Here is a 200,625-nt window from a genome sequence, read left to right on the forward strand (position 1 = left end):
GGTCAGCCGATGGTCGTCCATGATCAGGGCGCCGAGCCACTCCTCCCGCTCGAAGACCACACCGAGCATCGCGTCGGCGGATCGCTCCTCCGGAGCGTCCAGCGGCCAGGGCACGTCCAGCAGCACCAGCCCGGCGACCGGGGCCCCCTGACGCTCCAGCTCCGCCGCGACGGCGTGCGCGATCGCCCCGCCCGCCGAGTGACCGACCAGCACGGCGGGCCGGCCCCCCGCGGCACGCGGAACCGCCGCCGCCTGGAGCCGGACCAGCGTGTCCAGATCGGCAGGCATCAACTCGCCTGGCAGGAAACCGGGTTGGGGCAGCACCGTGACCTCCCGGCGTCCCCGGAACCCGTCGGCGAGCCTCGCGTACTGCTGCGGACCACCGGTGGCGACCACGGCGGGCAGACACAGCAGTACGGGCCCGTCATCGCCGGCCTGGCCGTCGTTGCCGTCGGCATCGTCGGCACCGCGGGCCAGCCGCACCGGGGCGGGCAGCACGGCGTCCACCTGGTCGGCGGTGAACACCCGGCGCACCTGGGAGGCTGCCATGATGATGTCGTTGCCCGCCAGATTCACCCCGGCGGCGAACGCCTGCCGGAACAGCGTCTCCACCGGACCCGCGACCCGCTCACCGTTCGCGGCGGCACCCGCGTCGCCGTCCCCGTACCCGTCCCCGGCTGAGACCAGCAGTGTGTGCAGCCGGTCGATCAGCGCATCGGGCTGCGGATGGTCCAGGACGAAGGCGGTCGGCAGCGCGAGCCCGGTCGCGGCGCTCAGCCGGTTGCGCAGGTCCATGGAGGTGACCGAGGTGATCCCCAGCTCGAAGAACCCACGGTCCAGGGCGAGTTCACCTTCACGGCCTTCACTGCCTTCACCGGCGGACTCGTATCCCAGCGCACGGGCGGTCTCGGCCCGCACCAGCTCGCGCACCGCTCCGAGCAACTCGGCCGGTGGCAGCCCCGAGAACCGTCGCCCGGGTCCGCCGTCGGACGCGTCCACCACGCCGTCCTGCACCGCGCCCGGCACCGGGCGCGTCGCCGCTACCGCCGCAGCGGCGTCGACCGGTACGTCGATCCAGTACGGCCGGCGCTGGAAGGCGTACGTGGGCAGCTCGACCCGCCCGGCGCCGGTCCCCTCGAAAGCCCGCGTCCAGTCGACCGGCATGCCCCGTACCCAGGCTTCGGCGAGTGAGGTCCAGAAGCGGGGGAGAGCGCCGTCGTCGCGGCGGAGCGTGCTCAGGGCGGCCGGTGTGCCGACGGTGTCCTCGATGCTCATGGCGAGCACGGGGTGGGGGCTGACCTCGACGAACGTGCCGTATCCGGCCTCGGCGAGCGCCTGCACCGCCTGGTGGAAGCCGACGGGCTGACGCAGATTGCGGTACCAGTACGCCGCGTCCGCCTCCGTGCCGTCCAGCCACTCGCCGTCCACCGTGGAGAACCACGGGATCTCGACCGGGTTGGACCAGACGTCGAGCAACTGGTCGGTGAGTTCGTGCTCGATCTCTTCGACGTGGGTGGTGTGGGAGGCGTAGTCGACGGGGATGCGGCGGGCGCGTACGCCGCTCTCCTCACATACCGTCAGGAGTTCGTCGAGGGCGGTGGGTTGGCCTGCGACGACGGTGCTGGTGGGGCTGTTGGTGGCGGCGATCTCGATGCGGCCGTCCCAGCGGGCGATCAAGGCTTCTGCTTCGGCTGCGGGTACGGCGAGGGATGTCATGCCGCCGTTGCCTGCGAGGTTGCGGGCGATGGTCTGGGAGCGCAGGGCGACGATGCGGGCGGCGTCGTGGAGGGTGAGGGCTCCTGCGACATGGGCGGCGGCGATTTCGCCTTGGGAGTGGCCGATGACGGCGTGGGGCTGGATGCCGTAGGAGCGCCAGAGTGCGGCGAGGGAGATCATGACGGCCCAGGTGGCGGGTTGTACGACGTCGACGCGTTGCAGTGCTTCGGGGTCGGCGAGGGCGTCGTGGAGGGACCAGTCGGTGAACTCGGCGAGGGCTTCGGCGCATTCGGTCATGGACTTCGCGAATACGGGTGTGCTGTCGATGAGTTCGAGGGCCATGCCCACCCATTGCGAGCCCTGGCCGGGGAAGACGAACACGGTTCGGCCGGTGTTCGTCGCCGTTCCCTGCACGGTGTTGGGCGTCGTCTCTCCGGTCGCGAACTCGCGTAGGGAGGTGAGGAGTTGTTGGCGGTTGCCGATGTGGGTGGTGCGGTGGGTGAAGGTGGAACGGCCGGTGGCGAGGGTCCAGGCCGTGTCGAGAGGGGAGAGCGCCGGGTCGGCTTCGAGGTGGGTGAGGAGTCGGGCTGCCTGGTCGCGCAGGGCGGGCTCTGTCCGGGCGGACAGCAGTACGGGAACGATGGTGTCCGGATGCGCTGGTTCGGCGGGGACGACCGCTGGGGTCTCCTCGGGCTGTTCGGGTTGTTCGAGGATGATGTGGGCGTTGGTGCCGCTGACGCCGAAGGCGGAGACAGCGGCCCGGCGCGGGCGCTCGGTGAGCGGCCAGGCATGTTCCTGGGTGAGGATCTCGACGGACCCGGCCGTCCAGTCGACCTTGGTGGAGGGTGTGTCGACGTGGAGGGTGCGCGGCAGGACGCCGTGACGCATCGCCTGGACCATCTTGATGACACCGGCGACGCCTGCCGCCGCTTGCGTGTGGCCGATGTTGGACTTCAACGAGCCGAGATACAGAGGCTGTTCGGCACCCCGGTCCTGACCGTAGGTCGCCAGGAGCGCCTGCGCCTCGATCGGGTCGCCGAGCTTGGTCGCCGTGCCGTGGGCCTCGACGGCGTCGACGTCCGTGGTCGAGAGCCCGGCACTCGCGAGGGCGGCGCGGATGACACGTTGCTGGGAGGGGCCGTTGGGGGCGGTGAGGCCGTTGGAGGCGCCGTCCTGGTTGACGGCTGAGCCACGGATGACGGCCAGGACGGGGTGGCCGTTGCGGCGGGCGTCCGACAGCCGTTCCAGGAGCAGCATCCCGGCGCCCTCGCCCCACCCCGTGCCGTCCGCCGTGTCCGCGAAGGCGCGGCAGCGGCCGTCCGGTGAGAGCGCGCCCTGCCGGGAGAACTCCACGAAGAGATCCGGGGTGGACATCACGGTGACCCCGCCGGCCAGCGCGAGGGTGCACTCGCCCGCCCGCAGCGCCTGGACGGCCAGATGCAGGGTGACCAGGGAAGAGGAGCAGGCGGTGTCGACGGTCATCGCCGGGCCCTCGAGGCCGAACGTGTACGACAGCCGCCCGGACACCACGCTCGCCGCGCTGCCGGTGGCGAGGAAGCCGTCGGCCTGCTCGGGAGCGCGCTGGAGCAGGGTGCCGTAGGGCTGGCCGTTGGTGCCCGCGAACACGCCGGTGAGGCTGCCGCGCAGGGTGTGCGGGTCGATGCCCGCCCGCTCGAACGCCTCCCAGGACGTCTCCAGCAGCAGCCGCTGCTGCGGATCGAGCGCGATGGCCTCGCGCGGCGAGATCCCGAAGAACGCCGGGTCGAACTCGGCCGCGTCGTACAGGAAAGCGCCCGAACTGACGTAGGTGCTGCCGAGCCGGTCGGGACCGGAGGCGCTCAGCGTCTCCAGGTCCCAGCCCCGGTTGTCGGGGAAACCGGAAACCGTGTCCGTCCCGGCGCGCAGCAGCTCCCACAGGGCGCCGGGCGAGTCGGCGCCACCCGGGAAACGGCAGCCCATGCCGATGATGACCACCGGGTCGTCGTCCTGTGCCCGGTCCCGGCCACCGCCCGACGAGGTAGACGAGGCGGTAGATGAGGTGGACGAGGCAGACGCGGCACCGGACTCGACCGTCTCACCCCCTGCTCGGCCGCCCGCCGTGACGGACGCGTCGAGCAGGGAGCCGATGCTGTCCCAGAGGTGGTCGGCGAGCGCGGTGGGGGTCGCGTAGTCGAAGATCAGGGTCGCGGGGAGGGGGCTGCCGGTGGCGGCGGTCAGCCGGTTGCGCAGTTCGACGGCGGTCAGTGAGTCGAACCCGGCGCTCTTGAACGGCTGATGCGGATCCACCGCCTCGGCCCCGGCGAAGCCGAGCACCGCACCCGCACTTCCGCAGACCAGGTCCAGCAACTGCTTGCGCCGATCGGCGGGGGAGAGCGCGGCGAGCCGGTGGGCGAACGTGTCGATGGTGTCGGCAGAGCTGGCGGTTTCGGTGGATTGCGGATCGGTGGGCCGCACGGTGCCGGGGCTCGCCGGAGCCGCCGTACGGACGAGTTCCCGCAACAGCGGCGGTACGACGCCGGCCGCCTCGCCGGTCGAAAACGCCGCCCGCAGGGCGGGCAGGTCGAGCCGGACCGGTACGACGACCGGGCGGCCGGCGGCGAGACCGGCGTCGAACAGGGCGAGCCCCCGCTCGGCGGTCAGCGGCAGCACATGGCCCCGGGCCATCCGGGCCAGATCGTTCGCGCCCAGCCGCCCGCCCATGCCCCGGGACTCCTCCCACAGCCCCCATGCCAGCGACACCGCGGGCAGCCCCAGCGCGTGCCGGTGCGCGGCGAGGGCGTCGAGGAACGCGTTGGCGGCGGCGTAGTTGCCCTGCCCCGCGCTGCCGAAGGTCGCGGCCGCCCCCGAGAACAGCACGAACGCGCGCAGGTCCAGATCCGCCGTCAGCTCGTGCAGATGCCAGGCCCCGTCCACCTTGGGACGCAGCACGGAATGCCAGCGCGGTCCGTCCAGCGCGGTGACCGTACCGTCGTCCACCACGCCCGCCACGTGCACCACGGCGGTCAGCCGATCGGCGACGGACGCGACGACCTCGGCCAGCGCCTCCCGGTCCGCCACATCGGCAGCGACCCTGCGCACCCGCACGGTCCCGTCGGCCGTCAGTCCCTCGACCCACTCCGGAACCGACTCCGCGCCGACCGGCACGGTACGGGAGAGCACCAACAACTCGGTCACCCCGTACGCGGCGACCAGGTGCCGGGCGACCAGCGGGCCGAGGCCACCGGTGGCACCGGTCAGCAGGACCACGCCACCATCCGGACCGGAGAGATCCGGGAGGACGGGAGCGCCGGCCGGCCTCGGCAGCTCCCACAGCCGGGGGACGACGACCTGGCCCGCACGGAGGGCGACCCGAGGCTCTCCGGAGGCCACGGCCCGGCGGAGAGCATCCGCGTCGAGCACGGTGTCGCTCTCCACCAGGACGAAGCGTCCCGGGTGCTCCGTCTGCGCCGAACGCACCAGTCCACTGATGCTCTGGGCCACCAGCTCGGCGTACGGGTCCTCCGCGACCAGGGCCACAGCCAGCAGCGACGCCTCGGCACGGGGGTCCGCCAGCCAGCCCTGGAGCAGAGCGAGGGCTCGTTCACCGGCCAGCCGTACGCGGTCGGGGAAGGGGAGTGCCCGCTCTTCTGCCCCTTCTGCCCCTACGGGCTCTTCGGCCTCGGCCTCTTCGGGACCTGGGTTCATCTCGAGCAGGACCAGGGGAGGGAGAGGCCCGTCGGTTGTCAGCTCCGCGTGGTACGCCCACTCCAGGTCCTCCGACGAGATTTCCGCCGACGGTGTCGGCGGCGCCAGCGGTACCCAGTCCACCGTGAACAGGGGTTCTGCGTCGGGGCGATCGGCGGACGGTACGTCTGCCGGGCGGAGCCAGTAACGGTGGCGCTGGAAGGGGTAGGTGGGGAGGTCTACGAGGGCGTGGTCGCTGTTGCCGTATGCGGCCGCCCAGTCGACTGACGTGCCGTGGGTCCAGGCGTGGGCGAGGGCGGTGTAGAGGGTGGTGTCTTCGGGGTGGCCGTGCTTGAGGAGGGAGGTGAAGAGGGCGTCGGGGGCGGTGGTGGCTCCCATGGTGCTGAGGACAGGGTCGGGGCCGGCTTCGAGGAAGACGGTGATGCCTTGGTCGTGGAGGGTGTGGATGCTGTCTGCGAAGCGGACGGTTTCGCGGATGTGGCGGGTCCAGTAGTGGGGGGAGGTGAGTTGGTCGTGGTCGGCGAGGGTGCCGGTGAGGTTGGAGACGACGGGGGTGCGGGGGGTGTTGTAGGTGATGCTCTCGGCGATGGTCAGGAAGTCGTCGAGGATGGGCTGCATGTGGGGTGAGTGGAAGGCGTGTGAGACGCGGAGGTGTTTGACGCGGCGCTTCTGGGTCTTGAAGTCCTTGGCGATGGCGGTGGTGTCGTGTTCGTCGCCGGAAATCACCACGGAGTGTGGCCCGTTGACGGCGGCGATGCTGACGTTGGGTGTGAGGTGGGGGGTGACCTCTTCCTCGGTGGCTTCGAGGGCGATCATCGCGCCGCGTGTGGGGAGGCTTTGCATGAGGCGGGCGCGTGCGGCGACGAGGCGTGCGGCGTCGGGGAGGGTCCAGATGCCGGCGATGTGTGCGGCGGTGAGTTCGCCGAGGGAGTGCCCGGCGAGGATGTCGGGGTGTATGCCCCAGGATTCGGTGAGGCGGTAGAGGGCGACTTCCACGGCGAACAGCGCGGTCTGGGTGAAGACCGTACGGTCGAGTACACCGTCGGAGACATCGGGCTGGTCTGTGAAGACGGCGTCGCGTACGGACCGGTCGACGTGTCCGGCCAGTTCGGCGTCCAGCGCGGCGCAGACCTCGTCGAAGGCAGCGGCGTAGACGGGGAAGCGGTCGTACAACTCCCGCCCCATACCGGCCCGTTGCGACCCCTGCCCCGAGAAGAGAACGGCCAGTCGGCTCTCGACGGCGCCGTTGCTCTGGAGCGTGCCGGTGATCAAGGAGGGCGCGGTCGTGCCCTGTGCGAGCGCCTCGAGGCCGTGGCGGAGCTGGCCGGGGTCCCCGATCGCCACCGCGCGGTGTTCGAAGGCGGCGCGTCCTGAGGCGAGTGACCAGCCGACGTCGGTGGGGGAGAGGGTGTCGACGCCGTGGGTGAGGAGTTGGGCGGCCTGGTCGCGTAGGGCGGTGGCGCTGCGGGCGGAGAGGATCCAGGGCAGTACGCCTTCGGGTGCGGGTGCGTCCGGGTTTTCGGAGGGTGCCGGGGATGTCGGAGGTGCTTCCTCCAGGATGACGTGGGCGTTGGTGCCGCTGACGCCGAACGATGAGACTCCCGCCCGGCGGGGCCGGTCGTCGGGGCGGGGCCATTCTCGTTGTTCGGTGAGGAGTTGCACGGTGCCGCTGGACCAGTTCACTTTTGAGGAGGGCTGGTCGATGTGGAGGGTGCGGGGGAGGAGGCCGTTGTGCATGGCCTGGATCATTTTGATGACGCCGGCGACGCCTGCGGCGGCTTGGGTGTGGCCGATGTTGGACTTCAACGAGCCGAGATACAGCGGCTGTTGGGCCGGACGGTCCTGACCGTAGGTGGCGAGCAGGGCCTGTGCCTCGATCGGGTCGCCGAGCGTCGTACCCGTGCCGTGTGCCTCGACCGCGTCGACGTCCGAGCCCACGAGGCGGGCGTTGGCGAGGGCGGCGCGGATGACGCGTTGTTGGGAGGGGCCGTTGGGGGCGGTGAGGCCGTTGGAGGCGCCGTCCTGGTTGACGGCGGAGCCGCGGAGTACGGCGAGGACGGGGTGGCCGTTGCGTTGGGCGTCGGACAGTCGCTCCAGCAGCAGCATGCCGGCACCCTCGGACCAGCCGGTGCCGTCCGCCGCCTCGGCGAACGCCTTGCACCGCCCGTCCGGGGAGAGCGCGCCCTGCCGGGAGAACTCCACGAACAGACCGGGGGCCGACATGACGGTCACGCCGCCGGCGAGTGCGAGGGAGCACTCGTCGGCGCGCAGGGCCTGGGCGGCGAGATGCAGGGTGACGAGGGAGGAGGAGCAGGCGGTGTCGACGGTGACCGCCGGGCCTTCGAGGCCGAAGGTGTACGACAGCCGACCCGACACCACACTCGCCGCGCTGCCGATCGCGAGGTAGCCCTCAACGCCCTCGGGGCTCTCGTCCACCAGCGAGATGTAGTCCTGGCCGTTGGTCCCGGCGAACACACCGGTGCGGCTGCCGCGCAACGAGTGCGGGTCGATCCCGGCCCGCTCGAGTGCCTCCCAGCCGGTCTCCAGCAGTAGCCGCTGCTGGGGGTCCATCGCGAGCGCCTCACGCGGGGAGATCCCGAAGAACGCGGCGTCGAAGTCCGGGGCGTCGTGCAGGAACCCGCCCTCGCGGACGTAGGTCTTGCCCTGGCTCGTCGGGTCCGGGTCGTACAGCGAAGCCAGATCCCAGCCCCGGTCGGTGGGGAAGCCGGACACCGCGTCCGTGCCGTCGGCGAGCAGCCGCCACAGGTCCTCGGGGGAGCGCACCCCGCCCGGGAAGCGGCAGCTCATCCCGATGATGGCGATCGGCTCTCGCGCTGCCGCCGCGAGCTGACGGTTCTCCCGGCGCAGCCGATCGGTCTCCTTGAGGGAGAGTCGCAGCGCTTCGATGTACTTGTCGGACGAGTCTTTCATGATGGGAAATCCGTTTCAGACGCGGATGCGACGGGACGCGGGGGACGCGGAGGGAGCCTGGGGGGCAGGTAGTTCACGGGGTGGGCGCGTGGGAGCGGCTGGGGGAGATCACAGATCGGGCAGATCGGAGTCGCCGAACGCCAGCCGGAGCAGATCCTCGCCGTCCATGGAGTCGATCGAGGCCTCCGGGCTCGTCCCTTCCGGGTCCTGCGCGCCTCCGGTCTCCTGCTGTGCGTCCGTTGCCGCAGCCTCGGCGCGGGCCTCTTCGTGTGAACCGGCGAGTTTGAGCAGCATCTCCAGCAGCCCGGCGTCCCGCAGCGTGGCCAGCGGGACGGTCGCCAGCGCCGCGCGGATCCGGGCCTCCCGGGAGCCGCCCGAGCCGCCCGAACTGTCGGAGACATCGTCTCCACCAGCGTCATCGGGGCACAGCTCGGTCCGGAGGAGCTCGGCGAGCGCGCCCGGCGTGGGGTGGTCGAAGACGAGGGTGGTGGGCAGCGTGAGCCCGGTCGCGATCTGCATACGGTTGCGGAGTTCGACGGCGGTGAGGGAGTCGAAGCCCAGCTCCCGGAAGGACCGGCCCACGGAGAGCGGCCCGGCGTTCTCGTGCCCCAGCACCAACGAGGCGTGCGTACCGACCAGTTCCCGCAGCGCCCGGTCCTGCTCGGTGGCGGAGAGCCCTGCCAGCCGGCTCCGCAGTTCGTCCGCAGCGTCCGCCTTCGCCCCGTCACCCGGGCTCACGACGGCGGCCTTGGCCAGCGCGCGCTGGGCCTCCGGTATCTCGGCGAGCAGGGGGGCGGGCCTGACCGAGGTGAAGGACGGCGTGAAACGCTCCCAGTCGATGTCCGCGATGGTGACACAGGGCTCGTCCCGGGCCAGTGCCTGTTCCAACGCGAGGAGCGCGCGCTCGGGATCCATGCCCCGCAGCCCACCGCGCTCCAGCCAACGGCTTCGCTTCTCTTCGTCGGCGAGTCCGTTTCCGGCCCAGCGTCCCCAGGCGATGGAGGTGGCGGGGAGTCCTTGGGTGTGGCGGTGGGTGGCGAGGGCGTCGAGGTGGGCGTTGGCGGCGGCGTAGTTGGCTTGGGCTGTGCTGCCGAGGGTGGCGGCTGCGCTGGAGAAGAGGATGAAGGCGTTGAGGTTGTGGTGTTGGGTGTGGTGGTGGAGGAGGGTGGCGGCGTGGGCTTTGGGGGCGTGGGTGGTGGTGAGGTGGGTGGGGGTTTGGTTGGTGAGGGTGGTGTCGTGGAGGGTGCCTGCGGTGTGGATGATGGCGGTGAGGGGGTGTTGGGGTGGGATGGAGTTGAGGAGTTGGGTGAGTTGTTGGGGGTTGGTGATGTCGCAGGCGGTGGTGGTGAGGTGGGTTCCTTGTTGGGCGAGTTGTTGGGTGAGTTGGGTGTTGCCGGGGGTGTTGGGTCCTTGTCGGCTGGCGAGGTGGATGTGGTGGATGCCGTGGTGGGTGAGCCAGTGGGTGAGGTGGGTGCCGAGGGCTCCGGTGCCGCCGGTGATGAGGACGGTGCCGTTGGGGTTCCAGTTGCGGAGTGCGGAGGAGGGGAGGGTGGTGGGGTGTGGGGTTGTGGTGGGTGTGTGGTGGTGGAGGCGGCGGGCGTAGGTGTGGGTGGTGCGGATGGCTGTCTGGTCTTCGTGGGTGGTGTTGGTGAGGAGTGTGGCGAGGGCTTGGGCGGTGGTGCTGGTGTGGGTGGTGGGGAGGTCGATGAGTGCGGCCCAGTGTTGGGGGTGTTCGAGGGCGGTGGTGCGGCCGAGTCCCCAGATTTGGGCGTGGTGGGGGTTGGGGTGTCCGTCGTTGTCGTGTCCGGTGGTGACGGCGTTTTGGGTGATGCACCACAGGGGTGTGGGGTTGTGGGTTTGGGTGTCGGTGAGGGTTTGGGTGAGGGTGAGGGTGGCGGTGAGTGCGGGTCCGGCCTCGGGGGTGGTGGTGTGGGGGTTTTGGGGTGTGAAGGCGAGGAGGGAGATGATGCCGGTGAGGTGGGTGGTGGTGTTGAGGGTGTGGGTGAGTTGCTCCGCCCACACAGCACGGTCGATCGTCTTCGGATCCACTTCCCATACGACCTTGTCGGCGCCCCCGACCTTGAGCGCGGCTTCGACCGTTGCCATCGCCTCGGCGTCAGCCGCTTCCCCTGCCCATCGAACGACCAGCCAAGTGCCGTCCAGTCGGCCCGGGTTGCTGACGTCCGCCATGCGCTGCCAGCCGACCCGGTACTGCCAGCTCGCTACCAGTGACTCTTCCCGCTGCTGCTGTCGCCAGGTGGACAGTGCGGGGAGGACGGTCCGGAAGGGCTGGTCTGCCGAAATGGCGAAGGCCTGCTCGATGGCGGTGAGGTCTTCGCCTTCGACGGTTTCCCAGAAGCGGGTGTCGACGTCGGTCGCGGGCTGCTCGGGTCGGGCGGGTGCAGTGGGGGCGTCGAGCCAGTAGCGGTGGTGTTGGAAGGGGTAGGTGGGGAGGTCGGTGCGGGTGGCTTTGGTGCCCTCGAAGGCGTGTGTCCAGTCGACGGGTGTGCCGTGTGTCCAGGCCTGGGCGAGGGAGGTCCAGAAGCGGGTGAGGGTGCCGTCGTTGCGCCGGAGTGTGCCGGTGGTGATGGTGTCGGTGGTGGTGTCTTCGATGCTGGGGGTGAGGACGGGGTGGGGGCTGGTCTCGATGAAGGTGCTGTAGCCCTGTTCGGCGAGGCCCGCTATGGCTTGGTGGAAGTGGACGGGTTGGCGGAGGTTGCGGTACCAGTAGGCGGCGTTGGCTTCGGGGCCGTTGAGCCAGTTGCCGTCGACGGTGGAGTACCACGGGATGTGGGTGTCGGTGGGGGTGACGCTGGCCAGTACCCGGGCGAGTTCGTGTTCGATCTGTTCGACGTGGGTGGTGTGGGAGGCGTAGTCGACGGGGATGCGGCGGGCGCGTACTCCGTCTGTCTCGCACATCGTGAGGAGTTCGTCGAGGGCGTTGGGTTGGCCTGCGACGACGGTGCTGGTGGGGCTGTTGGTGGCGGCGATCTCGATGCGTCCGTCCCAGCGGGCGATCAAGGCCCCTGCTTCGGCTGCGGATACGGCGAGGGATGTCATGCCGCCGTTGCCTGCGAGGTTGCGGGCGATGGCCTGGGAGCGCAGGGCGACGATGCGGGCCGCGTCCTGGAGGGTGAGGGCTCCTGCGACGCAGGCGGCGGCGATTTCGCCTTGGGAGTGGCCGATGACGGCGTGGGGGTGGATGCCGTAGGAGCGCCAGAGTGCGGCGAGGGAGATCATGACGGCCCAGGTGGCGGGTTGTACGACGTCGACGCGTTGCAGTGCTTCGGGGTCGGCGAGGGCGTTGTGGAGGGACCAGTCGGTGAACTCGGCCAGTGCCTGGGCGCATTTGTTCATGGACTCCGCGAACACGGGTGCACTGTCGATGAGTTCGAGGGCCATGCCCACCCATTGCGAGCCCTGGCCGGGGAAGACGAACACGGTCCGCCCGGGGCTGGCGGCCTGTCCTTCGACAGCGTGTGCCGTGGGCTGCCCTGCGGCCAAAGCCTGGAGCCCGTCGAGGAGTTGGCTGCGGTCACCGATGAGGACGGCGCGCTGTTCGAAGGGCGTACGGCCGGAAGCGAGCGACCAGCCGACGTCGCCGGTCGAGAGCTGAGGGGCCGCCGTGAGGCGGTGCAGCAGGGCGGCGGCGTGCGCGCGCAGGGCGGGAGCGTCCCGGGCCGAGACCGGCAAGGGGACCGGGGCGTTGTACGTTCCGGGCTGGAGTGGGGTCTGCTCGGCCTGTTCGAGGATGACGTGGGCGTTGGTGCCGCTGACGCCGAAGGCGGAGACGGCGGCCCGGCGCGGTCGGTCGGCGAGTGGCCAGGTGCGTTCCTCCGTCAGAAGTTCCACCGACCCGGCGGTCCAGTCGACCTTGGTGGACGGCGTGTCGACGTGGAGGGTGCGTGGCAGGACGCCGTGACGTATCGCCTGGACCATCTTGATGACGCCCGCGACGCCCGCAGCCGCCTGTGTGTGGCCGACGTTGGACTTCAACGAACCGAGGTAGACAGGCGGTTCGGCACCCCGGCCCTGCCCGTACGTGGCGAGGATCGCCTGTGCCTCGATGGGGTCGCCCAGGGGCGTTCCGGTGCCGTGGGCCTCGACGGCGTCCACGTCCGCCGCCGACAGTCCGGCATTGGCGAGGGCGGCGCGGATGACGCGCTGCTGCGAAGGGCCGTTCGGGGCGGTGAGCCCGCTGCTGGCGCCATCCTGGTTGAGGGCCGAGCCGCGGATGACGGCCAGGACGGGGTGGCCGTTGCGTTGGGCGTCGGACAGGCGCTCCAGGAGGAGCATGCCGACGCCTTCGGACCAGCCCGTCCCGTCGGCCGTTTCCGAGAACGCCTTGCAGCGGCCGTCCACCGCGAGGCCGCGCAGGCGGCTGAACTCGATGAAGATCGTGGGGGAGGACATGACGGTGACGCCGCCGGTGAGGGCGAGGGTGCATTCGCCGGTGCGGAGGGCTTGTACGGCGAGGTGGAGGGTGACGAGGGAGGATGAGCAGGCGGTGTCGACGGTGACGGCGGGGCCTTCGAGGCCGAGGGTGTAGGAGACGCGGCCGGAGGCGACGCTGCCTGCGCTGCCGTTGCCGATGTGTCCTTCGAAGCCGTCGGGTGCGGTGTGGAGGCGGGAGGCGTAGTCGTTGTACATGACGCCGGTGAAGACGCCGGTGCGGCTGCCTTTCAGCGAGTGCGGGTCGATGCCGGCCCGCTCGACGGCTTCCCAGGAGGTCTCCAGCAGGAGCCGTTGCTGTGGGTCGGTGGCGAGGGCTTCGCGTGGGGAGAGGTTGAAGAACGCGGGGTCGAAGTCGGCGGCGCCGTAGAGGAATCCGCCTTCGCGGACGTAGCTGTGGCCGGGGCGGTCGGGGTCGGGGTGGTAGAGGTGTTCGGTGTCCCAGCCTCGGTCGGTGGGGAACTCGGAGACCGCGTCGCGTCCTTCGGCGACCAGATCCCACAGGTCCTCCGGGGTGCGGACCCCGCCGGGGTAACGGCAGGCCATACCCACGATCGCGATGGGGTCGCGCTCCTTGGCCTCCAACTCCTCCAGTTGTCGGCGGGCCTGGCGCAGGTCCGTGGTCGCGAGCTTGAGGTAGGAGCGGAGCTTGTCCTCGTTGGTCATGGTCACGATTTCCTCAGCTCGTTTTCCAGGGCGCTGAACAGTTCGTCGTCCGATGCGGAGGCCAGGTCGTCGCTCTCCTCGCCGGTCCGGGCGTCGGCTCCGTCGCCGCCGGCCGTCGCGGAAGGGCCGGACAGGGCGGCCAGAATGGACTTCATCCGTACGAGGACGGTCATCCGGTCCAGGTCGTCGGCGGTCAGCTCCGCCAACTCCGCCACCGTCTGCTCCAGTTGGTCGAGCTGGACGGCGATCCTCGCCATCGGGTCGCTGTCCGTGTCTGTACTGAGCTGGGCGCGCAGGAAGCCGGCCAGTGCCGTGGGGGTGGGGTGGTCGAAGACCAGCGTGGTCGGCAGACGCAGTCCGGTCACGGCGGCCAGCCGGTTGCGGAACTCGACGGCGGTGAGCGAGTCGAAGCCGACCTCCAGGAAGCCCTGGCCGGGCTCGACCGCGCTGGGACCGGAGTGGCCGAGGACGGCGGCGGCGTGGGAGCGGACCAGATCCAGCAGCGCGCTGTCCCGGTCACCGGGGCGCATCCCGGCCAGCTTGGCCAACAGCGTCTCGGCGGTGCCGGGTTCGCCGACGGGCGCGCCGCCGGACGCCGCCACGGCGCGGCGGGCCGGCCCCCGTACCAGTCCTCGGAGCAGTGGGGGCACCGGAGCCTGAGCGTTCGCGGGGCGGAGCAGCGCGGAGTTGTCGAACTGGACCGGCAGCAGGACCGGACGGTCGCTGCGCAGACCTGCGTCGAACAGTGCGAGCGCCTTCGACGTCTCCAGCGGAGCCACGCCACCGCGCTTCATCCTGGCGAGGTCGGTTTCGCTCAACTGGCCTGTCATTCCGGTGTTTTGGGCCCAGAGTCCCCAGGCGAGTGCGAGTGCGGGGAGTCCTTGGTTGGTGCGGTGGGTGGCGAGGGCTTCGAGGAAGGTGTTGGCGGCGGCGTAGTTGGCTTGTCCGGGGCTGCCGAGGGTGGCGGCTGCTGAGGAGTAGAGGATGAAGGTGGTGAGGTTGTGGTGTTGGGTGAGGTGGTGGAGGTTCCAGGCGGCGTGGGTTTTGGGTTGTAGGACGGTGTCGAGTTGGTGGGGGGTGAGGGTGGTGGTGAGGTTGTCGTGGAGGGTGCCTGCGGTGTGGATGACGGCGGTGAGGGGGTGGTGGGGTGGGATGGTGTCGAGTGTGGCGGCGAGTGCGTTGTGGTCGGTTGCGTCGCAGGCGGTGATGGTGATGTGTGCGCCGAGTGCGGTGAGGTCTTGGGTGAGTTGTTGTGCGTTGGGGGCTTGGGGGCCTTGGCGGCTGATGAGGTGGAGGTGTTGGACGTGGTGGGTGGTGACGAGGTGGTGTGCGAGGAGTGAGCCGAGGGTGCCGGTGCCGCCGGTGATCAGCACGGTTCCCGCGCCGAAGGTGCCGAACACCGTGTCCTGCCCGGTTGCCTCTGCCTCTGCCTTTGGCTCTGTGGCGGCGGGCGCGAGCCGGGGTACGTGGATCCGGCCCGCCCGTAGGGCTGTCTGTGGTTCGTCCTGGGCCTGGGCCCACTGGAGGGCGGCGGCGAGGTGGTCCCGGGACTCCGAGCGATCGTCCTGATCGAGGAGAAGGAACCGGCCGGGGTTCTCGGACTGGGCCGACCGCACCAGGCCCCACACGGGAGCGACGACGGGGTCGGCCGTGTCCATGACCGCCCCCACGGTGACGATCGCCAGCCTCGATTCGGCGCAGCGCGCGTCGGCGAGCCAGGAACGGAGCAGATCCAGTACTCCGTGGAGTACGGCACCGGCGGCGGAAGGCACGTCGTCCTGAGCGTCGGCCGGTGCTCGGACGCTGACGGCGACAGTGGGCGGCACTACGGCATCACGAGCGAGGTCCGCGAGCCACTGCACGGGATCCTGCTCGACCAGCACCCAGTCCGCAGCGTCCGAAGCCGTGTCGGAAGCTGCGTCGGAGGCCGTGTCGGAAGAGGAGCCGGCCTCGAGGGTGTCGGCCTCGCTCCACTCGACGAAGAACAGGGAGTCGGTGGGCGTACCCGACAACTGCGCAAGGTCGACAGGTCGCATGACCAGCGCGTCCACGGTGGCCACGGGCCGCCCGTCGGCGTCGGCCAGCCGCACCGTCACCGCGTCCGTGCCGTCGGCCGCCGGTGTCAGGGCGACCCGCAGGGAAGCGGCGCCGCTCGCGTGGAGGGTCACCCCGCGCCAGGCGAACGGCAGCCGGGCCTGGCCAGTGCCGGACGCTCCGGAGATGGCTTCGAGCCCCAGAGCGTGCAGGGCGGCGTCCAGCAGCGCCGGGTGCAGGCCGAAACCGGCCGCGTCCGCCGTGTGCTCCTCGTCGAGGGCGACTTCGGCGAACACCTCGCCGTCCCCGCGCCGCCAGGCGGCCCGCAGCCCCTGGAACGCCGGGCCGTAGTCATAGCCGGCGTCGGTGAAGGTGTCGTAGAGCCCGGTGACGTCGACGGGTGCGGCGTCGGCCGGAGGCCATGCGGCCAGGTCCCAGTCCGGCGCGGCTGCCTGGACGGCGTCGGCAGTGGCCAGCACGCCCGTCGCGTGGCACAGCCACGGCGTACCGTCCCCCGCCTCTTCCGGCCGGGAGTGCACGGCGAGCGCACGGTGACCGGAGGCACCAGCCTTGCCGACCGTGAGCTGCACCTGTACTCCGACCCGCTCGGGCAGGAGCAGCGGGGCGTGGATGGTCAGCTCGTCCACCGTCGCGCAGCCGGCCTGGTCCCCGGCCCGCACCGCCAGTTCGACGAAGGCGGTGCCGGGCAGCAGTACGGCTGTACCGACGGCGTGGTCGGCGAGCCAGGGGTGCGTCCGGACCGACAGCCGTCCCGTGAGCAACAGCCCTTCCCCCTCAGCCAGTTCGACCGCCGCACCGAGCAAGGGGTGTTCGGCGGGGCCGAGACCGAGGCTGGTGGCGGCCGGGGTGCCGGTGGTGACCGCGTTCAGCCAGTAGCGCTGGTGCTGGAAGGGGTAGGTGGGGAGGTCGATGCGGGTGGGTTTGGTGCCGTTGTGGAGGCGGGTCCAGTCGAGGGGTGTGCCGTGGGTCCATGCCTGGGCGAGGCCGGTGAGGAGCGCTTGGGCTTCGGTGCGTCCGGAGCGCAGTAGGGGGGTGAAGGTGATGGGGGTGTTGTTGTCGGCTGCGAGGCTGCTGAGAACGGCGTCGGGGCCGAGTTCCAGGGCGACGGTGATGCCTTGGTCGTGGAGGGTGTGGATGCTGTCTGCGAAGCGGACGGTTTCGCGGATGTGGCGGGTCCAGTAGTGGGGGGAGGTGAGTTGGTCGTGGTCGGCGAGGGTGCCGGTGAGGTTGGAGACGACGGGGGTGCGGGGGGTGTTGTAGGTGATGCTCTCGGCGATGGTCAGGAAGTCGTCGAGGATGGGCTGCATGTGGGGTGAGTGGAAGGCGTGTGAGACGCGGAGGTGTTTGACGCGGCGCTTCTGGGTCTTGAAGGCGATGGCGATGGCGGTGGTGTCGTGTTCGTCGCCGGAAATCACCACGGAGTGTGGCCCGTTGACGGCGGCGATGCTGACGTTGGGTGTGAGGTGGGGGGTGACTTCCTCTTCGGTGGCTTCGAGGGCGATCATCGCGCCGCGTGTGGGGAGGCTTTGCATGAGGCGGGCGCGTGCGGCGACGAGGCGTGCGGCGTCGGGGAGGGTCCAGATGCCGGCGATGTGTGCGGCGGTGAGTTCGCCGAGGGAGTGCCCGGCGAGGATGTCGGGGTGTATGCCCCAGGATTCGGTGAGGCGGTAGAGGGCGACTTCCACGGCGAACAGCGCGGTCTGGGTGAAGACCGTACGGTCGAGTGCGCCGTCGGAGTCATCGGGGTCGTCTGTGAAGACGGCGTCCCGCACGGATCGGTCGACGTGTCCGGCCAGTTCGGCGTCCAGCGCAGCGCAGACTTCGTCGAAGGCGGTGGCGTAGACGGGGAAGCGGTCGTACAACTCCCGCCCCATACCGGCCCGTTGCGACCCCTGCCCCGAGAAGACAACCGCCAGCAGGCCTTCGGACGCCGTGCCGGTGACCAGAGTGGGAGCGGTATTCCCGAGGGCCAACGCGTGCAGTCCGTCGAGCAGTTCGCGTCCTTCGCCGATCACCGCCGCGCGGTGCGAGAAGGCGGTGCGTCCTGAGGCGAGTGACCAGCCGACGTCGGCGGGGGAGAGGGTGTCGACGCCGTGGGCCAGGAGTCGGGCCGCCTGTTCCCGCAGGGCGGTCGTGCTGCGGGCGGACAGGATCCAGGGCCGCACACCAGATGCCGGTGCTTCCGGCTCTTCCGCGGGAGACGTGGGCGCTTCCTCCAGGATCACATGGGCGTTCGTCCCGCTCACCCCGAAAGACGACACACCCGCCCGCCGCGGACGGCTCTCGACCACCGGCCACGCCTGGGCCGCGGTGAGGAGTTCCACCGCGCCGGAAGCCCAGTTCACCTGCCGGGTCGGCTCGTCCACGTGCAGGGTGCGCGGCAGTACCCCATTCCGCAGGGACAGTACGGTCTTGATGAGTCCGGCAGCGCCCGAGGCCGCTGCGGTGTGGCCGATGTTGGACTTCAACGAGCCGAGCCACAGGGGCTGTTCGGCCGGACGGCCCTGGCCGTAGGTGGCGAGGATGGCTTGGGCTTCGATGGGGTCGCCGAGGGTGGTGCCGGTGCCGTGTGCTTCGACGGCGTCGATGTCGGTGGTGGTGAGTCCGGCGTTGGCGAGGGCGGCGCGGATGACGCGTTGTTGGGAGGGGCCGTTGGGGGCGGTGAGGCCGTTGGAGGCGCCGTCCTGGTTGACGGCGGAGCCTCGTACGACTGCCAGGATGGGGTGGCCGTTGCGTTGGGCGTCGGAGAGGCGTTCCAGCAGGAGTACGCCGACTCCTTCGCCCCATCCGGTGCCGTCGGCCGCTTCTGCGAACGGCTTGCAGCGGCCGTCGGACGCCAGGCCGCGCTGGCGGCTGAACTCCACGAAAGCGACCGGGGTGGACATCACGGAGACCCCGCCGACGAGCGCGAGCGTGCACTCCTTGCGGCGCAGGGAGTGTGCCGCGAGGTGAAGGGCGACGAGGGAGGAGGAGCAGGCGGTGTCGATGGTGACCGCCGGGCCTTCGAGCCCGAGGACGTAGGAGAGGCGGCCGGACATGACGGCGCCTCCGCCGCCGGTGAGCAGATAGCCCTGTACGTCGTCGGGCACGTCCTCGGCGTGGCCCGCGTAGCCGGTGCCCGAACCGCCGATGAACACACCGGTAGGGCTGCCCTTCAGCGTCTGCGGATCGATCCCGGCCCGCTCCAGCGCCTCCCAGCCGGTCTCCAGCAGCAGCCGCTGCTGAGGGTCCATCGCGAGCGCCTCACGCGGGGAGATCCCGAAGAACCCGGCGTCGAAATCCCCGGCGTCGTAAAGGAATCCGCCTTCGCGGGCGTACGTCGTGCCGGGCCGAGCAGTGGCCCGGTCGGGGTCGTAGAGCGCCTCCAGGTCCCAGCCCCGGTCGGCGGGGAACTCGGCGACGGCGTCGGTCCCGTCGAGCAGGAGTCGCCAGAGGTCCTCGGGCGTGTGGACCCCTCCGGGGAAGCGGCAGCTCATGGAGACGATCGCGAGGGGCTCGCGCTCGGCGGCCTCCTGGTCGAGCAGGCGCTGCCGTGTCCGGTACAGATCGGCCGTCATCCGCTGGAGGTATTCCCGGAGCTTCTCTTCGTTCGCCATTTTCCTTGGACCTGCCTGCTTCGATGGGGTGCCGGACGCGGGTGGGACCGCCGCCGTCATGGGGTGCCCGGCTCGTCGGCGGAATCCGGGTTCGCGCCGAACTCCCGGTCGATGAAACCGAAGAGATCGTCATCGGTCGCCGCACCGAGCTGTTCGAGTTCCTCCTCGATGCCCGTGACGTCGCTGTGCGCGCCGGCCCCGGTGTCGCCGCCCGCCGCAGCGGCGCCAAATCCTTCGAGTTGGGCCAGCAGGCTCTGGAGCCGGGCGGTGACCTCGGCCCTCAGCCCCTCCTCCCCGGTGAGTCGGCTGACGGCGGCCGGCGCCAGCACCCGGGCCGCCAGCAGGTCCAACTCGCCCAGCATTTCCACGTCGGAGCCGGATTGGTCCGATGAGTCCGTGGCCAAGCCGCCCGCTGCGAACAGTTCACTGTGCAGATGTGCCGCGACCGCCGTGGGCGTCGGATGGTCGAAGACCAGCGAGGTGGGCAGGTCGAGACCGGTCGCCTTGCGCAGTCGGTTGCGGAACCCGACGGCCATCAGCGAGTCGAAGCCCAGCTCCCGGAACGCCTGGACCGCGCCGACCGAGTCCTGCCTGCTGTGCCCCAGCTCGGCGGCGGCCGTCTTGCGGACGAGTTCGAGCAGAGCGGCGTTCCGGCGGGTACCACTCAGCCCCACGAGCCGCTCGCGCAGCGACTCCGGGCCGGGGCCGGGGCCTTCCACGGCACCGCCCGCAGCGCGCTCAGTGTTCTCCGCGTCGCGGCCGCTCAACGCGGCCCGGGCGGCGGGTACTTCGGCCAGCAGCGGCCGAGCGCGGAGCGCGGCGAAGCCCGGGGCGAACCGCGCCCAGTCCACGTCGGCCACCACGGTGAGCAGCTCGTCGTGGTCCAGCACCTGCCCGAGTGCTTCGAGGGCGTACTCGGGGTCCATGGCGAGGACGCCCCGGCGGCGCAGATGCGCAGCCGCGGCCTCGTCGGCCAGCATGCCGTCACCGGCCCAGGCGCCCCACGCCACCGAAGTGGCGGTACGGCCTGCCGCCCGGCGCCGCTCGGCCAGGGCGTCGAGGTGGGCGTTGGCAGCGGCATAGGCGCCCTGCCCGCCGCCGCCCCACACCCCGGCGTTGGAGGAGAACAGCACGAAGGCGTCCAGTTCACGGTCCCCGAGCAACGCGTCGAGGTGGTCCGCGCCGGCGGCCTTGGCAGCGGTGTGCCGTGCCAGTGTGGCCAGGTCCGTGTCGGCGAGCGGCACGCTCTCGGCGACCCCGGCCGCGTGGAAGACCGCGCGCACGGGAGTGCCGTCGGCGTCCAGCTCTGCCAGCAGCGCCGCCACGGCGACCCGGTCGGCCACGTCGCACGCGGCGACCGTGACCCGTACCCCTGTGGCGGTCAGCTCGGCGGCCAGTTCCTCCGCGCCGGGAGCCGCGAGCCCACGCCTGCTGGTCAGCACCAGATGCCCGGCACCGCTCTGCGCAAGCCGCCGGGCGACCCGGCCGCCGATGCCCCCGGTGCCGCCGGTGATCAGCACTGTTCCCTGCGGCTTCCACTCCCGCACGGCCCGCTGCCCGCCCAGCGGCGCGGGCACCAGACGGCGCGCGAACAGCCCGGAGTCCCGCACCGCGACCTGATCCTCGGCCCCGAGCCCGGTCGGCGCACCGGACGTGTTTGGGACCGCTGCCGTGAGCACGGCCCGCAACCGGGCGGTCGTACGGGCGGCCGTACGCGCGTCGGTGACCGACGGCAGATCGATCAACCCGCCCCAACGGTCCGGGTGTTCCAGGCTCGCCACCCTGCCGAGCCCCCACACCTGAGCCTGCGCGGGACTGACCGCCACGGGCTCACCGCCGGTGGACACCGCGCCCCGGGTCGCCAGCCACAGCGGGGCGACCAGCCCGCTGTCACCGAGCGCCCGCACCAGGGCCAGGGTGCCGGCCACTCCCCGGGGGACTTCGGGATGGACCGGGTGCGGGGCTTCGTCGAGGGCCAGCAGGGAGAGCACGCCGGTGAGCGCGCCTTGTTCGGGGGTGCCTTGCGTGGACGCGTTCTGTGCGTTCTGTGCGTTCCGTGCGTTCTGAGGGTTCTGAGGGTTCTGTACGTCCGTGAGGCTTCGCGCCGCCTCGGCGGCATCGCGCAGTCGGCCGACGAACCCGGCCAAGTCCTCATCGGCGGCGTCCCACCGCACCACGGTCACCGCCTCGGCACCGCCCAGCGCGTCCGAGCAGACCTCGGCCCACTCGCGGGCCAGGTCCTCTGCCGGGCCTCCCGGCACCACGAGCACCCAGGCGCCAGCAGTGCCGGGGCGGACGACCGGAACGAGCGACTCGGCCATCGGCCGCCATACGACCCGATAACGCCAGCCGTCGAGCGTCGCGCGAGCGCGCTGCTGTCGCCGCCAGGAGGACAGCGCGGGCAACAGCGCCCCGAGCGACGACTCACCGTCGGTGTCCTCTACGTCCAGAGTCTCGGCCAGCGCCCCCACGTCTCCGCGCTCGACCGCTTCCCAGAAGGCGGCCTCCAACTCTCCGGTTCCGTTTACGGTTTGCTCGGTGCGGGGGTCGGGTGTGGTGGGGGTGTCGAGCCAGTAGCGGTGGTGCTGGAAGGGGTAGGTGGGGAGGTCGGTGCGGGTGGCGTTCTTGCCTTCGAAGGCGTGTGTCCAGTCGACGGGTGTGCCGTGTGTCCAGGCCTGGGCGAGGGAGGTCCAGAAGCGGGTGAGGGTGCCGTCGTTGCGCCGGAGTGTGCCGGTGGTGATGGTGTCGGTGGTGGTGTCTTCGATGCTGGGGGTGAGGACGGGGTGGGGGCTGACCTCGATGAAGGTGCCGTATCCGGCTTCGGTGAGTGCTTGGACGGCTTGGTGGAAGTGGACGGGTCGGCGGAGGTTGCGGTACCAGTAGGCGGCGTCGGCTTCGGGGCCGTTGAGCCAGTTGCCGTCGAGGGTGGAGTACCACGGGATGTGGCCGGTCACCGGTTGGATGCCGGTGAGGAGTTGGGCGAGTTCGTCTTGGATCTGTTCGACGTGGGTGGTGTGGGAGGCGTAGTCGACGGGGATGCGTCGGGCGCGTACGCCGTTCTCCTCACATACCGTCAGGAGTGCGTCGAGGGCGTTGGGTTGGCCTGCGACGACGGTGCTGGTGGGGCTGTTGGTGGCGGCGATCTCGATACGGCCGTCCCAGCGGGCGATCAAGGCCTCTGCTTCGGCTGCGGATACGGCGAGGGACGTCATGCCGCCGTTGCCTGCGAGGTTGCGGGCGATGGCCTGGGAGCGCAGGGCGACGATGCGGGCCGCGTCCTGGAGGGTGAGGGCTCCTGCGACGCAGGCGGCGGCGATTTCGCCTTGGGAGTGGCCGATGACGGCGTCGGGGTGGATGCCGTAGGAGCGCCAGAGTGCGGCGAGGGAGATCATGACGGCCCAGGTGGCGGGTTGTACGACGTCGACGCGTTGCAGTGCGGTGGGGTCGCCGAGGGCTTCGTGGAGGGACCAGTCGGTGAACTCGGCGAGGGCTTCGGCGCATTCGTTCATGGACTTCGCGAATACGGGTGTGCTGTCGATGAGTTCGAGGGCCATGCCCACCCACTGGGATCCCTGGCCGGGGAAGACGAACACGGTTCGGCCGGTGTTCGTCGCCGTTCCCTGCACGGTGTTGGGCGTCGTCTCTCCGGTCGCGAACTCGCGTAGGGAGGTGAGGAGTTGTTGGCGGTTGCCGATGTGGGTGGTGCGGTGGGTGAAGGTGGAACGGCCGGTGGCGAGGGTCCAGGCCGTGTCGAGAGGGGAGAGCGCCGGGTCGGCTTCGAGGTGGGTGAGGAGTCGGGCTGCCTGGTCGCGCAGGGCGGGCTCTGTCCGGGCGGACAGCAGTACGGGAACGATGGTGTCGGTCGGGGTGGTGTCGGCGGCGGGGGCGACCGCAGGGGTCTCCTCGGGTTGTTCGAGGATGATGTGGGCGTTGGTGCCGCTGACGCCGAAGGCGGAGACGGCGGCCCGGCGTGGCCGGTCGTTGTGCGGCCAGGTGCGTTCCTCCGTGAGGAGTTCCACGGATCCGGCGGTCCAGTCGACCTTGGTGGAGGGTGTGTCGACGTGGAGGGTGCGAGGCAGGACGCCATGACGCATCGCCTGGACCATCTTGATGACACCGGCGACACCCGCAGCCGCCTGCGTGTGGCCGATGTTGGACTTCAACGAGCCCAGATACAGAGGCTGTTCGGCACCCCGGTCCTGACCGTACGTGGCGAGGATCGCCTGTGCCTCGATGGGGTCGCCGAGGGGCGTTCCGGTGCCGTGCGCTTCGACGGCGTCGATGTCGGTGGTGGAGAGCCCGGCGTTGGCGAGGGCGGCGCGGATCACACGTTGCTGGGAGGGGCCGTTGGGGGCGGTGAGGCCGTTGGAGGCGCCGTCCTGGTTGACGGCTGAGCCACGGATGACGGCCAGGACGGGGTGGCCGTTGCGGCGGGCGTCCGACAGCCGTTCCAGCAGCAGCATGCCGGCGCCCTCGGACCAGCCTGTGCCGTCGGCGGTGTCGGAGAAGGCCTTGCAGCGGCCGTCGGAGGCCAGCGCCCGCTGACGGCTGTACTCGACGAAGGTGTTCGGGGTGGACATGACGGTGACGCCGCCGGTGAGGGCGAGGGTGCATTCGCCGGTGCGGAGGGCTTGTACGGCGAGGTGGAGGGTGACGAGGGAGGATGAGCAGGCGGTGTCGACGGTGACGGCGGGGCCTTCGAGGCCGAGGGTGTAGGAGACGCGGCCGGAGGCGACGCTGCCTGCGCTGCCGTTGCCGATGTGTCCTTCGAAGCCGTCGGGTGCGGTGTGGAGGCGGGAGGCGTAGTCGTTGTACATGACGCCGGTGAAGACGCCGGTGCGGCTGCCTTTGAGGGTGTGGGGGTCGATGCCGGCCCGCTCGACGGCTTCCCAGGAGGTCTCCAGCAGGAGCCGTTGCTGTGGGTCGGTGGCGAGGGCCTCGCGTGGGGACATGCCGAAGAACGCGGGGTCGAAGTCGGCGGCGCCGTACAGGAACCCGCCCTGTGTGCTGTAGCTCTTGCCGGGGCGATCGGGGTCCGGATCGTGGATGGCTTCGTCCCAGCCTCGGTCGGCGGGGAAGCCGGACACCGCGTCGCGCCCCTCGGCGACGAGGTCCCACAGGCCCTCTGGAGAGTCGACGCCCCCTGGGTAACGGCAGCTCATCGAGACGATGACGATCGGGTCCTCGGCGTCGGCGACGGACACCCCGCCTACCCCACTCACCCCGCTCGCGAACTCCTCTGTTTTTCCGAGGAGTTCGGAGAGCAGATGCCTGGCCAGCACGGCCGGGCTCGGGTGGTCGAAGATCAGGGTCGCGGTGAGGCGGAGCCCGGTCGCGGCCTGAAGCTGGTTGCGCAGCTCGACGGAGGTGAGTGAGTCGAAGCCGAGTTCGTTGAAGGTCCGCTCTGCTTCGACGGCGGCGGGCGACTCGTGGCCGAGTACGGCTGCCACCTGACCGCGCACCAGCTCGGTGAGTGACCGCACCTGCTCGTCCTCGCCCAACTCTGTCAGCCGGTCCGCGAGTTCACCCACCGTTGAGGCAGCCCCCGCGCGCTCGGCGACACGGGCCCTGCGGACCGGGTTCCTGACCAGCCCGCGCAGCAGCGGCGGCACCACACCGGCAGTGCGCATGGCCGCTGGGTTCAACCGGACGGGAAGCAGCATCGGTTCGCCCGCACCGGACGCGGCGAGCGCGGTGTCCAGCAGTGCCAGCCCCTCGGAGGCGGAGAGCGCGTGCATCCCGCCGCGTGCGATCCGCGCCAGTTCGGTTTCGCTCAACTGGCCTGTCATTCCGGTGTTTTGGGCCCAGAGTCCCCAGGCGAGTGCGAGTGCGGGGAGTCCTTGGTTGGTGCGGTGGGTGGCGAGGGCTTCGAGGAAGGTGTTGGCGGCGGCGTAGTTGGCTTGTCCGGGGCTGCCGAGGGTGGCGGCTGCTGAGGAGTAGAGGATGAAGGTGGTGAGGTTGTGGTGTTGGGTGAGGTGGTGGAGGTTCCAGGCGGCGTGGGTTTTGGGTTGTAGGACGGTGTCGAGTTGGTGGGGGGTGAGGGTGGTGGTGAGGTTGTCGTGGAGGGTGCCTGCGGTGTGGATGACGGCGGTGAGGGGGTGTTGGGGTGGGATGGTGTCGAGTGTGGCGGCGAGTGCGTTGTGGTCGGTTGCGTCGCAGGCGGTGATGGTGATGTGTGCGCCGAGTGCGGTGAGGTCTTGGGTGAGTTGTTGTGCGTTGGGGGCTTGGGGGCCTTGGCGGCTGATGAGGTGGAGGTGTTGGACGTGGTGGGTGGTGACGAGGTGGTGTGCGAGGAGTGAGCCGAGGGTGCCGGTGCCGCCGGTGATGAGGACGGTTCCTGTGCCGAAGGGGGGGAGGGTGGTGGGGGTGGGTTGGGTGTTGTGGTGGGTGAGGCGGGGGGTGTGGATGCCGTCGGGGCGTAGGGCGAGTTGGGGTTCGTCGTGGGTGTGGGCCCAGGCGAGGGCGGCGGGGACGGTGTTCCATGCGGTTGAGGTTGCGGTGTGGTCGGTCTGGTCGGTGGGGATGTCGAGGAGGAGGAATCGTCCGGGGTTTTCGGACTGGGCGGATCGTACGAGGCCCCATAGGGGGGCGGTTGTGAGGTCGGGGGCTGGTTGTCCGGGGCTGGTGGTGACGGCGTTGTGGGTGAGCAGTACGAGTCGGGAGTCGGTGAGGCGTTCGTCGGCGAGGAAGTGCTGGAGCAGTTGGAGGGCGTGGTGTGTGGTCTTGCGGGCCAGGGTGGGGATGTCGTCGGGGATGTCGTGCGTGACCTGGTGGGCGAGGGACACGATGATGGTCTGGGGTACTGGGCCGTGGTCGTCGAGTGGGAGGGAGGCGAGGCTGGTGTGGATGCCGTGGCCGGGGTTCCAGCCCGGCGCGAGGTGCCCGGGGTGGATGACGGCGAGAGCGGAGGTGTCGGCGGGGGTGAGGGCCGAGGTCGGAGCGGCGAGGTTCCATTCGACCCGGTACAGGGAGTCCTGGCGGCCGGGCAGGGTGGTGGTCTGGAGGGGCCGGGTGACGAGTGCGTCGACGGAGGCGACGGGCCGGCCGGCGGTGTCGGTGACGGTCACCGACACGGCGTCTCCGGAGGCCGGAGCGAGCCGTACCCTCAACTGTGACGCGCCGGCGGCCCACAGTGTGACGCCGCGCCAGGCGAAGGGCAGCCGGACCTGGCTGTCGGTGTTCTCGCCGAAGAAGTCGCCCAGACGCATTCCGTGCAGGGCGGCGTCCAGCAACGCGGGGTGCACGCCGTAGTCGGCGGCGTCGGCCGTGTATTCCTCACCGAGTGCAACCTCGGCGAACACCTCGTCCCCACGCCGCCAAACAGCCCGCACCCCCTGGAACGCCGGACCGTAGCCATAGCCGGCGTCGGCGAAGGTGTCGTAGAGCCCGGTGACGTCCACGGGCGTGGCACCAGGCGGAGGCCACGAGGCCAGGCCCCAGTGCGGCACGGAGGCCCGAGCGGCATCGGCGGCGCCGAGCACGCCCGTCGCATGGCGCACCCACGGCGTACCGTCCCCCGCCTCCTCAGACCGGGAGTGCACACTCAACGCACGCTGTCCGGTCTCGTCCGGCTCGTCCACGGTCAGCCGAAGCTGTACGCCATGTCCGTCGGGCAGCTCCAGCGGCGCCTGCAGTGTCAGCTCCTCCAGGGCGCCGCCGCCGGACTGGTCGGCGGCCTGGAGAGCCAGCTCGACGAAGGCGGTGCCGGGCAGCAGGACCCGACCGCCGACAGAGTGGTCGGCGAGCCAGGGCTGGGTGTGCGTCGACAGTCGGCCGGTAAGCAACAGCCCCTCGGTGGCCACTAGTTCGACCGCCGCCCCGAGCAACGGATGCCGCACTGCCCCGAGCCCCAGCCCCGCCACTGCCTCAGAACTGTCGCCCGACGCCACGTTGAGCCAGTAGCGGTGGCGTTGGAACGGATAGGTGGGGAGGCCGGCGCGAGCGGCGGAGTCGAAGGTGCCGGCCCAGTCGACTGACGTGCCGTGGGTCCAGGCGTGGGCGAGTGCGGTGTAGAGGGTGGTGTCTTCGGGGTGGCCGTGCTTGAGGAGGGAGGTGAAGAGGGCGTCGGGGGCGGTGGTGGCTCCCATGGCGCTGAGGACAGGGTCGGGGCCGGCTTCGAGGAAGACGGTGATGCCTTGGTCGTGGAGGGTGTGGATGCTGTCTGCGAAGCGGACGGTTTCGCGGATGTGGCGGGTCCAGTAGTGGGGGGAGGTGAGTTGGTCGTGGTCGGCGAGGGTGCCGGTGAGGTTGGAGACGACGGGGGTGCGGGGGGTGTTGTAGGTGATGCTCTCGGCGATGGTCAGGAAGTCGTCGAGGATGGGTTGCATGTGGGGTGAGTGGAAGGCGTGTGAGACGCGGAGGTGTTTGACGCGGCGCTTCTGGGTCTTGAAGGCCTTGGCGATGGCGGTGGTGTCGTGTTCGTCGCCGGAAATCACCACGGAGTGAGGTCCGTTGACGGCGGCGATGCTGACGTTGGGTGTGAGGTGGGGGGTGACCTCTTCCTCGGTGGCTTCGAGGGCGATCATCGCGCCGCCTGTGGGGAGGTTCTGCATGAGGCGGGCGCGTGCGGCGACGAGGCGTGCGGCGTCGGGGAGGGTCCAGATGCCGGCGATGTGTGCGGCGGTGAGTTCGCCGAGGGAGTGCCCGGCGAGGATGTCGGGGTGTATGCCCCAGGATTCGGTGAGGCGGTAGAGGGCGACTTCCACGGCGAACAGCGCGGTCTGGGTGAAGACCGTACGGTCGAGTACGCCGTCGGGGTCATCGGGCTGGTCTGTGAAGACGGCGTCGCGTACGGATCGGTCGACGTGTCCGGCCAGTTCGGCGTCCAGGGCGGCGCAGACCTCGTCGAAGGCGGTGGCGTAGACGGGGAAGCGGTCGTACAACTCCCGTCCCATACCGGCCCGTTGCGACCCCTGCCCTGAGAAGAGAACGGCCAGTCGACCGCTTCCCGCGCCCCGCGCGGGGCCCGTGACCAGAGCGGCCCCGGCTTCACCACGTGCCAACGCGCCGACCCCGTCGAGCAGTTCGCGTCCTTCGCCGAGTACCACTGCGCGGTGTTCGAAGACGGTGCGTCCTGAGGCGAGTGACCAGCCGACGTCGGCGGGGGAGAGAGTGTCGACGCCGTGGGTCAGCAGCCGGGCCGCCTGCTCCCGCAGTGCGGCCGTGTCCCGTGCGGACAGCACCCACGGCAAAACGCCCTGGGCACCCCGAACCGGTACTTCGGCGTGCTCCAGGCGCTCCACAACAACCGCAGGAGACGCAGGAGCCGCAGGTGCCACAGGGGTTGCAGGAGCCTCCTCCAGCACCACATGCGCGTTCGTCCCGCTCACGCCGAACGACGACACACCCGCCCGCCGCAGCCGCCCCTCGGCGACCGGCCACTTTCGGGCCTCGGCCAGCAGTTCCACCGAACCGGCCGTCCAGTCCACCTTGGCCGAGGGCTCGTCCACATGAAGGGTCTGAGGCAGCAACCCGTGTTGAATCGCCAGCACCATCTTCATCACGCCCGCCACACCGGCGGCGGTCTGGGTGTGGCCGATGTTGGACTTCAACGAGCCGAGCCACAGGGGCTGTTCGGCCGGACGGCCCTGGCCGTACGTGGCGAGGATGGCTTGGGCTTCGATGGGGTCGCCGAGGGTGGTGCCGGTGCCGTGTGCTTCGACGGCGTCGATGTCGGCGGTGGTGAGTCCGGCGTTGGCGAGGGCGGCGCGGATGACGCGTTGCTGGGAGGGGCCGTTGGGTGCGGTGAGGCCGTTGGAGGCGCCGTCCTGGTTGACGGCGGAGCCTCGTACGACTGCCAGGATGGGGTGGCCGTTGCGTTGGGCGTCGGAGAGGCGTTCCAGCAGGAGTACGCCGACTCCCTCGCCCCATCCCGTGCCGTCGGCCGCTTCCGCGAACGGCTTGCAGCGGCCGTCGGACGCCAGGCCGCGCTGGCGGCTGAACTCCACGAAAACCGTGGGCATGGCCATGACGGTGACCCCGCCGGCCAGGGCCATCGAGCACTCTCCGCCGCGTAGCGCCTGTACGGCGAGGTGAAGGGCGACGAGGGAGGAGGAGCAGGCGGTGTCGATCGTGACCGCCGGGCCTTCGAGGCCGAGGACGTAGGCGACCCGGCCGGAGATGGCGGCGGTGGTGCTGCCGGTGAGGTAATAGCCCTCGCCGCTGTCAGAGGTCTGCTTGGTGTTGAACGCGTACCCCTGTGCGGCGGCTCCGGCGAACACACCGGTACGGCTGCCGCGTACCGACTCGGGGTCGATGCCCGCGCGTTCGAACGTCTCCCAGGACGTTTCCAGCAGCAGCCGCTGCTGCGGGTCCATCGCGAGCGCCTCGCGCGGGGAGATCCCGAAGAACCCGGCGTCGAAGTCCCCGGCGCCGGAGAGGAAGCCGCCTTCTTTGGCGTACGTCGTGCCGGGGCGGCCCGCGGTCCGGTCGGGGTCGTAGAGGGTCTCCACGTCCCAGCCCCGGTCGGCGGGGAAGCCGGACACCGCGTCCGTGCCCGTGGCCAGCAGCTCCCACAGCTCCTCGGGGGTCGTGACGTCGCCCGGGAAGCGGCAGCTCATGGAGACGATCGCGATCGGCTCGTCGGTGGCGGCGTCGGCCCGGTCCTGCCGGCCGTCCGCCCCCGTTCTCGCGCCTGCGCCCGATTCCGGGGTGAGGCCGTCGTGCCCGGCGGTGAGTTCGTTGAGGAGGTGACGGACGAGGGCGCCGGGGGTCGGGTGGTCGAAGACCAGGGTGGCGGGCAGCCGTAGACCGGTGCCCGCGTCGAGCCGGTTGCGGAGTTCGACCGCCGTGAGCGAGTCGAAGCCGATGTCGTTGAACGCCTTGTTCTCGGCGATGGCGTCGGCGCTGCCATGGCCCAGCACCTGGGCGACATGGCCGCGCACGAACTCCGACAGGGTGCGCAGCCGGTCGCCCTCCGCGAGCCCGGCGAGCCGCCCGGCCAGACCACTGCCACCAGCCGGACGACTTCCACCGGCCGCGCCGCCGGCCTCGCCCGCACTCGCACCGTTGCCGGCGCTCACCGTCCCGGCCTGTCGCCGGGCGGGGGTGGTTGCGGTGGCGGCAGAGTGGAGCAAAGAGCGCAGCAGGGGCGGCGGAGTGGTGCCGACCGCTGCCGCGCGCAGCGCGGGGACGTCGAGGGCCATCGGCAGCAGCAGGGGATCGCCGTCCATGGCGAGCGCGGTGTCGAAGAGCGCGAGCGCCTCCTCGGCAGACAGCGCGACCACCCCGGAGCGTGCCAGCCGGGCCAGGTCCGCCTGCCCCAGTGTGTCGGTCATTCCGCTGCCGGGCGCCCACAGTCCCCAGGCCAGCGACAGGCCCGGCAGCCCCTGGGCCCGGCGTACGACGGCCAGCGCGTCGAGGAAGACGTTGCCCGCCGCGTAACCTGCCTGTCCCGCGTTGCCGAGGACGCCGGCACCGGAGGAGAACAGGACGAACGCGGCGAGGTCGAGGTCACGGGTCAGTTCGTGCAGGTGCCAGGCGGCGTCCACTTTCGGCCGCAGCACGTCGGTCACGCGGTCGTCGGACAGTCCGGCCACCAGCCCGTCGTCGATGACTCCCGCGGTGTGCACCACCGCCGTCAGCGGGTGCGCCGCCGGGATGCCGGCCAGCAGGGCGGACAGCGCCTCCCGGTCGGCGACGTCACACGCCACCACCTCGGCCGATGCCCCCGACTCGGCGAGTTCCGCGACGAGTTCGGTGGCCCCCGGGGCGGCCGGCCCGCTGCGGCTCACCAGCAGCAGTCGCCGCACCCCGTGCCCGACGGCCAGGTGCCGCGCCACCAGACCGCCCAGGGTGCCGGTGGCCCCGGTGACCAGCACCGTGCCCTCGCCGCCCGCACCCGCGAGGGGGACGGGCAGCGTCAGGACGACCTTGCCGACGTGCCGGGCCTGGCTGAGGAAGCGATACGCCTCCGGAGCGCGCCGGATGTCCCAGGACGCGACCGGCAACGGGGTGAGCACCCCCGCCTCGAACAGCGCCAGCAGGTGGGTCAGGATCTCCTGGGTGCGGTCGGGCCCGGCCTCGCCGAGATCGAACGCCTGGTAAGCGACCCCGGGGTGCGCCACGGCGACCTCGGCGGGGTCCCGCCGGTCGGTCTTGCCCATCTCCAGGAACCGTCCGCCGCGCGGCAGCAGCCGCAGTGAGGCGTCGACGAACTCGCCGGCCAGGGCGTCCAGCACCACATCCATGCCCGCGCCGTCGGTCGCCGCGAGGAACCGCTCCTCGAACTCCAGCGTCCGTGAGGAGCCGATGTGCGCGTCGTCGAGGCCCGACGCCCGCAGCGCGTCCCACTTCCCGGAGCTGGCCGTGCCGTACACCTCGGCACCCCAGTGCCTGGCCAGTTGCACCGCCGCCATGCCCACCCCACCGGCGGCGGAGTGCACCAGCAGCCGTTCCCCCGGCCGCAGTCCGGCCAGGTCGCGCAGCCCGTAGTAGGCGGTGAGGAACACCACCGGCACGGTCGCCGCCTGTACGAAGTCCCAGCCGTCCGGGATGCGCGCGACCAGTCGGCGGTCGGTGACACCGTAAGGACCGAAGGCACCGGAGAACAGGCCGAACACCCGGTCCCCGGGCGCCAGATCGGTCACCCCGGCCCCGACCTCGGTGACCACGCCGGCGGCCTCGTTGCCCATCGTGCCGCGCCCCGGCACCAGGCCGAGGGCCACCACGACGTCACGGAAGTTCATCCCGGCGGCGCGGATCCGCACCCGCACCTGTCCCGGACCGGGCGGCTCGGCCGCCTCCGGGCACGGCAGGAGCTCCAGATCAGACAGCGAACCCTGCCGCTGGATGTCCAGCCGCCAGTGGTCGCCGCCCGGCGGCACCAGCCCATGGTCACCCGGCTCGACCGGCCGCAGCCGGGGCACCCGTATCTCGTCGCCCCGCACCGCGAGCTGCGGCTCGTCCCGGTCCACCGCCCACGCGAGGGCGGCCGACAGATCCGTATGGCCGAAGCCCGCCTCGGAAGGATCCGCGTCGAGCAGCAGGAAGCGCCCCGGATTCTCGGTCTGCGCAGACCGCAGCAACCCCCACAGCGGCGCGGCCGACAGATCCACGGCCTCCTCGCCGACCGCACCCCGGGTCACGACAGCCAGCCGCGCCGCCCCGAACCGCTCCTCGGCCAGCCACTCCCGCACGACGCCGAGCGCCCACAGCGTCCGCCGCCGCACGGCATCGGGAACGTCACCCCCGGCCACCACCTCGGACGGACACGGCAGTACGACCACGGCAGGCACCGCAGCACCCGCGTCCAGGGCGACGACGAGCGAGGACAGATCCGGATGCACGACCCCGGCGAACCAATTGGACCCATCGAATTCATTGGCCCCGTCGGCCCCGTCGGCCCTGTCGAACCTGGGGAAACCGTCCCCGGTCCCGACCAGCGCCCACCCCGCCGAGTCCCGTGCACCGGGCAGCTCACCGGTCCGTACCGTCGCCGTCCAGTCGGCCCGGAACAGTGCCTCCCCCCGCCCACCACCATCGAGAGCCGCCCGCAGCTGAGCGGGGTCGGCCTGCCTCAGGATCAGCGCGTCGGCACCGGCCACCGGTGCTCCGGTGCCGTCGGCCACGGTCACCGAAAGCGTGTCCGCACCCGTCCTGGCCAGCCGCACCCGCAGCGCGGACGAACCCGACGCCCACAACGCCATCCCACGCCAGGCGAACGGCAGCCACACCCGCCCCTCGACCGACGGGAACAACTCACCCACCCGCAGCGCGTGCAGCGCCGAGTCGAGCAACGCCGGATGCAGCCCGAACCGCTCCGCGGCCTCTTCCTGTACGGCGTCCAGCGCCACCTCGGCGAACACCTCGTCGTCCCCGCGCCGCCAGGCGGCCCGCAGCCCCTGGAACGCCGGACCGTAGCCGTACCCCTCGGCGGCGAACGAGTCGTACACCCCGGTGACGTCCACGGCGGTCGCACCGGGCGGCGGCCACTGGATCAGATCGGCGAAGCCGTCCCGCGCCGGGGACCGGCCGCCCGGAGCCAGTACGCCGGTGGCGTGCTGCGTCCACGCGCCGTCACCTGACACGGTGGCAGCGTCGGCAGCGGAATCGGTAGCTGCATCGGGCTGGGGAGCGGCCCGGGAGTACACCGCGAACGTACGCCGCCCCGCGTTATCGGCCGCGCCGACCGTCAACTGCAGCCGGACGGAAGCCTGTTGGGGCAACCGCAGCGGCCCGAGCAACGTCAGATCCTCGACCACCCCACAGCCGACCTGGTCGCCGGCCCGGATCACCAGCTCCATGAACGCCGTGGCGGGGAAGAGCACCGTCCCGCCGATGCTGTGATCCGCAAGCCAGGGATGCGTGCGCAGCGACAACTGCCCGGTGAGCAACAGCCCGTCCCCACCGGCCAGTTCCACTGCGGCCCCGAGCAACGGATGATCCATGGGCCCCAGCCCGAGCCGTACGACGGCACCTGCCCCCGCTTCGTCGGCGGGGGTGTCGAGCCAGTAGCGCTGGTGCTGGAAGGGGTAGGTGGGGAGGTCGATGCGGGTGGGTTTGGTGCCGTTGTGGAGGCGGGTCCAGTCGAGGGGTGTGCCGTGGGTCCATGCCTGGGCGAGGCCGGTGAGGAGCGCTTGGGCTTCGGTGCGTCCGGAGCGCAGTAGGGGGGTGAAGGTGATGGGGGTGTTGTTGTCGGCTGCGAGGCTGCTGAGAACGGCGTCGGGGCCGAGTTCCAGGGCGACGGTGATGCCTTGGTCGTGGAGGGTGTGGATGCTGTCTGCGAAGCGGACGGTTTCGCGGATGTGGCGGGTCCAGTAGTGGGGGGAGGTGAGTTGGTCGTGGTCGGCGAGGGTGCCGGTGAGGTTGGAGACGACGGGGGTGCGGGGGGTGTTGTAGGTGATGCTCTCGGCGATGGTCAGGAAGTCGTCGAGGATGGGCTGCATGTGGGGTGAGTGGAAGGCGTGTGAGACGCGGAGGTGTTTGACGCGGCGCTTCTGGGTCTTGAAGGCGATGGCGATGGCGGTGGTGTCGTGTTCGTCGCCGGAAATCACCACGGAGTGTGGCCCGTTGACGGCGGCGATGCTGACGTTGGGTGTGAGGTGGGGGGTGACTTCCTCTTCGGTGGCTTCGAGGGCGATCATCGCGCCGCCTGTGGGGAGGTTCTGCATGAGGCGGGCGCGTGCGGCGACGAGGCGTGCGGCGTCGGGGAGGGTCCAGATGCCGGCGATGTGTGCGGCGGTGAGTTCGCCGAGGGAGTGCCCGGCGAGGATGTCGGGGTGTATGCCCCAGGATTCGGTGAGGCGGTAGAGGGCGACTTCCACGGCGAACAGCGCGGTCTGGGTGAAGACCGTACGGTCGAGTACGCCGTCGGAGTCATCGGGGTCGTCTGTGAAGACGGCGTCGCGCACGGATCGGTCGACGTGTCCGGCCAGTTCGGCGTCCAGCGCGGCGCAGACTTCGTCGAAGGCGGTGGCGTAGACGGGGAAGCGGTCGTACAACTCCCGTCCCATACCGGCCCGTTGCGACCCCTGCCCTGAGAAGAGAACGGCCAACCGGCCCTCAACGGCACCATTTTCGGGACCCGTGATCAACCCCGGCGCCTCCTCGCCCTGCGCCAGGATGCTGAGCCCGGCCAAGAGGTCGTCCCGCTCTCCGAGCAGCACCGCGCGGTGTTCGAAGGCGGCGCGTCCTGAGGCGAGTGACCAGCCGACGTCGGTGGGGGAGAGGGTGTCGACGCCGTGGGTGAGGAGTTGGGCGGCCTGGTCGCGTAGGGCGGTGGCGCTGCGGGCGGAGAGGATCCAGGGCAGTACGCCTTCGGGTGCGGGTGCGTCCGGGTTTTCGGAGGGTGCCGGGGATGTCGGAGGTGCTTCTTCCAGGATGACGTGGGCGTTGGTGCCGCTGACGCCGAACGATGAGACTCCTGCCCGGCGGGGCCGGTCGTCGGGGCGGGGCCATTCTCGTTGTTCGGTGAGGAGTTGCACGGTGCCGCTGGACCAGTTCACTTTTGAGGAGGGCTGGTCGATGTGGAGGGTGCGGGGGAGGAGGCCGTTGTGCATGGCCTGGATCATTTTGATGACGCCGGCGACGCCTGCGGCGGCCTGGGTGTGGCCGATGTTGGACTTCAACGAGCCGAGATACAGCGGCTGTTCGGCAGACCGCCCCCGGCCGTAGGTGGCCAGGAGCGCCTGAGCCTCGATCGGGTCGCCGAGCGTCGTACCGGTGCCGTGCGCCTCGACGGCGTCCACGTCTCCGGTCGAGAGCCCGGCGTTGTCCAGGGCGGCGCGGATGACGCGTTGTTGGGAGGGGCCGTTGGGGGCGGTGAGGCCGTTGGAGGCGCCGTCCTGGTTGACGGCGGAGCCGCGGAGTACGGCGAGGACGGGGTGGCCGTTGCGTTGGGCGTCGGACAGTCGCTCCAGAAGGAGCATGCCGACGCCCTCGCCCCAGCCGGTGCCGTCCGCCGCCTCGGCGAACGCCTTGCACCGCCCGTCCGGGGAGAGCGCTCCCTGCCGGGAGAACTCCACGAACGCCTCAGGGGTGGACATGACCGTGACACCGCCGGCGAGTGCGAGGGAGCACTCGTCGGCGCGCAGGGCCTGGGCCGCGAGATGCAGGGTGACGAGGGAGGAGGAGCAGGCGGTGTCGACGGTGACCGCCGGGCCTTCGAGGCCGAAGGTGTACGACAGCCGACCCGACACCACACTCGCCGCGACACCGGTCGCGAGATAGCCGTCCGCCTGCTTGGGCGAGCGGCGCAGCAGGGCCGCGTAGTCCTGGCCGTTGGTCCCGGCGAACACACCGGTACGGCTGCCGCGCAACGAGTGCGGGTCGATGCCCGCGCGTTCGAACGCCTCCCAGGACGTCTCCAGCAGCAGCCGCTGCTGCGGATCGAGCGCGGTCGCCTCGCGCGGGGAGATCCCGAAAAACGCCGCGTCGAACTCGGCGACCGTACTGAGGAAGGCCCCCTCGCGGACGTACGACGTGCCGGTCCGCCCGGTGGCCGGGTCGTACAGCCGCTCCATGTCCCAGCCCCGGTCGGCGGGAAACTCGGCCATGGCGTCCGTGCCGTCGAGCAGCAGTTCCCACAGGTCCTCGGGGGAGCGTACCCCGCCCGGGAAGCGGCAGCCCATGCCGATGACGGCGATGGGTTCCCGCTCTGCGGAGGTGACCTCGTCGAGGCGTCGCCGTGTCTCCTGGAGCTGGCCCGTGACCTGCTTCAGGAAGTAACGGAGCTTCTCCTCGTTGTCGTTCGTCACGCGGCGCTCTCCAAGTGGGTGGTGAAGACATTGCTGTGCGTACGGCGGCGGCTGACGCGGCGGCTCATGGCTACGAGATCCCGAACTCTTTGCTGAGGAAGTCGTACATCTCGTCGTCCGAGGCCGCCTCGATCCCGGCCTTGGCCTTTGTAGCCCCTGCCCCTGCCCCTGCCCCTGCCCCTGCCCCTGCCTCTGCCTCTGCCTCTGCCTCTGCCTCTGCCTCTGCCTCTGCCTCTGCCTCTGCCTCTGCCTCTGCCTCTGCGGAGACGGTGGCGGACGGCCGTCGTGGCTCCTCGCAGAGCCGGAGCAACTCCTTCAGCCGGGATACGACCTCACCGGGACCGGCGTCGGCGTCACCAGCGGCGCCGTCGACCGTGGCGAGGGCCGTGATCCGGCCCTTCAACCGGTCCAGCTCATTGAGCAGGTCCGCCATGCCCGGGGCGCCGTCGGAGACGTCGTACCCCTGGTACAACTCGGTCCGGAGGTGTTCGGCGAGGGCCTGCGGGGTGGGGTGGTCGAAGGCGAGCGACGCCGCGAGACTGAGGCCGGTGGCCGCGTTGAGGCGCTTGCGGAGTTCGACGGCGGTGAGGGAGTCGAAGCCCAGCTCCCGGAAGGACCGGCTCGCGGTGATGGTCTCCCGGACGGCGGTGCCGCTGTGCCCGAGCACGGCCGCGACCTCGCCGCGCACCAACTCCAGTAGCTGCCAGTGTTGTTCGGATCCACTCAGTCCGGTCAGCCGCGTACGCAGAGCGGAGCCCGGCTCGGTGCCGCCGACCGGAGCTGTGGGCTCGGCGGCCCGCTCCTTGGCGAGTGCGCGCTGCGCCTCGGGCAGCGCGGACAGCAGGGGGGAGGGCCGGCCGGCTGTCCAACGGGGCGCGAAGCGCTCCCAGTCCACGTCGATGACCGTGAGGCACGGCTCGTCCTGCTCAAGCACCTCTTCGAGCACCGCGAGCGCGTCCTCGGGCGCCATGGCGCCGATGCCGTCCCGCTCCAGCCGCTGCACCGCCGAGTCCTGCGCGGCGAGTCCGTTTCCGGCCCAGCGTCCCCAGGCGATGGAGGTGGCGGGGAGTCCTTGGGTGTGGCGGTGGGTGGCGAGGGCGTCGAGGTGGGCGTTGGCGGCGGCGTAGTTGGCTTGGGCTGTGCTGCCGAGGGTGGCGGCTGCGCTGGAGAAGAGGATGAAGGCGTTGAGGTTGTGGTGTTGGGTGTGGTGGTGGAGGAGGGTGGCGGCGTGGGCTTTGGGGGCGTGGGTGGTGGTGAGGTGGGTGGGGGTTTGGTTGGTGAGGGTGGTGTCGTGGAGGGTGCCTGCGGTGTGGATGATGGCGGTGAGGGGGTGTTGGGGTGGGATGGAGTTGAGGAGTTGGGTGAGTTGTCGGGGGTTGGTGATGTCGCAGGCGGTGGTGGTGAGGTGGGTTCCTTGTTGGGCGAGTTGTTGGGTGAGTTGGGTGTTGCCGGGGGTGTTGGGTCCTTGTCGGCTGGCGAGGTGGATGTGGTGGATGCCGTGGTGGGTGAGCCAGTGGGTGAGGTGGGTGCCGAGGGCTCCGGTGCCGCCGGTGATGAGGACGGTGCCGTTGGGGTTCCAGTTGCGGAGTGCGGAGGAGGGGAGGGTGGTGGGGTGTGGGGTTGTGGTGGGTGTGTGGTGGTGGAGGCGGCGGGCGTAGGTGTGGGTGGTGCGGATGGCTGTCTGGTCTTCGTGGGTGGTGTTGGTGAGGAGTGTGGCGAGGGCTTGGGCGGTGGTGCTGGTGTGGGTGGTGGGGAGGTCGATGAGTGCGGCCCAGTGTTGGGGGTGTTCGAGGGCGGTGGTGCGGCCGAGTCCCCAGATTTGGGCGTGGTGGGGGTTGGGGTGTCCGTCGTTGTCGTGTCCGGTGGTGACGGCGTTTTGGGTGATGCACCACAGGGGTGTGGGGTTGTGGGTTTGGGTGTCGGTGAGGGTTTGGGTGAGGGTGAGGGTGGCGGTGAGTGCGGGTCCGGCCTCGGGGGTGGTGGTGTGGGGGTTTTGGGGTGTGAAGGCGAGGAGGGAGATGATGCCGGTGAGGTGGGTGGTGGTGTTGAGGGTGTGGGTGAGTTGCTCCGCCCACACAGCACGGTCGATCGCGTTCACGTCCAGCTCCAGCACGACCGACTGCGCTCCGTGCTGTGCCAGGGCCTCGAGTACGGTCCTCGCCGCTTCCTCCTTTGACTCCTCCGAGCCGGCGGGTGCGACAACCAGCCAGGTGCCGGACAGACGAGGGGACGCGTCCATCGGGACGGGCACCCAGCCGACCTTGTAGACCCAGCTCTTCCTGCGACTCTGATCCCGCTGCTGCTGTCGCCAGGTGGACAGTGCGGGGAGGACGGTCCGGAAGGGCTGGTCTGCCGAGATGGCGAAGGCCTGCTCGATGGCTGTGAGGTCTTCGCCTTCGACGGTTTCCCAGAAGCGGGTGTCGACGTCGTTCCCGGAGGGAGTGGGCTTGGGCTCGGCCGATGCGTCCAGCCAGTACCGGTCGCGCTGGAAGGGATACGTCGGGAGGTCGGTACGGCTGGCGTGCTTGCCGGCGAAGGCGTGCGTCCAGTCGACGGACACGCCCTGCGACCAGGCTTCGGCCAGAGAGGTCCAGAACCGGCCGAGGCCGCCTTCGCCGCGTCGCAGAGTGCCCAGCGCGGCCGACGCGCCCACAGCGTCGTCGATGCTCATGGTGAGGACGGGGTGGGGGCTGGTCTCGATGAAGGTGCTGTAGCCCTGTTCGGCGAGGTCTGTTATCGCTTGGTGGAATCGGACGGGTTGGCGGAGGTTGCGGTACCAGTAGGCGGCGTCGGCTTCGGGGCCGTTGAGCCAGTTGCCGTCGAGGGTGGAGTACCACGGGATGTGGCCGGTCACCGGTTGGATGCCGGTGAGGAGTTGGGCGAGTTCGTCTTGGATCTGTTCGACGTGGGTGGTGTGGGAGGCGTAGTCGACGGCGATGCGTCGGGCACGCATGCCGTTCTCCTGACATACCGTCAGGAGTGCGTCGAGGGCGGTGGGTTGGCCTGCCACGACGGTGCTGGTGGGGCTGTTGGTGGCGGCGATCTCGATACGGCCGTCCCAGCGGGCGATCAAGGCTTCTGCTTCGGCTGCGGATACGGCGAGGGATGTCATGCCGCCGTTGCCTGCGAGGTTGCGGGCGATGGTCTGGGAGCGCAGGGCGATGACACGGGCGGCGTCCTGGAGGGTGAGGGCTCCCGCGACATGGGCGGCGGCGATTTCGCCCTGGGAGTGGCCGATGACGGCGTCGGGCTGGACACCGTAGGAGCGCCAGAGTGCGGCGAGGGAGATCATGACGGCCCAGGTCGCGGGCTGGACGACGTCGACGCGTTCCAGTGCGGCGGGGTCGCCGAGGGCTTCGTGGAGGGACCAGTCGGTGAACTCGGCCAGTGCCTGGGCGCATTCGGTCATGGACTTCGCGAACACGGGGGCGCTGTCGATGAGTTCGAGGGCCATGCCCACCCACTGGGATCCCTGGCCGGGGAAGACGAACACGGTTCGCCCGGCGTTCGTGGCCACGCCCTGCATCACGTTGGGAATGGGCTTCCCGGCCGAGAGATCGCGCAAGGCGGGCAGTAGCTGGTCGCGGTTGCCGATGAGGGCCGCGCGGTGTGTGAAGGTGGATCGGCCGGTGGCCAGGGTCCAGCCCACGTCGACGGGGGACAGCGCAGGATCGGTCTCGATCCGGGCCACGAGCCGAGCCGCCTGGTCGCGCAGCGCCGTGTCCGTCCGGGCGGACAGCAGCACGGGGACTGTGGCGCCTGGTGCCGGTGCTTCCGTGACGGGAGAGGGGGCGGGCCCCTGTTCGAGGATGACGTGGGCGTTGGTGCCGCTGACGCCGAACGCGGAGACGGCGGCCCGGCGGGGGCGGTCGGTGAGCGGCCAGGGGCGCTCGTCGCTGAGGATCTCGACGGAACCGGCGGTCCAGTCCACCTTGGTGGAGGGCGTGTCGACGTGCAGCGTGCGCGGCAGCACGCCATGACGTATCGCCTGGACCATCTTGATGACGCCCCCGACGCCTGCCGCCGCCTGCGTGTGGCCGATGTTGGATTTCAACGAGCCGAGATGGACCGGCCGTTCGGCGTCCCGGCCCTGCCCGTACGTGGCGAGAATGGCCTGAGCCTCGATCGGGTCACCCAACGTCGTGCCCGTACCGTGTGCCTCCACGACATCCACGTCCGCCGTTGACAGCCGGGCGTTGGCGAGGGCGGCGCGGATCACCCGCTGCTGGGAGGGGCCGTTGGGGGCGGTGAGGCCGTTGGAGGCGCCGTCCTGGTTGACGGCCGAGCCACGAAGCACGGCGAGTACCGGATGGCCGTTGCGGCGGGCGTCGGAGAGCCGTTCCAGCAGCAGTACGCCGACCCCCTCACCCCACCCCGTGCCGTCCGCCGCTTCCGCGAACGGCTTGCAGCGTCCGTCGGATGCCAGCGCGCGCTGACGGCTGTACGCGACGAAGGGCGACGGCGTCGACATGACGGTGACGCCACCCGCCAGGGCAAGGGTGCACTCGCCCGCGCGGAGCGACTGCGCCGCCAGATGCAAGCTGACCAGGGAAGAGGAGCAGGCGGTGTCGACGGTCACCGCCGGGCCCTCGAAGCCGAGGGTGTAGGAGACGCGGCCGGAGGCGACACTGCCCGCGCTGCCGCTGCCGAGGTATCCCTCAAGGCCGTCGGGTGCGGTGTGGAGGCGGGAGGCGTAGTCGTTGTACATGACGCCGGTGAAGACGCCGGTGCGGCTGCCTTTCAGCGAGTGCGGGTCGATGCCGGCCCGTTCCACCGCTTCCCAGGAGGTCTCCAGCAGGAGCCGCTGCTGCGGGTCGGTGGCGAGGGCCTCGCGTGGGGAGAGGTTGAAGAACGCGGGGTCGAAATCGGCGGCGCCGTAGAGGAATCCGCCTTCGCGGACGTAGCTGTGGCCGGGGCGGTCGGGGTCGGGGTGGTAGAGGTGTTCGGTGTCCCAGCCTCGGTCGGTGGGGAACTCGGAGACCGCGTCGCGTCCTTCGGCGACCAGGTCCCACAGGTCCTCCGGGGTGCGGACCCCGCCGGGGTAACGGCAGGCCATACCCACGATCACGATCGGGTCGGCGCCGCCCGGCGCCGGTGCCGCCATCGGGTGTGGCTCGGCGGGGACCGGTCGCCGCCCTGCGATCTCGTCCACGATGTGCCGTGCCAGCACAGCCGGGGTGGGGTGGTCGAAGACCAGGGTGGCGGGCAGCCGCAGCCCGGTCACGGCGTTGAGCCGGTTGCGGAGCTCGACCGCCGTGAGGGAGTCGAAGCCGAGATCCTTGAAGGGCAGACTCTCGTCCACGGCACCGCCGGGCGTATGCCCGAGAACGGTCGCCGCATGACCACGCACCAGCTCCAGCACCACACGGAGCCGTTCGTCGGCGGAGAGCGAGGCCAGCCGCTCGCCGAACGCCGAACCACTCGCCTCGCCGCCCATAGCGCCGTCGGCCCGCCGCAGGGAACGCACCGAGCCCCGCACCAGCCCACGGAACATCGGCTCGACCGCACCGGCCCGGGCCCGCAGGACGCCCAGGTCCAGCCGCACGGGTACGAGGAGGGATTCGCTGCCGTCGGCGAGCGCCCGGTCGAACAGGGCCAGCCCTTGCTCGGCGGTGAGCCCCAGCACACCCGAACGCGCCATACGCGCCCGGTCCGCGTGCCCCAGCCCGCCGGTCAGCCCACTGCTGGGCTCCCACAGCCCCCACGCCAACGAGACGGCGGGCAGCCCTTGCGCCCGACGCACGTCTGCCAGCGCGTCCAGGAACACATTGGCCGCCGAATACCCCGCCTGCCCGGCGCTCCCGAGCACCCCGGCACCGGAGGAGTAGAGGATGAAGGTGGTGAGGTTGTGGTGTTGGGTGAGGTGGTGGAGGTTCCAGGCGGCGTGGGTTTTGGGTTGTAGGACGGTGTCGAGTTGGTGGGGGGTGAGGGTGGTGGTGAGGTTGTCGTGGAGGGTGCCTGCGGTGTGGATGACGGCGGTGAGGGGGTGTTGGGGTGGGATGGTGTCGAGTGTGGCGGCGAGTGCGTTGTGGTCGGTTGCGTCGCAGGCGGTGATGGTGATGTGTGCGCCGAGTGCGGTGAGGTCTTGGGTGAGTTGTTGTGCGTTGGGGGCTTGGGGGCCTTGGCGGCTGATGAGGTGGAGGTGTTGGACGTGGTGGGTGGTGACGAGGTGGTGTGCGAGGAGTGAGCCGAGGGTGCCGGTGCCGCCGGTGATGAGGACGGTTCCTGTGCCGAAGGGGGGGAGGGTGGTGGGGGTGGGTTGGGTGTTGTGGTGGGTGAGGCGGGGGGTGTGGATGCCGTCGGGGCGTAGGGCGAGTTGGGGTTCGTCGTGGGTGTGGGCCCAGGCGAGGGCGGCGGGGACGGTGTTCCATGCGGTTGAGGTTGCGGTGTGGTCGGTCTGGTCGGTGGGGATGTCGAGGAGGAGGAATCGTCCGGGGTTTTCGGACTGGGCGGATCGTACGAGGCCCCATAGGGGGGCGGTTGTGAGGTCGGGGGCTGGTTGTCCGGGGCTGGTGGTGACGGCGTTGTGGGTGAGCAGTACGAGTCGGGAGTCGGTGAGGCGTTCGTCGGCGAGGAAGTGCTGGAGCAGTTGGAGGGCGTGGTGTGTGGTCTTGCGGGCCAGGGTGGGGATGTCGTCGGGGATGTCGTGCGTGACCTGGTGGGCGAGGGACACGATGATGGTCTGGGGTACTGGGCCGTGGTCGTCGAGTGGGAGGGAGGCGAGGCTGGTGTGGATGCCGTGGCCGGGGTTCCAGCCCGGCGCGAGGTGCCCGGGGTGGATGACGGCGAGAGCGGAGGTGTCGGCGGGGGTGAGGGCCGAGGTCGGAGCGGCGAGGTTCCATTCGACCCGGTACAGGGAGTCCTGGCGGCCGGGCAGGGTGGTGGTCTGGAGGGGCCGGGTGACGAGTGCGTCGACGGAGGCGACGGGCCGGCCGGCGGTGTCGGTGACGGTCACCGACACGGCGTCTCCGGAGGCCGGAGCGATCCGCACCCTCAACTGTGACGCGCCGGCGGCCCACAGTGTGACGCCGCGCCAGGCGAAGGGCAGCCGGACCTGGCTGTCGGTGTTCTCGCCGAAGAAGTCGCCCAGACGCATTCCGTGCAGGGCGGCGTCCAGCAACGCGGGGTGCACGCCGTAGTCGGCGGCGTCGGCCGTGTATTCCTCACCGAGTGCAACCTCGGCGAACACCTCGTCCCCACGCCGCCAAACAGCCCGCACCCCCTGGAACGCCGGACCATAACCGTGCCCGGACGCCGCCAGAACGTCATACAGGTCATCGGCTGCAACCGGTTCGGCCCCGTCCGGAGGCCAGGCCACCGCGGTCTCCCCGACGGGCTCGGGCGCGGCCACGGCCAGTACGCCCGCCGCGTGACGGCTCCACGCCTCGTCGTCCGGCGCCAGCTCGGGCCGCGAGAACAGAGTGAACGAACGGCGCCCGTCGTCGTCCGGCCCGGCTACGGTCAACCGCAGCTGAACACTGCCGCGTTCGGGGAGCACCAGCGGGAGTTCCAGCGTCAGATCCTCCAGCGACGCGCAGTCCAGCCGACGCCCGGCGTGCAACGCCAGCTCGACGAATCCCGTGCCGGGGAGCAGCACCGCCCCGTCGACCGAGTGATCCGCCAGCCAGGGAATGGTCTCCAGAGACAGCCGCCCGGTGAACAACACCTCGTCGGTGTCGGGCAGTTCCACCATCGCACCGAGCATCGGATGCTCCGCCGAGCCGATCCCCAGACTCGTGGCCGTCTTGCCGCCGAGCAGATCGTTGGGGGTGTCGAGCCAGTAGCGGTGGTGTTGGAAGGGGTAGGTGGGGAGGTCGGTGCGGGTGGCGTCGGTGCCCTCGAAGGCCTGTGTCCAGTCGACGGGCATGCCCTGCGTCCAGGCCTGGGCGAGGGAGGTCCAGAAGCGGTTGAGGGTGCCGTCGTCGCGGCGGAGCGTGCTCAGGGCGGTCGGGGTGTCGAGGGTGTCCTCGATGCTCATGGTGAGGACGGGGTGGGGGCTGACCTCGATGAAGGTGCTGTAGCCCTGTTCGGCGAGGCCCGCTATGGCTTGGTGGAAGTGGACGGGTTGGCGGAGGTTGCGGTACCAGTAGGCGGCGTTGGCTTCGGGGCCGTTGAGCCAGTTGCCGTCGAGGGTGGAGTACCACGGGATGTGGGTGTCGGTGGGGGTGACGCTGGCCAGTACCTGGGCGAGTTCGTGTTCGATCTGTTCGACGTGGGTGGTGTGGGAGGCGTAGTCGACGGGGATGCGGCGGGCGCGTACTCCGTCTGTCTCGCACATCGTGAGGAGTGCGTCGAGGGCGTTGGGTTGGCCTGCGACGACGGTGCTGGTGGGGCTGTTGGTGGCGGCGATCTCGATGCGTCCGTCCCAGCGGGCGATCAAGGCCTCTGCTTCGGCTGCGGGTACGGCGAGGGATGTCATGCCGCCGTTGCCTGCGAGGTTGCGGGCGATGGTCTGGGAGCGCAGGGCGACGATGCGGGCGGCGTCGTGGAGGGTGAGGGCTCCTGCGACGCAGGCGGCGGCGATTTCTCCTTGGGAGTGGCCGATGACGGCGTCGGGGTGGATGCCGTAGGAGCGCCAGAGTGCGGCGAGGGAGACCATGACGGCCCAGGTCGCGGGCTGGACGACGTCGACGCGTTCCAGTGCTTCGGGGTCGCCGAGGGCTTCGTGGAGGGACCAGTCGGTGAACTCGGCCAGTGCCTGGGCGCATTCGGTCATGGACTCCGCGAACACGGGGGCGCTGTCGATGAGTTCGAGGGCCATGCCCACCCACTGGGATCCCTGGCCGGGGAAGACGAACACGGTCCGGCCGGGGCTGGTGGCCACGCCCCGCACTGCGTTGCCCGATGACTGCCCGTCCGTGAACTCGAGCAAGGCGGAGAGCAGTTGCTCGCGGTTGCCGATGAGAGCGGCTCGGTGTGTGAAGGTGGATCGGCCGGTGGCCAGGGTCCAGCCCACGTCCATGGGGGACAGCGCAGGATCGGTCTCGATCCGGGCCAGGAGCCGAGCCGCCTGGTCGCGCAGCGCTGTGTCCGTCCGGGCGGACAGCAGCACGGGAACGATGGTGTCCGGATCCGCTGGTTCGGCGGGGGCGACCGCCGGAGTCTCCTCGGCCTGTTCGGGTTGTTCGGGTTGTTCGAGGATGACGTGGGCGTTGGTGCCGCTGACGCCGAAGGCGGAGACGGCGGCACGGCGCGGGCGGTCGTTTAGCGGCCAGGCGCGCTCCTCCGTCAGAAGTTCCACCGACCCGGCATCCCAGTCGACCTTGCTGGACGGCGTGTCGACGTGCAGCGTGCGGGGCAGCACGCCGTTGCGTATGGCCTGGACCATCTTGATGACGCCGGCGACACCCGCAGCCGCCTGTGTGTGCCCGATGTTGGACTTCAACGAGCCGAGATACAGCGGCTGTTCAGCGGGCCGGTGCTGCCCGTACGTGGCGAGGATCGCCTGTGCCTCGATGGGGTCGCCCAGGGGAGTTCCGGTGCCGTGGGCCTCGACGGCGTCCACGTCCGCCGTCGACAGTCCGGCACTGGCGAGGGCGGCCCGGATGACACGTTGCTGGGAGGGGCCGTTGGGGGCGGTGAGGCCGTTGGAGGCGCCGTCCTGGTTGACGGCTGAGCCACGGATGACGGCCAGGACGGGGTGGCCGTTGCGGCGGGCGTCGGAGAGCCGTTCCAGGAGCAGCATGCCGGCGCCCTCGGACCAGCCTGTGCCGTCGGCGGTGTCGGAGAAGGCCTTGCAGCGGCCGTCGGAGGCCAGCGCCCGCTGACGGCTGCCCTCCACGAAGGCGTTGGCGGAGGCCATCACGGTGACGCCGCCGGCCAGCGCGAGAGTGCACTCGCCCGCGCGGAGCGACTGGACCGCCAGGTGCAGGCTGACCAGGGAGGAGGAGCAGGCGGTGTCGACGCTCACCGCCGGGCCCTCGAAGCCGAGGGTGTAGGAGACGCGGCCGGAGGCGACGCTGCCCGCGCTGCCGTTGATCAGGTAGCCCTCGAAGCCGTCGGGTGCGGTGTGGAGGCGGGAGGCGTAGTCGTTGTACATGACGCCGGTGAAGACGCCGGTGCGGCTGCCTTTGAGGGTGTGGGGGTCGATGCCGGCCCGTTCCACCGCTTCCCAGGAGGTCTCCAGCAGGAGCCGCTGCTGCGGGTCGGTGGCGAGGGCCTCGCGTGGGGACATGCCGAAGAACGCCGGATCGAAGTCGGCGGCACCGTGCAGGAACCCGCCTTCGCGGACGTAGCTGTGGCCGGGGCGGTCCGGATCCGGGTCGTAGAGGTCGGCTTCGTTCCAACCACGGTTGCGGGGAAAGCCGGAGACGGCGTCGACGCCTTCCGCGACCACCTGCCAGAGTTCCTCGGGAGTGGTCACCCCGCCGGGGAAGCGGCAGCCCATTCCGACGACGGCGACCGGCTCCGTACCCTTCTGAAGCGTGTCCTGGAGCTTCTCCCGGGTCTGCTGGAGATCAGCCATCGCCCGTTTGAGGTAGGTACGAAGTGTTTCCTCGTTCGCCATCGGATGACTTTCCCTTCAGGGCTGGAGCCGTCACCGGCTTCATCCGGTGTGACGCCTGCCGCAATTGGCCTGGCACGGTGACGGGTTCAGCGATCGCATAGGCGGACAGGACCGACCGTGATCCCGCGGTCGCCGACGAACGCCGCACGAGTCACGTTCCGCGGCACGCCGCCAGATCGGCAGGCAGGCACGCAGGCAGGCGTTCGGCGGACGCCCGCTGCCGACCGGACCGAGCTATTGGGGCCGGGGCCAGAGCCGGGACGGAGGCCGGAACCGTGACGTCATGCGCCTTCCCTGAATGTCTGCTGAACGTTCAGTGCGTCGTCATTGTGGTTTCGTCCCAGATTTCATGCGCATCCCCGACTTGTCCGCAGCTCTTTTCCGGGGCTGCGATGCCGACGGCGAAGCTGGAATTCACCCCCACGGTTTTGTAAACCTTGACCACGGTTTTTGAATGCCAATACCGTTTGTTTCTGCATTACTGAAAGAGCTCCCTCGGGAAATGCCCAGCAGGATTTCATCCTAGAAGGTTCAAGTACTCCTGGTCGACTGTGGGAACCCGAAGTGGTGATGACAATCCGCGTAAATCGCACCCGGTGGCCCTCCGTGTCGAACACCTCACCGGCAGGGCTGGTGCGACAGGGGTCCGCCTGGGCGGCCGACGGCGGTTCCCGTGCGCCCATGGAACCGGCACGTGAGTGAAACGAGTCCGAGCAATGATGGTTATATGAACGTATCGCCTGGTTGTGCGGGCGGGTCGCGAAGAGGTGACCACTCGGGAATGATCATGCGAGCTCGGCGGGGAACGGAGACGCGCTGGTGCCAGCGTTGGACGGGACGGCGGCGACGCTGGTCGGCAGATCCGGGGAACTGAAGCGGCTCGACGCGGTGATCGGCGGTCTGGGGCGGGACGGCGTTCCCGCTGTCGTCGACATCGCCGCGGACGCCGGCATGGGGAAGAGCCGGCTGCTCGGCGAGCTCTGTGCGCGGGCGCGGCAGCGTGGGCTGACCGTGCTGCGCGGCAGGGCCACGGAGTACGAACGGCACACTCCGTTCCAGACGTTCACGGACGCCTTCGCCGACGTCGACCGTGCCTTTCTCGACTCGGCTGACGTACCCGAGGCGGCGGCACCGGTGCTGCACGGCGCCGACCGCGTGCAGGGCGCCGCGTCGGGCACCACGGGCAACCGTGATCGGTTCGGGCTCTACCGCGCCGTGGCGGACGTACTGACCGGCCTCGGGGAGCGGAGCGGGCTGGTGGTGGCCCTGGACGATCTGCACTGGGCGGACCCCGCGTCCTTGGAGTTGCTGGACCACCTCGTCCGACACCCGGTGCGGGGGCGGGTGTTGCTCGTCGTGGCCCGTAGGGGACGCCAGACGCCGCCCTCGCTCGCCGCCGCCCTGACCCGCGGCGTCGACAGCGGAGCCGTACTGCCCCTGGCACTGGGGCCGTTGCCCGAGCAGGACGCGATCGAGACGCTGGCCTCCGACCTGCCACCGGGCGACGCCAAGGAGATCTACGAATCCAGCGAGGGCAACCCCCTCTATCTCCTCTCCCTCCTGCACGCTTTCCGCCGTGGCGGCGCGGCGTCGCCCGGCACGACCGTCCGGGCCCACGACGACACCGCGTCCGGGGTGCCGAGCGGACTGGGCTCGCTGCTCCTGGACGAACTGACCGCGCTGACCGCCGCGCAGCGCCGCACCGTCGAAGCGGTCGCGGTCCTCGGCGACCACGCCACCCCCGCGATGCTGAGCCTCACGACCGCACCCACCACGGCGGACGAAGACGAAACGGAGCAACTCGACGACTGCGTCGGCGCGTTGGCGCGGCGCGATCTGCTGCGCAGAGGCTCCGACGGCCGCTGGACGCTCCGTCACCCGGTGCTGCGGGCGCTGGTCTACGAGAACACCGCCGAACCGCGCCGCGCCGAGATCCACCGGGGCGCGGCGGACGAACTGGCGCGGGCCGGCGCCTCCGCCGCCGAGCGGGCTCATCATGTCGAGAGGTCGCTGGTGGGCTGGGATCCGGTGGCGGCGGCCGTGTTGAGCGAGGCGGCCGCCCAGCTCGCGCACACGGCGCCCGCGACCGCCGCCCATCTGCTGGCCGTCGTCCTCCGGCTCATGCCGGACACGCCCGACCATGCCCACCGGCGTGGGGAGTTGACGTTGGCGCGCGCGAGAGCCCTCGGCGTGGGCGGCAGCCTGCGCGAGAGCCGCGATCTGCTCCACACGCTGATCAGCGGGTCCGGCGAGGACGACGCCTCACTGCGCGGGGACGCGATAGCGCTGTGCGCGATGATGGAACGGCACCTCGGACACTCCCCGGAAGCGATCGCCCTGCTGCGACGGGAACTTGTCCGCAGCCCCGGTCCCGAGCCGCGCCAGGCGGTGTCCCTGGGGCTCGCGCTGGGCGTGGCCGCCCTGAACACCGTCTCCTACCCCGACGTACGCGACACCGTCGGGCGGACGCTCGAGGTGGCCCGCTCCCACGGCGATCTGATGGGAGAGCTGGGGGCGCTGGCGCTGGGATCGTTGGGGGAAGTCTACGAAGGGGAGACGGCGGCGGCCCGCCGGTTCGCCGACGCCGCCGCCGGGCTCGCTGACTCGCTGACCGACCCCAACCTCACGGAACTGTGCGAGTCGTTGGTGTGGCTGGCCTGGGCGGAAGCCCTGCTGGAGCGCTACGCCGATGCGGAACGCCACGCCGACCGGGGGCTGGACATCGCCCGTCGCAGCGGCCAGGTCCACGTGCTGCCCCACCTGTTGAGCAACAAGGCCTTCGTGCGCTTCACCACCTGCCGGCTGCCGTCCGCCCTGGAGTCGGCCGAGGAAGCGGAATCCGTCGCACGCGCCATCGGCAGCAGCGATCTGCTGGCCTTCACCCTCTGCTTCAAGTCGCTGATCCTTCTCCTGAGCCACCCCCTCGGCGACACCAGAGGCCTGGCGACAGCCGAGGAGGCCGTCGCCGCGGCCGGCGCCAGCGGCCACTGGTGGGCGTCGCTGGCCGGGTGCATGGTCGGCCACACGGCGCTCGTGAGCGGCGACCCGCACCGCGCGCAGGACGCCCTCCTGACGGCGGGCGGCCCCGAACTGCTGGGCCTGCAGCCCTCGACCCGCCCCGGCCAACTGGACACCCTCGTCAGCACCGCCCTCGCGACCGGCAACCCCGAACAGGCCGCGCGCTGGGCCGCACGAGCCGTCGAGGAAGCCGACCGGATGGGGCTGCACGGCCAGCGCGGGGCCGCACTGCGCGCCGAGGCGGCGCTCGCCCAGCACCACGGCGACCCCCGCGCCGCCGCACACCTCTTCGAGCGCGCCGCGCAGGCGTACGCCCCCTCCGGCGCGACGGTCTGGGAGGCGTACTCCCTGCTGCTGGCGACGGTCCAGGCGCAGGCCGCGGGCGACGGTCCGCGCGCCGCCGCGATGTGGGAACGGGCCCGCCGCCTCGCCGACGACGGCGGCGCACGCCTGCTGTCCGACCTGGCCGCGCTCGTGCGCCCCCAGGCCGAGGAAGCCTCGCGCGCACCCACCGAACTCGACCAACTCACCACCCGTGAACGGGAGATCGCCGAACTCGTCGCCGAAGGACTCAGCAACCAGGCCATCGCGACGAAGCTGTACCTCAGCCGCCGCACGGTCGAGACCCACCTGTCGGCCATCTACCGCAAGACCTCCGTGCCGTCCCGCTCCGCACTGGCCGGCCTCATGGCGCGCGAGGCCCTCGACCGGCGCGCGTGAACGACGAAGGCCATGACCGTCACTGTTCATGACCAGTGACGGTCATGCCGTGACGTTCCGGTAGTCGCCCAGCCAGCGGAACGCGCCCCCCGTCGCCTGGAACAGGTACATGGCGTCCGTGTAGCGGTAGGTGGACGAGTCGTAGCGCAGCCGTCTGGTGATCCCCCGGTAGTCGGTCTCGCGCAACCGGCCTGCGATCGCGCCCCGCTCCGCACGCGCCGCGCCCAGGTCCGTCATGGCCTGGGCCACGAACAGCGTGGCGTCGTAGGCCTCGGCGGAGTACCAGGGCGGGGCCGTGCCGAAGCGGGCGCGGTAGGCGGTGACGAACGGTTTCGCGGCCGTCACCCGGGTCGGATCGAGGAAGGGGGCGGCGAACACCCAGCCCTCGGCGGCGTCGCCCGCCGAGGCCAGGAAGCGGGGGTCGAGCGCGCGCTGGGTGGCCAGCCGCGCACCGGAGTAGCCGGCCGAGCGCAGTGCGCGGGCCAGCCGCGCGGCCCGCGCGTACCCGCCGGCGAACACGACCGCGTCCGCGCCCGCGCCCGTCACCGACTCCGCGAGGGCACGGAAGTCGCCGTCCGCGTCGTCCTCGGCGGCGAGGGTGCGCCGGACCGTGGTGCGCTGCCCGGAACGCACGGCGTCGTCGACGCCCGTGCACAGGCGCCAGCTGAAGTCGCCCTCGGCGGCGTCGTCGACCAGTACCGTCCGGCGCGCCCCGGCGGTGCGGACGAGGTACGCGACGAGCGGCGCCGCCAGGGTCGGGTCGTCGGGACGGGTGGCCGCGTACATCCGGTAGGTGGTGGGGGACACGTCGTCGAGTCCGACCGACACGGTGACCATCGGGAGCAGCGCCTGCCGGTAGAGGCCGAGGGTGGCCTTCGCGCAGGCGTCGGTGGTCGGCCCGAGCACCGCGCGGACCCGGTCGTCGGCCGCCAGCCGCCGGGCGATCTGCTGCGCCAGGGTCGTACTGCCTTCGTCGTCGTGCACCTGGAGTGCCAGGTCGAAGGCGCGGCCGGCGCGGGAGTTGAAGCGGTCGACGGCGAGCCGGACGCCGTTCTCCTGGGCGCGACCCGTCGTACGCCCGCCGCCGCTGAGGTCGGCGTGCAGGGCCACGACCAGCCGCGGGAGCCGGCTCCCGCCTCCCTGCGCAGCGGCCCGGCCGGGATCCCGCGCCGCCCACCAGGCCGCCGTTCCACCGGCCGCCAGGACTCCGGCGGCCGAGCCCAGCACGAGGAGGCGGCGGCGCGTGGCGCCCCGCCCGCGCAGGAGATCCGCGCCGACCGCCGTCGTCGCCCCGGCCGCCTCGGAAACCCCAGAAGCCCCGGAAGCGTCAAGAGCTCCGGACGTCGCGGATGCGTCGGACACCTCCGTCGCCTCGACGGCGGGCAGGGCGAGCACCGCGGCCGAACGGCGCGCGATCAGCCGGGTCAGGGACCCCGGCAACCAGCCCCCGCCCTCGTCCTCACCCCCACCGTCCAGGGCCCGCCGGACCTCGGCCACCGTCGGCCGGGAGCCGGGCTCCTTCGCCAGGCAGCCCCGCAGTACCGGCAGCAACGGCTCCGGTACGCCGTCCAGGTCGGGCTCGTCGTGGACCGTACGCAGCAGCATCCCGGCCGCGGCGCCCCACCCGAAGGGGCGCTCGCCCGTCACGGCGTACGCCAGCAGACAGCCGAGGGAGAAGACGTCACTGGCCGGCCCGATCTCCCGGCCCCGGCCCTGCGCCTGTTCGGGGGAGAGGAACCCGGGGGAGCCGACCACCATCCCGCTGGCGGTGAGCGCGGTGTCCTCCGGCATCCGGGCGATTCCGAAGTCGATCATCCGGGGTCCGTCGACGGCGAGCAGCACGTTGCCGGGCTTGACGTCCCGGTGCACCAGCCCCGCCCCGTGCACCGCGTCCAGCGCCTCGGCCAGCCGCACGCCCAGGACGCGGACGGTCCCGTACGGCAGCGGCCCGCACTCCTGAACCGCCTCCGCCAGCGACGGCCCCGGCACGAACGCCGTGGCGAGCCACGGAGACTCCGCGTCCGGGTCCGCGTCGAACAGCGGCACCACCCAGGGGTTGACGACCCGGCTCCCCGTCTCCACCTCACGGCGGAAACGGGCCCGGAATCCCGCGTCGTCCGCGTGCGCCGCGCGGATCACCTTCACCGCGGCGAGCCCGCCGCCGGGCGAGCGGGCCAGGTACACCACGCCCATGCCGCCCGCGCCCAGCCGACGCAGCAACCGGTAGCCCGCGATCCTGGCCGGGTCGGCGCCGCGCAACGGCTCCATCAACGCCCCCTCAGACCTGGTACGACGCCACGCCCTGGTACGCGAACCGGCCGCCGGCGACCTTCCACAGGTAGACCCCGCTGCCGTCGATGACCAGGGCTCCGGTCGTCCGGTCGAACGCGAGGTTCCTGCTGATCCCCTTGTACGTGGCCGAACGCAGCGCCGTCGTCAGGTTCTGCCGCGTACGGCGCCCCGCGGCCAGCGTGCGCATGCCCTGGATGGCGAGCTGCGCCACGTCGTACGTCTCGACGGCGTACCGCTCCGGCTCCGCGCCGAAACGCTTGCGGTACGCGGCCGTGAACGCCTTCGCCTCGGGCGCCACGGCGGCGTCCATGACCGGGGCGACGATCGCCCAGCCGTCGGCCGCGTCCCCGGCGGCGGACAGGAACCGGGCGTCGAGCACCCCTTGGGCCGCGGCCCTGGCCCCCGGGAAGTCACGGCTGGTCAGTTCCCGGGCCAGCAGCGCGGCCCGGTCGTGGTAGCCGGCGAAGACCACGGAGTCCGCGCCCCCGTCGAGCAGGGCGTCCAGGGTCGGCCCGAAGTCGGTGCGCAGGGCGCTGACCACCTTCGGCACGTTCGGCTGCCGGGCGTCCCGGAGGATCTTGGCGAGGGTGCTGCTGATCTCCCAGGCGTAGGCGTCCGCCGCCCGGTCGTCGACGATCCCGACCGTGCGCGACTTCGCGGTGCCGCGCAGATACGCGTCGAGGTAGAACGGCAGGACCGTGTCCGGCACCCGGGAGTGCAGGAAGGACCGGCTGCCCGTCACCGTCAGCACGGTCGCGCCGGGCGACACCGCGATCAGCGGCAGCGAGGCCGCGTCGTACGTCGCCAGCGAGGCCAGGGCGGTGGCGTCCGTCGTGGGACCGATCACGGCCAGCACGGAACGGTCGGCGACGAGCTTCGCGGCAACGTCGGCCGCCCGGGCCGGGTCGCCGCCGTCGTCCACCGTCTTCACGGCGAGCGTGAAGGACCTGTCCGCACGGGAGTTGAACTCGTCGACCGCGAGCCGCAGCCCCTGCTCCTGAGCCCGGCCGACCGCCTTCTGATCGCCGGTCAGGTCGGCGTGCAGGCCGAGGGTGTGCACGGGACCGGTGACCGTCGGGGTGGGGTCGTCGTTCTCGCCGTCACGGGAGAACGCCGCCCACGCGGCCAGCCCGCCCCCGGCCGTGACGACGGCCGCGCCCCCGGTCAGGAGGAGGAAACGGCGTCTGCCGACGGCACGGGACGCGGGCTCGGCGTCGGCTGTGGTGTCCGCCGGAGCGGTACCGGCGGACGCGGGGTCGGCGGACGCGGGGTCGACCTCGGTGTCGTCGATGGAGGGCAGCGCGAGCCCGGCCGCCGACCGCTCCGCGATCAGCCTGACCAACGGCTCGGGCAGCCAGGCCTCATCGCCGGGAACCCGGTCCTCCACGGGCGCGGAAGGACGTACGACCCGCAGCGCCTCCCGCGGGTCGGGAGACGAAGCGGACGGGGAGGCTGAGGACGACGATGAGGGCGGGGCCGGCGTGAGGGCCTCGGACAGTGCCTCGGCCGTGGGCCGCAGCTCCGGGTCCTTCTCCAGACAGCCGCCCACCACCTCGGCCAGCTCTTCCGGAACACCCTCCAGATCCGGCGCGTCGTGCACCGTCCGGTACAGCAGCGCGTCGATCGACCCGGTACCGAACGGAGGGCGGCCGGTCGCCGCGAAGGCCAGTACGCAGCCCAACGAGAAGACGTCCCCGGCCGGTCCCGGATCCCGCCCGCCCCGCGCCTGTTCCGGCGGCAGGAACCCCGGCGTGCCGACCACGACACCGGTCGAGGTGAGCGCGGGATCCTCGGGATCGCGGGCCACCCCGAAGTCGATCAGCCGTGGCCCGTCGAGCGCCAGCAGCACATTGCCGGGCTTGACGTCCCGGTGCACGAGACCGGCCGCGTGCAGCTCCCGCAGCGCCTCGGCGAGCCGCGCCCCCAGCACCCGCAGACTCGGCACCGGCAGCGGCCCGTACGCGGCGACGGCCTCGCCGAGCGAGGGACCGGGGACGAACGTGGTCGCGAGCCAGGGCTGCGCCGCCCCGGGATCCGCGTCCACGAGGGACGCCACCCACGGACTCGTCATCCGGCGGGCCGTGTCCGCCTCACGCCGGAACCGCTCCCGGAACTCGGCGTCCTCGGCGTACTCGGCCTGAATCACCTTCAGCGCGACGAGGGTTCCGCCGGCCGAACGGGCCAGGTACACCACACCCATGCCGCCCGCGCCGAGCCGGCCGAGCAGCCGGTAACCCGCCAGCCGGGCGGGATCGGAGGTACGCAGCGGCTCCATCACTTGCCCTTCACTTCCCCTTCAGCCGCTGCTCGACGCGCGTCAGCATCTGAGCCAGGGCCTTGCTGCCCAGTTGGTTGAGTTCCTGTTCGGTGTTCCCGGCCCCGCCTGTCACGGAGACGGCCGCGACGACCGTGCCCAGCCGGGCGACCATCCACCGGTACGGCTGTGCGGCACCGCCGTCCTCGACGTACGCGCCCGCCTCGAGCAGCGAGTCGTCGGCGTACTCCTGCTCGCGGGCGCCGAAGGGGGTGCCGAGCGACATCAGACCCGTGAACCGCTCGTCGGACCGGGGCTGTTGGTCCGGGCAGCGCAGCACCTCCTCCAGGGTGGTGCTCAGCTGTTCGTCGGCGCCGAGGACGGAGGCGTGCACGGTGACGACGGCCGTCACCTTGACCACGCCCTTGCCCCCGCCGGCCGGCAGCCGGCTGTAACGGGACGTACTCGCCAGCACCCCGCGCGGAAGCTCCTCCCGCTGCCAGCCGCAGCCCCGGTTCAACACCGCCCAGGTGCCCGGCGCGCTCTCGGCCGGCTCCTGGGCGACGTAACCCCGGCCCCAGTCGCCAGGCACGAGCACGACGGACTCGGCCAGCCGACGCCCGTCCGTCGAGGTCCGGGGGACGAGGGAGGGATCGGGGGTGAACACGGAAGCGGCGGCGGAAGCGGTGGCAGAAGCAGCGGTTGAAGCGGCGGACGAAGCAGCGGTTGAAGCGGCGGCCGACGAAGCAGCGGCGGCCGAACCGCCGGACGGAGCCGCCGCCTTGGCATGCGCCGAAGCACCCGAAGACGCACTGGCCGTGGGCGAACCGCTCTGCCGGGAAGACCCGTTGCCAGTCCCCTCGGCCGAACACCCGGCCAGTAGACCCCCCGCCACCAGCAAGGTAACCCAACTGCCCCGCACTCCCCGGGTGTTGCCTGTCACTCAGTCCCCTCAACACGGCTCGCTCAGTCTGACGCCTCGAACGTAGACGGCCAGGAGGAAAGGGACCTCAGTAGAACCACGTATCCGGCTACGTATCCCACAGGCCTGGCACGGGGGACCGAACGCTCGGTCAGACGGTCAGACGGTCAGACGGTCAGACGGTCAGACGGTCAGACGGTCCGCCGGTCCGCCGGTGTCACCGGCGGACCGTCACGGGGGTTTGATGCCCGTGTCTTCCCGCGCCCTCTCCCGTTGCCCCTGACAGGGGAGTCATGGCTCTCCGTCCTGGGGAGGAGTAGGCGTTTGCAGCACGATCTGTCACGCGGTGCGTCGGGAGGCAAGGCGGCCCAAGTCATCGTGGTCGGTGCGGGCTTCTCCGGCATCGGTGCCGCCATCCGGCTGCGCCAAGAGGGATTCGGTGACCTCCTGGTGCTGGAGAAGGCTCCGCAACTCGGGGGAACCTGGCGGGAGAACACCTATCCGGGCTGCGCGTGCGACGTGCCGTCCTCGCTCTACTCCTACTCCTTCAACCCCAACCCCGGTTGGAGCAGGCTCTTCGCAGGGCAGCGGGAGATCCACGACTATCTCCGGACGACCGCGGAGCAGTACGGCGTGGACGAAGCGCTGCGCTGCGGTGTCCGTGTGCTGCGGGCCTGGTGGGACCGGTCGGCGGGGCGTTGGCGGTTGGAGACGACCGACGGTGACTACAGCAGCGAGGTGCTGGTCATGGCCACGGGCCCCTGGCACCGGCCACGGCGTCCTGAGGTGCCGGGGCTCGCCGAATTTCCCGGTCCGGTGTTCCACACCGCGCAGTGGGACCACACCGTGGACCTGGCCGGCCGGCGCGTGGCCGTGGTGGGGAGCGGGGCTTCGGCCGTACAGGTCGTCCCGGCCATCCAGGAACAGGCGGCAGCGGTGCACGTCTTCCAGCGCACCGCCCAATGGATCCTGCCCAAACCCGACTTCCCGGTCCCTGGGGCCCTCGGGTGGTGTCTGCGCCACTTGCCGGGCGCTCAACGAGTCATGCGGAGCGCCCAGTTCAGGATGCAGGAGGGTTTCGGTTACGTCTTCCGTCACCCACGGCTCATCCGCCCGCTACAGGCAGCGGCGCGCGCCCACTTGCGCCTCGCGGTCCGTGACCCGGTCCTGCGCCAGGCGCTCACGCCGCACTACACCCTGGGCTGCAAGCGCCTGCTGACCTCGAGCACCTACTATCCGGCGCTGGCCAAGCCCCACGTCCACCTGCACCCCACCGCTGTCTCCGCCGCTCGCGGGAACCGCCTCATCGGCGCCGACGGCTCCCAGGCCGAGGCCGACGTCGTGATCCTCGCCACCGGCTTCCACATCGGCGAGCTGCCGCTGGCACCAAGCGTGCACGGAACGGACGGCCGGACCCTCCACGAGACCTGGTCAGAGGGGCCCGAAGCCTACCTCGGCACCACCGTCAGCGGCTTCCCCAACCTCTTCCTCCTCCTGGGCCCCAACATCCTCAGCGGCTCCACCTCCGCCATCACCGTCCTCGAAGCCCAACTCACCTACCTGTGCGCCGCCCTGACACACCGACGCCAGAGCGGCCACACCTCCGCGGACGTCAAACCGGAGATCCAGGCCGCGTACAACACCGCGCTACAGGACGCACTGCGCACCACCGTCTACGACGCCGGCCACTGCTCCAGCTACTACCTCAGTCCCAGCGGCCGGAACACCTTCTCCTGGCCCTGGTCCACGGGTCGGCTCATCCGCAGCCTCAGCCGCTTCGACCCAACGGCGTACACCCTTCAAGGACCTCCCCTGCCCGGCCCTCGGTCCGCGCCCCAGACGCCGGACCACACCCGCCTCGCCCCGCCGTACCCCGCCCCGCGCCGCCGTCGGCGTTAGCGTGCGAGGAGCCAGGTTCGGCTGGTGGCGATGGCCCTGAGCTCTTCGGTCGTGATCATGGGCGCGGTGCCGCTGCGTGTGGACGTGGGGCTGGGTGCGTTGTAGGCGCTGATGGACATCCATAGTCCGTTGGTGCGGAGTGCGTCGGCTCGCAGCTCCACGACTCCCGGCTGCTTGCCCGGGCGCTGCACGGTGCCCACCTTGGTGCCGTCGGCCAGGGTCTCGTTCCAGAACTCCTTGTCGCCGGCGGTCCGCGTGGCCTGGATGTAGGTCCGCTGACCGGTCTTCCGGTCGGTCACGAGGACGTACCCTTCCCCTCCGGAGCCGCCTTCCGAGGTGATGCGCAGTCGCTTGGGCAGCAGGGATTTCAGGACGGGCAGGATGTCCCCCGGTTCGGGCGAGGCGGTCGGGTTGACCGTCCCGAAGGGGTTGGCCTCCCCGTCGCCGGTGAGGGAGCCGTCGACGAACATCGCCAGGGTGCGCAGCTTGCCCGGGTTCATACGGGGGTTACGCGTCACGGGCGACGCCTCGGCCTGCCTGGCCGCCGGCGTGTTGTGGGTGGCGACGTCGATGACGTACCCGCTGGGCGAGAGCATCGTGACCGCCCATTCCTTGACCCCGCCCGTCTTGCCCGCCTCGGTGTACCCCTTCACGGCCCGGTTGTCGGGCTGTGTCGTGCACTCCTCGTACGGGGAATTCGTTCTGGGCGGGCAGGTGATCAGCTTCTTGAGGTCCTGTTCGGCCGGGTCGACGCGGCGCACCGAGAGGGTGACTCGCGCCATGCCCCAGCTTTCGCCGAAGTCGATCGTGGCCGTGGCGGGCCGGGCGGGGTCGGAGCTGCCCGTTGCCCGTACTTTCGGTTGGATGATGGGGATTCCGGCCCGGTCCATCCCGTTGTGCAGGATGTTCTCCATCTGCTCGGCCGTGACCGCGAAGTGCCGGTAGCCGCCTACCGGTTGGGGCGTCGCGGCGTCACCGTCGCCCTCTCCGCCCAGTCGGACACCGGCCGTGGCGACGAGGACGACGGCCAGCGCGCTGCCGGCCACAGCGGAGGCCCGGCGGCGGGCCACTCTGCGGCGGCCGCGGGCGAGGCTGCCTTCCGCCAGTGAACGCGGGTCGGTGGCGAAGGCGGCCGCTGTGTGGCGGAGCGCCTTCGCGAGCTCGTCTTCGAAGTGCATGTGCAAAACCACCAGTTCCTTAAATGGTGCGGACGGGAAGCGGATCGGCGGCGTATCCGCGACAAAGAGGGGGCGCGGAGGCCAAGAGGCCAGAAGGCCCAGGAGGTCCAGAGAGTCCAGCAGGTCCAGAAGGTCAGGCCGGGGTGATCAGTTCGGTGAGGCTGCCCCCGAGCTGTTCGCGGAGCTTGGCCAGCGCCCGGGTCGAACGGGTGCGTACGGCGGCGGAACTCACGTTCATCGCGTCGGCCGTCTCCTCCACGCTGCGGTCCTCCCAGTAGCGCAGCACCACGACCGCCCGGTCCTTCGGCGGCAGTTCCCGCAGGGCCGCCAGCAGTGCGAGCCGCAGAGCCGGGTCGTCCGTGCCGTGCAGGGACACGTCGTCCGGCAGGTCCGCCAGGGGGCGTTCGCTCGCGGAGTACCGCCGCCGCTGGGTGATGAACGTACGAACGAGCACGGTCTGGGCGTACGCGGCAGGGTTGTCTATGCGGGACATGCGCCCCCACAGGGCGTACATCCGGCTCAGCGTCTCCTGCACCAGATCCTCGGCAAGGTGCGTGTCTCCGCTGGTGAGCAGGCACGCGGAGCGGTGCAGATGCCCTGCACGCCCTGCGGCGAACTCCATGAACTCATCCGTCCGGGACAACGTCCGGGACCTTCTCATTCCCACCCCTCGGAGCCTCTCGTCGGCCTACACCCCACAGACGCGCTGGACCGCGGAAAATGTTTCAGACGACATTCACCGAGAGCCCTCGCGCCTCTCCGGGACGTCGCGTGCCGCCGGCGATGTCGAACGCGCCGGTTCCCGATCGACGTGAAAGTAGAGGCAGCACATCCCAGGACGTGAGGAGCGACCCCATCGTGACCGTGACCGAGCGCACAGGCTCGTCCCCGTGGAGGTGCCCTCCCGTGCTGTCGGGCCCGCTGTGAGAGTAGCGCCGGGAAACCGGTTCTGACCTCAGTGAACGGAACGCGTTCCGCGCACAAAGATGCGTCAGCTCGTCGTTGACCGGCGGTCCGCGGCAGGGCCAGGGTGAGGGAGCCGGATCGGATTCCGATCTCCCGTTTCGGGTCACCGAACTGCGTGCAGGAGGCCACGATGCTCGAGACAGTCACCCTTGACCTTGAACACACCGAGCGTGGGGAAGGCCACGAAGCGGCTGCTGCCGCCACGTCCGCGCCTCTCACGCCGAACACACCGGCGGACTGCGGCGAACTGCTCTTCCAGCGCTGCCTGTGGTGCGGCACTCCGGACTACCGGCGCTCGTTCTGCCGCGCCTGCGGATCCAGGGCCTTGCGACGGGAACCCAGCGCGGGCGACGGGGTCGTCCTTCGCCGGCAGGGCCAGGTCCCGCACAACACGTGGTTCGTCGCGATGAACGAGGGCTTCAACCTGCTCTGCCGGGCCACCGGCACGCCGCCGGTCGCGGTCGGATCGAGGGTGAGCGTCGTTCGGGCCGGCGCCCCCCTCGGCCAGGGGCTCCCCGTCGTGGAACCCACCCGCCCGCCGACTTCGGACCGCTCGTGGTGACGGGACACGGCTCGAACGCGGCCACCTCGCGTACGAGGGACGACTCGCCTACGCGGGACGATCAGAGAGGAGGGTGCGTGAGCACCCAGCACAACGCGCCGGACGGACGGGCCGACGTTGCCGAGGGGACGGGGCGCGGCGCGCTGGAGGGTCTGCGGATCGCCGACTTCTCCCGGGTTCTCGCGGGGCCCTACGCCACCATGCTCCTCGCCGACCTCGGCGCGGAGGTGGTGAAGGTCGAACGGCCGGGCATCGGGGACGACACCCGGGCCTGGCACCCTCCGGCGGACCACGACGGCACGTCGACCTACTTCCTGAGCGTCAACCGGAACAAGAAGTCCGTCACCCTGGACCTCACGACCGACGCCGGCCGCGAACAGGCCCGCGCCCTGGTCGCCGAGTCCGACGTGCTGGTGGAGAACTTCCGCCCCGGCACGATGGAACGGCTCGGGCTCGGACAGCACGAACTCCGTGCCCTGCACCCGGGCTTGGTCTACTGCTCGATCAGCGGCTTCGGCGGCGGCGCGGGCGCGGCGATCCCCGGATACGACCTGCTCGTGCAGGCCGTCGGCGGTCTGATGAGCGTGACCGGGGACGCCGCCGGGGAGCCGGTGAAGGCGGGTGTGGCCCTGGTCGACGTGATCACCGGCCTGCACGCCTCGCTGGGCATCCTCGCGGCCCTCCGGCACCGGGACGCCACCGGGCAGGGCCAGCACGTGGAGGTGAACCTCCTCAGTTCGCTGCTGTCGGCCATGGTCAACCAGGCGTCGGCGTTCGCCGTCGCCGGTGTCGTCCCGGGCCGTATGGGCAACGCGCATCCGAGCATCGCCCCGTACGAGACCTTCCCGGCCGCCGATCGTCCGATCGCGATCGCCGTGGGCAACGACCGGCAGTTCGCCGCGCTCGCCGACCTCGTCGGGGAACCCGGTCTCGCTCTCGACGACCGCTTCCGCACGAACACCGACCGGGTCGCCCACCGCACCGAACTGCGGGACATCCTGACGCAGCGGCTGGGCACCGCCGGCGCGGACCACTGGTCGGCCGTCCTGCTGGCCGCGGGGGTGCCCGCCGGGCCGGTCAACACCCTTGACGAGGCGTTCGACTTCGCCCAGAAGCTCGGCCTTCCCGGCATCGTCGACATCCCCGCCACCCCCGGCATCCCCGCCACCTCCGCTGACGGAGCAGAGGGCAGGCCCGCCCGCCAGGTCGCGAGCCCCATCGCGCTGAGCGGCACGCCCGCGCAGTACCGCCTGCCGCCACCGCGCCTGGGCCAGCACACCGCGGAGATCCTGCGCCGCCCTTCCGGCCACGACCAGACCTCCGCGCCGGACGAAGCGGTCAACTGACCGTTCCCGGCGCAGGCACCACGACCAACCGATCACCGACAACCCCCAGGAGCACACGATGAGCGGCGCCAAGCCGATGAAGGACCCCCTCGACCTGCTCGACATCTCCTCCACCCTCACCGACGAGGAGCGCGAGATCCAGGCCACCGTCGCCAAGTTCCTGGCCGACCGGGTGCGCCCGCACATCGGCGAGTGGTTCGAGAACGCGCATTTCGCACGCGAACTCGCCCCGGAACTCGGCAAGTTGGGCGTTCTGGGCATGCACCTCGAAGGCTACGGCTGCGCCGGCACCAACGCCGTCTCCTACGGTCTGGCCTGTCTGGAGCTGGAGGCGGCGGACTCGGGGTTTCGCAGCTTCGTGTCCGTGCAGGGCTCGCTGTCGATGTTCTCCATCTGGAAGTGGGGCTCGGAGGAGCAGAAGCAGGAGTGGCTGCCCCGGCTGGCCGCCGGTGAGGCGATCGGCTGCTTCGGTCTGACCGAGCCCGACTTCGGCAGCAACCCCTCCGGGATGCGCACCAGGGCCGTCCGGGACGGCGGCGACTGGATCCTGAACGGCTCCAAGATGTGGATCACCAACGGCGGCATCGCCGATGTGGCCACCGTCTGGGCGCAGACCGAGGACGGCGTCCGCGGCTTCCTCGTGCCGCGCGGGACACCGGGCTTCACCACGCAGGACATCAAGCAGAAGATGTCGCTGCGCGCGTCCATCACCTCGGAGCTGTCCTTCGACAACGTACGGCTGCCCGACTCGGCGCGCCTGCCGCTCGCGCAGGGCCTGCGCGGCCCGCTGTCCTGCCTGAACGAGGCCCGCTTCGGCATCCTGTTCGGCGCGGTCGGCGCGGCCCGCGACTGCATCCAGACGGCCATCGAGTACGCCGACTCCCGCGTCCAGTTCGACAAGCCCATCAGCGCCTTCCAGCTCACGCAGAAGAAGCTCGCCGACATGAGCGTGTCCGTCGGCAACGCCGCGCTGCTCGCTGTCCACCTGGGCCGGCTCAAGGACCAGCACCGCATCCGGCCCGAGCAGATCAGCGTCGGCAAACTCAACAACGTCCGCGAAGCGATCGCCATCGCCCGCGAGTGCCGCACCGTCCTCGGCGCCAACGGCATCTCCCTGGAGTACTCGCCGCTGCGCCACGCCAACAACCTGGAGTCGGTGCTGACTTACGAGGGCACCAGCGAGATGCACACTCTGGTCGTCGGCCAGGCGCTCACCGGCCAGGCGGCGTTCCGCTGATCGCCGATCCTCTGGTCGAAGCAGAGGGCCGAACGCAGGGGCGGCCGTCGGCCGCCCCTGCCGGGTTTTTGCCCTTACCGACGCTCAGGCCGCCTGGTAGCTGAAGAACCCCTGTCCCGACTTACGGCCCAGCAGTCCCGACTCGACCATGCGGCGCAGCAACGGGGGCGGGGCGTACAGCGGTTCGCGGTATTCCTCGTACAGCGCCTCGCCTATCGCCGCCACGGTGTCGAGACCGATGAGGTCGGCGAGGCGCAACGGGCCCATGGGGTGGGCGCAACCAGCGGTCATCCCGGTGTCGATGTCCTCCGCTGTCGCCGTGCCGGAGCTGACCATCCGTACTGCCGCCAACAGGTAGGGAACCAAAAGGGAGTTGACCACGAAACCGGCGCGGTCCTGGGTGACGATGGCTTTCTTGCCCAGGGCCTCTTCGGCGAAGGCCCGCACCCGCAGTTCCGTGGCCTTGGAGGTGTGCAAGGACGGGATCACCTCGACCAGCGGCAGGACGGGAACCGGGTTGAAGAAGTGCAGTCCGACCACCGCCTCCGGCCGTCCGGTCACGGCGGCGAGCCGGGCGATGGGGATCGAGGAGGTGTTGCTGGCCAGTACGGCGGCCGGGTCGGTGACCACCTCGTCGAGCTGCCGGAAGAGCGCCGTCTTGGCCTGCTCGTCCTCTACGGCCGCCTCGATCACCAGGTCCGCCCCGGACAGGCGGGAGAGGTCCGCGGCGACCGAGATCCCGGCCAGGGCACGGGCGCGGTCCTCCGAGGTGACGGCGCCGCGCTTCTCCGCCTTGAGCAGGGAGTCGGCCACGCCCGCCAGGCCGGCACGGGCCCTGTCCTCGGTCACGTCGCACAGGGTGACGCGCAGCCCGGCCCGGGCGCAGACCTCGGCGATGCCCCGGCCCATCTGTCCGGCGCCGACGACGCCCACGTGCTTGATCGATGTCATACGTTCCTCCGCCTGTCCTTCCCCGTCCGACGGCAGTCGACAGACGGAGCCACGAATCTGGGGTGCCGTGTCGAGCCTAGGCCGGTCATACCCCCTCTGACCTGCTCAGACGGTGCGTTTTCCGCGTACAAAGATGCGTCGGATCGTCGTCGGTTCGTCGTCGGCCGGCGGTGCTGCGCGGAGCAAGCCACGCCGACGAGCATCGGGGGCGGTCCGGCGGCCGGAGTGGCGACACCGTGGCTTCAGCCGGTGCCGACCGTGGCGGCAGCCGCCTTCCGCAGGTGGCGGATCACGCCGCGCACGGCAGGCGAGGTCTCGCCCCTGCGGTAGGCGCCCACCAGACGGGTGGTCAGCGGTACGTCCGCCAGCGGGCGGTAGGCCACCCCGGGGATCTGCACGCGGCGCAGCGAATCGGGGACCAGGGCCACCGCGAGACCACCGCCCACCAGGGTCAGCGCCGCGATGAAGTCCCGCACCGGGGGAGCGCACCGCGGACTGAAACCGCCCCGCTCCGCCACCTCCAGGATCTGGTCCCGGCAGCCGTACTCCTCGTCGAAGTGCGGGGCCACGAACTGCTCGTCGCGCAGCTTCGCCGCCGGTACCGCCTCGTACGCCGCCAGCGGCGCGTCGGCCGGCAGCGCCAGGACGACGTCCTCCGTGAGCAGACAGGCGGCGGTGACTTCGGCCGGGTACTCCGGCCTCCAGCGCAGGAACCCGACGTCGATGTCCCCGCAGGCCAGCGCCTCCAACTGCGCCGGCGTCTCCAACTCCCGTACCTGCAGGGTGAGCTGCGTGCCGGGGGCCGCGCAGCGGGTGAGGACGTCGGTCAGCACTCCGGAGAACGCGGCCGAGGCGACGTACGCGATCTGGGCGTGCCCCAGCTCGCCGCGACCGGCACGCCGGCCCACGGCCTCGGCCCGCGCGGCCTGGGCGAGGGTCAGCCGCGCCTCTTCGACGAAGAGCCGCCCGGCGCTGGTCAGCGCCGGGCGGGTGCGTCGTCCGCGGTCGATCAGGCGGACGCCCAGGTGCGATTCCAGCGCCCTGATCTGGGCGCTGAGCGCCGACGGAGCGAGATGCAGACGGTCCGACGCCCGCGCGAAATGCAGTTCCTCCGCGACGGTGACGAACGACTCCAGCCAGCGCAGTTCCACCGGCTCCTCCGTCCTGCTGGGCGTGTGCTCAGGCGAGTGCCGGCCGTGCGTGCGGCCGGCGGTTGGGACACCCCGCGGCGGAGTCAGGGCAGGACAGGACCGCCGCGGGGTGAGTACGGTGCTCTGCGGTCAGGGGATGACGACGTAGTTGCTGAATCCGCCGTCGCGGTCCTCCAGGCCCGAGATGGCCTCGTTGACCCTGGACAGAGGGAAGGGCTTGGCCTGCAGGTAGGACAGGTCCAGGGTGCCCGTGGCCACCATGTCGGCGAGTTCCTGCCCCTGCGCGGTGCTGAACCAGTTGGAGCCGATCAGCTGGACCTGCTCGTCCATGAGCCACTTCACGTCCAGGGGCAGCCGGTCGGCAACGCCGCCGACGTTGACGACCCTGCCGCCCCGGCGGACGCCCTGCATGGAGTCGAGCATCGTCTCCACCGGAGCCTTGGCGCCCAGCGCGCTGATGACGTAGTCCGCGCCCTCGCCGCCGGTGCGGGACTTCGCCCACGCGCCGGTGGAGCCGTCGCCCAGCCGGAAGACCTCGACGCGATCCGGGTCAAGTTCCTTGACGCGCTTGAGGAGTTCCTCGTTGCGACCGGTCCCGAGGACCCGGGAGGCGCCGGAGGCCAGCGCGAGCACGGTCGACGCGACACCGAGGGTTCCCGTGATCCCGTCGACGAGCGCGACCTGACCCGGGCCCGCCGCGGCGTTCTTGAGGGCGCCGTAGGACGTGCCGATGTAGCCCAGCTTGCCGGCCTGCTCGAACGTCATGTTGTCCGGGATGTTGACGATCGAGTACTGCGGGGCGGTCATGTACTCCGCGAAGCCGCCGTAGGGGTAGAGGTCGAATATCCGCTGACCGTCACGGGAGGTGCTGAAGTAGCCGTTCAGGGTGAAGTAGCGGCAGCGGCTCAGTTCGCCGCCCCGGCACACCTGGCAACTGCCGCAGGAACGCAGGGGGTTGACGTACACCCGGTCACCCGGCTTGGTGTGCAGCACGGCCTCACCGACCGCTTCGACCACGCCGGCGGCGTCCAGGCCGAAGACGGCGGGGAACTTCGGCAACGGCTGATGCGGGAACCAGGTGGGCCAGTTGTTGATCACGTTGGCCATGTTCGGCACGATCCCGCACGCCTTGACCCGTACCAGCACGTCGGTCGGGCGGGGCGTGGGCACGTCGATCGTGTCCACCGACATCGGCTCACCGAGTGCGTGCAGTCGTGCAGCGAGCATTTTCGCCATTGAAATACTCCTTGGAACTGCTCCGTCCCGGCGGCCGGGGGCGGAGACATCAAGAATTCCCTACGAACTTACGAATTGGGGAAAGGGTTCGGGTAGTTGTCCTCGAGGTCGATGCCCAGCAATCCCATGATGCGGACGCCGGAGTTGTACCAGGCGATGGACAACGACAGTTCGACCATCTGCTTGTCCGTCAGGTGGCCGGCGGCGGCACGCCACGTCTCCTCCGAGACGTCGACCTGGAGCGTGGACTCCTGGGCGAGACGCATCACCGCCTTCTCCGTGTCGTCGAACAGACCGGACGACTCGAAGTCGGCCACCGCCGCGAGCTGTTCCTCGGTGAGCCCGGCCTTGAGCCCGTGCGACTGGTGGTGCGCGACCTCGTACGCCGACCGGGTCGCGTACCCCACGGTCAGGATGGCCAGTTCACGCAGGCGGGGGCTGAGGTCGGCGGCCCGCAGCGAGTTGGCGTAGGTCAGGAAGGCGTCCAACTGGGTCGGCGCGTTGGTCAGGGCGAGGAAGATGTTCGCCGTCGGGACCTTGCGTTCGGCTTCCAGCCGGTCGTACAGGGGCTTCTGCGACTCGTCGGCGTCCTCGCGGCGCAGGTAGGGGACGCGTGCCATGGTTTCTCCTCGGGACGAAAAGATCAGTGGGTGGACTGGGACTGTTCGAGCAGGAACCGCTCCAGCGACATGGGCTTCGGCGGCTCGGCCGGCGGAATCTGCTTGACTCCCACGAAGGGCGACGCTTCGAAGTACCACTTCTCCAGCGCCGGGAGGCCCCAGCGGGCGTTGGTGCTCAGCGTTCCCGCGTCCCAGCGCACCGGCTCGATCTCGGTGTCGATCGTCTGGTAGTGGCTGTTGAAGACCTCCACCCGGTGCCCGTCGGGGTCACGCAGGTAGGCGAAGAGCATCCCGCCCGGCCCGTGCCGTCCGGGGCCACGCTCCACACCCTCGCCGTAGCCGTGGATGCCCGCGAAGTCGCAGGCGGTGAAGATGTCGTGGCTCTCGGAGACGGTGTACGCGAAGTGGTGCAGCGCGGGGCCGCTGTTCTCGACGATCGCCAGGTCCAGGCAGGTGCCCTTCCGGTACATGAACGCGCCCAGCAGCTTGTCGCCGTGCGCCAGGTACTCGGAGTTGCGGAAGCCCAGTTCGCCGTAGAACGCGCACAGCTCGTACGTGTCGGGCGCGAAGGTCTGGTAGTGGTCGAGCCGCTGCGCGTGCGCGCCCTTGTGGAGCTGGAAGTCGATGTGCAGCCTCGGCCGGGTCTCCATGTGCGCGCAGAGTTCGAGCGGCGTGCCGATGGGGTCGCTGACGTGCAGGGTGCGGCCCTGGTACGGGGCGTCGACCCACTCGGCGGGCAGTCCCCGCTCACGGAACCAGTCGTACGCGATGTCGAGATCCTCGTCGAAGAAGACCCGGAAGCCGATCCTCCTGCTCCTGCCCGCGCCCTCCTCGTCCAGCTCCAGGACGAGGCTGTGGTGGCAGGCTTCCGACAGGCCGCGGAGGTAGCAGGTGCGCTCGTCCTCGTCGCTGACGACGAGTCCCAGCACGTTCACGTAGAAGTTCCGGCTCTCGGCCAGATCGGCCACGGTGAGCCGGACGTGGCTGGAGCGGGTGATGTTGAAACTCGGGCGCAGATTGACGGGTGGCAGCATGCTGGTCTCCGTGCTCGGATCGGCTCTGGATCTCTGGATCTGGAGCTGGATTTCGCTGACTGTAATACGTGATACGGGATATTCCGCGGCCGTTTACGGCTTGGTGACAAAGGCCCGGGATCCGGCGAATGTGAAGGCGGACCAGCCGCTGAATTCCGCGGATTCACCGAGGGACTCCTCGATGCGCAGAACCTCGTTCCACTTGGCCATGCGCTCGGAGCGGGTGAACGAGCCCACCTTCAACTGGCCGGCGTCCCAGCCGACGCTGAGATGGGCGATGGTGACGTCCTCGGTCTCCCCGGAACGCGCCGAGACGATCGTGCCGAAGCCGGCTTCCTTTCCGGCCCGCAGTGCCTGGAACGCCTCCGTGACCGTACCGGCCTGGTTCGGCTTGACGAGGACGGCGTTCGCCGTACCGCTGGTCGCTGCGGCCTCCACGCGCTTGGCGTTCGTGACCAGGTAGTCGTCGCCGATCACCTGGCAGCGGTCGCCGTAGCGCCGGGTGAACTCCAGCATGCCGTCGTGGTCGTCCTCGCCCACCGGGTCCTCGACGGACAGGATCGGATACTGCTCGATCCAGCCGCCCAGCATGTCGATCAGCGCCGCGGTGTCGAGCGTGCGGTCGTCCAGGGCCAGCGTGTACCGCCCGCCGCTGCCGAACTGCGAGGCCGCGACGTCCAGCGAGATGCCCACCTCGGTCGAGGGTGCGAAGCCCGCGGTCCTGATGGCGCGGGTCAGCATCTCCAACGCCTCCTCGTTGGAGTCGAAGGCGGGCCAGAAGCCGCCCTCGTCGGCCACGCCCTGGGCCTTCCCCGCCGCGCGCATCAGACTTCCTGCCGCCCGGTAGATCTCCGCGGTCCAGTCCAGGGCCTCGGAGAAACTGTCCGCCGCCGGGCACATCACCATGAAGTCCTGTACGTCGACCCGGCGGTCCGCGTGGGCGCCGCCGCCGAAGATCTGGATCTCCGGCAGCGGGATACGGACCGGGCGTTCGCCCGCCAGGTGCTTCCACAGCGGTACGCCCGCCGAAGCGGCGGCGGCGTGCAGGACGGCCATGGACGTGGCCACGATCGCGTTGCCGCCCAGACGGCTTCGGTCGGTAGTTCCGTCGAGGTCCACCAGCAGCCGGTCGACGGCTTCCTGGTCACTCGCGTCACGGCCGGCGAGGGCGGGCGCGATCTCGTCGTTCACCGAGCCCACCGCGCGCTGGACGTCGAGCCCGCCGAAGCGGCTGCCGCCGTCGCGCAGGTCGAGCGCCTCGCCCTGGCCCGTGGAGGCCCCCGCCGGCGCGATGGCCCGCCCCGTCGAGCCGTCCGCGAGGTGCACCTCGACCTCGACGGTCGGCCGACCGCGTGAGTCCCACACTCTGCGGCCGTGGAGCTTGGCGATCCGCGCGTCTGTCATGGCGGTGCAACCTTTCGGAGTTGGGACGACCGGGGTGACGGTCAGGGTGACGGTCGGGAAGTCCGTGCCTGGCATCGGGGGAGGGATGTCCGCACGGCCGAGGCGTACGGAGGTCATGGCCGACGAACGGGAGCGGGCTGACCCCGAGGGGGCGGCACCCGGACCGGTACGAGGGTGCTGCGAGCGAGTGAAGGGGTCGTACGGCTTTCTTCGCCTCGCCGTCGTGCTAACGATAGCGCAATCGTGCGAACTGTCGACGGTGATGTCAAGGGGTAGGTTGCGCTCCCTTCTTATCGGCCCGCCGTGCGACTCCGCCCTCGCGCGCCCTCTTGGTCCACCTCGAAGTGAGTGCTATCGTTCGCACGATCCTGCTCCGGCAAGGACAAGGACTCCGGCGGGCCTGCGCACTTCCTGGACAGACGGACAGCACAGGGAGGGGCGGGCCCGCCGGGCAGGGTCGTGGCCGAAAGAAGAGCGAGCCCGATATGGCGGCTGAGCCCTCTGTAGCGGCGATGACACTCACGACTGTGGCGGCGAGTACCACGGCCACGGCCGTCGGCTTCGGCCGTCGGCTTCGGCAGGTTCATGCGGAGGTGCCCGGAGCAGTGTGCTCCGGGCACTTGCGCGTGTGCGATGGGGGCCGCCCCCGGCTCAGCGGGACCTGGACGAAGCCCGTCCGCCAGGGGGTGCCGTGCTGCCGCGCAGGATCAGCGATCCGGGGGAGACCGACGTGTACGGTCCGTCGTTGCCCGGCTTGGTCTTGAGGCGGCGCATCAGCCACAGCGCGCAGCCGGTGGCCATCTCCTGGATCGGCAGGCCGATCGTGGTGAGTCCGGGGCCCCACCAGGAGAACCCCGGCTCGTCCCCGAACCCGATCACGGACAGCTTCCTGGGCACCTTCACGCCCTGCTCGGACAGTTCCTCCAGGACTCCCCGGGTGAGCTGGATCGACCCCAGCACGAGCGCCGTGGGGGCGTCCGGGCCCTTCAGCAGCCGGCGCACCGCCTGGCGGCCGTGGTCCACGGACGACGGCGGGCCCAGCTCCGTGCGCCCGGCGTCGTCCGGCAGGCCGCCTTCGCGCAGGGCGGTGCGGAAGCCACGCAGACGCTCCGCGCCGGTGGGCAGTTCCTCGGGGCCGCCCATGTACGCGATGCGCGTGTGGCCCTGGGTCACCAGGTGGGCCGTGGCCCGGCGCAGCGCCTCGTGGTCGTCCACGCCGAACCACTGGGAGCCGAGCGACGGGTGGCGGCGCAGCAGTTGGAGGTGCGGCACCGTGCGCAGGAGCTTGACGGAGTCGCTGTGCGGGCGCGCGGTGGGCACGATGATGACGCCTGCCACGCGGGTCGCGGACAGCTCCCGCAGATGGCGCAGCTCCACCATCCGGTCGTCGTCGGTCTCCGCGAGCATCAGCTGGAAGCCCTCGGCCTCCATGTTCTTGGACAGCTCGTGCGCGATGGTCGAGTAGAAGCTGTTGCGGATGTCCGGGATCACCAGGGCGACCACGTTGCTGGACGCGCCGCGCATCATCCGGGCCGCGCGGTTGCCGACGTACCCCATCTCGGAAGCGGCCTGGCGGACCTTGAACTTGGTCTCCTCGCTGATGCGGGAATCGTCGGCGAGCGCCCGGCCGACGGTCGAGACGGAGACTCCGAGGCGTTCCGCGATGTCCTTGGTCGTGATCACGTGAGGGCCCCCTTGAGCTGACTGATCCCGTGTCGTCACTTTCCGTGTGCCAACGATAGCGCTTGTGTTGCGCTCCGCAGTCGGAACGGAAGGGCCCCAGGGATGATCGTTCTGTGCGTGCTAACGTTAGCATTGCTGGATGGGTCGTGCAGCCGTATACGGCTGCCTAGTTGCGGAGGTTTCCGTGCGGATCATCAGGTATGCCGTCGGCGGCGTGCGTCACTACGGAGAACTCGTATCCGGTGATGCCCGGATCGCGAGATTCGAGGGGGATCCCTTCACCGGACTTTCTCCCACCGGGCACGTCGACGAAATCGGCGACGTAGTCGTTCTCTCGCCGGTCGAACGGCCCCGGATATTCGGGTTCGCCTACAACTACGCCTCGCACATCGACGAGACCGATCGTGAGGTTCCGGAAGTTCCCGTGTGCTTCATGAAGCCCAGTACCGCGGCGATAGGCCCGGATGACGCCATCGTCTATCCGGCGGACGGTGAACTGATCCATTTCGAAGGCGAGTTGGTCGTCGTCATCGGAAAGGAAGCCCGTCATGTGAAGCCCTCGGACGCCCACGAGTACATCCTCGGCTACACGTGCGGCAATGATGTCAGCGACCGCATCGTCCAGCGCAAGGAAAGCGCGTACGGCACGCTTCTGATCGGGAAGGGGCAGGACACCTTCGCTCCCCTCGGGCCGGTCATCGAGACCGAACTCGACCCTTCTGCCCTGTCGTTGACGACCCGCGTGAACGGCGCCGTCATGCAGTCGGCGAGCACCGCCGACCTGCTGCTCGCCGTTCCCGACATCGTCAGCTACCTCAGCCGCTACGTGACGCTGCTCCCCGGAGACGCGATCATGACCGGCACGCCCGCCGGCGTCGGGCCGATCCGTCCCGGTGACGTGGTCGAGGTGGAGATCGAGGGCATCGGCGTTCTGCGTAACCCGGTGGTGGCGGAGAGCCGCTGACTCCGGACGCCTGCCGGGCGACATTCCACGGGGCCTGCCCACCGCTCGGCGGTGGGCAGGCCCCGTGGAATGTCGGCGGTGTGCCGCCGGGCGGGCTCTTCGAAGTCGGGCGGTGTGCGGGCAGGCCGGGTCCCCGGTAGGTGAGGTGCGGAAAGGTGACACTCCCGCACCGAAGTGTCACCTTTCTGTGCGGACCACCCCCCGGGCAGGCGCCCGGCAGAGAGCCGCACCGCCCAAGTCCGAAGACCCGCCAAGCGGACTCATCGAAGTCTGGTGCGGTACCGCGCCCCGAAAGGGGCGCGGGGAACTGCGCGGCCGCCCCCCCACCGGCCCACGGGTTCGGCACCGTGGTTGCGGCGGAGCGCTCAGCGGGCCGCGTTGTTGAACTGTGAGGTGCGGACGAAGGTCAGGGCGACGACGGCCAGCAGCGGCAGAACCGTGACCTGGAACAGCCCGGCCCGGGTCCAGCCGAAGGAGTCCACCAGGGCGGCGAAGAGCAGACCCGAGAACGCCGCCGGTCCGTAGTAGCTGGTGACGAAGAAACCGGAGGCGCGGCCGATCTGGCCGGGGCGGACGGCCCGCTGCATCGCGCTGTTGGTGTTGGGGTAGATGAAGCCCAGCCCGAAGGCGCCCATGAGGAAGGCGAACACGCACTGCACCCCCACCGCGGCGTGCGCCGTGTAGATGCACACGCTGACGGCGGAGACGGCCAGCAGGCTGAGGATCAGCAGGTTGCGCTGGTTGAAGCGGTCGCCGAGCCAGCCGCCGAACACGGCCGTCATGCCGCCGAAGCCGAGGAAGCTCATGGACAGTGCGGCCTGCCCGGGGGTGTAGTGCAGCGAGCTGATGAGGAACGTCGGGTAGAGGCCGAGGAACCCGTAGATGGCCACACCGCTGATGACCGCGTGGACGGCCAGTGCGACGGTGTTCCGGTTGTAGACGGAGGCCGGCATGTACTCGTAGGTCCCGGTCGAGGCGACCTTCTCGACGGAGTGCTCGGTCAGGCCGGTCCTCACGAGAAACAGGGAGGCGGTGGCGATCAGCAGCCCGGCCGCTCCGAACAGGTAGAACGGCGAGTGCCAGGTGCCGTGCATGCTCACCAGCTCGACACCGATCAGCGGGGCGATGAACACACCGATCGAGTAGCCCACGCCGATGACTCCGAAGGCGAGGCCACGCCGCTGGGCGAAGAAGGCGCCGATCGCCGCGAAGATGGCGGCGGACTGCATGCCCTCACCGAAGCCCGAGACGACCCGGTACAGGGTCATGTCGGCGAAACCGGTCGCCAGCGGTGTCGCCATCGTGCCCAGGGAGTAGATCACGATGCTCACCAGCAGCACGGTCTTGCGGCGGAACCGGTCGAGCAGGTAGCCGGCGGGCAGGCCGGCGAGGGCCATGCCGAGGGTGAAGTTCGTCGCCAGCAGCCCGCCCTGTTCCAGGGAGAACCCGTACTCCTCGCGGATGTTGGGCAGCAGGGGAGGGAAGACCTGGCGGTCCATCGCGTTGACCATGTAGGAGAGGACGATCAGCAGGAAGCCCACGCCGACCATGGGGCGGGAAACGAAGGGCCGGTCGCTTTCCTGTGTTTCACCGGCGGGCACCGCGGTGGTGTCGACTTGCGCAGCGTGAGTCATAGCGGCTCCTGAAGAGGAATGGGTCACGGCGGGCAGTGGCGGGCCGTGGCGGATCCATCGCCGTACGGGGCCGTACGCGGCTGTACGGGGTCGTACGGCGATGGCGAGAAGCGGTGAGCTGAACACGGACTCGCGTCGACGACGGCTATGCGGTCGTCGACTGGCGGAATGGGGCGACGGGTTGCCGCGCGGTCGGACACCGCATGCGGAATTCAGCCGTGTATCGCCCGTCGGGGACATCCGTGGCTATGGCGTCTTCGACAGCCGGACTTCGTGCGGACACTTCACGGTCACACGGTCGGCGCTGGCAAAACCATGGAGGGAAGTACCGGGCGCGTCAAGACGTGCACCCGGGTTTTCTTCGGCGCCTCTCGTTTTCCCCGTGGCGGCGGGTTCCTCCGCTCTGGAAGCGGGCGGGCCCTGCGGTGCGATGCCGACGATCAGGTGCATGCCGCACCCTTGACGTGCCGAAGGTTCTGAATGCTATCGTTAGCACCACGTGGCTGTGACACAGTGATGCGACGTGCCCTGGTATCCCGTGATCCGTTCCGGGGGACGTACTGCGGCGCCTGCCCGACCACAAGTCGGCGAGCGCCGGCGAGCCCAGTGACCCCCTCCGATCCCTCCGACCCACCCGAGGCCACCGACGGCCCATCGGACATGCCGTCGGCCGCCGTTCCGGGTGGCGATCAAACCCGCTCACCGGACGCGACCGGGCGCGACGCCCGACCGTCCGCCGCGGCCGCACGATTCTGCGAGGACGACCTGCCATGAACCCATCGAGCCGCCCAGGCACCGTGCTGCTCACCGACTACGCCTGGCCCGACGACTCCGTCGAGCGATCCGTCATCGAGGAGGCGGGCCACACACTGGTGACCGGCCCCGCCGAGCCCGCCTCGGCCGAGGCCGTCGAGGAACTGGTGGCCGAGCACCGGCCCGCCGGCATCCTCACCTGCTGGGCGCCCGTCTCCGCCACCGCGATCGGCACGTCGCCGGACCTGCGGATCGTGGCCAGGCTCGGCGTCGGCCTCGACAACATCGCCGTGGAGGCGGCCACCGACCGGGGCGTCTGGGTCACCAACGTGCCCGACTACTGCGTCGAGGAGGTCGCGGACCACGCCGTCGGCATGGTGCTGGCCTGGACGCGGGGCCTGGCCGTGTTCGACCGGGACGTCCGCGCGGGCCGTTGGGACCCCGCCAGTGCCCGGCTGCGCCGCCTGTCGACGCTGACCTGCGGCGTCGTCGGATACGGACGCATCGGACGCGCGACCGCCGGTCGGCTCGGCGCGTTCGGCTGCCGGATCCTGGCCCACGACCCGTATCCGCCGAAGGACGCCCCCGGCGTGCAGATGGTGGGCCTGGAGGAACTGCTGCGCCGCAGCGACGTGGTGATCCTCCACGTGCCGCTCACCCCGGACACGCACCACATCATCGGAGCCGAGCAGTTGGCGCTGATGCGGCCGGGCGGCCTGCTGGTCAACGTCAGCCGGGGCGGACTGGTGGACACCGACGCGGTGATCAAGGCGCTCGACAGCGGGCACCTGGACGGAGCCGCCTTCGACGTCCTGGAGACCGAGCCGCACGTCCCCGACGGACTGCTGGCGCAGCCGGGTGCGCTGCTCACCCCGCACGTCGCGTTCTCCTCCGACGCCTCGGTCACGGAGCTGCGCCGTCGTGCCGCCGAGGAGGTCGTGCGGATCCTGGCGGGCGAGGAACCGGCCCACGCACGCAACAGCCCCCGTGGGCTGCCCGCCGGGTCGGGTGACCGGCGATGACCTCGCCCTCCGCGCCGGTCAGCCCGGACCCGGTGCCGGACACCGCGCTCACCGACTTCCTGCTCGCCCACCGGCTCGCCGCACCCGGCGAGGCCGCACGCTGGACGCCGCTGGCCGGCGGGGTCTCGTCCGACCTGTGGCGGGTGGACCTGCCGGGACGTTCCCTGTGTGTGAAGCGGGCCCTGGCCCGGCTGCGGGTCGCCGCCGACTGGCAGGCACCGGTGTCGCGCAACGCCTACGAATGGGCGTGGATGCGGTTCGCGTCCCGGCACCGGCCGGACAGCGTGCCGGAGTTGCTGGCCCACGACGCCGAGGCCGGCCTCTTCGCGATGGCGTTCCTGCCCCCCGAGCGGTACCCGGTGTGGAAGGCGCAGTTGTTCGGCGGCCAGGTGGAGGCGGCGACCGCGGCGGCCGTCGGAGAACTGCTCGGGACCCTGCACGCGGCGAGCGCGGGCGATGCCGCCCTCGCCGAGGAGTTCGCCACCGACGGCAACTTCCACGCCCTGCGCATCGAGCCGTACCTGCTGGCCACCGCGGCGGCGCACCCCGGTCTGAGCGGCATCCTCCAGGGCCTCGCCCACCGCACGGCCACGACCCACCTGGCCCTGGTGCACGGCGACGTCAGCCCCAAGAACATCCTCGTCGGCCCGGCCGGGCCCGTGCTGCTGGACGCCGAGTGCGCCTGGTACGGAGACCCGGCCTTCGACCTGGCCTTCTGTGTCAACCATCTGCTTCTCAAGAGCCTGGTGGTACCCGGGAACCGAGCCGATCTCCTCGACTCCGCCCGAGTGCTGACTGAGAGGTACGTCCGGTGCGTCGACTGGGAGCCCCGGCAGGCCCTTGAGGCGAGGGTCGCGGCACTGCTCCCGGCGCTGTCGCTCGCGCGCGTGGACGGCAAGTCCCCGGCGGAGTACCTCACGGACGACCGGCACCGGCTGTTCGTACGCACGGTGGCAGCGGCCCTGCTGCGGGCGCCCGCTCCAACGGTGGCGGATGTCCTGGACGCCTGGGCAGCCGCGCTCGACGGGCCGACCTAGCCCGGCGGCGGCAGGCCCGACTGACATCAACCGATTAGAGGAACACGACGGGCCAGGCGGACCCGGCGGACCCGACGGACCTCAACGAGGAGAGACGTATGCGCAGAGTCGTCACGGGCCATGACGAGAACGGCAGGTCGGTCGTCGTCAGCGACGGCCCCATCCCGCGCAGCCGGGAGTTCAGCAGTCTGCCGGGCTGGGTGTCCCGCCTGCCGTGGGCCACCGAACCCGGCGAGCGGGCCGGCCGGACGGGGGAGGATCCCACGCCGAAGGTCACCAGCCTGCTCCCGGCACCCGGCGGGACACGGTTCATCGTCCTGACCTTCCCGCCGGACACCGCGATGGCCGACCCGGCGTTCGACCCCGTCGCCTTCGACCGGGAACAGCGGGCGGACTCGCCCGGCATCGCGGACCTCATGGAGCCCGACGGCATGCACACCACGCCGACCGTGGACTACGGCATCGTCCTCCAGGGCGACATCGTCCTCGAACTCGACGACGGCCACCGCACCCCCCTCTCGGCAGGGGACATCGTGATCCAGAACGGCACCCGCCACAGCTGGCGCAACCCTGGCGACCAGCCGGTCACCGTGGCCTTCGTCCTCGTCGGCGCGGAGCGCGCCGGCTGACGCGCCGGCTGACAGGGGCGAAGCCGGACGCGCGTCAGTTGACGGTGTCCGGTCCGCCCGGGCCCGCGAGTGTCTTCTCCGCGTACTGGAGGAACGCGCGGGCCCGTTGTGTGGGGACGACGTGCGAGGCATGGGCGATCACGAGCTCGACATCGTCCAGTGGGTCGCTGAGCGGCACGGATGCCAGGGGGAGTCCTTCGACGCTGGTATCGGTCGGCCAGGTCTGAATCAGCGTGGCGAAGCCGAGACCGCGGGCGACCATGCTGCGGACGGCCTCGATGCTCGATGTCCGGTACCGGATGTTCGGCCGTGCTCCGGCGAGGGAGAACCAGTGGTCGGCGTTGTGCCGGGCGGGCGGCTCCGCGCAGATGATCAGTGGTTCGTCGGCCAGTTCGGCGAGTGAGACGGACTCGCGCTCCGCCACAGGGTGGTCGGCGGCGACGATGACGTACGGACGGCTCGCGCGGAGCGTCGTACGGGACAGGCCGGCCTCGTCGCCGAATGCGTACAGCAAAGCGATATCGCACGAGCCCTGGACGAGGGCTTGTCGCATTTCGTCCTGCTCGCCCTCGATCAGTTCCAGGTTGACCGCCGGGTGAAGGCGGGTGAATCCGTCCACCAGGAGTGGGATCAGGAAAGGCGTCAGGGCCGCATAGCAGCCGATGGTCAGGCGGCCGGCCAGTCGGCCTTCCTCGGCCTGGGCGCCGGCCGTTATCTCGTCGGCCTGAGTCAGCATCGCCTGGGCGCGGCCGAGGATCCGGCTGCCCGCCTCGGTGAGGGCGACCCCTTTCGCCCGACGGCGTATCAGCAACTGCACGCCGAGGCGGCGTTCGAGGTCGGCGATCGCCGTGGAGATGCCGGCCTGGGAGGCATGGCACCGCACCGCGGCCGCGCTCATGGAGCCGGTGTCCGCCACCGCGACGAAGTATTCCAACTGGCGGAGGGAAAAATTGGCTGCCATTTCTCTCCTGCTGCTATGGGAAATCTCGATAAGCCTTATCGGAAAGTCCTGCTTTTCGTGGCCGTAACGCGGATGTCATCCTAAGCCGCAGTTCGCCTGTGGAAAAGGCTTGTCTTACGAGCAAGCCGCCGCGCGCTCAACGAGGAGACCTCCATGACCACGCTTCTTGACCCCACCCGATCCACCGGCCGAGGAATGGACGGCGGCGTGCTCGACCGCGTCCGCGCACTCCTTCCCGAGATCGCCGCACGCTCCGCCGAGGGGGAGGACGCCCGGGCGGTTCCGGCGGAGATCGTCGCCGCACTGCGCGAAGCCGGTGTGTTCCGGATGGCCCTGCCCCGGGTGTGGGGCGGCGAACAGTACGGGCTGCTGGAAGGGGCCCAGGTGGTGCGGGAGATCGCCCGGGCCGACGGCTCGACCGGCTGGACGGTCCAGGCCGCGTCGATGGCGTGGTTCTTCGTACGGTCGCTGCCCCGGGAGACGCTGGAGAAAGAGGTGTTCGGAAGCGGCGCGGATGTGATGCTCCGCGGAGCGGTGGCTCCGAAGGGACTGGCGACGCCGGTGCGGGGCGGTTACCGGATCAGTGGCCGCTGGCCGCTGGCGAGCGGTCCGTTCACCCCGGACTGGATGCTCGGAGGCTTCCTGGTCGAAGGGGCGCCTCCGCTGCCGGACGGCCGCCCGGACATGCGGGTCGCGCTGCTGCGGCCCGAGCAGGTCACCTTCCTCGACACCTGGGACGCGGTCGGCCTGCGTGCCACGCAGAGCACGGACTTCACGACGGACGACGTCTTCGTGCCCGAGCATCACACGGGGCCGATGTTCAGCGACAACAACATCCCCGCGCCCCTCTACGACCTGCCCTATTCACCCACCGGGGCCTCGCACGACGCCGTCGTCCTCGGCGCCCTCGACGGCGCCCTCGACGATCTCGCCGAACTCGCCGCCACCAAGCGGCCGGCGTTCAACCCGAGGGCCCTCCTCGGTGAGGACCCGGTGTTCCAGGAGAAGTTCGCCGAGCTGCAGTTGCGGGCGGCGGCTTTGGCCGCCCTGTCGGAGCAGACCGGACGCATCGTCATGGCCCGTGCCCTCGGGGGAGAGGAGCCCACCCCGGCCGAGTGGTTCAGCTACAAGGGCACCACCCAGCACATCCACCATGAGGGCATCCGGATCCTCAACGAGCTCATGACCCTCTCGGGCAGCGCGGGTCTCTACAGCACCAGCCCGCTGCAGCGCCGCTGGCGCGATGTCCGCTGCGTCTCCCAGCACGTGGTCGGCAACACGGGCGCGATGCGGCAGCTCGGCGCGGTCCTGTCCGGACAGAACTGACGCCCGACACCTGTGACACCGAAAACGGCACCCGCCAGGAACCTTTCAACACCGCACACGCCGACACCCGAAGGGTGGACTCCGATGAGCCCTCTCGACGCGACACCGACCAACCCCGCCCTGCTGCGCCAGGCTTTCGGCTGCTTCCCGTCCGGGGTGACAGCCGTGTGCGCACTCGACTCCGGCACCCCGGTGGGCATGGCCGCGAGCACGTTCACCCCGGTCTCCCTCTCACCGGCCCTGATATCGGTCTGCGTGCAGGACACTTCCTCGACATGGCCGAAACTGCGCCGACGAAGCCATGTGGGCGTGAGCGTGCTCGCCCAGGGACAGGATGCGATCTGCCGGTCGCTGGCCGGGAAGGAGGGCGACCGGTTCGCGGGAGTCGACTGGGACGCCGACGAGGACGGCGGCGTATACATCCACGGCGCCGGTCTCTGGCTGAACTGCTCGCTGTACGCCGAACTCCCCGGTGGCGACCACATGATCGTTCTGCTGGAGATCCAGGGTCTGAAGGCCGAACCCGATCGCGAACCCCTGGTGTTCCACAACAGCCGGTTCCGACGCCTGGCCGTCTCATAGGCAGAGGCGAAGGCCGGCTCGGTACTGGTGCGCAATCTCCTGAGCCGGAAGGCCAGTTGGGATTGGCGTCGGATCCGGCGGAAACATAACGTGGTCGCCGACCTCTCCGTACGGCAGGCGAAAGAGTGGGGCCCCGGTGGGACGACGTGAGAAACCGGTGGACCCCGATGCCGGCCCCCTGCAGCGGCTCGCGCACGAGCTGCGCACCCTCCGCGAGGCGGCCGGCCGGCCCACGTACCGGGAGATGGCACAGTGCACGCGCTACTCGACCAGCGCGCTGTCCCAGGCGGCGGCCGGTGAGCAACTGCCGTCGCTGGCCGTGGTCCTGGCGTACGCGGCGGCGCTGGGAGCGGACGCCGCCGAGTGGGAGGAGCGCTGGCGGCGGGCGGACCGGCAGATCCGGGAGTCCGCGGCGTCCGCCCACAACGCGCCCGCCCCGCCGTACCGGGGGCTGGCCCGGTTCGAGCCGGATGACGGGGAGCTGTTCTTCGGCCGGGCCGAACCGGTCGGCCAGTTGCTGGAGCTGGTACGGGAGCACCGCTTCGCGGCCGTCCTCGGGCCCTCCGGAAGCGGGAAGTCCTCGCTGCTGCGGGCCGGGCTGATCCCCGCACTCCGGCAGGCCGCCCCGGCGACGGGCCGCCCGGCGGTGATCCGGGTGCTGACCCCCGGCGAGCGGCCCGCGCACACCCACGCGCGGGCACTCACCCCGCTGGACGGCGAACACGGAGCCGCACAGGACACCTGGGTGATCGTCGACCAGTTCGAGGAACTCTTCACCCTGTGCCAGGACCCGAAGGAACGGGACCGCTTCCTCGAACTGCTGCTGGCGGCCCGGAGACCGGAGAGCAGGCTGCGGGCCGTCGTCGCGATCCGCGGCGACTTCTACGGGCACTGCGCCCAACACCGCGAACTGGCGGACGCGTTGAGCGGGGCCGACCTGCTGATCGGGCCGCTGGCCCCGGCGGAGCTGCGGGAGGCCATCACCGGACCGGCGACCTCCGCAGGCCTCACCGTGGAACGCGCGCTGACCGCCAGGCTCGTCGACGAGGTCACCGGCCGGCCCGGCGCGCTGCCGATGCTCTCGCACGCCCTGCTGGAGACCTGGCGCCGCCGCCGCGGCCAGGCGCTGACCCTGACCGCGTACGAGGAGTCGGGCGGGGTACGGGGCGCGATCGCCGCCACCGCGGAACAGGTGTACGCCGAACTGTCCCCGGCCCAGGCCCGCACCGCCCGCCGCATCCTGTTACGGCTGGTCGCCCCCGGCGACGGCACCGCCGACACCCGCCGCCCGGCCCCTCGCGCTGAACTGGACTCCGGGTCGGGCCCGGACACGGCAGCCGTCCTCGAACGCCTCGCCGCCGCTCGCCTCGTCACCCTGGGCGACAGCGCCGTGGAGCTCGCCCACGAAGCGCTCATGAGCGGCTGGCCCCGGCTGCACGGCTGGATCGAGGAGGACCGCGAACGGCTGCGCCAGCAGCGCCGGCTCGGCGAGGCCGCCCGCGCCTGGGAGGAACTGGGCCGCGACCCCGGCGCCCTGTACCGGGGGACCCGGCTCACCAGGGCCGAGGAGCTGTTCGCCGCGGCAGAAGCCGCGGCAGAAGCCGGGGCAGAATGGGCCGTGGGGCACCCGGAGGACGATCTGACCCGCTCGGAGCGGGCCTTCCTCGCCGCCGCACTGCGCGCCCGCGACACCGAAGGGGCGGTCGCCGCCCGTACCACCAGGACGTTCCGCACCCTCAGGACCGCCCTCGCCGTCCTCCTCGCCCTTGCCGTGGCCGCCGGCACGCTGGCCTGGCAGCAGAACCGGACCGGCGATCAGCAGCGCGCCAAGGCCGCCGCCCGCCGTGTCGCGGCGGTCGCCGAAAGTCTGCGGTCGTCCGATCCGCGTACCGCCATGCTGCTCGGCGCCGCGGCCTGGCGGATCGCGCCGCTGACCGAGACCCGCTCGGCGTTGCTCGGAGCCCTGGTCCAGCCGGAGCGGGCCACCTTCACCGATCCGGAACAGCGCAAGGACGTACAGCGGTTCCTCACCGGCCGGGGCCGGACCCTGGTCAGCGTCGCGGACCGCCGGGTGGTTCTCCGGGACGTGACCAGCCACCGTCTGATCGGCTCGTTCCGGCTGCCGGAGCGCATGTGGCCGGCCGGCGTCGGTCCGGATGCCAGGACCCTCTACCTAGAAGCGGATGACGGTGGACGTCTCTGGGACCTCTCGGCCCGCGGGGCCGCCGCCGGTCCGCGCGAGCTGCCGCACGCGGCGCTGATGAACTTCGGGCCCGACGGGCGGAGTTATCTCGCCGTCACGTCGAGGACCCCGAAGCGGCAGGGCTCCGTGCAACTGCGTCGGCAGGCGGACGACAAGGTCCTCTTCGAGGTGGCCGTGCCGGGCAGTCGTCTGTCCGACGCGGCCGTCGGCCCCGACGGCCGACCGCTGGCGCTCTGCTTCGCCGACAGCCTGCTCCAGGTGTGGGACGGCGTACGCCGCGCGCGCCTGCCGGGCCCGTGGGAGAGCGCGTCGAGACCCGGCTGCGGCACCAGCACGCTGCGGTTCAGCGTCGACGGCAAGCTGCTGGCCGTCGTCTCCGGCTCCCGGATCCGCGTGTGGGACATCCCTCGCGGACGTCTCCTCGCCGACCTGGCGAGCCCCGGCGGCACCGGTTTCACAGAGGTCGACTTCAGCCCGGACGGGGAGTTCCTGGCCACGGCCGACGACGACGAACTCGCGGTGTGGCGCCTCAAGGCGTCCGGCATCCAGGTCTTCCACCGCCCGCTGGCGGGCGAAGCGGTGCAGGACCTCGCCTGGGACCCGGGGAAGCGACGGCTGCTGCGCTTCCTCGACGGAGCCACGGTCCGTTCGTACGACCTGACGGCCAACCTCGCGCCCCGCTGGCAGCAATCGCCGCCGGACGCCGCCGTGCTCAGCCCGGACGGCTCCGTCGTCGCCGTCGTGAACCGCTCCGGCGACGGTTACCGCTTCGCCCTGCGTTCCACCCGTACCGGCGCCGTCCTCGCCGAGCCGCCCCCGCTGCCCGCCGCGGGGGAGGACCTCGGCTCCGCCACCCCTCTGCTGGCGTTCAGCCCGGACGGCCGGGCGCTCGCGATCGGCGGCACCACGTCGTCACACGGTTCTCTGCGGCAGCGGTTCACCGTGTGGGACGTACCGGCGCGCAAGGTACTCGCCTCGGTCGACCTTCCGGCGGCGGCCGACAGCCCGAGGTTCGGCATCGCGCTCGGCCCGGGCGGCCGGACCCTGCTGGCCACGGGCTCCGAGGGCGGCGGCGCCGAGGCGGAGGTCTGGGTCACCAGGGCCGGCCGGCTCCACCGGAAGGGCACGTTGCCGGGCTTCTCCAGCGGCACCGTCGCCGTACGGCCCGACGGACGGCTGCTCGCGGGTTCCCAGGACCAGTACGCCGCGCTGCCCTCGGGCCCCGTGACCGGCCGTGCGTTGAGCGAGGGCAGGGAGATCAGCGCACTGGCCTTCAGCCCCGACGGCACCCGCCTCGCCGTCGGCGACGCCTCCGGCCGGGTGGCCCTGTGGGACGGCGACGTGCGACGCCGTACGGGCGTCCTCACCGCGGGCGCCCCGGAGGCCGTGACCGCGCTCGCCTTCGCACCCGACGGCCGAACCCTCGCCGTGGGCGGCACCCACGGCACCCTCCGGCTCTGGGACACCGCGTCCCAGCAACCCCTCGGCACCGGACTGCCCACTCCCGGAGAGGAGATCGAGTCCCTCGCCTTCGGCCGGGACGCCGGCACCGTGTACGCCACCAGCGCGCACGTGCCGCTCCAGAGCTACCCCATCGCCCCGCAACAGGCCCTCACCCGCATCTGCGACATCGCCGGCCCGACCGGCCTGTCCCGGAGCGAGTGGAAGACGTACATCCCGGACGCCCCCTACCGCGGGATCTGCGGTTAGCGCCCTCAAGTTCCTTACCCCGAAGCCGTCTTGACGTGACGGGGCGGCAGGGAGGTCACCCCTCCCTGCCGCCCCGTCACGCGGACCAGCCGGACCTATCGGACGGTGCGATAGGCGTTCGGCAGCGTCTCGGTCACCGTGTTGCCCTTGGTGTCGACGAGGGTGGCCTTGAGGCTCACCGTGCCGGGCCCGGCCGGGTGGGCGAGCGTCAGGAACCGCTTGCCGGTCCGGTCGGCGTGCACGACGGTGTTCCGCCAGGTGCGGCCGGCGTCGTACGACACCTGCACGGCCAGGGACTTGACGGCGCCCTTCGCCGCCGCCGGGCCCTGGATCCCGATCGGCACGGTCAGCCCGGCGCCCGCCTTCGCCGTGCTGGTGAGGGACAGCTTCGGGGTGAAGCGGACCACCGACAGGGGGAGCCGTTGGATCCCGGTGCCGGAAGCGGCGTCCACGGCGAACGTCCACACCGCCGAGACCTGGTGGCCGACCGTGACGTCCCGGGCGGGCCGGGCCGCGTCGAGGCTCAGCCGGTAGGTCGCCCGGTGCGGCAACAGCCCGCCCATCGGGCCGAGTACGCACGGATCCATCCGCTTGTCGGCGATGGTCGTGCTGCCGGACGCGAGACGGAACCGCCAGTCGGCGTTACCCGAGTTCATGTGGCCCGCGCCGTCGGACAGCAGCGGAACGCACACGGCGAACGCGGTGCCGCTGTGCGACGCGCCCGGCACGCCCACAGCGGTGGCGCCGGTGGTGACGGGCGCGAAGACACCGGTGTTGAACGTCTCCTGGTAGGTGCGGCCGGGTTCGAAGCGGCGGGGCTCCAGCGGGCTCAGCACAGCCAGGCCGGGATTGAGGTTGTTGATGACGTTCACACCCAGGTTCCAGCGCAGCCCGTGGTCCGTGGACGCGTAGTGCACGACGGACGCGGCGGGTACCGGGCGCCAGTTGCCGAAATTGCTGCCGACCAGACTCGACACGGCCGGCCAGCCCGGTGTGGTCCAGCCCGCCGACGGCGCCGCCTGGCTGTCCTTGGCGTTGGAGCCGATGCCGGTCACCACCTTGGCGAGACCGCGGGAGGAGAACGCACGGTTCAGTCCGGTGAAGAAGGAACCCGTCCGGGTCTCGACGAGGTCGTACAACGGGCCCGTGGAACCGCGCTGCCAGACGCCGCCGAGCTGCGCGATGAAGTCCTTGGCGGGGGCGGACGGTCCGACCTGGGCGAGGTAGACCCGGCCGTAGGCGCCGTTCAGGCCCAGGGTGCCGGCGTAGTCGAACGCGGGCTTCGCGCCGCGGGCGCCGAAGACGATCCTGCCCTCCTCGAGGCGGGCCTGGGCGTCGGGTGCGGTGACACTGATCGCTTTGCCGGTACGGGCGTCCAGCGGGAGCGTCATGTTCCTGTCCACCACCAGGCCGGGCGCGACCAGTTGGGTCACTTCCTCGAAGCTGTCGGTGCTGCGGGTGAGCTTGGCGTCGACGAGGTAACGGCCCCTCGGGACCCGGATGGTGACCTTGCCGTCGTCCGGCACGTCGCTTCCCCTGATCCCGAAGGTCCACTGCCTGCCGTTGTCCAGGCCGACCACGTACGCGAAGAGGGGCGCGGCCGGTTTGCCGTCGCGGCCGGTGAACTCCAGCTTCAGGTCGTACGACTCCACCTCGCGGACGACCGCGAAGGCCGTGCGCACGCTCTCGCCCGTCGCCGCCGTCGCCGCCGTCGCCGCGACGATCCCGGAGAACGCGCCGTCGACCGTGCCGACGCGCGTGTCCGCAGTGACCGTGGCCTCGGCGGTGCCGCCCGCGGGGACGGTCAGCCGGGCGGGCGACACGGTGAACATGCCGTGCGCGGCGGCCTTGCCGTCGGGGCCGGTCGCGGAAGCCGACAGGTCCAGCGTGACGGCCTTGTCGCCGGTGTTGCGGTAGGTGAGGGTCCTGGCGATCGACCGGTCGTCCGTGTGCGGCCACGCCTGCAGGCCGAACGACAGCGACGGCTCGTCGGTGAAGACGCTCTGGCCGATGGCCCGGGCCACGTCGACCCGGCCCGCGCCCTGCTCGAACGTCGACGAAGTGCCGACGACCGGCACCGTCGAGCCCATCAGCACGGCCTTGATCCGCTGCCCCGACCAGTCCGGATGCTCCTGGGCGAGCACGGCGGCCGCTCCGACGACGTGCGGGGTCGCCATCGACGTACCGCTCATCCGGACATAGCCCGCCGTTCCGGCCGGCTCGCCCTCGGTGCCGTGGACGGCCTTGGCGGCGATGATGTCCACCCCGGGAGCGGCGATGTCCGGCTTCAACTCACCGTCCGCGGTGGGGCCCCGGCTGGAGAAGTCGGCGAGGCGGTCCGTGCCGTCCACGGCGGCCACCGTGAGCGCGGCGGCCGCCGCGCCCGGCGAGTTGAGCGTGCCGGCGTCCGGGCCGTCGTTGCCCGCGGCGATGACGAACAGCGCCCCGGAGGAGGCCGACAGGTCGTTCACCGCCTGCTCCAGCGGGTCGGTCCCCTCGGCGTCGACCGCGCCGAGGCTCATGTTGACCACCTTGGCGCCCTGCCCGGCGGCCCACTGCATGGCGCCGATCAGCCACGACTCCTGGCCCCCGCTGTTACCGAACACCCTGCCGACCAGCAACCGGGCCCCGGGCGCGACCCCCTTGTACCGGCCGTTGCTCGCCGCGCCGGTGCCCGCGATCGTGGAGGCGACATGGGTGCCGTGACCCATCTGGTCGTCGACACCGCCCGAGCCGGAGAAGTCCTTCGACGCCACGACCGCACCCCGCAGATCGGGGTGCGTGGCGTCGATCCCGCTGTCCAGGACCGCGACCTTGACGCCGGTGCCGTCGTACCCGGCCCGCCAGGCGGCCGGCGCGTGGATCTGCGCGGTGCCCTGCGTCGGATCCGGGTCGACATCGGCGTACCGCTGCGGCGGGGCCTTGACCGCGGCGTCCAGCCACACCCGGTCGATACCGGCTTCCGTGGTCACGGAGTCGCCGACCGGACGGGTCAGCGCCTCCCACACCTCGGTCGCGTGCGGCTTGTCGGCCGTCACCGACTCGCCTCGTACGGCGGGCAGTTGGCGCTCCACCTCGGCGTCCGCCGCACGCAGCGCGCGCTTGGCGCCGCCCGTCGCGGAGCCCTTGTACGAGACGATCAGCGGCAGGGTCGTGCGGTGGGCGTCGTCGTAGCCGTCCGCGACCATCCGGGTCACGTCGAACAGCCGCCGGTCCAGCCGCCCGCTGCCCAGCAGCGCTGCCGCGTCGGCGGGGACGACGTACGTATGACTCCCGAGGCGCTGCACGGAGAGGGGAATCCTCGCCCGGCCCTCGCCCGGGTCCACGCCGACGACCCGGCCGGACGGGTCCACACCGACGGTGTCCCCGGTGATCAGCGTGACGTGGGCGGTGGCTCCCGCCAGGTGGCTCGGCGACGCGGCGGCGGCCGGTGTCGCGAGGGTGACGGGGGCGGTGGCGGTGAGCCCCGCCACCGCCAGCAGCGCGGCTGTGCCGTAGGTCAGGGACCTGCCGCGTTTCCTGAGTCTGTACATGTTCCGCATCGAAAGGTCTCTCTTCCCCGGATCGGTGGCGTGTGTGGGGCGCGCGAGGCGGCCCCAGGCCGGGGGGAGGGACCTGGGGCCGCTGCTGGGGGTGCGGGTGACGGGGGATGCCACCCGGCCGGACCGAGTCTCGGGGGCCGGAGAGTTGTTCAGCACCCCTGTCGGGCCGCTGAACAATTCCGGTGACGGGCCGGCCGGCCGGGATCGCCCCGGCCGAAGCCGCCGACCCCCGCGCCGAGGAGGCGAGGGGGTCGGGTACCGCCGGGAGGCTCCGGCCGAGGATGATGGCAGGTATGCGTATCCGCATCGATGCCGTCGACCTGCCCGGACTCGTCTGTCGGCCCGCCGCCGACGGGGACGCTCCCGCCTACGCCGACGTCCATGTCGCCGTGCAGCGCCGTGACCGTCCGGCCGAGCTCCTCGAACCGCAGCCCGGCGACGCCGCGTCCGCGACGTGGACCCTGGAGTGCACCGCCGTCGCCTCGCCGACGGGCACCGAGGTGAAGGGCCCGTACGTGCAGGACCGTCTGGGACGCCGGTTCGTCTATCTGTCCTGGGGCACGGTCGACGAGGCGGGTGTCTTCACGATGTTCCGCCGCGCCAAGCTCATGCTCGACGCCGTGCCCGCCGAGGTACTCGCCGCCGCCGCACGCGACGGCCTGCTGGTCGGACGCCTCGGTCTGTCCGACCCGCACGGCGGCCCCCTGTGCGCGCGAGTCGAGCCCCCGCACATCACCTGGACCGCCGAGCGCGCCGATCAGGGCTCGTGGCTCAGTGGGTGACGTCCATGCGCTGTGTGCCGATGACCGAGATGATCCGGACCTGGGAAGCGGACTCTCCCGGCCTCCAGGAGCGACTCACGGCACACACCCCGCTGCGCCGCGCGGCCGACCCGCAGGAGATCGCGCAGGCCGCCGCCTGGCTCCTCAGTGACCGCTCCTCCCACGTCACCGGCACGGTCCTACGGGTCGACGGCGGCGCTCGAGCCTGAGCCGGGTCTCCTCAGGACCTGCGGGACGTCGCCGCGCCGCCCGGCGGGCCTGCACGGATAAGATCGGAGCGCCCAACGACGAGTGATGGTAGACCTGGTGATCCCGTGACGGTCCGGTCGGTGGCCGTCACCATCCCTCACCGTCCCGAGGCACCCATGGATCCCCGTACACGACCCGCGCGCTGGCTGGTCCGCCGTCGCGAGCGCCCCGAGGCACCGCTGAACGTCTACGTCTTCGCGCACGCGGGCGGCTCCAGCGCCGAATACCTGTTGTGGACCGACGAGTTGACGGAAGTCCAACTGTGGGGCGTGCAGCTCCCCGGGCGCTCCGTGCGCCGCGCGGAGCCCGCGCACACCGCTATCGGCCCCCTCGTCGCCGACCTGGTCTCCCAGTCCGCGTTCACCGGACCCTACGTGCTGTTCGGCCACAGCTTCGGCGGCCTCCTGGCGTACGAGACGACGAGGGCGCTGCGCCGCGAGGGACGCGACCTGCCCGAGCACCTGGTCCTGTCCTCCTCCCCCGCCCCGCACACCTTCGGCACCGGCGGACCGGCCGGCTCGCTGCACACCCTCTCCGACGAGGAACTGATCACGGCGGCCGAGGCGCGCTGGGGCCCGTTGCCCGAGCAGGTGCACGCGGACGCGCGGCTGCGCCGACTGGTCCTCGGCCCGCTCCGCGCCGACATCAGCGTCTTCGAGACGTACGTCCACGAGCCCGAGCCCCCGCTGGAGGTCCCGGCGACCCTGCTGTGCGGCACCGGGGAGCAGGACCGCCTGGCCGGCGAGAGCGCCGGCTGGGCCCGGCACCTGGACCGCATCACCCGTCGGGTCGCCCTGCCCGGCGGACACTTCTACTTCCGCGAGGACCACGCGCCCCTCCTCGACGTCATCCGCGAGGTGGCCGGGGAGGTCGGCGTCGGCCGGTCGCGCGCGACCGCCTGACGGACCCGCCGCACCGGCCTACCAGGCGTCCTCGTCCAGCGTCATGAGGACGCCGTCCTCGCGGTCGGCGATCTCCCGCTGGGCCGCGACCAGCGGGAGCACCTCCTGGGCGAAGAACACCGCCGTCGCCACCTTTCCCTGGTAGAAGGAGCGTTGGGCCCGCCGCGCCCCGGCCGCGGGGTCCGCCAGACGCCGGGCCGCCACTCCCGCCTGCCGCAGCAGCAGCCAGGCCACCAGGACGTCACCCGCCGCCATCAGCAGCCGGGTCGTGCCTCGCCCGACCTGATAGATGGCCGGGGGGTCCTCCAGGGACGCGAGAAGGTGCGTGCCGAGACCGGTCGCCATGGCCTGGAGATGGGCCGCGGACCGGCCGAGCAGCGCGTGCGCGTGGGCGAGTTCGCCGCTCTCCGGCGCGTCCGCCGCGGTCTTCTCCACCTCGGCGAGGAGGGCGGCGAGTGCTCCGCCCTGATCCCTGGCGATCTTGCGGAAGAAGAGGTCCATGCCCTGGATCGCGGTCGTGCCCTCGTACAGCGTGTCGATCCGGGTGTCGCGGATGTACTGCTCCAACGGGAAGTCCTGCGTGTACCCCGCGCCGCCGAGTGTCTGCAGGGCGTGCCCCAGTTGCTCGCAGGCCTTCTCGGAGCCGTATCCCTTGACGATCGGGAGGAGCAGGTCGTTGAGGGCGTGCGCGGCGTCGTCGCGGGTGCCGGCCGCCTCCGCCTCGGCGATCCGGTCCTGCACGGTGGCCGTGTGCAGGACGAGGGCGCGCAGCCCCTCCGCGTAGGCCTTCTGCAGGAGCAGCGAGCGGCGCACGTCGGGGTGGCGCAGGATGGGCACCCGGGGAGCGGACTTGTCCGTGAGAGCGGCCAGATCGGCGCCCTGGGTGCGGACCTTGGCGTACTCCAGGGCGTTGAGGAAGCCGGTGGAGAGGGTCGCCATCGACTTGGTGCCGATGATCATCCGGGCCTGCTCGATGATGTGGAACATCTGCCGGATGCCGTCGTGCCGCTCACCGAGCAGCACCCCGACCGCGGGGATCTCGGCGCCGAAGGTGAGCTCGCAGGTGGCGGACGCCTTGAGGCCCATCTTGTCCTCCAGCGACGTGGCGAACACGCCGTTGCGGGCCCCCAGTTCACCGGTCTCCCAGTCGGACACGTGGTATTTCGGGACCAGGAAGAGGGAGAGCCCCTTGGTGCCGGGGCCGTGGCCCTCGGGGCGGGCCAGGACGAAGTGCAGGATGTTCTCGCTCAGATCGTGCTCGCCCGAGGTGATGAACCGCTTCACGCCCTCGATGTGCCAACTGCCGTCCGCCTGCCGGACGGCCCTGGTCCGGCAGGCGCCGACGTCGCTGCCCGCCTCCGGCTCGGTGAGGACCATCGTCGCGCCCCACGCGCGCTCGACGAGCAGCCGGGCCAGCCTGCGCTGCTCCTGCGTGCCGAGGCGGTCGAGCATCTTCGCGAAGCCGCCGGTCGTCTGGTACATGTACAGGGCCGGATTGGCCCCCAGCACCAGCTCGGCGACGGCCCAGCGCAGCGACGGCGGCACACCCGCCCCGCCGAGCGACTCGGGCAGGTCGATCAGGTGCCAGCCGGACTCCGTCCAGCGGGCGTACGCCTTCTTGAAGGACTCCGGCAGCGTCACCGTGCGGTTCCCGGGGTCGTACGCCGGCGGGGTGCGGTCCGCCTCGACGGCGGAGTCCGCGAGCTCGTGGACGGCCAGACGCTCCACCTCGCCGAGGAGGTCGCGGGCGGTCTCGGGCGTGGTGCCCGCGAAAGCGCCGCGGCCGTACGCCTCCGCGCGGCCGAGAACCTCGAAGAGGTTGAACTCCACGTCCCTGAGATGCGACTTGTAGTGGCTCATCGCCGGATGTCTCCTTGTGCGGTCTTCCGGGCACGGGCGGACCGGGGGGATGGGGCGGATCGGGGCGGGCGCGGCGGACCCGGGACACGAGGGGTCCGGGACAACGGAAGGTCCGGGGCACGAGGGGTCCGGGACAACGGAGGACCCGGGACACGAGGGGTCCGGGACAACGGAAGGTCCGGGGCACGAGGGGTCCGGGACAACGGAGGGTCCGGGGCACGAGGGGTCCGGGACAACGGAGGGTCCGGGGCACGAGGGGTCCGGGACACGAAGGCCAGGGACACGGAAGGGCCGGACACGAAGGCCAGGGACACGGAAGGGCCGGGACATGAGGGGTCAGGCCCCTCCACGTCCCGGCCCCTCGTCCCGGTCAGGCGAACGTCACCCGCGCCACGGGCACGAGCCGCCCCTCGTCGAGCAGCGCGCGGCAGCGGAAGCGCTGGATCTTCCCGCTGGGCGTCTTCGGGAGCACCCCACGCGCCAGGAACAGGCACTCCGCCAGCGCGACCCCGGCCTTCTCCAGGGCCAGCGAGGCGGCCTCCTCGGCGATCGGCTGGAAATCCCGGGGGTTGCCCTGGGACTCCACCATCAGCACGAGCCGGGACATGCCCGAGCCGCCCGCGTCGACGATGACGGCACAGCCCTTGCGGACGTTCTTCAGGGAGTCGACCGCCGACTCGATCTCGGAGGCGTAGACCTTCCGGCCGCCCACCGAGAGCATGTCGTCGGCCCGGCCGAGGACGTACAGCTCGTCGTCGCGCACGAAGCCGAGGTCGCCCGTGCGCAGCCAGCCGTCCTCGAAACGCGCGGCGGTGCGCTCGGGGTCGGCGTAGTAGCCGTCGGCCAGGCTCGGCGACGACACCAGGATCTCCGCGATGCCGCCGCCGCTCCCCGCCCGGACCGATACCCCGGGCAGCGTCAGGCCGTTGGAGACCAGCCGGGCTGCCTTCGGATGGTCGGGAGCCACCTCGATCACCGAGCCCTCGACGAGTGCGGGACCGTCGAAGGCGAGCGCCTTGGGCGCCTGGGCCCACGGCTTCCCGGCCACCGCGAGCGTCGCCTCGGCCATGCCGTACGCGGGCTGGAACGCGGTGTCGGACAGACCGAACGGCCGGAACTTCTCCGTCGCCGCCACCAGCGTGTCCCAGTCGACGCGCTCCGCCCCGATCACGGCCGCCCGCAGCTTCAGCTCCTTGGGCAGCACCCCCCGGCCCTGCGCCCGCGCCGCGAGGTACACGGCGGTGCTCGTGCCCGCCGTCATCGTCGCCCCGTACTCCGACATGTCACGGAACCACGTACGCGGCGCCATCCCGAACCGGTCGGGCGACGACAGAACGAAGTCGAAGTCGTACGCCCACGAGTACAGCAGGCAGCCGAACATGCCCATGTCGTGCGAGAGCGGCAGCCAGGAGGCGACGGTGTCGGCGCCGGGGCGGCCGCCCGTCAGGTGCAGGATGATCTGCAGCTGCTGCTCGATGGCGCGCGTGGTCAGCGCGCAGCCCTTGGGGGTGCTGGTGGACCCGGACGAGTACTGGATGAAGGCCACGTCGTCCCGGCCCGGCGGGCTCGGCTCGATGTGTCCCCCGCCGCGCAGGGTCGACCAGCCGCGGACCGGCAGCTCCTTGCTGAGTTCCGCGGGAACCATGGCGGTCACCCAGTCGTCGACCAGGAGCAGAGTCGGGTCCAGCCGCGCCGAGAGTGCCACCAACTGCTCGCCGTACGCCTCCTGGCTCTGGCCGCGGGTCGGCAGAGGCAGCGAGGCCACCGCGCCGCCGGCCAGCCAGATCGCCAGCAGGCCGCGGACCGTGTCGGGCGTGTTGGCGAGGATGGCGGCGACCCGGGTGCCCGGCCCGACGCCGAGCGTGCGCAGCTCGGCGGCCATGCCGTGGGCGTCCTTGACGACGTCGCGCCAGGGGGTGTGCTCGAACTCGTCGCCCGTCCATTCGTGCAGCACGCCGTGCGAAGCCCCGTTGGTCAGGGCGTGGAAGAACTCCATGTACGTGATCCTCGTCTGCTCGTCCGGGGGGCCGCGCTATTCCACGTCCACCAGCGAGGCGTCGGCCTCACGGGCCTCGCGGCGGCGCTCCGCCATGGGCGCGATGTTCTGCTGGGTCTCCAGGAGTTCCCTCTTGTCCAGGGAGGCCGCGTTGACGCGGCTGACGCCCGCCTCGCGCATCTCCATGCGCTCGGGGTCGATGCGCACGACCTTCCAGGCGAGGTGGGTCTTCTCCAGGCTCCAGATGAGGATCGCGGAGAGGTCGATCTCGTACCACTTCATGCCGTGGCGGGCGGAGCGCGGGAAGGCGTGGTGGTTGTTGTGCCAGGCCTCGCCGAAGGAGGGGATGGAGAGCCAGGCGACGTTGCGCGACTCGTCGGTGGTGTCGAAGCGGCGGCGGCCGAAGACGTGTCCGACGGAGTTGACCGCGTAGGTCATGTGGTTGATCAGGAAGATGCGGACCAGGCCGCCCCAGAGCATGCCGGTCAGGCCGGCCTGCCAGTCGCCGCCGGTGATGCCGTAGGCGATGAGGCCGGGCAGCACGACGCTGGCGGCGGTGACCAGCAGGAGGTTCTCGCTGAGCCAGCGCAGCGGCTTCTCGCGCACCAGGTCCGGGCAGTAGCGCATCGGGTCGGAGCTGAGGTTGACGTCGAAGAGCCAGCCCAGGTGGGCGTGCCAGAGACCGGCCATCGTGCCCTTGAAGCCCGGCTCGAAGTCCAGGTGGGGGCTGTGCGGGTCACCGGGCTTGTCGGCGACGCGGTGGTGCTTGCGGTGGTGGGCCGCCCAGATGAGCGGCGGGCCCTGGCCGGCCATCACCCCGGCGGTGGCCAGGGCGATGCGGATGGGCTTGTACGTCTCGAACGAGCGGTGGGTGAGCATCCGGTGGTAACCGGTCGAGATACCGAAGCCGGAGACCGCGTACATGATGACCAGGACCACCACGTCCGACCAGCCGAAGATCTTGTTCCACAGCAGGGCCATGGCGCCGAGCACCGCGACCAGCGGTATCAGTGACGCGCCGAGGATGAACCAACGGTGCTTTCTGCCGTCCATATGACTGTGCCTCTCACTTTCGGAAGTGGGGAGTACCGACCGACTGGCCGGTGGGGGAGCCGCTCTGCGCGCTGCGGAAGATGGGCAGTACCGCCGCGCGCAGCACGGGGAAGAGCAGGAGACGCGGGGTGTGGTGGCCCGCGAGGTACTGGGCCTTGGCGACCGGCCCCGGGACCACCACGCGGCGCCCCTGTGCCAGGCCGCGCAGGCCCGCCTCGGCGACCCGCTCGGGCGTCAGCCAGGCCAGGAACTTCCGTTCCTGGAGCCGTGACATGCCGCCCACCGCGTAGAAGTTGGTGCGCACGGGGCCGGGGGCGAGCAGGGTGCAGCTCACCCCGGTGCCGCGGAGTTCGACGTGCAGCGCTTCGGCGAAGGTGTTGGCGAACGCCTTGCTGGCCGAGTAGGTGGCCGCGGTCGGCACAGGCTGACAGCCCGCGGTCGAGCCGGTCACCAGGATCCCGCCGCGCCGCCGGGCCAGCATGCCCGGCAGCAGCGCCTGCGTCAGCGCGTGCAGCGAGACGACGTTGACCTGGACCTCGGCGCTCTCCTTGGCGGGGTCGTTCTCGCTGAACGGCCCGCAGGTGGGAAAGCCCGCGTTGGCGCAGAGCACGGAGACCTGCTGCCCGGCCAGTTCCTCTTCGAGCGCCCGCCTCGCGGCCGGGTCCGCGAGGTCGCAGGTCCGCACGCGCACCGGCACGCCGTGCCGGTCGCGCAGATCCTTGGCGAGCAGTTCGAGGGCGTCGGTGGAGCGTGCGACGAGCCACAGCCCGTACCCGCGCGCGGCCAGACCCCGGGCGAGGTGCTCGCCGATGCCGGAGGAGGCGCCGGTGACCACCGCCCAGTCCGCCGGGCCGCTCACGCCGCCCCCCGCGCGGGCGCCGAGGGCGAGGTGAGGTGTGCGGCGAGCCGGCCGGCCGCGGCACGACCCGTCCGGGCGCACGCCTCGATGGACACGCCCTGGATGTAGTCGCCCGCGAGTTCCAGGCCCGCCACGCCCGCGACGCTCTCCCGCACCTCGGCGAGGAAGTCGGCGTGGTGCGGAAGGTAGCCGCTGTAGGCCGCCTTCCAGTGCTTGACCAGGAGGTTGACGCGCTCGGCGCGCGGCGCCCCCAGGTACTTCACCAGGCGCTCCTCGGTCTCACCGGTCAGCCGGTCGATGTTCTCCGGACTGAGGTCGGTCAGGCGCCCCTCCCGCCCGCTGTAGGTGTAGCGGACGATGTGCCGCTCCTCCATCCCGTACGAACCGGCGTTGCTGCACGGCCCGTCGTCCATGGCGAGCGCGCGTACGTCGTGGCCGAAGACGGGCCGGTCGTACTCGACGAGGACCACGGTGGACGGGAAGTAGTTCACGTCCGAGAGCCGCCGGGCGAGCCCGGGCCGCGCGGAGCGGACGATCTCGGCGGTCGCGTAGGCCGGGGTGGCCAGCACCACGCCGTCGTAGTCGCTGGTCCGCGCGGGCGCCCCGCCCTCGGAGACGCGCAGTCCGGTGACCTTGCCGTCGCGGACCTCCAGGCCCTCCACGGTGGCGTCGAGCCGCACCGGGACCCGCTTGGCGAACGCGTCCAGGACCGGCTGGATGCCACCGGCGAGCTGGTCGTAATGGTCCATCAGCATCGACAGGTTGGTGCCGAACGTGCCGGGGTAGACCTCGTCGGGCTCCGCCCCGTTGTTGCGGATGACCATGGGCCGCACCAGCATGTCCGTCATCTCGCGTCCGAAGAACGAGCTGAGCGGGGCGTGGTCGTGGCGCCGCGAGACGTCGCTGAAGTAGCGCGAACCGAGGAAGCGGTTGCGTTCGTCGGCGCGGATCCGCGCCGCCATCGTCGCCATCCGTGCGAAGTCGCGGGCCGAGCCCATCCGCCGGATGTTCTTCAGGGTCTGGCCCCGCCGCTCGCTGTCGAGGGTGAGGATCTCGCCGTCCTTGATGCGGGACGCGTTGTAGCCGAAGGACTCGTACGTGTCCGCGCCCAGCTCCGAGGTGAACCAGCGGAACGTGTGGTAGCGGCGGCCGATGTTCTTCCCGCCCGTCATGACCTGCCGGTCGCCGAGCTTGTCGAGACCGAAGCGGCCGCCGAGGATCCCGGCCGCCTCGACGATCTCGACGTCGTACCCGAGGAGGTCGAGGCGGAGCGCCGCGGTGAGGCCGGAGATGCCCGACCCCACGACCGCCACGCGCCGCCGGTTTCCTGAGCTTTCACCCGTGTGTGCAACTGCCATGGATCAGACTCCGTGCGCTCGCGCGGTCGATTGGGGACGCGGGGCCGCGTCGGGAAGCAGGTCGATGCGGCCCTCGACGATCGGTTTGCCGAACTGCCGCAGGACCACGGCCACCGGGATGCGGCCGTCCGCGCCGGGGGCGCCGACCTCCGCCTCGTGGACCAGGTCGGCCTCGAACTCGGCGAAGTCCAGGAAGGCCGCCTCGCAGCCGACGGCGAGGGCGTGCGGGGTGGCCATCGCCCCGGCCCGGCAGGCCGCGGCCACGGCGGCCTGCCGCATGCCCTCGACCATCAGGGGGCCCGGCACATGGTCGTACTCGTGGTCGAAGAAGGCGGGGTGGTGCGGGTCGGCCGCCAGCAGGAAGCGGGACGCGCCGCCGTCGTCGGGCCCGTCGTCCGTCCGCGCCTCCTGTCCCGGCAGGCCGATGACGACGTTCCGCGGGTTCTCGCGCCCCACCTCGCCGGCGTCGAGCCGCCGTGCCGGGGTCAGGCGGGCGTCGGCCACCGGCTTCTGCGCCCGCTGGAAGGCCCGGAAGACGTCGTAGTCCTCCTGCGACATGAAGGCGAGCACCGCGCTCAGGGCCATCGCCGGGCGTCCGCCGATCTCCATGACGCCCTCGAGGACCATGCTCACCACGTCGGAGCCCTTGCCCTCGCGTTCGGCGACCCGGTAGTGCACGTAACCCTGGAGCGCCGACGTCCCGTCGTGGGCGTACGCCTGCGGGTCCGTCACCCGCAGCGTGATCCGCTGGAGGCTGAAGGGCAGCCCGACGGGCACCCCGACATGGCGGTGCAGCAGCACGAAGATGGACTGCCGCGCGGCCTCCGCCGACGCGAACGGGTCGTGGAAACCGGCCCGTTGGTCCGACCAGAGGCTGTGGGCGCGGGGGATCTGGAAGGAGAGGTGGAAATCGTCGTCGGACCCCTGCGCGGAGTCGGTGACGAACACCTCGCCGATCTGCCTGCGGTGGGCGAGGGAACGGGGCACCGTCTGCTCGAAGGCCAACTCGACGCCCGGGGGCGGCAGTTGGCCGCGCGCGGCGGTGTACGGGATCGTGCTGGTCATCGGCTCAGCTCCGGTTCGGGCGTGTCCTGCTGTACGGGGCGCGGCTCCGGGCCGCTCTGGAAGACGGGCTTGCGCATCGCGTTCCTGCGCCGGATCTCGGTGGTCGCGAGCCGCCCCAGCTCGCCGAGCGTGGCGCTGCGTTGGCCGGGGGCGCGCAGCAGATGCCCGCTCGTGGCGCCGAGCACCCGCGCCGGGGTGAGGACCTCCAGGACGGAGGCCCGGTGGCTCAGCAGGTTCAGGACGCCGTCGACCTTGCCGCGCGCGTGCAGCCCGCGCACGACCCGCGGGACGAGGCCCGCGATGGGTCCGGCCACGCCGAGATCCGCGGCCAGGCCGTAGTACTCGGCGTACGTGCGGTCCCGCCAGCGGCCGAACTCCGCGACGGCGCGGTCGAGCCGGACGCCCGACCCGATGGCGTCACCGACCGCGTCGGCGAGCCGCTGCGCCTGGTGGAAGGCGTCGCCGATGCCGCGCCCGCCCGCCGGGTCCTTGAAGTGCCCGGCGTCGCCGAGCAGCACCCAGCCGGCGCCCGCCGCCTCGCGGAAGTAGCCGAAGAAGCGCCGGATGCCGTAGATCCTGCTCGCCCTGGTGGCGCCCGAGAGGGCCTCGGCGATCGGCGCGCAGCGCATCGCGTGGGCGCGCACGGAGCCGTCGAGGTCGGCGCGGAAGCTCTCCCGCTCGTGCTGCTGCGGGGAGACGCCCACGATGTAGAGGCCGTTGTCGGCGGGGCCGCCCAGCATGTGCCGGTCGCCCCAGCGGTGGAAGACGAAGGTCGGCCGCGGACCGGTGTCCGCGCCCTCGAAGTACGTCCAGTAGTAGCTGCGTTCGCCGGGACTCACGTGGTACATGCGGGACCCGCACGCCTCGGCGACCTTCGAGGTCCGCCCGTCCGCGCCGACCACCAGGCGGGCCCGCAGCCGCGTCTCGACGCCGCCCGACACCGCCCGGACCCCCGTGACGCGGCCGCCCTCACGGATCACCCCGACGACCCGGGTGCCCAGCCGTACCTCGGCGCCGGACGTGCGGGCCGCGTCCACCAGGAGCGGGTCGAGGACCTCGCGGCGGATGCACGCCGCGCCGCCCACGTCGCCGGGCTCCTGCGGGAACGCCGCCACGCAGCGGAACTCCTCCAGGCGCATGTCGACGTGGCTCATGGTGGTGGCCCCGGCCTCGCGCAGCCGCTCCATCACGCCGAGGCGGTTCAGGAACGCCAGGGAATCGGCCTGGAGGATGTTCGAGGAGAGGGTCGAGCGGATCTCGGTGGCCTGGTCGAGCACGGCGACCCGCAGACCGCGGCGCGCGAGGAGCGCGCCGAGCGTGGCCCCGGCACAGCGCGCGCCGACGATGATCACGTCGAACTCCGCGGTCCCGCCGGGGCGTTCTGCCGCACCGGACCGCTCTGCCGCGTCGAACCGGTCGTTCTCGGCGGACTTCCCGGCCCGCTCGGACGGCTCGCTCATGAGGCGCCGTTCCAGCGCACCGCCGCGGCGGCGGCGAAGTCACCGGCGTGCGCGAACCCCGACATCACCACGAGGTCGCCGTCGCGCAGGTCTCCGGCGCGGGCCGCCCGGTCGAGGGTGACGGGCACGGCGGCGCCGTACAGGTTCCCGTAGCGGTCGAAGGTGTCCAGGTGCCGCGCCTCGTCCAGTTTCAGGGCCTGGCGCCAGTTCTTCAGGAAGATCCGGTTCGGCTGGTTGGTGACGAGCACGTCGATGTCGGACGGCTGCTCCCCGAGGTCCGAGCAGAGCTTCCCGACGAGCTCGGGCACGAGGGTGTTCCCGCGCTGGAGGATCTCCGTCGTCTTAGCGGCGTCGAAGCCGATGTCCATCTGGCCCTCGCCCGGCTCCCAGTACCTGCGCCCGTCCGGGGTCTTGATGCCGAGGTCCACCGAGTACGCGGGGATGCTGCGGGTCCGTACCCCGAGGAGCGGCGAGCCCGCGCCGGCCTCCAGGTAGGCCACGCCGCAGCCGTCGCCCGGGATCGGCGCGTGCGACAGCTTGCGCACGTCGGACTGGGCGAACATCTGGCCCGCGGTGTTCTGCACGTTGGCGATCAGCGCGGTGCGTGCCGCTCCGTCGGCCATGATCTTCTGGGCCAGCGAGAGCATGTACGGGAACGAGGCGCAGCCGCCGTTGTGCAGGTCCACGATCCACTCGGGATCGATGCCGAGGGCGTGCGCGGCCTGGGCGCCGACGCCCATGAACGGCTCGTCCGGCAGCAGCACGTTCGTCAGCAGCACGTCGACCTGGCCCGCGGGCCCCTTGCCGAGGCGCTCGAAGAGCGGCCGGGCCGCCTTGGCGATCATGTCGGCGGCTCGCTCGCCGGGGGCGACGTGGTGCCGGGTCGGGGGCACGCGGAACAGCGGGGTGTTGGCGAGCGGGTCCACCGGGGCGTCCTCGTCCAGGAAGAACTCGGGCCCCACCACCTTCTCGGGCAGATAGCTCCCGAAGTCGACTATGCCGACGGGCTGCATGACAGTTCCTTTCGAAGCCATTCCTCGACGGTGCGTGCCGTGTGAGCGGCGTGCTCCTCGAGGAGCGAGAAGTGGTCGCCGGTGACGGGCGTGACGGTGTCCGCGGCCTGCCAGAGCCGCCAGGCCGCGCCGTCCGGCGCGTCGGGCCCCCGCTCGGCGGTCAGGAGCAGCGCGGGCGCCGTCAGCGGGTCGGCCGCCCAGTCGTCGAAGAGCCGCAGATAGCCGCCCATGGCCAGCACGACGTCGTCGTCGATGTCGGCGGGCGCGCCGTCCCGGGCGAGGATGCGGCCCATCGCCCAGGCGAACACCGCTTGCTGCTGGACGGGTTCGGGTTCGTACGTGTCGATCAGCACGACCCCTTCGACGCGGTGCCCGGCGCGCTCCAGTTGCGCGGCGGCGGCGTGCGCGAGGGCGCCGCCGATGGAGTGCCCCGCGAGGACCAGCGGGGCACCGCCCGCGGTGTGCAGCGCGGCGGCGGCCAGGCTGTCGACCGCCGCCCGCCACGAGCCGGGCAGCAGCGGCGAGGTGCCGAAGCCGGGCAGGGTGAGCGCGGACATCCGCGGCCGGTGGGTGAATCCGGCGGCGAACCGGGCGAACTGGTGCGGGCCCGACCCGGCCAGGAAGGACGGCACGCAGACCACGGCGGGCGCAGCGGGTCCGTCGGAGAGCAGCACGGACTCCGGCGGGACCGCGGGCCGTTCGGCCGTGGCGAAGGCGGGCCGGTCCGCGGCGGCCGCCCGCAGCAGCGGTACGGCGTCACCGAGTCGCCCTCGCCGGTGCAGGTCCCTGAGCAGGTCGGCGGGGTCGCTCGGGGTGCTCGGGGCGAGCAGCGGGCGCAGGTGCTCGGCGAGGGCCGCCGGGGTGGGGTGGTCGACCAGGAGGGTGGCCGGAAGGTCGAGGCCGGTGACCGTGGCCAGGCGCCGCTGGAAGCGGACGGCGCCGAGCGAGTCGATGCCGAGCTCCAGCAGCGTCAGGTCCGGGTCGATCTGCGCGCCGTCCTCGTATCCGAGGACGTGGGCCGCCTGGGTGCGGACCAGCCCGAGGACGTCCTGCTCGTGGTCCGCCCGCTCCGGCTCGTCCGGGTTCGGCTGTTCCCGCCCGGCCGGTGCCGGAGCCGCCCGGTCCGCGGACGGGCCGGGATCCGTGCCCCGCACGGTCTGCGGCACGTCGATCCAGTGGCGGCGCGGCTGGAAGGCGTACGTCGGGAGCGGCACCCGGCGAGCCGCGTCCCGGGGAAGGAGAGCCGCGAGGTCGCCGCACGCGCCGTGCGTGTGCAGCTCGGCGAGCGCGGTCATGAGCGCGGCGGGCTCGGGCACGCGCCCGTCGAGGGCGGGAGCGAGCACCGCGGACCCCGGGTCGCGCAGGCACAGCCGGGTCATCGAGGTCAGCACACCGCTCGGCCCGAGCTCCAGGAACGCCGTCGCCCCCGCGCCCTCCAGGCGGCGTACCCCGTCGTGGAAGCGGACGGGGCGCTCGGCGTGGCGGACCCAGTAGTCGGGCGTGGCCAGGTCGGTCGCAGCGGCGAAGGTCCCCGTCACGTTCGAGACGATCGGCAGGGTCGGCGCGTGGTAGCTCAAGCCGCCCGCGACGGCCGCGAGTTCCTCCAGCATCGGCCGCATCAGAGGCGAGTGGAAGGCATGGCTGACGCGCAGCGGGCGGGTGCGGCGGCCCTGCTCCTGCCACGCTCGCAGCCAGGCCGCGAGGGGGTCGGCGGCACCGGACACGACGACCGAGCGGGGCCCGTTCACGGCGGCCACGGCCAGCCGGTCGTCGCCGCGCAGGCTCTCCAGGACCTCGTCCTCCGCCGCCTCCACGGCGACCATCGCGCCGCCCTCCGGCAGGGCCTGCATGAGCCTGCCGCGCGCGGCGACCAGGGTGCTCGCGTCGGCCAGGGACAGCACCCCGGCGACATGCGCGGCGGACAGCTCGCCGATCGAGTGGCCCAGCAGGAAGTCCGGTGTGAAGCCCCAGGACTCGACGAGACGGTAGAGGGCCACCTCCAGGGCGAACAGGGCCGGCTGCGTCCAGCCCGTGCGGTGCAGCAGCTCCGCCTCGGGGGTGCCGTCGGGGGCGTCCATCACCTGACGCAGGGGCAGGTCCAGATGCCGGTCGAGCTCGGCGCAGGCCGCGGCCAGGGCATCGGCGAACACCGGGTGGGCGGCGGCGAGTCCGCTGCCCATGCCGGCCCGCTGGGACCCCTGCCCGGAGAAGAGGAAGGCGGTTTTGCGTGACCGCGCCGCCACTCCCAGGGCGGCGTTGCCCGGCAGTTCCCCCGCGCCGACGGCGGCCAGTCCTGTGAGGAGTTCGGTGCGGGTGGTGCCGGTGAGGGTGGCGCGGTGGTCGAAGTGGGCGCGGGTGTGGGCGAGGGCGGCGCCGATCTGGGTGGGGGTGGCGTGCGGTTGTGCGGTGGTGAGGTGGGTGTGGAGGCGGCGGGCCTGGGCGCGCAGGGCGGCCGGCGTCTTGGCGGACAGCAACCACGGCACCACCGGCAGCGCCTCAGGCTCCGGCCCCGCCCCGGCGTCGGGGGACGCGTCGAGCGGTGCCTCCTCCACCACGACGTGCGCGTTGCTGCCGCTGATGCCGAAGGCCGACACCCCGGCCCGGCGGACCCGTTCGCCGCGCGGCCACGGGGTGGCCTCGGTCAGCAGGGAGATACCGCCGCCGGACCAGTCGGCCTTGGGCGTGGGCCGGTCGACGTGCAGGGTCCGGGGCAGTACTTCGTGACGGAGTGCCTGCACCGTCTTGATCAGTCCGCCGACGCCCGCGGCGGCCTGGCTGTGCCCGATGTTGGACTTCAGCGAGCCCAGCCGCAGCGGGTGCGCGCCGGTCCGCTCGCGGCCGTAGACGGCCGTGAGGGCGTCGATCTCGATGGGGTCGCCGAGCGTGGTGCCGGTGCCGTGCCCCTCGACCGCGTCGATGTCGTCGGGACGCAACCGCGCCGCGGCGAGCGCCTGCGTGATCACGCGCTGCTGGGAGCCGCCGTTCGGGGCGGTCAGGCCGTTGCTGGCGCCGTCCTGGTTGACCGCGGAGCCCGTGATGACCGCCAGGACATGGTGGTTGTTGCGGCGGGCCTCGCTGAGGCGCTCCAGCAGGACGACTCCGACCCCCTCGCCCCAGCCGGTGCCGTCGGCGGCCTCCGCGTACGAACGGCACCTGCCGTCCGGCGAGAGCGCGCGCTGCCTGCTGAACTCGGTGAAGGTGCCCGGTGTGGACATCACCGTCACGCCGCCCGCCAGGGCCAGCGAACACTCGTCGTGACGCAGCGCCTGCACCGCCAGGTGCACGCCCACCAGCGACGACGAACAGGCCGTGTCGACGGTGAGGGCCGGACCCTCGAACCCCAGCACGTACGAGACGCGACCGGAGAGCACGCTGCCCGCCGAGCCGATGCCCCAGTAGCCCTCCAGCTCCTCCGGGCCCGACCGCGCCAACTGCGCGTAGTCCTGGCCCGTCGTCCCCACGAACACACCCGTCCGGGAGCCGCGCAGGCCGCCCGGGTCGATGCCCGCGTCCTCCAGGGACTCCCAGACGGTCTGCAGGAGCAGCCGCTGCTGCGGGTCCATCGCCAGGGCCTCGGTGCGGCCGATGCCGAAGAACTCCGCGTCGAACTCCGTCGCCCCGTCCAGGAACCCGCCGGCCCTGGCGTACGTCGTGCCGGGATGGTCCGGGTCGTCGTGGAAGAGCCGGTCCAGGTCCCAGCCCCGGTCCGCGGGGAAGTCCGCGACCACGTCGCGCCCGGCGGCCACCAGGTCCCACAGGTCGTCGGGGGAGGTCACGCCGCCCGGATACCGGCAGGCCATGCCCACCACCGCGACCGGCTCGTACGCGCGCTGTTCGACCTGCCCCAACTGCTCACGGGTGGCCTGCAGTTCGGCGGTGACGCGTTTGAGGTACCGCAGTGTCCTGTCGTCGTCCGGCATGATTCAGCCCAATCCCAGGTCGTTGTCGATCAGGTCGAACAAGTCGTCGGCGGACGCTTCCTCGATGCGCTCCCTGCGCAGGCCGCCGCCGTCCTCGCCGCCCCTGCCGTCGAGTGCCGCGAGCAGGGACCGCAGCCGCGTGCGGACGGCCGCCACGTCGGACTCGGCGACCGACGGGAGCAGCCCGGCGAGGCGGTCCAGATCCGCGTGCACACCGGGCGCCGCCGCCTCCTCCTGCGTCCCGGCGCCGTGCTCGTCGAGCAGCGTGCGCAGGTGCGCGGCGAGCGCGGGAACCGTCGGGTGGCCGAACACCAGGGTGGACGGCAGGCTGAGGCCGGTCACCTGGCTCAGCCGGTTGCGCAGCCGCACCGCGCCCAGGGAGTCCAGGCCCAGTTCCTTGAAGGGACGCTCCGGGTCGACCGCGCCCGCGTCCTCGTACCCGAGGACCACGGCGACCTCCGCGGCGACCGCCGCCAGCACCAGCGCGTCCCGCTCCTCGGGCGCGGCGGCCGCGAGGCGCGCGGGCAGCGCCGCGCCCGACCGGCCCGCGGGCCCCTGCGCGGCCGGCACCAGGGCCCGCAGCACGGCGGGCAGCGAGCCCTCGCGGGCCTGGGCACGCAGGGCGCCCAGGTCGAGCCGGGCGGGCAGCAGCAACGCGTCCTGCGTGCCGTGCACCGCGTCGAACAGGCGCAGCCCCTCGTCGGTGGCGAGCGGCGCCAGCCCCGACCTGCCCAACTGGGCCACCTCGGCGTCCCCGAGGTGCCGGGTCATGTCGCTCGTCTCCTCCCACAGGCCCCAGGCCAGCGAGAGACCCGGCAGCCCCTGGGCGCGCCGCCACTGCGCGAACGTGTCGAGGAACGTGTTGGCCGCCGCGTAGTTGCCCTGTCCCGGGCCGCCGATGGTGCCCGCGACCGAGGAGAACAGGACGAACGCGGCGAGCGGCACGGACTCGGTCAGCTCGTGCAGATGCAGGGCCGCGTCCACCTTGGGCGCCAGCACGCGGTCCAGCCGCTCGGGCGTCAGCGCCTCCAGGAGGCCGTCGTCGAGCGCCCCCGCGGAGTGGACGACGGCGGTCAGCGGATGCGCGGCGTCGACCGACGCGAGGAGCGCCGCCGTCGCCGACCGGTCCGAGACGTCGCAGGCCGCGACGGTGACCTGGGCGCCGAGGCCGGCCAGTTCGGCCGTCAGCTCCGACACGCCTTCGGCGTCCCGGCCGCGACGGCTGGCCAGGAGCAGGTGCCGCGCGCCCCGTTCGGCGGCGAGATGCCGGGCCAGGTGGGCGCCGAGTCCGCTGGTCCCCCCGGTGATCAGGACCGTGCCGTCCGGGTCGAAGGGGAGCGGCCCGCCGGAGGCGCCCCGGACACGGACGGCACGGGGGATGTGGAGCACGCCGTCGCGTACGGCGACCTGGGGCTCCCCGGCGGCGAGCGCGACCGGCAGGACGCGCGCGGGATCGTCGGAGGCGTCGCCGGCCAGATCGACGAGCGTGAAGCGGCCGGGGTGCTCGGACTGCGCGGTACGCACCAGCCCCCACAGCGGCGCGAGGTCGGGGGCGACGGCCGCGCCGGGAGCGGTGGCCACGGCGTCCCGGGTGACCAGCACCAGACGCGCGTCGGCGAACCGCTCGTCGGCCAGCCAGCCGCGCAGCAGGGCGAGGGTGTGGTGGGCGCGGGCGCGGGCCGCCTCCGCGGTGGGCGTGCCGTGCGCCGCGGGCACGAGCACGACGACGGTGTCCGGCACGGGTCCGCCCGCGTCGAGCGCGGCGGCGAGTTGAGGGAGGCCGGGGTAGGTGGGGAGGGACGGGGCGGTGGCGCCGGCCCCGGCGACCGAGCCGCTCACGGCATCCGGATGCGCCATCGTCGTCCCGTCCTCGGCCAGGACCGCCCAGCGTCCGGACACGGGGCCCGGGGCGGGGTCCGGGACCGGTGCCGCCTGCCAGTCCACGCGGAAGAGGGAGTCGGCCGGCCCGCGTGCGCCGAGCAGGCGGGCCGGGGCCACCGGGCGGGCCACGACCGAGTCGACGGTGACCACCGGGGCGCCTGCCGCGTCCACCGCGGACATCCGTACGGTGCCCTCGCCGAGTGTGGTGAGGGACACCCGCAGGTGCGTGGCGCCCGGCCGGACGACGCGCACACCGGACCAGGTGAACGGCAGCCAGGCCTGCCCGGACGCTCCGTCGGCACCGGCCAGTTCGGTCAGCTGGGCGTGGAAGGCGGCGTCGAGCAGGGCCGGGTGCACCCCGTACCCCTCGGCGCTCCCGCCGCCCCCGGCCGCCGCGGCGTCCACCTCGGCGAGGAGCACACCGTCGCGCCGCCAGGCCGCGCGCAGCCCGCGGAAGACGGGCCCGTAGCCGAAGCCCCGGTCGGCGAGCCGGTCGTAGAGGCCGTCGACGTCCAGCGGGTCGGCGCCCGACGGGGGCCAGGAGACGGGAGCGGGGGAGGCGTCGCCGTGCGCCGGGGCGGGCGCGAGGAAGCCGCCTGCGTGCCGCGTCCATTCGTCGCCGCCCGCCGCGTCGGCCGGCCGGGAGTGGACCGTCACCGGCCGCCGTCCTCGGGCGTCCGGGGCCCCGACCGACGCCTGGAGGTCGACGGCGCTCTCGTCGGGGAGCACCAGGGGCTCCTCCAGCGTCAGCTCCTCGACCACGTCGCAGCCGACGTGCGAGGCGGCGAGGACGGCCATGTCCACGAAGGCGGTGCCCGGCAGCAGGACTGTGCCGTAGACCGCGTGGTCGTCCAGCCAGCCGTGCGTGCCCCGCGAGACGCGCCCGGTGAACAACCACCCGCTGCCGTCGGCGCGTTCGGCTCCGGCGGTCAGGAGCGGGTGACCGGTGGAGCGCAGTCCCGCGTCCCCGACGTCGCCCGCGGCGGGCCGGGGCGCCGCCCAGTAGCGCGTCGGCTCGAAGGCGTACGTGGGGAGTTCGACGTCACGCGCGGCGGCCGGGTCGAACACCGCGTCCCAGTCCACGGGCACTCCGTGGGCGTGCGCGGCGGCCAGCGAGGCGGTGAACTGTGCCTGTTCCTGCTCGCGCCGGGCCGAGCCGAGGACGGCCGCGGCGGCCCGGCCGCTCCCGCCTTCCCGTCCCCCTGCCGCCTCCACCGTCTGCTCCACCGCGAAGGTGAGGATCGGGTGCGGACTCATCTCGACGAACGTGGTGTGCCCCTGGTCGAGCAGCGCGCGGACGACCTCCTCGAACCGCACGGTCCGGCGCAGGTTCCGGTACCAGTAGTCGGCGTCGAGGCCGCTGGTGTCGAACTCGCCCGCGGTGACCGTGGAGTGGAAGCGCACTGCCGCGGAGCGCGGCGCGACCGGCGCCAGGACCTCGGCCAGACGCTCCTTGATCGACTCGACCTGGGGGGAGTGCGAGGCGTAGTCGACGGGGACCCGCCGGGCCCAGATGTCCTCGGCGGCGCAGCGGGCGAGCAGCCCGTCCAGCGCGTCGGAGTCTCCCGAAACCGTCATGGAGGAGGGGCCGTTGACGGCGGCGACGGATATGAGTCCGTCCCAGTCCTCCAGGAGCGGCAGCAGCCGCTCGGGCGACGCCGTCACCGACGCCATGCCGCCCCGCCCGTCCATCTCCGCGATGGCCTTGCTGCGCAGCGCCACGACGCGGGCGGCGTCCTGGAGCGAGAGACCTCCGGCGACGTACGCGGCGGCTATCTCGCCCTGCGAGTGCCCGACCACGGCGTCCGGGTGCACGCCGTGGTGGCGCCAGAGCGCGGCGAGCGCCGCCATCACTGCGAACAGCGCGGGCTGTACGACGTCCACCCGGTCCAGCGGCGGAGCACCGGGAGCACCGCTGAGGACCTCGTCGAGCGAGAAGTCGGTGTAGGGCGCGAGCGCGGCGGCGCAGGCGCTGAGCTCCTCGGCGAACACCGGGTGGGCGGCGGCGAGTTCACGGCTCATGCCGATCCACTGGGAGCCCTGGCCGGGGAAGACGAAGACGGTCTTTCCGGTACGGGCGTGGGCCCGGGTGACCTGATCCGCCTCATCGCCCCGGGCGACGGCGGCCAGTCCTGTGAGGAGTTCGGTGCGGGTGGTGCCGGTGAGGGTGGCGCGGTGGTCGAAGTGGGCGCGGGTGTGGGCGAGGGCGGCGCCGATCTGGGTGGGGGTGGCGTGCGGTTGTGCGGTGGTGAGGTGGGTGTGGAGGCGGCGGGCCTGGGCGCGCAGGGCGGCCGGCGTCTTGGCGGACAGCGACCACGCCACCACGGGAGGCGTCGCCAAGGGGCTGGGGGAGGAGGGGAGTTCGGGTCGTGGCGTCCGGGCCTCGGGCGCGGGCGTCTCCGCCTGCATGGCGGGTGCCTCCTCCACGAGGACGTGCGCGTTGGTGCCGCCCACGCCGAAGGCCGACACCCCGGCCCGGCGGACCCGCTCGCCGCGCGGCCACGGGGTGGCCTCGGTCAGCAGGGCGACGCCGCCGCCGGACCAGTCGGCCTTGGGCGTGGGCCGGTCGACGTGCAGAGTCCGGGGGAGCACCTCGTGGCGCAGCGCCTGGATCATCTTGATCAGTCCGCCGACGCCTGCCGCGGCCTGGCTGTGCCCGATGTTGGACTTCAGCGAGCCCAGCCGCAGGGGCGCTCCGGCGGGGCGGTCCTGGCCGAAGACGGCCGTGAGGGCGTCGATCTCGATGGGGTCGCCGAGCGTGGTGCCGGTGCCGTGCCCCTCGACCGCGTCGATGTCGCGGGGGCGCAGACCGGCGTCGGCGAGCGCCCGGGTGATGACGCGCTGCTGGGAGCCGCCGTTCGGGGCGGTGAGGCCGTTGCTGGCGCCGTCCTGGTTGACCGCCGTGCCCGGGATGAGGGCGAGGACGCGATGGTTGTTGCGGCGGGCCTCGCTGAGGCGCTCCAGGAGGAGGACGCCGATGCCCTCGGCCCAGCCGGTGCCGTCGGCGGCCTCCGCGTACGAACGGCACCTGCCGTCCGGTGAGAGCGCGCGCTGCCTGCTGAACTCGGTGAAGACCTTCGGCGTGGCCATCACAGTGGCGCCGCCCGCCACGGCGAGCGTGCACTCGCCCCGGCGCAGGGCCTGCACCGCCAGGTGCACGCCCACCAGCGACGACGAACAGGCCGTGTCGACGGTGAGGGCCGGGCCCTCGAAGCCGAAGGCGTAGGCGACCCGGCCCGACAGGACGCTGCCCGCGGAGCCGATGCCCCAGTAGCCCTCCAGGTCGCCGGGGCCGGACCGCGCCACGTTCTCGTAGTCCTGGCCGCTGCTGCCCACGTACACGCCGGTCCGCGACTTCTTCAGGCGGCCGGGGTCGATGCCCGCGTTCTCCAGGGACTCCCAGACGGTCTGCAGGAGCAGCCGCTGCTGCGGGTCCATCGCCAGTGCCTCGCGGCGCGAGATGCCGAAGAACTCGGCGTCGAAGTCGGCGACCGGGTCGAGGAATCCGCCGGTGCGGGCGTAACTGGTGCCGGGCTGCTCGGGGTCGGCGCAGAAGAGGCCGTCGAGGTCCCAGCCCCGGTCGCGGGGGAAGTCCGAGACGGCGTCGCGCCCGGTGGCCGCCACCTCCCACAGGCCGGCGGCGGAGGTCACGCCGCCCGGGTAACGGCAGGCCATGCCCACGACGGCGATGGGGTCGTCGCCGGAGTCCGGGCCCGCGCCCTCCGCTTCCGGGGCGTCGTCCTCGGGGTGCGCGAAGCCGAGCAGGCCGAGCAGGTGCTCCGCCACGGCGGCCGCCGTCGGGTGGTCGAAGAGCAGGGTGAGCGGCAGTTCGAGGCCGGTGGCCTGGCTCAGCCGACTGGTCAGCTCCACGGCCGCGAGGGAGTTGTAGCCGTAGTCGCGGTAGGCCTTCTCCGGGTCGACGTCGAGCGGGTCCGTGCCCGCCAGGCCTGCGGTCTCCTCACGGACCAGGTCGAGCAGGGCCGCCGGGCGGCGGTCGGCCGGCAGCCCGGCCAGGCGCCCCGCCAAGCCCTCGGCCGGCCCGGACTCCCCGGCCCGCACCTCCTCGGCCGGCCCTGATCGCCGGGTCCGCTCGTTCATCGGGTCAGCCATGCAGTCCTCCACGTCGTGCTCCCTGCGCCCTGCGCCTCGCCGCCGCTCCCGCGTACGGGATGCGGCCACAGAGTTCCGTCGTCCGCCCTGGTGAAAGGCCGTCATCCTGCTGGGAGGCCCTCTTCCAGGGAGCCTCCTACGAGGAGGTGGTCTTGCCCGTCAGGAGGAAGGACCGGATGTGCGCGCTGAGCTGTTCGGGCTGGTCCTCGGGAATGAGGGTGTAGCTGTCTTCGATCTCGACGAGTTGGCCCTGGGGCAGCAGCTCGGCGAGCTTGCGCCCGTGCTCGGGCGGCATCACCTTGTCCTCGGCGGCCCACACCACGAGCGCGGGCCGGTCGAAGTCGCTCAACTTCGCTGCCCAGTCGAGCAGTTCACTCTTCGGCGGCACCCCGAGCACGTACTTGCGCAGGTCGCGGCGGATCTCCTTGGAGGTCCACAGCGGTTCGAACCAGGCGTTCATCACCTCGTGCGGGACCGGCCGCTTGCTCATCCAGCCCCAGGTCATGGGCAGTCGGCGCATCGGCTTCCACTTCAGCAGCTTGAAGGCGAAGTTGATGCCGCCCGGCAGCTTCGCCGAGGTGAAGAGGTTGCTTCCGGGCAAGCCCGGCGGGAAGTTGTCGAACGCCTCGCACGAGGTGATGACGAGGCGCCCGATGCGCTCGTCCCTGCCCTCGGAGACCAGGGCCTGCGCACCGCCCCAGTCGCTCATCACCAGCGTGACGTCACGCAGGTCGAGCCGGTCGAGGAACTCCGCGACCAGCCGGGCCACGCCCGCGATCGACAGGTCCGCGTCCGGCTTCATCGGCCGGCGGTGACCACCCAGGGGCAACGTCGGCACCACGCACCGGAATTCGGAACGCAGCGGGGCCACCACGTTCCGCCACAGGGAGCCGTCCATCGCGACGCCGTGCAGCAGGACCACGACCGGCCCCTCGCCGCCGGTGTCCTGATACTCCACCGTGCCGGCCGAAAGGTCTATTAAAGCCATTTCACATCTCCTCGGAGCTGTACGGGTTGGGGAGGCCGCGAAGCGGTGCCCGCACCGGACGCAACAGTCGATGCCTAGTTGGACGGCGTGGCGGCTGCCCGGACGGATGAGCCGAGGCAAGCAAAACATCTCAGACTCATTTTCGCCACCAACAAGTTTGAGCAAGAACGATCATTGCCCTTAAGGGCAATAGTCGGCCGTCGGCCGTCTGGGTACCGTGGCAACTCCCGTGCCGGAGCCGTCCACAGCAAGGTGAAGGACGAGTGTACGGACGAGGTGCGCCGTGCGGCTTCAGCCCGCGGCCCCAGGGGCCATTACTCCGGAAATCCCACCCTCGATCCCCTGGCGCAGCGGCCGGATCGCGGGCTCATAGAACTTCTGTCATCCCATCACCGTGCATCGGAAAGGCTCTCCCGTGATCACTGCTGAAGAAGTATGTGGCCGAATCGCCAAGAAGCTCGGAAGCAAGGCGAATTCGTACACTCTGAACGAGGACACCGCTTTTGACTCCGTGGGCCTGTCGAGCCTGCAGATCGCCGACATCGTCTACACCATCGAGGACGACCTCGACATCGAATTCGACGAGAGCAAGGCCGCGAGCGTGAAGACGGTCGCGGACCTGGTGAAGCTCGCCGAGGAGACCCAGCAGGGCAGCGCAGTCGCGTGACGACCATCGATTACCAGGGTGCGACCGCAGAGTCCATCAAGCATCACTACGACGTCTCCAACGACTTCTTCGCGCTGTGGCTGGACAAGGACCTCACGTACACGTGTGCGCTGTGGGACGAGGGCGACACGCTGGAAAGCGCCCAGCAGCGCAAGCTCGACTATCTGATCGAGGGCGCGCGGGCGGCCGGCGCGCGCCGCGTCCTCGACGTCGGCTGCGGCTGGGGAAGCCTGCTCGAACGGCTGGTCGGCACGCACGGCGTGCAGCAGGCCGTCGGCCTCACGCTCAGCGACAGCCAGGCGGAACGCCTGCGTGAGCTGGCGCTCGAGCGCACCGAGGTGCGGGTGGAGAACTGGCTCGACCACGAGCCCACCGAGCAGTACGACGCGATCGTCTCCATCGGCGCCTTCGAGCACTTCGCGCGCACCGGCCTGTCCCGTGCCGAGCGGGTCGCCGCGTACCGCGAGTTCTTCGAGCGCTGCCGCGCCTGGCTGCCCAAGGGCGGCAGGCTCGCGTTGCAGACGAACATCAAGGGAAACAACGTCCAGATGGACAAGCAGACCGTGCGGGACCTGCTCTTCATCATGGACATCATTTTCCCGGAGTCCGAGATTCCGGCGCTCTCCGAGGTTCTCGAATCGAGCGAGAGGTGCTTCGACGTCGTCCATCTGCGCAACGACCCGGATCACTACAGCCGCACCTGCCAGGAATGGTTCGACCGGTTGCGGGCCAACCGCGATCAGGCCGTGAAGGTGGCCGGCGAGGAAAACGTCGCCAACTACGAGCGGTATCTGAGCTCCACGGTCGGCCACTTCAAGAACCGTCATCTGGGCCTGTCGAGAATCATCCTCGAAGCCGTGTGACCGACAGCTCCACCGGATCTCGAGGAGCATTCAGTTGAATGCGTACAAGCACGTCGTCTACTGGCACGACACCGAAAAGGTCACCGTCGAGGACCCTCTCCGGGAATCCGTCGACTGCGACGTCTGCATCGTCGGCGGCGGTTTCACGGGACTCTGGACCGCCTACTTCCTCAAAGAGGCCGAGCCCGCGCTCGACATCCGCATCGTCGAGGCGAACCACTCCGGCTACGGCGCCTCGGGCCGCGCCGACGGATTCGTCACGCCGACCATCGGCAAGGACATCCAGGAACTGGTCAAGGAATTCGGTCTCCAGCGCGCGCTCGACGCGTCGAAGGCGGTCGGCCGGTCGATCCTGGAAATCGGCAGGTTCGCCCGCAGGAACCGCGTCGACGCCGAGTACGAGGCCAACGACTACCTGATGGTGGCCACCAACGCCGGCCAGCTCAAGCGGCTGGAGCACGACCGGGCTCTCGCCGAGCAAATGGGCGCCGCGCAGGCGGAGATCCTCGGGCGCGAGGAGAGCCAGGCCATCATCGGTTCGCCCGCGGCGCTCGGCAGCATGCGCACCGGCGGCGCGCTCGTGAACCCCTTCAAACTCGCCCGCGGCATCGCCCGCGTGGTGCGCGAGAAGGGCGTGACGATCTACGACAACTCGCCTTGCCTGCGCGTGGAGCCGGGGGCGCGGCCGACCGTCGTGACGGCCGGCGGGCAGGTCAAGGCCGACAAGGTCGTCCTGGCCACCAACGTTCACATGGACGCCTTCCCGCAGTTCCGCAGGAAGGTCATCCCGATCTGGACGTACGCGATGGTGAGCGAACCGCTCACCGACGCACAGCTGGGACGCGTGAACTGGGAGGGGCGCGAGGGCCTGGTCGAGGCCAAGTCCCTGCTGACCTGCGCCCGTTTCACACACGACAACCGCATCATGTTCGCCGGCGGCCCCGCTCTGTATTACTACGGCAGGGACAAGCGGCAGCGGAACATGAACCGGCCCGAGGCCTACCGGGAGATCCAGCGGGAGTTCCTGCGGTTCTTCCCGATGTGGAGCGACGTGGAGTTCAGCTACGCGTACGGCGGGACCGCCGATATCGTCCGTGACTTCGCCCCGCACTTCGGCAGGCTCGACGGCGGCAACATCCTGTACGGGTACGGCTATTGCGGCAACGGCATCGCGGCCACCCACACGGGCGGCAAGGTCCTGCGCGACCTCACGCTCGGCAAGGACACGGACTACTCGCGGCTGCTCTTCGTGGACGACGAGCGGCGCAAGCCGCCCGCCTCCTTCCCGCCCGACCCGTTCCTGTTCGTCGGCACCCGTGCCATGACACGTCTGATGGACTGGGAGGACTCCCGCGCATGAGCCGCATCGTGAGCGGAGGGAGCGGCGCGGGCGTTCGCCCCACCGTCCTCCTGACCGGCGCGTCCGGAGTCGTCGGACGCTCCCTTCTGCGGGAGCCGGACGGCCCGCGGTTCGTCGTCGCCACCCACAACACGTCGGTACCCGAGGCCGGGGACGCACGGGCGGTCCGCCTGGACATGACCGCGGAGCGATTCGGTCTCGACGAGGACAGCTACGCCGCCCTCGCCGCCGAGGTCGACGTCGTCATCCACTCCGCGGGCCTGACCGAGTGGGGCCTGCCCGCCGAGGACTACCGCCCGATCAACATCGAGGGCACCCGGCGGGTCGCGGAGTTCGCCGAACGGGCGGACGCCACCGTCCACTTCATGAGCACGGCGTTCGTCGCCGCGCTCGAGGACACCGCGCCCGTGCCGCTCGGCGCGGACAACGTCTGCCGCAACTACATCAGCTCCAAGCGCGAGGCGGAGCAGCTCCTGCGCGACAGCGGGGTGCGGCACACCATTTTCCGTCCCACCAACCTCATCGGCGACTCCACCACGGGCTGGACCTCGCAGGGCCAGATCGTGCAGCTGATGTCGGACTGGCTGGGCCGCGGCACGGCGCCCTTCATCCCGGCGCACCCGGGCATCCGGATGGACTTCGTCCCGCAGGACCTGCTGTCCAAGGCGGTTCTGCGCGCCGTCGAACTGGGCGACGACGCGGGCGAGTTCTGGGTGACGTACGGCCCGGAGGCCATGGACATCGAGTCCTGCCTGCGGGTGCTGGTCAAGCACGCTGCCGGGCGCGGGCGTTCGCTGACACCGCCGCCGGTGGTGAACGCGGACGAGCTCGCCCCGGACGCCATCGAGAACACCGCCCCGCGCAACCGCTCCTACCTGGCCGTCCTGCGCGACGTCAGCGAGGTCACCCGGTGCAGCGGCGGTGTGCTGCCCACCTCCATGCCCGAGTTGCGCGAGCGCTACGGCATTCCACAAGTCGATGACACGACGGCGTATCTGACGAGCCTGGAGTACGCCGCGGAACACCTCGGCTAGACCGAACGGTCGGTCCAAGCGGCCGGCGGAAGGAAGGACAGTGCTGTGAACGAGGACTGGAACTCGCCGGACCTGGGCGGCAAGGTGGCCGTGGTCACCGGCGCCAGCCGTGGCGTGGGCCGCGGCATCGCGCTCGCGCTCGGCGCCGCGGGCGCCACCGTGTACGTCACGGGCCGCAGCACTCGGGACGGCGCGCGCACCGAAGGACTGCCCGGCACGGTGGACACCACTGCCGAGGAGGTCACCGAGCGCGGCGGCAAGGGCATCGCGGTGCGCTGCGACCACGGAGTGGCCGCGGACAACGAGGCGCTCGCCGCCCGCATCCAGGCCGACCACGGCAGGTTGGACCTGCTGGTCAACAACGCCTGGGGAGGCTACGAACGCTCCTCCGAGGTCCGCTTCGACGCGCCCTTCTGGGACCAGCCGATGTGGCGCTACGGCCTGTTCGAGACGTCGCTGCGCGCGCAGTACGACGTCACCCGCCGGCTCGTCCCGCTCATGCTGCCGCAGGAGAGGGGCCTGGTCGTCGGCATCAGCTTCTCCGACGGCGACATCTACCTCGGCCAGGTCGGCTACGACGTCTTCAAGTCGGCCTCCGACCGCATGTGCAGGGGCTTCGCCGCAGACCTGCGCAAGAAGGGCGTCGCGGCGCTCTCCCTGCACCCGGGCTTCGTCCGTACGGAGCGGGTGGCGGCGGCCTGGGAGGCGATGGGCGACGGTCCCGCCTCGGTGGTCCACTCCCCGGAGTACGTGGGGCGGGCGATCGCGGCCCTGCTCGCGGACCCCGAGGTGATGGAGCGCACGGGCAAGGTGCTCAGCACCGGCGACCTGGCGGTCGAGTACGGCTTCGCCGACGTGGACGGACGGCAGCCGCCGGCGTTCCGCCTGGAAGGCCGGATGAGCCTGGCGACCCGGATGCACCGGCTCAACAAGGTGGTCAAGTCGGCGGCGGAGCAGTAGAGCGACCGGTCCGACGGCGTCGGGCCGGTCACGCTGTCCACCTCGGCCGGGCGCCTCGGCCACGTCTCCCACGCCGGCCGTCCGGAGGCGGGTCGTGCGCGCCCCCGCCCCAGTCACTCCAGCAGCAGTCGGGAGGTACGCATGGTGGGGAGCCGTCCCGTGGCGGGGCCCTGGAGACGCAGGGCGACGGCCGCGTGGCAGCCGTCGGGCGCGGGCACGTCGAGGAGGGCCCAGCCGTCGGGCACGGACGGTGCCCAGGGTGGGGCCAGTGCCGCGGCGAGGCCGACGTGATGGACGCCGACCCCGCCGGGCAGTCCGGTGCCGATCCCTTTGAGGAAGGCCTCCTTGCGCACCCAGCAACCGAGCAGCGCCTCCTGACGCACCGTCGGAGGCAGGGTGTCGAGGGCGCGTCGCTCGTCGGGGTGCAGGCGCCGGGCCATCCGTTCGAGGCTGTCGCCGGCCAGTTCCGGGGACTCGATGTCGGCCCCCACCGGCGAGGCGGCCAGTGCGTAGAGCGCGACGTCCCCGGCGTGCGAGAGCGAGAAGTGCACCCCGGGGTGATCGGCGACGGCGGGACGCCCGTGCGGCTTCTCGCAGCCGGGCATCCCGCACCGCTCGCGGACGAGGACGACGTCCTGTGGAGCGGTTCCGAGACGGGCGCCGAGCAGCACGCGCAGCCCCACGTGGGACGTGACGAAGCGTGTGCGTGCCGCGGGGTCCTGGAACCCGGCGGCACGCCTTGCCTCTTCGGCGTCAAGGATCCCGGCGCGCGCGGCGGCTGCCGCGGCGTGGTCCGGAATCCGCAGTGTCCACACGTCGACGGCGTCGGTCCTGTCCGCCCGGTCGAGCGGATCGTCCGTGTCGGTGTCATGAGGTCCGGGCGGCCTGCCCGCCGCCCCCACCGGAAGGGACTCAGTCATGAAAGCGCCGCTACGGCCTGTGGATGCCTTTCGGATCGAGCCGGAGGTCGTGAGACCACTCCGCCGAGAGGAGTGCGGCCTCCACCCGGGACCGCAGTCCCAGTTTCCTCGTGATGCTGGTCAGATGGGCCTTGACCGTCCGCTCCGCGATGCCGAGCCGGCGGGCGAGCTCCCGGTTCCCCTCACCGTCCGGCAGCACGCTGAACACTTCGAGCTCCCGGGGCGTCAGCACCCCCAGGGCGGACCGGTCCACCGATGCCAGACGGCCGCCACCGACCCCTATTCGTCCATTGACGCCTCCGTAGACCGGAAGCTTCTCCCCGTGCATGCGTTCTCCAACTCCTTGAGAAAGTCGTCGTCGCGGAAGGAATCGGATCGATTTGTTGTACACGAACGCGATTCCCCCTTCGACCCGACAGTAAATTCTGACAGCACCCGCATGGCCTGTCGCCGTTGTGACTTGCGTCACTCACGCTGCACTCGCCATGGCGAAGGGTCGTCAGTCGGACTGGATTCCCACTCGAATATACGTCGATCCGCTCAGCCGGGATCCACCGGTCCCTGTGTGGCAGCTGTGTTGCCGGGAGCAGGGAAGCGCCCTGTGACCTGCGGTGATAGGAGTTTTTGAGGCTTCCGGCACGCACGACACGCCGACGTCCCGAGACCTCCGGACCGTGGAGACACTGGGCAGGCCGACGGCTACCCAGTGCCCGCAACCGGACGCGCCGAGCCGGTGCGTCCGGGCCCGGGGAGCGTATGGCGAGCGGGTGGTTCCGTTCATGCTTTACCGGCGGGCTCGACGATCGTAATCATCACTGGTCCATCCCTCAACTCCCGGCGATCGCATGGGTGTTGGACATGACAGGGTGGCCCGGTCCGGTACCGTGGCGGTGGTCGCCGAGGGGCGGACGTGCGCCTTTCGATCCTCGTACAGAATTTGTCGCAGGGGTGGTGAAATGCAATCCGCACCGCAAAGACCCGGCCCTTCATCGAGTCCTCTCCGGTTCGCGGCCGTATCCGCATCCGAAGCCGGATGCGGACAAGGAAACTTTCAAGCCAGTGGAATTATCGATTCCGTGCAAAACACCGCCCCGCATTCAGGGCCCCGGAGGGCCGAATTTCCGGTGCCCGCCGGACCATCCGCCGCCGCAGACAGTTCGAGGTGACCGTATGTACTCCCATTCATCCGCTCTGGCCGGTTTCGACGCCGTGGCCGGTTCCCGGATCGCGGCCGTCGCCGGCTTCCGCCCGGAACGGGTCGTCGGCAACGAAGCACTGGGGAGGGGCCTCGGCGTCACGGCCGACTGGATCGAGCGGCGGGTGGGCGTCCGCGAGCGGCGGTTCGCCGGACCGGAGGAGACCGTCACGGGGATGGCCGCCGGCGCGGCGGCCAAGGCGCTCTCGGCGGCGGGTCTCGCCCCCGCAGACATCGACCTGCTGGTCCTGGCCACCTGCTCCATGCCGTCGCCCATGCCGAGCGGCGCGGCGTCCGTCGCGGCGCTCCTCGGTGTCCCGCACATCGCGGCCTTCGACGTCAACGCGGCCTGCGCGGGCTTCTGTTACGCCCTCGGCGTCGCCGACGGCCTCATCCGCTCCGGCACCAGCCGCCGCGCCCTGGTCATCGGGGCCGAGCGGATGACCGACTGGGTGGACCAGGAAGACGTGGACACCGCCACCGTCTTCGCCGACGGGGCCGGTGCCGCGGTCGTCGTCGCCGCGGAGCGGACGGGGATCCACCCGGTGGAGTGGGGCGGGGACGGCGACAAGGCCGAGCTGGTCGCCATCCCCGACCGGCACGGCAGCGTGACCATGCAGGGCCAGGCCGTCTACCGCTGGGTGACCTCGGAGCTGGCCGCGGTGGCGGCGGCGGCCTGCGCGCGCGCCGGAATCGCCCCGGCCGACCTCAAGGGCTTCGTGACGCACCAGGCGAACCTGCGGATGATCGAGCGTCTGGCGACGACCCTCGGCGCCACGAACGCCGCCGTGGCCCGGGACATCGTGGAGACCGGCAACACCTCGGCGGCCTCCGTGCCGTTGGCGCTGTCCCGGCTGATCGACCTCGGCCAGGTCCGGCCCGGTGACCCGATCCTGCTGATGGGCTTCGGCGCGGGCCTCAGCTACGCGGCACAGGTGATCGTCTGCCCCTGACGGGGGCGAGGCGACGCGGGCGGCCCGCATTGCCTCGGACGCGCGGCGGGAAAAAGCGCCGGGGCCGTCGACGGCCGGATGGTCGGGGCATGCCACCGGGGCCGGGAACCGTCAACAACTATCGGGGTGCAGCGCCTCAGTTGGCGGTGAGTCTGGTGCTGCGCGTATATGGCTTTGTGGGTTCAGGGACGCCGCCATAAGGTCACGGCATGTCTTTACGTCTTCGTCTGCGCCAAGCACTGCCGGAAGCGATGCGCGCCCGTGACAAGGTCGCGGTGAGTGCCCTGCGCGCGACACTTGCCGCGCTGGACAACGCCGAGGCGGTGCCCGTGGACGAAACTGAGCTCCGCGGCGTGGCCCTTGAACAGTCGCCGGTCGGTGTCGGCGTCACCGAAGCCGCGCGGTGCGAGCTGAGCGAGCGAGGTGTGGTGGAGGTCGTGCGCGCCGAGGCTGCCGAACGGCTGGAGGTCGCAGCGCAGTTGACCGCGCCCGCGCACGCTGACCGAGCCGCGCGGCTCCGCGCGGAGGCCGCCGTGCTGCATCGCTTCCTCGACGGTCCCGGCACCGCATAGGACACGGCGTCGTATCGCAGACGAAGCGAGGCGCGCCACGCCCGCTGCGCCCCTGGAGCGACGCGGCCGAGGTACTCGGGGCCGCTCCTCGCTTCACGCTCTGGCCGCGCCGGAGGGACGATCCGGTGGGACCGGCGCGTCGAGGCCGGTGAGGAGTTGGATGTCGAAGCCGCGGCGCGTGGGAGGGTAGCAGTGGCTGCCGTACTCGACCGGACGGCCGCTCTGGTCGAGGGTCGTGCGGGTCAGGGTCAGCAGGGCTGTTCCCTCGGCGACGTCGAGCAACTCGCCTTCCTCCGCCGTGGCGGCACGTGCACCGATCGTGCACCGGGCGCTGTAGGCGAAGATTCCGGCCGCCCGCATCAGACCGTGCAGACCGACGGAGCCCAGCCGGCCGTCGTGCGGGCTGAACAGGTCCGGGCCCAGCAGCTCGCGGGGAAGGTGGTTGCGGAGGCGGCCGATGCACACGCCGTCCGCGTACTGGAGCCGATCCAGGACCGTGACCTCGCTCCCCTCGGCGATCGCGAGAGCGGCCGCCACCTCCGGCGAGGCGGGCTCGGTTCCGTGGTGCAGGACCTCCGCCGCCGGGGCACGTCCCGCCTCGCGCAGATCCTCGTGCACGGCGGCGACGACGTCCATGGTGTGCGCGGCCCGGCCCTGCGCCACCAGGGTGCCGATGCCCCGCAGACGCACCAGCAGGCCCTGCTGCGTCAGCGACTTGATGGCATGGCGGACCGTGATCCGCGACAGGCCGATCTCCTCGGCCATCCTGGGCTCACTGGTCAACAGGCTGCCGGGCACCAACTGACCGTGCACGATGGCATGTTGGAGCTGATCGGCGAGTTGCTGGTGGAGCGGTGTCCGGCTCGTGCGGTCCAGGATGAGACCGGGGGGCGTGGAACCGCGTGGGTGGACATCCGGGTTTTCGTCCGGGTTTTCATCCCGCATCGCGTGGTCCTGACGTGTTCGGTGCCGCGCCTTCGACCGGCTGGGGGGCGCTCCCCGTCGGCGCCCCCCAGCCGGCCACTGCCACCTGCGCGCGCGTCAGCCGTTGGACTCCAACTGCATCTGGGCCAGTTCGGCCTCGAGGTGGGCCATGGCCTCGCCGCCGGCCATCAGGTCGGTGATCTGCTCGCGGGTGCGCTCGCCCTTGCGGAAGTCGTCGGCCTTCTGACCATGGATGAGGACGGCGAAGTGGTCGCCGACCATCATGGCGTGGCGGACGTTGTGGGTGACGAGGATGACCGCGACGCCCTTCGCCCGGGCCTGCATGATGATCCGCAGGACGTGGGCCGCCTCCTTCACGCCGAGTGCCGCGGTGGGCTCGTCGAGGATGAGGACGTTGGCGCCGAAGTAGACGGCGCGCGCGATGGCCAGCGCCTGGCGCTCACCGCCGGACAGGCTGCCCACGAGCCGGGCGCCGTCGGTGACCCGGGTGATGCCGAGGGACTGCATCTCGCGCACGGCGATCTCGCCGGCCACCTTCTTGTCGAACAGCTTGAACGGGCCCCACCCCTTGGTGGGTTCGGCGCCGACGAAGAAGCAGCGGCCGACGCCCATCAGCGGGAAGGTGCCGCCGAACTGGTGCACGGTGGCTATGCCCTGGGCGCTGGCGTCCCGCGGAGTGTCGAAGACGACCGGTTCGCCGTTGACCTCGATGCTGCCGGAGGTCGGCTTGTGGAACCCCGAGAGGATCTTGATGAGGGTCGACTTGCCCGCGCCGTTGTCGCCGAGCAGGCACAGCACCTTGCCGGCGTCCACCTCGAGGGAGATGTCCTGCAACGCGTTGGTGCCGAGGAAGGACTTGCTGATGCCGGTCAGGCGCAGCAGGGGTGCAGTCATGGTCAGACCTTCTTGGGGCGGGAGGCGGACAGGGCGAGGCGACGGAACGTGTTGTTCATCAGGACGGCCGTCAGGATGAGAACGCCCAGGATCAGGCTGGCCCAGTCGGAGTTCCAACCGGTGTAGTAGATGCCCTGGTTGACGATGGCGAACGTCAGGGTGCCGAGCACCACGCCGACGACCGATCCGTATCCACCGGTGAGCAGTACGCCGCCGACGACCACGGCGATGATCGAGTTGAAGACGAAGGACTGGCCGTTGGCGACCTGCGCGCCGTTGTAGAGGATCGTCTGGATCACGCCGACCAGGGCGGCGCCGAACCCGCTGCCCATGTACAGCGCGATCTTCACCTTGGCGACCGGGATGCCGGTGGCGCGGGCGCTCTCCTTGTCACCGCCGATGGCGAAGATCCAGTTTCCGTACGGCGTCAGCTGCAGCAGCACCGCCACGACGGCTGCCAGCGCGAGCCACCAGAAGATCGCCACCTCGAACTGGCCGCCGATCAGCGTGCCGAAGACCGCCTTGGAGAAGGGGTCGGGGTTGATGGCGACGCTGGTGGTGCCGGTCGTGGCGCGGGACAGGCCGAGTGTGAGCCCGGCCAGTCCGGACAGTGTGGCCAGGGTGACCACCAGGGACGGGACATTGGTCCGCGTGACCATGATCCCGTTGAGGAGGCCGACCAGCAGCCCGAGGCCGAGTGCGCACACGATGCCGACGATCATCGGCGCGCCCCAGTGGCCGGACACGATCGCCAGCGTCATCGAACTGCCGGCCAGCACCGAGCCCACGGAGACGTCGAGTTCACCGGCGATCATCAGCAACCCGACCGGGATGGCCACGATGCCGAGTTCCGCGCCGATGTTCAGCCAGCTCGCCGCTCCTGCCGGGGCCAGGAACTTCGTGCCACCGAAGATCGCGAAGAAGACGAAGACGCCGAGTGTCCCGATGAACGCGCCACCCTCGGGGCGGTAGCCCAGTCGCCGCAGCGCGCCGACCGACTTCTTGGGTTGCACGGCAGCGGTCTTCGTTTCGTCCGGCGCCGCCGGAAGAGAGGTTGTCATGGGTTTGGTACCACCTTTGTGGGTCTATAGATGTCCGGCACCTGCGAGTGCGTGTGGTCGAGGCGCCGGGCCCGGGAACGGTCCCGGGCCCGGCGCCTCCGTCCGGATCAGCGGACGCCGGACTTGGTGCCCTCGATCGCTTGGGCGACGTTGTCCTTGGTGATCAGCAGCGGACCGGTCAGCAGCGGGTCCTGCGGCGCGAACAGTCCGTAGGCCAGGTACTGGTAGGCCATCGACACGGCGTAGAAGCCCTGCAGGTACGGCTGCTGGTCGATGGCGAACAGCTGGTCGCCGGCCTTGATCCGGTCGAGCTGGGACTGCGAGATGTCGAAGGTTCCCAGGTCGACCTTGTCACCGGCGCCGGCCTGCTTGATCGCGCCGGCGGCGCTGTCCGCGTCCTGGACGCCGATCGTCACCAGCGCGTCGACGCTGCTGTCCTTCAGCAGCGCGCCCTTGATCGCCTGGGTGATCGCGGACGGGTTGCCGAAGTTCGACGAGGGCAGCGCCAGCTGCGTGGACTTGGCCCCCTTGCTCTTGGCGCCGTCCGAGATGCCGTTGCAGCGGGCCTCCGAGTTGGCACCGCCGGGGAGGGTGTTGACGCAGAGGATGTTCTTGGCCCCGCCCTCCGCGAACTTGATGCCGCCGGCCTTGCCCGCCTCGTAGTCGTCGGACCCGATGTACTTCAGACCGCCGACCTTCTTGGCCGCGGCGGACCCGCCCGAGTTGTAGATGAAGACGGGGACGCCCTTGCCGGTGGCCTGCTTGAACGCGGCGTCCTGGCTGTCGGGCACCCAGTCCGGGCCGACGATCGCCGACGGGTTCTGCGACAGCGCGGTGAGCGTCAGCTTGGCCGCGTCCGGGCCGAGGTTGTCGTAGTTCTGCGGCCCGAGGAAGGTCACCTTGCCGCCGCCGGCCTCCACCAGCTTCGCCGCGTCCTCGCCACCACGCTTGACCGCCGACCAGAAGGGGTCGTCCGACTTGCCGCCGATGACGTATATGGAGATCTTGCCGCCGCTGGCCGCGGCGGGCTTCGACGCGCCGGTGGTCGCCGCTGCCGTGTCGTCCGTACCGCCGCTCTTCGCGGCGCCGCTGCTGCACCCGGCCAGGGTGGTCGCCGTCGCGGCGAGCAGGCCCACTGCGATCAGGACTCTGCGGGGAAGGCGGCCGGGCAGGTTCGGCCTGGTGTTCGTGCGTTCCATGTGCGGAGTGCTCCTTCAGGTGAAGCCGGGACCGAGCGTGGGGCGAGGCCTGGACGGCATCGTGGATTGTGCGGCTTTGTGTAGCTATTTGGTGATTTGTCGGCATGCGTCAGGTGTGATCCTGGGCATGGGGGAGTATCGGGTTCCGGCCGCCCTCGGTCGAACGAGGGCTGGCGATGCCGAGGCGGTCGGCCGTCCGATCCGGGATCGGGCAGAGGGATCGGGTAGCGGGGTTCGGGCCGATGCGGGCGGGATGTGAGGTGGCGGGTGATCGCCGGGCTCGGGATGACTGCCGGCTACCCGGCAATCGCCTGGTAGGGCGTTTATCGTCTGCGGCTCGGTGACCTTTTAAAGCGCTTTATGTGCGGTGCGCAGAGCATGCTTCTGTTTCCGGGAGGTGTCAAGACTTTGTGAAGACATGTGAACCTGTTACCCGTTTCGGCAGGCTGCGTGGGCTTCCGGGTGGGGATGCGCGCTCCCGGGGAGTGCCGGTGGGTGAGGCGAAGCGCTGTTGGTGGTGGAGGGGCCCCGCGCCTCCTTGGTTACGGAAAGCAAACGACTTGATTGTCGCGCGGCCGCCCTCGCGCGGTGAGCTCGTCACCGGTACTCAAAGGGTGGTCAGGCCGATGCGATCATGCCATGGCGGTGGCCGTGCCGGCGCTTGCCGGTATTGCATCTGCGCATAGCGAAGTCGGTGATTTGGGCGATCAGCGGAAGGCGAAGGATCCAGCACATCGCCGGGCCGGGTGTCCGGATTCAGCGCTCAGCACGGTCTCGTGTCAATGAGGTGTCAACGCGGTATCGACGTCGAGGATGAGGTCCGGGAGCTGGTCGGGGGGCATCGGGCGGCTCGGACGGTGGCGTCGGCAGGATGCGGTGCTCCCGCCAGGACGGGGCCATCGTCGCGGCGGGCAGACGAAGGGGGTCGAGGCGGGAACGATCAGCGCGTACCTGTGCACTGCCTGGTGCGGGATGCGTGCGACGCTGTGCCCGGCCGGCACGGCGGAAGGCTATGCGGGCCGTTGGGTCCGGTCGGTGTTCAGCAACAGCATGCCGCCGGGGTCTGGCCCATGAGCCGGGCCGCCGACTCGGCCTCCGTCTCGGGCGGGATGACGGGCAGGTCCCAGCGGGCGGTGCCGTAGGGGAGTGACAGCAGCTTGTGCGGGCGAGTTCCGGGGTGAACCAGCCGACCTTGACGATGTGGCCGTCCACGAGAGCCTTGCGGGGGAGGGCCGGCCGGCACTTCGGGTTGACCGCGATTCGGGTGATGCGGCCGCGCAGGGGGTCCAACACGGCGGTCGGCACGGGCAGTTCGGTCAGCAGGTCGCGGGAGATGCCGTCGGTCTTCGGAGCGAGACGCGCGGCCGGGGCCGCCACGGGCGACTCCGTGCGAGGTAGCGGACATGGTCCGGACCGGTCTCCGGGCCGCCTCCGCAAGCGGCCCGGGATCCGTCTCTCACCGCGAACGACCCGGCGTGGAAGCCGGTGTGCGATATGCCCTCGGTACGGCCCTAGAGCTGGAGCAGGCGTTGGGTGATCTCCCGGTACTGCCTCAGCGCGTGCCGGAGTTCCTCGGACTGGGCGTCGGGGTCCTGCTCGTCCCAGCCGGCGCGCAGCAGACGTCGCCGTTCCGTGAGGGCGTTCACGAGCTGGGCGGTGGCTTCGTCGTACGCGCCCTCCGCCTCCTCCAGCGCCTCGCGCGGGGTGTCGGCGAAGGTGTTGAGGGCGTGCCGGAGCTGCAGGAGGATCTTGTCCCGTTCGGCCGACGGGAGCAGCGGCTCCGGGCCGGCGGTGCGGCGTGCGGCGGGGCCACGGGTCTGTCCCGCGGGCTGCTGGGCGCGTGTCTGGTCGTACATCATCGGATGCCGCTTCCGTTCCGCCCGAAGGCGTTCTCGGTCTTCTCGACGGCCTGTTCCAGGCTTCCGGAGACCCACTCGATGCTGCCCCGGCGCTGCACTGGCAGCACGGCACAGGGCGCCGTGCTGCCAGTCAACGTCCGGCGAGGGTCCGTGTCAACGCGGTGTCAAGCGATCCGGGCCGCCTCTCCCTGAGTTCGCGGGAGTACGGTGGAAGGAGCGAGGGGACTTGGTACGCCGGTGTCCGGAACCGGTCTCGCCGTCCGGGCCGGCAGCGTCACACAGGCCGAACAGACCCTCGTCTACACCGACACCGACACCGACACCGACACCGTTACCGGGCTGGGGCGCGTCCTTCACTGTTCTTCGGCGTCCGCCTCTGCCTTCACCTCCACCGTCACGCCGTTCATCGCCTCGGCGGCCGCCTTGTCGGCCTGTGCCGTCGTGGCGGCGCCCAGGATGAGCCAGCCGACGCGTTGCAGGTTGTCCTGGGGGTCTCCCACCAGGTCCCCGGGGTTTCTCGTGGCCACGGCGGCGATGACGTGTTCGCCCTGCGGGAGACCGCTGATCCGCGTGAGTGTCCCGGCGTGGGGCGGGACCAGGAAGCGGATGGCCGCGGCGGCGTCGCGGCTCGGGGTGACGTCGGGCCGTATGCCCAGCGCTGTCTGGAGGTAGGCGCGGGCCTCGTCGACGCCGGTGGCCTCGGCGACCAGCGTCATGATGCTGTCGCCGGGCGGCCGGGCACCCACCTCGATGACCTTCGCGTCGCCCCGGCTGTCGACCTTCACCTCGGTGTGCGCGACACCGTTGCGCAGGCCGACGGCGAGCACCGCCCGCGTTGCGGCGGTGAGTACGGCGGTCTGTGCGTCGGGGGCCAGTTCCGCCGGGACCGTGTGGCCGATCTCGACCCGGCGGCTGTCCTGCGTTGTCAACTTCGCGGTGACCGCGAGATGGTGGACCTCGCCGTCGGCGATGACGGTCTCGACGCTGAACTCGTCGCCGTCCACGTACTCCTGGGCGAGGACGGTGCCGTCCAGGGTGATGCCGTGCGAGGGCTTGCGCGTCTCGGACCGGGCGAGCCGTGCGGCGGCCGGCAGTGCTTCGGCGCTGTGGACGACCGAGACGCCGATCGAGGCGGCGTTCTCGGCGGGCTTGACGACCAGCGGGAAACCCAGGCCGCTCTCCCGTACGAGGCGGGCGAGGACGGTGTGGTCCGGCGCGGCGAGCGTGCGCGGGGCGGGCACCCCGTGCGCCGCGAACGCCTCGGCCATCAGGCGCTTGTTGCGGCAGGCCGCCGCCCGCTCGGGGTCGTGGCCGGGCAGTCCGAGCCGGGCCGCCAGCAGGGTGGCCACGGGGGAGAGGAACTCCCAGCAGGCCACGACACCGTCGATTCCGGTGGTGCGGCAGAAGGCGGTGAGGTCGTCGAGCGCCCGGTCGGCGTCACCGAAGTCGGTGAAGACCACGCCGGTCATCTGCTCTTTCAGTTCGGGGCGGTAGTCCGCGTGCACGTCTTCGTGGGTGGCCACGAACGCCTCGACGCCGAGCTCGGCGGCGGCGCGCAGCAGGTCGTCGCCGGCGGCCACCGAGGCTTCGAGCAGCAGGACTTTCTGACCGGGCGTCACAACAGTCACGGCACTCACGGCACTCATGACGCTCACAGCACTCGCGGCACTCGCGGTACTCACGACAGGACCTCCTTCGGTGCGGTGGGCTCATCCGTCGGAGTGAGCGCGCGGGCGCGGATGGCGGGCGCCAGCGCCAGTTGCGCCGACGCCGCCGCGAGACACAGGACGGCGCAGGTCAGCCAGAGCGCGGGAGCGCCGGCGACGAGCAGCCGGGTGCCGACGAGCGGGGCGATCAGGAAACCGGTGCCCCAGGCCATGCCGAGCAGGCCGTTGTAGCGGCCGCGGAGGCGGGCGGGCGCGAGATCGGCGACGAGGGCCGCGGTGACCGCGAAGACCAGCACCTCGCCGACGCTCCACACGGCGACCGCGAGGGCGTAGCCGACGGTGCCGGACGCGAGGGTCACCGCGGCGTTGCCACCGGCCGCGATCGTGAAGCCACAGGCCAGAATCCGGCTCTTGTCGAAGGGCGCCAACCGGTGGCCGATCAACGGCTGTACGGCGATCACGACGATGCCGTTGACCGACATGACGACGCCGTACGCGCCGCCGGACAGACCGTTGTCGCCCATCGCCAACGGCAGTGTGACGAGGGCCTGTTGGAAGACGATGCCGTAGACGACGACCACGCCGGCGAACGCCAGCATCACCCGGTCGCGCAGGACGTTGCGAAAGGCGCCGCCCGCCTGCTCTCGGTCCGGCCGGTGCGGTTCGGGCACGGCCAGCCACACCAGCAGCCCGAAGATCGCACAGGCCGCCGCGTCCACCCAGAACAGCAACTGGAAGTCGTGGGTGGCCAGGTAGCCGCCCATGACCATCGCGGCCGAGAAACCCAGGTTGACGGACCAGAGCAGCAGCCCGAACGCGCGTGTGCGGTCGGCGCCGGGAACGGTGTCGGCGACCAGGGCCTGCGCGGCGGGCCGGTACAGGTCGATGGTGACGCCGAGGGCGAATCCCGCGGCGGTGATGGCGGGCAGGGTCTGCGCGTGGCCGAGCGTGAGCAGGACCGCCCCGTTGGCCAGCATGCCCCCGGTGAGCGCGACGCGCCGCCCGAACCGGTCCGTGATGACACCGCCCAGGGGCTGCGAGATGACGGACCCGACACCGACGACGGTGAGGACGAGACCGGTCGCGCCGATGGACACGCCCCTGACCTCGGTCAGATACAGACTCAGGAACGGATTGACCATGGCGCCGAGCCGGTTCACCAGCGAGCCGCACCACAGCACCCAGAACGAGCCCGGCAGCCCACCCACCCGCACCCGCACGAAGGCCCGCAGCCGGCCGTCAGCCCCGTCAGCCCCGTGAGCTCCGTGGGCACGCTGCTCACGCATGAGTCCTCCGTGCCCCGCCGTCGGTGTCTGCGAGCGCCGCCCGGTCCACCTTGCCGTTCGGCGTCGTCGGCAGCACGTCCAGGAACCGGACCTCCTGCGGAACCATGTAGCCGGGCAGCGTACGGCCGCAGAACTCCCGCACTTCGCCGGGACCGCCGTCCGGGAAGCGGCCCGCCGAGAGGACGACGAAGGCGGCGAGCCGCAGACCACCGCCGGGCGCCGGCAGCGGCAGCGCGGCGGCAGCGACGGCCCCGGGGAACTCCAGCAACCGCCGCTCCACCTCGCCCAGTTCCACACGGTTGCCGTTGATCTGGACCTGCGCGTCGGTGCGCCCGGAGAAGTAGAACTCCCCGCCCTCGCCCCGGACCGCCAAGTCCCCGGTGCGCAACACCCGTTGCCCGGACTCCGGACACAACGGGTCCGGCACCAGCGCGGCCCTGGTCGCCGCCGGATCGTCCCAGTAGCCGGAGAAGAGCGCCGGGCCGCGCAGATGGATCTCGCCGGGTGTGCCGGGCCGGTCGACGACCTCGCCCGCCGCGTCCACGAGCAGCATCTCGGCGCCCGGGTGGGCGACCCCGATGGACAGGCGCTCCACGGAGTCCGGCAGCGGGTCGGGTACGTCCTCGAAGGAGCAGGCCATCGACTCGGTGCTGCCGTAGCAGTTGACGATGCGCACCCCGGGCCGCAACTCCCGCAGCCGGCGCAGCTCGGGCAGCGGGAACTCCTCGCCGCAGTAGAGGACCGAGCGCAGCCCGTCGAGGGCGGCCAGCCGGTCCGGCTCGTACCGCAGGGCCTGCCGCCAGATCGACGGGACGCCGTTGACCTGGGTGGCGCCGGTGTCGCGCAGCACCCGCAGGAAGTGCCGGGGCCAGCGCATGAGGGCCTGCGGGATCGGTACGACGGCGGCGCCGCTGCCCAGCGCCAGGCCGATGTTCAGCAGGGAGAAGTCGAAGTGGAGCGGTGAGGTGTTCGCGACCCGGTCCTGTGGTGTGGCGATGGCCTGCGTCAGCATGCCGCGGTAGAAGGCGGTCACGGCGCGATGGCTCATCACCACCCCCTTGGGGCGGCCGGTGGTACCTGAGGTGAAGATGATGTACGCGGGATCGGTGACGCAGGCGGTCCGGCGGCGGCGCGGCTGCTGGGCGGGACGGTGGTCGAACGACAGCCCCTCCGGCGAGAACCGGCCGGTGGCCACCCAGGGCGGCAGGCCCTCGCGCGTACCGTCGGCCGGCTGGAGGTGCACGGCCGGCCGGGCGGACTCCACGATCGACAGCAGCCGTTCCGGCGGGGTCTCGGGACTCACCGGGACGAAGGTGAGCCCCGCCCGTGAGCAGGCGATCAGCGCGGCGATGGACGCGGCGGTCGGCTCGGCCTCCAGGATCACCCGGGAGCCGATCTCCACACCGAGCGTGTCGAGACGGTCGGCGTAGGCGTGCGCGAGGGAGTCCAGTTCGGCGTACGTCGTCACCGTGGTGCGGCCGGGTTCCGGCGACTCGACGACGGCCGGGCCGTCCGGAGTGCGGCGGGCGTGGGCGAGCAGGAAGTCGTGGAGGAACTCGTGGATGGAGTGGATGGATTCGTCGAGGAATGCGCCGGCGGGTGCGATCGGGTGGCCGAACTGCTGACTGACGGTCATGTCTCTCTCCTGCGGCCCCTTGCGGCCTCCTGCGGCGGAACGAGCAGGGCGAACGAGCTGCTGTCCCGACCGGCGTGAATTCCACGATGCGAATATGTGATTCCAGGCAACGGCGGCGAGCCTGCCACACCGGCGACGGGGATGTCACCCGGTCTCGAAGTGATGTGCCCCAAAGGGCAGTTGGTCGTGCGCGGCGGGGTCGCGGCGGGATCTCGCTCGGCGGGACGGGCCTGGACAGGCGGCAACTCGTGTGACAGCTTGGCGCCCAGTTCAGAAACAATATTCCATGATGCGGAAAACTGAAAGGCTGGGGGCCGCTGAGTGACACAACCTCTGTCCCTGGGGCAGCTCTCGGTGTGGCATGACGTACGGGACCTGTCGCCGGCCCGCCGCCACGAGCCCAACAACGTGGCTCTGTGGGCGCTCTCGCCGGACACGGACCCCGAGGCGGCACGCGGAGCCGTCGCCGCGCTGGCCGCACGCCATCCTTCGCTGCGCACCCGCTACGACCTCGACGACCCCGACGCGCCACGCCAGTTGACGCCCGACGAGGACTTCGCCGACGAGCTGCCGACCGTCGAGACCAACGAGACCCTCGAAGCCGTCGGCACCGCCGGCCTGCATGAACCGTCGGCCGAGTTACCCGAGCGGATCGCCCGGGACCTCGCCGCCGAACCCTTCGACCTCGGCCGTCAACACGGCTGGCGCGCCCGGCTCCTGACGCGCGCCGGGGCCCCTTCGCATCTGCTGTTCGTCAAGCACCACATCGCCGCCGACGCCTGGGCGCAGGAGACGCTGCACCGGGAGTTCCGGCAGGAGCTCGCCGTACCAGGACAGCTCGGCCCGCCGCCGGCCGGGCCCGCCGAACTGGCCGCGGAGCAGTACGCGCCCGCAGGCCTGCGCCGTCAGCGAGCCGCGCTCGCCCACTGGGCGCGGACCCTGGAACGCGCCCCCGCCGCCACCCTGCCGCGCCCCGCCGAGGCGCGAGGCACGGTCGTCCAGGCGACCCTGCACTCCGCCGCCGCCCGCACGGCCGCCCGCGCCCTCGCCGAGCGCGGGGAGGTGTCCGTCGCCGGCGTGGTCCTGGCCGCTTACGTCCGTGCCGTGGCCCGCCGCCTCGAAACCGGGTCCCTGCTGGTGCAGTTGATGAGCGCCAACCGCTTCGTCGGCCGGTGGAAGGAGGTGGTGACGTCCATGAACCAGTGGGTGCCCGCCCTCGTCGAGCAGGCCGACGGCGAGTTCCTCGCGCTGGCGAAGTCCGCCCACTGGAGCAGCCTCGCCGCCGTCCGGCACGGCATGCACGACGTCACCGAGGTCGCCGCGCTCAAGGCCGGTACGCCCGGCGCCCCCGAACCGGCCTGCGCCTTCAACTACGTCGCCGTACCCGACCAGCCCCCGGCCAATGCCCCGGACACCGGGCGCACGGCCATGGAGGGCGAGTACACCCTCACCTGGGAGGAACCGTTCACCACGATCGGACCCCGCTGCTACGCCCGCGTGCTGGAGAGCGGGCACGAGCTGTCCGTCCGGCTCACCGTCAAGGACATCGGCCGTGACCAGTGCGCCGCCCTGCTGGGCGACCTGCACGACGGCCTCCTGAGCGCCGCCCGCCGACTCTGAACGGGGGCGCGGGAACCGGGCTCTGCCCGAGGCTGCCCTCGGCAGACATGACGCGGCCCGCACCCATACCTGCGCCCGCACCCATACCCATACCCGTGTCCGCACCCATACCCATACCCGTGTCCGCACCCATACCTGCGCCCGCACCCATACCCGTGTCCGCACCCATACCTGCGCCCGTGCCCGCACCCGCACCCGTGCCCGTATCGAACCCGAACCCGTACCCGCACGCCGTCAGCGGAGTATCTCCGGGCGGCCGGCCACCAGCGCGGGGCGCCCCGCATCCCGGCTTCCCCACCGCCGACCGCCGGTGCTCGTCGCACCCACCCCCCCCAGGAGCTTCCGTGCCCCTCGAACACGTGATCATCATCCACCGGTGGACCGACCACTACGCCGACTACGCCGCCTACCTCGATCACACCGCTCACCGGGTCAGCTACGTCACGACCGAGCAGGCGGTGCACCACCTGCCCGTCGACCAGGCGGCAGGGGTACGGCTCGTGGCGAGCACCGAGCACACGAAGGCGGTGCGCGAGGCGGTCGACGCGCTGGCCGAGCGAGGCGGCGTGCCGACCCGGATCGTCGCGCTGCACGAGACCGACCTGGACCTGGCGGCCGAACTGCGGGCGGAGTTCGACCTGCCCGGCGTACGCGCCGATGACCTGCGCCCCCTGCGCGACAAGCTCCTGATGGCCCGGCGTCTGGAAGCCGCCGGACTTCCGGTGCCGGCCACCGCGGAAGCCGCCGACCACGCTGCGGTCGCCGCCTTCGCCGCCGACCACGGCTGGCCGGTCCTGGTGAAACCGCGGCGGGGCACGGCCAGCGCCGGCGTCACCCGCCTCGACTCGGCGGAGGAACTGGCCCGCTTCCCGTTCCCGCGCGACACCAGCCTGCTCGTGCAGCCGTGGCTGCCCGACCGGATCCTGCACGTGGACGGCGTCTTCACCGGCGAGAACCTGGGTGCCTGGCGGGCTTCGCGCTATCTCAGCACCTGCCTGGACTTCACCGCGGGCACCCCCCTCGCCTCCGTCGAGATCGACGGTGCCGGTGCCGGTGCCGAAGTCCTGAAGGGCATCGGCGAGTTGACGGCGGCCGTCGCACGCGCTCTGTTCTCCGGTCCGTCGGTGTTCCACCTGGAGTTGTTCGAGAGCGACACGGGCGCGCTGACGGTCCTGGAGATCGGCGCCCGCCCGGGCGGCGCCGAAGTGCCCTTCATCTGGCGGGACGTGCACGGCATCGACCTGATGGCCGTCGCCTTCGCCCACCAGACCGGCGCCCCGGCCCCCACCGCAGGCACCGCAGCCACCGACTCCACCGCGGCCACCAACCCGCCCGGGCCGCCCGCCGGCCGCGTCGCCGGCTGGCTCCTCGTGCCGCCCTCCGCGCCGACGCCGTGCCGCGTACGTGCCGCCACGGCGCCCGACGACAGCGGCGCCTACGCCCAACTCCTGCCGGAACCAGGCATGTTGATGCGCGGCGGCGGCTACGAACACGCCGGGGCACGTTTCCGGTTCGCCGGCGACAGCACCGGCGAGGTGGAGGCCGCCGTCCGCCGTACGATGCGCGACGCGACCCTCGTGGCCACGCCCGTCGACCCCGAGGCGCCCGCCCGCCTGATCGTCGTGGGCTGCGGCAACCCGCCCTACCGCAGGTACGCCCTGGACTCCCTGAACGCCCTGGCGGGGCAGGTCGAGACGGCGCTCGTGCAGCCGCGCGCCCTCGACTGGCAGCGCCCCTACGTCGCGGACCGCTTCCGGCAGGCGGACACCTCGAACACCACCGGCACCACCCGGGCCGTCGCCGCGCTCCTGGCCGGTCACCCCGGCCCGGGCGCCCTCCTGACCTGGGACGAGACCATGTTGGAGACCACCGCCGAGGTCGCCCGCCGGCTCGGGCTGCCGCATATGAGCCCCCAGGCCGTGAGCGGCTGCCGCGACAAGCTCACCACCCGCCGGCTGCTGGCCGCAGCCGGGGTGCCCTCCGCCCGCTTCCGGCATGTGCACAGCCGTCGGGACGCGGAGCTGGCGGCCGTGTCGCTCGGGCTGCCGGCCGTCGTCAAACCGCGCTCCCTCGCCGGCAGCATCGGTGTCGCTCTCGCCGCCGACCGCGACCAGGTCGGCCCCGCCTACGAGCTGGCCGCAGCGTCCGCGTTCCCCGGCATCGACGGCCTCGCCGGAGTGATCGTCGAGGAGTATCTGTCCGGCGACGAGCTCAGCGTGGACTGCGCCGTGTCCCACGGCGAGGTGCGCGTCGTGAACGTGGCCCGCAAACGCCTGGGCTTCGCACCGTACTTCGAGGAGGTCGGCCACCTCGTCGCCCCCTGGCAGGACGAGCCGTGGGCCGTCGAGGTCCGGTCCGTGGTCGCGGAAGCCCACGCGGCCCTCGGCATCCGTACCGGCCTCACCCACACCGAACTGCGGCTGACGGCGACCGGGCCGCGCATCGTGGAGGTCAACGGCCGCCTCGGCGGCGACTTCATCCCGCTGCTCGGCGCCCTGGCCACCGGCGTCGACCAGGTCGCGGCAGCCGCCCGCATCGCCCTCGGCCGCACCCTCGACCTGACCCCCACCCGCGACCGCTGCGCCGAGGTGCGCTTCGTCTACCCCGACCACGACGCGCTCGTGCAGGGCGTCGACCTGACCGCCGCCGCGGCCGTACCCGGCATCGTCCACGCGATCCCGCTCGCCGCCCCCGGCACCGAACTACGGCTGCCGCCGCGCGGCATCGTGCCCCGCCTCGCCGCGCTCGTCGCCACCGGCGAGAGCCCCGACGCCTGCGCCGCCGCCCTGGACCGCGCCGAGGAGGCGGTGCGGCACACCCTCACCCCGCTCCCGCTCCCCGAACGCCCCTGACACCGACGACCACCCGAGGAAAGGCCCCGCGCCATGTGGATTCTGGGCGTCAACGCGCCGCCGACCGGCTGGCACGACACCGCCGCCTGTCTCATCGACGGCGACGGCGAGATCGTCGCCTTCTCCGAAGAGGAACGCTGCAACCGCCGCCGCCACTCCCTCTACCGCAAGCCCCTGGGCGCCGCCCGGTTCTGCCTCCAGCAGGCCGGGATCGACGCCGCCGACATCGACGTCGTCGCCCTCGGCTGGGACAGCGAGCAGCTCTACCCGCGCCGCTTCGACAGCGACGCCGACCTCCTCGCGTACGCCGTCGGCCTGGACTTCGGCGATCACACCCCCGAGGTGGTGCGCGTCCCCCACCACCAGGCGCACGCCGCGTCCGCCTTCTACGCCTCCCCGTTCACCAAGGCCGGCGTGCTGGTGGTCGACGGGCACGGCGAGAACGAGTCCTCCACCATCTGGACGTACGAGGACGGCGCCGAACCCCGCCTGGAACGCACCTGGCAGCGCACCGCCTCCCTCGGCTACGCCTACGACGCCGCCTCCACCTGGCTCGGCTTCTCCTTCCTCAACGCGGGCAAGACGATGGGCCTGGCCGCCTACGGACGCGCCCGCGGCATCGAGGCGCCGTCCCTCGTCGACCTCGACGGCGACGACTTCCGTCTCGCCGTCGGGCCACTGGCCGAGACGCCGGGACAGGCCACCGCCGAGACCGTCAAGGAGCAGTACGAGACCGTCGTCGCCCGCTGGCGCGAGCGCTACACGGCGATCGCCGGCGCCGACGGCCCGGGCGTGCCCGAGGAGCGGCTCGCCGACGACCCCCGGTCGGTGCTGGTGGCCTGGACGGCGCAGCGCGTCATCGAGGAGTCCGTCACCCATCTGGCGTCCCTGGCCCGCAAGGCGGCCGGCGTCGACGCGCTGTGCCTCAGCGGCGGCGTCGCCCTGAACTGCAGCACCAACGGCACCCTGCCGGGCCCGCTGTACGTGCCGCCCGTACCGCACGACGCGGGCGTGGCCCTGGGCGCCGCGTGGACCGTGTGTCCGCCCGGGCCCCGCACCGGCGCCCTCAGCCCCTACCTGGGCACCGACATCCACGGCCCCGACTTCGTCGACGGCCGCCCGCCCCTGGACACCTCGGACCTGGTCAGGTCCGAGCTCGACACCGACGAACTGACCGCGCTGCTGCTCGACGGCCGCGTCGGCGCCGTCGCCCAGGGACGCGCCGAGGTGGGGCCGCGCGCGCTGTGCCGCCGGTCGATCATCGCCGTACCCAACACGGCGGAGGTGACCACCCGCGTGAACACCATCAAGAACCGGGAACAGTGGCGGCCCTTCGCAGGCGTGACCCGGCCCGACTACGGAGCCCGGCTGTGGGAGCGGCAGGAGCACCTGAGCCGCTACATGCTGGGCGCGGCCCGCGCCACCGACCTCGGCCGTACGGTCGCCCCGGGCGTCGTGCACGTCGACGGCACCACCCGGCCGCAGGTGCTGCACGGCGACGAGGCCCCCGCCGTGGGCGCCGTCCTCGACTCCCTGGAGGCGCAGGGCGCCCCGCCGGTGCTGCTGAACACCTCGTTCAACGACCGCGGCGAACCCATCGTCAACACCGCCGCCGACGCGTTCGCCGCCTTCCGCTCGATGGAGCTGGACTTCCTCGTGCTCGGCGACGAGCTGTACCGCAAGAAACACCGGACGGAAGGAGGTCGCTGATGCCGGACCTCCCGCTCCTCCCGCCGGAGGAGACACGCTTCCGGGCGTACGGCCCACGCCACATCGACACCATCGCCGGCCGCTTCGGACTGCCCGACGAGGTCACGGAGACCGTGCGCCGGATCTCCCTCGTGCTGCCCTTTCGGGTCAACGAGTACGTCCTGTCGGAGCTGATCGACTGGGACCGGATCCCCGACGACCCCATGTTCCAGCTGACCTTCCCGCAGCGCGGCATGCTGGCCCGCGCCGACGAGGAGCAGCTAGGCAAGCTCTCCGCCGACCCCGCGGACCGGCTGCTGCTGCGGGACGCCGTGGCCGACGTCCGCGCCCGCCTCAACCCGCACCCCTCGGGGCAGCAGGAGTTCAACGTGCCCACCCTGGACGGCGTCGAGCTGCCCGGCCTGCAGCACAAGTACCGCGAGACCGTCCTGTACTTCCCCGGGCAGGGCCAGACCTGCCACGCGTACTGCACCTACTGTTTCCGCTGGGCGCAGTTCGTCGGCGACGCCGACCTGCGCTTCGCCGCGCCGGACCCCGGCGGCCTGCTCGCCTACCTCGGCGCGCATCCCGAGGCGCGCGACGTGCTGGTCACCGGCGGCGACCCGATGGTCATGTCCACCGAGCGGCTGCGCGGTCACCTGGAGCCGCTGCTCGCCGTCGACTCCGTCGACACGATCCGCATCGGCACCAAGTCGGTCGCCTACTGGCCGCAGCGGTTCGTCACCGACCAGGACGCCGACGACGTCCTCAGACTGTTCGAGCGCGTGACCGCGGCGGGCAAACAGCTCGCCGTGATGGCCCACTTCAGCCACCCGCGCGAACTCGACACCGACCTGGCGAGGCAGGCGATGGCCCGCATCCGTGCCACCGGCGCGGTCGTCTACTGCCAGGCGCCCCTGATCGCCCACGTCAACGACGACGCCGACGTGTGGAGCGCGCTGTGGCGGGCCGAACTGGCAGCCGGCGCCGTGCCGTACTACCTGTTCGTGGAACGCGACACCGGACCGCACGACTACTTCAAGGTGCCGCTCGCCCGGGCCGTGGACATCTTCGCCGCCGCCTACCGCACCCTGCCCGGCCTCGCCCGCACCGTACGCGGCCCCGCCATGTCGGCCACCCCCGGCAAGGTCGTGGTGGACGGCGTCGAGGACGGCCCCGACGGCCGCCACTTCCGCCTGCGCATGCTCCAGGCACGCGACCCCGCCCTCGTAGGACGCCCCTTCCGGGCCCGCTGGACACCGGACGCGGCCTGGCTGGACGACCTGGAGATCGACCCGGCCACCCCCGCCGACCTCGCCGCCGCACTACGAGGCTCCGGAGAAAGGACCGGGACATGACCGGCATCGCCGTGCGCCCGTCGTCGCCCAACCTGGCGCTCAACCAGCTCGTGGACGAACGCCGTTCCGCCGGCGAGAACCTCGTCCACCTCGCCTTCGGCGAGGCCAGACTGCCGCTGCTGCCGCAACTGGCCGAGCAGTTGGCGGCCGGCGCCGCCCGCACCGCCTACGGTCCCGTGGCCGGCGCGCACGACGCCCGGGAGGCCGTCGCCGGCTACTTCCGCCGCCGCCGGCTGCCCACCGAGGCCGACCAGATCGTGCTGGCCCCCGGCAGCAAACCACTCCTGATGGCACTGCAACTCGCCGTCCCGGGCGATGTGTTGCTGCCCCGGCCGGCCTGGAACACCTACGCCCCGCAGGCCGCCTACGCGGGCAAGCAGGTCTTCGGCGTGCCGATCCCCGACGAGTGCGGCGGCGTGCCCGAGCCGGGGGAGCTGCGCAAGGCGCTGCGCCGGGCGCGGGCCGACGGCCACGACCCGCGGCTGCTGGTCCTCACCCTGCCCGACAACCCGACGGGCACCCTCGCCCCGCCCGCGCTGGTCCGCGAACTGTGCGCGCTCGCCCGCGAGGAGGACCTGCTGATCGTCTCGGACGAGATCTACCGGGACATCGTGCACGACCCGGACACGACCCCGTACCTCAGTCCGGCGGAGGCGGCACCGGAGCGCACGGTGGTCACCAGCGGCCTGTCCAAGACGCTCGGCCTGGGCGGCTGGCGCATCGGGGTCGCGCGCTTCCCGCAGGGGGAGACGGGCGGGCGACTGCGGGACGCGGTGGTCTCGGTGGCCAGCGAACTGTGGTCCACACTGGCCGGCCCCATGCAACAGGTCGCCCGGTACGCCTTCGCCGAACCGCCGGAGATCACCGAACGGCTGCGCTCCGGCGCACGCCTGCACGGCGCGGTGGCCCGGCAGGTGCACCGCATCGCCGTCGAAGCGGGCGCCCACTGCCGTCCGCCCACCGGCGGGTTCTACGTCTACCCGGACTTCGCACCGCTGCGCGCCCGCCTCGCCGAACGGGGCGTCACCGACTCCGCGTCCCTGGCCCGCCGTCTCCTCGACGACTCCGGGATCGTCGTCCTCGCCGGCCACCTGCTCGGCGACGACCCCGGGGCCCTGCGCTTCAAGGCGGCCACCAGCCTGCTGTACGGCGACGAGAAACAGCAGGCGGAGGCGCTGGGCTGCGACGACCCGGTCCGCCTGCCGCACATCGCCGCCCAACTGGACGCCATCACGGAGGGCTTCGCCCGTCTCGTCCGCTAGCCGACCGTCCCCCTTGTGTTCAAGAACCCTACGGAGAAAGCACGTTGAAGGAACTGGAACCCACCACTGAGACCTTCCGGGAGATCGCCGCCGCCGCGGACCGGCTGCTCGCCGGCCTCGACGCGCTCGGCGACGACGACATCGCGGCTCCGTCCCGGCTCCCCGGCTGGACGCGCGGCCACGTCCTGAGCCACCTGGCCCGCCAAGTGCCGGCGCTGGAACGCCTGTTGGAGTGGGCGCGCACGGGTGTGGAGACCCCGCAGTACGCGAACCGGCAGGCCCGCGACGCCGAGATCGAGGCAGGTGCCCACCGCCTCGCCGCGGACCTGGTGGCGGACGTACGAGAGAGCGCGAGGCACTTCCAGCGGACTGTCGAAGAGCTGCCCGCGCCTGCCTGGAACGCCGCGATCAGGCCCTTCACCGGGGAGTTGTGCACCCCTCGCCGCATTCTGGTGATCCGGCTGCGGGAACTCGAACTGCACCATGTGGACTTGGCCGTCGGCTATGACGTCGCCGACATTCCGGCGACCGCGCGGAACATCGTCCTGGACGACGTCCTCGGCTACTACGCCGCCGCCGAGGGCATGCCGGACTTCACGGTGCGGGGCGGCGACGGCGCGCAACTCGCCCGCTTCGGCACCGACGGCCCCGTGGTGTCCGGCGAGCCCGCCGACCTCCTGGCGTGGCTGGCCGGCCGGACGTCCGGCGCGCGCCTCGACACGACGGGCGAACTGCCGGTGCTGCCGCCGTGGCTCTGACGAGGAAGGTGAACGAGATGGCCGATAGGGACGATGTAGTTGGTACGGCTGGTATGGCTGGTACAGCTGATTTCGCCGCACCGGAGCAGTACGCGCTCGCCTCGGTCCACACGGGCCTGCTGGACTGCATCCAGGTCAACCTGGCGGTGCTCGCCGATCACGTCCACGGGCCGGGCACGCACCTGCGGCTCGGCGCGCCGCTCCGGTTCGCCTCGTGGCCACTGCCGGACGGGCTGCCCACGGTCGACCCACCATTGGCGGATCAACTGGCTTTGGCCACCGCCCTGTTGGGCCTTCGTGTCACGCGACAGGAGCGCCTGACCCGCGACGAGATGCTCGCGTCCCTGTCCGAACGGGGCGGGACCCACTACGTCGTCGCGGACGCCTACGATCTGCCCTGGCTGCCCTACTACGACCACGCCCACATGGACCACAGCTTCCTGCTCGCGGCGGGAGCGGACGGCTGGCACGTCACGGACGCGTACCGCATCGACACCCAGTGGGGGCCCGCCGTGCCCGGCACCTGGGTGCTGGCACGGGAGAAACTGGCCCGGATCACGTCGGCCGAGTTCATCGCGCTGGAACCCGCCGACCTCGCGCCCGTGGCCGACCTCTCGCCCACTTTGACGGTGGACGCCGACACGGTCGAGTCATATCTGACGGCATATCAGAACCATGCCGACCGTGGCCGTGCCCTGGAGCGACTCGCTGCGGAGACCTGGCTGTTGGCGCGTGCCCGCAAGCTGCACACCAAGTACCGGGCGCTGTTCGCGGGACGTGACGAGGAAACCGAGGCCGAGGGCGGGCAGTTGCGTGCCTGGGACAAGGCGGTCGAGCAGACCTACCTCGCCCACCGCCGGGTGTCCCGCGGCCGTGCCGAACCGGCCGGCGTGGTGGACCGTCTGCGAGAGGTCCTGGCCGCCGACCGTACGGTGTTCGGAGCCGAGGGCGCCGTCCCCGCACCCGCCCCGACAGTGCCCGGATCCGCCACGGACGACGCCCTGCGCCGACGCGTGGCCGCCGTCGCCGCAGCCGTCCTCGGGGTGCCCGAGACGGACCTCCTCGCGGGGGCGGCGTTCGACTCCTTCCCCTCGTTCAGCTCGTTCCGGCTGGTCGAGATCATCGAGGGCGTCGAGAGCGCACTGGACCGCGAACTGGACCCCGACCACCTGATCCCCGAGAACCTGCGGCGGGTCGACGACCTCTGCCGCATCCTCCGCTGACGAGCCCGGACGAGACCAAGGTCAGACCGGACAAGCCCAGACGAGACCAGAAGGGACCCTTCGTGGACCCCCGCTTCACCGAACTGCTGCGCTCCTCCCTCAAGCTCGCCGACCGCGACGCCGACGCCATCACTCCGGACACCGAGCTGCGCAAGATCGGCCTCGACTCCATGCAGGCCATCGAGCTGCTCTTCTCCATCGAGGACACCTTCGGCATCTCCCTGCCGGACGACGAGCTCAACGACACCACCTTCGCGACCGCCGGCAGCCTGTGGCGGGCGATCGCCGCGCAGTTGTCGGACGAACCCGGCGGCGAGGTGACGCCGTGACCGCGCCCCTGGACCTGACCGACCAGCTCGCCCACGTCGCCCGCGTCTGTGAGGAGCACCGGCAACGCACCGACCGGGACGCCGTGTTCCCGGTGGAGGCGCTGGACGCGCTGCGCCGCACCGGCCTGCTCGGCCTCCTGGTTCCGGTCGAGTACGGCGGTCTCGGGGGCACCGTCCGGGACCTGGTCGGGGCGGCGCTGACCCTCGGGCGCAGCGACACGTCCGTCGGCATGATCTTCGCGATGCACTGCCAGCAGACGGCGGCCGTGGTGGGTCACGCCGGCGAGCGGCTGCGCAAGGAGCTGCTGCCGCGCGTCGCGGGTGGGGAGGTCTACCTCGCCTCGGTGACCACGGAGGCGGGCAAGGGTGGTCATCTGCTGTCCGCGCAGGCGCAGTTGGGGCGCTCGGGGGAGCGGCTGGAGATCGACCGCCTCGCGCCCGTCGTGACCGGCGGGATGTACGCCGACGGCTTCCTCATCACGATGCGCAGCGCGGGGGAGCAGGCCGAGCACGAGGTGTCGTTGGTGTACGCCGACCGTGACCAGTTGGAGGTGACCGGTTCCGGCGACTGGCAGCCGCTGGGCATGCGGGCGAGCCACAGTCTTCCGCTGCGGCTGACCGGCGGTGTGCCGGGCCATCAAGTGGTCGGCGAGCACGGGCGGTTCCATGAGATCGCCGGGAAGGTCTTCGGGCCGCTGGCCCATCTGGGCTGGTCCGCGGTGTGGCTCGGCACGGCGGCGGGCGCGCTGTCGCGGGTGCTGAGGATGATCCGCGGCCGGGAGGGCCGGGACCGGTTCGACGTCGGCTCGGAGCTGCTCCTCACCCGGATCTCCCGGGCGCGCCAGCGGCTGGACGTGGTGCACGCGCTGCTGTGGCGGGCGCTGGAGGTGGTGGAGTCGGGCGAGGACCTGTCGGTGCCGGCGCGGCAGCTCCTGCTGAACTCCCTGAAGATCACCGCGTCCGAGGAGTGCCTCGCGGCGGTGGACGGCCTCGTCGACGCGGTCGGCCTGCGCCACGGCTACCTCAAGGACTCGCCCACCCGCCTCGAACAGGCCCTGCGCGACCTGCGCTCGGCGGCCCTGAACTACAGCAACGACCGGCTGCATCTGGCGGACGGCAGACTGGCGTTGCGTGACCAGGGAGTGAGCTTTGCCTGAGCCGGAGTGTCTTGAGGCAGAGCGGATTGAGCCTGAGTGGCTTGAGGCGGTGTCGCGGCCGGTCACACCGGGCGGCGCCTTCGCCGCGCTCGACGCCCTGCCCGGCAGTGCGAGCGGCGCCGAGGTCTGGGCCGCGCTCGGGGCCGGGGGAGGGATCTCCGGGTCCTACCGCGACGGCTCGGTACGGGCGGGCCTGGACCCCGACGCTCTCGCGGACGTCCTCAGTGCGGTGGACGCCCGCTTCTCCGTCGCGGCCACACTGTCGGCCGGCGTTCAACTGGCAACAGCACTGCCGGTGTTGGCGGCGGGCGGCGGACCGGTGGTGGAGAAGACGCTGTCCGGCGCGCTGTCCGGCCGGACGACCGTCGCGCTGGCGGCCACCGACGTCACGGCGGGCACCGACCTGACCGGCCTGCGCACCGAGGTGCGGCTCGCCGGGGACGGTGTGCGGGTGTCGGGCGAGAAGCAGTGGATCGCCAACGCCACCACCGCCGCGTCGTTCCTCGTACTGGCCCGCCACCGCCCCGGCCGTCACTTCACCGACTTCACGTGGATCCTGGTGCCCGCCGACGCGCCCGGTGTCACGGTGCGGCCCGCGCCGTCCGCGTTGTTCGCGGACTCGGGCGTCGGCCATGTGGAGTTCGACGACGTGGCCCTGAGCCGGGAGCACGTGGTGGGCCGGGTGGGTCTGGGCCTGCCTCTCTTCGCCCGGCACATCGCGGGCGAGCGTCTCGCCGGTGCCCTGTGGGGGGTGGCCCTGTGCCGCCGCGTCCTGGCCGACACACACCGTCGGCTGTCCGGCCGCGCACACGGCACGGGAACCCTGTGGGACCTCGACCACGTACGCCAGCGCTTCGCACGGTGCCTCGTTCGCGTGCAGGAACTCCAGGCACTCGCCGCGTGCCGGGGCGAGGCGGTGGCGACCCGGTACGACACGGCGGCGGCCGCCACCCTGAAAGCCGCGGCCGGCAGCACCGTCACCGACGTACTGGCCGAGTGCGCGCAGTTGTGGGGCTCGGCGGGGTTCGCCACCGGCGGCATCCAGGAAGTCCGCGCCCAGGCGGCGCTGTTCGGGATCGGCGGGGGCGCGACAGAGGTGGTGCTCGACCTGGTGGCGGACAACGCCGGACGACTGCTGGACGCCCTGGCCCGCCCAGGCACGCTGCCATGACGGAGCCCGCAGCGGAAGCCATATCGGCACCTGTGACGGTCGCGGACGAGGTGTGGGTGGCCGTGGCTGCTCTCGACCGGGTCGCGCCGAGCGGTCACCGGGACGACCGCCTCCGGGCCGTCGCCCTGCCCGAATGGCGGGCCGCCGAGTTCCTGGCCGGCCGCGGTCTGCTGCGCGAACTGCTGGCGGCGGTCCGCCCCCGGCTGGCCGACCGGGACGTCGTCACCGACGTACGAGGCAAGCCCCGCCTGCGCGGGCGGCCCGGTGTCGGCGTCAGCGTCTCGCACAGCCGGGGCACGGTGGCGGTGGCCGTCGCGGTCGGCCGGGAGCTGGGCGTGGACGTGCAGCAGCCGCGGGAGACGGTTTCCGCGACGCTGACGCGCAGGCTGCTGGGAGAGCACGCGCGGGACCTGACAGGACTGTCCGCGGCGGGAGTGGCCCGGGAGGCGGCGTGGGTATGGACGGCCCAGGAAGCATGCGTCAAGGCCGGGGGAGAGGGGCTGCGGGGCCGGCCGTGGTCGATCGACGTACCGCAGGGCGCCCGCGCGGGCCACTGGGGCGACTACCGCTGGGTCAGCCTGCGCGAGCACTCGGCGATCCCGCTGAGCTGCGCGTTCGGCAGGCGAAGCACAGCGCGGAGCGCACAACACACCTTCACCACGGGAAAGGGCGATCGGCAGACATGACGGCTCAACGGACGACCACGGCACAACGGCGCACGCTGCACGACTGGTTCGCGGTCACGGCCGCCGCCCACGCCGACCGCACGGCGCTGGAGATCGGCGCCGTGCACCTGACGTACGAGGAACTGTCGGGCCTCGCCGACCGTCTGGCGGCGCGTCTGCTGGCGACGCTCGGGCCGGCGGGTGCGGGTGCGGGTGCGGGCGCATCGGGCCCTCGACGTGTGGGCCGCATAGGGCGCATGGGAGGTGGGGGGCGGGTGAGACGCGTCGGTCTGGCGGCCGAGCGCACGGCCGTCGCCTACGTGGCGTATCTCGCCGTCCAGCGGCTGGGCGCCACGGTGGTCCCCCTGGGCCCGTCCTTCCCGCCCGAACGCAACGCCGCCATCGCGAAGGCGGCGGGGCTCGACGCCGTCGTGAGCGACGGCACCTGCGATCACCTCGACCGCCTGCCCGCACCCGCCCTCACCCTGACCGACGCGGACCTGCCCGCCCTGGCCGCCGCACCGCGGCCCGTGCTCCCGGCACCACAGGCGGGCCCCGACGACCTCGCCTACATCCTGTTCACCTCGGGCTCGACGGGCGTCCCGAAGGGCGTCCCCGTACGCCACCGCAACGTCTGCGCCTACCTCGCCCACGCCGTCCCGCGGTACGAGGCGGGCCCGGGCGCCCGTGTCTCCCAGACCTTCGCCCTCACCTTCGATCCGTCGGTCCTCGACATGTACGCGGCCTGGGGCTCCGGCGCCACCCTCGTGGCCGCCACCGGCGGCGACCTCCTCACCCCCGTACGCTTCGTCAACCGCCGTGCGCTGACACACTGGAACTCCGTCCCGTCCGTGATCTCGTTCGCCCACCGGCTGCGCGCCCTCAAGCCCGGCAGCATGCCGGGCCTGCGCAGGAGCATGTTCTGCGGCGAGCCCCTGACACTCCAGCAGGCCCGCGTCTGGCACGCCGCCGCCCCGTCGAGCGCGATCGAGAACGCCTACGGCCCCACCGAACTGACGGTGACCTGCACGGCGTACCGCCTGCCGGCCGCCCCCGAGGACTGGCCCGCGCCGCCCAACGGCACCGTCCCCATCGGCCCGCTCCACCCGGGCCTGCAGGCCCGCATGCACGACGGTGAACTGTGCGTACGCGGCCCGCAGCGCTTCCCCGGCTACCTCGACCCGGCGGACGACGCGGGCCGTTTCCTCACCCCCGACGGCAGCCCGTACGACCCCGCCACAGCCCTGACGGACGCCCACTGGTACCGCACCGGCGACCGCGTCGCCCCGCTCCCGGAGGACGGCGCGGACGCCAGCGCGGGGTGTGATGCCCCGCTCGTCCATCTCGGCCGGGTGGACCAGCAGGTCCAGGTGCACGGTTACCGTGTCGAACTCGGCGAGGTCGAGGCGGCGTTGCGCGCGCTGCCGGGAGTCGTGGACGCGGCGGTCCTGGCGCTGCCGACACCGGACGGAAGCGTGGAACTCGCCGCCGCCGTCACCGGCACCAGGGTCCCGGCATCGGCACTCCACGAGACCTTGCGCGGACGCCTCCCCGCCTACATGGTCCCGACCCATGTAACCCGGCTCGACTCCCTCCCGGTCAACCGCAACGGCAAGACCGACCGCACCGCCCTGGGCAGGACCCTGACCCCGGAAACGAGCGGGTGAGCCGGCCGGCGGGAAAAAGGGTTGGGCGGGAAGACACGCGCGCTGCTAACTTGCGGGAGACCGTGACACCGGACAAGGAGGTGAGACCCATGAACGCTGGACCCATATGGGTGCTCCCCTCCTTCTCCACGGTCAGGCGAGCGATGACATAGATCGACGTAGGTCGACACGCATCGATTGCATCGACAAGGGTCGACATGGTTGTCGCCGGGAGCGCCCAGACAAGAAGGCAATCCCGAAAGGCAACAACCCATGCATTCCGCGCAGTTCACCGCCGAGACATCGGCGAACGGCGTCATCGAACGCGACTTCACCGTGGGTGAGATCCCCGGTGTCCTCTGGTCGCCCGCTTCCGGCTCCGGCCGCGCGCCCCTGGTACTGATGGGGCACGGCGGCGGCACCCACAAGAAGGCCCCGGCCATGGCGGGCCGTGCCCAACTCCTCGTGGCCGGCTGCGGTTTCCACGTCGCCGTCATCGACGCGCCCGGCCACGGCGGCCGGCCGCGCACGACGCACGACGAGCAAGAGATCGCCGCGATGCATCAGGCGATGACGACGGGCGAACCGGTCGGACCCATCGTCGTCCGGTACAACGCCCACCTGGCGGAGCGCGCCGTACCGGAGTGGCAGGCGACCCTGGACGCCCTCCAGGAGCTTCCGGAGATCGGCGCCGAAGGCCCCGTCGGCTACTACGGGCTGAACATGGGCACCGCGATCGGGGTGCCGCTGGCGGCGGTCGAACCCAGGATCGCCGCCGCGGTCTTCGGCCAGTTCTGGCCCGACCCCCTGGCCGAGACGGCGAGGCAGATCACCATTCCCGTCGAGTACGCGCTCCAGTGGGACGACGAGCACATCCCACGCGAGGCCGGTCTCGCGCTGTTCGACGCCTTCGCCTCGAAGGAGAAGACGCTGCACGCCAACGCGGGCGCACACAAGGAGCTGCCCAGGTTCGAGGCCGACAGCGCGGTCCGCTTCTTCGCCCGACACCTGGGCCGGACGGTCACGCCACAGCCCTGACCCGACGAGCCCGATGCGTCGCCCCGCCGATCCGTCGATCCGGCGGGGCGACGCCGTCTGCCGGTTGGAATGCCGGTGCCGGGGTCTGTGTGGGACTACTCGGTCACGGCTTGTTGAGGGAGCTGAGGTCGTGTGCGTAGGTGCCCACGGCGTTGGCGATGACGTCGACGTTGATACCGAGTGCCGTCATGTTGATGTTCTTGATGGTGTCGCGGGCTGTCTGGTAGTTGACGTCGAACGCGACGCCCGCCGTGCCTCCGAACTTCGCGGCCTGGGCAGGCGTCTTGATGGCTTCCGCGCCGCTGAAGGTGCCGCCGGAGGGGATGCCGGCGTCGACGAAGGGGCCGTAGTCGAAGCGGCTGACGAACGGCGTGCCTTCATGCGGCAGACGCCGATGACCCAGGAACTGGTTGATGCCGCGCTCGAGTTGGGCCGAGCCCTCGGGTACGGCCTGGGTGTTGGCGCCGTCCGAGCCGTCGCCGTCGAGCACGAACAGGCCGTAGTTCGGCGAGGCGATCATCTCGAAGTGGAGGTAGAGCTTGATCTCCTGCTTCGCGGCCGGCGTGAGGTGCGCGACGTAGTAGTCGGAACCGACGAGGCCGCTCTCCGTGGCCGACCACCAGGCGAAGCGCACCTTGTTGCGCGGGTGCTTCTCGTTCTCGGCCAGCTTCAGCGCGACGTCGAGCAGCCCGGCGGAGCCCGAGCCGTCGTCGTTGATGCCCGGACTTCCCGGCACCGTGTCCAGTTGCGCGCCGAGCATCACGGTGTCGGCGGCGTCGCCGCCCGGGGTCTCGGCGATGACGTTGTTCGTGGAGCGCGGCTCCTGGAACTGGCGGATCTCGAAGGAGATGCTCACCGGGCCCTGGGCGGCGTCCGCGGCGAGCCTCTCGCCGTCGGCCTTGCTCATCCCGCCGGTGGGGATCCTGGCGGCGGCCGGGTCGCTCAAGGTGCCGGTCAACGGGCCGTAACCGGCGTCGATGTTGTTGTAGATGACGGCGCCGATCGCGCCCGCCGCGGCGGCCTGCTCCTGCTTGGCGGCGAAGGAACAGCCGCCCCGCCTGATCAGGGCGATCTTGCCGGTGAAGCCGCCGGCTGCGTAGTCGCCGGGCTCGCAGCCGGTGGTGCCGTCGGCGTCGACCGGGACGGCGGCCAGGCCGGCCGTGACACCGCGCACCGGCGTCGACTTGGTGTAGGTCAGCGCCCTGATCTGGACGTCTCCGGGTGTGGGCGAGAGGACCGAGAGCCTCTCGGCCTGCGTCTGCGTGTAGACGAACGCGAACTTCTGGTACGAGACGCGGTAGCCGGCCTTCTTCAGCAGCTTGTAGACGTAGGCGGCCGACGCATCGTGCCCCGGCGAACCGGCGACGCGATCGCCGCCCGAGGAATCGGCTAACTGCTGGAACTTCTGAAGGTACTTGAAGGCGCCCTTGGCGGACGCTTCACGAACGAGCACCTTCGAGAGCCTGGCGGCGTCCTTGCCCGGATCGCCCTTGCCCGGATCGCCTTTGCGGGCGGAGGCGGGCGAGGCGGGGACGGGCGAGGCGGAGGCAGGCGGGGCGGAGGCCAGCAGGAGCGGTATCGAGAGCGCGGCTGCGGCCAGAGTGGCCACGGCTCTTCGACGGGATACGTTCACAGAGATCCTTCCCGGCACGAACAAGGTCGAGAGGAAGCTAGCGATCTTCAGACCATCTTGCGAACATATTTGCCACAACTACGCCATTTATTCGACTACTGATCCTCACCCCGCTGTAGGCGGTTACATGAGACGGCCAAGAGTCCGTTTGGCCACCTGATTACGTGCCCGGCTACGGGATTTCACGTATGGACGCGGACCCGCACCCCACTCGATCATGAAGCGAGGGGGTGCGGGGCCCGCAGGGGCGGTCTTCCCCATGCCACGCCAGTGATGAAGGATCCCCGTATGACGACCCAGCAGCCGACCGACGGAGCGTCGCCTGCCGGCGCGGCCAACGCCTACCTGGAGGCGCTACGTGAGCGCCTGACGGCCGACGGGAGCGGGGTGACCGCGACCACCTGGCGCGGCTACCCGGTGATGATCGGCAGCCGATCGGACCGCAAGGCGCGGTGGTTCGGCACCAAGGTGGAGTTGTTCGTCCTCGCCGCGGCTGTCCCTGAGGTCGACAAGGCCGTGATGGCCGAGTTCACCGGATGGGCCATGGACTACGTGAAGAGCCTGCGCAGCGGTCTGCCCGGCGCCCGCAACGCGGCGATGGTGCTGCCCGCCCTGGTCGGCGGCAGCGTCCAGCGGTCCGCGAGGGACTGGGCCGCCATGGACGCCCGGGTCCTCGGGACGTCCCTCGTCGGCCGGCCCGTCACGGTCGAGACGTCGGCCTCGGGGGTCACCCGGATCACCATGTACCGGGGCAGGGTCATGTACGGCGGGATGTTCACACGTCACGTCCTGGAAAAGGCGGCGCTGTACTTCCCCTGAGGCAGGGGCCGTTCCCAGGCCCGCGAACCGGACCATGCCGACGGACACATCCGGGGGCAGGGCCCGGGCGCTGTTCGTGGGAGAGGGCCATCGGCTACGGTTCGGGAACCGGCGGCAGCGATGGGGATGGTCAGGGGGGAACGTGCGGGAGCTCGGCCCGTCTCAGGCCAGACTGCTCCGAGCGTGGTCGCAGGGCGTAGGGGGCGATCGGCGCGCGACATCCGTGCCCGCCGTACTGGAGCGGTGCCTGGCAGTGCAGGCGCAGGACCTGAGGGCGGCGGCGCTCGGGCTCAGGGCGCGCGGCTCCGGGCTGACCGAGGCAGACGTGCACCTGGCGCTCGGCGCCGAACACAGCCTGGTCCGGGGCTGGTTCATGCGCGGCACGCTGTACCTGGTCCCGGCCGGTGACGCGGGCTGGCTCCGCGAACTGCTCGCTCCGCAACTGCTGCGCCGCAGCGAGCGCCGATACCGGGAGCTGGGGCTCGGGCCGGCCGAGCTGGCACTGGGGGAGCGGGTGATCACCGAGGCGCTTGCCGGCGGCCCCCTGACCCGGGACGAGCTCGCGGCGCGGATGACCGAAGCGGGCCTCAACGCCTCCGGGCAGGTCCCGTTCCACCTCGTCCGCCGATCCGCTCTGCTCGGCACCGCCTGCTTCGGTCCGATCCAGGAGGACGGCTCCGCCACCTATGTGCTGGCGGACGACTGGCTGCCCGCCTCCGCCGGACCTACCGGCGCGGATGCGGTCGGAGAGCTGCTGCACAGGTACCTGGCGGCGCACGGACCGGCGACGGCGGCCGACTTCGCCACCTGGTCGGGGCTCGGGCTGCCCGCCGTCCGCCCTGCGTGGAAGGAACTGCTCAAGGGCGGTCTGATCGAACCGTGCCGCGTCGGAGACCTGGACGCGTACGCGCTGCCGGCCGACGCATCGGAGGGCCTGGAGCCGGTAGGTGACGTTCGATTGCTGCCGGCCTACGACAACTATCTGCTGGGCTTCACGGACCGCCGGCTGTCCGTCGAGCCCGAGCACGAGCGCGCGGTCTGGTCCGGCGGCGGTCAGATCAGCCCCACCATCGTGGTGGACGGACTGGTCCGCGGAGTCTGGCGCCGGGACCGAACACGTGCCGTCGCCCTGGAACCGTTCGACGCCGGTCTGGGCGGCGTAGCCGCAGACGCCCTCGACGCTGAGCTCCGCGACATCTCCCGGTTTCTCGCTGCATAACCTCCGGCCAACCGCACCTCTCTACGGTCTCGGAGACTTGCCGAGTCTAAGGAGACCAGGTGACGATCGTCCCTCGCTCGGGGTCGCCGGCACGATCACCGGAACGTGCTCGGCTGCTGAAGGCTCTCGCGGAGCGCCGGTCGAGCCGGCCCGGCATCCTTCGGCGGAACCCGGCCGGGTGGGTCGTTCCCGCCTCGTACGCGCAGGCCGGGCTGTGGATGGTCGCCGAGCTCGAGCAGGGCTCACCCGCGTACAACGTGCCGTTGCCCGTGTCGCTGCGCGGCCGCCTCGACACCGACGCACTGCGCGTCGCGCTGACCGGGGTGGTCGAGCGGCACGAGGCGCTGCGCACCACGTTCACCGAGCACGACGGCGTGCTGTACCAAGTCGTCGGCGCGCCCGCTCAGGTGCCGCTGCCGGTCCTCGACCTGACAGGCGAGGCTGACGCCGATGTCTCCCGGCGGCTCGCCGCAGCGCAGACGGCCCGGTTCGACCTGGGCGCCGGCCCCGTCCTGCGCGCGGAACTGCTCCGGCTCGATCCGCAGGGGCCGTCCGCCAGTTCGGCGTGCAGGAGCGGTACCGACCCAACCGTCGCAGGCGATGTGGTGCACGGTGAGAGGAGCGGGAGCGGGAGCAGGAGCAGGTGCGGGGAGAGGGCGAGTCCTGGTTCATGACCGTCGCCTGATCCGGCATCCGGCATCCGGCGCCCCTGCGGCGTCCGAGGACCTGCTGATCGAGATCTGGGAGCAGTTCACCGGGCTGCGTGTATGCGGCTGTGACAACGTCTTCGACGTGGGCGGCAATTCGGGGAGCTGCTGACGCTGGAGGCGGCGCAGCGGTTCGAGCGCGGTGTCGATGCCGCGTTGATCGCGAAGGACCTGCGGGTCACGGAGCGAACGGTGCGGCGATGGCGCAAGGTCTGGCGTGAAGGCGGGTTCGCGGCGCTGAAGTCGAAGGGGCCGGTGTCGCGGGAGCGGCTGGAGGGCGGAGCTGAAGCGGACGCCGAAGAAGAGTCGGATCCCCAGGATGAATCCGACTCGGTCCTCGCGCTCGGCCAGGTCCTTCCACCCGGCCGGAACGGGCACTCGATCCCCCGCCACCCGGCGGCGCCTCGGCACCCAGTACGTACGCCACCCCGGCACACATCCAGCCGAAGTGCAACACGATCGTGGATGCCACCAACGCCACCAGGTCGGCCAGGACTCCTCTGGTCGACGCCGCGAGGATGATCTTGCGTGTGACCGGAGCGGTTTGTTCGGGGCGTGGGACGGGACGGGCAACCCTCCTCGGAGTGCCCAGGCACGTCGATACGGGCGGACAGCGTCCGGTCGAGAAGCTGCTCCTGCGTCATCCGGAAGTCGATGTTGACGATGCCGTGCTGCGCGCAAGTCGCACAGCTCCGCGGATCGTCCGGTTGGACATGGCGAACCCGGAACGGAACCCGCGCCCTGCTGGAACCGCGCGCCCTCGGTGGTCGTCTTGTGCGCTGACTGTGCACGAAGCAGGGATGTGGGGGACGTTGTGACGCGGAACGTGACGAAGGCCGGTCTCCTGGCAGTGGCCATGGCGACGGTGCTCGGGGCCTCGGCCTGCGGCGGGGAAGCCGGCGCGGCGGCCGGGGGGACCGGAGGGACGCTCCCCGCGCACGGGAAGGCGGAGTCCGTGGCGCCCTTCGGGGACGGGGCGTCGTCCGCCTCGGCGCCGACGTCCGGCGGCGCCGTGGGGAAGTTGTCCGGGATCGCGCAGACCGCGGCGGCGCCCGTCACCCGGCACGTGCCATGGAACCTGGACATCCTGGACCAGCGGTCGCGGCCCCTGAACGGGAAGTTCACCACCACCGCCACGGGCAAGGGCGTTCACGTCTACGTGATCGACACCGGGATGGACATCGCCCACAAGGAGTTCGGCGGACGCGCCCACCTCGGCGCCGACTTCGTGGGCCCGCAGGACTCCGGTGACTGCTTCAGCGAGGAGGGGACCGGCCACGGCACGTTCGTCGCGGGCATCATCGGCGGGGCGAAGTACGGGGTGGCGCCCAGGGCGGAGCTCGTACGGGTCCAGGGCATCCTGTGCGAGAGCGGGGGCGGCGGTTCCCCGGCGGCGGCCGAGGCGGCCTTGGTGAAGTCGGTCAAGTGGGTCACCGCGCACGCGCAGAAGCCCGCGGTGGTGAACATGTCACTCAACCTCGACCACCGGTCGTCGGCCCTGGAGTCCGCCGTGAAGAAGATGGTCGACGCGGGGATCCCGACGGTGGTGTCGGCCGGCAACTTCCATGACGACGCCTGCAAGCACTCCCCGGCCGGAGTCCCCGGCACGATCGTCGTGGCGGCCTCCACCTCGAACGACCGCGTGTGGAGCGACGGCGGCTCCTACGGCTCGGGCCACGGACGGTGCGTGGACCTGTACGCCCCCGGTCAGAAGGTGACCGCCGCCCTCGCAGGCGGCGGTACGGTCACGGAGAACGTCGGAGCGACGTCCTGGGCCGCCCCGCATGCGACCGGCGTGATCGCGCTGTACCTGTCGGCTCACCCCCACGCCACGGCTCACGAGGTCCACGTCTGGCTCGACCACACGGCCACCGCTGGTGTCGTGCGCGGCGTCCGCTCCGACACGCCCAACCGGCTGCTCAACACCGGTGGCCTCTGACCTGCCCAGGCAGCCCGGTGCGGCTGGGCGGTGAGGCGGCAGTGGGTGGGCGTCAGCCAGTGATGGGAGTGGGACGCTGGACAAGAGCTGAGGTTCGAGCTGTGGCTGCTGTCATGGAGTGACCAGGTCGCTGTTGCGGTGTGGCTAGCAGACGGGTTGCCGGCTGTCGTGGGGGTGGTTGTTCCCGCGAGGGTCCAGCAGTCGGGTCGCTCGATACCCATCCGCTTGGCCTGGGTCATCTCGCGGAAGGCCGGCCGGGTCGCCTGACGCGGAAGCAACCCGCGACCACGCTCATGACTCTCCGAGGGCATCGCGCCACACCTGTTGAGCCCCGTTGGCTTCCATGGCCGCTGCTCTTGATACGTCGTCACACACGACCAGGATGCCGGTGTCCGTGCTCGTCGCAACACCGGCCTCACCCCAGCTGACCGGCGGCACTCCGTAACGGATCACGATCTACAGCTGCTGTGTCAGACGATCTACCCAATTCTTGGAGGTTTTGATGAAGTCCGTCATCCGAAAGGCGGCAGGCCTCGCAGGCGCGGGCGTGGCCGTGGCGGCCATGTCCGTGACCGGCGCATCGGCCGCCCAGGCGGAGTCCCCGACCCACGGCTGCGCGTACCCCTATGTCTGCTTCTATGCGGACGAGCACGCCTGGAACGCGGGCACGCCGATCGCGAAGTACCGCGATGTCACCAGTTCCTATCAGACGGTCAGGTCCCGCCCGCACTACTACGTCGTGAACACCCGGAACGACGACGTGGCGTATCTACGGCTCCAGGACGGGACCTCGGTCTGCCTGCCGCCGAATAACGAAACCGTGTTCGCGAACGCTTTCAGCGTCACCGGAATAAAGATCTCCAACAGATCCACCTGCTGAATCTGCTCGAACGGTCGGCGGACGCGTGCGATTTCGTCCGCCGCCGGACAGCGGGGGCAGGCTGTGACAAATCCGTTAGCCTCGATCATTCATGAGTCCCCGTCAGCTTGCTGACGGGGACTTTGTGGCTGTGTGGTGGGTCTTTTCGGGGCTGGGGCAGGTCGAGGGCCCGGCTCTCGCGTCGGATGGGCGCCGGGTTCCACTTCACCGGTGTGGTGGTGCGGGTTGTCGGGACGGTCGAGGTGGCTGGTCAGATGGGGTTCGGGAGGCTGTGGAGCCTGTCGATCGCGTGGGTGATGACATCGATCCAGGGCCATCGGGCGGTGAAGCGGAGCCAGTGGCGGCGTCCGGTGTGCACGAGCTGGGCGGCGGCGGAGAACAGGCGCAGGCGGAGCTTCTTGGGTTCCCAGCGGCGGGTTTGGCCGGTCAGGGCGAGCATGGGCATCCAGGCGAGGAGGTCGAGTGCGAGGGAGACGATCTCCGGCCAGATCCGGTTCTGTGCGGTGTCGTGCAGGGGCAGGTTGCGCAGTCCGGTGTCGCGGGCGCCTCGGATGCGGTCCTCGCAGCGGGCCCGACGGCGATGACGTAGTTCGAGGTCGGCGAGCTGGCCGCCCTTTGATGTTGGTCGCGAAACAGGTCAGCCGCAGCCCGTCGAGGTCGGTGAACCGCAACTGGGCGCCGGGGTGCGGGCGTTCCTTGCGGACGGTCCGCCGCATCCCCTTCGGCCACGTGCTCAGGTCGGGCATGTCGGTGATCTCCGCGACCCAGGCACCCGGGCCGCTCGGTGCCGCCGGCGTCGTAGGCCGACGTCCACGCCGTCCTCGGGATCTTCAGCACCGCCTGGTGGATGGCGTCGGTGATGGTCATTCCGACGGAATACGACAACCGCCGGCCCGGCTCCAGCGAGGCGCGGGTCTCGGGCCAGCCGCGGGTCTTCAGCCCGCAGTCGGGGTTGACCCACAGCCGTTCGGCGGGAATCGCCTTCAGGCCGGTACGGAGCAGTTCGGCGGCTTCCTCGATGCTGGGCACCCGCGGGGAGTGGATGTCGTAGACGCCGGGTCCGGCCTCGCGCGGGTAGCCGTGGGCGGCGAGTCCGCGGGCGACCTGCATGTGGGAGCGGGCGGCCTCCAGGCTGATGACGTCGGCGTCGAGGTCGTCGATGGCCTGGACGATGTCGCCGAACTCGGCGTAGCACATGTGCGTGTGGACCTGTGTGTCCGGCCGTACTCCGCTCGTGCTGAGCCGGAACGCCTCCGTGGCCCACGCCAGGTAGGCCGGGCGGTCGGCGGCCCGTAGCGGGAGCGTCTCGCGCAGCGCGGGCTCGTCCACCTGGATCACCGAAGTCCCTGCGGCCTCAAGGTCGTTGACCTCGTCGCGCAGGGCGAGGGCCACCTGGCGGGCGGTGTCGCCGAGGGGCTGGTCGTCGCGGACGAAGGACCAGGCGAGCATGGTGACCGGTCCGGTGAGCATGCCCTTGACCGGGCGCTCGGTCAGAGACTGGGCATACGTCGTCCATCGCACGGTCATCGGCTCGGGCCGCGAGATGTCGCCGGCCAGGACCGGCGGGCGGACGTAGCGGGTGCCGTAGGACTGCACCCTGTTCACCGGGTCCAGTGCGTATGACGGCGGTCGTTCCCGCTCACCGCTGCGGGGCAGTCCCGGATTCCCACCGGGTTCCCTCTTGCGACGCATCCCGCCTGGCGGACGGGGCGAACCAGCTGCACCGGCCGGCCTACGGGCCCGCTCAGGGACACGGCGGGTGACGTCCACCATCCGGATGGTGAGGAGGACCATGCGGCGGGCGTGTGTGAAACAGGCCGAGGGCGGGAAACGCCGCACGCGCGCTTCCCGCCCTGGTGATGGGAAACCTGACCCTTCGTCACCTGTGATTACCCCTGCTCATCCCTACCGTGCTGGGATGGTGCTGGGACGGGATGAGGACGGCCGTGCTGGGTCGTGGCGACCGGCACGCAAAGTCGATCACGACTATGCCGGTGAGGCGGTCCTTGGTCCCTGCGTGCCGCGGGTCCCTGGCCGCCCGGTCAGGTAAGAACCGATGGGCGCGGACCCTTGCCCGTTGTGCCGGACCGGTTGCCCCACATTCCGCCCCCTTGCCTGCTCGGTGTCCACCGTGGATCGGCGGCACGGGCAGAATGGACGTGTGGCGCTCTTCGAACAGATCCGTGTCCGGCTGCCTCGTGGCGCCCGCGCCGATGCTGCGCTGGCCGGCGGGGTGTTCGTATTGGTGGCGTTTCCCGAGGGGAAGCTGTTGGGCCACGGCGGCGACCCGCTGCCTTCGCGGGTCGTGTCCTGGCTGCTGGTGATCGTGGTGTGTGGCGCGTTGCTCTTTCGGCGTCGGTATCCGGTGGCCGTGGGCTGGTTCACGGTGGTGGGCACGGGCGCCTACTACGTGCTGAGTGACGTCGACGGGCCGCTGGTTCTGGTTCCGATCGTGGCGCTGTACGCCATCGCGGCCCAGGGCCGGATGCAGGCGGCCATCGCCATGGCGGCGGCCATGGTGATCGGCGTGGGCGCGGCCACCCTCACGACCGCGAGCGATGTCACCGGTACGGCGGTGTTCATGCTCACTGGCTGGCTGGTCGCCGTCGTGGCTCTCGGCAGTGGGCGGCACGGCCGGCTGGCGTATGCCGAGGAGGAGGCGCGGCTGCGGGCGACCGAAGAACGGTTGCGCATCGCCCGCGAGCTGCACGATGTGATCGGGCACAACATTTCGATGATCAACGTACAGTCGGGCGCGGCCCTGCACCGTCTGAAGAAGGACCCTGCGCAGGCTGAGGCGGCGCTGAGCGCCATCAAGGCGGGTAGTCGGGACACGTTGCAGGAGTTGCGGGCCACCCTCGATGTGCTCCGCCGGGTTGACGAGGACGCGCCCAGGGCGCCCACGCCTGGGCTGGCCCGGGTGGACACGTTGGTGGGCTCGGCGAATCTCGCGGGGCTCGCGGTGCGGATCGAACGGACTGGGGCTGAGCGCGCGTTGCCTGCCCGAGTCGACCTGGCCGCGTACCGGATCGTGCAGGAATCACTGACCAACGTGGCTCGACACAGCGGCGCCGGACACGTCACGATCCGGCTCGCCTACGGGGACCGGGAGCTGACTGTGGCTGTCGAGGACGACGGCCGCATGACAGCCCGCCCGGCCAGGCCGGGCGGGGGCAGCGGCATCGCCGGCATGACGGAGCGGGCGCGGGCACTGGGGGGCGAACTCGCAGCGGGACCACGGCCGGAAGGCGGATTCGTTGTGCGGGCCCGGCTACCGTACGGGATCACAGGAGAGCGATGGAGCGGAGCAGCCGATGATCAGGGTCCTGCTGGTGGATGACCACTGGCTGGTGCGGGCCGGGTTCCGCTCGATCCTCGATGACGAGGACGACATAGAGGTGGTGGGCGAGGCCGGGGACGGGCAGACCGCGGTCTCGGTCTGCCGCGAGCTGAAGCCCGACGTGGTGTTGATGGACATCCGGATGCCGGGGACGGACGGTCTGGACGCCACCCGGATCATCACGGGGGATGAGCAGCTGGCAGCGGTGAGGGTGGTCATCCTGACGACCTTCGATCTCGACGAGTACGTGTACGGGGCGCTGCGCTCCGGGGCGACCGGCTTCCTGGTGAAGGACACCGAGCCGGAGGAACTGCTGCACGCGGTGCGGGTCGCCGCCCGCGGCGATGCCTTGATCAGCCCATCGGTCACCCGGCGGCTCATCGCCGACTTCGCGAGCCGGGTGAAGGGCCCGCAACCGGACCCCCGGCTCGATGTGCTCACCGGCCGTGAGCGCGAGGTCATGCGACTGGTCGCCGCGGGGCTCACGAACGACGAGATCGCCGAGCGGCTGGTGCTGCAACTGTCGACGGCGAAGACGCACGTCAGCCGCATTCTGACGAAGCTGGGTGCGCGGGACAGATCACAGGTCGTGGTGATGGCGTACGAATCTGGAATGGTCAGCCCCGGCTGGCTGGAGGACTAGGTAGTTCTTCCGCTCCCACCCGCACAGTCGTCCTGGCCATGGTGGTGGTGGCCGGCGTGGGCCTTCTGACCGGGAACCCCGTGTTCCTCCTCGGCCTGCTCGTGTTTCTTCCGGCGTTCGCCGCCGCTCTGTGCACCCCGCGCCAGACGGCGCTTGTCTGCCTCTGGGTGAGTGCTGTGGTCGGCGCCTTCCGCGAGGCCGCGCATCGCGAGCCGACGCTCACCGCGCGCACGAGGGAACCGTCACCACGCAGGAGGAGCATGTGCCGCTCTGCACCGACGGCCTGACCGGGGCCTGGGTGCCGTCCTACCTCCCGGGTACCGCGTCGCGTACATCCGCCGGGGTACGCCCAGTGTCCTCCCGGGACTGACGATTTGGACCTCGTCGCACAAGCACGATCAGGGGCATGAACGCATCTCCCTTTCCCGGACGGGTCACGACGGTGCTCGTGGGCGCTCTCGTCGGTGCTGCCGCCGGGATTCTGCTCGTCTCGGCCGCCGGGGCGCTGGCCTTGGAGATCGACGGCGTGTTCGCCATCCCGGCGATCGTCGTACCCATGGTGTGCGGCGTCGTAGTGGGCGCGTTCGTCATGCCCGGCAACTCACGTTCGAATTCGAGGTAGTCACCATGTCTCCCACCAGCGGCGCAGCCGCGCCCCTTGCTCCACCCGCACCATCGGGTCGGCCGCGTGCAGGCCGGTTCGGCGCCCTCGCCGGTTGGGCGCAGCGTCACCGCTGGGCCGCCGTGCTGATCTGGGTGGTCGTCCTGGCCGCAGTCACTTTGGGGTCGATGGCGGCGGGCTCCGGGTACAAGAACGACTTCTCCCTGCCGGGCACCGATTCCCAGGCCGCCACCGACCTGTACACGAAGCACGGTTCCGCACAGGCCGGCGACAGCGTCGAGATCGTCCTGAAGGACGGTCAGGGCATCGCCGGCCGCAAGGCCGCCGTCGAGGACATGCTGGCCGAGGTGAAGGGCCTGCCCGGCGTCGCCGACGTACGCAGCCCGTACGCCGACGCCTCCGCCGTGTCGAAGGACGGCACGATCGGCTACGCCACCGTGACGCTCGACGGCAAGGTCGAGGCCGTACCCAAGGCGGACGTAGCCAAGATCATCGACACCGCCAAGGCTGCCGAGACGGACGGGCTCCAGGTCGAGCTCGGCGGCGAAGCCGTGCGCGGCGCCGAGGACAAGGAGGCCCCGACCGCCGAACTCGCGGGCATCGCGGCCGCCGTGATCATCCTCGGGCTGCTGTTCGGCTCCCTGGTGGCGGCGGCCGTGCCGCTGATCACGGCCCTGTTCGCGGTCGGCGCGGCCGCCGGCCTGATCGGCCTCGCCTCGCACGTCTTCACCATCGCCGACTTCACTCCGCCCATCACGATGCTCGTCGGACTCGGCGTCGGCATCGACTACGCCCTGCTGATCTTCTACCGCTACCGGCACGAACTCATCGACGGCGCCGAGCCGGCCGAAGCCGGCCGCAAGGCCCTGGACGCCGCAGGGCGCACGGTGTTCTTCGCCGGCTGCACCGTGATCATCGCCCTGTTGGGCCTAGTCGCGCTCGGCCTCGGCTCGCTGCAGGGTGTGGCCCTCTCCCTGGCGCTGACCGTGCTGACCACGATGGCAGCCTCGCTGGTGCTGCTGCCCGCACTGCTGGCGTTCTTCGGCAAGCGCATCCAGCGCCACGTACTGAAGCACGCGGCCACGGCCAAGGGCAAGGTCGAAGGCCGCCGTTGGCGGACGTTGGCCGCTGCCGTGCAGCGCCGTCCGCTGCCGGCGCTCCTGGTCGCCGTCTTCGCCCTGCTGGCCCTGTCGGCACCGGCGCTCGGCATGCGGCTCGGTTTCGCCGACGCGGGCAACGACGCGAAGGCCACGACCTCCCGCCAGGCGTACGACCTGCTCGCCGAGGGCTTCGGCCCGGGCTTCAACGGTCCGCTGATCGTCCTGGCACAGGGCGACGAGGCCGCCGGCCAGGCCGTCTCCGCCGAGCTGGCCAAGACCGAAGGCGTGGCCGAGGCCAGCCCTGCCATGCGCTCCGACGGCGGCGGCCTGTCCACGGTGTTCGTCTACCCGAAGACGGCACCGCAGGACAAGGGCACCGCTGACCTCGTGCACCAGCTGCGCGACGACGTGGCCCCGGAGCTGGAGCGCGCCACCGGCGCGAAGATCCTGGTCGGCGGCGCAATCGCCGGCTCGCAGGACTTCGCGGACACGGTCGCCATGCGGCTGCCGCTGTTCGTCGCCGTCGTGGTCGGACTTTCGTCGCTGCTGCTGATGCTCGTTTTCCGGTCGCTGCTGATCCCGCTCAAGGCGGCCCTGCTGAACCTGCTGTCGATCTCGGCCGCGCTCGGCGCCATGGTCCTGGTGTTCCAGCACGGCTTGTTCGGGGTGCAGCCGGGGCCGATCGAAGCCTTCCTGCCCGTGCTGATCTTCGCGATCGTGTTCGGGCTGTCCATGGACTACGAGGTGTTTCTGGTCGGACGGATCCATGAGGAGTGGGAGCGTACGAAGGACCACTCACTCGCGGTACGGGAGGGACTGGCCACCACCGGCAAGGTGATCACGGCGGCCGGGGCGATCATGATCGTGGTGTTCGGCGCCTTCATGCTGAGCGCCGACCGGTTGCTCCAGCAGTTCGGTCTCGGCCTCGCCGTGGCGATCCTGGTGGACGCGCTGGTCATCCGCTGCCTGATGGTTCCGGCCATCATGCAGCTGATGGGCAAGTGGGCCTGGTGGCTGCCCGCCCCGCTCGCCCGACGGCTGCCCAAGGTGACGCTCGAAGCCCCGGCGGAAAGCCCACCAGCGCCCAGGGAGACGGCCGCTCTCTGATCGGCAGATTGCCATGATCGCCGCCACACGTTGATCAGGCGGCGCCCATCCCACGCGCGGGGCTCGGCCGGACAGCGTCCGAGCCCCGCGCGTGGACGTAGTCGTACACACCCGCAACTGGGCGCCGTGCGCTCTCGGCGACACGGACATCGGGTGGTGGCCGCGTCGGGCGAGTTTCCCGCCGTCGCGCTCGTGCGCGATGACTGCCGTGCCGCGATCGGTACGTTTCCGCCGGTACCGACGAGGTCGGGTCCTGCGGTTTCCGACCGTGTGGCTCCTGCGGCGGCGCCGGCTCCCAGGGTCGGCCCAAGGAGCCGCCCTCACAGCCTGAACGACACACCACGGTGTCCGTCGAACCGGAGCAAGCCCACACCCGGCACCCTCGGGGTGTTCACCGCGAACACGAAGGTCGTCCTGCTGCTGGCGGTGGCGGTGGCGGTGGCGGTGGCGGTGGCGACTGGTACCGCAGTACCAGTGGCCTCTCGAAGAGTCGCCCGCAGTCCCACTGATTCAGTCTTTCCCGCCCATAACTTCGAAGGTAGACGTCACGGCGCTTCCGTGACCGTTGTCGGAGTGGAGAAAAAGGGTGACCTCGATGATCGAAGCGCAAGAACTGACCAAGCGCTACGGCGACAAGACGGTCGTGGACCGGCTGAGCTTCACCGTCAAACCCGGTGAGGTGACCGGCTTCCTCGGCCCCAACGGCGCGGGCAAGTCGACGACCATGCGCATGATCGTCGGTCTGGACGCCCCTACCGCGGGCTCCGTCACGGTCAATGGCCGCGCCTACGCCGAGCACCCGGCGCCGCTGCACGAGATCGGGACCCTGCTGGACGCCAAGTCCGTCCACCCGGGGCGCAGCGCGCGTGGCCATCTGATGGCGCTGGCGCACACGCACGGTATTGCGCGCAGCCGGGTGGACGAGATGATCGAGCTGGCCGGGCTGACCAGTGTGGCCGGCAAGCGGGGGTGGGTGCCTTCTCGCTCGGCATGGGGCAACGGCTCGGCATCGCCGCGGCGCTCCTGGGCGATCCGGAGGTCGTCATGCTGGACGAACCGGTCAACGGCCTGGATCCGGAGGGCGTGCTGTGGGTGCGCAACCTCCTTCGCGGGCTCGCCGACGAGGGCCGGGCGGTCATGCTCTCCTCGCACCTGATGACCGAGATGGCGCTGATCGCCGACCACTTGATCGTCGTCGGCCGCGGACGGCTGCTCGCGGACACCACGCTGGACGACTTCACACAGACGGCCGGCGCGGGTGGAGTGAAGGTCGTCACCGACCAGGCGGAGCGGTTGCGCCCGCTCATCGCCGGTCCGGATGTGGCGATCACCTCCGACTCCGCCATGGAACTGGTGGTCTCCAGGCGCACCGCCCGGGAGATCGGAATGATCGCCGCCTCTCACGCGGTGCCGCTGTACGAGCTGACCCCGCAGGCCGCCTCCCTGGAGACGGCCTTCATGGACCTCACCCGCGACGCCGTGGAGTACCACAGCGCACCCGCCGACAACGCGGACACCGACCGGAGGGCGGCATGATGACCACCTCTTCGCTTTCCGTGACCCCTGCGCCCGCGACGTCGGTGCGCAAGGTGACGACCCGCGGGGTCGTGCGCTCGGAGTGGCTCAAGTTCGGAGGAGACCAGGGAGGCGGTGGCCCGCGCCAGGGCGCTGCCCTTCCCGCCGGTCGAGGGACTGCTGGACGGCGCGTACCTGCCGTCGCCGGCCCGCTGACCGCCGTACACGCTTCGGGAGAGGAGAACGGACATGCGCACCCTGACGTACGGACAGGCCATCAGCGAGGCCACCGTGCAGTGCATGGAACTGGACGAGCGGATCTTCGTGGCCGGGGAAGGGGTGGACGACGTGGGCGGCACCTTCGGTACGACGAAGGACGCCTACGCGCGGTTCGGCCCCGGGCGGGTGATCGATATGCCCAACTCGGAGAACGCGACGGCCGGCTTCGCCATCGGGGCGGCCGCCGCCGGGCTCCGGCCGCTCCTGGTGCACCTGCGGGCGGACTTCATGTTCCTCGCGCTGGATCCGCTGGTGAACCTCGCCGCGAAGTGGCGTTACACGTACGGCGGTGACAAGGGCGGCGTCCCGGTGGTGTCGCGCGGTGTCGTGGGGCGCGGCTGGGGCCAGGGGGCGACCCACTCGCAGAGCCCGCACGCGACCTTCGCGCACTACGCCGGCCTGCACGTGGCGACCCCCGCGTCCCCGGCGGACGCCAAGGGCCTGCTGGTGCAGGCGCTGCGCGGGGACACACCGGTGGTGCTGATCGAGAACCGCAACCTCTACCCGCTGACCGGCGAGGTGCCGCGGGAGGCGGTCCCGGTGCCGTTCGGCGTGGGCCGCATCGCCAGGGCCGGCACCGACGTCACCGTGGTGGCGGCGTCGCTGATGGTCCACGAGGCCGAGCGCGCGGCGGAGCAGCTGGCGCCGCGCGGCGTCAGCGTCGAGGTGGTGGACGTGCGCAGCCTGCGGCCCCTGGACGAGGGGATCATCTGCGAGTCGGTGGCGCGGACGGGACGGCTGGTGGTCGCCGACACCAGCTGGGCGCGGTACGGCTTCGCCGCGGAAGTGGCGGCGGTGGTCGCCGAGAACGTGCCGCGGGCGCTCCTCGCGCCGGTGCGGCGGGTGACCCTTCCGGACAGCCCCGCGCCGGTGTCCCGGCCGCTGGAGGAGGCGTTCCACCCGGGGGCCGGCGCCATCGTGGACGCGTGCCTGACGGTGTGCGGGCAGAAGCGGGGCGACCTGCCCGCGCTGGCGGACGCCGCCGCCGGGTTCCACGGGCCCTTCTGAGCGTGGACCAGCCACGCGGGCCAGGCCGACCACTACAACCTGTTCTGCCGCACCGGGGGCCAGGGAGTGCGCGGCCTGTCGGTCCTGCTCGCCGACGCCGCCACCGAGGGCCTGCGGGTGCAGCGGCCGGAACGGAAACTGGCGGGGCACTCCTCACCGACCGCCGCGGTGGTGCTCGACGGGGCACGGGTACCGCGAGAGCGGCTCGTCGGCCGCCCCGGCAAGGGGTTCCTGATCGCCACCGGCCTGTTCGACCGGGGGCGCCTGGGTATCGCCGCCTGCGCGGTCGGACTGGCGTCCGCCGCCCTGGACCACGCGGTCGCCTACACCAAGACCCGGCGGCAGTTCGGCCGCCCGGTGATCGACTTCCAGGGCCTGGGCTTCATGCTCGCGGACATGTCCACCCAGGTCGCCGCCGCCTCCGGCACCGCGCACGACACGGCCCGCGGCGACCGCGACCGTGCCCTCACCACCCGGGCCGGCCTCTTCCCGGTCGACCCGGCGCACGGCACCGGCATGCCCGCCGCCCAAGCGGCCTGCAACGTGGGAGGCATGGGGTCCCACTGGTTCGGGGCCTGCCCGCGCCCGGACGCCTCCGAACGGACCGACCTGATCGCCCCCGCCGTCCTCGACGACGCCCTCACCCGGGCCGAGGAACTGCTCCAGGTGTCCGCCGCCCAGTTCGCCGGGTCCGCCTTCGCCGGCCACGTGCGGCACGTCCTGGGCGCGGCCCTCGACGACGGACGCGCGCCCGGCCGGCGGGTACAGCCCATGCCCATGGCCGTCGCCCACACCCCCCAGGGCCCTGCGCAGCATCTACGAGCCCTACAACTCCCTGCGCCGCGTCATCGGCTTCGACACCTTCCAGGGCTTCCCCGGCATCGCCCAGGTGGACAAGGCGACCCCCAGCGCGGTGCCCGGCCGGTTCGCCGTGCCGGAGGGCGAGGTGGAGCACCTGCGGGAGGTCCTCGCCGCCCACGAGGCCGCCGAGCCCTTCGGCCACACCCAGCGGTCCTTCGTCGTCCAGGGCGACGTCCGCGAGACGGTCCCGCGCTACCTGGAGGAGAACCCCGAGACGGTCATCGCGCTGGCCTACTTCGACCTGGACCTCTACCAGCCCACCAAGGAACTCCTGACGGCGATCCGCCCCCATCTGACGAAGGGCAGCATCCTGGCCTTCGACGAACTGGCCCACCCGAAGTGGCCGGGGGAGACCACTGCGCTGCGCGAGGTGTTCGGCCTCGACCACGCCGCGCTGCGCCAGTTGCCCGGCCGGGAGCCGCCGGTCATCTACATGAAGTGGGGCGAGTGAACGCCCCGGCCGTCCGCGAGCTGAAGGTGGCGGGCGCGTTCGAGTTCACCCCCACGGTGTTCCCGGACGAGAGGGGCGTGTTCGTGGACGCCTTCCAGCGGCGGTCCTTCGTCGGGGCGACCGGGCACCCGTTCGTCGTGGCGCAGGCCAGCCAGAGCCGCTCCCGCCGGGGCGTGGTGCGGGGGGTCCACTTCACGGCGGCCCCGCCCGGCATGGCCAAGTACGTGCACTGCACCGGGGGCCGGGCACTCGACCTTGTCGTGGACCTCCGCGTCGGATCGCCGACGTTCGGCCAGTGGGACACCGTCCTGCTCGACCAGGAGCACTCCCGGTCGACGTACCTCCCGGTCGGCGTCGGCCACGCGTTCCAGGCGCTGGAGGACGACACCACGATGCTGTACCTGATGTCCGGCGACTACCGACCGGCCGTCGAGCACGCGGTCTCACCGCTGGACCCGGAGCTGGACCTGCCGCTGGACCTCCCCGGGGAGGCCGTCCTGTCGCCGCGGGACCGGGACGCCCCCACCCTGGCGGAGGCGCTGCGGTTGGGTATCCTGCCCGACTACCGCGCCTGCCTCGCCCTTGAGGAGCGCCTGGGGCGCCAATGAGGGTGGAATTCCGCACCGGCGCCCGCTTACGGGAATGAGTCGGCATACCCGCCTTCCGGCTCGGTACACCTAGAAGCCTAGATATACTAGGCTTCTATTATGGGGCTAGGAAGGGCTGGTGCGTGATATGGGAGTGCATGCAGGTCTGACGGTCGACCGGATCACCCGGGCCGCAGCCGAGCTGGCCGACCAAGTCGGTATTGAAAAGGTCTCGATCTCGGCGCTCGCCCGAACGTTCGGAGTGAAGGACGCCAGTTTCTATTCGCATGTCAAGAATCTCCAGGAGATTCGCACCCGGGTGGCCATCCTGGCGTCGGGGGAGATGAACGAGTGCATTGGCACCGCGATCGCCGGGCGGTCCGGCGGCGAGGCGCTCGCCGCCTTCGCCGACGCCTATCGCAGTTACGCGCTGAGCCACCCGGGCCGGTACGCGGCGACCCAGTTGCGACTCGATCCGTCGAAGATCGCCGACACCACGGCCTTCGCCCGCAGTGTGGAGTTGACCTATGCAGTGATGCGCCACTACGGCCTGGAGGAGCCCGACCTGACCGACGCGGCCCGGCTGCTGCGCAGCACCTTCCACGGTTACATCAGCATCGAGGCCACCGGCGGCTTCAATCACCCGCGCGGAGTGGAACGCTCCTGGCGCAAGGCCGTCTCGTCCCTGCACACGATGCTGGAGCAGTGGCCGCGTACGGAAGAAGAGGCCGAAACCGCCGCCGTGAACTGAAGGACGGACGACCTGTTCAGGCCGGCACCGCGAATTCACCGGCGGGGTGGTTTTCCAACATCGCTCCGGCAATTCCCGACTCATAGGCGAGAATGACGGCGTCGACCCGGTTGCGCAGGTCCAGTTTGTGGCAGACACGATTGAAGTAGGATTTCACCGTTCCCTCGGACAGCACCAACGCATCGGATATCTGCTGGTTGGTGAGTCCGCGCGCCACCAGGCGAAAGACCTGCCTTTCCCTCGGGGTGAGCAGGGAGAGGCCCGCGTGCGGCTGCCGGGGCGCCGGCCGGTGCGAGTCGCGCAGCGCGTCGAGCATCTGGCCCACGATGTCCGGGCCCACGGTGATCCCGCCGGCCGCTACCTCGCGCACCGCGGAGAGGACCTCCTGCGGGCACTGCCCCTCGCGGAGGAAGCCGCGCACCCCGGCACGGGCGGCACCGAGGACCCAGCTCCCCTCGGTAACGGCCCCGGACACGATGAGCACGACGCCGCAGGGACGGGAGGACTCCCTGGCCAGCCGGTGCACCACCTCCAGGGCGTCCGGCCCGGGCAGGGCGGCGTCCATCAGGACCAGGCCGGGCCGGCGCTCGCGGGCAAGCCGCAGCAAGCCGTGGCCGTCGTCCGCCTCGCCCACCGTCCGGAACCCGCCGACGCCGTCGAGGGCGGCCCGCAGCCGCCCGCGCGCCGCCGGCTCCGCCGCGAGCAGCAGCGTCGTGGCGGCGTCCGCCCGGACGTGCCGCCCGCGCGGCTGCCCCGCTGCCTGCTGCCCGCCCACGTACGCTCCTCCCGCTCGCCGTCGCACCCGCACCCCACCAGCCTGCCGCGGCGTTCTGGAGGCGAAATTGTGCCGGGATGGAGTGCCGCTGCGGCGTAGCTGACGTGGTTGCTTATTGATCTTGGTTGTGGCCTGGGGCCTTCCCCCGTGAAGGTGGGCACGCGGTTATTGATCACGCGGCGAGCGTGAGTTTAGCGGTGTGGTGTCGGTGTTCGTATTCGTTGGGGCTGAGGTGGCCGTTGGCGGAGTGCCGGCGGCGGGTGTTGTAGCGGGTCAGCCAGGCAAATACCGTCTTTCTGCAGGTGCCGGCGTCGCGGTAGTCGCGAGCGCCCTGGAGGGTCTCGCGCTTCAGGGACGCGTGGAAACTCTCGCAGGCCGCGTTGTCCGCGCTGGTGCCGACCGCGCCCATCGACCGGGTCACCCCGAGCTGGTCGCAGAGGTCGGCGAAGGCCCGGGAGCCTACTGGGCCCCGTGGTCGGAGTGGAACACGGCGCCGTCCAGGCCGCTGCGGGTCGAGGCTGCCATCCGCAGTGCGTCCGTGCGGGGGACGGGCGTGCCTGGCTGCCGTGCCGGCCGGCCGCGCGCGTGCGGAGGCCAGCAGGGTGTCGGGTACGACGGCTGTGTTGGTGGTGGCGGCCGCGCAGGCGGCGCAGGCATCCGCGAGGCGCCACACGCGGCCGCTGCGGTCGCAGGTCAGCGCCAGGAGCACGGGGCCGGCGCAGCCGCGATGACGCGGGTCCGATCTGATCCGTGCCGTCGAACGGGCGTGCCCCAGGCGTCGTCCGGGGCGGGAGCGGGGCACGCTGCAGCACTTACTCCAGCACCGCCGAGTGTCACCCCTTCCCTAGCAAATAGTGCAGAGGTCTGCACTGACACGGCAGCTGTAGATGTGGCTGCGTCGTGAGTTGAGGCTGGTCAGCGGGATGGCGGGGTGCCTGCGGGCATGAGTACGGCCACCTTGATCATGAACGTTTGTGACGACGTTTCAGAACCAGGTGGCCGCGGAGGCCACGATAGCCGAGCAGACATGGACGGCGGCGTTGGGGGCGGTGAACGAGGAGATCGCGGACTGCTTCGAGCGCCGTGAACCACGCGCTGTGGTCCGGGAGATGACCGAGGCGATGCTGATGGAGCTGGACACGCGGAACTGCTGGACGCTTGCCGAGGCCCTCGGCCACCGCGGGCCGCACCGGCTGCAGCACCTGCTCTCCCGTGCCGCCGTCGACCATGATCTGGCCCGGGACCGGATCGCCGCCTGGGCGGCCGGTGAACTCGCCGATCCGGACGCGGTGCTGATCGTGGACGAGACCGGGGACGAGAAGTCCTCCACGGACTGCGTCGGCGCGGCCCGCCAATACTCCGGAGCGGTGCGGGCGACTCGAACGGTCGCTCATGCCGGCCTCGCCAAGGAGGCGGTAACGCTCTGCCCAGCGTTGGGCCGTGGTCGGCGAGACCTGGAAGCGCTCCGCGGCCCGGTGCAAAGGCCAGGTCGCAGCGGGCCAGGCGCAGGCGCCCGGTCTCGGTCAGAGGTGCATTACGGTGGGACACGAGGGCCTTCCGGTCGGTGTAGACGTCGCAATCCACACCGAACCCGGAAGGCCCTCATCTGTTCAAGATCCCTCAGCCGAGATTTCGCTCACCTGTCCACAACCTCCCCGGACAGAACACCTAGGACTCGAAGTGCCAGAGCTTTGCGCTACTGGTGCTGCAGTCGCCGATCACGATGCTGGTGCCGTTCGCAGACGTATTGGGAAAGAGTGCCAGGCATTCGCCAAGGAGGCCGGAACCCAGCTGAAGGTGACCGGCGAGCCCCGAGGCCTGCAACCTCCACCATTGGCCAGGCTTTGATGCGTCGCACGGCTGTTGGTCGACGCCCCAGTTGGCCTTGACGTTCATGCAGAAGCCGCTGCCCTTGTTCGTAAGCGTGAAGAAGCCGTCGTGACCGACATCCGTCGGCGCCCACCACTGGTTGTCGTCGCCGTCGCAGGACCACTCGTGGATGAGAGTGCCGATCCTGTCACGCCCGTTACCGTCCACTTCGGCGCACTTGTCGGCATGGTCGTTGACGACCTCGAAGAATCCGCCGTCCATTGGAAGCACCGCGACCGGCGCCTTGGCTTCGGCGGCCTGGGCCGGGCTGGCCAGCCCGCCACCGCCGACGACCAGAGCGGCGCAGGCGACGACGGCGCCCAGTACGCTTCGACTCTTCATTTCTCTCCCTCGAACTCTCGTATGCATCTACTTCCTCCCGATTCCGTGGAGGTGCTTGGAGACAGCGTGGTGCGCCAAAAGCCGCCTGTCGCGCTTTGTCCCACTCAGCGGACCGGAACGGCCCCAATGATGACTGCACGGCTGCTGTAGTTCTTGATCACGGTTGGTCGTGACGGTGGTGTCGTTGCTGGTGGCAGGCGGTCGCGACGGCTTGGTGATGGCGTCGCCAGGCCGTCCAGTGCAGGACGTGCTCGCGGTCGCGGACGGGTGGCGGCAGCACGAGGGCTCGCAGGAGCCGGATGAGCTCGGGGCAGCTCAGCGGGACGAGCGCGGGCTGGTCCTCGGCAGCGTCGTGGACGGCGGTGGCCGTGAGGGCAAGGACGGCGGCGGCGATCAGGGAGAACAGTTGTGGACGCTTTCGTATTTCCCCAGGGGAAAGTTCGCGTAATTCCCTACCCTCTCGTCTCGTCGGTGTCATTTGACGGAGGGCTTGCCGGGCTTGCTGGTGGGGTTCTTGGGCCGCTTGTTCGGGCGGTAGCTGGGTCCGTTCATGATGACTTGGTGGCTGGTGTTGATCAGCCGGTCCAGGAGGGACTCGGCGACGACGGGGTTGGGGAAGAGCGGATACCAGTCGCTGGGCGCCCGGTTGCTGGTGATGGTCAGGGACCGGCCCTGCCGCTCGGAGACGAGTTCGTAGAGGTCGTCGGCCTGGGCTGCGCCGAGTTGGCGCATCGCGAAGTCGTCGAGGATGAGCACGTCGGGACGTACCAGCTCACGCAGGCGTTTGTCCCAGGTGCGGTCCGCGTGGCCGCCGGCCAGTTCGGCGAGGATCCGGCTGGTCTTGGCGAAGCGGACATGGGCGCCCTGGCGGACCGCGAGGTGCCCGAGGGCCTGGGCGACGTGTGTCTTGCCGACCCCGACGGGACCGAACAGGATGACCGACTCGCCGGCGTGCAGCCAGCGCAGGGCGCCGAGGTCGCGGATCTGGGCGGCGGGCAGTTTCGAGGAGGCGGTGAAGTCGAACTCTTCCAGGGTGACCTGCTGCTCGAACTTCGCCCGGTTCAGGCGCCGTTGGAAGGCGACGGTCTCGCGGCGGGTGATCTCGTCCTGGCAGAGGACCTGGAGGAAGTCGAGGTGGCCGAGCTCGCCGCCGTGGGCCTGGGCGAGGCGGGCATCGAGGGTTTCCAGCATTCCCGAGAGCCGCAGCGACTTCAGCGACTCGCGCAGGGCGGTGTCCATCACGCTCATCAGATGCTTCCCTCAGCTTCGCCGTGGACCTGGTCGTCGCGGAGCTCGTCCGCCGTGTCGGGGGGTGTCGCGGAGGCGAACAGTCGCTTCGGTCCGTGGAGGAAGGCCGCGGCTCCCGCATCGCCGCTGGTCTCGGGCTCGGGGTCGGTCTCGGTGCCGGCGATCAGGATGCCTTTGATGGTGCGGTCGGACGGGTCGCCGACCGCGATCGCCCTCGCGCAGGCGGCTTCCAGGCGTGTCTCGCCGTACTTCTTGCGCAGTCCGAGGACCCCCTGGGCGGCGCGGAGCCGGTAGAGCGCGTTGACCTCCAGCAGCTGGTCGACGACCTCGCGGCAGGCGTCGCCGATCTCGGACGCCTGGGTGCGGCACCAGATGGGCGTCTTCATCTGGAAGGCGATCTTCTCCGGCGGGTAGTCGCTCCTGTCGGTGCGTTTGCCCTGCTCAAGTGCCGCGTGAGTCTTGACCAGTTCACCGTCGAGGAAGACCTGGACCATCGTGGCGGTGGAGCGGACGTCGACCTTTCGGCCGATCAGTTTCCAGGGCACCGAGTAGAGGGTGCGGCCGACCTTGATGTGGATGTCCGGGCCGACCGTCGCGGTCGACCAGCGGGCCAGGACGAACGGGGTGGGCGGCAGCGGCAGCAGTGTCTCCGCCTCCAGGGCCCCGAAGACCGCCATCGGGGCGGCTCCGCCCAGCGGTCGGCATGGCCGTTGGCCTGCGACGTTCTGGGCCCAGGTGACGGCCTCGGTCTGCATGTGCTCGATCGAGGTGAACTCCCGCCCGCGCCAGAACGAGTCGCGGATGTAGGGCATGGGCCGTTCCACCCTGGGCTTGTCGCGAGTCGTCAACTGCACCCGATCAGCACGGTCCGCCCGGAGTTGTGCGGGTGACGCACCCGTTCCATCCCTGGTCCGGGCGGGAGTTCGTGTTCGTTGACCGACGCCGGACCTGGGACGAGGACCGGGTCGCCTTCCAGGACGAGGACGGGCAGTTGGCTTCACTGCCGGCGGCCTGGACGGATATTGATCCGGTCGATCCGTTCGTCACGATGGCCGCGGGCCGGTGCCCGTTCCGTGTGGAGGACCTCCTGGCCGTCGCCGGGCTGATCGACGCTCTCCGAGTACGGGCGTCGGGATGATGATGCCGGGAGCGTCGTCTGATCCATGCCCGGCAGGACAGCCGGGGTGATCAGCAGCGCGCGGAGGTAGCCAGCCGGAGCACTCCTGATCTGCTGTGGCGTAGCTGACGCGTTTGCTTATTGATCTTGGTTGTGGGCTGGTGTTGCTCAATTGTGTTGAGCGGTAGGTCTGTTCCGTGGGTGGGGTTTACGCGGAGTCGAGTGTCCGGCGCCGGAGGATATGTGGGCTGAGCTGGCTGTTTGGTGCTGCTCAGTGAGCTGAGTGGGGCAGCGGTTTTTGCTCAGCATGGTTGGCGCGCCTATAGGTACCGGTGCTGGCCGGTCTTGTGGGGCTGGGGCGGCAAGGGGTGTCACGGAACTGCGGACCACCCGGCCGGCCGGACGGACGCGGGCGTGGTCTCGCCCTTGACCACGGTCCTGGTCTGCGGCCGCCGGTGTTCTCGGCCTTGGGTGTCATTCCTAGGTCCTGTCTGGAGTTCGGATCACGAGTGTGGTGCGATGCTGCGGAGCCAGAGCATCGCACCACACAGGTGCAGTCCGGCCTCGTAGCTCTCCGGGGTCTTGTCGTACCGGGTAGCGATGCCGCGCCAGTTCCGCAGCCGGTTGATGCACCGTTCCACGGTGTTGCGCTCTTTGTAGAGTGTCGCGTCGTGCGAGACCGGCCGGCCGCCGGCGCTGCCACGCTTCTTGCGGTTCGCGGCCTGGTCGACCTTCTCCGGGATCACGGCTCGGATCCCGCGTCGTCGCAGGTAGCGGCGGTTGTGTCGGGACGAGTACGCCTTGTCCGCGGCCACCGCATCCGGCCGGGTCCGCGGGCGCCCGATCGGGCCGCGCACCTTTACCCGTTCCAGGACCGGGGCGAACTGCGGACTGTCGCCGGCCTGCCCGGGCGTGAGGACGAACGCAAGCGGGCGACAGCGTCGGTCAGCCGCCACATGGATCTTGCTCGTCAGTCCGCCCCGGGAACGCCCCAGCTCGGCGGCTTTCAAGCGGGCCCGGTGTCGTCGGCGGACCCGTCGCCGCTCGACGCGCGCCTCATCCTCGGCCTGTCCGTCTTGCGTTCTTTGCTCCTTGTCCTCGCCCCCTTTTCGGCCTCGACGGCCAGTTCCAAGGCCGCCAGCTGCTCGGAGTCCAGGGCCATCCCGGCGGCGTGATGGTGGGCCCGGGCGGTCGCCGAGTCCACGCTGACCAGGCCCAAGTCGGCCTGGCCGCGGGCGGCGGCCTCGGCGATCACTGTTTGCATCAGGTCCTGGAAAACGCCCCGCGTCGCCCAGATCCGGAAGCGGTCGTAGGCGCTCTGCCAGGGCCCGAACTCGGCCGGCAGGTCACGCCAGGGGCTACCGGTCCGGAACCGCCACATCACCGCGTTGAAATGTTTCCGCAGGTCAGGGATGGGCCCAACCGCGGCAATCGGGAGATGGGGCTCGATCAGGGCCCACTGCTCATCGGTGAGATCGCCTCGCGCCATGACTGACGGCCTATCAAGACCGAGCCCTCGCGCGCAGGCGATCTGCCGAACTCGTGATCCGAACTCCAGACAGGACCTAGTGCCGTGTCAGCGCCTCTCGCACGGCGGTGATGGCGATGCGTTCCTGCTCCAGGCGCAGGTGTGGTCGGTAGGTGCCGGCCCGCAGGTCTTGGTCGAGGCGGGCCTCCTCGGGGGTGAGGTGTGTCAGGCCGCCGCGTGCCTGTGTCTTCTCCTGGCCCCAGTGGGACTCGTGGGCGAGGAGGGTGGCGCGGTCCATGAGCAGTGACGTGGTGTGCGGGAAACGTCCGCGGACCTGGTCGAGGATGGCGAAGCCATGGGTGTCGATGTCGCCCCAGTAACAGAGGTCGACATCGTCGAGCCAGGGCAGATGACGCAGCAGGGCGGCGGCGTATCCGGAGCCGAGGATGGCGACGGCGTCGGGGACCGGCGGCAGTGAGAGGTAGGTGATCTCGTTCTCGAGGACGAAGACGGTGCGCACCCCCGGGGACCAGCCGGCCAGTTCCTCGGCGCGGACGGCGAGTTCGCTGAAGGGCAGGGGAGAGGCGCCGAGGTAGCGCAGGCGGATGTAGACGGGCTTGGTGCGGAAGCCGTACCGCGCGACGAGATCGCTTCTCGGTGCGCTGGTGTCGACGCGGCTCTCGGGGAGCACACAGTCGAGGAGTTCGGCGAGGATTCCCTTGTTGGTCTCGATGAACTTGGTGTCCACTCCGGGGACGTCGATCTCGCGCAGGTAGACAGCCTCGGTGTCGTGGTCGCGGATCCAGCACGTGGTGCGCACGAGCCGGTGCCAGTCTGCGGCGTGGGCGAGGACCTTCATGGGGTGGTCGGCCATCCACCGTGCGATGCCGGGATCCTGGTGGGTGGTCTGTTCGTGCAGGGTGTGGAAGTGGTCGACCTGGGTGGTGACGCGGAGCAGTGTCCAGAGGCGGTCGCGGGTGTCGACCCAGGCTCGGGCCGGGACGGTGTTCGAGGGGGTGCCGTTGCGGCCTCCGATGGATTTGGTCTGGATGCGCAGATGCGGGTGTCGGCTGGGGGCCCAGGATTGGGCCCAGGTGAGTGCCTGCTCGTAATGCTGCAGAGCATCGGCCGCGGTCGGGCCCTTCAGTGGCACTCCGATGGGTTCGAAGGGGTGTCCGCCCGCGGCGGCGGTGAGGTAGCGGCCGCTGGTCCATCCGGTTGAACCGCAGCCCTTTGATGTAGCTGAGCAGGGTCAGTGGGTGGTCAGGCGTTTCCAGAGCAGGTCGTGGTCGGCGGGTGCGAGGCGTGACAGTTGGAGGCGGCCGGCGAGTTGGTGGAGGAAGGTGGTCTGCTGGGTGCGGGTCATGGGGTGAGGGGGCAGGCGGTCAAGAGCCGCGGCGAGGGTGAGGGTCTCCGGGTAGGTGATCAGCTCGCGGCAGGTCAGGGCCGGAGACGGCGGACCTGGGGACATGCGGGGGTTGGCGGCGGTAAGCCGGTGCAGGCGTGTGTGCCAGCGTTCGTGTACGTGCTGTTGGTGGTCGTACCAGCGTGTCGTGATCGTCGATGCCCAGCTCAGGGAGACCGGTGTCGCCGGGCGGCGCGCGCGAAGGTGGGCTTGGGTGAGTTCGGGGACAGCTCGGATGTCGAGGGGTCCGGGATGCCGGGGGTCGCTGGAGGCCTGCTGGTGGCGGGTGCAGATCATGGTCCGGGGCAGGCCCGGCGACGGGTGGATCCACGCGGAGGCTGCTGTGTGCGGGCTGCGGCGGATGGTGCAGGCGGTACACGCCGGTAATGGCTGCAGGGCGATCTCGACCGTGTGCCAGTGGGCGGTGGCCGTGCCGTGCGCGCCGGTGTGGGCCGACGAGGGCGCGGGCGGGCGCAGATGGGGCAGGGCACGGGTGAGGTGCGTGAGGGGGATGCGTGTGAAGCCGGACAGGCGGCGGGCGGCTTCGGCGCTGAGGCGGATCTCGGCGGCGGGCGGGGCGTGCTCGGTGCCGGTGGCAGTGATGCCGTGGCCGTCGAGGAGCTGGGCGGGGCTGAGGCGGTAGGTGGTGGCGAGGCGGGTGAGGTAGGAGGCGGTGGCTTCGCCGGGCAGCGGCCGTACGCGTAGCGGGCCGGGCACGGATGGCCACATGGTGGCGGCCTGCACCGGGGGTGATGGCCTGGTTGCGGCCGGGGAGGTCACCGGCTGCTGGGGCGGGTGCGGCGGCGGGCGGGGTTGCGGGGCCGGTAGTGCTCTTCGGCGAGGTGGTCGAGCGCGATGCCGTCCAGCAGACCTTTGGTGATGCGTTCGCTGCTGTCGAGGATGGCTTCGATGGCCGCTTGGCGGATCAGGCGGGAGAGGCTGCCGATGCGTCCGGCGGTCCGTTCGTGCAGGTAGGAGGCCAGCTTCGGCAGGCTGCCCGCCCGGTGGGCGTGCAGGTCGAGGGCCTGCTCAAGGGAGGCGATCAGCTCCCGGAACGGCTCCCGCTCGCCGGCCCGCGCGGGCAGCGCCCCGCAGTCGATCAGGGAGGCGCGCCCGGCCAGCTGCGCGCCGCGCACCCCGGTGAACACGGCGCTGTCGGTGACGTCGATGCCCGCGTAGACGAACGTGGCCCGCACGCGTTCGGTGAGGTCTTTGAGCCAGTCGGCGGCCTCGGCGCCGCTGGAGGTGCGCGGGTTGAGCCGGTGGATCTCGTCGATCAGCGCGAGCTTGACCCCGGCCGCGGTGTAGGTGTGGCAGACGGCGGTCGTGATCTGTGTGGTGGTCATGCGGGTGGTGACGGGGATGCCGAGGTAGCGGGCGAACTCCCCGGCCAGTGTCTTGGCGGTGGCGCCGGGCGGCACCAGCACGTAGGCGACGGGCACGCTGTCGTCGCCCGGGGCGGCGCGGCGGGTGTGGGCCAGGTGGCAGGTGCGGCCCACTTCGAGCAGCGCGGTCGTCTTGCCGGTCGTGGCGGGCCCGGTGACGATCAGGGACGGGCGTGCGGTGACGCTCTGGTGGCGGCCGAGGATCATCAGGGTGCGCACACTGCGCGAGAGGGTTTCGATGGCCGGGGTGCGCACGGTGACGAACTGTGAGTGGTAGGCAAGGCGTTCCTCCGGCGAGCGGGGTGCCTGGCCCGGCTGCGGCGGTGTGGGCGGTGCGGTGGCGGCGAACCGGGCGAAGGCGTCGAAGGTGGTGACTGTCCCTGCGGACGTCTCCTCGGCGGGGGGCGTGGTGTCGGGGCTGGTCACCAGTGTTCGGCCTCCTCGAAGGCGTTGTACAGCGCGTATCGGCCCGCGGGCGGGGAGAGTTCATCGCTGTCGGCAGGATTGCCGTCAGCGTCAGGGGCGTCGACGGCGTCGGGACTGTCCTCGGCCTCCGCGTCGCCGTCCGCCGTCTGCGGGCTCGCCGCTCCCGCCGCCGCTGGGGCGGGTGCGCCGTGGCCGGGCAAGGGGCGGGCGCGGCGCAGAACATGGTCGGCGGCCTCGGCCAGGGCGGCCTCGTGGTGTTCGCGGTCGCCGCGCCGGTTCAGGGCGGCGCGGATGTGACGCCATGCGGTCTCGCCCATGGGGGCGTGGACGTGGTCGCGATGGATCCACGGGACCTCGTGCAGGAGCCCGTCGGGCAGGCGGATATAGATCTGTCGCACGTCGTGCGGGTTGAGGTGGACCTCCCACCCGCCTCCGGGCCCGGTGAGGGAGGACCGGCCGCGGTGCTCATTCAGGCAGGCATGGTCGTAGGTGCGGTAGTTGATACGGATGCCGCGGCCGGTTATGGGGTGGAACCGCACGGGCAGCAGTTCCAGGTAGTCGGCGCCGGCCAGCGGCAGCGGCACGTACCCGGACGCGCCCAGCAGCGCGCCCCACATCTCGTTCGGGGTGAGGGCCTTCTTCGGCAGGACCGGATGGCGCAGGCCCTCGTGGGGGCGGTGCTGCCAGCGGGCGGTGATCCACTCGTCCAGCAGCTCCTGCAACTGGGCCACGGTGAACCGCGCTTCGTCCTCCACCGCCTCGCCGCGCTCCAGGATGTGGGAGCCGGTGTAGCCGGCGATGTGCTGGGCGACGAGCGTGTTGATACTGCCGAAGGTCCGCTCGACGGCGCCTTTGGCGGCCGGCGAGCGGGGCGGCGTCGGCTGCACGCTCACCCCCAGGGTCTCGCAGGCGGCCAGGAACGCGGCGGAGACGAAGATGGCCCCGCGGTCGATGACGATCGTCTCCGGCACCACCACCGGCCGCGCCGCCGCCTGCTCCAGCCGGTCGTCCAGGGCGAGCAGCCGGTCGTAGGGGACGGCGGCGTGGGCCAGGCGCAGATGGCCGGGCCAGCCGGGCCGTGCGGGATGGGGCACGGCCATCTCCGCCAGCAGCAGCGCCGCGTCCACGGCCTTGGTGCCCTCCTCACGCAGCACGGCCGCCACCACGGAGCGGGTCGCCACATCGAGAGCGATCGTCAGCTCCGGGCGCACCGGCTTCCCGTCCTCGCCGACGGCCATCACGTCCAGGCGGGTGGTGTCGACCTGGACCAGCTCGCCCGGCCGCAGCGCCACCGTCGGCGTGTACGGCCGTACCGGCGTGGTGGTGGCGGTGCGGGCCGGCCGTCCGGGATGCTCCAGAGGATCGGCGATCACGCGCACCAGCCGGTTGAACGTCGACGGCGCAGGCAACTCGACCGCGCCCGGCCCGTGGGTGTCGGCCAGGATCTGCCCGGTCAGCTCCCGCAGCCCTTTCAGCGTGCCGGTGGAGCGGCCGCGCTGGCGGCGCAGCGCCTCCAGCACGGCGGTCACCACCCGTTCATCGGCCCGCCCTGTCGCACGCGACGGCTTGCGGCGGGGGATCAGCCCGAGCAGGCCGCTCGCGTGGTAGCGGGCGCGCATGCGGCGCACAGTGGCCCGGCTGACCTGCGGCCAGCCCAGCCGGGCGAGTTCGTCGGCCTTGGCCTGTTCCCGCTCGGCCATCGACCGCCGTGCCGGGTCGTATTCGGGCCGGGGCGTCCCGCCGCTTGCCGGGCCGCCGGGCAGCCCGGTCTCGACCTCGCGGATGTGCCGCTGCCAGGCCAGGGCCCGCTCGCGCTCCCGCTCGGGCACCGACTCCAGCAGCCCCCACGGCGGCACCGCGGCGGCAGGGGAGTCCACCACGGCGAAGGCGGGGTCGGCGAACAGGAAAGAGGCGAGCACGGAGGCGGTCTGCCCGTGATCGTCGACGAGGCGCACCGACGCCCCGGCCACGGCGGCCACCTGCCAGGCGCGGCCCTCGAACGTCACGTACGCCCCCAGCTTCACCTGCCTGTGCCGGGCGCCGGCCACCGGGCGGCCGCCGTGTGCGCTCACCACAGCTCGGCCTCCGCCCGCGGGTCGTACACCCCAAACCCGCCGGTGTCCCGGGCAATGTGACCACCGGCACCGCCACCATCAGCGTCGTGCACCGTCATGGCGCCGGCGATCCCTTCCACGGCCGCGACGTCTGCGGTGCGCCCTGCCGCACCGGAGCCGTCCCTCGTCTCGATGCTCGGCTGTGCGCCCGCGCCGCGGCGCGCAAGGACGCCGCCGGTGCGGCGCCGGACCATCTCGTCGAACGGGTGCAGGGTGTGCTCGCCCTGTGCCCACCCGACCGCGTGGAGCAGGCCGTCGGGCAGCCGGACGAAGACCTGCCGCGGGTCGTGGGGATGGTGGTGGACCTCCCACCGCTGGCCGCGGCCGCGGTGTTCGTCCAGACACGCATCGTCGTAGCGGCGCCCGCCCAGCCGGATCCCGGAATCAGTGAGGGCGCACCGGCGCGCCGGCAGCAGTTCGCCGTAGTGCTTCCCGGCCAGCGGCAGCGGCACCATCCCGGCCACGCCCAGCAGCACCTCCCACATCTCCTTGGGGGCGAGCCCCGCCCGGGGCAGCAGCGGATGGCGCAGCTGCTCCTGGGGGCGCTGGTGCCACCTGACGGTGATCCATTCGTCCAGCAGGTCCTGCAGCTGCGGCATGCTCCAGTACGCCCCGACCGCCTGTCCCGCTCCGTATGCCTCTTCCGCCGTGGTGGCGTGCCGCGCGAACAGGCCGGCGAGGACCTCCAGCGTGCGCACGGCGCCGCGCTTTGCGCCCGCCGTCCGCAGCGGGGCCGGCTCCAGGCTGATGCCCAGGCTCTCGCACACGGCCAGGACAGCGGAGGTGACGGCGGCTGTGGACTGGTCGACGATGAGCGTCTCGGGCACGGCCGCCGGACGCGCCGCCGTGGCCTCGATCCGTTCAGGGAGTGACACCAGCCGCCGGGCAGGCCCGCCCGCATGGGCCTGCTCCAGCAGGGCCGGCCAGCCCGGGCGCTGAGGCCTGGGCACGGCCATCTCGGCCAGCAGCACCGACAACTGAACCGGCCCGTCCTGGGGCGGGTGCAGCACGGCGGCCAGCACGCAGCCGCTCGCCGCATCCAGTGCCGCCGTCACCGCCACCGGCACCACACCCCCGTCCTCGCCCACCGCCCTCAGACCCAGGCGGGCGGTGGCGATGTCGACCCGCTCGGCGGGCCGCAGCGCAGGCGGCGGGCCGCCCGAGCGGGCCGGGCCGGTGGCGGTGCGCGCCGCACTGCCCGGCGGCTCGGCCGGATCCGCCAGCGCCTTCACCAGCCGGTACAGCGACGAGCGGCCGGGCAGCTTCACCCGGGCCGGCCCGTGGGTGTCCGCCACGATCTGTTCGGCCAGCTCGATGATCTGCAGAGTGGTGGTCTTCGACCGGCCGCGGCGCCGGCGCAAGGCCTCCAGCACGGCGGCCACCACCCGCTCGTCGGTACGCCCGGTCGCCGATCCGGTGCGCAGGTGGCGCTTGTCGACCAGCCCCCACAGCCCCTGCCGCTGGTAGACCAGCCGCATCCGCTGCACCGTGGTCCGGCTGGCCCTGGCCCAGCCCAGCGCCGCCAGTTCACGCGCCTTGACCTCTTCCCGCTCGGCGAGGGTGAAGCGCCGCGGGTCGTATTCGGGCCGGGGCGCGCCGCCTACCGGGCCGCCGGGCAGCCCGGTCTCGACCTCGCGGATGTGCCGCAGCCAGGCCAGGGCCCGCTCCTGCGCGGCCAGCGGCACCGTCTCCCACAGCGCCGGGGCCGGCGGCTCCGTGGGACCGGTCACCGAGAAGCCGGGCGCGGACACCAGACGGACGGCCAGCACACACCCGGTGGCCCCGTCCTCGGCGACGAGGTACACCCGCCCGTCGACCAGACCGGTCACCTGCCAGGCGCGGCCCTCGAACGTGACCTGAGCGCCCACCTCAACACACCGCCCACCAGGGACGGCCACCACGTGCTTGCTCAACTCTCCTGCTGCTCCCGCCGCTTCCCGTCGCCTGCGACCGGGCCGGGCGAGACAAGGGTCTGCTCACCCAGCGGCCGTGTCAGGTCCGCGGACAGCCGACCGCTCCACAGCGCGTGGTAAAGCACCGGCAGCGTAGTGAGGACCTCGCCCGCCGCCGCGGCCCCGGCCATCAGCGGCCGCGGCGCGGCGAACGCCTCGAGCACCGCCTGCTCAAGGCCGCCTGCGTCACGGTGGCGGGGATGTCGGTAGCCGGCCAGCCACCGCACGTTCGCCGCCACCACCTTCTCGGGCGGCGCCATGCGCCGGTAGGTGAACCCCGCCGCCGCACAGGCCGCTTCAAGCACCGCGGCGGCGCGCTCGGCCCGGCCGGCGGCGGGAGCCGCCGTGGCGGGGCAGTCGGCGAGCAGAGCGCGGCCGTCGGCATAGCGGGCGAACAGCTGCGGTACCCACGTCAGCACCCGCCCGCTGTCCGGATCCCGCCAGATCAGCCGCACTGGCCGCGCCGACAGCGCTACCACTTGCGGATCGCGGTCCAGGATCATCAGCTGCGTGCACATTGCCTGTGATCCGTGCATCACATGCCGCCCGGTCGTGGCCGACCACCACCAGCCCGGGCCCCACCGCCGCCCCGGTACCACCGGGAACGCCGCCACCGGCGCCAACTGCTCGAACCTGACCGTGACGGCGGCCTCCACCCAGCGGCGCTGCACCAGCGTGCCGTTCGCCTCGGCGAACTCCGCCTCCACCGAGCCCGGTTCCGGTACCCGGTAGACGCTGCCGGCGACGGCCGGTAAGCCGGCCGACGCGCCGTCCTGGCTGCTGTTGATGATCACGTACTCCAGACAACGTCATACCGGTCGCACCGCGCAGGCGAACCGGGCGGTAACCAGGACACCTTCTTCTCGGCTCCCGGCCTCTCGCCATGAGCGTGCGCGCCCACGGTGCCATCTGGTGCCGCCCGTGTCAGTGCGGGTCTCTGCACCTTCCCGCCCGCCCCGCGAGCACTATGCGCGCCACGCGGGGCGCCCTCCGCTCTGAGCAGCAAGCCGTGTCAGCTCCCACGTACAAAACCAGGTGTCGGCCCCGCAGCGCCTGACCGGGCTCTTCATCCCTCAGGCGGCCGCTTGGGCGCGAACTCCGGGAGGATCTCGTCCAGAACCTCGGTCGTCCACACCATGCCCAGGTCGGAATTCTCGTTGAGTCGTCCGCTGTAGACGCCCACCAGGGCCGTGACCCACTCCTCGTGCACATGCACCTCGCCACCGGCGAGCACCATCTCGCCCGGACGGATGTGCATCAGGACCGGCGAACCCGACTGGCCGCTGCGGGTCCTGGAGTCCAGCAGGAAGCCGGGAAGCCTATTCCACCGCGCCAACGGTTCACTGGCCACCGGCGCGGCCGTCCAGACGGCGAAGGGCCAGCTGCCCGTGTCCCCGAAGGGGAAGCCCAGAACGTAGAGGCGGTCCATGACCCGAAGGGGAAGCTCGGCATCAGCCTCGGCGCCAGCATCTGCCCGCCGGTCCTGCGGATACAGGTCCCGCACCGTGGGCCACCCGGTGAGCAGGAAGGCATCCACCGCGCCTTCCGGGACACTGCCGATGGGTACCGCAGCCACATCGGCCCGCTGCTGCGCGGGACTTCGCCACACAGGTACCTGGGCCTCGTCGCCGTCCGCGTACAGCGCGACCTCCTGGTCGACGGGCTCGAACTCTCCTTCCTCTCCCTGCCGGGCGAAGCGCACGCGTAGGTAGTCAGGCCAGAACCCCCTATCGTCCTCCAGCTCGTCTGTCTCCGCGTTGCGCCCGCTCACCACATGCCTCGCCGTGACAAGCCAGAATTCGCCCGGCACCCCCACCAGGAAGCCGGTCCCCGACCCCAGATACACATCAGGGCCGTCTCCCCGGGATCGGAACCACGCCTCGATGTAGAGGGCGGAGAAGGACAGCGTGTGGACCCCATGAACGCCTCGCATGCGGCGACGGTACGGCCAAGCACGGCAACCTGCCCACCGGGCCCCTACCGGACTGGAACAACCAGCCACCCCAGTTTTCGTCAGATTGACGGTAAGGCGGGGAGGGGCCGTCCCGTGCGACCAACGCCCCGTCATGCCGTCGTACCCGGAGGCCTGTTGTGGAACCGCACGTCCAGCTCGCGTTCACCATGCGCGACACCCCCCGCGCGTACGCGGTCCTGCTCGGGGCCGGCGCTTCGATCTCCGCGGGCATGCCGTCCGCGTGGAACGTCCAGGAGGACCTCATCGCGCGCCTGGCGGCCGCCGAGGGCACCACCGGGATCGTCGACCTGCATGCCTGGTACCAGGAGCGCTTCGGACACTCGGCCACCTACGACGGCCTCCTGACCGCGCTTACCAGCACCCGAAACGAACGGCAGGCCCTGCTGCGCGCCTACTTCGAGCCTAACGACCAGGAGCGTGAGGACGGCCTCAAGCAGCCCACCGCCGCGCACCGCGCCATCGCCCGGCTGGCCGCCGCCGGCCGCGTGCCGATCGTGCTGACGACCAACTTCGACCGGCCTATGGAGACCGCCCTGCGCGAGGTGGGCATCGAGCCCACCGTCGTCGCCGACGCCAACGACGCCCGCGGCCTCGCTCCCTTGCACACCATCAAGGCCTCGTCATTCACATCCACGGTGACTACCTCGACCACGAGAGCATGCGCAACACCCCCGACGAACTCGACCAGTACGACGAGGAGATCGACCAGCTACTCGACCGCGTGTTCACCGAGTACGGCCTGATCATCTCCGGCTGGTCAGCCGAATGGGACCCGGCCCTGCGCAAGGCCATCGCCCGCAGCACCACCCGCTTCTTCGCCTCCTACTGGGCCGACCCCCGGCCGCTGCCCGAGAGCGCCCACAAGCTCCTCACCCACCGCGGCCTCACCTACGTCCCGGCCGACGCCGACACCTTCTTCACCGAGATCGCCGACGCCGCCGACGCAGTCGCTGACCTTGCCCGTCGCCACCCCGTGAGCATCGACATCGCGGTGGCCAGGACCAAGCGCGACCTGAACGGCTGGAGCCAGGCCATTACCCTGCACGACACCCTCCGTCGCGAGCTCGACCGCGTCGCCGCCCTCCCCCTGCGCACCACGGGGCCGTGGAACCTTGCCATGGGCGCCGACATCGAGGCCGAACACAATCGCCGGATCGCCACTCTGGAGTCCGAGACGGAACTGTTGCTCGCACTGGTTGCCGTCTCGGCCTACTGGGGCAGCAACACCACCGACCGCTGGTGGCTCCGCGACATCGAAACCCTGGCCGCACCCCAACCCCCCGGCGGCCTCCCCGCCCTGACCCACCTCGCACAGGGTCCCGCCGTCATGGTGATCTACACGGCGGGTATCGCCGCGCTGGCCGCCGAACGTTGGGAGACCCTCACCCAGGTCCTCACCGAGCCCCAGGTGGAGCACCGATGGGGCGGCAAGCGCTACGCCGTGGCCGCCCTCAGTCCCTACGCGACCCTCAACCCCCCTGGCCGTGAGTCCTCCGAATACCTCCACGATCTGCTGCGCCCCGTCTTCACTCGGCACCTCGCCCTCAGCACGACCGCCTACAGCGAGGTGTGGGAACGCTTCGAGTACCTGCGCCTGCTCGTCCAGAACGACGCCGACCAGGGCTTCGACATGCCCCACATCCGCCAGAACGGCTACCTCGACACGTACGACCCCGCCCCCGCCACCTGGCTCAGGACTCAGATCGACAAGCACGGCGACAACCTTCCCCTGCTCCGGGAAGGCTTCCTCGGCGGCAAGCTCACCCGGCTCCAGGAACTGATGGCCTCCGCCGAACTCTCCTTCGACGACATCGCCCACCGCAGGCGCTTCGCGTAGCAGATGCCCGACCTGGTGCTGGAGCTGAGCACCTCACAGCAACAGTGTCCACCCCCGCCACCCGGCCAGCGGTACCTTCGCCCATGAAGTCCCTCAACACCTCGCTCGCCGCCCTCAGCACTGTGGTGTGGCGTAGCTGTTGGCCTTGCCCCACGCACCAGCCCCGGGCGTCAGCGGTCGGCCTGGCCCGTGGCAAGAACCTGTGCCAGTTCCTGGGCGGGCAGGCGGGACCACTGGGCCACGTCCTGAAGCGCCACCCCGGCAGCGACGGCCGCAGTGGCGGTGTGCAGCACGGCCCGGTCGATCAGCTCGGCACTCTGGCTGAGGTGCTCCAGCAGCGTGCGGGCCACCTCGGCGGTGGTGCCACTTTGTACGCCGCGCAGCTGCGCCAGCTGCTCCCGGCTCTCGTCGAGCAACTGGGTGATGCGGAGGCGGTGTTCCGCGGGCACGGTGGCGCGCCACCGGGTGCCCGAGCCGCCCGCCTGCCGCTCTGCCGCCCGCACGCGCAGCTGGCCGGCCATGGCCGCGGGCTGCAGCTCACGCTTCAGCCGCCACGGGGCATCCCGCCATCTTTCGGGCCCACCGCGTCGTGTGCGCACGACAGCCCCCGTCCAGTTGCTCAGCGGGCTGCCGTAATCGGCCGAGGCCAACGGCCCCAGCCATGTCCGGCCCACCCGTTCGCCCAGCCAGGAGCAGAACGGATCGTTGGCGTCCCGTGCCCGCGGCCGCTTCCCGCCGCTTGCGCTCCAGGCCAGTTCGGCCGTCGCCGGCTCCAGCAGCGCCCCGGCGACGGTCACCACCTCAGGGAAGACAGCCGCGTCCCGGCCCACGATCCGCCACCACTCCAGCTCTGCCCCCACGCTGCCGCCCGCCAGCTGGTGCAGACGGCGCGGCCAGATCTCCTCCTGGTCCCAGAACAGGGCCTCCTCCCACCAGCGGGCCACCACCGCATGCGCCACCGCGAACGCCTGCTCCGGTACTACTCCGGCCCGCACCGCACGCCGCGCCACCGAGGGCCACTGCCGCTGCGCGGCCACCACCTCCGGTATGCCCCGCAGATCGAGGTGTTCCAGCGGCTGGTCGGCGTCCGCGTCCAGCAGCCAGCGCGAGTGCCGGCCGCAGACCCGCTGCCAGCGCGGCACGTACCGCACCGCACGTACCGCCTGTCCGGTGCGCCGCGCGGTGCACAGCCGACAGCCGAACGCGGCCGGTCCTACCACTGAGCCCGCCGCCCGCCACCGCACCTGCGCCACGGCGGCCTCTCCGCCGGTGCTGATCTTGGGGTCGTCCACGGTGAGGGCCGGCAAAGCGCGCGCCAGCACCGCGGGCTCCACCCCGCATAACTCGGCGAGCACACGCCGACCCGCATCGTTGAGCACGACCTCCGCATCGGCCCGCACGCCGCCGCCGTCGTGCCGCGCAGGAAAGTTACGGCACGTCCACAGTCGCAGCACGTTCCCGGCCGCCAGACCGTAGCGGGCTGCGACCCGGATGATCAGCGACGCGGTCAGTTCCCCGGCCAGCGGCACGGTCCGCAACGCTCCTGCTGCCACAGCTGTCCCCTATGCCGTTTCCTGTTTCCGGAGCCCCATGCGGGACCTTGAAGAAGGTAGTGGTGATAGCCGAGATGCGGCCCGGGTCGGGCTGCTGCCAGGCTCGGCGCCGACGTTCCGGCATGACCCACAAGGTAATGGGCGGCTCGCTGCAGCCCGCCTTCGCCCGAGTCGTCTGCCGGACGTCGGCGTTGGCCCGCCCCGCGCGTCCCCTCGGCAATGCGTTACGTGTTCTCCCCTGCGCCCGTCACGACGCCCCTTTCCTCTCTTGTCGTTACGTGTCGATGCCGGAGTTGCGTGGCGGGTTTCGTTACGGGTTGGGTAGGGTGGGGCTTGCTGCTGGCGGCCCGGGTCAACTGGGTGCGCCCTAGGTGTGTTGTGTCTGTTGCTGTGTCCTGCCCGTCTTGACTGAGTCCGCCGCCCGCCCGCTGCTGGTTCGAAGGCGGGGGCGTGGTCGTGTCCAGCGGTCGGTGGTTTGCCGGTGGGCTCGGGGCCGTGCTCGGGCCGTCCCGCTTCTCGTGTTTGGAGATCTTGATGTCTGCCCGCTCCGCTGTCCCCGATCCGTCCGCAGCCGAGCCCGCAGTGGAGGGGGCCGGTGGTGCCGTCGAGCCGTCCGCCGCGGCGCCGATGCCGGTTGAGGGGCTGGAGGTATTGGGGGTGACCGAGGCGCGGAACCGGCTGTATGAGCTGGTGGACGCGGCGCGTGACGAGGGCCGGATGACGGTGGTGGTCAAGCGTGACGGGAAAACGCACCGTACCTATCGTGTGGCGCTGATCCCGGTGGGCCGGCTGGATGCCGCCTCGCGGGCGCGGTTGGTGGGGTGGCCGTCGTGGGCGCGGACGGCGGCGCGTCCGAAGCTGGGAGACCGGGTGATCGACGCGGCTGGCCGGCCGGGTGTGCCGGGTGTGCCGCAGGTGCTGCTGGACCGTACGACGCCGCTTGCGGTCCTGGTGGACGCTGCCCTGGTCCCGCCCGGCGATGCACTGGTTGCCGTTCCCGTCGGCGGCGCGCCCGCACCGCCCGCGCCGGCCGCAGCGTGGGCGGACGCCGCGCATCTCCCGTCCGGTGCGTCCGCAGCGCCCCAGGCCCATGAGGCCATTGGAAAGGGCCTGCCCGCTGCCCGCCAGGTCTTCGCTGCGCCCGAGGCCTCCGCCGAACCTGCCGTCGACGTCGCGGACACCGCGTCAGCCGATGTGTCCGCGTCAGCCGACCCTGCCGTCCCGCCCTCTGGCGAAGGTGTTGCCGAGGCCGCGGTCGCGGCCTCGGCGGGTTCCGGTGCTGCGCCTGTACCCGCGCCGCTGGCAGCCGCCGACCGCACTGCGGATCTGCAGGATGCCGGCTCGGACTCCGTCGGGCCCGACGCCGCCGTGGCCGGCCGGGACGCCGGGGCTGCGTCGGCCGGCCACGCTGCCGCTGAGGAAGCCATCGGCGGCCGGGACACCGTCGCCGGTCGGGGTGTGGACGGTACGGCGCCGTCAGCGGGAACGGCCGAGGTCCCCCCACCGGTCCCGTCCGCGGGTGGTGGGCTGCACCGGCTGCACGGTCTGGGAGAGGTCGCCGGGCTGGCCCTGACGGAGGCGGTCGCGCCGTCGGCTGTGCCGCGGTTCGGGTTTGGTCTGCACGCCCTGGATGCCGCGCTGGGGAGTCTGCCGTCGGGGGTGCTGACGGTGGTGGCGGCCGAGCCGCACGCGGGCGGCTCGCTCCTGGCCGTGCATGCTGCCCGGCACATTGCCCTCACCCGCCAACTCCCCGTGCTGTACGCGGCGTCGGGCCCGTCGCGGACGGCTGTGGCACTGCGGGTGATCGCCGGTGAGGCCGGGCTCGACTACCGGCGGCTGCGCACGGGCGCCCTGACCGAGGACGAGCAGCAGGCCGCGGCCGCGGTCCAGGCCCGGCTGGCCGCTGCCGACCTGCACGTCGACGACGGCACCGGCCTGAGCGCCGAGGCGATCGCCGAGACCGCCCCCTACGTCGAGGGCCTGGCCCTGGTCGTCGTCGACCGCTTCCAGCACGCGGCCGATCCGTTCATCCCGCTGTCCGGTCCCGCGCTGCCGGAGGCGGCCCGGGTGCTGGCACATCTGGCCCGCACCCGGAACGTGCCGGTGGTGGCCGTGCTCGACACCGCCGACCCCGACGCCCTGGCCGCGCTGGACGCCGCGCACGTCACCCTGACCCTGACCCGCACCGGCAACGACGCCCAGGTGACGGTGGCCGAACGCGACTTCGGCGAGCTGACGACCGTGGCGCTGCGCGCCGAAGTCGCGTGCGCCCGCTTCACCGACGCGCCCGCCCGCCCGCGGGACCCGAAGGCCGCGCACGCGTTCGTCGACGGCAAGGGCGAGAAGGCCACCGCTGGCCCGGCCGCCGAGGCCGCTCCGGGCGTCGCCCTGCAGCCCGGTCCCGCGCCGGCCGTCTCGGCGGACGTGGGCGAGGGGTTCGCGGTCGTGGAGGCCGAACTCCTCGGCGCTGCACTGCCGTTCACTTCCGGCGCCCGGAGCGGCCTGTCCGCCCGCCTGGCCGGCGCGCTTGCCGCGCTGCGCGAGGCCTCCACCGCGCCCGCCCGGGAGAGTGAACTGCCCGGGCTGCGTCAGGCCCTGGACGGCCTCGCCACCCGCCGCCCGTCGGTGCCGACCACACCGGAAGGGGAGCGGCTCGGAGCCGCGCTGGCTGCGTTCACCGCCGCTCACCGCGATACCTCCACCAGCGCCACCGCCCCAGCACCGGCGACGTCGGCGGCGCCGCAGCCGGCCCCTGCCACCGGCACGCCGGAGGCAGGCCCCACTCCCGCCGAGGTCTCCGGTGCCGCGCCCGGTACGGCCGATCCGGCCCGGCATGTGGTCGAGGGGGTGGTGTTGGAGGCGCCGTCGGCCTCGTTCAGCGACGACACGCCTCCGCCCGAGGACACTCCCGGCACCGGCGGCCGGAACTACACGTACTTCCTCAACAAGATCAGCGCCGCGGTCGACCAGGCCCTCGACGAGACGCACGGCGACATCGAGGCCGCGGTCAAGATGCTGCAGAAGAAAGCCGTGCCGGACTCCATGGCCCTGTTCAAACTCACCCGGGTCGGCGCAAGTTACGTCCACACCGTTTATCCGCCCGCTCTGGATTTCCTCTCGAAACCCGGACAGGGCGAGGCTGACGGAATCTGGGAAGGCCGCCATAAATGGCGTAACGCCCCCCTCTACGAGGCCATCAAGAAGGGGGAGCACCACCCGCTGGAGGTGGTCGGCCTGGACACCAACGCGGCCTACCTGTCCGCCTTCAAGACGCACCTGCCCATCGGCGCACTCAAGCACGATCCCAACGGCGGCTACGACCGCCGCCGCGCCGGGATCCACCGCGTCGACCACTTCGTATGGCCCCACGCCCACCTGCCCAACCCGATCGGCAACCGCAAGGAGCCCGGCCCCTACCTCCTGGACGAGGCCACCGTCCGCCTCCTGATGCGCTGCCATGAACTCAAACTGAGCGAGGCGCCCCGGATCCTGGAATCGTGGACCTCCGGCACCTCTGAAGCCCTCCTGGAGAAATTCCGCCGCGTCCTGCAGCAGGCCCGTCAGACCGCGATCGAAAACGAGGACTCGGCCACCGAGGAATACGTCAAGGCCATGTATTCCCGTTTCACCTCCACGATCGGTGAATCAGGAAAGAACCGAGAGCTCCGCCGACCCGAGTGGGTCCACACTATCCGCTCACAGGCCTTCGCAAGCCTCTGGCTGAAAGGATGGAAAGCCCATCAGGGGGGCCTTATCCTGGTCCAGGTATCCGGCGTTGACGAACTCCACGTCGCCGGAGGCGACTGGAAGAAGGTCTGGGAAGAGGGCCGCAAGCCCACCCAGATGAAGGTGAAGCGCCTTTACACCCTCGGGGGGAATTAACCGATGCCGTACGACGACAGCGGCTGGAAGAATTTCGGCACCTACGGCGCGAACCGCTCCCTCGAGAACGTCCGCGGCGGCAAAGCCCTCGGCCGCGCCCTGGAAGACGCCCTGGAACGCCAGATCCTCGAAGGCGGCATCAAGTCCCCCGTCACCACCCCCCGCGGCCTCAAGGCGCGCCTGAAGTACCTCAACAGCGACGCCGGAGTCGAGGCCATGCGCGAGGCAGGAATCACCGTCAAGTCCCGTGCCCTGAACAACTGGTTCGCCGGCACCCAGAAGCCCAACCCGGCCAACCTCGAGCTCGTCGACACCGCGTACTGGAACCTGCGCACCCAGCGCATCCTGGACAACCTCGGCGCCTTCAAGCAGCACCTCAACAACCAGGGAAAGGGCACTGCGGTCGAGATCCACCCCGTCGACCAGTCCCTGGTCGACGAACACGCCCGCCGCCCCAACCTCGAAGGCGAGCAGGCGCACCGCACCCTGCCCGCAGTGCGCTACATCTGGGACGACGCGGTCGACGCCATGGAAGCCAGCGACGAAGGCAAACTCGAGGAAATCTGGGACGACATCATCACCGAGCTCGACTCCGACTGGGGCGCCTACACCTACGTCTCCTACGTCGGCCTCGGCGCCTGAAGGCGAGTGTCCCGATGCCACCGCGCCGCCGGTGCGACGGTCCTTTCATGACCTTCGTCTGCCTTCTGGGGGTGTTCTCGCCGCTTTGATCGGTGCTGTCCTGCTGGGCCGGTACCTCGGCTGAGGACCCGCCCGTGGCCGCACCGTTGACTGCTCGCAGCAGTGTGCGGGCGGGTGTTACGGGTCCGACCCGACCCGTAACACCCGCCCGCGCAGCCGCAGTTCAGACCGGCCCGTCCTCGAGCGGCGGTTGTCCCGCAAAGTAGCTGGCGCAGGACCCGGTGAACCGTCCGTCCCCGGCGCTGTGCAGGGACGTTCGGTGGTGTTCGGTGTCGGTGTGGCCCGTGCGTGCCGGGCAGGAGCGGGCCGCCGATGTGCCCGGTGAACCCGCAGGGCGGCAACGGCCTTCCCGCTTGCATCACACGGGCCTATTCGATGATCCGGTCGAAGAAGAGGACTGCGGCGGCGGTTGCTGCCGCGCCGGCGGGGACGGCCACCGGCCAGGTGTTCGTGGCGAGGATGGTCAGCAGGCCGGCGCCGAGGCCGGCGAGTACGGCGAGCAGGAAGATCATGGCAGAGCGCTGGTTGAGCAGTGGCCTGTTTTCGTCGGGGTCCCGGAGTGCGGCGGGCGGCAGCGGAAGGGTGCCGCCGTCGGCACGGAACGCGTCGCGCGGGCCGGTGATGTGTTGGCACGTTGTGACCGTGTGCCGCCGGCCAGTTGCTGTGACAACGCCTTGACCTGTGCTGGCATGCCGCGGAACTCGCCCCAGCGCATTCGGCTGGTCCTGCCGCGCAGTTGTCGTAATCATGGCGCTGACGGTGGGTAGAACGCGCGCCACCTCGCCTGGCGTTTCCTCGCAGCAACCCCGAATGCCTCTCGGCGGGAGACCCTGCGCGCGTGGCGACGGGCATCGCCGTCGCGTGTGTGCCTCCGCGCAACAGCGGAGTCTGCTGTGGAGCAGAATCAACCGATCACAATGTGACGAGGGAGGCCGCCCATGAGCCACAACGCGACGTTTCTGCAGGCGGCTCAGGCAAGCCGAGGGGCTCTTACCCGCGGCTGGCTGGCGTTTCCCGCCCCGTCGGCCGATGCGCCTGTACCGGAGTCGGTTGCTCACACGGATGTGGCGGTCCTGAACTTGGAGGATCGGCTTCGTGAGGTGCGACTGGCGGCCGCCCCTCATGTCACGGTGGCGGCCGAGTCCCTCCATGCGGCAGTCAGGGCTGCCGCCGATGCCCAATTCGACCTGCACATGCAGAACTTCAGCAGCGCGGAGCGTCTGTGTGCTCTCGACGACATAGCCTTCACCCGTCACACCGACGCCGTCAGGCAGGCGCTGGAAGCCTTCGTCGCGGCGGCCTACCGAGAGGGAGTATCGGTGACGGCCACAGGTTCAGACCGGGCCAAGGCCGCACGGGTAGCCGAAGCGGTACCGGCGGACGCCGCCTGGCTGGTCCAGCTTTCCCGGCGGATGCCGATGCGCCGCATCCCCGACTTCGTCGCCGAGGGCGTCGACACGGCCCTGGAAGCCTTACAGCGCGATGTCATCGACTTCGTCGACCCGGAACTCGAAGCGGCACATCAGGGCTTCATGGAAGCTCTGGCCCGTCTCGTCGACGAGATCAACGGCACCTTCACCCCCGACCACGACGCCGCATACACCGAGGTCCCGCCGGAGTGGCGGCGCACCGACCCCGAACAGTACGCCCAGACCCTGCGCGATCTCTCCCACGCCCGCGATACCGTACTCGACGGCTACAAGGAGCTGATGAACATCATGAGCCGAAGAGGCCATCTGCCCGCACCGCAGGAACCCCAGCCAGGCCCTTCGGTCCAGGTCACCGCCGGCGACAACTCACCCGTCACGGTGAACGCCCCCTACGCGCACGCCTCCCACGGCGGCCACGCGAGCGCCGGCCAGCCGACACCGGCAGACCAGAGCGCCGCGGCCACGCCCGCGCCGTGGTATCGCAGCGGCATCTTCTGGGGCGCCGTCAGCGCTGTGGGAACAGTAGCCAGTGTCGTCGTCGCCTACCTTGCGCTGGGTAGATGACCGAGTCCACACGCCAGGGGCCGCAGCCCCTGGAGCAGTTGGAACAAGGCGTCCTCGACGACACCGTCCCGCTTGCCGGACTGCTGCGCCTCGCGCTCGTCATCGGCGGCCACGCCGTTTCCCAGCCCCTGAAGCAATGGGCACTCAGCGAACTCGAGGGCTACGGAGGCAAACCCGCCTCCAGCGTTCCGGACTACCGGCGCCCGCGCGCGCCCATCCAGGCCGACTCACACTCGCTGACCTGGCAACGGCACGGTGAAACCATCAGCGCCCTGCACCTCCCCGACATCACACGGGGCACGATCAACGAAGAAGTGACCATCCCGTACGGCGTCGGCCAGCTGCAGAACCTGATCGAACGGACCCCGCCCGGCCAGGCAGTCCACCTCAGCCTTCCCGGTGCGGCCGAACTGCGCACGCTGATGAGCGCGATGGAAAAGTACCGCAGCCGAGCCATCATCATCGACGACCTGTACTGGGCGGTCTCTCCCTCCGTCCTGCACGACATCCTCGACCAAGTCCGCACTCGCCTCACGCAGTTCGTCGCCGAACTGCGTTCCACGATGCCGGCCGGATCCGGCACGCCTACCCCTGAGCAGGTCCACAGGGCCGTTCAGAACATCAGCATCACCACCGGCGACAACTCGCCCGTCACCCTCACCGCTTCGCTCGCCCACGCCGACCACGGCGCAACAGCCAGCGCCTCAGCCGGTGTACAACAGCGCTGGTGGCAGCGACGACGGCGCTAACTCCATCCCCGTCCACGACAGGGGCCACTTTGGTGACGGGTACCCGCAATCCGTCCCCCGCACCAACGAGGCCCCAGCGTTCCTCACGGGGCTGCGAACCTGTCTTGACCCGCTCAACCCCGGCGAGCGCTACGGCCTTCAGGTCGGCAATCACTTCTCCACGCTGTCCTTCAGGTCCGGTGTCCTCCCCGGCGAGGGCATCGAACGCGTCCGGGCATCGCAACCCGGGCATGAACCCAGGCCACCCCCAACAACGCGGAAGCGCGCTGTAGAGCGCTCGCCGCCGACGCCTGGTAGATCAATGGCGGCTGGTGGGAGCAGCGCCAGGTCATACGCGCGGACTCAGGAACGGCAGGGAGGAGGGCGAGCACCGCGGACTGCAGGCGGCTGCTGTACGGCATGGATGCGAGAGGGACGGGAAGGTCGGGGAGTTCGGTGGCTAGGGTCGTTGCATGAGCTTGCGCGACGCGGACTGTTCCTGGCTGCCCGACCACCAACTCCATGTGGTGGAGACGCTGGCTCACGTCGACCACACGATCGAGCGGTTGTTGCGGCTGACACACGATTACACCGAGCACGGGACGATCACGTTCGCTGAAGTGAGCAACGGTGACCGTGTGGACGTCGTGGTCCAGGAGGTCGCTCCGCTCCCGCAGGCGATCCCCCGGCTCGTGGCCGACGCCCTCACCCAGTTGCGGGCCGCGCTGGAACACACCCTGTACGCGGAGGTCGAGACCGCTCTCGGACGCCCCCTGACGGATGAGGAGGCGAAGAGTGTGGAGATGCCGGCCACGTGTGACGCCGCTGCCCTCGCCCACTGGTTCGGCAACCGCAGGCGACGGCAGCTTCCGCCGCTGAATGTCGGCACGCCGCTCGCTCAGCGCATCGAGCGGCTGCAGCCGTTCCAGCGCCGCACCCCCGACGAGCATCCGCTGCGGCTCCTCGCCGTCTACACCAACGTAGCCAAGCACCGCACTCCCGCTGTCGCGGCGACCCGGCTCGGCGCCGTGCACCCCGACGATCCGCACAGCGACCTGACTGTCGCTCTCCCCCTCAAACACGGGCCCCAGCCGGGTGATGGACTGCCCCTGCGGGAGGGTGACGTCCTTGCCAGCGCGCCGCGTGGCGCCCGCATCCCCTTCTCCGTATGGCCGACCGTGTCCCTGCAGCGGCCCCACACCCGTGTGTGGGCCATCGCCGCCAACGAGCTGGAGCTTCTCGAAGCATGGGTACGCACCGTGGCCATCCCCGTTCTGATCACCGGCCGCCACGACGTGAGCCCGCTGCCACCGCACCTCGACATCACCGTCGGACACCGGGACATACGCGCCGCCCTGGCGACGGCGGATCGCACACCCGCCGTCGTCCGGAGCCGGGACAGGATCGCGGCCATCACCGGCCGCGCTGGTCTCGTCGAGTTCCTCGCTTTCTTCACGGAACGGCCCGAGGCGGAAACAGTCCGGGCATGGCTCGACTCGCTGGACGACACACAGGTCGTCGAGCACGTCCTACACCTGCGTACGGTAAGCGGCCGACCACGTGAACTGAGCGAGGCAGGAAGCGAATTGGCCAGCGAAGCCCGCAGGTACAAGGAACGCATCGGGGAGCCGTCCCGCACGGGTGGGGCAGGCGCGTAGGGCAAGGCCTCCAGGCTGCGGGTACGACCTCGGCGCACGGATCTGGGACCGGGCCCACAAGGTCCGGTGCGGCCGCCTGCCGATTCCTCGCGATTCGCCGGAAGTCTAGGGAGTGCCGGTCAGGTGGCCGAGGCGGTCTGCAGGCTCTCCACGATCTGGGGCGGCAGGACGGAGCGGGCGGGGGCGCTGTCGGTGGAGGCGAGGTAGGCCAGCAGCCGCGTGGGCTGCTCCGGCCGGCCGAGGGGGACCGGCTCGACGCGGCGCCACCCGCGGGCGGAGGCCGCTTTGATGGCGGTGAGATAGACGTTCTCGTTCATGCGTCCGAGTGTCCGCGCCCGCATGAGCAGGGCGGCGAGCGAGACCTGCCAGTGCTGTTTGAGATGGAACAGGGTCGGCCAGTCCACCGTGGTCGGCAGCTGGTCGTGGATGTCGTCGGCGGGCATGAGGAAGGCCGCCGCGAACTGGTGGGCCTGTGTCTCGACCTCTTTGACACCCCAGATCTGCTCGCCGTGCAGGACGAGGTGGGCGAGTTCGTGCGCGCTGTCGAACCGGGCGCGGGCGCGGTCGTTCTTGTCGCTGCTCAGGACGACGACAGGGTGGTCGGGAAACGGCAGCGAGAAGGCGTCCACATCGTGGTTGTCCAGAGGCAGCCGGGTCACGGCGACCCCGTGTCCCTCCAGCAGTTCCACGACGTTCGATACCGGCCCAGGAGGAAGCCCCCACAGCGACCGCACCCGGGCCGCCGCCGCCTCGATCTCCGCCCGCCGCGCCTGCAGGCTGCTCACCGGGAGGCGTGGCATGTCCGCGGCGCGGAAGCGGCCCACCGAGGATGCGTGGACGGCGAGATCGTGGGCAACGTAGGCGATCGCCCGGGCGCGGCGGCGGTCGGTCACCGAGGTCCGTCGCAACGAGCGGAAGAAGCCGTCGTGGCTGCCAGTCATCGCCTCGCCGAAGAACGCTGGCGGCACTGCGAGGACGCGGGCCAGCACGCCGGTCGTCTCCGGGCTGGGGCGCGCGGCGCCGCTCTCGAACTGGCTGATGGCTGCCGGCGTGAGCCCGGCCTCGCGAGCGAGCCGAGTCTGGCTCAGCCCGGCCAGTTCACGGGCGGTCCGCAGCCGTGCCCTCTCGAACACCTGCGTGCTCATGTCTCCCCTTGCCTGCCCTGCCCGATCTTGGTCTCCACATCTTGGCGGATCGCGCAGGCCCCGCACGCTCCGGGGACGGCGTGGCCCGACATGACCCTACGACCCACACGCAGAAACATACGCGGAAATCCATGCTGTGATATTAAGTAGTCCCGACAGGGAAGATCCGCTCCTACCGGCAGCGGGTCTTCAACGATCCGCGTGACGGGGGCGGTTGCACTGACCGAGCGTTTCCAGATCCTGGCCCTGGACGGCGGCGGCTTCCGCGGCATGTTCTCCGCGGCGGTCCTTGCCCGACTCGAGGAAGACCTCGACATCCGCATCGCCGACCACTTCGACCTGATCGCCGGCACCTCGACCGGCGGGATCATCGGCCTCGGCCTCGGCCTGGGCCTGACACCCCGCGAGATCCTCGCCTTCTACACCGACCACGGCCCGCGGATCTTCCGCGACCGCTCCAGGATGCGCGGCCTGCGCCACCTTGTGCGCGCGAAGTACAGCACCGAGCCCCTGCGGGCGGCGCTCACCGACGTCTTCGGCGAGCGGACCTTCGGAGAGAGCACCAAACGCCTGGTGATCACCTCCTACAACATCGCCGCCGACGACGTCTACCTCTTCCGGACCCCGCACCTGCCCACCCTCAAACGGGACTGGCGGGAAAAGGCCGTCAACGTAGCGCTCGCCACCTCCGCCGCACCCACCTACCTGCCCGGCATGCCCCTGGACGGGGCCCGCCTCGTCGACGGCGGCGTGTGGGCCAACAACCCCACCATGGTCGCGCTCACCGAGGCCGTCGGACCGCTGTCCGTCCCCCTCGAGGCCATCAAGGTCTTCAGCCTCGGCACCACCACCGACGTCCGAAGCCGCCACCGCCGCCTCGACCGCGGCGGCCTGCTGCCCTGGGCCGGCGACGCCGTCGAGGTCCTCATGCGGGCCCAGAGCGAAAGCGCCGCCAAACAGGTGCGCCACTTCATAGGCAAGGACAACGTCCTGCGCCTCAACCCGACCGTCCCCACCGGAGCCGTCGCGCTCGACAACATCGACACCCAGACCCTCTCCGGACTGGCAGGCCACATCAGCCGCGACGTCTCCCCGGCCATCCACCGCACCTTCTGCGACCACCGAGCCCCCGCCTACACGCCCTGCCACCCCACCCGCGAGGAATGACGTGAACACGCTCCACCCGACGGGGGAGGCCGACACCGACTCCCTCGAACAGATGCTGTCCATGCTGCTCGACGGCGCCGTGGAATCCCTCGACATCTCCCCGGACCTCTACGACACCGCCGTTCGCCGTTACATGGACGTCGGCAGCTGGCTCGGCCTGCACGAGAGCCCGGACTACAAGATCTACTCGCAGGGGTCCTTCCTCCTCGGGACCGTCGTCCGCCCCCAGACACCCACCGGCGAGTACGACATCGATCTCGTCTGCCGCATCCCGCTGCACAAGACCAGCACCACTCAGGACGATCTCAAGCAGCGAGTGGGCGACCAGCTCATCGCGTACCGGTCCTGGAAGCAGCAGCAGGGCCACAGTGATGGCCCCAGCAGCCTGGAATCCCGCCGCCGGTGCTGGACCCTGGGATACACCGGCTTCCACCTCGACGTCCTGCCTGCCATCCCGGACGACGAACACCAGCCCCACGGCATCCTCTTGACGGACAAGAACCTGTACAAGTGGCAGCACGGCAACCCGATCGGCTACGCGGACTGGTTCAGCGCCCGCTCCGAACTCTCGCACGCCCTTCTTGAGAAGCGCGCCAGCATCGCGGACGTGCCCGTCTGGCACATCCGCAGCACCCTCCAGCGCCTGGTACAGGTCCTGAAGTGGCACTGCATGACCTATTTCGCCGACGACACCGACAACCGTCCGCCGTCCATCCTCCTCACCACCCTCGCCGGCCGCGCCTACCGCGGGGAGGACGACCTGTTCACTGCCCTGCGCAACGTACTCGCCGCCATCCCCGGCTTCATCGAACGGCGCAACGGCCAGTGGTGGGTCGCCAACCCCGCCCACAAGGAGGAGAACTTCACCGACAAGTGGAACGAATACCCTCAGCGGCGCCAGGCCTTCAACACGTGGTTCGGCGAGCTCACGGAGACCATGGACAACTTGTCCCTGATGCACTCCGAAGGCCTGGACACCGTCTACTCCCACCTCACCAAATCCTTCGACCCCGGCCCCCTCCAACACTCCTTCACCCGCTACGCGAACCGCATGAAGAACACGGCCACCCAGCAGCGGATGAGCACCACGGGACTGCTCTCCACCACCACCGCCGGCCCGCGCAGGCGCCCCCAGACCTTCCATGGCCAGCACACCGACGCGCGCGATTAACCTCGCCCGGCAGATGGCCGCCGTCAAAGCGGCCGTCCCCACAGCCGAAACGACACTGCGCGGCGGTGAACTCGTCTGCAACCTCACCCTGCAACCCACCCCCGTCAGCAGGCGCTACACGGTCAGGATCGCCTATCGCCACCGCGGCAACCCCCGTGTGAGCATCACCGACCCGCCACTGGCACTGCACCCGGACGCCACACACCTCCCGCACGTCTACGCCAGCGGCGACCTGTGCCTGTACCTGCCCGGGGAGTGGAACGACCACATGTTCCTCTCCCAGACCATCGTGCCGTGGGCTTCGGCCTGGCTCCTGCACTACGAACTCTGGCTCATCACGGGCCGTTGGACGGGAAGCGGCGAAGAGCACGCCCTCCCGACCGCCTGGCCACCCACCGCCTACCCGTGAAACAACCGCACCATCTCGCAGGCCCCACCGGGGCGTACGCCTGCGAAAGCGGGTTGTCGACGATGCCCGATCCGCCGACGATGTCCCCGTGAGCGAACACAACCACACACGCAACCCGGGCACCGGCCTACTCGGGCCGAACTTCAGCCGCCGCAACCGCCAGCAACCCACCTACGACCGTGTCGGCGCCGCCTCGCCCGCACCGGGCCTGCCGGAGGTGGCCTCGGCCGCAGCGGGCGACGGTGGGCTCGGCTGTGAGCGGGGGAGCGGACGTAACGGTGCCTCCAGACGATTCAGCGGGACAATCTGTGGCCCCCCGGCCGCGCTGAGCCGATAGAGCCGCCCCTGCGGCACCGCGTGGCGGGGTTGAGTCCGCCGCGCCACTGCGCGTAGCGGGAGGCGGCGTCGTCCGGCCAGAGGATCCCGTGCCCGGAGGGCACGGCCAGGGCGCGGTGGAGGTCCGTGGGATGCCCCAGCACCGCCAGCCGCGCCGTGACGTCCCCGAGCGGCCCCCACACCAGCCGCCGGCGCCCCTGCAGCGCCCGCGCGATCCGCCCCGCCCCCTCACCCGCTGAGACCGCGTCCGCCGGCGCCCGCCGGTCCGCGGCCCGGCGAGACGGACCAGGACGTCCTCCAGGACGAGGCCCGTCTCGTCCGCGACCTGGACCCGCCCGGCCAGCGGCGGCCGCGCCCGACCCGACCCCGTCAACGGCGCCGCGGTCAGCTCCACCCACACCACCGCCAGCCGCTCCGACAGCAACGCCCCAGCCCACCGGCCCAGTTCAGCCCTGCGCACCCGCAGCGCCTCGTGCGTCTCGGCCAGCCGCGCCAGATGCCGGCACGCCGCGCACACCCGCCGCCCGTCGTGCTCGAGCAGCGGCAGCTGACCAACGGCCCCGCACCCCTCACACCCCCGCCCGACCGCCCGCCGCTGCGCCGCGGCGGCGAGCTGGCGGCCGGTGGCCGCGGTGGGGACGGACTCGGCGACGGCGTACAGGTCGAACGTCTCGGCCTTCCCCCGCCAGTTGAAGTCCCGGACTCGGGCACGGACGGGACCGCCGGGACGCCGGGGCGGGTCGGCGTCGGCCAGCCGGGTCCGGGTGACCAGCCCGGCGGGAACGCCGCTCCAGCGCTCATACCGCCGGACCTCAGCCGCCGCGACCGCCGCACCGATCCCGTCCGCAGCAGCGGCACCTCCCGCCGCCCGCTCCTCACCCGTCCCGCGCGTACCGTCGACTACGGCGGCTGCTGAATTCGTGACGCTCAATTCCCCAATTCATTTCCGTGCCCTATCCTGTTACGGGTTGCCTTTCTCTCCCCGCAACTCCATTACGTGTTACGCGTCCTTTCCGGAACCCGTAACAAACCTCTAATGGGATTCCATCGGGACTGACGCCCCCTCAATTCAAACGGAATCAGTTTCTGACGCCATGTAACCCGTAACGGAATGCGCACCAATTCCAAAGAGGTCTAGTCCACTCAGAACCAAGCATGGACGATTGATCTGATGTACCGTCAGACAGCAACGATGCGGCACCAGTTGCCAACCTCCCCTCGTTGCTGCCATACTGTAACCACAACGGACCGGGGCAGGGAAGCCCGGAGGGCGCCCCGGACCCACCCGGACCAGAGACACAAACCCCCTTAAACCGGAGGCATTAAGCCTCTGACCAGGGAAAACAGAAGATCAGGCCGCCACCCAGACCGGGAGCCACGCTCCGCCGGCACGGTGACCCACCCGAGGCCGGCACCCGAGACCACGGGGACAAAGACAACAGAGAGTAACGTTCAACTCTCAACGTCTTCAAGAGGGTTGCGGAGCAACCCAACATCATTCCGTCGCGAAGTGACGGCGCGTCATGTCTCCGG

Annotated in this window: 115 protein-coding genes, 16 pseudogenes and 1 riboswitch (1 of these 132 only partly in view); of the genes and pseudogenes, 65 read left to right on the forward strand and 66 right to left on the reverse strand. The window is 71.3% G+C overall.

Annotated elements, in window-relative coordinates; genetic code table 11:
• The 5 genes and pseudogenes from OG352_RS39055 to OG352_RS39075 all read right to left on the reverse strand — a co-directional run.
• A pseudogene (locus OG352_RS39055) lies at nt 1-8,283 on the reverse strand (SDR family NAD(P)-dependent oxidoreductase) (its annotated part extends 216 nt beyond the left edge of the window); the annotation flags it as partial.
• A gap of 156 nt (nt 8,284-8,439) precedes the next feature.
• Nucleotides 8,440-13,449, reverse strand: coding sequence for a type I polyketide synthase (locus OG352_RS39060; protein WP_329223490.1), 5,010 nt, complete (start codon nt 13,447-13,449; stop codon nt 8,440-8,442).
• A 2-nt stretch (nt 13,450-13,451) separates the two neighbouring features.
• Nucleotides 13,452-19,100: a type I polyketide synthase gene (locus OG352_RS39065; protein WP_329223491.1), complete on the reverse strand. Its 5,649-nt coding sequence runs from the start codon at nt 19,098-19,100 to the stop codon at nt 13,452-13,454.
• A gap of 56 nt (nt 19,101-19,156) precedes the next feature.
• A pseudogene (locus OG352_RS39070) lies at nt 19,157-36,247 on the reverse strand (type I polyketide synthase); the annotation flags it as partial.
• Nucleotides 36,248-36,365: 118 nt separating this feature from the next.
• A complete protein-coding gene (locus OG352_RS39075) occupies nt 36,366-46,802 on the reverse strand; it encodes a type I polyketide synthase (RefSeq protein WP_329223495.1) in 10,437 nt (3,478 codons plus the stop codon).
• A gap of 819 nt (nt 46,803-47,621) precedes the next feature.
• Here OG352_RS39075 and OG352_RS39080 point away from each other — a divergent pair.
• On the forward strand, nt 47,622-50,540 hold the full coding sequence (locus OG352_RS39080; RefSeq protein ID WP_329223497.1) for a helix-turn-helix transcriptional regulator: 2,919 nt from the start codon (nt 47,622-47,624) through the stop codon (nt 50,538-50,540).
• Nucleotides 50,541-50,582: 42 nt separating this feature from the next.
• Here OG352_RS39080 and OG352_RS39085 read toward each other — a convergent pair whose 3' ends face one another.
• Genes OG352_RS39085 through OG352_RS39095 form a run of 3 tightly spaced genes read right to left on the reverse strand, consistent with a single transcriptional unit; the run spans nt 50,583 to nt 55,753 of the window.
• Nucleotides 50,583-52,808 (reverse strand): bifunctional serine/threonine-protein kinase/ABC transporter substrate-binding protein, encoded by a 2,226-nt coding sequence (locus tag OG352_RS39085; protein WP_329223498.1) that lies wholly within the window; start codon nt 52,806-52,808, stop codon nt 50,583-50,585.
• A 10-nt stretch (nt 52,809-52,818) separates the two neighbouring features.
• Nucleotides 52,819-55,107: a bifunctional serine/threonine-protein kinase/ABC transporter substrate-binding protein gene (locus OG352_RS39090; RefSeq protein ID WP_329223499.1), complete on the reverse strand. Its 2,289-nt coding sequence runs from the start codon at nt 55,105-55,107 to the stop codon at nt 52,819-52,821.
• A 10-nt stretch (nt 55,108-55,117) separates the two neighbouring features.
• On the reverse strand, nt 55,118-55,753 hold the full coding sequence (locus tag OG352_RS39095; protein WP_329223501.1) for a hypothetical protein: 636 nt from the start codon (nt 55,751-55,753) through the stop codon (nt 55,118-55,120).
• Nucleotides 55,754-56,332: 579 nt separating this feature from the next.
• On the opposite strand from OG352_RS39095, the gene OG352_RS39100 reads away from it, so the two are divergent.
• Nucleotides 56,333-57,907, forward strand: coding sequence for a flavin-containing monooxygenase (locus OG352_RS39100; protein WP_329223502.1), 1,575 nt, complete (start codon nt 56,333-56,335; stop codon nt 57,905-57,907).
• Here the strand turns inward: OG352_RS39100 and OG352_RS39105 are convergent.
• Both OG352_RS39105 and OG352_RS39110 read right to left on the reverse strand, forming a co-directional pair.
• The gene (locus OG352_RS39105) at nt 57,904-59,085 is read right to left on the reverse strand and encodes a hypothetical protein (protein WP_329223504.1); all 1,182 of its coding nucleotides are present in this window, start codon (nt 59,083-59,085) and stop codon (nt 57,904-57,906) included. The genes OG352_RS39100 and OG352_RS39105 overlap by 4 nt on opposite strands.
• Nucleotides 59,086-59,218: 133 nt before the next feature.
• Nucleotides 59,219-59,746: a SigE family RNA polymerase sigma factor gene (locus tag OG352_RS39110; protein WP_329223505.1), complete on the reverse strand. Its 528-nt coding sequence runs from the start codon at nt 59,744-59,746 to the stop codon at nt 59,219-59,221.
• A gap of 435 nt (nt 59,747-60,181) precedes the next feature.
• Between OG352_RS39110 and OG352_RS39115 the strand changes: the two genes are divergently transcribed.
• From OG352_RS39115 to OG352_RS39125, 3 genes are all read left to right on the forward strand, one after another.
• Complete coding sequence (locus OG352_RS39115; protein ID WP_329223507.1) at nt 60,182-60,613, forward strand: Zn-ribbon domain-containing OB-fold protein; 432 nt, start codon at nt 60,182-60,184, stop codon at nt 60,611-60,613.
• Between the two features lie 77 nt (nt 60,614-60,690).
• Complete coding sequence (locus tag OG352_RS39120) at nt 60,691-61,959, forward strand: CaiB/BaiF CoA transferase family protein (RefSeq protein WP_329223509.1); 1,269 nt, start codon at nt 60,691-60,693, stop codon at nt 61,957-61,959.
• Nucleotides 61,960-62,017: 58 nt separating this feature from the next.
• A complete protein-coding gene (locus tag OG352_RS39125) occupies nt 62,018-63,196 on the forward strand; it encodes an acyl-CoA dehydrogenase family protein (protein WP_329223511.1) in 1,179 nt (392 codons plus the stop codon).
• Nucleotides 63,197-63,280: 84 nt separating this feature from the next.
• Here the strand turns inward: OG352_RS39125 and OG352_RS39130 are convergent, their stop codons facing one another.
• From OG352_RS39130 to OG352_RS39160, 7 genes are all read right to left on the reverse strand, one after another.
• The gene (locus tag OG352_RS39130; protein WP_329223512.1) at nt 63,281-64,147 is read right to left on the reverse strand and encodes a 3-hydroxybutyryl-CoA dehydrogenase; all 867 of its coding nucleotides are present in this window, start codon (nt 64,145-64,147) and stop codon (nt 63,281-63,283) included.
• 242 nt (nt 64,148-64,389) lie between these two features.
• The gene (locus tag OG352_RS39135) at nt 64,390-65,298 is read right to left on the reverse strand and encodes a LysR substrate-binding domain-containing protein (protein ID WP_329223514.1); all 909 of its coding nucleotides are present in this window, start codon (nt 65,296-65,298) and stop codon (nt 64,390-64,392) included.
• Nucleotides 65,299-65,427: 129 nt separating this feature from the next.
• Nucleotides 65,428-66,534, reverse strand: coding sequence for an alcohol dehydrogenase catalytic domain-containing protein (locus OG352_RS39140; RefSeq protein ID WP_329223515.1), 1,107 nt, complete (start codon nt 66,532-66,534; stop codon nt 65,428-65,430).
• A 68-nt stretch (nt 66,535-66,602) separates the two neighbouring features.
• Nucleotides 66,603-67,154, reverse strand: a complete 552-nt coding sequence (locus OG352_RS39145; RefSeq protein ID WP_329223517.1) for a carboxymuconolactone decarboxylase family protein — start codon at nt 67,152-67,154, stop codon at nt 66,603-66,605.
• 23 nt (nt 67,155-67,177) lie between these two features.
• Complete coding sequence (locus OG352_RS39150) at nt 67,178-68,188, reverse strand: VOC family protein (RefSeq protein ID WP_329223519.1); 1,011 nt, start codon at nt 68,186-68,188, stop codon at nt 67,178-67,180.
• A gap of 93 nt (nt 68,189-68,281) precedes the next feature.
• Nucleotides 68,282-69,592 carry a phosphopyruvate hydratase gene (eno, locus tag OG352_RS39155; protein ID WP_329223521.1) on the reverse strand — a complete coding sequence of 437 codons (1,311 nt, stop codon included), beginning with the start codon at nt 69,590-69,592 and terminating at the stop codon, nt 68,282-68,284.
• Between the two features lie 651 nt (nt 69,593-70,243).
• On the reverse strand, nt 70,244-71,275 hold the full coding sequence (locus OG352_RS39160) for a LacI family DNA-binding transcriptional regulator (protein ID WP_329223522.1): 1,032 nt from the start codon (nt 71,273-71,275) through the stop codon (nt 70,244-70,246).
• 184 nt (nt 71,276-71,459) lie between these two features.
• Between OG352_RS39160 and OG352_RS39165 the strand changes: the two genes are divergently transcribed.
• Nucleotides 71,460-72,239: a fumarylacetoacetate hydrolase family protein gene (locus OG352_RS39165; protein WP_329223523.1), complete on the forward strand. Its 780-nt coding sequence runs from the start codon at nt 71,460-71,462 to the stop codon at nt 72,237-72,239.
• Nucleotides 72,240-72,604: 365 nt separating this feature from the next.
• Here the strand turns inward: OG352_RS39165 and OG352_RS39170 are convergent, their stop codons facing one another.
• Nucleotides 72,605-73,873 carry an MFS transporter gene (locus OG352_RS39170; protein ID WP_329223524.1) on the reverse strand — a complete coding sequence of 423 codons (1,269 nt, stop codon included), beginning with the start codon at nt 73,871-73,873 and terminating at the stop codon, nt 72,605-72,607.
• Nucleotides 73,874-74,643: 770 nt separating this feature from the next.
• Between OG352_RS39170 and OG352_RS39175 the strand changes: the two genes are divergently transcribed.
• From OG352_RS39175 to OG352_RS39185, 3 genes are all read left to right on the forward strand, one after another.
• Nucleotides 74,644-75,648, forward strand: coding sequence for a C-terminal binding protein (locus OG352_RS39175; protein ID WP_329223526.1), 1,005 nt, complete (start codon nt 74,644-74,646; stop codon nt 75,646-75,648).
• Nucleotides 75,645-76,685: a phosphotransferase family protein gene (locus OG352_RS39180; RefSeq protein ID WP_329223528.1), complete on the forward strand. Its 1,041-nt coding sequence runs from the start codon at nt 75,645-75,647 to the stop codon at nt 76,683-76,685. Before OG352_RS39175 ends, OG352_RS39180 begins: the two co-directional genes overlap by 4 nt.
• 98 nt (nt 76,686-76,783) lie before the next feature.
• Complete coding sequence (locus tag OG352_RS39185) at nt 76,784-77,314, forward strand: cupin domain-containing protein (RefSeq protein ID WP_329223529.1); 531 nt, start codon at nt 76,784-76,786, stop codon at nt 77,312-77,314.
• A gap of 34 nt (nt 77,315-77,348) precedes the next feature.
• Here the strand turns inward: OG352_RS39185 and OG352_RS39190 are convergent, their stop codons facing one another.
• Nucleotides 77,349-78,275, reverse strand: a complete 927-nt coding sequence (locus OG352_RS39190; protein WP_329223531.1) for a LysR family transcriptional regulator — start codon at nt 78,273-78,275, stop codon at nt 77,349-77,351.
• Nucleotides 78,276-78,428: 153 nt separating this feature from the next.
• Between OG352_RS39190 and OG352_RS39195 the strand changes: the two genes are divergently transcribed.
• The 3 genes from OG352_RS39195 to OG352_RS39205 all read left to right on the forward strand — a co-directional run bounded on the left by OG352_RS39195 (nt 78,429) and on the right by OG352_RS39205 (nt 84,096).
• On the forward strand, nt 78,429-79,601 hold the full coding sequence (locus tag OG352_RS39195) for an acyl-CoA dehydrogenase family protein (RefSeq protein ID WP_329223533.1): 1,173 nt from the start codon (nt 78,429-78,431) through the stop codon (nt 79,599-79,601).
• Between the two features lie 84 nt (nt 79,602-79,685).
• Complete coding sequence (locus tag OG352_RS39200; RefSeq protein WP_329223535.1) at nt 79,686-80,183, forward strand: flavin reductase family protein; 498 nt, start codon at nt 79,686-79,688, stop codon at nt 80,181-80,183.
• Nucleotides 80,184-80,319: 136 nt separating this feature from the next.
• On the forward strand, nt 80,320-84,096 hold the full coding sequence (locus OG352_RS39205; protein WP_329223536.1) for an nSTAND1 domain-containing NTPase: 3,777 nt from the start codon (nt 80,320-80,322) through the stop codon (nt 84,094-84,096).
• Nucleotides 84,097-84,191: 95 nt separating this feature from the next.
• Here the strand turns inward: OG352_RS39205 and OG352_RS39210 are convergent, their stop codons facing one another.
• The gene (locus OG352_RS39210) at nt 84,192-87,629 is read right to left on the reverse strand and encodes a S8 family serine peptidase (protein WP_329223538.1); all 3,438 of its coding nucleotides are present in this window, start codon (nt 87,627-87,629) and stop codon (nt 84,192-84,194) included.
• Nucleotides 87,630-87,931: 302 nt separating this feature from the next.
• Here OG352_RS39210 and OG352_RS39215 point away from each other — a divergent pair, with 302 nt between their 5' ends.
• The 3 genes and pseudogenes from OG352_RS39215 (at nt 87,932) to OG352_RS39225 (ending at nt 89,571) form a co-directional block, all read left to right on the forward strand.
• A complete protein-coding gene (locus OG352_RS39215; RefSeq protein ID WP_329223539.1) occupies nt 87,932-88,420 on the forward strand; it encodes a DUF5990 family protein in 489 nt (162 codons plus the stop codon).
• A 23-nt stretch (nt 88,421-88,443) separates the two neighbouring features.
• Nucleotides 88,444-88,629: pseudogene (locus tag OG352_RS39220) on the forward strand (SDR family oxidoreductase); the annotation flags it as partial.
• Nucleotides 88,630-88,785: 156 nt separating this feature from the next.
• Nucleotides 88,786-89,571 (forward strand): thioesterase II family protein, encoded by a 786-nt coding sequence (locus OG352_RS39225; protein ID WP_329223540.1) that lies wholly within the window; start codon nt 88,786-88,788, stop codon nt 89,569-89,571.
• Between the two features lie 18 nt (nt 89,572-89,589).
• On the opposite strand, the gene OG352_RS39230 is transcribed toward OG352_RS39225, so the two are convergent.
• From OG352_RS39230 to OG352_RS39280, 11 genes and pseudogenes are all read right to left on the reverse strand, one after another.
• Nucleotides 89,590-91,431 (reverse strand): acyl-CoA dehydrogenase, encoded by a 1,842-nt coding sequence (locus OG352_RS39230; protein ID WP_329223541.1) that lies wholly within the window; start codon nt 91,429-91,431, stop codon nt 89,590-89,592.
• A gap of 370 nt (nt 91,432-91,801) precedes the next feature.
• Nucleotides 91,802-93,427 (reverse strand): AMP-binding protein, encoded by a 1,626-nt coding sequence (locus OG352_RS39235; RefSeq protein WP_329223542.1) that lies wholly within the window; start codon nt 93,425-93,427, stop codon nt 91,802-91,804.
• Nucleotides 93,428-93,463: 36 nt separating this feature from the next.
• The gene (locus OG352_RS39240) at nt 93,464-94,480 is read right to left on the reverse strand and encodes an acyl-CoA desaturase (RefSeq protein WP_329223544.1); all 1,017 of its coding nucleotides are present in this window, start codon (nt 94,478-94,480) and stop codon (nt 93,464-93,466) included.
• A gap of 13 nt (nt 94,481-94,493) precedes the next feature.
• The gene (locus tag OG352_RS39245) at nt 94,494-95,339 is read right to left on the reverse strand and encodes an SDR family oxidoreductase (RefSeq protein ID WP_329223546.1); all 846 of its coding nucleotides are present in this window, start codon (nt 95,337-95,339) and stop codon (nt 94,494-94,496) included.
• Nucleotides 95,336-96,652 carry a protoporphyrinogen/coproporphyrinogen oxidase gene (locus OG352_RS39250; protein ID WP_329223547.1) on the reverse strand — a complete coding sequence of 439 codons (1,317 nt, stop codon included), beginning with the start codon at nt 96,650-96,652 and terminating at the stop codon, nt 95,336-95,338. The genes OG352_RS39245 and OG352_RS39250 overlap by 4 nt, the downstream gene beginning before the upstream one ends.
• A gap of 48 nt (nt 96,653-96,700) precedes the next feature.
• Complete coding sequence (locus tag OG352_RS39255; protein ID WP_329223548.1) at nt 96,701-97,762, reverse strand: AfsA-related hotdog domain-containing protein; 1,062 nt, start codon at nt 97,760-97,762, stop codon at nt 96,701-96,703.
• The gene (locus tag OG352_RS39260) at nt 97,759-99,222 is read right to left on the reverse strand and encodes an NAD(P)/FAD-dependent oxidoreductase (RefSeq protein WP_329223550.1); all 1,464 of its coding nucleotides are present in this window, start codon (nt 99,220-99,222) and stop codon (nt 97,759-97,761) included. The genes OG352_RS39255 and OG352_RS39260 overlap by 4 nt, the downstream gene beginning before the upstream one ends.
• Nucleotides 99,219-100,235, reverse strand: coding sequence for a 3-oxoacyl-ACP synthase III family protein (locus OG352_RS39265; RefSeq protein WP_329223552.1), 1,017 nt, complete (start codon nt 100,233-100,235; stop codon nt 99,219-99,221). The genes OG352_RS39260 and OG352_RS39265 overlap by 4 nt, the downstream gene beginning before the upstream one ends.
• Nucleotides 100,217-104,155 (reverse strand): type I polyketide synthase, encoded by a 3,939-nt coding sequence (locus OG352_RS39270; protein WP_329223554.1) that lies wholly within the window; start codon nt 104,153-104,155, stop codon nt 100,217-100,219. Before OG352_RS39270 ends, OG352_RS39265 begins: the two co-directional genes overlap by 19 nt.
• 3 nt (nt 104,156-104,158) lie before the next feature.
• Nucleotides 104,159-110,146: pseudogene (locus tag OG352_RS39275) on the reverse strand (SDR family NAD(P)-dependent oxidoreductase); the annotation flags it as partial.
• A gap of 136 nt (nt 110,147-110,282) precedes the next feature.
• Complete coding sequence (locus OG352_RS39280; protein ID WP_329223557.1) at nt 110,283-111,134, reverse strand: alpha/beta fold hydrolase; 852 nt, start codon at nt 111,132-111,134, stop codon at nt 110,283-110,285.
• A 415-nt stretch (nt 111,135-111,549) separates the two neighbouring features.
• Between OG352_RS39280 and OG352_RS39285 the strand changes: the two genes are divergently transcribed.
• The 5 genes from OG352_RS39285 to OG352_RS39305 are packed head-to-tail and all read left to right on the forward strand — an operon-like array spanning nt 111,550 to nt 116,018.
• The gene (locus OG352_RS39285; protein WP_329223558.1) at nt 111,550-111,801 is read left to right on the forward strand and encodes an acyl carrier protein; all 252 of its coding nucleotides are present in this window, start codon (nt 111,550-111,552) and stop codon (nt 111,799-111,801) included.
• Complete coding sequence (locus tag OG352_RS39290) at nt 111,798-112,664, forward strand: cyclopropane-fatty-acyl-phospholipid synthase family protein (RefSeq protein ID WP_329223560.1); 867 nt, start codon at nt 111,798-111,800, stop codon at nt 112,662-112,664. Before OG352_RS39285 ends, OG352_RS39290 begins: the two co-directional genes overlap by 4 nt.
• A gap of 34 nt (nt 112,665-112,698) precedes the next feature.
• Entirely contained in the window at nt 112,699-114,024 is a 1,326-nt protein-coding gene (locus OG352_RS39295; RefSeq protein ID WP_329223562.1) for an NAD(P)/FAD-dependent oxidoreductase, read from the forward strand.
• Complete coding sequence (locus OG352_RS39300; RefSeq protein WP_329223563.1) at nt 114,021-115,058, forward strand: SDR family oxidoreductase; 1,038 nt, start codon at nt 114,021-114,023, stop codon at nt 115,056-115,058. Before OG352_RS39295 ends, OG352_RS39300 begins: the two co-directional genes overlap by 4 nt.
• 45 nt (nt 115,059-115,103) lie before the next feature.
• Entirely contained in the window at nt 115,104-116,018 is a 915-nt protein-coding gene (locus tag OG352_RS39305) for an SDR family NAD(P)-dependent oxidoreductase (RefSeq protein ID WP_329223565.1), read from the forward strand.
• A gap of 113 nt (nt 116,019-116,131) precedes the next feature.
• Here OG352_RS39305 and OG352_RS39310 read toward each other — a convergent pair whose 3' ends face one another.
• Both OG352_RS39310 and OG352_RS39315 read right to left on the reverse strand, forming a co-directional pair.
• Nucleotides 116,132-116,938, reverse strand: a complete 807-nt coding sequence (locus OG352_RS39310; protein WP_329223567.1) for a 4'-phosphopantetheinyl transferase family protein — start codon at nt 116,936-116,938, stop codon at nt 116,132-116,134.
• A 10-nt stretch (nt 116,939-116,948) separates the two neighbouring features.
• Nucleotides 116,949-117,266 carry a helix-turn-helix domain-containing protein gene (locus tag OG352_RS39315; protein ID WP_329223569.1) on the reverse strand — a complete coding sequence of 106 codons (318 nt, stop codon included), beginning with the start codon at nt 117,264-117,266 and terminating at the stop codon, nt 116,949-116,951.
• A gap of 842 nt (nt 117,267-118,108) precedes the next feature.
• Between OG352_RS39315 and OG352_RS39320 the strand changes: the two genes are divergently transcribed.
• Entirely contained in the window at nt 118,109-119,086 is a 978-nt protein-coding gene (locus tag OG352_RS39320; RefSeq protein ID WP_443072464.1) for a beta-ketoacyl-ACP synthase 3, read from the forward strand.
• Between the two features lie 251 nt (nt 119,087-119,337).
• On the forward strand, nt 119,338-119,658 hold the full coding sequence (locus OG352_RS39325; RefSeq protein WP_329224170.1) for a hypothetical protein: 321 nt from the start codon (nt 119,338-119,340) through the stop codon (nt 119,656-119,658).
• 93 nt (nt 119,659-119,751) lie between these two features.
• On the opposite strand, the gene OG352_RS39330 is transcribed toward OG352_RS39325, so the two are convergent.
• The 9 genes and pseudogenes from OG352_RS39330 to OG352_RS39370 form a co-directional block, all read right to left on the reverse strand.
• A complete protein-coding gene (locus OG352_RS39330) occupies nt 119,752-120,603 on the reverse strand; it encodes a GntR family transcriptional regulator (protein WP_329223570.1) in 852 nt (283 codons plus the stop codon).
• Nucleotides 120,604-120,699: 96 nt separating this feature from the next.
• Complete coding sequence (locus tag OG352_RS39335) at nt 120,700-121,497, reverse strand: ATP-binding cassette domain-containing protein (RefSeq protein WP_329223571.1); 798 nt, start codon at nt 121,495-121,497, stop codon at nt 120,700-120,702.
• A 2-nt stretch (nt 121,498-121,499) separates the two neighbouring features.
• The gene (locus tag OG352_RS39340) at nt 121,500-122,558 is read right to left on the reverse strand and encodes an ABC transporter permease (RefSeq protein WP_329223573.1); all 1,059 of its coding nucleotides are present in this window, start codon (nt 122,556-122,558) and stop codon (nt 121,500-121,502) included.
• A gap of 107 nt (nt 122,559-122,665) precedes the next feature.
• A complete protein-coding gene (locus tag OG352_RS39345) occupies nt 122,666-123,757 on the reverse strand; it encodes a sugar ABC transporter substrate-binding protein (protein WP_329223575.1) in 1,092 nt (363 codons plus the stop codon).
• A gap of 1,069 nt (nt 123,758-124,826) precedes the next feature.
• A pseudogene (locus tag OG352_RS39350) lies at nt 124,827-125,253 on the reverse strand (DUF5994 family protein); the annotation flags it as partial.
• Between the two features lie 15 nt (nt 125,254-125,268).
• The gene (locus OG352_RS39355; protein ID WP_329223576.1) at nt 125,269-125,616 is read right to left on the reverse strand and encodes a hypothetical protein; all 348 of its coding nucleotides are present in this window, start codon (nt 125,614-125,616) and stop codon (nt 125,269-125,271) included.
• Between the two features lie 353 nt (nt 125,617-125,969).
• Nucleotides 125,970-127,244, reverse strand: coding sequence for an ATP-grasp domain-containing protein (locus tag OG352_RS39360; RefSeq protein WP_329223578.1), 1,275 nt, complete (start codon nt 127,242-127,244; stop codon nt 125,970-125,972).
• A gap of 50 nt (nt 127,245-127,294) precedes the next feature.
• A complete protein-coding gene (locus OG352_RS39365; RefSeq protein WP_329223579.1) occupies nt 127,295-128,569 on the reverse strand; it encodes an MDR family MFS transporter in 1,275 nt (424 codons plus the stop codon).
• The gene (locus tag OG352_RS39370; protein WP_329223581.1) at nt 128,562-130,205 is read right to left on the reverse strand and encodes an AMP-binding protein; all 1,644 of its coding nucleotides are present in this window, start codon (nt 130,203-130,205) and stop codon (nt 128,562-128,564) included. The genes OG352_RS39365 and OG352_RS39370 overlap by 8 nt, the downstream gene beginning before the upstream one ends.
• 321 nt (nt 130,206-130,526) lie before the next feature.
• On the opposite strand from OG352_RS39370, the gene OG352_RS39375 reads away from it, so the two are divergent.
• From OG352_RS39375 to OG352_RS39435, 13 genes are all read left to right on the forward strand, one after another.
• The gene (locus tag OG352_RS39375) at nt 130,527-131,825 is read left to right on the forward strand and encodes a condensation domain-containing protein (protein ID WP_329223582.1); all 1,299 of its coding nucleotides are present in this window, start codon (nt 130,527-130,529) and stop codon (nt 131,823-131,825) included.
• A 344-nt stretch (nt 131,826-132,169) separates the two neighbouring features.
• A complete protein-coding gene (locus OG352_RS39380; protein WP_329223583.1) occupies nt 132,170-134,677 on the forward strand; it encodes an ATP-grasp domain-containing protein in 2,508 nt (835 codons plus the stop codon).
• Nucleotides 134,678-134,710: 33 nt separating this feature from the next.
• Nucleotides 134,711-136,387, forward strand: a complete 1,677-nt coding sequence (locus tag OG352_RS39385; protein WP_329223585.1) for a carbamoyltransferase C-terminal domain-containing protein — start codon at nt 134,711-134,713, stop codon at nt 136,385-136,387.
• Nucleotides 136,387-137,724: a KamA family radical SAM protein gene (locus tag OG352_RS39390; RefSeq protein ID WP_329223586.1), complete on the forward strand. Its 1,338-nt coding sequence runs from the start codon at nt 136,387-136,389 to the stop codon at nt 137,722-137,724. Before OG352_RS39385 ends, OG352_RS39390 begins: the two co-directional genes overlap by 1 nt.
• A complete protein-coding gene (locus OG352_RS39395) occupies nt 137,721-138,986 on the forward strand; it encodes a pyridoxal phosphate-dependent aminotransferase (protein ID WP_329223588.1) in 1,266 nt (421 codons plus the stop codon). The genes OG352_RS39390 and OG352_RS39395 overlap by 4 nt, the downstream gene beginning before the upstream one ends.
• Before the next feature lie 44 nt (nt 138,987-139,030).
• Nucleotides 139,031-139,744, forward strand: coding sequence for a maleylpyruvate isomerase family mycothiol-dependent enzyme (locus OG352_RS39400; protein WP_329223589.1), 714 nt, complete (start codon nt 139,031-139,033; stop codon nt 139,742-139,744).
• Nucleotides 139,745-139,797: 53 nt separating this feature from the next.
• A complete protein-coding gene (locus tag OG352_RS39405; RefSeq protein ID WP_329223591.1) occupies nt 139,798-140,967 on the forward strand; it encodes a hypothetical protein in 1,170 nt (389 codons plus the stop codon).
• A 62-nt stretch (nt 140,968-141,029) separates the two neighbouring features.
• On the forward strand, nt 141,030-141,296 hold the full coding sequence (locus OG352_RS39410) for an acyl carrier protein (protein ID WP_329223593.1): 267 nt from the start codon (nt 141,030-141,032) through the stop codon (nt 141,294-141,296).
• Entirely contained in the window at nt 141,293-142,453 is a 1,161-nt protein-coding gene (locus tag OG352_RS39415) for an acyl-CoA dehydrogenase family protein (protein WP_329223594.1), read from the forward strand. Before OG352_RS39410 ends, OG352_RS39415 begins: the two co-directional genes overlap by 4 nt.
• A 49-nt stretch (nt 142,454-142,502) precedes the next feature.
• Nucleotides 142,503-143,624 carry an acyl-CoA dehydrogenase family protein gene (locus OG352_RS39420; RefSeq protein ID WP_329223597.1) on the forward strand — a complete coding sequence of 374 codons (1,122 nt, stop codon included), beginning with the start codon at nt 142,503-142,505 and terminating at the stop codon, nt 143,622-143,624.
• Nucleotides 143,621-144,310, forward strand: coding sequence for a 4'-phosphopantetheinyl transferase family protein (locus OG352_RS39425; RefSeq protein ID WP_329223598.1), 690 nt, complete (start codon nt 143,621-143,623; stop codon nt 144,308-144,310). The genes OG352_RS39420 and OG352_RS39425 overlap by 4 nt, the downstream gene beginning before the upstream one ends.
• Nucleotides 144,307-145,956, forward strand: coding sequence for an AMP-binding protein (locus OG352_RS39430; protein ID WP_329223599.1), 1,650 nt, complete (start codon nt 144,307-144,309; stop codon nt 145,954-145,956). The genes OG352_RS39425 and OG352_RS39430 overlap by 4 nt, the downstream gene beginning before the upstream one ends.
• A gap of 252 nt (nt 145,957-146,208) precedes the next feature.
• Complete coding sequence (locus OG352_RS39435) at nt 146,209-146,973, forward strand: dienelactone hydrolase family protein (protein WP_329223601.1); 765 nt, start codon at nt 146,209-146,211, stop codon at nt 146,971-146,973.
• 103 nt (nt 146,974-147,076) lie between these two features.
• Here the strand turns inward: OG352_RS39435 and OG352_RS39440 are convergent, their stop codons facing one another.
• Nucleotides 147,077-148,582: a M28 family peptidase gene (locus OG352_RS39440; protein ID WP_329223603.1), complete on the reverse strand. Its 1,506-nt coding sequence runs from the start codon at nt 148,580-148,582 to the stop codon at nt 147,077-147,079.
• Between the two features lie 312 nt (nt 148,583-148,894).
• Between OG352_RS39440 and OG352_RS39445 the strand changes: the two genes are divergently transcribed.
• The 6 genes from OG352_RS39445 (at nt 148,895) to OG352_RS39470 (ending at nt 154,170) form a co-directional block, all read left to right on the forward strand.
• The gene (locus tag OG352_RS39445; protein WP_329223605.1) at nt 148,895-149,425 is read left to right on the forward strand and encodes a hypothetical protein; all 531 of its coding nucleotides are present in this window, start codon (nt 148,895-148,897) and stop codon (nt 149,423-149,425) included.
• Nucleotides 149,426-149,567: 142 nt separating this feature from the next.
• Nucleotides 149,568-150,644, forward strand: a complete 1,077-nt coding sequence (locus OG352_RS39450; protein WP_443072466.1) for a winged helix DNA-binding domain-containing protein — start codon at nt 149,568-149,570, stop codon at nt 150,642-150,644.
• Nucleotides 150,645-150,703: 59 nt separating this feature from the next.
• Nucleotides 150,704-151,318, forward strand: coding sequence for a condensation domain-containing protein (locus OG352_RS39455; protein WP_329223609.1), 615 nt, complete (start codon nt 150,704-150,706; stop codon nt 151,316-151,318).
• Between the two features lie 147 nt (nt 151,319-151,465).
• Nucleotides 151,466-151,873: a helix-turn-helix domain-containing protein gene (locus tag OG352_RS39460; RefSeq protein WP_329224172.1), complete on the forward strand. Its 408-nt coding sequence runs from the start codon at nt 151,466-151,468 to the stop codon at nt 151,871-151,873.
• Nucleotides 151,874-152,165: 292 nt separating this feature from the next.
• The gene (locus tag OG352_RS39465) at nt 152,166-153,290 is read left to right on the forward strand and encodes a S8 family peptidase (RefSeq protein WP_329223610.1); all 1,125 of its coding nucleotides are present in this window, start codon (nt 152,166-152,168) and stop codon (nt 153,288-153,290) included.
• A 502-nt stretch (nt 153,291-153,792) separates the two neighbouring features.
• Nucleotides 153,793-154,170 carry a hypothetical protein gene (locus tag OG352_RS39470; RefSeq protein WP_329223612.1) on the forward strand — a complete coding sequence of 126 codons (378 nt, stop codon included), beginning with the start codon at nt 153,793-153,795 and terminating at the stop codon, nt 154,168-154,170.
• 250 nt (nt 154,171-154,420) lie between these two features.
• Here OG352_RS39470 and OG352_RS39475 read toward each other — a convergent pair.
• Together OG352_RS39475 and OG352_RS39480 are read right to left on the reverse strand one after the other, a co-directional pair.
• Nucleotides 154,421-155,061, reverse strand: a pseudogene (locus OG352_RS39475) (transposase); the annotation flags it as partial.
• 66 nt (nt 155,062-155,127) lie between these two features.
• A pseudogene (locus OG352_RS39480) lies at nt 155,128-155,727 on the reverse strand (5-methyltetrahydropteroyltriglutamate--homocysteine S-methyltransferase); the annotation flags it as partial.
• Nucleotides 155,711-155,881: riboswitch (cobalamin riboswitch) on the reverse strand. Its footprint overlaps the pseudogene before it by 17 nt.
• Before the next feature lie 450 nt (nt 155,882-156,331).
• Here OG352_RS39480 and OG352_RS39485 point away from each other — a divergent pair.
• From OG352_RS39485 to OG352_RS39535, 11 genes and pseudogenes are all read left to right on the forward strand, one after another.
• Nucleotides 156,332-157,510: a sensor histidine kinase gene (locus tag OG352_RS39485; protein ID WP_329223614.1), complete on the forward strand. Its 1,179-nt coding sequence runs from the start codon at nt 156,332-156,334 to the stop codon at nt 157,508-157,510.
• A complete protein-coding gene (locus tag OG352_RS39490) occupies nt 157,485-158,153 on the forward strand; it encodes a response regulator transcription factor (RefSeq protein WP_329223616.1) in 669 nt (222 codons plus the stop codon). The genes OG352_RS39485 and OG352_RS39490 overlap by 26 nt, the downstream gene beginning before the upstream one ends.
• A 38-nt stretch (nt 158,154-158,191) precedes the next feature.
• A complete protein-coding gene (locus OG352_RS39495) occupies nt 158,192-158,440 on the forward strand; it encodes a hypothetical protein (protein ID WP_329223617.1) in 249 nt (82 codons plus the stop codon).
• A gap of 119 nt (nt 158,441-158,559) precedes the next feature.
• A complete protein-coding gene (locus OG352_RS39500; RefSeq protein WP_329223618.1) occupies nt 158,560-158,775 on the forward strand; it encodes a hypothetical protein in 216 nt (71 codons plus the stop codon).
• Between the two features lie 5 nt (nt 158,776-158,780).
• Nucleotides 158,781-160,982, forward strand: a complete 2,202-nt coding sequence (locus OG352_RS39505) for an MMPL family transporter (protein ID WP_329223619.1) — start codon at nt 158,781-158,783, stop codon at nt 160,980-160,982.
• A 595-nt stretch (nt 160,983-161,577) separates the two neighbouring features.
• A pseudogene (locus OG352_RS39510) lies at nt 161,578-162,518 on the forward strand (ABC transporter ATP-binding protein).
• 228 nt (nt 162,519-162,746) lie between these two features.
• On the forward strand, nt 162,747-163,784 hold the full coding sequence (locus OG352_RS39515) for an alpha-ketoacid dehydrogenase subunit beta (protein WP_329223621.1): 1,038 nt from the start codon (nt 162,747-162,749) through the stop codon (nt 163,782-163,784).
• Nucleotides 163,785-163,955: 171 nt separating this feature from the next.
• Nucleotides 163,956-164,174: pseudogene (locus tag OG352_RS39520) on the forward strand (acyl-CoA dehydrogenase family protein); the annotation flags it as partial.
• Nucleotides 164,175-164,586: 412 nt separating this feature from the next.
• Nucleotides 164,587-165,096 (forward strand): annotated as a pseudogene (locus OG352_RS39525) (class I SAM-dependent methyltransferase); the annotation flags it as partial.
• Nucleotides 165,093-165,704: a dTDP-4-dehydrorhamnose 3,5-epimerase family protein gene (locus OG352_RS39530; RefSeq protein ID WP_329224175.1), complete on the forward strand. Its 612-nt coding sequence runs from the start codon at nt 165,093-165,095 to the stop codon at nt 165,702-165,704. The pseudogene OG352_RS39525 and the gene OG352_RS39530, both read left to right, overlap by 4 nt.
• Nucleotides 165,705-165,831: 127 nt before the next feature.
• Nucleotides 165,832-166,434 carry a TetR/AcrR family transcriptional regulator gene (locus OG352_RS39535; RefSeq protein WP_329224177.1) on the forward strand — a complete coding sequence of 201 codons (603 nt, stop codon included), beginning with the start codon at nt 165,832-165,834 and terminating at the stop codon, nt 166,432-166,434.
• A gap of 16 nt (nt 166,435-166,450) precedes the next feature.
• Here OG352_RS39535 and OG352_RS39540 read toward each other — a convergent pair whose 3' ends face one another.
• From OG352_RS39540 to OG352_RS39550, 4 genes and pseudogenes are all read right to left on the reverse strand, one after another.
• Nucleotides 166,451-167,209, reverse strand: a complete 759-nt coding sequence (locus tag OG352_RS39540) for a response regulator transcription factor (RefSeq protein ID WP_329223623.1) — start codon at nt 167,207-167,209, stop codon at nt 166,451-166,453.
• A 172-nt stretch (nt 167,210-167,381) separates the two neighbouring features.
• Nucleotides 167,382-167,749: pseudogene (locus OG352_RS39545) on the reverse strand (transposase); the annotation flags it as partial.
• Nucleotides 167,745-167,954: pseudogene (locus OG352_RS40165) on the reverse strand (hypothetical protein); the annotation flags it as partial. The pseudogenes OG352_RS39545 and OG352_RS40165, both read right to left, overlap by 5 nt.
• A gap of 240 nt (nt 167,955-168,194) precedes the next feature.
• Nucleotides 168,195-168,350: a hypothetical protein gene (locus OG352_RS39550; protein WP_329224208.1), complete on the reverse strand. Its 156-nt coding sequence runs from the start codon at nt 168,348-168,350 to the stop codon at nt 168,195-168,197.
• Here OG352_RS39550 and OG352_RS39555 point away from each other — a divergent pair.
• Nucleotides 168,331-168,528 (forward strand): annotated as a pseudogene (locus OG352_RS39555) (transposase); the annotation flags it as partial. The gene OG352_RS39550 and the pseudogene OG352_RS39555 sit on opposite strands and share 20 nt — an antisense overlap.
• Before the next feature lie 42 nt (nt 168,529-168,570).
• Here OG352_RS39555 and OG352_RS39560 read toward each other — a convergent pair.
• The 5 genes and pseudogenes from OG352_RS39560 to OG352_RS39580 form a co-directional block, all read right to left on the reverse strand.
• Nucleotides 168,571-168,757 (reverse strand): annotated as a pseudogene (locus tag OG352_RS39560) (helix-turn-helix domain-containing protein); the annotation flags it as partial.
• A 120-nt stretch (nt 168,758-168,877) separates the two neighbouring features.
• Nucleotides 168,878-169,420, reverse strand: a complete 543-nt coding sequence (locus OG352_RS39565) for an RICIN domain-containing protein (protein WP_329223625.1) — start codon at nt 169,418-169,420, stop codon at nt 168,878-168,880.
• Nucleotides 169,421-169,577: 157 nt separating this feature from the next.
• A pseudogene (locus OG352_RS40170) lies at nt 169,578-169,835 on the reverse strand (IS701 family transposase); the annotation flags it as partial.
• Between the two features lie 59 nt (nt 169,836-169,894).
• Complete coding sequence (istB, locus tag OG352_RS39575) at nt 169,895-170,668, reverse strand: IS21-like element helper ATPase IstB (protein ID WP_329223629.1); 774 nt, start codon at nt 170,666-170,668, stop codon at nt 169,895-169,897.
• Complete coding sequence (locus OG352_RS39580) at nt 170,668-171,480, reverse strand: Mu transposase domain-containing protein (RefSeq protein WP_329223631.1); 813 nt, start codon at nt 171,478-171,480, stop codon at nt 170,668-170,670. Before OG352_RS39580 ends, istB begins: the two co-directional genes overlap by 1 nt.
• A 74-nt stretch (nt 171,481-171,554) precedes the next feature.
• On the opposite strand from OG352_RS39580, the gene OG352_RS39585 reads away from it, so the two are divergent.
• Entirely contained in the window at nt 171,555-171,806 is a 252-nt protein-coding gene (locus OG352_RS39585; RefSeq protein WP_329223633.1) for a DUF5372 family protein, read from the forward strand.
• A 482-nt stretch (nt 171,807-172,288) separates the two neighbouring features.
• On the opposite strand, the gene OG352_RS39590 is transcribed toward OG352_RS39585, so the two are convergent.
• The 9 genes and pseudogenes from OG352_RS39590 to OG352_RS39630 form a co-directional block, all read right to left on the reverse strand.
• A protein-coding gene (locus OG352_RS39590) for an IS5 family transposase (protein WP_443072116.1) occupies nt 172,289-173,274 on the reverse strand; the annotation gives its coding sequence in 2 pieces (ribosomal slippage) (nt 172,289-172,864 and nt 172,867-173,274; 984 coding nt in all).
• A gap of 76 nt (nt 173,275-173,350) precedes the next feature.
• Nucleotides 173,351-173,944 carry a DUF2220 domain-containing protein gene (locus OG352_RS39595; protein WP_329223637.1) on the reverse strand — a complete coding sequence of 198 codons (594 nt, stop codon included), beginning with the start codon at nt 173,942-173,944 and terminating at the stop codon, nt 173,351-173,353.
• A 15-nt stretch (nt 173,945-173,959) separates the two neighbouring features.
• Nucleotides 173,960-174,454, reverse strand: a pseudogene (locus OG352_RS39600) (DUF3322 domain-containing protein); the annotation flags it as partial.
• A gap of 51 nt (nt 174,455-174,505) precedes the next feature.
• Nucleotides 174,506-175,375, reverse strand: coding sequence for a TniQ family protein (locus OG352_RS39605; RefSeq protein ID WP_329212969.1), 870 nt, complete (start codon nt 175,373-175,375; stop codon nt 174,506-174,508).
• A 59-nt stretch (nt 175,376-175,434) separates the two neighbouring features.
• On the reverse strand, nt 175,435-176,469 hold the full coding sequence (locus OG352_RS39610; RefSeq protein WP_329212967.1) for a TniB family NTP-binding protein: 1,035 nt from the start codon (nt 176,467-176,469) through the stop codon (nt 175,435-175,437).
• Nucleotides 176,466-178,544, reverse strand: coding sequence for a transposase (locus OG352_RS39615; protein WP_329212965.1), 2,079 nt, complete (start codon nt 178,542-178,544; stop codon nt 176,466-176,468). The genes OG352_RS39610 and OG352_RS39615 overlap by 4 nt, the downstream gene beginning before the upstream one ends.
• Nucleotides 178,538-180,451, reverse strand: a complete 1,914-nt coding sequence (locus OG352_RS39620) for a Mu transposase C-terminal domain-containing protein (RefSeq protein ID WP_329212963.1) — start codon at nt 180,449-180,451, stop codon at nt 178,538-178,540. The genes OG352_RS39615 and OG352_RS39620 overlap by 7 nt, the downstream gene beginning before the upstream one ends.
• Before the next feature lie 41 nt (nt 180,452-180,492).
• Nucleotides 180,493-181,329 (reverse strand): TnsA-like heteromeric transposase endonuclease subunit, encoded by an 837-nt coding sequence (locus OG352_RS39625; RefSeq protein WP_329212961.1) that lies wholly within the window; start codon nt 181,327-181,329, stop codon nt 180,493-180,495.
• A gap of 272 nt (nt 181,330-181,601) precedes the next feature.
• Nucleotides 181,602-182,468, reverse strand: a complete 867-nt coding sequence (locus OG352_RS39630) for a trypsin-like peptidase domain-containing protein (RefSeq protein WP_329212959.1) — start codon at nt 182,466-182,468, stop codon at nt 181,602-181,604.
• Nucleotides 182,469-182,626: 158 nt separating this feature from the next.
• On the opposite strand from OG352_RS39630, the gene OG352_RS39635 reads away from it, so the two are divergent.
• Nucleotides 182,627-183,253 (forward strand): hypothetical protein, encoded by a 627-nt coding sequence (locus OG352_RS39635; RefSeq protein ID WP_329212957.1) that lies wholly within the window; start codon nt 182,627-182,629, stop codon nt 183,251-183,253.
• Complete coding sequence (locus OG352_RS39640) at nt 183,139-184,347, forward strand: hypothetical protein (protein ID WP_329223635.1); 1,209 nt, start codon at nt 183,139-183,141, stop codon at nt 184,345-184,347. Before OG352_RS39635 ends, OG352_RS39640 begins: the two co-directional genes overlap by 115 nt.
• Before the next feature lie 170 nt (nt 184,348-184,517).
• Here the strand turns inward: OG352_RS39640 and OG352_RS39645 are convergent, their stop codons facing one another.
• Nucleotides 184,518-185,900: a DNA-binding protein gene (locus OG352_RS39645; protein WP_329212955.1), complete on the reverse strand. Its 1,383-nt coding sequence runs from the start codon at nt 185,898-185,900 to the stop codon at nt 184,518-184,520.
• Between the two features lie 534 nt (nt 185,901-186,434).
• On the opposite strand from OG352_RS39645, the gene OG352_RS39650 reads away from it, so the two are divergent.
• Nucleotides 186,435-189,782: a DnaB-like helicase C-terminal domain-containing protein gene (locus tag OG352_RS39650; protein WP_329212953.1), complete on the forward strand. Its 3,348-nt coding sequence runs from the start codon at nt 186,435-186,437 to the stop codon at nt 189,780-189,782.
• Nucleotides 189,783-189,785: 3 nt separating this feature from the next.
• On the forward strand, nt 189,786-190,424 hold the full coding sequence (locus OG352_RS39655; protein WP_329212951.1) for a hypothetical protein: 639 nt from the start codon (nt 189,786-189,788) through the stop codon (nt 190,422-190,424).
• 428 nt (nt 190,425-190,852) lie between these two features.
• Here the strand turns inward: OG352_RS39655 and OG352_RS39660 are convergent, their stop codons facing one another.
• Complete coding sequence (locus OG352_RS39660; protein ID WP_329212949.1) at nt 190,853-190,996, reverse strand: hypothetical protein; 144 nt, start codon at nt 190,994-190,996, stop codon at nt 190,853-190,855.
• Between the two features lie 426 nt (nt 190,997-191,422).
• Here OG352_RS39660 and OG352_RS39665 point away from each other — a divergent pair, with 426 nt between their 5' ends.
• The 3 genes from OG352_RS39665 (at nt 191,423) to OG352_RS39675 (ending at nt 194,864) form a co-directional block, all read left to right on the forward strand.
• Complete coding sequence (locus OG352_RS39665; RefSeq protein WP_329212947.1) at nt 191,423-192,478, forward strand: hypothetical protein; 1,056 nt, start codon at nt 191,423-191,425, stop codon at nt 192,476-192,478.
• Nucleotides 192,475-193,227: an AbiTii domain-containing protein gene (locus OG352_RS39670; protein WP_329212945.1), complete on the forward strand. Its 753-nt coding sequence runs from the start codon at nt 192,475-192,477 to the stop codon at nt 193,225-193,227. Before OG352_RS39665 ends, OG352_RS39670 begins: the two co-directional genes overlap by 4 nt.
• A gap of 452 nt (nt 193,228-193,679) precedes the next feature.
• The gene (locus OG352_RS39675; protein WP_329212943.1) at nt 193,680-194,864 is read left to right on the forward strand and encodes a hypothetical protein; all 1,185 of its coding nucleotides are present in this window, start codon (nt 193,680-193,682) and stop codon (nt 194,862-194,864) included.
• A 119-nt stretch (nt 194,865-194,983) separates the two neighbouring features.
• On the opposite strand, the gene OG352_RS39680 is transcribed toward OG352_RS39675, so the two are convergent.
• Nucleotides 194,984-196,009: a helix-turn-helix domain-containing protein gene (locus tag OG352_RS39680; protein ID WP_329212941.1), complete on the reverse strand. Its 1,026-nt coding sequence runs from the start codon at nt 196,007-196,009 to the stop codon at nt 194,984-194,986.
• A gap of 201 nt (nt 196,010-196,210) precedes the next feature.
• Here OG352_RS39680 and OG352_RS39685 point away from each other — a divergent pair, with 201 nt between their 5' ends.
• From OG352_RS39685 to OG352_RS39700, 4 genes are all read left to right on the forward strand, one after another.
• Nucleotides 196,211-197,176 (forward strand): CBASS cGAMP-activated phospholipase, encoded by a 966-nt coding sequence (locus OG352_RS39685; RefSeq protein WP_329212939.1) that lies wholly within the window; start codon nt 196,211-196,213, stop codon nt 197,174-197,176.
• A 1-nt stretch (nt 197,177) separates the two neighbouring features.
• The gene (locus OG352_RS39690; RefSeq protein ID WP_329212937.1) at nt 197,178-198,347 is read left to right on the forward strand and encodes a nucleotidyltransferase; all 1,170 of its coding nucleotides are present in this window, start codon (nt 197,178-197,180) and stop codon (nt 198,345-198,347) included.
• 13 nt (nt 198,348-198,360) lie between these two features.
• Nucleotides 198,361-198,756, forward strand: a complete 396-nt coding sequence (locus OG352_RS39695) for a hypothetical protein (protein WP_329212936.1) — start codon at nt 198,361-198,363, stop codon at nt 198,754-198,756.
• Between the two features lie 832 nt (nt 198,757-199,588).
• Nucleotides 199,589-200,008, forward strand: a complete 420-nt coding sequence (locus tag OG352_RS39700; protein WP_329212933.1) for a hypothetical protein — start codon at nt 199,589-199,591, stop codon at nt 200,006-200,008.
• Nucleotides 200,009-200,625: the final 617 nt, after the last annotated feature.

Source organism: Streptomyces sp. NBC_01485, from assembly GCF_036227125.1.
In the GTDB taxonomy this organism is placed as follows: Bacteria; Actinomycetota; Actinomycetes; order Streptomycetales; family Streptomycetaceae; genus Streptomyces.

Excerpts from the sequence above, each read along its gene's own strand:
- OG352_RS39060 (WP_329223490.1), bottom strand. The coding sequence starts at position 13,449 with ATGACCAACGAGGACAAGCTCCGCTCCTACCTCAAGCTCGCGACCACG.
- OG352_RS39065 (WP_329223491.1), bottom strand. The coding sequence starts at position 19,100 with ATGGCGAACGAAGAGAAGCTCCGGGAATACCTCCAGCGGATGACGGCC.
- OG352_RS39075 (WP_329223495.1), bottom strand. The coding sequence starts at position 46,802 with ATGGCGAACGAGGAAACACTTCGTACCTACCTCAAACGGGCGATGGCT.
- OG352_RS39085 (WP_329223498.1), bottom strand. The coding sequence starts at position 52,808 with ATGGAGCCGTTGCGCGGCGCCGACCCGGCCAGGATCGCGGGCTACCGG.
- OG352_RS39090 (WP_329223499.1), bottom strand. The coding sequence starts at position 55,107 with ATGGAGCCGCTGCGTACCTCCGATCCCGCCCGGCTGGCGGGTTACCGG.
- OG352_RS39105 (WP_329223504.1), bottom strand. The coding sequence starts at position 59,085 with ATGCACTTCGAAGACGAGCTCGCGAAGGCGCTCCGCCACACAGCGGCC.
- OG352_RS39110 (WP_329223505.1), bottom strand. The coding sequence starts at position 59,746 with ATGAGAAGGTCCCGGACGTTGTCCCGGACGGATGAGTTCATGGAGTTC.
- OG352_RS39115 (WP_329223507.1), top strand. The coding sequence starts at position 60,182 with ATGCTCGAGACAGTCACCCTTGACCTTGAACACACCGAGCGTGGGGAA.
- OG352_RS39125 (WP_329223511.1), top strand. The coding sequence starts at position 62,018 with ATGAGCGGCGCCAAGCCGATGAAGGACCCCCTCGACCTGCTCGACATC.
- OG352_RS39130 (WP_329223512.1), bottom strand. The coding sequence starts at position 64,147 with ATGACATCGATCAAGCACGTGGGCGTCGTCGGCGCCGGACAGATGGGC.
- OG352_RS39140 (WP_329223515.1), bottom strand. The coding sequence starts at position 66,534 with ATGGCGAAAATGCTCGCTGCACGACTGCACGCACTCGGTGAGCCGATG.
- OG352_RS39145 (WP_329223517.1), bottom strand. The coding sequence starts at position 67,154 with ATGGCACGCGTCCCCTACCTGCGCCGCGAGGACGCCGACGAGTCGCAG.
- OG352_RS39150 (WP_329223519.1), bottom strand. The coding sequence starts at position 68,188 with ATGCTGCCACCCGTCAATCTGCGCCCGAGTTTCAACATCACCCGCTCC.
- eno (WP_329223521.1), bottom strand. The coding sequence starts at position 69,592 with ATGACAGACGCGCGGATCGCCAAGCTCCACGGCCGCAGAGTGTGGGAC.
- OG352_RS39170 (WP_329223524.1), bottom strand. The coding sequence starts at position 73,873 with ATGACTCACGCTGCGCAAGTCGACACCACCGCGGTGCCCGCCGGTGAA.
- OG352_RS39175 (WP_329223526.1), top strand. The coding sequence starts at position 74,644 with ATGAACCCATCGAGCCGCCCAGGCACCGTGCTGCTCACCGACTACGCC.
- OG352_RS39180 (WP_329223528.1), top strand. The coding sequence starts at position 75,645 with ATGACCTCGCCCTCCGCGCCGGTCAGCCCGGACCCGGTGCCGGACACC.
- OG352_RS39185 (WP_329223529.1), top strand. The coding sequence starts at position 76,784 with ATGCGCAGAGTCGTCACGGGCCATGACGAGAACGGCAGGTCGGTCGTC.
- OG352_RS39190 (WP_329223531.1), bottom strand. The coding sequence starts at position 78,275 with ATGGCAGCCAATTTTTCCCTCCGCCAGTTGGAATACTTCGTCGCGGTG.
- OG352_RS39195 (WP_329223533.1), top strand. The coding sequence starts at position 78,429 with ATGACCACGCTTCTTGACCCCACCCGATCCACCGGCCGAGGAATGGAC.
- OG352_RS39200 (WP_329223535.1), top strand. The coding sequence starts at position 79,686 with ATGAGCCCTCTCGACGCGACACCGACCAACCCCGCCCTGCTGCGCCAG.
- OG352_RS39210 (WP_329223538.1), bottom strand. The coding sequence starts at position 87,629 with ATGTACAGACTCAGGAAACGCGGCAGGTCCCTGACCTACGGCACAGCC.
- OG352_RS39215 (WP_329223539.1), top strand. The coding sequence starts at position 87,932 with ATGCGTATCCGCATCGATGCCGTCGACCTGCCCGGACTCGTCTGTCGG.
- OG352_RS39225 (WP_329223540.1), top strand. The coding sequence starts at position 88,786 with ATGGATCCCCGTACACGACCCGCGCGCTGGCTGGTCCGCCGTCGCGAG.
- OG352_RS39230 (WP_329223541.1), bottom strand. The coding sequence starts at position 91,431 with ATGAGCCACTACAAGTCGCATCTCAGGGACGTGGAGTTCAACCTCTTC.
- OG352_RS39235 (WP_329223542.1), bottom strand. The coding sequence starts at position 93,427 with ATGGAGTTCTTCCACGCCCTGACCAACGGGGCTTCGCACGGCGTGCTG.
- OG352_RS39240 (WP_329223544.1), bottom strand. The coding sequence starts at position 94,480 with ATGGACGGCAGAAAGCACCGTTGGTTCATCCTCGGCGCGTCACTGATA.
- OG352_RS39255 (WP_329223548.1), bottom strand. The coding sequence starts at position 97,762 with ATGACCAGCACGATCCCGTACACCGCCGCGCGCGGCCAACTGCCGCCC.
- OG352_RS39260 (WP_329223550.1), bottom strand. The coding sequence starts at position 99,222 with ATGAGCGAGCCGTCCGAGCGGGCCGGGAAGTCCGCCGAGAACGACCGG.
- OG352_RS39265 (WP_329223552.1), bottom strand. The coding sequence starts at position 100,235 with ATGCAGCCCGTCGGCATAGTCGACTTCGGGAGCTATCTGCCCGAGAAG.
- OG352_RS39270 (WP_329223554.1), bottom strand. The coding sequence starts at position 104,155 with ATGCCGGACGACGACAGGACACTGCGGTACCTCAAACGCGTCACCGCC.
- OG352_RS39280 (WP_329223557.1), bottom strand. The coding sequence starts at position 111,134 with ATGGCTTTAATAGACCTTTCGGCCGGCACGGTGGAGTATCAGGACACC.
- OG352_RS39300 (WP_329223563.1), top strand. The coding sequence starts at position 114,021 with ATGAGCCGCATCGTGAGCGGAGGGAGCGGCGCGGGCGTTCGCCCCACC.
- OG352_RS39310 (WP_329223567.1), bottom strand. The coding sequence starts at position 116,938 with ATGACTGAGTCCCTTCCGGTGGGGGCGGCGGGCAGGCCGCCCGGACCT.
- OG352_RS39315 (WP_329223569.1), bottom strand. The coding sequence starts at position 117,266 with ATGCACGGGGAGAAGCTTCCGGTCTACGGAGGCGTCAATGGACGAATA.
- OG352_RS39320 (WP_443072464.1), top strand. The coding sequence starts at position 118,109 with ATGTACTCCCATTCATCCGCTCTGGCCGGTTTCGACGCCGTGGCCGGT.
- OG352_RS39325 (WP_329224170.1), top strand. The coding sequence starts at position 119,338 with ATGCGCGCCCGTGACAAGGTCGCGGTGAGTGCCCTGCGCGCGACACTT.
- OG352_RS39330 (WP_329223570.1), bottom strand. The coding sequence starts at position 120,603 with ATGCGGGATGAAAACCCGGACGAAAACCCGGATGTCCACCCACGCGGT.
- OG352_RS39335 (WP_329223571.1), bottom strand. The coding sequence starts at position 121,497 with ATGACTGCACCCCTGCTGCGCCTGACCGGCATCAGCAAGTCCTTCCTC.
- OG352_RS39340 (WP_329223573.1), bottom strand. The coding sequence starts at position 122,558 with ATGACAACCTCTCTTCCGGCGGCGCCGGACGAAACGAAGACCGCTGCC.
- OG352_RS39345 (WP_329223575.1), bottom strand. The coding sequence starts at position 123,757 with ATGGAACGCACGAACACCAGGCCGAACCTGCCCGGCCGCCTTCCCCGC.
- OG352_RS39355 (WP_329223576.1), bottom strand. The coding sequence starts at position 125,616 with ATGATGTACGACCAGACACGCGCCCAGCAGCCCGCGGGACAGACCCGT.
- OG352_RS39365 (WP_329223579.1), bottom strand. The coding sequence starts at position 128,569 with ATGCGTGAGCAGCGTGCCCACGGAGCTCACGGGGCTGACGGGGCTGAC.
- OG352_RS39370 (WP_329223581.1), bottom strand. The coding sequence starts at position 130,205 with ATGACCGTCAGTCAGCAGTTCGGCCACCCGATCGCACCCGCCGGCGCA.
- OG352_RS39385 (WP_329223585.1), top strand. The coding sequence starts at position 134,711 with ATGTGGATTCTGGGCGTCAACGCGCCGCCGACCGGCTGGCACGACACC.
- OG352_RS39390 (WP_329223586.1), top strand. The coding sequence starts at position 136,387 with ATGCCGGACCTCCCGCTCCTCCCGCCGGAGGAGACACGCTTCCGGGCG.
- OG352_RS39395 (WP_329223588.1), top strand. The coding sequence starts at position 137,721 with ATGACCGGCATCGCCGTGCGCCCGTCGTCGCCCAACCTGGCGCTCAAC.
- OG352_RS39405 (WP_329223591.1), top strand. The coding sequence starts at position 139,798 with ATGGCTGGTACAGCTGATTTCGCCGCACCGGAGCAGTACGCGCTCGCC.
- OG352_RS39425 (WP_329223598.1), top strand. The coding sequence starts at position 143,621 with ATGACGGAGCCCGCAGCGGAAGCCATATCGGCACCTGTGACGGTCGCG.
- OG352_RS39430 (WP_329223599.1), top strand. The coding sequence starts at position 144,307 with ATGACGGCTCAACGGACGACCACGGCACAACGGCGCACGCTGCACGAC.
- OG352_RS39435 (WP_329223601.1), top strand. The coding sequence starts at position 146,209 with ATGCATTCCGCGCAGTTCACCGCCGAGACATCGGCGAACGGCGTCATC.
- OG352_RS39445 (WP_329223605.1), top strand. The coding sequence starts at position 148,895 with ATGACGACCCAGCAGCCGACCGACGGAGCGTCGCCTGCCGGCGCGGCC.
- OG352_RS39470 (WP_329223612.1), top strand. The coding sequence starts at position 153,793 with ATGAAGTCCGTCATCCGAAAGGCGGCAGGCCTCGCAGGCGCGGGCGTG.
- OG352_RS39490 (WP_329223616.1), top strand. The coding sequence starts at position 157,485 with ATGATCAGGGTCCTGCTGGTGGATGACCACTGGCTGGTGCGGGCCGGG.
- OG352_RS39495 (WP_329223617.1), top strand. The coding sequence starts at position 158,192 with ATGGTGGTGGTGGCCGGCGTGGGCCTTCTGACCGGGAACCCCGTGTTC.
- OG352_RS39500 (WP_329223618.1), top strand. The coding sequence starts at position 158,560 with ATGAACGCATCTCCCTTTCCCGGACGGGTCACGACGGTGCTCGTGGGC.
- OG352_RS39505 (WP_329223619.1), top strand. The coding sequence starts at position 158,781 with ATGTCTCCCACCAGCGGCGCAGCCGCGCCCCTTGCTCCACCCGCACCA.
- OG352_RS39515 (WP_329223621.1), top strand. The coding sequence starts at position 162,747 with ATGCGCACCCTGACGTACGGACAGGCCATCAGCGAGGCCACCGTGCAG.
- OG352_RS39535 (WP_329224177.1), top strand. The coding sequence starts at position 165,832 with ATGGGAGTGCATGCAGGTCTGACGGTCGACCGGATCACCCGGGCCGCA.
- OG352_RS39565 (WP_329223625.1), bottom strand. The coding sequence starts at position 169,420 with ATGAAGAGTCGAAGCGTACTGGGCGCCGTCGTCGCCTGCGCCGCTCTG.
- istB (WP_329223629.1), bottom strand. The coding sequence starts at position 170,668 with ATGAGCGTGATGGACACCGCCCTGCGCGAGTCGCTGAAGTCGCTGCGG.
- OG352_RS39580 (WP_329223631.1), bottom strand. The coding sequence starts at position 171,480 with ATGCCCTACATCCGCGACTCGTTCTGGCGCGGGCGGGAGTTCACCTCG.
- OG352_RS39630 (WP_329212959.1), bottom strand. The coding sequence starts at position 182,468 with ATGCGAGGCGTTCATGGGGTCCACACGCTGTCCTTCTCCGCCCTCTAC.
- OG352_RS39650 (WP_329212953.1), top strand. The coding sequence starts at position 186,435 with ATGTCTGCCCGCTCCGCTGTCCCCGATCCGTCCGCAGCCGAGCCCGCA.
- OG352_RS39655 (WP_329212951.1), top strand. The coding sequence starts at position 189,786 with ATGCCGTACGACGACAGCGGCTGGAAGAATTTCGGCACCTACGGCGCG.
- OG352_RS39660 (WP_329212949.1), bottom strand. The coding sequence starts at position 190,996 with ATGATCTTCCTGCTCGCCGTACTCGCCGGCCTCGGCGCCGGCCTGCTG.
- OG352_RS39665 (WP_329212947.1), top strand. The coding sequence starts at position 191,423 with ATGAGCCACAACGCGACGTTTCTGCAGGCGGCTCAGGCAAGCCGAGGG.
- OG352_RS39670 (WP_329212945.1), top strand. The coding sequence starts at position 192,475 with ATGACCGAGTCCACACGCCAGGGGCCGCAGCCCCTGGAGCAGTTGGAA.
- OG352_RS39675 (WP_329212943.1), top strand. The coding sequence starts at position 193,680 with ATGAGCTTGCGCGACGCGGACTGTTCCTGGCTGCCCGACCACCAACTC.
- OG352_RS39680 (WP_329212941.1), bottom strand. The coding sequence starts at position 196,009 with ATGAGCACGCAGGTGTTCGAGAGGGCACGGCTGCGGACCGCCCGTGAA.
- OG352_RS39695 (WP_329212936.1), top strand. The coding sequence starts at position 198,361 with ATGGCCGCCGTCAAAGCGGCCGTCCCCACAGCCGAAACGACACTGCGC.
- OG352_RS39700 (WP_329212933.1), top strand. The coding sequence starts at position 199,589 with ATGCCGGCACGCCGCGCACACCCGCCGCCCGTCGTGCTCGAGCAGCGG.